This is a genomic window from Pseudoduganella sp. R-31, assembly GCF_049913235.1.
Lineage (GTDB): Bacteria > Pseudomonadota > Gammaproteobacteria > Burkholderiales > Burkholderiaceae_D > Rugamonas.
On the sequence record NZ_CP183986.1, the window covers coordinates 5,664,479 to 5,893,127 of the forward strand.

197 protein-coding genes and 1 tRNA gene (2 of these 198 cut by a window edge) are annotated in these 228,649 nt (G+C 63.9%); 92 read left to right on the top strand and 106 right to left on the bottom strand.

Features of this window, described 5'->3' with window-relative positions; genetic code table 11:
* The 3 genes in view from ACN9MY_RS25840 to ACN9MY_RS25850 are tightly spaced (at most 50 nt apart) and all read left to right on the top strand, a layout consistent with a single transcriptional unit that may run on beyond the window.
* Positions 1–437 carry the 3' portion of a DUF488 family protein gene (locus ACN9MY_RS25840; protein ID WP_426319064.1) on the top strand. Its footprint begins 106 nt before the window's first position, so the window shows 437 of its 543 coding nt (coding positions 107–543); the start codon falls outside the window, past its left edge; it ends in the stop codon at positions 435–437.
* Positions 438–487: 50 nt separating this feature from the next.
* A complete protein-coding gene (locus tag ACN9MY_RS25845) occupies positions 488–1,384 on the top strand; it encodes a tetratricopeptide repeat protein (protein WP_426336337.1) in 897 nt (298 codons plus the stop codon).
* 13 nt (positions 1,385–1,397) lie between these two features.
* On the top strand, positions 1,398–1,859 hold the full coding sequence (locus ACN9MY_RS25850; RefSeq protein ID WP_426319066.1) for a GNAT family N-acetyltransferase: 462 nt from the start codon (positions 1,398–1,400) through the stop codon (positions 1,857–1,859).
* Between the two features lie 491 nt (positions 1,860–2,350).
* On the opposite strand, the gene ACN9MY_RS25855 is transcribed toward ACN9MY_RS25850, so the two are convergent.
* The 5 genes from ACN9MY_RS25855 to ACN9MY_RS25875 form a co-directional block, all read right to left on the bottom strand.
* Positions 2,351–3,052: a hypothetical protein gene (locus ACN9MY_RS25855; RefSeq protein ID WP_426319067.1), complete on the bottom strand. Its 702-nt coding sequence runs from the start codon at positions 3,050–3,052 to the stop codon at positions 2,351–2,353.
* Positions 3,053–3,224: 172 nt separating this feature from the next.
* The gene (locus ACN9MY_RS25860; RefSeq protein WP_426164185.1) at positions 3,225–4,844 is read right to left on the bottom strand and encodes an alpha-amylase family glycosyl hydrolase; all 1,620 of its coding nucleotides are present in this window, start codon (positions 4,842–4,844) and stop codon (positions 3,225–3,227) included.
* A 10-nt stretch (positions 4,845–4,854) separates the two neighbouring features.
* Positions 4,855–6,489, bottom strand: coding sequence for an alpha-D-glucose phosphate-specific phosphoglucomutase (locus ACN9MY_RS25865; RefSeq protein WP_426336338.1), 1,635 nt, complete (start codon positions 6,487–6,489; stop codon positions 4,855–4,857).
* 70 nt (positions 6,490–6,559) lie between these two features.
* Entirely contained in the window at positions 6,560–7,891 is a 1,332-nt protein-coding gene (locus ACN9MY_RS25870) for an MFS transporter (RefSeq protein WP_426164189.1), read from the bottom strand.
* 104 nt (positions 7,892–7,995) lie between these two features.
* Positions 7,996–10,329: a TIM-barrel domain-containing protein gene (locus ACN9MY_RS25875; RefSeq protein WP_426336339.1), complete on the bottom strand. Its 2,334-nt coding sequence runs from the start codon at positions 10,327–10,329 to the stop codon at positions 7,996–7,998.
* A 92-nt stretch (positions 10,330–10,421) separates the two neighbouring features.
* On the opposite strand from ACN9MY_RS25875, the gene ACN9MY_RS25880 reads away from it, so the two are divergent.
* Positions 10,422–12,239: a M2 family metallopeptidase gene (locus ACN9MY_RS25880; RefSeq protein WP_426164193.1), complete on the top strand. Its 1,818-nt coding sequence runs from the start codon at positions 10,422–10,424 to the stop codon at positions 12,237–12,239.
* A gap of 46 nt (positions 12,240–12,285) precedes the next feature.
* On the opposite strand, the gene ACN9MY_RS25885 is transcribed toward ACN9MY_RS25880, so the two are convergent.
* The gene (locus ACN9MY_RS25885; protein ID WP_426336340.1) at positions 12,286–15,015 is read right to left on the bottom strand and encodes a TonB-dependent receptor; all 2,730 of its coding nucleotides are present in this window, start codon (positions 15,013–15,015) and stop codon (positions 12,286–12,288) included.
* Between the two features lie 315 nt (positions 15,016–15,330).
* Here ACN9MY_RS25885 and ACN9MY_RS25890 point away from each other — a divergent pair, with 315 nt between their 5' ends.
* Both ACN9MY_RS25890 and ACN9MY_RS25895 read left to right on the top strand, forming a co-directional pair.
* Positions 15,331–17,154, top strand: coding sequence for a glycoside hydrolase family 13 protein (locus ACN9MY_RS25890; RefSeq protein WP_426336341.1), 1,824 nt, complete (start codon positions 15,331–15,333; stop codon positions 17,152–17,154).
* On the top strand, positions 17,154–20,327 hold the full coding sequence (locus ACN9MY_RS25895) for an alpha/beta hydrolase-fold protein (protein ID WP_426336342.1): 3,174 nt from the start codon (positions 17,154–17,156) through the stop codon (positions 20,325–20,327). The genes ACN9MY_RS25890 and ACN9MY_RS25895 overlap by 1 nt, the downstream gene beginning before the upstream one ends.
* Here the strand turns inward: ACN9MY_RS25895 and ACN9MY_RS25900 are convergent.
* The 4 genes from ACN9MY_RS25900 to ACN9MY_RS25915 form a co-directional block, all read right to left on the bottom strand.
* Positions 20,324–21,955, bottom strand: coding sequence for a methyl-accepting chemotaxis protein (locus tag ACN9MY_RS25900; RefSeq protein ID WP_426319074.1), 1,632 nt, complete (start codon positions 21,953–21,955; stop codon positions 20,324–20,326). The two genes, ACN9MY_RS25895 and ACN9MY_RS25900, sit on opposite strands and share 4 nt — an antisense overlap.
* Positions 21,956–22,060: 105 nt before the next feature.
* Positions 22,061–22,567 carry a GNAT family N-acetyltransferase gene (locus tag ACN9MY_RS25905; protein ID WP_426164203.1) on the bottom strand — a complete coding sequence of 169 codons (507 nt, stop codon included), beginning with the start codon at positions 22,565–22,567 and terminating at the stop codon, positions 22,061–22,063.
* Positions 22,564–23,085, bottom strand: a complete 522-nt coding sequence (locus tag ACN9MY_RS25910; RefSeq protein WP_057259917.1) for a GNAT family N-acetyltransferase — start codon at positions 23,083–23,085, stop codon at positions 22,564–22,566. Before ACN9MY_RS25910 ends, ACN9MY_RS25905 begins: the two co-directional genes overlap by 4 nt.
* Before the next feature lie 34 nt (positions 23,086–23,119).
* Positions 23,120–24,421, bottom strand: coding sequence for an amidohydrolase family protein (locus ACN9MY_RS25915; RefSeq protein ID WP_426319075.1), 1,302 nt, complete (start codon positions 24,419–24,421; stop codon positions 23,120–23,122).
* Between the two features lie 174 nt (positions 24,422–24,595).
* Between ACN9MY_RS25915 and phaP the strand changes: the two genes are divergently transcribed.
* From phaP to ACN9MY_RS25935, 4 genes are all read left to right on the top strand, one after another.
* Positions 24,596–25,216 (top strand): TIGR01841 family phasin, encoded by a 621-nt coding sequence (phaP, locus tag ACN9MY_RS25920; RefSeq protein ID WP_426319076.1) that lies wholly within the window; start codon positions 24,596–24,598, stop codon positions 25,214–25,216.
* A 144-nt stretch (positions 25,217–25,360) separates the two neighbouring features.
* Positions 25,361–27,112: an ABC transporter ATP-binding protein gene (locus ACN9MY_RS25925; RefSeq protein WP_426336343.1), complete on the top strand. Its 1,752-nt coding sequence runs from the start codon at positions 25,361–25,363 to the stop codon at positions 27,110–27,112.
* Positions 27,099–28,886 (top strand): ABC transporter ATP-binding protein, encoded by a 1,788-nt coding sequence (locus tag ACN9MY_RS25930; RefSeq protein WP_426319078.1) that lies wholly within the window; start codon positions 27,099–27,101, stop codon positions 28,884–28,886. Before ACN9MY_RS25925 ends, ACN9MY_RS25930 begins: the two co-directional genes overlap by 14 nt.
* Positions 28,887–28,963: 77 nt before the next feature.
* Entirely contained in the window at positions 28,964–30,832 is a 1,869-nt protein-coding gene (locus ACN9MY_RS25935) for a methyl-accepting chemotaxis protein (protein WP_426319079.1), read from the top strand.
* Here ACN9MY_RS25935 and ACN9MY_RS25940 read toward each other — a convergent pair.
* Both ACN9MY_RS25940 and ACN9MY_RS25945 read right to left on the bottom strand, forming a co-directional pair.
* Positions 30,829–32,379: a hypothetical protein gene (locus ACN9MY_RS25940; protein WP_426319080.1), complete on the bottom strand. Its 1,551-nt coding sequence runs from the start codon at positions 32,377–32,379 to the stop codon at positions 30,829–30,831. The two genes, ACN9MY_RS25935 and ACN9MY_RS25940, sit on opposite strands and share 4 nt — an antisense overlap.
* Positions 32,376–33,251: an ABC transporter ATP-binding protein gene (locus tag ACN9MY_RS25945; protein WP_426319081.1), complete on the bottom strand. Its 876-nt coding sequence runs from the start codon at positions 33,249–33,251 to the stop codon at positions 32,376–32,378. The genes ACN9MY_RS25940 and ACN9MY_RS25945 overlap by 4 nt, the downstream gene beginning before the upstream one ends.
* A gap of 279 nt (positions 33,252–33,530) precedes the next feature.
* On the opposite strand from ACN9MY_RS25945, the gene ACN9MY_RS25950 reads away from it, so the two are divergent.
* Positions 33,531–35,603, top strand: coding sequence for a GGDEF domain-containing protein (locus tag ACN9MY_RS25950; protein ID WP_426164220.1), 2,073 nt, complete (start codon positions 33,531–33,533; stop codon positions 35,601–35,603).
* On the opposite strand, the gene ACN9MY_RS25955 is transcribed toward ACN9MY_RS25950, so the two are convergent.
* Entirely contained in the window at positions 35,600–35,923 is a 324-nt protein-coding gene (locus tag ACN9MY_RS25955) for a hypothetical protein (RefSeq protein WP_426164222.1), read from the bottom strand. The two genes, ACN9MY_RS25950 and ACN9MY_RS25955, sit on opposite strands and share 4 nt — an antisense overlap.
* A gap of 51 nt (positions 35,924–35,974) precedes the next feature.
* Here ACN9MY_RS25955 and ACN9MY_RS25960 point away from each other — a divergent pair, with 51 nt between their 5' ends.
* The gene (locus ACN9MY_RS25960) at positions 35,975–36,613 is read left to right on the top strand and encodes a hypothetical protein (protein ID WP_426319082.1); all 639 of its coding nucleotides are present in this window, start codon (positions 35,975–35,977) and stop codon (positions 36,611–36,613) included.
* Here the strand turns inward: ACN9MY_RS25960 and ACN9MY_RS25965 are convergent.
* Entirely contained in the window at positions 36,597–36,878 is a 282-nt protein-coding gene (locus ACN9MY_RS25965) for a hypothetical protein (protein WP_426164226.1), read from the bottom strand. The two genes, ACN9MY_RS25960 and ACN9MY_RS25965, sit on opposite strands and share 17 nt — an antisense overlap.
* Before the next feature lie 44 nt (positions 36,879–36,922).
* A complete protein-coding gene (locus ACN9MY_RS25970; protein WP_426164228.1) occupies positions 36,923–37,378 on the bottom strand; it encodes a hypothetical protein in 456 nt (151 codons plus the stop codon).
* A gap of 109 nt (positions 37,379–37,487) precedes the next feature.
* On the opposite strand from ACN9MY_RS25970, the gene ACN9MY_RS25975 reads away from it, so the two are divergent.
* On the top strand, positions 37,488–38,516 hold the full coding sequence (locus tag ACN9MY_RS25975) for a hypothetical protein (protein WP_426319083.1): 1,029 nt from the start codon (positions 37,488–37,490) through the stop codon (positions 38,514–38,516).
* Here ACN9MY_RS25975 and ACN9MY_RS25980 read toward each other — a convergent pair.
* From ACN9MY_RS25980 to ACN9MY_RS25990, 3 genes are read right to left on the bottom strand one after another with little or no spacing between them, the layout of a single operon-like run.
* A complete protein-coding gene (locus tag ACN9MY_RS25980) occupies positions 38,483–39,685 on the bottom strand; it encodes a DUF418 domain-containing protein (RefSeq protein ID WP_426319084.1) in 1,203 nt (400 codons plus the stop codon). The two genes, ACN9MY_RS25975 and ACN9MY_RS25980, sit on opposite strands and share 34 nt — an antisense overlap.
* Positions 39,682–40,032 (bottom strand): DUF6404 family protein, encoded by a 351-nt coding sequence (locus ACN9MY_RS25985; RefSeq protein ID WP_426319085.1) that lies wholly within the window; start codon positions 40,030–40,032, stop codon positions 39,682–39,684. Before ACN9MY_RS25985 ends, ACN9MY_RS25980 begins: the two co-directional genes overlap by 4 nt.
* 21 nt (positions 40,033–40,053) lie before the next feature.
* Positions 40,054–40,989, bottom strand: a complete 936-nt coding sequence (locus ACN9MY_RS25990) for a LysR substrate-binding domain-containing protein (protein WP_426336344.1) — start codon at positions 40,987–40,989, stop codon at positions 40,054–40,056.
* Between the two features lie 103 nt (positions 40,990–41,092).
* Here ACN9MY_RS25990 and ACN9MY_RS25995 point away from each other — a divergent pair, with 103 nt between their 5' ends.
* The 9 genes from ACN9MY_RS25995 to ACN9MY_RS26035 all read left to right on the top strand — a co-directional run bounded on the left by ACN9MY_RS25995 (position 41,093) and on the right by ACN9MY_RS26035 (position 47,529).
* On the top strand, positions 41,093–41,932 hold the full coding sequence (locus ACN9MY_RS25995) for a phytanoyl-CoA dioxygenase family protein (RefSeq protein ID WP_426336345.1): 840 nt from the start codon (positions 41,093–41,095) through the stop codon (positions 41,930–41,932).
* The gene (locus ACN9MY_RS26000) at positions 41,929–42,747 is read left to right on the top strand and encodes a sugar phosphate isomerase/epimerase family protein (RefSeq protein WP_426336346.1); all 819 of its coding nucleotides are present in this window, start codon (positions 41,929–41,931) and stop codon (positions 42,745–42,747) included. Before ACN9MY_RS25995 ends, ACN9MY_RS26000 begins: the two co-directional genes overlap by 4 nt.
* Positions 42,748–42,771: 24 nt before the next feature.
* Positions 42,772–43,728 (top strand): hypothetical protein, encoded by a 957-nt coding sequence (locus ACN9MY_RS26005; RefSeq protein ID WP_426336347.1) that lies wholly within the window; start codon positions 42,772–42,774, stop codon positions 43,726–43,728.
* Between the two features lie 112 nt (positions 43,729–43,840).
* Positions 43,841–44,308, top strand: a complete 468-nt coding sequence (locus ACN9MY_RS26010) for a hypothetical protein (RefSeq protein ID WP_426336348.1) — start codon at positions 43,841–43,843, stop codon at positions 44,306–44,308.
* Positions 44,301–44,807 carry a DUF4240 domain-containing protein gene (locus ACN9MY_RS26015; protein WP_426336349.1) on the top strand — a complete coding sequence of 169 codons (507 nt, stop codon included), beginning with the start codon at positions 44,301–44,303 and terminating at the stop codon, positions 44,805–44,807. The genes ACN9MY_RS26010 and ACN9MY_RS26015 overlap by 8 nt, the downstream gene beginning before the upstream one ends.
* 197 nt (positions 44,808–45,004) lie before the next feature.
* Positions 45,005–45,667 (top strand): hypothetical protein, encoded by a 663-nt coding sequence (locus ACN9MY_RS26020; RefSeq protein WP_426336350.1) that lies wholly within the window; start codon positions 45,005–45,007, stop codon positions 45,665–45,667.
* A gap of 183 nt (positions 45,668–45,850) precedes the next feature.
* Positions 45,851–46,213 (top strand): hypothetical protein, encoded by a 363-nt coding sequence (locus tag ACN9MY_RS26025; RefSeq protein ID WP_426319089.1) that lies wholly within the window; start codon positions 45,851–45,853, stop codon positions 46,211–46,213.
* Between the two features lie 115 nt (positions 46,214–46,328).
* Positions 46,329–46,634 (top strand): NIPSNAP family protein, encoded by a 306-nt coding sequence (locus tag ACN9MY_RS26030; RefSeq protein ID WP_426336351.1) that lies wholly within the window; start codon positions 46,329–46,331, stop codon positions 46,632–46,634.
* Between the two features lie 16 nt (positions 46,635–46,650).
* Positions 46,651–47,529: an alpha/beta hydrolase gene (locus tag ACN9MY_RS26035; protein WP_426336352.1), complete on the top strand. Its 879-nt coding sequence runs from the start codon at positions 46,651–46,653 to the stop codon at positions 47,527–47,529.
* A gap of 4 nt (positions 47,530–47,533) precedes the next feature.
* Here ACN9MY_RS26035 and ACN9MY_RS26040 read toward each other — a convergent pair whose 3' ends face one another.
* Genes ACN9MY_RS26040 through ACN9MY_RS26050 form a run of 3 tightly spaced genes read right to left on the bottom strand, consistent with a single transcriptional unit; the run spans position 47,534 to position 50,142 of the window.
* Entirely contained in the window at positions 47,534–48,277 is a 744-nt protein-coding gene (locus tag ACN9MY_RS26040; protein ID WP_426336353.1) for an anaerobic ribonucleoside-triphosphate reductase activating protein, read from the bottom strand.
* Positions 48,237–48,410, bottom strand: coding sequence for an anaerobic ribonucleoside-triphosphate reductase (nrdD, locus tag ACN9MY_RS26045; RefSeq protein WP_426336354.1), 174 nt, complete (start codon positions 48,408–48,410; stop codon positions 48,237–48,239). Before nrdD ends, ACN9MY_RS26040 begins: the two co-directional genes overlap by 41 nt.
* Before the next feature lie 10 nt (positions 48,411–48,420).
* Positions 48,421–50,142: a ribonucleoside triphosphate reductase gene (locus ACN9MY_RS26050; protein WP_426336355.1), complete on the bottom strand. Its 1,722-nt coding sequence runs from the start codon at positions 50,140–50,142 to the stop codon at positions 48,421–48,423.
* A gap of 137 nt (positions 50,143–50,279) precedes the next feature.
* Between ACN9MY_RS26050 and ACN9MY_RS26055 the strand changes: the two genes are divergently transcribed.
* Positions 50,280–50,603, top strand: a complete 324-nt coding sequence (locus ACN9MY_RS26055) for a low molecular weight protein tyrosine phosphatase family protein (protein WP_426164274.1) — start codon at positions 50,280–50,282, stop codon at positions 50,601–50,603.
* 13 nt (positions 50,604–50,616) lie between these two features.
* Positions 50,617–50,853: a hypothetical protein gene (locus ACN9MY_RS26060; RefSeq protein ID WP_426319094.1), complete on the top strand. Its 237-nt coding sequence runs from the start codon at positions 50,617–50,619 to the stop codon at positions 50,851–50,853.
* A 17-nt stretch (positions 50,854–50,870) separates the two neighbouring features.
* Here ACN9MY_RS26060 and ACN9MY_RS26065 read toward each other — a convergent pair whose 3' ends face one another.
* From ACN9MY_RS26065 to ACN9MY_RS26075, 3 genes are all read right to left on the bottom strand, one after another.
* Positions 50,871–53,186 carry a CHASE domain-containing protein gene (locus ACN9MY_RS26065; RefSeq protein WP_426336356.1) on the bottom strand — a complete coding sequence of 772 codons (2,316 nt, stop codon included), beginning with the start codon at positions 53,184–53,186 and terminating at the stop codon, positions 50,871–50,873.
* A gap of 77 nt (positions 53,187–53,263) precedes the next feature.
* Positions 53,264–54,331 (bottom strand): HD-GYP domain-containing protein, encoded by a 1,068-nt coding sequence (locus ACN9MY_RS26070; protein ID WP_426336357.1) that lies wholly within the window; start codon positions 54,329–54,331, stop codon positions 53,264–53,266.
* Between the two features lie 40 nt (positions 54,332–54,371).
* On the bottom strand, positions 54,372–54,683 hold the full coding sequence (locus tag ACN9MY_RS26075) for a hypothetical protein (protein ID WP_426164285.1): 312 nt from the start codon (positions 54,681–54,683) through the stop codon (positions 54,372–54,374).
* A 123-nt stretch (positions 54,684–54,806) separates the two neighbouring features.
* On the opposite strand from ACN9MY_RS26075, the gene ACN9MY_RS26080 reads away from it, so the two are divergent.
* From ACN9MY_RS26080 to ACN9MY_RS26135, 12 genes are all read left to right on the top strand, one after another.
* Positions 54,807–55,262 carry a MarR family winged helix-turn-helix transcriptional regulator gene (locus ACN9MY_RS26080; RefSeq protein ID WP_426164288.1) on the top strand — a complete coding sequence of 152 codons (456 nt, stop codon included), beginning with the start codon at positions 54,807–54,809 and terminating at the stop codon, positions 55,260–55,262.
* A 93-nt stretch (positions 55,263–55,355) separates the two neighbouring features.
* Positions 55,356–56,354 (top strand): alpha/beta hydrolase, encoded by a 999-nt coding sequence (locus tag ACN9MY_RS26085; RefSeq protein ID WP_426336358.1) that lies wholly within the window; start codon positions 55,356–55,358, stop codon positions 56,352–56,354.
* A gap of 168 nt (positions 56,355–56,522) precedes the next feature.
* The gene (locus ACN9MY_RS26090) at positions 56,523–58,898 is read left to right on the top strand and encodes a M1 family metallopeptidase (RefSeq protein WP_426319096.1); all 2,376 of its coding nucleotides are present in this window, start codon (positions 56,523–56,525) and stop codon (positions 58,896–58,898) included.
* The gene (locus ACN9MY_RS26095) at positions 58,895–59,383 is read left to right on the top strand and encodes a DUF6702 family protein (RefSeq protein ID WP_426336359.1); all 489 of its coding nucleotides are present in this window, start codon (positions 58,895–58,897) and stop codon (positions 59,381–59,383) included. Before ACN9MY_RS26090 ends, ACN9MY_RS26095 begins: the two co-directional genes overlap by 4 nt.
* Positions 59,364–61,382 (top strand): TonB-dependent receptor, encoded by a 2,019-nt coding sequence (locus ACN9MY_RS26100; RefSeq protein WP_426336360.1) that lies wholly within the window; start codon positions 59,364–59,366, stop codon positions 61,380–61,382. The genes ACN9MY_RS26095 and ACN9MY_RS26100 overlap by 20 nt, the downstream gene beginning before the upstream one ends.
* Positions 61,383–61,396: 14 nt before the next feature.
* Entirely contained in the window at positions 61,397–62,110 is a 714-nt protein-coding gene (locus ACN9MY_RS26105; RefSeq protein ID WP_426164300.1) for a 2OG-Fe dioxygenase family protein, read from the top strand.
* A 42-nt stretch (positions 62,111–62,152) separates the two neighbouring features.
* Positions 62,153–63,514, top strand: a complete 1,362-nt coding sequence (locus tag ACN9MY_RS26110; protein WP_426164303.1) for a hybrid sensor histidine kinase/response regulator — start codon at positions 62,153–62,155, stop codon at positions 63,512–63,514.
* On the top strand, positions 63,496–64,311 hold the full coding sequence (locus ACN9MY_RS26115; protein ID WP_426164306.1) for a response regulator: 816 nt from the start codon (positions 63,496–63,498) through the stop codon (positions 64,309–64,311). The genes ACN9MY_RS26110 and ACN9MY_RS26115 overlap by 19 nt, the downstream gene beginning before the upstream one ends.
* 74 nt (positions 64,312–64,385) lie before the next feature.
* Positions 64,386–65,270, top strand: coding sequence for a DUF6662 family protein (locus ACN9MY_RS26120; RefSeq protein ID WP_426164309.1), 885 nt, complete (start codon positions 64,386–64,388; stop codon positions 65,268–65,270).
* 11 nt (positions 65,271–65,281) lie between these two features.
* A complete protein-coding gene (locus ACN9MY_RS26125; protein ID WP_426164311.1) occupies positions 65,282–65,821 on the top strand; it encodes an FMN-binding protein in 540 nt (179 codons plus the stop codon).
* Complete coding sequence (locus ACN9MY_RS26130) at positions 65,821–66,612, top strand: FAD:protein FMN transferase (RefSeq protein WP_426336361.1); 792 nt, start codon at positions 65,821–65,823, stop codon at positions 66,610–66,612. Before ACN9MY_RS26125 ends, ACN9MY_RS26130 begins: the two co-directional genes overlap by 1 nt.
* A complete protein-coding gene (locus ACN9MY_RS26135; protein ID WP_426336362.1) occupies positions 66,609–67,058 on the top strand; it encodes a hypothetical protein in 450 nt (149 codons plus the stop codon). Before ACN9MY_RS26130 ends, ACN9MY_RS26135 begins: the two co-directional genes overlap by 4 nt.
* A gap of 72 nt (positions 67,059–67,130) precedes the next feature.
* Here ACN9MY_RS26135 and ACN9MY_RS26140 read toward each other — a convergent pair whose 3' ends face one another.
* Entirely contained in the window at positions 67,131–68,075 is a 945-nt protein-coding gene (locus ACN9MY_RS26140; protein WP_426164317.1) for a LysR family transcriptional regulator, read from the bottom strand.
* A 97-nt stretch (positions 68,076–68,172) separates the two neighbouring features.
* Here ACN9MY_RS26140 and ACN9MY_RS26145 point away from each other — a divergent pair, with 97 nt between their 5' ends.
* Entirely contained in the window at positions 68,173–68,706 is a 534-nt protein-coding gene (locus ACN9MY_RS26145; RefSeq protein WP_426164319.1) for an ester cyclase, read from the top strand.
* Here the strand turns inward: ACN9MY_RS26145 and ACN9MY_RS26150 are convergent.
* Entirely contained in the window at positions 68,703–69,950 is a 1,248-nt protein-coding gene (locus ACN9MY_RS26150) for a DUF1501 domain-containing protein (RefSeq protein ID WP_426319098.1), read from the bottom strand. The genes ACN9MY_RS26145 and ACN9MY_RS26150 overlap by 4 nt on opposite strands.
* An 11-nt stretch (positions 69,951–69,961) precedes the next feature.
* Positions 69,962–71,323 carry a DUF1800 domain-containing protein gene (locus ACN9MY_RS26155; RefSeq protein WP_426164323.1) on the bottom strand — a complete coding sequence of 454 codons (1,362 nt, stop codon included), beginning with the start codon at positions 71,321–71,323 and terminating at the stop codon, positions 69,962–69,964.
* A 140-nt stretch (positions 71,324–71,463) separates the two neighbouring features.
* Here ACN9MY_RS26155 and ACN9MY_RS26160 point away from each other — a divergent pair, with 140 nt between their 5' ends.
* The 8 genes from ACN9MY_RS26160 (at position 71,464) to ACN9MY_RS26195 (ending at position 81,840) form a co-directional block, all read left to right on the top strand.
* A complete protein-coding gene (locus tag ACN9MY_RS26160) occupies positions 71,464–72,867 on the top strand; it encodes an efflux transporter outer membrane subunit (protein ID WP_426164325.1) in 1,404 nt (467 codons plus the stop codon).
* A gap of 13 nt (positions 72,868–72,880) precedes the next feature.
* A complete protein-coding gene (locus ACN9MY_RS26165) occupies positions 72,881–74,026 on the top strand; it encodes an efflux RND transporter periplasmic adaptor subunit (protein WP_426164327.1) in 1,146 nt (381 codons plus the stop codon).
* A 9-nt stretch (positions 74,027–74,035) separates the two neighbouring features.
* Complete coding sequence (locus ACN9MY_RS26170; protein WP_426164329.1) at positions 74,036–77,134, top strand: efflux RND transporter permease subunit; 3,099 nt, start codon at positions 74,036–74,038, stop codon at positions 77,132–77,134.
* A gap of 10 nt (positions 77,135–77,144) precedes the next feature.
* Positions 77,145–77,609 carry an AraC family transcriptional regulator gene (locus ACN9MY_RS26175; RefSeq protein ID WP_426164331.1) on the top strand — a complete coding sequence of 155 codons (465 nt, stop codon included), beginning with the start codon at positions 77,145–77,147 and terminating at the stop codon, positions 77,607–77,609.
* A gap of 2 nt (positions 77,610–77,611) precedes the next feature.
* The gene (locus ACN9MY_RS26180; protein WP_426164334.1) at positions 77,612–78,115 is read left to right on the top strand and encodes a DUF1003 domain-containing protein; all 504 of its coding nucleotides are present in this window, start codon (positions 77,612–77,614) and stop codon (positions 78,113–78,115) included.
* 85 nt (positions 78,116–78,200) lie between these two features.
* Positions 78,201–80,534 (top strand): VIT domain-containing protein, encoded by a 2,334-nt coding sequence (locus ACN9MY_RS26185; protein ID WP_426164336.1) that lies wholly within the window; start codon positions 78,201–78,203, stop codon positions 80,532–80,534.
* The gene (locus ACN9MY_RS26190; RefSeq protein ID WP_426164338.1) at positions 80,531–81,316 is read left to right on the top strand and encodes an archaeosortase/exosortase family protein; all 786 of its coding nucleotides are present in this window, start codon (positions 80,531–80,533) and stop codon (positions 81,314–81,316) included. Before ACN9MY_RS26185 ends, ACN9MY_RS26190 begins: the two co-directional genes overlap by 4 nt.
* On the top strand, positions 81,313–81,840 hold the full coding sequence (locus tag ACN9MY_RS26195; protein ID WP_426164340.1) for a hypothetical protein: 528 nt from the start codon (positions 81,313–81,315) through the stop codon (positions 81,838–81,840). Before ACN9MY_RS26190 ends, ACN9MY_RS26195 begins: the two co-directional genes overlap by 4 nt.
* On the opposite strand, the gene ACN9MY_RS26200 is transcribed toward ACN9MY_RS26195, so the two are convergent.
* The 5 genes from ACN9MY_RS26200 to ACN9MY_RS26220 are packed head-to-tail and all read right to left on the bottom strand — an operon-like array spanning position 81,837 to position 88,580.
* Positions 81,837–83,225, bottom strand: coding sequence for an efflux transporter outer membrane subunit (locus tag ACN9MY_RS26200; protein WP_426164342.1), 1,389 nt, complete (start codon positions 83,223–83,225; stop codon positions 81,837–81,839). The two genes, ACN9MY_RS26195 and ACN9MY_RS26200, sit on opposite strands and share 4 nt — an antisense overlap.
* Positions 83,222–84,364, bottom strand: a complete 1,143-nt coding sequence (locus ACN9MY_RS26205; RefSeq protein ID WP_426164344.1) for an HlyD family secretion protein — start codon at positions 84,362–84,364, stop codon at positions 83,222–83,224. Before ACN9MY_RS26205 ends, ACN9MY_RS26200 begins: the two co-directional genes overlap by 4 nt.
* The gene (locus tag ACN9MY_RS26210; protein WP_426164346.1) at positions 84,361–85,986 is read right to left on the bottom strand and encodes an MFS transporter; all 1,626 of its coding nucleotides are present in this window, start codon (positions 85,984–85,986) and stop codon (positions 84,361–84,363) included. The genes ACN9MY_RS26205 and ACN9MY_RS26210 overlap by 4 nt, the downstream gene beginning before the upstream one ends.
* A 38-nt stretch (positions 85,987–86,024) precedes the next feature.
* Positions 86,025–88,304 (bottom strand): catalase, encoded by a 2,280-nt coding sequence (locus ACN9MY_RS26215; protein ID WP_426319103.1) that lies wholly within the window; start codon positions 88,302–88,304, stop codon positions 86,025–86,027.
* Positions 88,305–88,319: 15 nt separating this feature from the next.
* Positions 88,320–88,580 carry a hypothetical protein gene (locus tag ACN9MY_RS26220; protein ID WP_426164350.1) on the bottom strand — a complete coding sequence of 87 codons (261 nt, stop codon included), beginning with the start codon at positions 88,578–88,580 and terminating at the stop codon, positions 88,320–88,322.
* Between the two features lie 136 nt (positions 88,581–88,716).
* Between ACN9MY_RS26220 and ACN9MY_RS26225 the strand changes: the two genes are divergently transcribed.
* From ACN9MY_RS26225 to ACN9MY_RS26240, 4 genes are all read left to right on the top strand, one after another.
* The gene (locus ACN9MY_RS26225) at positions 88,717–90,813 is read left to right on the top strand and encodes a hypothetical protein (RefSeq protein WP_426319104.1); all 2,097 of its coding nucleotides are present in this window, start codon (positions 88,717–88,719) and stop codon (positions 90,811–90,813) included.
* A gap of 83 nt (positions 90,814–90,896) precedes the next feature.
* Positions 90,897–91,694 (top strand): substrate-binding periplasmic protein, encoded by a 798-nt coding sequence (locus tag ACN9MY_RS26230; protein WP_426319105.1) that lies wholly within the window; start codon positions 90,897–90,899, stop codon positions 91,692–91,694.
* Between the two features lie 71 nt (positions 91,695–91,765).
* A complete protein-coding gene (locus ACN9MY_RS26235) occupies positions 91,766–92,890 on the top strand; it encodes a branched-chain amino acid ABC transporter substrate-binding protein (protein WP_426319106.1) in 1,125 nt (374 codons plus the stop codon).
* Between the two features lie 254 nt (positions 92,891–93,144).
* A complete protein-coding gene (locus tag ACN9MY_RS26240) occupies positions 93,145–94,905 on the top strand; it encodes a methyl-accepting chemotaxis protein (protein ID WP_426319107.1) in 1,761 nt (586 codons plus the stop codon).
* 1 nt (position 94,906) lies between these two features.
* On the opposite strand, the gene ACN9MY_RS26245 is transcribed toward ACN9MY_RS26240, so the two are convergent.
* The 15 genes from ACN9MY_RS26245 to ACN9MY_RS26315 all read right to left on the bottom strand — a co-directional run bounded on the left by ACN9MY_RS26245 (position 94,907) and on the right by ACN9MY_RS26315 (position 118,308).
* Entirely contained in the window at positions 94,907–95,575 is a 669-nt protein-coding gene (locus ACN9MY_RS26245; protein WP_426164360.1) for a 4'-phosphopantetheinyl transferase superfamily protein, read from the bottom strand.
* Positions 95,565–96,788 (bottom strand): enterobactin transporter EntS, encoded by a 1,224-nt coding sequence (gene entS / locus ACN9MY_RS26250; RefSeq protein ID WP_426319108.1) that lies wholly within the window; start codon positions 96,786–96,788, stop codon positions 95,565–95,567. Before entS ends, ACN9MY_RS26245 begins: the two co-directional genes overlap by 11 nt.
* Positions 96,789–96,808: 20 nt before the next feature.
* Positions 96,809–104,002: an amino acid adenylation domain-containing protein gene (locus ACN9MY_RS26255; RefSeq protein ID WP_426336363.1), complete on the bottom strand. Its 7,194-nt coding sequence runs from the start codon at positions 104,000–104,002 to the stop codon at positions 96,809–96,811.
* A gap of 9 nt (positions 104,003–104,011) precedes the next feature.
* Positions 104,012–104,224, bottom strand: a complete 213-nt coding sequence (locus ACN9MY_RS26260) for an MbtH family protein (RefSeq protein ID WP_426319110.1) — start codon at positions 104,222–104,224, stop codon at positions 104,012–104,014.
* Entirely contained in the window at positions 104,221–105,423 is a 1,203-nt protein-coding gene (fes, locus tag ACN9MY_RS26265; protein ID WP_426336364.1) for an enterochelin esterase, read from the bottom strand. Before fes ends, ACN9MY_RS26260 begins: the two co-directional genes overlap by 4 nt.
* Positions 105,420–107,066 (bottom strand): PepSY-associated TM helix domain-containing protein, encoded by a 1,647-nt coding sequence (locus tag ACN9MY_RS26270; protein ID WP_426164371.1) that lies wholly within the window; start codon positions 107,064–107,066, stop codon positions 105,420–105,422. The genes fes and ACN9MY_RS26270 overlap by 4 nt, the downstream gene beginning before the upstream one ends.
* Before the next feature lie 3 nt (positions 107,067–107,069).
* Complete coding sequence (locus ACN9MY_RS26275; protein WP_426164374.1) at positions 107,070–107,366, bottom strand: hypothetical protein; 297 nt, start codon at positions 107,364–107,366, stop codon at positions 107,070–107,072.
* Entirely contained in the window at positions 107,363–107,611 is a 249-nt protein-coding gene (locus tag ACN9MY_RS26280; RefSeq protein ID WP_426319111.1) for a hypothetical protein, read from the bottom strand. The genes ACN9MY_RS26275 and ACN9MY_RS26280 overlap by 4 nt, the downstream gene beginning before the upstream one ends.
* Positions 107,589–110,699, bottom strand: coding sequence for a multidrug efflux RND transporter permease subunit (locus tag ACN9MY_RS26285; protein WP_426336365.1), 3,111 nt, complete (start codon positions 110,697–110,699; stop codon positions 107,589–107,591). The genes ACN9MY_RS26280 and ACN9MY_RS26285 overlap by 23 nt, the downstream gene beginning before the upstream one ends.
* Before the next feature lie 6 nt (positions 110,700–110,705).
* Entirely contained in the window at positions 110,706–111,863 is a 1,158-nt protein-coding gene (locus tag ACN9MY_RS26290) for an efflux RND transporter periplasmic adaptor subunit (protein ID WP_426319113.1), read from the bottom strand.
* Between the two features lie 16 nt (positions 111,864–111,879).
* Entirely contained in the window at positions 111,880–112,713 is an 834-nt protein-coding gene (dhbA, locus tag ACN9MY_RS26295) for a 2,3-dihydro-2,3-dihydroxybenzoate dehydrogenase (RefSeq protein ID WP_426164384.1), read from the bottom strand.
* Between the two features lie 8 nt (positions 112,714–112,721).
* Positions 112,722–113,582 carry an isochorismatase family protein gene (locus ACN9MY_RS26300; RefSeq protein ID WP_426164386.1) on the bottom strand — a complete coding sequence of 287 codons (861 nt, stop codon included), beginning with the start codon at positions 113,580–113,582 and terminating at the stop codon, positions 112,722–112,724.
* A 15-nt stretch (positions 113,583–113,597) separates the two neighbouring features.
* Positions 113,598–115,172: a (2,3-dihydroxybenzoyl)adenylate synthase gene (locus tag ACN9MY_RS26305; protein ID WP_426319114.1), complete on the bottom strand. Its 1,575-nt coding sequence runs from the start codon at positions 115,170–115,172 to the stop codon at positions 113,598–113,600.
* Entirely contained in the window at positions 115,169–116,281 is a 1,113-nt protein-coding gene (locus tag ACN9MY_RS26310; RefSeq protein ID WP_426319115.1) for an isochorismate synthase, read from the bottom strand. The genes ACN9MY_RS26305 and ACN9MY_RS26310 overlap by 4 nt, the downstream gene beginning before the upstream one ends.
* A gap of 77 nt (positions 116,282–116,358) precedes the next feature.
* On the bottom strand, positions 116,359–118,308 hold the full coding sequence (locus ACN9MY_RS26315; RefSeq protein ID WP_426319116.1) for a TonB-dependent receptor domain-containing protein: 1,950 nt from the start codon (positions 118,306–118,308) through the stop codon (positions 116,359–116,361).
* A gap of 128 nt (positions 118,309–118,436) precedes the next feature.
* Here ACN9MY_RS26315 and ACN9MY_RS26320 point away from each other — a divergent pair, with 128 nt between their 5' ends.
* Entirely contained in the window at positions 118,437–119,336 is a 900-nt protein-coding gene (locus tag ACN9MY_RS26320; RefSeq protein WP_426164398.1) for a LysR family transcriptional regulator, read from the top strand.
* Here the strand turns inward: ACN9MY_RS26320 and ACN9MY_RS26325 are convergent.
* Complete coding sequence (locus tag ACN9MY_RS26325) at positions 119,287–120,240, bottom strand: alpha/beta fold hydrolase (RefSeq protein ID WP_426164401.1); 954 nt, start codon at positions 120,238–120,240, stop codon at positions 119,287–119,289. The two genes, ACN9MY_RS26320 and ACN9MY_RS26325, sit on opposite strands and share 50 nt — an antisense overlap.
* Positions 120,241–120,400: 160 nt before the next feature.
* Here ACN9MY_RS26325 and ACN9MY_RS26330 point away from each other — a divergent pair, with 160 nt between their 5' ends.
* The 5 genes from ACN9MY_RS26330 to ACN9MY_RS26350 all read left to right on the top strand — a co-directional run bounded on the left by ACN9MY_RS26330 (position 120,401) and on the right by ACN9MY_RS26350 (position 123,502).
* Complete coding sequence (locus ACN9MY_RS26330; protein WP_426319117.1) at positions 120,401–121,333, top strand: alpha/beta fold hydrolase; 933 nt, start codon at positions 120,401–120,403, stop codon at positions 121,331–121,333.
* Between the two features lie 98 nt (positions 121,334–121,431).
* On the top strand, positions 121,432–122,046 hold the full coding sequence (locus ACN9MY_RS26335; protein WP_426336366.1) for a hypothetical protein: 615 nt from the start codon (positions 121,432–121,434) through the stop codon (positions 122,044–122,046).
* A gap of 132 nt (positions 122,047–122,178) precedes the next feature.
* The gene (locus ACN9MY_RS26340) at positions 122,179–122,685 is read left to right on the top strand and encodes an SMI1/KNR4 family protein (RefSeq protein WP_426319119.1); all 507 of its coding nucleotides are present in this window, start codon (positions 122,179–122,181) and stop codon (positions 122,683–122,685) included.
* Positions 122,686–122,699: 14 nt separating this feature from the next.
* Entirely contained in the window at positions 122,700–123,047 is a 348-nt protein-coding gene (locus ACN9MY_RS26345; RefSeq protein ID WP_426319120.1) for a hypothetical protein, read from the top strand.
* A gap of 143 nt (positions 123,048–123,190) precedes the next feature.
* Entirely contained in the window at positions 123,191–123,502 is a 312-nt protein-coding gene (locus tag ACN9MY_RS26350) for a hypothetical protein (protein ID WP_426319121.1), read from the top strand.
* Between the two features lie 49 nt (positions 123,503–123,551).
* On the opposite strand, the gene ACN9MY_RS26355 is transcribed toward ACN9MY_RS26350, so the two are convergent.
* The 3 genes from ACN9MY_RS26355 to pepN all read right to left on the bottom strand — a co-directional run bounded on the left by ACN9MY_RS26355 (position 123,552) and on the right by pepN (position 127,341).
* Positions 123,552–123,627, bottom strand: a tRNA-Thr gene (locus ACN9MY_RS26355).
* Between the two features lie 67 nt (positions 123,628–123,694).
* Positions 123,695–124,702, bottom strand: coding sequence for a class 1 fructose-bisphosphatase (locus tag ACN9MY_RS26360; RefSeq protein ID WP_426164418.1), 1,008 nt, complete (start codon positions 124,700–124,702; stop codon positions 123,695–123,697).
* 23 nt (positions 124,703–124,725) lie between these two features.
* Complete coding sequence (pepN, locus tag ACN9MY_RS26365; protein ID WP_426319122.1) at positions 124,726–127,341, bottom strand: aminopeptidase N; 2,616 nt, start codon at positions 127,339–127,341, stop codon at positions 124,726–124,728.
* Positions 127,342–127,503: 162 nt separating this feature from the next.
* Between pepN and ACN9MY_RS26370 the strand changes: the two genes are divergently transcribed.
* Positions 127,504–128,142, top strand: coding sequence for a DUF4136 domain-containing protein (locus ACN9MY_RS26370; RefSeq protein WP_426164424.1), 639 nt, complete (start codon positions 127,504–127,506; stop codon positions 128,140–128,142).
* Positions 128,129–129,520, top strand: coding sequence for a C13 family peptidase (locus ACN9MY_RS26375; RefSeq protein ID WP_426164427.1), 1,392 nt, complete (start codon positions 128,129–128,131; stop codon positions 129,518–129,520). The genes ACN9MY_RS26370 and ACN9MY_RS26375 overlap by 14 nt, the downstream gene beginning before the upstream one ends.
* Here ACN9MY_RS26375 and ACN9MY_RS26380 read toward each other — a convergent pair.
* The 14 genes from ACN9MY_RS26380 to ACN9MY_RS26445 form a co-directional block, all read right to left on the bottom strand.
* On the bottom strand, positions 129,507–130,259 hold the full coding sequence (locus ACN9MY_RS26380) for an alpha/beta hydrolase (RefSeq protein WP_426319123.1): 753 nt from the start codon (positions 130,257–130,259) through the stop codon (positions 129,507–129,509). The genes ACN9MY_RS26375 and ACN9MY_RS26380 overlap by 14 nt on opposite strands.
* On the bottom strand, positions 130,246–131,052 hold the full coding sequence (locus ACN9MY_RS26385) for a hypothetical protein (RefSeq protein WP_426319124.1): 807 nt from the start codon (positions 131,050–131,052) through the stop codon (positions 130,246–130,248). The genes ACN9MY_RS26380 and ACN9MY_RS26385 overlap by 14 nt, the downstream gene beginning before the upstream one ends.
* A 2-nt stretch (positions 131,053–131,054) precedes the next feature.
* Complete coding sequence (locus tag ACN9MY_RS26390; protein ID WP_426319125.1) at positions 131,055–131,843, bottom strand: YaiO family outer membrane beta-barrel protein; 789 nt, start codon at positions 131,841–131,843, stop codon at positions 131,055–131,057.
* Complete coding sequence (gene wecB / locus ACN9MY_RS26395) at positions 131,833–132,993, bottom strand: non-hydrolyzing UDP-N-acetylglucosamine 2-epimerase (RefSeq protein WP_426164439.1); 1,161 nt, start codon at positions 132,991–132,993, stop codon at positions 131,833–131,835. The genes ACN9MY_RS26390 and wecB overlap by 11 nt, the downstream gene beginning before the upstream one ends.
* Before the next feature lie 13 nt (positions 132,994–133,006).
* The gene (locus ACN9MY_RS26400) at positions 133,007–134,095 is read right to left on the bottom strand and encodes a polymer-forming cytoskeletal protein (RefSeq protein WP_426319126.1); all 1,089 of its coding nucleotides are present in this window, start codon (positions 134,093–134,095) and stop codon (positions 133,007–133,009) included.
* The gene (locus tag ACN9MY_RS26405) at positions 134,092–135,345 is read right to left on the bottom strand and encodes a glycosyltransferase (protein WP_426323858.1); all 1,254 of its coding nucleotides are present in this window, start codon (positions 135,343–135,345) and stop codon (positions 134,092–134,094) included. Before ACN9MY_RS26405 ends, ACN9MY_RS26400 begins: the two co-directional genes overlap by 4 nt.
* A 299-nt stretch (positions 135,346–135,644) precedes the next feature.
* Positions 135,645–136,466, bottom strand: coding sequence for a sterol desaturase family protein (locus tag ACN9MY_RS26410; protein WP_426164444.1), 822 nt, complete (start codon positions 136,464–136,466; stop codon positions 135,645–135,647).
* Positions 136,467–136,480: 14 nt separating this feature from the next.
* Positions 136,481–137,266, bottom strand: coding sequence for a PEP-CTERM sorting domain-containing protein (locus tag ACN9MY_RS26415; protein WP_426164447.1), 786 nt, complete (start codon positions 137,264–137,266; stop codon positions 136,481–136,483).
* A 172-nt stretch (positions 137,267–137,438) separates the two neighbouring features.
* A complete protein-coding gene (locus ACN9MY_RS26420) occupies positions 137,439–137,570 on the bottom strand; it encodes a hypothetical protein (protein ID WP_426164449.1) in 132 nt (43 codons plus the stop codon).
* A 7-nt stretch (positions 137,571–137,577) separates the two neighbouring features.
* A complete protein-coding gene (locus tag ACN9MY_RS26425) occupies positions 137,578–138,552 on the bottom strand; it encodes a quinone oxidoreductase family protein (RefSeq protein ID WP_426319127.1) in 975 nt (324 codons plus the stop codon).
* Positions 138,553–138,563: 11 nt separating this feature from the next.
* Positions 138,564–140,147, bottom strand: coding sequence for an alpha/beta hydrolase family protein (locus tag ACN9MY_RS26430; RefSeq protein ID WP_426319128.1), 1,584 nt, complete (start codon positions 140,145–140,147; stop codon positions 138,564–138,566).
* Positions 140,148–140,212: 65 nt separating this feature from the next.
* Entirely contained in the window at positions 140,213–140,611 is a 399-nt protein-coding gene (locus tag ACN9MY_RS26435; protein ID WP_426319129.1) for a methylglyoxal synthase, read from the bottom strand.
* The gene (locus tag ACN9MY_RS26440; RefSeq protein ID WP_426319130.1) at positions 140,608–141,531 is read right to left on the bottom strand and encodes a DMT family transporter; all 924 of its coding nucleotides are present in this window, start codon (positions 141,529–141,531) and stop codon (positions 140,608–140,610) included. The genes ACN9MY_RS26435 and ACN9MY_RS26440 overlap by 4 nt, the downstream gene beginning before the upstream one ends.
* Positions 141,532–141,688: 157 nt before the next feature.
* A complete protein-coding gene (locus ACN9MY_RS26445) occupies positions 141,689–144,184 on the bottom strand; it encodes an alkaline phosphatase D family protein (RefSeq protein ID WP_426336367.1) in 2,496 nt (831 codons plus the stop codon).
* Between the two features lie 197 nt (positions 144,185–144,381).
* Between ACN9MY_RS26445 and ACN9MY_RS26450 the strand changes: the two genes are divergently transcribed.
* From ACN9MY_RS26450 to rng, 8 genes are all read left to right on the top strand, one after another.
* Positions 144,382–145,107, top strand: a complete 726-nt coding sequence (locus ACN9MY_RS26450) for a YebC/PmpR family DNA-binding transcriptional regulator (protein ID WP_426319132.1) — start codon at positions 144,382–144,384, stop codon at positions 145,105–145,107.
* Between the two features lie 5 nt (positions 145,108–145,112).
* A complete protein-coding gene (gene purD, locus ACN9MY_RS26455; protein WP_426164464.1) occupies positions 145,113–146,384 on the top strand; it encodes a phosphoribosylamine--glycine ligase in 1,272 nt (423 codons plus the stop codon).
* Positions 146,385–146,507: 123 nt separating this feature from the next.
* A complete protein-coding gene (gene hemF, locus ACN9MY_RS26460; RefSeq protein ID WP_426319133.1) occupies positions 146,508–147,419 on the top strand; it encodes an oxygen-dependent coproporphyrinogen oxidase in 912 nt (303 codons plus the stop codon).
* Complete coding sequence (locus ACN9MY_RS26465; RefSeq protein WP_426164468.1) at positions 147,416–148,063, top strand: nicotinate-nucleotide adenylyltransferase; 648 nt, start codon at positions 147,416–147,418, stop codon at positions 148,061–148,063. The genes hemF and ACN9MY_RS26465 overlap by 4 nt, the downstream gene beginning before the upstream one ends.
* Positions 148,064–148,066: 3 nt before the next feature.
* Positions 148,067–148,774, top strand: coding sequence for a ribosome silencing factor (gene rsfS / locus ACN9MY_RS26470; RefSeq protein ID WP_426164470.1), 708 nt, complete (start codon positions 148,067–148,069; stop codon positions 148,772–148,774).
* The gene (rlmH, locus tag ACN9MY_RS26475) at positions 148,775–149,245 is read left to right on the top strand and encodes a 23S rRNA (pseudouridine(1915)-N(3))-methyltransferase RlmH (RefSeq protein ID WP_426164472.1); all 471 of its coding nucleotides are present in this window, start codon (positions 148,775–148,777) and stop codon (positions 149,243–149,245) included.
* A gap of 15 nt (positions 149,246–149,260) precedes the next feature.
* Positions 149,261–149,881, top strand: coding sequence for a Maf family protein (locus ACN9MY_RS26480; RefSeq protein ID WP_426164474.1), 621 nt, complete (start codon positions 149,261–149,263; stop codon positions 149,879–149,881).
* Positions 149,881–151,347, top strand: a complete 1,467-nt coding sequence (gene rng / locus ACN9MY_RS26485; RefSeq protein ID WP_426164476.1) for a ribonuclease G — start codon at positions 149,881–149,883, stop codon at positions 151,345–151,347. The genes ACN9MY_RS26480 and rng overlap by 1 nt, the downstream gene beginning before the upstream one ends.
* Positions 151,348–151,363: 16 nt before the next feature.
* On the opposite strand, the gene ACN9MY_RS26490 is transcribed toward rng, so the two are convergent.
* From ACN9MY_RS26490 to ACN9MY_RS26500, 3 genes are read right to left on the bottom strand one after another with little or no spacing between them, the layout of a single operon-like run.
* On the bottom strand, positions 151,364–152,122 hold the full coding sequence (locus ACN9MY_RS26490; RefSeq protein ID WP_426319136.1) for a hypothetical protein: 759 nt from the start codon (positions 152,120–152,122) through the stop codon (positions 151,364–151,366).
* Between the two features lie 54 nt (positions 152,123–152,176).
* The gene (locus ACN9MY_RS26495) at positions 152,177–152,860 is read right to left on the bottom strand and encodes an alpha/beta fold hydrolase (protein ID WP_426319137.1); all 684 of its coding nucleotides are present in this window, start codon (positions 152,858–152,860) and stop codon (positions 152,177–152,179) included.
* 51 nt (positions 152,861–152,911) lie between these two features.
* Entirely contained in the window at positions 152,912–154,123 is a 1,212-nt protein-coding gene (locus ACN9MY_RS26500; protein WP_426336368.1) for a YncE family protein, read from the bottom strand.
* Between the two features lie 28 nt (positions 154,124–154,151).
* On the opposite strand from ACN9MY_RS26500, the gene ACN9MY_RS26505 reads away from it, so the two are divergent.
* Both ACN9MY_RS26505 and ACN9MY_RS26510 read left to right on the top strand, forming a co-directional pair.
* Positions 154,152–154,502, top strand: coding sequence for a hypothetical protein (locus ACN9MY_RS26505; RefSeq protein ID WP_426164484.1), 351 nt, complete (start codon positions 154,152–154,154; stop codon positions 154,500–154,502).
* A complete protein-coding gene (locus tag ACN9MY_RS26510) occupies positions 154,499–155,836 on the top strand; it encodes a hypothetical protein (protein WP_426336369.1) in 1,338 nt (445 codons plus the stop codon). The genes ACN9MY_RS26505 and ACN9MY_RS26510 overlap by 4 nt, the downstream gene beginning before the upstream one ends.
* Here the strand turns inward: ACN9MY_RS26510 and waaF are convergent.
* Entirely contained in the window at positions 155,826–156,845 is a 1,020-nt protein-coding gene (waaF, locus tag ACN9MY_RS26515) for a lipopolysaccharide heptosyltransferase II (RefSeq protein WP_426336370.1), read from the bottom strand. The two genes, ACN9MY_RS26510 and waaF, sit on opposite strands and share 11 nt — an antisense overlap.
* A gap of 108 nt (positions 156,846–156,953) precedes the next feature.
* Here waaF and ACN9MY_RS26520 point away from each other — a divergent pair, with 108 nt between their 5' ends.
* Positions 156,954–157,787: a glycosyltransferase family 2 protein gene (locus ACN9MY_RS26520; RefSeq protein WP_426336371.1), complete on the top strand. Its 834-nt coding sequence runs from the start codon at positions 156,954–156,956 to the stop codon at positions 157,785–157,787.
* A gap of 9 nt (positions 157,788–157,796) precedes the next feature.
* Here the strand turns inward: ACN9MY_RS26520 and ACN9MY_RS26525 are convergent, their stop codons facing one another.
* Both ACN9MY_RS26525 and ACN9MY_RS26530 read right to left on the bottom strand, forming a co-directional pair.
* Positions 157,797–158,396 (bottom strand): response regulator transcription factor, encoded by a 600-nt coding sequence (locus tag ACN9MY_RS26525; RefSeq protein WP_426336372.1) that lies wholly within the window; start codon positions 158,394–158,396, stop codon positions 157,797–157,799.
* A 2-nt stretch (positions 158,397–158,398) separates the two neighbouring features.
* Positions 158,399–159,958, bottom strand: a complete 1,560-nt coding sequence (locus ACN9MY_RS26530; RefSeq protein WP_426164494.1) for an ATP-binding protein — start codon at positions 159,956–159,958, stop codon at positions 158,399–158,401.
* A 160-nt stretch (positions 159,959–160,118) separates the two neighbouring features.
* On the opposite strand from ACN9MY_RS26530, the gene ACN9MY_RS26535 reads away from it, so the two are divergent.
* Positions 160,119–160,349, top strand: coding sequence for a DUF6139 family protein (locus tag ACN9MY_RS26535; protein WP_426172307.1), 231 nt, complete (start codon positions 160,119–160,121; stop codon positions 160,347–160,349).
* 76 nt (positions 160,350–160,425) lie between these two features.
* Here ACN9MY_RS26535 and ACN9MY_RS26540 read toward each other — a convergent pair whose 3' ends face one another.
* The 6 genes from ACN9MY_RS26540 to ACN9MY_RS26565 all read right to left on the bottom strand — a co-directional run bounded on the left by ACN9MY_RS26540 (position 160,426) and on the right by ACN9MY_RS26565 (position 167,806).
* Positions 160,426–160,683, bottom strand: a complete 258-nt coding sequence (locus ACN9MY_RS26540; RefSeq protein WP_426319143.1) for a KTSC domain-containing protein — start codon at positions 160,681–160,683, stop codon at positions 160,426–160,428.
* A gap of 18 nt (positions 160,684–160,701) precedes the next feature.
* Positions 160,702–161,916 (bottom strand): hypothetical protein, encoded by a 1,215-nt coding sequence (locus ACN9MY_RS26545; protein WP_426319144.1) that lies wholly within the window; start codon positions 161,914–161,916, stop codon positions 160,702–160,704.
* A gap of 2 nt (positions 161,917–161,918) precedes the next feature.
* Entirely contained in the window at positions 161,919–163,439 is a 1,521-nt protein-coding gene (locus tag ACN9MY_RS26550) for an MBOAT family O-acyltransferase (RefSeq protein WP_426319145.1), read from the bottom strand.
* A 108-nt stretch (positions 163,440–163,547) separates the two neighbouring features.
* Positions 163,548–167,087, bottom strand: coding sequence for a DNA polymerase III subunit alpha (gene dnaE / locus ACN9MY_RS26555; protein ID WP_426319146.1), 3,540 nt, complete (start codon positions 167,085–167,087; stop codon positions 163,548–163,550).
* 60 nt (positions 167,088–167,147) lie between these two features.
* Entirely contained in the window at positions 167,148–167,567 is a 420-nt protein-coding gene (locus tag ACN9MY_RS26560; protein ID WP_426319147.1) for a type II toxin-antitoxin system VapC family toxin, read from the bottom strand.
* Positions 167,564–167,806, bottom strand: coding sequence for a type II toxin-antitoxin system Phd/YefM family antitoxin (locus tag ACN9MY_RS26565; protein WP_426164506.1), 243 nt, complete (start codon positions 167,804–167,806; stop codon positions 167,564–167,566). The genes ACN9MY_RS26560 and ACN9MY_RS26565 overlap by 4 nt, the downstream gene beginning before the upstream one ends.
* Positions 167,807–167,934: 128 nt before the next feature.
* Here ACN9MY_RS26565 and ACN9MY_RS26570 point away from each other — a divergent pair, with 128 nt between their 5' ends.
* Complete coding sequence (locus ACN9MY_RS26570) at positions 167,935–168,237, top strand: c-type cytochrome (protein WP_426164509.1); 303 nt, start codon at positions 167,935–167,937, stop codon at positions 168,235–168,237.
* A 209-nt stretch (positions 168,238–168,446) separates the two neighbouring features.
* On the top strand, positions 168,447–169,328 hold the full coding sequence (locus ACN9MY_RS26575) for a sulfurtransferase (protein ID WP_426164512.1): 882 nt from the start codon (positions 168,447–168,449) through the stop codon (positions 169,326–169,328).
* Between the two features lie 164 nt (positions 169,329–169,492).
* Here ACN9MY_RS26575 and ACN9MY_RS26580 read toward each other — a convergent pair whose 3' ends face one another.
* On the bottom strand, positions 169,493–170,911 hold the full coding sequence (locus ACN9MY_RS26580) for a DEAD/DEAH box helicase (RefSeq protein ID WP_426164515.1): 1,419 nt from the start codon (positions 170,909–170,911) through the stop codon (positions 169,493–169,495).
* A 119-nt stretch (positions 170,912–171,030) separates the two neighbouring features.
* Here ACN9MY_RS26580 and ACN9MY_RS26585 point away from each other — a divergent pair, with 119 nt between their 5' ends.
* The 5 genes from ACN9MY_RS26585 to ACN9MY_RS26605 all read left to right on the top strand — a co-directional run bounded on the left by ACN9MY_RS26585 (position 171,031) and on the right by ACN9MY_RS26605 (position 176,821).
* Entirely contained in the window at positions 171,031–174,108 is a 3,078-nt protein-coding gene (locus tag ACN9MY_RS26585; protein ID WP_426319148.1) for a diguanylate cyclase, read from the top strand.
* On the top strand, positions 174,105–174,308 hold the full coding sequence (locus ACN9MY_RS26590) for an oxidoreductase-like domain-containing protein (protein ID WP_426164521.1): 204 nt from the start codon (positions 174,105–174,107) through the stop codon (positions 174,306–174,308). The genes ACN9MY_RS26585 and ACN9MY_RS26590 overlap by 4 nt, the downstream gene beginning before the upstream one ends.
* Positions 174,309–174,411: 103 nt before the next feature.
* Positions 174,412–175,674 (top strand): NRAMP family divalent metal transporter, encoded by a 1,263-nt coding sequence (locus ACN9MY_RS26595; protein ID WP_426164524.1) that lies wholly within the window; start codon positions 174,412–174,414, stop codon positions 175,672–175,674.
* Positions 175,675–175,679: 5 nt separating this feature from the next.
* Positions 175,680–176,012 (top strand): hypothetical protein, encoded by a 333-nt coding sequence (locus tag ACN9MY_RS26600; RefSeq protein ID WP_426164526.1) that lies wholly within the window; start codon positions 175,680–175,682, stop codon positions 176,010–176,012.
* 29 nt (positions 176,013–176,041) lie between these two features.
* Complete coding sequence (locus ACN9MY_RS26605) at positions 176,042–176,821, top strand: substrate-binding periplasmic protein (protein ID WP_426319149.1); 780 nt, start codon at positions 176,042–176,044, stop codon at positions 176,819–176,821.
* Here ACN9MY_RS26605 and ACN9MY_RS26610 read toward each other — a convergent pair.
* The 3 genes from ACN9MY_RS26610 to lpxO all read right to left on the bottom strand — a co-directional run bounded on the left by ACN9MY_RS26610 (position 176,790) and on the right by lpxO (position 179,155).
* A complete protein-coding gene (locus ACN9MY_RS26610) occupies positions 176,790–177,221 on the bottom strand; it encodes a hypothetical protein (RefSeq protein WP_426319150.1) in 432 nt (143 codons plus the stop codon). The two genes, ACN9MY_RS26605 and ACN9MY_RS26610, sit on opposite strands and share 32 nt — an antisense overlap.
* A 115-nt stretch (positions 177,222–177,336) precedes the next feature.
* Positions 177,337–178,221: an alpha/beta hydrolase gene (locus ACN9MY_RS26615; protein ID WP_426336373.1), complete on the bottom strand. Its 885-nt coding sequence runs from the start codon at positions 178,219–178,221 to the stop codon at positions 177,337–177,339.
* Positions 178,222–178,255: 34 nt separating this feature from the next.
* Positions 178,256–179,155 (bottom strand): lipid A hydroxylase LpxO, encoded by a 900-nt coding sequence (lpxO, locus tag ACN9MY_RS26620; protein ID WP_426164536.1) that lies wholly within the window; start codon positions 179,153–179,155, stop codon positions 178,256–178,258.
* Positions 179,156–179,255: 100 nt separating this feature from the next.
* Here lpxO and ACN9MY_RS26625 point away from each other — a divergent pair, with 100 nt between their 5' ends.
* A complete protein-coding gene (locus tag ACN9MY_RS26625; protein ID WP_426319152.1) occupies positions 179,256–180,092 on the top strand; it encodes a methyltransferase domain-containing protein in 837 nt (278 codons plus the stop codon).
* A gap of 3 nt (positions 180,093–180,095) precedes the next feature.
* Here ACN9MY_RS26625 and ACN9MY_RS26630 read toward each other — a convergent pair whose 3' ends face one another.
* The gene (locus ACN9MY_RS26630; RefSeq protein WP_426319153.1) at positions 180,096–181,091 is read right to left on the bottom strand and encodes an alpha/beta fold hydrolase; all 996 of its coding nucleotides are present in this window, start codon (positions 181,089–181,091) and stop codon (positions 180,096–180,098) included.
* A 115-nt stretch (positions 181,092–181,206) separates the two neighbouring features.
* Between ACN9MY_RS26630 and ACN9MY_RS26635 the strand changes: the two genes are divergently transcribed.
* A complete protein-coding gene (locus tag ACN9MY_RS26635; RefSeq protein ID WP_426164543.1) occupies positions 181,207–182,025 on the top strand; it encodes a helix-turn-helix domain-containing protein in 819 nt (272 codons plus the stop codon).
* On the opposite strand, the gene ACN9MY_RS26640 is transcribed toward ACN9MY_RS26635, so the two are convergent.
* The 6 genes from ACN9MY_RS26640 to ACN9MY_RS26665 form a co-directional block, all read right to left on the bottom strand.
* On the bottom strand, positions 182,022–182,744 hold the full coding sequence (locus ACN9MY_RS26640) for a PEP-CTERM sorting domain-containing protein (protein WP_426319154.1): 723 nt from the start codon (positions 182,742–182,744) through the stop codon (positions 182,022–182,024). The genes ACN9MY_RS26635 and ACN9MY_RS26640 overlap by 4 nt on opposite strands.
* 81 nt (positions 182,745–182,825) lie before the next feature.
* A complete protein-coding gene (locus tag ACN9MY_RS26645) occupies positions 182,826–183,707 on the bottom strand; it encodes an SMP-30/gluconolactonase/LRE family protein (RefSeq protein ID WP_426319155.1) in 882 nt (293 codons plus the stop codon).
* Entirely contained in the window at positions 183,707–185,116 is a 1,410-nt protein-coding gene (locus ACN9MY_RS26650; protein WP_426164550.1) for an MFS transporter, read from the bottom strand. The genes ACN9MY_RS26645 and ACN9MY_RS26650 overlap by 1 nt, the downstream gene beginning before the upstream one ends.
* 51 nt (positions 185,117–185,167) lie before the next feature.
* Positions 185,168–186,748 (bottom strand): aldehyde dehydrogenase (NADP(+)), encoded by a 1,581-nt coding sequence (locus ACN9MY_RS26655; RefSeq protein WP_426164552.1) that lies wholly within the window; start codon positions 186,746–186,748, stop codon positions 185,168–185,170.
* Positions 186,748–187,659 carry a 5-dehydro-4-deoxyglucarate dehydratase gene (gene kdgD, locus ACN9MY_RS26660; protein ID WP_426164554.1) on the bottom strand — a complete coding sequence of 304 codons (912 nt, stop codon included), beginning with the start codon at positions 187,657–187,659 and terminating at the stop codon, positions 186,748–186,750. The genes ACN9MY_RS26655 and kdgD overlap by 1 nt, the downstream gene beginning before the upstream one ends.
* A 117-nt stretch (positions 187,660–187,776) precedes the next feature.
* On the bottom strand, positions 187,777–188,508 hold the full coding sequence (locus ACN9MY_RS26665; protein ID WP_426164556.1) for a FadR/GntR family transcriptional regulator: 732 nt from the start codon (positions 188,506–188,508) through the stop codon (positions 187,777–187,779).
* 131 nt (positions 188,509–188,639) lie between these two features.
* On the opposite strand from ACN9MY_RS26665, the gene ACN9MY_RS26670 reads away from it, so the two are divergent.
* Both ACN9MY_RS26670 and ACN9MY_RS26675 read left to right on the top strand, forming a co-directional pair.
* Positions 188,640–189,341 carry a FadR/GntR family transcriptional regulator gene (locus ACN9MY_RS26670; protein ID WP_426164558.1) on the top strand — a complete coding sequence of 234 codons (702 nt, stop codon included), beginning with the start codon at positions 188,640–188,642 and terminating at the stop codon, positions 189,339–189,341.
* A 72-nt stretch (positions 189,342–189,413) separates the two neighbouring features.
* Positions 189,414–191,183: a GDSL-type esterase/lipase family protein gene (locus ACN9MY_RS26675; protein ID WP_426319157.1), complete on the top strand. Its 1,770-nt coding sequence runs from the start codon at positions 189,414–189,416 to the stop codon at positions 191,181–191,183.
* On the opposite strand, the gene ACN9MY_RS26680 is transcribed toward ACN9MY_RS26675, so the two are convergent.
* From ACN9MY_RS26680 to garD, 4 genes are read right to left on the bottom strand one after another with little or no spacing between them, the layout of a single operon-like run.
* A complete protein-coding gene (locus ACN9MY_RS26680; RefSeq protein WP_426336374.1) occupies positions 191,180–193,714 on the bottom strand; it encodes a family 43 glycosylhydrolase in 2,535 nt (844 codons plus the stop codon). The two genes, ACN9MY_RS26675 and ACN9MY_RS26680, sit on opposite strands and share 4 nt — an antisense overlap.
* Positions 193,711–194,616, bottom strand: coding sequence for an aldose 1-epimerase (locus ACN9MY_RS26685; RefSeq protein ID WP_426319159.1), 906 nt, complete (start codon positions 194,614–194,616; stop codon positions 193,711–193,713). Before ACN9MY_RS26685 ends, ACN9MY_RS26680 begins: the two co-directional genes overlap by 4 nt.
* On the bottom strand, positions 194,613–195,428 hold the full coding sequence (locus tag ACN9MY_RS26690; protein WP_426319160.1) for an NAD-dependent epimerase/dehydratase family protein: 816 nt from the start codon (positions 195,426–195,428) through the stop codon (positions 194,613–194,615). The genes ACN9MY_RS26685 and ACN9MY_RS26690 overlap by 4 nt, the downstream gene beginning before the upstream one ends.
* 16 nt (positions 195,429–195,444) lie before the next feature.
* Positions 195,445–197,001: a galactarate dehydratase gene (gene garD, locus ACN9MY_RS26695; RefSeq protein ID WP_426319161.1), complete on the bottom strand. Its 1,557-nt coding sequence runs from the start codon at positions 196,999–197,001 to the stop codon at positions 195,445–195,447.
* A gap of 154 nt (positions 197,002–197,155) precedes the next feature.
* Here garD and ACN9MY_RS26700 point away from each other — a divergent pair, with 154 nt between their 5' ends.
* From ACN9MY_RS26700 to ACN9MY_RS26735, 8 genes are all read left to right on the top strand, one after another.
* Entirely contained in the window at positions 197,156–198,559 is a 1,404-nt protein-coding gene (locus ACN9MY_RS26700; protein ID WP_426319162.1) for a glycoside hydrolase family 88/105 protein, read from the top strand.
* 9 nt (positions 198,560–198,568) lie between these two features.
* Entirely contained in the window at positions 198,569–199,780 is a 1,212-nt protein-coding gene (locus ACN9MY_RS26705) for a DUF4861 family protein (protein WP_426319163.1), read from the top strand.
* Positions 199,777–201,681: a glycoside hydrolase family 28 protein gene (locus ACN9MY_RS26710; RefSeq protein ID WP_426336375.1), complete on the top strand. Its 1,905-nt coding sequence runs from the start codon at positions 199,777–199,779 to the stop codon at positions 201,679–201,681. The genes ACN9MY_RS26705 and ACN9MY_RS26710 overlap by 4 nt, the downstream gene beginning before the upstream one ends.
* Positions 201,682–201,807: 126 nt before the next feature.
* Positions 201,808–204,756, top strand: a complete 2,949-nt coding sequence (locus ACN9MY_RS26715) for a TonB-dependent receptor (protein WP_426319165.1) — start codon at positions 201,808–201,810, stop codon at positions 204,754–204,756.
* Between the two features lie 107 nt (positions 204,757–204,863).
* Positions 204,864–206,150 (top strand): HD-GYP domain-containing protein, encoded by a 1,287-nt coding sequence (locus tag ACN9MY_RS26720; RefSeq protein WP_426319166.1) that lies wholly within the window; start codon positions 204,864–204,866, stop codon positions 206,148–206,150.
* A gap of 115 nt (positions 206,151–206,265) precedes the next feature.
* Positions 206,266–206,580, top strand: coding sequence for a hypothetical protein (locus ACN9MY_RS26725; RefSeq protein WP_426319167.1), 315 nt, complete (start codon positions 206,266–206,268; stop codon positions 206,578–206,580).
* 168 nt (positions 206,581–206,748) lie between these two features.
* Complete coding sequence (locus ACN9MY_RS26730; protein ID WP_426319168.1) at positions 206,749–208,056, top strand: FAD-dependent oxidoreductase; 1,308 nt, start codon at positions 206,749–206,751, stop codon at positions 208,054–208,056.
* A 112-nt stretch (positions 208,057–208,168) separates the two neighbouring features.
* Positions 208,169–210,298, top strand: a complete 2,130-nt coding sequence (locus ACN9MY_RS26735; RefSeq protein WP_426319169.1) for an alpha-amylase family glycosyl hydrolase — start codon at positions 208,169–208,171, stop codon at positions 210,296–210,298.
* A gap of 1 nt (position 210,299) precedes the next feature.
* Here ACN9MY_RS26735 and ACN9MY_RS26740 read toward each other — a convergent pair whose 3' ends face one another.
* The 12 genes from ACN9MY_RS26740 to nosZ form a co-directional block, all read right to left on the bottom strand.
* Positions 210,300–212,324: a hypothetical protein gene (locus ACN9MY_RS26740; RefSeq protein ID WP_426336376.1), complete on the bottom strand. Its 2,025-nt coding sequence runs from the start codon at positions 212,322–212,324 to the stop codon at positions 210,300–210,302.
* Entirely contained in the window at positions 212,317–212,685 is a 369-nt protein-coding gene (locus ACN9MY_RS26745) for a YbaN family protein (RefSeq protein WP_426319171.1), read from the bottom strand. Before ACN9MY_RS26745 ends, ACN9MY_RS26740 begins: the two co-directional genes overlap by 8 nt.
* A 7-nt stretch (positions 212,686–212,692) precedes the next feature.
* Positions 212,693–213,271 (bottom strand): MEDS domain-containing protein, encoded by a 579-nt coding sequence (locus ACN9MY_RS26750; protein WP_426319172.1) that lies wholly within the window; start codon positions 213,269–213,271, stop codon positions 212,693–212,695.
* Positions 213,272–213,337: 66 nt separating this feature from the next.
* Positions 213,338–213,649, bottom strand: a complete 312-nt coding sequence (locus tag ACN9MY_RS26755) for a cupin domain-containing protein (protein WP_426319173.1) — start codon at positions 213,647–213,649, stop codon at positions 213,338–213,340.
* Positions 213,606–214,667 carry an FAD:protein FMN transferase gene (locus tag ACN9MY_RS26760; RefSeq protein ID WP_426319174.1) on the bottom strand — a complete coding sequence of 354 codons (1,062 nt, stop codon included), beginning with the start codon at positions 214,665–214,667 and terminating at the stop codon, positions 213,606–213,608. The genes ACN9MY_RS26755 and ACN9MY_RS26760 overlap by 44 nt, the downstream gene beginning before the upstream one ends.
* Positions 214,667–214,990: a c-type cytochrome gene (locus ACN9MY_RS26765; protein WP_426164596.1), complete on the bottom strand. Its 324-nt coding sequence runs from the start codon at positions 214,988–214,990 to the stop codon at positions 214,667–214,669. Before ACN9MY_RS26765 ends, ACN9MY_RS26760 begins: the two co-directional genes overlap by 1 nt.
* Positions 214,991–215,024: 34 nt before the next feature.
* On the bottom strand, positions 215,025–215,543 hold the full coding sequence (locus ACN9MY_RS26770; RefSeq protein WP_426164598.1) for a nitrous oxide reductase accessory protein NosL: 519 nt from the start codon (positions 215,541–215,543) through the stop codon (positions 215,025–215,027).
* Complete coding sequence (locus tag ACN9MY_RS26775) at positions 215,540–216,364, bottom strand: ABC transporter permease (RefSeq protein WP_426319175.1); 825 nt, start codon at positions 216,362–216,364, stop codon at positions 215,540–215,542. Before ACN9MY_RS26775 ends, ACN9MY_RS26770 begins: the two co-directional genes overlap by 4 nt.
* The gene (locus ACN9MY_RS26780; RefSeq protein WP_426336377.1) at positions 216,348–217,268 is read right to left on the bottom strand and encodes an ABC transporter ATP-binding protein; all 921 of its coding nucleotides are present in this window, start codon (positions 217,266–217,268) and stop codon (positions 216,348–216,350) included. Before ACN9MY_RS26780 ends, ACN9MY_RS26775 begins: the two co-directional genes overlap by 17 nt.
* On the bottom strand, positions 217,249–218,532 hold the full coding sequence (locus ACN9MY_RS26785) for a nitrous oxide reductase family maturation protein NosD (RefSeq protein ID WP_426319177.1): 1,284 nt from the start codon (positions 218,530–218,532) through the stop codon (positions 217,249–217,251). The genes ACN9MY_RS26780 and ACN9MY_RS26785 overlap by 20 nt, the downstream gene beginning before the upstream one ends.
* A 4-nt stretch (positions 218,533–218,536) precedes the next feature.
* Positions 218,537–220,702 (bottom strand): 4Fe-4S binding protein, encoded by a 2,166-nt coding sequence (locus ACN9MY_RS26790; RefSeq protein WP_426319178.1) that lies wholly within the window; start codon positions 220,700–220,702, stop codon positions 218,537–218,539.
* 21 nt (positions 220,703–220,723) lie between these two features.
* Entirely contained in the window at positions 220,724–222,652 is a 1,929-nt protein-coding gene (gene nosZ / locus ACN9MY_RS26795; RefSeq protein ID WP_426164608.1) for a TAT-dependent nitrous-oxide reductase, read from the bottom strand.
* Positions 222,653–222,758: 106 nt separating this feature from the next.
* On the opposite strand from nosZ, the gene ACN9MY_RS26800 reads away from it, so the two are divergent.
* Positions 222,759–224,909 (top strand): hypothetical protein, encoded by a 2,151-nt coding sequence (locus tag ACN9MY_RS26800; RefSeq protein WP_426319179.1) that lies wholly within the window; start codon positions 222,759–222,761, stop codon positions 224,907–224,909.
* Positions 224,910–224,917: 8 nt separating this feature from the next.
* On the opposite strand, the gene ACN9MY_RS26805 is transcribed toward ACN9MY_RS26800, so the two are convergent.
* Complete coding sequence (locus ACN9MY_RS26805) at positions 224,918–225,565, bottom strand: glutathione S-transferase family protein (RefSeq protein WP_426319180.1); 648 nt, start codon at positions 225,563–225,565, stop codon at positions 224,918–224,920.
* Between the two features lie 114 nt (positions 225,566–225,679).
* On the opposite strand from ACN9MY_RS26805, the gene ACN9MY_RS26810 reads away from it, so the two are divergent.
* Entirely contained in the window at positions 225,680–226,270 is a 591-nt protein-coding gene (locus tag ACN9MY_RS26810) for a TetR/AcrR family transcriptional regulator (RefSeq protein WP_426319181.1), read from the top strand.
* On the opposite strand, the gene ACN9MY_RS26815 is transcribed toward ACN9MY_RS26810, so the two are convergent.
* The gene (locus tag ACN9MY_RS26815) at positions 226,267–226,848 is read right to left on the bottom strand and encodes a DJ-1/PfpI family protein (protein WP_426319182.1); all 582 of its coding nucleotides are present in this window, start codon (positions 226,846–226,848) and stop codon (positions 226,267–226,269) included. The two genes, ACN9MY_RS26810 and ACN9MY_RS26815, sit on opposite strands and share 4 nt — an antisense overlap.
* A 142-nt stretch (positions 226,849–226,990) precedes the next feature.
* Between ACN9MY_RS26815 and ACN9MY_RS26820 the strand changes: the two genes are divergently transcribed.
* Together ACN9MY_RS26820 and ACN9MY_RS26825 are read left to right on the top strand one after the other, a co-directional pair.
* Positions 226,991–227,926: a GlxA family transcriptional regulator gene (locus ACN9MY_RS26820; RefSeq protein ID WP_426319183.1), complete on the top strand. Its 936-nt coding sequence runs from the start codon at positions 226,991–226,993 to the stop codon at positions 227,924–227,926.
* An 83-nt stretch (positions 227,927–228,009) separates the two neighbouring features.
* A protein-coding gene (locus ACN9MY_RS26825; protein WP_426319184.1) for an alpha/beta fold hydrolase crosses the window boundary here: on the top strand, positions 228,010–228,649 show its 5' portion. 287 nt of this gene lie beyond the right edge of the window; the window shows 640 of its 927 coding nt (coding positions 1–640); it begins with the start codon at positions 228,010–228,012; the stop codon falls past the right edge of the window.

Genomic DNA, 228,649 nt, shown 5'->3' on the forward strand with positions numbered 1-228,649 from the left:
CGGTGCCGAAGTCGCGGCATAATCCGCAGTTTGGGCAAGACCAGTTAGCTGCGTCGCTGGCCGCAGCAGGAATTGAATACCGTTATTTACGCGGGCTTGGCGGGTTGCGTCGTCCGCGGAAGGATTCCGAAAATACTGGCTGGCGTAACCTGTCCTTTCGCGGCTATGCCGACTATATGCAGACGGAGGAGTTTGCGGAAAACGTCGATGCTGTGGTTGAACTTGGGCGCAACAAGTGCTGTGTGCTGATGTGTGCCGAAGCAGTGCCGTGGCGCTGTCACCGCTCACTGGTAGCCGATGCTTTGCTGGTCCGCGGCGTGCACGTGGACGACATCATCGACGCGCGACAACGGCGACCACACAAGATGACGCCATTTGCCAGCGTTGAAGGGGTACGCATTACTTATCCCGGCGAAGAAGAGCGTGGAAATCGGTGAGCTTTTTGGATCAAGCGTGATGATATCCTGATTCAATTTCGATCTCCGCCATGAAGAGAACTTTGCACGCTCTGGTCGTCGCAGCCATATTAGTCGCCTCCTTGCAAGCCAATGCATGTATCAATTCGGTCGGCACCAACTACCGCGGCGAAATCATCAGACCAGGCACATACACGGGCAATGATCTCAAGCCCCAGTTGATCACACCGAACGACAAAGCCTTTTTGATTCCTTGGTCTAAGTACGCAGTCGCAGAAGTACGCAAGTCGCCAACATTCCGCAATTTAATCGAATTGTCCGCAGTTCTGATCCGCTTCGACAAGTTGCCTGAAGCGGTGAAACTGCTTCAATTTATAGAGAACAAGTACCCAGGGAAATATCAAACAGCGTCCAACTTGGGTACTGCACACGAATTACTGGGGCAGAACGAAGATGCATTGAAATGGATTCTTGAAGGGCTGAAGCGAAACCCAAACGACCACTTTGGAACTGAATGGCTGCATGTTCACATCCTGAATGCAAAGTTAGGGAAAGTTCCTCGGCAGACTCCTGGAAAATCAATCCTGAATCTCGACTTCGGCAATGATGCAATGCCGCGACTTCCGGCACAGCTTCCCAACGGGAACGATGGAAAGCCAACCTCTCTGTACGCGATGGGCCGTGCGCTAAGCTACCAACTGACGGAGCGGATCTGGTTCGTGCCCGCTCCAGACAAAGTGGTTGCAGGGCTGCTGCTCGATTGGGCGAACCTGGAGTTGCTCGCGGGTGCAGTGGAATCTGCTGACGTGCTTTATGACGCCGCAATTCGTTACGGCGTTAAAGAGGACAAGACAATCTCTCTCCGCCGGAAGGAAGTGGAAAAGATTCTGTCGCTAGCAAGGAAAAATCCAAGCGACAAAACAGGGGATTGTGAGTTATGCGAGCCGCCGGCTTCGGATCTCAAATAGGAACTGCTTAGCAATGACGGTACGCGACTTCAAAGCCTCGGACTTCCCTGCAGTCTGTCGCATCTATCTTGAAGCAAAGCGGGAAGAACTGAAGTTCGAGTCCCGCCCTTTTAACGTCACCCCACTTAATCAGGACGAAGCTCTCCTGGCGGCATTTGACGAATCCGATGTCATCGTGTTCGACGATGGCACAGTACGTGGGTTCGCGGCGACTTTTGCCGGCCAATTGAGGGCTCTGTTTGTTGATGGTGAGGTGCGAGGCAGAGGTATCGGGCAGTCACTGCTTGATGCCGTGCTGGCAAGAGGAACGGAAGGTATTTCCCTGAACGTCGCAAAATCGAATGTGGATGCCTTGCGATTTTATGCTCGGAATGGTTTTTCGAATGTTGGTGAAACTGTGAGGCATTACGCCGGCTATGAAATCATGTACCTCAAAATGCAGCTTGCTCCCAAGCTTGGGGAGGTCATCGCATAACCTGCAAAAACTTGTATCTTGTTGCCAGGCGCAAGGACGTTATTGGCAGGATGGCGTCAAGCTAAAACGAACGCGGCAACCATTGTCATAACCATTGCGCTACCGACCAGCGCTGTCTCCAATAGTCGCATTTTTGGCCGAGGCTTTTCCGTTCTGAAGTAGTCTATCAAGCCCAGTAAACTGCCGACCACAGAAAATGCTCCACCAGTCACAACGCAAAGGGCAAGCAAGGCGGCCATGCCAGTGCCGCAAACGAAGTTACCATTGTTTGCTTGCTCTCTGGCCCATTGCGAGAAAACCCAGTTATGATACGCGAAGTAAACCGCTGGCATTATGGACGCTGCACCGAGCATCAACGACCAAAATCGCAGGGATTTGATCGGTCTTAGCATTTGCATTGAAGTAAACCCGAATTCTTACTCTCGTTTTGAACTTGGTCGAGTGCTTCTGGCCGGTCACTGCAGAGTGAAATTATTTTCAAGAGGGTCAATTTAAGCAGCACCATCCGTCTTGCTGGAAGGCGTCTTCCCCTCCGCCTCCGCAGCTTCGACATGAAGGCGGAGCGCGCGCAGGCCGACCCGCTGGATGCAGGCAAGCGGCCGCTGGGGCCTCGGCCGCGCTTCCTTATCTCTTGTTGCGCCGTACATCATCAGCTGAATCTTCTCGATCTCGGTGAGCGAAAATGGTAAAGGCGCTTCCGACGCCTCGAAGAAGTTGATCCCAATGTGGATTGGAACCGAAGTACGTGGTGGCGAGTTGGCGGAGTAGACCAGCGTGATCGGCTCCACTTTCGGTGCTGAGTTCGAAGTGGATTCTATCCACAGCTTGGCGCGGCAAACCTTAGTGTAGTTTATTCCACCCTCAGTCCTGTCCGGGAGCTTCTCGTGGTCAGTCAGCCTCACCTTGATCTCGCTTCTAAGCTCCCTGAAGTTGCTCTTTCTTAGGTAAGCGCCAAGGCCAATTTTCTGCCACCCTTCCGGCATCCGCGCGTAAAGCCGGGGCAAGAGCCACATGACGTCGTGGTCAACCGCGAGGAACGGCTGGTAGGCGTCAATCATCGCCTGGTGCCGGGGCGGCACAGGAATAGCCGCAGGAAACGCCTTCTGCGACGCGCTTTGCACTGCCTTCTGCAATGCGCGTTGCGATACATCGTCGAAAGCCCTTGATACTATCGTGTAAACGTGTGCCTCCATCTCGTCCTCCGCGCGCCCACTGTCGCAGTCTGGAACGCCAGAACACCCACTCAGGAAAAGCAGGCATGACAAAACGGAGGCAATTACTCGTAACATCGCTGAATTGATTTTTTTACAATCCGGTAGTTTGCCGCAAACTGCGCGCTTCTGGCAAGCCGGACCCAAGCCGGCCTTACGGCGAGAGCAGGATTGTGGAGTTTTTGCCGTTGGTGCGAACGACGCCGTCCTTCACGGTATAGGCGACGCCGGCGTAGGCATCTTTTACTTTGGTGCCGTCTGCAAATACGCTGCCGACCGCGATATCCACTGGCTGGCCGGTCTTCACATCCAGCGCCACGACTACCTTGTCCTCGCCACGTACGCGGCTGAAGGTGTACGGCAGGTCCGCCAGCTTCTTATGCTCGCCGGCGCCGACCGCAGGATGCGCCTGGCGGAATTTCCCCAGCTTTGCCCAGTGCGTCCTCACTTTGGCATTTGTTTTCAAGTCGCCCCAATTCATGAAGGAGCGCAGCTTCGCATCGCCCTTCGCTTCGGCCACGTCAAGTCGCCGTGAGATTTCGTCGCCGTAGTAGATCTGTGCGGCGCCGGGGGCAAGCAGCAGCTTGTTGGCTGTCTCGAACGGCTTCTGGCGCGCCGGGTCGAAGGGATTGCCGTCGTCGTGCGAATCCATATAGTTCATGACCGAATGCCCTTTCAGCGGACCCGCGAGTTGCGTCGCGTATTTGCTGAACAGGGATTCGTAGTCGCCCTTCGCGTCATGCACCATGCCGAAGTTGATCAGGCCATCAAAGCCATTGGCGAAGTAATTGGCTTTCTCGCCGCCGCCCATATCGAAGTCCTGTCCATGGACGATGTTGTAGTTGTAGACCTCCGCCAGCATGTAGAAGCGGCCATCGCCCAGCACTTTCCTGGGGTTCAGGCTTTTCCATTCGTCGTGCGCGGCCAGGGCGACCTTGCGCAGCTCGGCCCATACCGCAGGTTCAACGTGCTTGGCCGTATCCGCGCGGAAGCCGTCAACGCCGTACTTGCGAACCCAGTCCGCGTGCCATTTCATCAGGTAGTAGCGCGGGGCGCGTGGATAGCCGGTGCGGGTAAAGAAGCCATCGAGCTCTTTCACTTCGCGTTCGTAGCGGCCTTCGGCTTTCCACTTGGCTGCCAGCGCTGGCGGAAGTTCCACCGGCGCATCGCTCTCGGTGCGGAAGTCTGGCAGGTTCTTTACCAACGTGCAGCTTACGGTGGACGGCACGTCCTTGTACTGGCATTGCGGCTCGGTGCGTACCCAGCCTTCGGGCCAGACAGGATCGGCCTCCGTCACTGGGCCCGTGTGGTTCATCACCACGTCCAGCAGCACGCGAATGCCGCGTGCATGGGCGGCTTCAACGAAATCGCGGAAGTCTTTTTCCGTGCCAAGGTTGGCGTCCATCGCAGTAAAGTCGCGCGCCCAATAGCCGTGGAAGCCGAAGGACTTGCCGGTTCCTTCGTCCGTGCCGGCGTGGATTTGCTCGACTGGCGGGGTGGTCCAGATCACGTCCACTCCCAGGTCGTCGAAATAGCCGGACTTGATCTTTGCCGTCAGCCCCTTGAAATCGCCGCCCATGAAGCCGCGCAGTGGTGCAGCGTCTGCCTTGCGGCCGTAGGCCAGGTCGTTTGCCTTGTCGCCATTGGCGAAACGGTCGGTCACCAGGAAGTAGACAGTCGCATTCTCCCAAAGGAAGGGCTTGGGCGGCGCCGCGGATGCGCTGTTGGCGCCAGCGGCAAGTAGCAAGGACAATGCGAGGGATGAAAGTTTCATTCAGCTTTTCCTATGTAATGACTGTTGGATTACTGCGGCCTGTGTGCATGGCGATGCTCGCCACGCTGTCTGCGATTGCAATCAGCCCTGCGAGGGCTTGCTGCGTTGGGATATGGTGCTGCTCCGGATCGGCCTCGTAGCGTTCCAGGTAGACGCGCAAGGTGGCGCCCTCGGTGCCAGTACCGGACAGGCGGTACACAATGCGCGAGCCGTCCGTCATCATGATGCGGACGCCCTGCTGGCTGGCGTGCGAGCCGTCCACCGGGTCGGTATATTCGAAATCGTCGGCGGCCTGCACTTCGTAATGGTTCAACTTCTGCCCCGGCAAGTTGGGCAGCTTGATGCGCAAGTCCTGCATCAGCAGCTGCGCCGCATCGCTTGCGATGGCTTCGTAATCGTGGCGCGAGTAGTAATGGCGGCCAAAGCGCTGCCAATGCGCCGTGACGATGTCCTGCACCGAGCCGCCGCGCACGGCCAGCAGGTTCAGCCAGAACAGCACGGCCCACAGGCCGTCCTTTTCGCGGATGTGGCGCGAACCGGTGCCGTAGCTCTCTTCGCCGCACAAGGTAGCCTTGCCGGCGTCGAGCAGCGTGCCGAAGTACTTCCACCCGGTTGGCGTCTCATAGCAAGGCACGCCAAGTTCCGCAGCCACCCTGTCGGCGGCACGCGAGGTGGGCATGGAACGGGCAATGCCGGCGATACCGTCTGCATAGCCTGGCGCAACGGTCGCATTCGCAGCCAATACGGCCAGGCTGTCCGAAGGTGTGACGACGAAATCGCGGCCGACGATCATGTTGCGGTCGGCGTCGCCGTCGGAGGCGGCACCAAAGTCCGGCGCGGCGTTGGCGCACATGATGTCGATCAGTTCTTCGGCGTTCACCGGATTGGGATCGGGATGCAAGCCGCCAAAGTCCGCCAGCGGCGTGCCATTGATCACCGTGCCCTCCGGTGCGCCCAGCATTCCCTCCAGGATGGCGTGGGCGTAAGGGCCGGAAACGGCATTCATGGCGTCGAACCGCATGGTAAAGCCGCCGGCAAACAGGCGGCGAATGGCGGCGAAGTCGAACAGCTTCGCCATCAGCTCCGCATAGTCGGCGACGGGGTCGATGACTTCGACCGCCATGGCTTCGACGGGCGCGCGCGCGCCGGGTGGATCGATGTCGATATCGGGTGCATCGCTGATGCGGTATTGCGCCAGCGCCAGCGTGCGTTCGTAGATTGCTTCGGTCAATGCTTCCGGCGCGGGGCCGCCGTTGGCGGCGTTGTACTTGATGCCGAAATCGCCGTCCGGGCCGCCAGGATTATGGCTGGCCGACAGGATGATGCCGCCCAGTGCACCGTACTTGCGGATCACGCAGCTTGCAGCGGGCGTGGACAGGATGCCGCCCTGCCCGAGCAACACGCGTGCAAAGCCGTGCGCGGCGGCCATCTTCAGGATGACCTGGATTGCTTCACGGTTGTGGAAACGGCCATCGCCGCCAAGCACCAGGGTCTTGCCGGCGGCTGAGCCGAGCGTGTCGAACACGCACTGCACGAAATTTTCAAGATAGTGAGGCTGCTGGAAAACTGCGACTTTCTTGCGCAGCCCCGAAGTCCCCGGGCGTTGCCCGGGGATAGGAGTAGTTGTCACCGTCTGGATTGCCATATTCGCTCCTCCTGGATGAGAGGATAGTTTTACCGCGAATGGCGCGATCGGTGCGCGCCGCTGGATGGCTTTAAGCTTCCTTCTTGGCCGAGTCGCTGACGATCAGGCAAACGATGCCGCCGATCGCCATCGAGACGCCGCCCAGCACCAGCACATTCACCGAGTGGCCGTTGAACAGGTGCTTGATGACAGGGCCCAGAACCAGGTTGGCGACAATCTGCGGCAGCACCACGAAATAGTTGAACACGCCCATGAAGTAACCCATGCGCTTGGCCGGCAGCGCGCCAGCCAGGATCGCGTACGGCATGGTCAGGATGCTGGCCCATGCAATACCCACGCCGATCATCGGCAGCATCAGCATATTCTTGTCATGGATGAAGGCGATGCTGATCAGGCTCAGGCCACCAATCACGAGGCAAAGCATGTGCACCACTTTGCGGCTGGTGACGTGTGCCAGCTTAGGCAGCAGGAAAGCCACCAGCGCGGACACGCCGCCGTAGATCGCGAACAGGTTGCCGACCCAGTTGCCCGCCTCCTGGAAGATGGCCGACTTGCCATCGGTGGTGCCGAACACGTTTTCAGCAACTGCCGGGGTAGTGAAGACCCACATGCCCATCAGCGCAAACCAGGTGAAGAACTGCACCAGAGCCAATTGCACCATGGTTTTCGGCATGTGCACGAAGCCGCCAAACACTTCCTTCAGTGAGAACAGGAAGCCGCGGCGCTGCGCCTTCTCCATGCGGAACTTCTCGACATCTTCCGGAGGCAGTTCGTCGGCGGTCAACACGGTCCATAGCACCGACAGGAAGTATGCAGTACCGCCAGCATAGAACGAGTAGCGCACGGAGTCGGGGATCGCGCCGTTGACCACTTCATTGCTGACGTGAAGGAAATTGGTGAAGATCATTGGCAGCAGTGAAGCAATCACGCCGCCCAGGCCAATGAAGAAAGTCTGCATCGCAAAACCGGCGGTCTGCTGCGATTCATCCAGCTTGTCGCCGACGAAGGCGCGGAATGGCTCCATCGAGATATTGATCGATGCATCCATCAGCCACAGCACGAGGATCGCCATCCACAGTGCGCTCGAATTCGGCATCAGGAACAGTGCAATGCTCGCCAACAGGGCGCCGACAAAGAAGAAAGGACGACGGCGTCCCCACTTCGCGTGCCAGGTGTTGTCGCTCAGGTAGCCGATGATCGGCTGCACCAGCAGGCCGGTGACCGGAGCAGCAAGCCAGAACAGCGGCAGTTCGTCCGGGGTCGCGCCCAGGGTCGAGAAAATGCGGCTGGTATTGGTGTTCTGCAGTGCGAAACCGAACTGGATGCCGAAGAAGCCGAAGCTCATGTTCCACAACTGCCAAAAGGTCAGCCGCGGCTTGCTGATGATGGAATGCATTTGCATCACTGTCCCCGAGTAATTTTGTAGCAAAATAACATGGCGAATTCAGGCTGTCAATCTACAGACAGCCCGCAAATTCGCCATTTTTCGACGCTTTTGTAGTCAGGCTACAAAACAACAGACAGTTTTGCCTTCATTGCACTACCTGCCGGCAGCGCCAGTCGCAGGGTGTGGCTGCGGGCATCCCAGCGGGCCTCGACAGCCTTGCCATCCAGCTTCACGCTGCGCGGACGGCTCGCTATATTGTGGACCTTGAGCGCGTAGACGCGGCTGACCGGCTGCCATGCTTTGCCCACTTCGGTCTCAATGCCGATTTCGAAACCGTTTGCCGATGCAGCGCCGGCAAAGTGAGCGATTTCGTACTGTCCCTGTTCGTAGGCATTGGCGGTCGCGCCGTCGTCGTCGTACAGCTTGCCGCTGGAGGCGCCGGCTGTGGCGTGGTAGTAGTAATTCAACTCGATCTGCTTCGTGTTGTAGTCGCGCGTGGTCTGCACCACCTTAGCCAGCGGCACGAATGCGCCGGCGCGCACGAATACCGGGATATGTTCGGCGGCCACCGGCACCACCTCGTTGATGCCACCCTTGTGCGCGGCATCGCTATGGAAGTCGAACCAGATCCCGGCCGATGCCGGGAAATTGACTTCCTTGCATTGCGCTCCGGGCTCGGTAACAGGCGCCACCAGGAAGTCCCGGCCCCACAGGTAGGTCGATGCCACGGCGTTGTCGCCGCCCTCGAACATGATCGGGCGCATCAGCGGCAGGCCGGTCTGGCTGTTGTCGAAGGCTGCACTGTAGTTATAAGGCAGCATGGCGTAACGCAGGCGGATCGCCTCTCGCGCCAGCGACTTGGTGCGATCGGTGCGGAATACCGGTTCGGCCGGAACTTCCTCCTGCGCGTGCGGGCGGAAGACCGGCTGGAATACGCCATACTGCAGCCAGCGCACATACAGTTCTTCGTCCAGCATCGGCGAGGCAAAGCCGCCCAGGTCGGAGTGCATATAGGCCAGGCCCTGCATGCCCATCTGCAGCGCGATTTCCATCTGCGACTGCAGGCCGCCCCAGCTACGCTGCACGTCGCCCGACCATGGGATCATGCCGAAACGCTGCGAGCCCGAGTAACCGGAGCGCATCAGGATGAAGGGGCGCTCCTTCGGGAAGTCTTTCTTGTAGCCTTCCGCGATCAGGCGCGCCCAGTCGTGGCCGTAGATGTTGTGGACCTGGTCCGCGCCGAGTTGGCCATGACTGCCGTGGCGCAGCGCGGATGGGTGCACTTCCGGCTCGCCGAGGTCGCCCCACCAGCCGGCAACGCCGCCCTCTTTCAGCCCCTTGTAGATATTCCAGAACCAGTCGCGCCCTTCCGGGCGGTACAGGTCGACCAGGCCGGTATTACCGAAGTAGAAGTCGTATTTATATGGCTCCCCCTGCGTATCCGTGGCCAGCACGCGGCGCTCGACCGCCTCTTGCCAACGGGTGGAAGTGGTCAGCACAAATGGTTCGGTAATAACGACGGTCTTCACGCCCTTTGCCGCCAGGTCGGCCATCATGCCTTTCGGATTGGGGAAGCTCTCCTTGTCCCAGGCCAGGTTGCCCATGGTGCCTTTGACGGTCTTGCCGAACCAGTACAGGTCCAGCACCACCGCATCGACCGGGATCTTGTCGGAGATGAACTTATCGACCACGGCGCGCGTCTCCGCCTCCGTATGGTAGCCGAAGCGGCTGGCGAAGTTGCCGAAGGCCCAGCGCGGCGGCAAGGGCTGGCGGCCGGTCAGGCTGGTGTAGTTGGCGACTACGTCTTCCCATTGCTCGCCGGCGATCACCTGGTAAGTCTTGCGGCCGCCAATGGTTTCGTAGGACAGCGTACCGTCTTTCCTGCTATCGAAATCCAGGTAACCAATCTGCGGGTTATCGAAGTGGATGGCGTACTTCTTCGAGGACAGCGCCATCGGAATAGTGAAATTCAGCAGCTGCGAGCGCGCTTCATAGCCGTAGTGGGCACGGTTGTACAACTGGAAGCGGTTGCCGCGGCGGTTCATGCCTGTAGCTCGTGCGCCGGCGCCATACAGGGCTTCATCGCCGTCCAGCGCAAATTCGATCGCTTCCAGGCCGCCTTCGCGGCGATACCCGCGCTTCTCGGCGACCAGCGGCTGGCCTTTATACAAGTAGCTGATGCGGAACGGCTGCTTTTCCACGCGCACCGTGATGCCCGGCGTGGCGAATTCCAGTGCGCCGCCTTCGTCGCGCAGCGTGCTGGCCACAACGGCAGGCGGCAGCACTACCGCGTGCGACACCGCGTCCGCCACTTCCCCCTTTGGAACAAAGGTGGTCTCCACAACAGCCGCGGAGTAAGGCTTGATGATGTATTTGCCATCGTTTGTGCCGATTTCCAGGACATTGCCGCTTTTCGCGGCAGATAAGAAATGGCGATCCGCGTTCTGCGCCATGGCAGCCTGGCTAATAAGGGCCAATATTGCAAATTTAATTAGTTTCATGGGGTGATATATTAGCGGGCAGTTTTATCTGAGAGGAGAATGAATTGAATAAAACGACTATGAAAAAACCGATGGTCCTGGCCCTCGGCCTGGCCCTGGCAGCGGGCTTCGCCCACGCCGCGCCAGCCGCAAAAAAAGCCAAAGGCACTCCTGCCGAAGCGAAGAAGTTCATCGCGCAGACTGAAGAGAAATTCGACAAGCTGGGCAACGATGCCAACAAGGCCGCCTGGGTTGCGCAGAACTTCATTACCGACGATACCGAAGCGCTGACCGCCTACTTCGGCGAACAGCAACTGGACGCGTCCGGCCAGGCTGCCCTGGAAGCGCGCCGCTTTAACGGCGTCAAGCTGGCGGACGACGAAGCGCGCAAGATCAAGTTGCTGCAACTGACCCTGATGCTGCCGGATCCGAAGGAGCGCCAGGCTTACGCCGACGCCAACGCCAAGCTGAATGGCGCGTACGGCAAGGCCAAGTACTGCCCGACCCCGGACAACTGCAAGGCCCTGGGCGAACTGGAAAAGACCTTGGCCACCAGCCGCGATCCTAAAGTCCTGCTGGACGCCTGGAACGGCTGGCACATGCAATCGCCTTCCTACAAGAAGCTGTACACCGACTACGTTGAACTGTCCAACAAGGGCGCGCGCGAAATGGGCTATGCCGACACCGGCGCCCTGTGGCGCTCGGGCTACGACATGAAGCCGGAGGAATTCTCGGCCGAGATGGAACGCATCTGGCAGCAAGTGAAGCCGCTGTACGATTCGCTGCACACCTACGCCCGCTACAAGCTGCGCGAAACCTACGGTCCGGACCAGGTTCCGCTGACCGGCCCAATCCCGGCCCACCTGTTCGGCAATATGTGGAGCCAGAGCTGGGAAAACATCTACCCGCTGCTGATGCCTGCCTCCGGCGCCTCCAAGTTCGACCTGACCAATGTGCTGGAAGAGAAAAAGACCAGCGCCAAGGAAATGGTCCAATACGGCGAGCGCTTCTACACCTCGCTGGGCATGCCCAAGCTGCCGGAATCGTTCTACCAGCGCTCCCTGCTGGAAAAACCGCGCGACCGCGACGTGGTGTGCCACGCTTCGGCATGGCAGCTTGACGGCAAGGACGACGTGCGCATCAAGATGTGCATCCGCCCGACCGAAGAAGAATTCGCCGTCATCCACCATGAGCTGGGACATATCTATTACGACCTGGCGTACAAGAACCAGTCGAACTTGTTCCGCACCGGCGCCAACGACGGCTTCCACGAAGCGATCGGCGACACCATTGCACTGTCCATCACCCCGAGCTACCTGAAGAAGGTCGGCCTGATGAACGAAAACCCGGACCCGAACGCCGACATCGGCGTGCTGCTGAAGCGCGCCCTGGCCAAGGTTGCCTTCCTGCCGTTCGGCTACTCGGTCGACAAATGGCGCTGGGACGTCTACAGCGGCAAGACCAAGCCTGCGGACTACGACAAGAGCTGGTGGCAGCTGCGCGAGCAGTACATGGGCGTGAAGCGCCCGCTGCCGATGCTGGCTGACGGCTTCGACGCCGGCGCCAAGTACCACGTTGCAGCCGACGTGCCTTACGCCCGCTACTTCCTGGCCCACCTGCTGCAATTCCAGTTCCATCGCGCCCTGTGCAAGGAAGCCGGCTACACCGGCCCGCTCCACCAGTGCTCGATCTACGGCAGCGAAAAAGCCGGCAAGAAGCTGTGGAGCATGCTGGAGATGGGTACCTCCAAGCCATGGCCTGAAGCGCTGAAAGCAGCTACCGGCGAAGACCGCATCGACGGCCAGGCCCTGCTCGACTACTTCGCCCCGCTGAAAGTCTGGCTGGACGAGCAGAACAAGCAATTGGCCGCCAAGGCCAAGTAATACAAAAACGGGGGCCTCGGCCCCCGTTTTTTCTACCCCTGGATGCTTAGAACTTGTAGTTCGCGCCCAGCAGGATGGTGCGGCCATACTTCTGGTATTCCAGTTGCTGGTTGCGGTTGCCGTTGTAGGTCTCGTAGGCCTCGTTACGCAGGTTGTTCACCTGCAGCACCAGTCCCATGCCCTTGAACATGCCTTCGTTGAAGCTGTAGCCGATCTGGAAGTCGAGAATGTTCTCGCCAACCACATAGCGCAGCGAACGCTCGCCGGCGAAGTTGCCGATCTCACCCACGAAGTCCGAACGCTTGCGCTGGCTCAGGCGAGTCTCGAAGCCGGCCTTCTCGTAATACACGGTCAGGTTGCTGGTGTGCTTCGACAGGCCTGGCAGCATGATGGTCTGGCCCAGGTTGGCGCTAGGCTCCTTGATGGTGATCGCACTGTCGTTGTACGAGTAGCTGCCGCTCACACCGAAGCCGTCCAGTACCGGGGTCACCATGTTCAGCGGCAGGGAAGCAGTCAGCTCCAGGCCTTTCATGTTGCCGCCCTTGCCATTGTACGGAGCGGTGTAGTTGCCGAACGGGGTAATCGCGTTGGTGCCAGGGATCTGCTGCGAGAAGTCGTGGGTACGGGTCTCGGTAAAGATGTAGGTATCCAGCTTCTTGTAGAAGAATGCCAGTGCTGCGTAGGCTTTCTTGCCGAAGTATTTTTCATACGACAGGTCGAAGGCCTTGGCGCGCCACGGATCCAGCTGGGCGTTGCCGCCGCTGCCGCCTGGTTTGAAGTCGTTGGTGCCGACGTTGAAGTCCAACGCGGAACGCAACTGGTCAACACGTGGGCGGGCGATCTGCTTGGCCAGGGCCATGCGCACGGTATGGTCGTTCGGCAGTTGGAACGCCAGGTTCAGGCTTGGCAGCACGTCGGTATAGGTCTTGCCGTCGTGGACCGGCTTGACTTCCTGGCCGGCAGGTGCTGTGCCGTCCCAGTACTTGGAGTCGGACGACTGGTCGGTGCGCTGCACTTGCACGCCGACGTTACCGCGCAGACTGACATTGCCCAGTTCGTGCTCGATGTTGGCCTTGGCAAAGGTCGTGGTGATCTTCTCATTCACGGTCCAAGCCTTGGCGATCAGGTAGCTCTTGTCTTCGGTCGGTGCAAAGGTCATGTACTTGGCCACGACGCCCGGTACGTTCCATGCAGGGATGGTGCCCGTTCCGGCAAAGCCCAGGTCGACCGAGTTGTACATCAGGTCCGACGAAATGGTCGAAGGCGCACCTGCCAGGTTAATGCTTGCTTCCGGCTGGTGCTTCTCCTTGCTGCGGTCAGAGTAGTGCACGCCGATATCGAAGCTCGAGAAGTACTTCTCGAGGGCGCCGGACGATTGGATGTTGGCTGCCAGCTTGAAGCCGTTCAGCTCGTCTTCCACGTGCGGGGTCTTGCCGTAGCCGGAACCGTAGATGGTGTTACGCACGTACAGGTTGGCCGGGTTGCTGTAGTCGAGGCCCGGTTTCAGAGTCGGGAAACCGCCGGTGCCCAGCGACAGGGCGACGGAATCCAGGAATGGATTGCCGGCCGCGTTACTGATCTGCAGGTTGTTTTCCAAGCTCAGTTCATCGCGCTTGGCGGTCGAGCGGCTCAGGTCAGCCACCAGGGACCAGCCATCCATCTTCCATTCGTTGTTCCAGCCGATGGCGCGGATATCGTCCTTGCGCTTGGTGTACATGCCGCGCACCAGCGGATACGCATTGTTTGCGGTGCCGGTGGCGAACGAACCATTGTTGGTGGTGACGCCCGTAAACGACATAGGCGTGGTGGTGCCATTGTAGCCGCTGATGTTTACTTCGAACTGATTGGCAGTGTCTTCGTGCTTGAAGCGCGAAGCATACACGTCGATCATCGAAGTGAAGTTCTTGTTTGGACGGTATTGCAACACGCCCATCAGGCCATCGCGCTTGTTGTAGCCGCTGCGTGCCAGGGACTTGAGGCCGTCGGTGACGTTGGTACCGGCAGGCACGCCTGGACGGGACTCTTTCTTCCACGGCTCGTACAGGCCGGTTTCCTGCGCCAGCACTGGGGAGTCCAGGTGCGCGAAGCCGATCGCCACGCCAATGGTGCGGTTGGCAAACTGGTCGATATAGCTTGCACTGAAGCGGCCGCCACGCGAGTTGGTGTCAGCGATGCTGCCCATCGAATTCTTTTCCATGCGGGCGTTCATGGACACGGTACGGCCGCCAAAGGCCAGCGGACGCACGGTCTGCAGGTCCAGGGTGCCGGACAGGCCCTGGCCAATCATGCCTGCATCAGGAGTCTTGTAAATGGTCACGCCGCTGATCAGCTCAGACGGGTACTGGTCGAATTCCACGCTGCGATTGTCGCCGGTGGACACTTGCTCGCGGCCGTTCAGCAGGGTGGTAGCAAAGTCCGGGGACAAGCCGCGAACCGCGATGTTTTGCGCACGGCCGGCAACGCGCTGGGCGGCCAGGCCTGGCAGGCGGGCGATGGATTCGGCGATGGAGGTATCAGGCAGCTTGCCGATGTCTTCGGCGGAGATGGCCTCGACGATGGACGTCGCGTTTTTCTTGACGGAGATCGCGTCCTCAATACCGCGGCGAATGCCGGACACGGTCACAGTTTGCATCGGCGCGTCAGCTGCCTGGCCGGCGGCGGTGGCGGTCTGTGCGTACGCAGAGCCCGCGAAGGCGGATACAAATACAGCACACCCAGCCGCAACCGGACTCAGTCGGAAAGCGGTATTGCCTCGCTTGTTGGCGAAGATAGTCATCAAAGTCCCCTCACTCATTAAACATTCTTTCCCGCAACCTACACAGACCGGTTTATTTCGACTACACGGGAATCCTTGGAAAGCGAACGCTCTTACGGACGCTCTGAGGCGGATTCTGTACTAAAACTAGATTTGGTGTCAATGAATGACCATCATCATTCCTGTGTATTTCTGCCTTTCCCAGCGGCTTCTCTCTGCCACTCGGAGCCAGCACGTTGTATTTCGGCTACAAATTTAGACATATTCATGTGTAGTAGAACTACAGTCAATTTCGGTGTATTGTCGGGCCCATAAGACGTCCAGACCGGAGATTTCATGAAGAAGACCGCTTTCGCCGCCCTGCTTGGCCTTGCCCTACTGCAAGCCGCCCATGCAGCCCCGCCAACTGTCCAGCATATGGAGCCCCCTTTCTGGTGGGCCGGCATGCAGAATCCCAAGCTGCAACTCATGGTGAATGCGCCAAAGGTGGCGGACCTGGAACCAACGATCGACTATCCGGGCGTGCGGATCGGGAGCGTGAGCCGGGTGGCCAACCGCAACTACCTCTTCATCGACCTGGTACTGGCGCCGGACGTGGCGCCTGGCCGCTTCGACATCCGCTTCGCCGCGCCGGGCAAGCAAAGCCTCACATATGGTTACCAACTGCTGGCGCGCACGCCCGGTTCGGCGCAGCGCCAGGGCTTCAACAGTTCCGACGCGATCTACCAGGTCATGCCGGACCGCTTCGCCAACGGCAATCCAGCCAACGACAACATGGCCGGCATGCCGGACAAGGCCAACCGCGCCGAGGGCAACGGCCGCCACGGCGGCGACCTGGCAGGCATGGCCGCGCACCTGGACTATATAAAGGACATGGGTTTCACGCAGGTGTGGCCAACGCCGCTGGTGGAAAACAACCAGGATATCCACTCCTACCACGGCTATGCGGCAACCGACCATTACAAGATCGACGCGCGCTACGGCAGCAATGAGGATTACCGCAATTTTGTGGCACAGGCGCGCACGCGCGGCATCGGCGTGATCCAGGATGTCGTGTTGAGCCACATCGGCAGCCGCCACTGGTGGATGAAAGACATGCCGATGCAGGATTGGCTCAGCTACGACGGCAAGTACACGCCGACCGCGCACCACCGCGTTGCCAGCGTCGATCCGTACGGCAGCAAGGAAGACGCGCGCAACTTCACCCAGGGCTGGTTCGGGCCGCATATGCCGGACATGAACCAGACCAATCCGTTTGTGGCGAACTATCTTATCCAGAACAATATCTGGTGGATCGAGTACGCCGGCCTGTCCGGCCTGCGCGTGGATACCTACGGCTACTCCGATACCGCCTTCCTGACTGAATGGTCGAAGCGCGTGCGGGCGGAATATCCGAAGCTGAATATGGTGGGCGAGGAATGGAGCACCCGGATTCCTATCGTGGCCCGCTGGCAGGCCCTGAACGCGCCCAGCATGATGGACTTCCCGCTCAACGACGTGCTGCGCAAGGCATTGGGCGACACGGACGGCACCTACCGCCTGTACGACGTCTACGAGACGCTGGCGCAGGATTACCTTTATCCCAACCCGTCCAATCTGGTACTGTTCGAAGGTAATCACGACCTGGCGCGCAGCTTCAGCATGGCGAACAGCGACCCTGCCCTGCTGCGCATGGCGCTGGCCTTTACGCTGACCGTGCCGCGCATCCCGCAGTTCTACTACGGGACTGAAATCCTGATGCCGAGCACCGTGAAAGGCCGCGACGATTCATCTTACCGCCACGATATGCCAGGCGGCTGGGCAGGCGACAAAGTGAATGCCTTTACAGGCGAAGGCCTGAGCGCGGAGCAGCGCGACATGCAGTCCTTCGTGAAGAAGCTGGCCAACTGGCGCAAGACTTCCAGCGCGGTCCAGCACGGGAAGATGATGCAATACGGGCCGGAACAGGATACGTATGTCTACTTCCGTCATGACGGCAAGCAGAAGGTCATGGTCGCGCTGAACAAGAACGCAAAGGATGTGACGCTGGATGCGGACCGTTTCCGTGAAATGCTGGACGGCGTACGCAGTGGCACGGACATCATCACTGGCCGCAGCATTCCGCTGGCGGGCAAGTTCACGCTTCCGGCCCGTTCCGTCCTCGTGATGGAGGTCCAGTGATGCTGCGCCGCCCGCTGCCTGCCGCTGCCATCGCGGTCGCCTTCGCAACTGCGGGCGCGCTGGCGGGCGGCCCGGCACTGGCACATACCAGCATCGAGCTACCATTCGGCAGCTACAAGGCCAGCTTTGCAACGCCGGATGCGCAAGCGGCGCTGCGCAGTTACACGCAGTCCACCAACATGCCCCTGCGCGACAATGCGCCCCAGTCAATCGCCTTCAGCGAGCAGGCCGGCTCGCCCAAAGTCCGCAGCGGCAACCTGGCCTTCGACGCACTGTTCGCGCTGGCGATGACGGAAATGAAGCAGGACTCGGTGCAGGCCATCCGCGATGGCAGCTACAACGGCGGCCAGCCGATAGCTTGCGAATGCTTCGAGACCGGCGAAAAATGGCACTACGTGTGGACGCGCGACTTGTCCTACGCTGCCAACCTGGGCCTGGCGATGCTCGATCCTCAACGCAGCCGCGACTCCCTGCTGTTCAAGCTTTCCGGCTACCGTAACGGCAAGCCGCCGCTGGCGGCCGGCAGCGAAGACGGCCTGCAGATCGTGCAAGACACGGGCAGCGGCGGAAGCTGGCCTGTCAGTACGGACCGCGTCAGCTGGGCCTTCGGCGCCGAGCAAACGCTCAAGTCGCTGCCGGAGGAAGAACGCGCGAAATTCGCCGCCACTGCCTTGCAGGCGCTGCGCAACACGATCGAGAACGACCGCATCGCCGCTTACGATCCCGCCAGCGGCTTGTACAATGGCGAGCAGTCCTTCCTTGACTGGCGCGAACAGTCGTATGCAGGCTGGATTCCCAACGACCTGTCCAGCATGGCCACGTCCAAGTCGCTGTCGACCAATGTCGCCCACTATAAGGCGCTCACACTGGCGGCAGAACTGGCGCAGCATGCCGGCGACAACGACGGGGCGCTGCGTTACGCGCGTTGGGCGTCAGGCTTGAAGATTGCGATCAACGACCGGCTTTGGCTCAAGGACGCCGGCATGTACAGCAGCCTGGCCGCCGGTCACTTCGACGGCGCCGCCATGCACAAGTTTGACTGGCTTGGCCAGTCGCTCGCCATCATCACAGGCGTGGCAGATGCCGGGCAGGCGCAGTCGATACTGGCCCGTTATCCGCACGGACCGCTGGGCGCGCCGGTCATCTGGCCGCAGCAGCCAGGCGTGCCGGTGTACCACAACCGTGCCTTGTGGCCTTTCGTTACAGCTTATGGCTTAAGGGCCGCTGCGCAGTATGCAAACGTGGCCGTTGCCGATGCCGCCTATGCCAGCTTGCTGCAGGGCGCGGCGCTCAATCTGTCGAATATGGAGAACATGGAGTGGCGAGGCGGAGATCCTTCCGCGCCGGCCATCAATTCACGCCGCCAGCTTTGGTCTGTGGGCGGCTTTCTTGGGATGGTGGTGCAGCAGGTGTTTGGCGTCGGCGCCGATGCCGAGCGGCTGCACATCAATCCCTTCATTACCGCCCGGCTGCGGCGCGAGTGGTTCACGGGCAGCGATGCGATCGAGCTGTCCGGCCTGGTCTTGCACGGCAAGCGGCTGCATATCAGGATCAAGCTTCCCCCGCCTGTTGCGCTCGAAGGCTATTACATGCCGGCAGGCGGCAAGCTGAATGGCAAGGATGCGCGCGGCCCGGTTGCATGGAACGAACTGGCCGACGACAACCTGATTGAAATAGAAATGGGCACGCTGGTGCCTGGGCGGCAGCAGATCACCTTCGCGGGCAGCGAGGCCGCTTCGACTGCACCGCCAGAACCGTTCGTCCGGCAAGCAGAATCCGGCATCCTTCGCATCGCGCCGGGAGCGGGATCGCAAGAAGGCACGCGCTTCAACGTGTACCGCGACGGGCAACTGGTCGCCGCGGAGCTCACCGGCGGCAGTTGGGCGCCTGGCCCTGCGGCCGCAACGTCGTCCTGCCATGCGGTGGAAGCAGTCTACCCGGCCACCGGCTTGCGAAGCCATCACTCGCAGCCGCTCTGCCCCACCCCAGCCAGCGGCACGGCCGGGCCAAGTGCCGTGACGGACAGCGTGACCGCAACAAAAGACGGGCGCTACTACGTCCAGCTTCGCTACAACAACCACGCCCACCAGATCAACCTCGGCATCACCAACGCCGTGCAGTTCCTGCGCCTGCGCGACAAACACGGTGCGGTCGCGGCGGAAGGCGTCCTCCAGATGCCGCACAACGCTCCTGCCAACGGCCCGGCATGGTCGACTCCTCTGCCCGCCACGCTGAAGCAAGGCAGCTACCGGCTCGAACTGCAGCCCTTCTACAATATGAGCAGCCTGCAAGCCAACGCCGGCTACGCCGACGCGGGCGGCAGAAGCGGCGCACGCAACGATGCCGACGTGCTGGCGGCACGCCTCCTGCCAGCACCGGCAGCAAGCAAACCGCCGCTGCACGGCACCTTGCAGCTGGTGGAAAAGTTCAAATCGTCCCGGTTGGGCAACGAACGCACGCTACGCATCTATCTGCCGCCAAGCTACGGCAGCGACACCAGGCGGCGCTATCCTGTACTGTACATGCACGACGGCCAGAACCTGTTCGACGCCACAACCGCCAGCTACGGCACCGAATGGAACATCGACGAGGTGGCGGACCGCCTGGTGCGCCAGGGCGACATGGAGGAAGTAATCGTGGTCGGCATCGACAACACCACCGATCGCATCGCCGAATACACACCATGTTGCGACCCCAAGCATGGCGGAGGAAAGCTGAACGCCTACGCCGACTTCCTGGCGAAAACAGTCAAGCCATGGGTGGACAAGCAATACCGCACCAAACCCGGCCGCATGCACACGGCGGTGATGGGTTCATCGCTGGGCGGGCTGGCATCGATCGGCATCGCGCAGCGCTATCCGCAAATATTCTCGATGGCAGGCGGTGTCTCCAGCTCTTTCTGGTGGAACAACCGGGAAGAAGTGAAGCATCCGCCGAAGAAGATGCCGGTCCGGTTCTACATCGACGTGGGAACGGTCTATGACGGCCAGGAAGACAGCGAAGCATTCCGCCAGGCCATGCTGAAGAACGGCTACCGCGAAGGCCGGGACCTGCAATTCCTCGTCGACGAAGGGGGACGCCATAACGAGCAATCGTGGGCCGGCCGCGTGCATGCCGCGCTGGCCTGGTTCTTCGGCAAACCGGGCCGCGCCGCGCCGCAGAAGGCGCCTTAAGCCGGCAAGGCGCGCAAGCTGCGGCTTGCCGACAGTTTCATGTGCGAGCCGCCTGACGTCTCGCGCACCTTGAACACCGACACCGCTTCCTCCAGGCTTGCGGCCTGCTGCTGCAAGGCCTCGGCAGCCGCGGCGGCTTCCTCGACCAGCGCCGCATTCTGCTGCGTCACGCTGTCCATCTGGGTGATGGCATCGCTGATCTGCTCGATCCCGTCGCGCTGCTCCCCGGTTGCCACGGCGATCTCGCCGATGATCGAGGTAACACGGCGCACGCTGTTGACCACTTCCTCCATCGTGACGCCGGCCTCGCCCACCAGGCGGCTGCCCTCTTCCACGCGTTCGACGGAATTGCCAATCAGTTCCTTGATCTCCTTCGCGGCCGCAGCGGAGCGGTGCGCCAGGTTGCGCACCTCGCCCGCCACCACGGCAAAGCCGCGGCCTTGCTCGCCGGCGCGCGCAGCTTCCACCGCCGCATTCAGCGCGAGGATATTGGTCTGGAAAGCAATGCCATCGATCACGCCGATGATGTCGACAATCTTGCGCGACGATTCGTTGATCGCACCCATGGTCTGCACCACTTCCGAAACGGTCGCGCCGCCGCGCACGGCGACATTGGAAGCCTCGTCGGCCAGCTTGCGCGCCTGGGTCGCATTCTCATTGTTCTGGCGCACGGTGCTGGTCAGTTCCGTCATCGACGACGCGGTTTCCTCGAGCGAACTGGCTTGCTGCTCGGTGCGCGTCGACAAGTCCATGCTGCCGGTCGCCACCTCGCTCGATGCGCTGGCGATCGTCTGGGTGCCGGTGCGCACACGGCTCACGATATCGGACAGGTTGCCGCTCATTTGCTTCAATGCCGACAGCAGTTCGCCCACTTCATCCTTGGTGCGCACGTCCACGTCGACGCTCAGGTCGCCCGCCGCGACCGTCTTGGCGATATCGATCGCCTGGTCCAGCGGACGCGTGATGCCCTTCACGATCCACCATACGATGACCGCACCGATCACCGTCGTGACCACCAGCACCACCAACAGGGTAACGGTAGCAGAGCGGTTGGCCGCTTCCGCCGTCGCCACCGCTTCTTCCGCATTCTTCTTGGACTGCGCATCGATGAACGCCACGATTTCGTCGATCTTCTTGGTTGGCGCGCGGTCCATGCCGGCAACGGCCTTGTCGAGAATCTTGTAGCTTTCCGGGTTGGCCGCATCGAACTGCTTGAGCGCGGCCATATAGCTCTTGCCAAGGTCCTCGTGCATCTTGATCGCTTCGTCATCCAGCGTGGTCTGCAGGTTCAGCTTTTTCAGCATGGCCGACAGCTTCTGCAGCTCCGCGTTGGTAGCCTGGCCGCTCTTGACGAAGGCTGCGGAATATTTTTCGAGCTGCGCAGGATCGTGGCCGCGCACCAGGATGTTCTTCCACTCCTGCACCTGGATCTTGAATTCAACCTGCGCGCCGCGCGCAGTATCGACGGCCTGGGTCAGGTCGACCGAGCGCTGCATGCTCTGGGCATTGCTGGATTTGATGAAGCTGATGGCGCTCCAGCCCTGGTAGCCGACCGTCAACAAGGCCAGCATGAAGAAAGCGCCCAGCAAGGCCAGGCGCACTCCGATCTTTAGATTGCCGAAGTTCATGATTAGTTTCCCCTTGGTAAAAAGGCGACATTATGCCTTCAGGACTGCAATCGTCATCATGCGCCCTAAAGTACCAAAAGCCAAGAAACCTGTTTTCGCAACAACCTAGCTGTGGCGCGGGGGAAACTCCATGCGGTAAAGATCCGTCTTTCCCGCATCAAGCCGCTCGACAAAGTGCATGCCAAGCTTCATCAGCAACGCTGACGACGCCGTATTGCCGGGCGACACGATGCCTAGCAGGCGCGGCAAGCCAACGACATCGCGGCCGTAGGCCATGGCCGCCGATGCCGCCTCCCACGCATAGCCCTGGCCCCAATAGGCTGGCAGGTAGGCATAGCCTATATCGGTATCGGGCAAGGTGTCGCGCTTGATCAAGCCGCACATGCCGATGGCGGCGCCATCTTCCTTGCGCACCACCATCCACAAGGAATAGCCCAACCGGGCCTGCATGGCGACGGGGCCGGCGAGCAAGGCGGCGCGCGCGCCTTCAAGGTCGCGCACGCCCTTGTCGCCAATGTTTTCGAGGAAGGAAGGCTCGTTCACCAGGCGCAGGTAGAACGCAGCATCATCAACAGTTGCGGGACGCAGGGTCAGTCGTCTGGTATCGATCATTGCTCCGGCCAATCGTTGGGGTCGGCCAGGAACTTGTACATCACATACACGTCGACAAAACCGAGCTGCTTGTGGCGATAGGCGCGCGGCAGCGTGCCTATGACTGAAAAGCCGAGCCGCTTCCACAGCAGCACGGCAGAAACATTGGTACTGACCACATAATTGAACTGCATGGCGAGGAAGCCATCGCGCCGCGCCTGTTCCAGGCAATGGCGGCCCAGCATCTTGCCGATGCCCACGCCTTGCGCAGCGGGGCTGACCATGAAGGAAGCGTTGGCCACATGCGAACCCCGGTCGAGCTGGTTGGGCAGCAGGCGGTACATGCCGAGCAGGCGGCCGGTATTCAGCACCGCCACCCAGGTCTTGATGCCGCGCCCGAACCAGTACGCGTGGCAGTCGTCGCGGCTGGTCTCCGCGGCGAAATAATAAGTATCACCGCTGGCGATCAACTCCTGGAAAATCGTCCACATGGAGTCGAAATCGGCCTCAGTAGCCGGGCGGATGACGATGTCTTTCAAAGCTGCTCCCAACGGCAGGAATGATGCTGAATTTTCATGCATTTTCCCTTGCAAGTCCAGCATGCCCGGACAGGCGGAAATCGACTTGCTGCGGCCGGCCCGGCAAGGCCAGGCGCGCCGCCGCCCGCGGCGATTCAGCCACCACCTGCCCGCGCCGCAGCACCAGCCGCCGCGCAGCGCGCAGGCGGATTGCCTCCACCGGATCCCGGGCATCGAGCAGCACCAGGTCGGCGTGGCAGCCGGGTTGCAGGCCGTAGCCATCCAGGCCGAGGATCTTTGCCGGTGTTTCCGTCACCGCCGCAAAGCAGGCGCGCATTGCATCCTGCCCGGTCATCTGCGCCACGTGCAAGCCCATGTGGGCCACTTCCAGCATGTCGCCCGAGCCCAGGCTGTACCACGGATCCATCACGCAATCGTGGCCGAAGGCGACGTCGATGCCGTGCGCCAGCAGCTCCGGCACACGCGTCATGCCGCGCCGCTTGGGATAGCTGTCGTGGCGCCCCTGCAAGGTGATGTTGATCAGCGGGTTGGCGATGGCGGCCACGCCGGCTTCACGGATCAGCGGCAGGAGCTTGCTGGCGTAGTAGTTGTCCATCGAATGCATGGACGTCAGGTGCGAGCCGGCCACGCGGCCCTGCAAGCCAAGACGCTGCGTGTGGAAGGCCAGGGTTTCGATATGGCGCGACAGCGGATCGTCCGATTCATCGCAGTGCATATCGACGCGCAAGCCCTTCCCGGCCGCGAATTCGCACAGCACGCGCACAGACTCGGCGCCATCGGCCATGGTGCGTTCGAAATGCGGAATGCCGCCGACCACGTCGACGCCCATGGCAATTGCGCGCTTCAGGTTATCCAGCGCACCTGGGCAGCGCAGCACGCCATCCTGCGGGAAAGCCACCAGTTGCAAGTCAAGGTAAGGAGCCACGCGGCGTTTCACATCCAGCAGCGCTTCCACGGCGAGCAAGCGCTCGTCGCACACATCAACGTGGCTGCGAATGGCGAGCAAACCGCGCGCCACGGCCCAATCGCAATACTGCAAGGCGCGCTCCACCAGCGCTTCCTGCGTCAGTTCTGGCTTCAGCTCGCCCCACAGCGCAATGCCTTCCAACAGCGTGCCCGACCGGTTCACACGCGGCAGGCCGTAGCTTAGCGTCGCGTCCAGATGAAAATGCGCATCGACGAAAGGCGGCGTGACCAGGTCGCCTTCCGCATCGATCTCGCGAGCCCCCTTGGCTTGCAAAGCAGGAGCGACATCGACGATGCGTCCCTGCGCGATGGCGATATCGACGCCCTGGCGGCCATCGGGCAAACTGGCATTGCGGATTACAAGATCCATCGCTTAGCTCCACAGGTGAGGATGGCCGATTGTAGGCAGGCTGGCCAGGGCACGCAATGTTGCACTGCATAACTTCTGCTTCAATAGTCGGCAAAAATGTCTTTCCATTACCATATTTCGTCGCTAGAATGGGTTTATTGCAGCGCACCATTTCCCATCGATCCAGGAGAAAATATGTTTTCGATTCCCGAGCAATTTTCCGCAGCCACCAAGTCGCAGCTGGAAGCGCAGCTGAAAATCCTCAACAACTTCGCCACCACTGCCTTCGAAGGCGCGCAAAAGGTGATTGCGCTCAACCTGAGCACCACCAAGGCCTCCGTCGAAAAAAGTTCCGCCGCTGCGCGCGAGCTGCTGGAAGCGAAAGACCCGCAAGAATTCTTCGCCAGGAGCACTGCCCGCGTGCCGAATCTCGACGGCCTGTTTGCCTACAACCGCGAGCTGTTCAGCATTGCCAGCAAGACCCAGGCGGAACTGTTCCAGGCAGCGCAGGAGCAATTGAAGGAGGCAGGCCAGCAGGCCGCGAAAGTGCCCAAGCTGGCCGCACCGATCGCTGCGCCAGCGCCAGTGGCGGCCCCTGCTCCGGCACCAGCCACTGCCCCCGCACCGAAGGCAGCCAAAACCGAAGCCAAGCCATCCCCCAAAGCTGACGCCAAGGTCGAAGCCAAGCCCGAGGCAGCAGAAAGCAAGCCAGAAGCCAAAGCCGAAGCAAAAGCCGACACCAAGCCAGCCAAGCCAGCCGCCAGCTTCCCCGACCCAAAGGCCGCCCACGCCAACGGCGCCAAAGCCCACAAGTAAATTAAAAGTCGGGGTCAGGTCTGGCAATCCGCCAAAATGGCGGATTGCCAGACCTGACCCCGACTTTCATCTTGGCGCGCTCGGCGAAAAATTCTGCCCTGAGGTATCCTTGCAGGCTCTTGGCAGCATTTTTCTAGTAAGCATATGAGTTTATCGCGCCTGATCGGTGGCTTCGTCCGCAGCCATTGGCGTCCTTACGCAGCCGCCGGCGCCATGCTGACCGGCGTTGCCGTCATCGGTATCTGTATTCCGCGCCAGATCGGCTATATGGTTGATGGCCTGGCGGCGGGCAAGCTTGGGCCTGAGGCTTTGTGGCAGGCGATCGGCCTGCTGCTCTTGCTGGGCGTGGCAAATTATGGCTTGCGCGTCGCCTGGCGCATGAAGCTGTTTTCGGCCGCTTATCAATTGGGCGTTGAGCTGCGCACGCGCTTCTACCGCCGCTTGTCGCTGCAAGGTCCGCAATTCTTCCAGAAGCAGCGCACCGGCGACCTGATGGCCCTGGCCACCAACGACATCGATGCGATCGAGATGGCGGCTGGCGAAGCAATGCTGGCCGGTTTTGACGGTTCGCTCACCCTGCTGCTGGTGCTGGGCATGATGCTGGTCGGCGTCGACTGGCGCCTGGCCTTGTTCGCGCTGATTCCGTTCCCGCTGATGGCCTGGGCTTTCTGGCGCATCTCGTCGCATATCCATACCGCTTCCGCCGATTCGTTGAAGCGCTTCAGTGCCTTGAATGATCATGTGCAGGAAACGCTGTCCGGCGTGCGTACCCTGCGTGCGCTTGGACTGGAACAGCGCAGCAGCAAGCGTTTTGAAGAACTGGCTGGCGCCGCTGCCGACGCCAGCCTGACTGCGCAGCGCTGGGAAGCGGCGTATGAGCCGGCTGTCGGCTTGACGCTTACTGCGGCCACCGGCCTGTCGCTGGGCCTGGGCGGCTTTCTCGTGTGGCGCGGCGAATTAAGCATTGGCGAGCTGACGTCTTTCAGCATGTACCTTGGCCAGTTGATCTGGCCGATGTTTGCGGCGGGCTGGGTGCTGTCGCTGATCGAGCGTGGCCGCGCCGCCTATGCGCGCTTGCAGCCGATGCTCGATGCCCCCTTGAGCATCGAAGACCATGGCACCTTGCCGCATGTTGCGCCCGGCAACCTCGAACTACGCGGCGTGGGCTTCGCCTATCCCGGCCAGCACGAGCCGGCGCTGTCCGATATCTCGCTGACCTTGAAGCCGGGCCAGACCCTCGGCCTGGTCGGCCCGACCGGCGCCGGCAAGTCGACCCTACTGCGCGTGCTGCTGCGCCAGGTCACGCCAACGCAGGGCAGCGCGCGATGGAGCGGCCACGCGCTGGACCAGTACACGCTGCAGGCGCTGCGCGCGGCCATCAGCTGGGTGCCGCAGGAGTCGTTCCTGTTCTCGGCTTCGATTGCCGACAATATCGCGCTGGCCAAGCCCGGCGCCACGCGTGCGGAAGTCGAGCGCGCAGCCGGCCTGGCTGCGATCCACGACGACATCCTGCTGTTCCCGCACAAGTACGAGACCGAAGTCGGCGAGAAGGGCATCACCTTGTCCGGCGGCCAGCGCCAGCGTGTTGCAATCGCGCGCGCCCTGCTCTCGGACAACGATTTGCTGCAGCTGGACGATGCCTTGTCCGCAGTGGACACCGGCACCGAAACCGCCATCCTCGAGCACCTCGAAGAACTGCGCCGCGCCCACGCCAGCCGTTGCGCCATCATCGCCAGCCACCGCCTGAGCGCCGTGGTCGATGCGGACCAGATCGTGGTGCTGCAGCATGGCCGCATCACCGAATCAGGCACGCATGAAGAATTGCTTGCGCTGAACGGCTGGTACGCCAGCCAGTGGCGCTACCAACAACTGGAGGCCAGCCTTGACGCAGCCTGACAAAACAAGCGCGCGCGAACAGACGCGCCAGGCCGTCGGCCTCCTGAAAGAAGCTTCCGGTCCGGATCTGCACCATCTCGGCTGGGCCGTGCTGTGGCTGGCCTTTGCAGCCGGCATGGAAGTGCTGGGTCCCCTGCTGGGCAAGCGCCTGATCGACGAACACCTGCTGCCAAGGCACCTGGACTGGACCCGCATGGCCCTGCTGCTGGGCGGCGTGCTGCTGACCGGCTGGATCGCCACCTGGGTGCGCTACCTGCAGCTGGCCCGCCTGTCCGGCGTCGCCATGCGTTCAGTGCAGCGGCTGCGCGAGCGCGTCTACAGCCACGTGCTGCGGCTGCCGATGGCCTTTTTCGATCGCGCCATCACCGGCCAACTGGTGTCGCGCGTGACCAACGATACCGAGGCCGTGAAAGGCCTCTACATCCAGGTCCTGTTCGTGATCCTGGACAGCACCATCGTCCTGGCCGGCACGGTAGCCGCCATGGCTTGGCTGGATTGGCGCCTGATGACCCTCGTGGTCGCGCTGCTGCCTTTCGTGCTGGTGATCGTGTGGGCTTACCAGCGCCTGAGCGCTCCGGCCGTGACCCGCGCCCGCCAGCTGCGCAGCGACATCAATGCGCAGATCGCCGAATCCATCGGCGGCATGACCGTACTGCAGGCGAATAATGCGGAGCAGCGCTTCGGCGAACGCTTCGCGCAAACCAACGCGGAACACTACACGCAGCGCCTGGCCGAGATCCGCGCCAACGCCTGGCTGCTGCGTCCCGCGCTCGACATGCTGAACATCCTGCTACTGGCGTCCGTGATCTTCATGTTCGGCCAGCGCGACATGAGCGCGGCGGAAGTGGGTGTGCTGTATGCCTTCATCAACTACATCGCGCGCGTCATCGAGCCGCTGATCCAGATCACCATGCAGTTCAGCCAGTTGCAGCAATCGGTGGTGGCGACATCGCGCGTAGCGATCCTGCTCGGCGAACAGAGCGCGCCGGAACATCGCAGCGCTGCCGGCTCCCATGTGCGCCACGCCGCCAACGATGACGGCGCCCCCGCCATCGATATCCGCGCGCTGGATTTCGAATACATCGAAGGCCAGCGGGTGCTGCACCAGTTGTCGCTGGAGATTCCGCAAGGCGCCTTCTTCGGCATCGTCGGCCACACCGGCAGCGGCAAGTCGACCCTGCTGTCGCTGCTGCTGCGCTACTACCCCGCCCCGCACGGCAGCATCCGCATGAATGGCATGCTGCTCGATGAAATCGACAACGAGCAGTTCCGCGCCGACGTGGGACTGGTGCCGCAAGATCCCTTCCTGCTGGCCGCTTCCGCTCGCGAAAATATCGACATGGGCCGCGGCCTGCCGCGGCAGGAAATCGAGGCCGCGGCGCGTGCGGCGCACTGCCACGACTTCATCATGGCGATGGAAGACGGCTACGAAACCGTGCTGGGCGAAGGCGGCTCGCGCCTGTCCTCCGGCCAGAAGCAGCTCATTGCCATTGCGCGCGCACTGGCGGGCAAGCCGCGCATCCTGCTGCTTGACGAAGCCACCTCGCGCATCGATTCGCACACCGAACAGATCGTGCAGGTGGCGCTCAAGGAACTGCGCGGCCAGGTCACCATCATCGCCATCGCGCACCGCCTGTCCACCATCCGCGAGGCGGACCGCATCATCGTGCTGAACCACGGACGCATCGTGGAACAGGGGCCGCACGAGGATCTCATGCAGATTGACAACGGCTTGTACCAGCGCCTTTACCTTTTGCAACAGCTCGCCGCCTGAATCTCGTTTCCGCACGATAAGAATTACTAGTTGCCTGGTAGTCGGGGTATGCTGTCCTCCAGAGGGGGGACAGCGCCATGCAAAAGAACCTATCCATCAAACGTATCTTCCTGGCGTTTTTTGCCATTACGGTCGCGCTGGCAACACTGACCATGCTGGCATTGCTCCGTGTCTCCAGCAAAGGCGCGGAAGCCAAGCAGGCCGCCGATTCGCGCTACCAGTCCTATCTGCTTGCCGACGAATTGCGGCAAAGTTCGGACGACCTGACCCGCCTGGCGCGCACCTATGTGGTGTCGGGCGAGGCGGCTTACGAGCAGCAGTACATGGACATACTGGCCATCCGCAACGGCCAGAAGCCGCGCCCGAAAAACTATGAACGCATCTATTGGGACTTCGTCGCCGCAGGTACGCCGGTGCCGCCCTCCTCCGGCCAGGCCATCGCCTTGTCGGAGCTGATGAAACGCGCCGGCTTCACCGGCCAGGAATTCGCCAAGCTGAAGGAAGCGGAAGCCAACTCCAACGAGCTGGTTCACACCGAGGTGATCGCGATGAACGCGGTCAAGGGCAAGTTCGATGACGGCAAGGGCGGCTTCACGCGCGAAGGCCCGCCCGATCCGGAGATGGCCCGCCGCATCATGCATGACAAGGCCTACCACCAGAACAAGGCCAGGATCATGCAGCCGGTGAATGAGTTCCTGGCCCTGCTTGACGAACGCACCAGCGCCGAAGTAGCGGCAGCCAGCACCGCCTTCGAACGCGCCCAACGCCTGGCGCAGGCGCTGCAAGCCATGTCGGTCATCGCAGCCGTGGCATGCCTGCTGTTCGCTTACCGCTACATCCGCTCGGGCCTGCAACAGGCGATCGATACCGCCGAATGCATTGCAGGCGGGGATTTGAGCCGGGACATCGACTCCAGCCGCAGCGACGAAATCGGCCAGCTGCTGCAAGCGATGGAGCACATCAACAAAGGCCTGGCGGAAATGATCGGCAATATCCGCAGCAGCACCGACCAGATGACAGTAGCCACCGGCGAGATCGCCAAAGGCAACGCCGACCTGTCGGCCCGCACCGAGACGCAGGCTTCCTCGCTGGAAGAAACGGCCAGCGCGATGGAGAACCTGACCGACACCGTGCAGCAGAACGCCAGCAACGCACAGCAGGCCAACCATCTGGCAGCCGATGCGGCGCAGGTGGCCGAGCAAGGCGGCGACGTCGTCTCGCAGGTGGTTGCCACCATGGGCGCGATCAAGGATAGTTCGGCGCGCATCAGCGACATCATCGGCGTGATCGATGGCATCGCGTTCCAGACCAATATCCTGGCGCTGAATGCGGCAGTGGAAGCTGCAAGGGCGGGCGAACAAGGGCGCGGCTTTGCAGTGGTGGCGTCGGAAGTGCGCAACCTGGCGCAGCGCAGTGCGGCCGCGGCCAGGGAAATCAAGGAATTGATCGGCACTTCGGTGTCGCGTGTGGAAGAAGGCGGACGGCTGGTCGATGCAGCCGGCGATACCATGCAGCGCATCGTCGCTTCGGTGCACAAGGTTGCCGGCATCATGGGGGAAATTACCAGCGCCAGCCAGCAGCAGGGCAGCGGCATCGGTGAAGTGAACCAGGCGATAGGACAGATGGATGCGATGACGCAGCAAAATGCGGCGCTGGTCGAGCAAGCTGCTGCCGCGGCGGAGAGCTTGCAGGAGCAAGCCCAGGCACTGGCGCAGGCGGTCAGCATCTTCCGGCTGAAGGGCGGCGCCGTAGCCGCCAAAGCGCGCACCGGGGTCGCGCTGGCGGCCAAGGTGCCGGCAAACGTGGCGGCACCCCGCGCCACAGCCAGGGCCTCCGGCCGCAACGCTGCCGGCGCGGCGCCGCCCCGCGCCGGCGATCCGGAGCGATCCCGGCGCACTACGGCGCGCAATACGGCGCCGGCAAGCGAAGGCTGGGAAGAGTTCTAAGCGCTGCGCAAGCGGCTGGCGTGCACGAATCCCGCGGCCCACGCGAGGCAGCCCGCGATCGCCCATGCAGCCACGGTCGCTGTGTTTGCGGAGCCATTGAAGCCGACCAGGTCCAGCGCGGCTTCTTTCGGCGTATTGAGCGCGATATACCAGGTGAACAGGAACAACGCCAGGAACAGCCGCGACCCGCGCGTCAAGCCACCCAGCAGGCTGGCGGCAGATGCCAGCGCCAGCACGCCGGAAACTGCAGCAACAGCGCGCAGCGGAGCTTCGAGCGACCAGCGCAGGGCCACGATGGCGAGCGGCAGGGCGAGCAGCAGGCTGGCCGCCCACTGCCGCAGGTAGCGCCGGCCCGAGCCACCGGGCAGCGCCGCGGTCATCGCATCCGCCCCACTCTGCCAATCGCGCGGCGCGATGCCGCACACAATCATGCCCCACCCCGCCACGCCGGCAATCATCACGCCCGGCAGAACCTCGGGCGCCGCCAGCGCTGCCGCCACGGCGCCCGCAGCAAGAACCAGCGCTGCGGAAGGCGACATGGACAGCACAAGCGCCACTTCCGCCAGTACTTCGCCAGCAAAGCCCGGCACTAGCATCGCCAGTCCCGGCAAGGGCCGCAGCACCACCGCCACCGGGCGCAGCGCACGGTCGGCCAGCGCCAGCAGGCGGTTGCCGCGCGCCGATCGTGGCCGCACCCGGTCCGGCGAATAACGGTGGAAGAACAGGGTTGCCGGCACCAGCAGCAACATGGACAGCGACAGCGTCGCCGCACGGATGCCCCACGCTTTGAGTGTCCACAAGGTCGCCGGAAAGACCAGCGTCGCTTCAGCCGGATCGAAAGCACTCCGGCCGAGGACAAAGGATGTCGTCGCGAAATGTTCGCGCAGTGTCGTCACGGCCACCGACAGCCCCGAGAAATCGAGAAACATCGGCCACAGCGCTCCCGGGCTCTCGGTCACGCCAACCAGCGCGCCGAACTGCATGCACCACAGGAAGAAGAACAATACGTCGCCACGCTTGCCCAGCAACGGCCCGATATTGTCGAACAGGACTGCGCAGGCGGCCGCGTAGCTGACGATCGGCAGCAGCATCAGCAGATAGGTTTGCAGGTAGACCAGCACTTCGATCGGCCCTTCGCCGCGCAAGGCATGCAGCGCCAGGGTGGAAGCAAGGTAGGCAAACACGAACAGCACCAGGTACGCCACGCCGCCCAGCCAGCGCCCGGCAACCAGCAAGGCATTGCTGGCGCCTGTTGCGCCGATCACTGCGCCCATGCCGCTTTGCAGGTCGTCTGCAACGCGACCGCGCACCAGGTAGAAGCCTGCCAGTCCGAGCAGCATACCGGCGATATGGGCACTGCCAAAGGCCAGCGCCTGGCTGGTGTACAGCACACGCTTTCGGTCGATCATCATCATCGTGATGCCATCGGCCGGATCGGAAATGCCGAGCCAGCACAGGGCCATCGCCGCCAGCAGCGCCACCAGCGTGGACCGCCGGCGCAGCCGCAAGCGCACCTCATTGAGCGCCATGACACCGATTGCATTCATGCTGCCTCCGCAACCGGTTCCGACAGCGCATAGCGTTGCGCCATCAGCGCTTCTTCCAGGCTCGGCTCGACCGCATGCGCGCCCGCAAACGGCTGTCCCGGATGCGCCACGCGCAGCTGCACCTGCGGGCCCTGGCGTTGCGCCTGCAGCACATGGAAGCGGCTGCGCAGCGCATCGTAATCGGCGGCATCGACGCTGGCCTGCCACACCTGGCCGCGCGCCCGCTGCAGGATGGCGTCCGGCGTTTCCAGCGCCAGCAAGCGGCCCTTGCGCATGATGGCCAGTTGGCCTGCGATGCTCTCCACATCCGGCACGATATGAGTCGACACGATCACAAGCTTGCCAAAACCCAGTTCGGACAACAGGCGGCGGAAGCGCAGGCGCTCTTCCGGGTCCAGGCCCGCTGTCGGTTCATCCACGATCAGGATATCGGGATCGTTCAGCAGCGCCTGGGCGATCCCCAGGCGGCGCCGCATGCCGCCCGAGAACGATGCCGCCGGCCGCCGCGCATGCTCGGACAGGTTCACCAGTTCCAGCAGGTGGCGAATGCGGGCGGGATCGCGCACGCCCTTCAGCGCAGCGAAATACTGCATGCACTCCAGCGCGCTCAGGTTCGGATAGACCCCGAACTCCTGCGGCAGGAAGCCAAGGCGGCGCCGCATCGCATCCGGATTGCGCACAATGTCCTGGCCATCGAACAGGATGCTGCCGGCAGTCGGCCGCGACAGCGTGGCGACCAATTGCATCAAAGTGGTCTTGCCGGCGCCATTGTGACCAACAAGCCCGACTACACCACTACCAAGTTTCAGGGAAACGTCCTCCACCGCTTTCAGTTCGCGGAAGGCCTTGCTGACATTGCGCAATTCGAGCATCTTGTTTTCGCCTCAAGTATGTTGTTGAAGCAAACTTTATCGAGCCCGCAGCGGGCCCGCGCAGGAAATGCGATGAACGGTAAAAATCGAGGGCCAGGCGGAAAGCGATGGCAAGTAGTTTCACAAGTGGAAATTCCACTTGCATTTTCCCCACAGTTGGGGCGTCTATCATGCAAATAGTGAGTGGCATTGCGGATTTCCCGCTTGCAACAGGCATATAATGAACCGCACACGCTGCTCATGCGACCCCAAGGACTCAAGTTGCCAGGCTTTCCGGTTTTGACGATTTCCAAGCGCCTCCGAACGCTGGCGGGCGCCTGCCTGCTTGCGCCCTGCCTTGCATTTGCCCAGTCGCCCCTCGACAGCGAAATCGCGCAGATCCGCGAACTGGTGCGTTTCGTTCCCGAAAAGGCCCTGGTCCAGTTGCAGCAGATGGAACCGGTGGCGCGCTCCGCCCCGCCCCTGACCCGCGCCGAATTCCTGGCCCAGCTCAGCCTGACCCACCGCAGCCTGGGCAAGCATGACGTGGCGCTCGCGCTGGCCGAAGAACTGCATGACTTCGGCCGTGCCCAGGACAACAAGATCATCATCGCCAAGGGCTTGCTGACCAAGGCCTACGTGCGCTCGGCGATGAACGAGCGCCAGGTGTCGCACGAACTGGCGTTCGAAGCGGAAAAGCTGGCCAGCGACACCAACGACATGTTGCTGCGCGTGCAGTCGACCATCACTGCCGGCCAAAGCTACGCTGAACAGGGCAATTATCCCGTGGCCCTGATTCGCCTGCAGTCGGCAGTGGAGCTGGCGCAAAAGGTCGAGAGCGACAAGGTACCGCTGGCCAGCGCGCTCAATGCGCTCACCCTGTTCTACACCCAGGTGCGCGAATACGACAAGGCGTGGGAAACGCTGGGCGAAACCTTCGAAGTGTCGGAGACCCTGAATTCGCCGGGTCGCATGGCGATCGCCAACAACACCGAATATGGCCTGGCGGTCGACACGCAGCAATACAAGCGCGGCATGCGCGCCCTGCTGGCCAACCTGGACCTGACCCGCAAGCTCGGCGCCAAGCGCATGATCGCCACCACGCTGGTGAACCTGTCCGATATCAACCTGAAGCTGCACGATTTCCCCGCCGCGCTGCGTTTTGCCAACGAAGCTTCGGCCGCCGCGCGCGATGCGAACGACGATGCCAACGAAGCCACGGCGCGCATCAATGCCGGCCAGGCCTACATGGGAACCAACAAGGTCGCGGAAGGAAAGAAGTCCTTCGCGCTCGGCATGGCTTATTACGAAAAGACCGGCGACAAGCCCGAGCTGCAAGCCCTCCTGACCGAATACGGCGAAGCGCTGGAACGCGTGGGCGACTACCAGGGTGCGGTGGAAGCCTACCATCGCGAACGCCAGATCTCGAACGAATTGTTCGAGTCGCAGCGCAAGAAGACCATGTGGGAGCTGCAGGAAAAGTACGACACCGAAAAGAAGAAGCGCCAGATTGAACAGCTATCGCACGAAAACCAGGCCAAGGGAGCGGAGCTGACCGCGCGCCGCCTGCAGCAGCGCATCTGGTGGCTGCTGGCGGTGGTGTTCGCGCTGGCTGCCGTGATTGTCGGCCTGCTGTATCGCAAGGTACGCCAGGCCAACGCCCAGCTCGAGGTGAAGAACCTGGAGTTGAAGGCGCAAAGCTCGCTCGATCCGCTCACGGCGCTGTACAACCGCCGCCACTTCCAGGAATACATGCGCACGCATAACCAGGTGGAGCGGCGCGGCGCCAACGGTGAAGACATCGTCGGCGCCCTTTTCCTGCTGGACGTCGACCACTTCAAGCACGTCAACGACACCTACGGCCACGCCGCCGGCGACGCGGTGCTGAAGATGATAGCCGAGAGCCTGCGCATCGCGCTGCGCGAGACCGACATGATCGTGCGCTGGGGTGGGGAGGAATTCCTGGCCTTCCTGCCGGCCATTCCGCGCAACGGCGTGGATGAAATCGCGCGCCGCATCCTGAGCTGCGTGTCGTCGCAGCCGGTGCCGTTCCAGGACCACATGATCCACGTGAATGTATCGGTCGGCTTTGCGCCATTCCCGCTGGCGCCGGGCGGCCTGCCGCTGCCTTGGGAACGTGCGGTCAACCTGGTGGACATGGCGCTGTACCTGGCCAAGGCCCATGGCCGCAACCGCGCCTACGGGGTGCGCGGCTTCAGCAACTTCGAACAGACCTCGATGGAGGCCATCGAGCAGAACCTGGAGCAGGCCTGGCGCGCCGGCTTTGTCGACCTGACGCTGGTGTTGGGCGGCATGCCCGACGAGCCGCCGCCTTCCAATGTGGTGCCGCTGAAGAGCAAATCAGGGAACTAGTTCTTTTCCTTGCGCGCCTCGCGGGCCGACTCCTGCATTTCCTTGCCAGCCTGCTCGACTTTTTCGCCGATTTTTTCGGTGGCCTTGTTCAGCTTTTCGCCAGCCTGCTGGGCCGCCTGGTCCAATTTCTCGCCGGCCTGGCCCAGTTTTTCTTCAGCCTTGCTGGCCGCCTGGTCCAGCTTTTCGCCTGCCACGCTGGCGGCCTTGTCGATCTCGCGGCCGGCCTGTTCCGCCGGACCGATGCGCTTGTCTTCCGGTTTCTGGCAACCGCCCAGGGCCAGCGCCAGCGTTGCAAACAGCACGGCAATCATGCTTTTCATGGTGTCTCCTTTCCTTCCAGCATAGTGAAAATGTTACGCTAGAATACTCCAATGGACGCGCACATTCCCATCCTTAAGCGGGCGGGCATGGTGCTGGTGGTGCTGGGCACCTGCGACCTGCTGGCCATCCGGTCCGGCCTTTTCCTGCTCGGTGCGGCAGCCGGTATCGGCTTGCTGTCCGGCAGCCTGCACATGGCGTCGCTGGTGCGCTGGGGGGCCGCCTTTGCCCTGTGCGCGCTGGGCGTGATGATGCTGGCCTGGCCCCTGATGCAGCCGGTCGACCTGACCCTGACCCAGCTCAGGCTGCAGCCGCGCATCCTCCCCTCCCTCGTCACCAGCGCAACCTGGCTGTTGCTGCTGCACTGGCTGTACCGCACCCTTGGCGCGCCCGCTGTTCTTGCCGCGCGCCGCGCCGCCGGCCACAAGGCGCGCCACATGGGACTGGCGGCCGCCAGCGGCGCCGCGCTGTCGCTGATGCTCTGCGTCGCACTGTCGCTACTGCTGCATGGCGATGCCGCGGAACGCGCAAGGCGCGCGGCCGAACGCCAGTTCGGGCCCGACTACCGCTATCACGTGGCAGCGCTGAAGGTCGACGGAAAACGCGTGGAAGGGCTGGTCACCGCGTGGAATGGCAACGAGATCCGCCACATCCCGGTGGCGTGGCAGGAAGATGCTAACGGCGACCGATGACGAAGGCGCCGACCAGCGCCGCCACGCCGAACACCAGCAAGGTGCTGCAAAACGCCAGGTTGAGGAACTTGGAAAGGTTCAGCACCCCGAGCACGGCGGCGGCCAGGAAAGCCAGCCCGAAGAACAGCAGCCAGCCGGCCGTGTCGGCAGCCGGCAGGTCGGCGCCGCGCGCTTGCACATGGCGCATGAAGGAACGCCGGATAGCGTTGGATGCCAGCAACACCAACAGGAAAACGCCACCTGCAGCTAAAAGATTTACCTGCATCTGCCCTCCAATGTTTGGCTTTGGGCTGATGGTAGCACCGAGTCTTAATCGGCGACGATCTTTTTGGGCGGCGGTGGCGGAGCGAAGGCGACGTTATCGCCTTCCGGTGCGGAATCCTGGGCGTCTGAAAACTCGAGCCAGCGATCCAGGCTGGCTCGGCGGCGGATGGTGATGCCCTTGTTGCTGATGTAACCGATCTGCTCGAAGTTATCCAGCTTGCACACCATCTTGGAGGTGGTGGGCAGGTTGTCGCGCAGGCGGTCGTAAGCCTTGCGCGCCTTCTGCTCCCACTTGGCCAGGGTTGGCTCGTTGAAGCGGTTGCTTTCGTAATAGATGGTCAAGGTATGGTCGTGATTGCCGAAGCCGACGACCGCCGCGCCCTTGCGGACAGCGGACAGGATATCTTCCTTGATATTGGCGGTCGGGACGAAAATGGCCGCACGGCTATCCGTTTCATCGGGCCGCTGGAGCGGCAAGTCCTGGCCAAACTGTACACCCATTGATGTTTCTCCCCGGCTATATTCGTCCGATTCTACCTCGCGCCCCTTCCCGGTTCAAGCGGCGGCACGCCGTATAATGCGCATGCCTCATCCTCTTTATAGCCTGATAATGACCGCTTTTCCACCTGCCGCCCGCGATACGGCAGCCCGCAATGTACGCGACCTGCTTGCCCACGCCATCGAATACGCCGTGCCGCAGCAGGCTTTGCTGGTGTTCGACCAGCGCAGCCCGCTTTCCATGGTGCTGGCGGACGCCTACCGCGCGGCCCTGCCGGAGGGCCGTTTCATCGACTTCGACACGGTGCAGCCGGCCGACGTGCTTGCGGCTTTCGAGCAACTACGGGCGGGCGACCTGGTGGTGCTGGTGCAAACCACCAGCTTCCGCCTGAACGAATACCGCATCCGCATGGAGCTGTTCAAGCGCGGCCTGAAGGTGATCGAGCATATGCATTTGTCACGCATGCCGGACGGGCAAGGCCTGGTCTATATCGATGCGCTGGCCTACGACCCGGCGTACTACCGCGGCGTCGGCCATGCTTTGAAGACCCGCATCGACCGCGCGCAATCAGGTGTGGTGGAAAGCGGCGGCGAACGGCTGGTGTTCGCCTCCCCGTTTGAAGAAGCCAAGCTGAATATCGGCGACTACAGCGCCATGAAGAATGTGGGCGGCCTGTTTCCGATCGGCGAAGTGTTCACCGAAGCGCAAGACCTGGAAGCAGTCAACGGCCGCGCCAAGGTCTTCGTGTTCGGCGACACCACTTTCCACGTCAACCGCCCGGCCACGCCGATCACCATGATCGTGGAAAAAGGCCGCGTGACCGGCGCCGAGAACAGCACGCCGGAGTTTGACAATATGCTGGCAATCATTCGCGCGCATGAAGGCGAAGTATGGGTGCGCGAACTCGGTTTCGGCATGAACCGCGCCTTCTCGCGCGAGCGCACAGTGGACGATATCGGCACCTATGAGCGCATGTGCGGCATCCATCTCTCGCTCGGCGCCAAGCATGGCCAGTACCAGAAGCCGCAGTTCAAGCGCAAGGACGCCCGCTACCACGTCGACGTCTTCGTCCAGACCGATGCGGTCTACCTCGACGACGACCAGGTCTACCGCGACGGCGGCTGGGCGCCTGCTTCCTGAGGCAACCACTGCCAGTTGGTGATGGCGCGCAGCAGCCACTCGGCGGGGCCGTAGGTGTAGTGCTTGAGCCACCAGGCGCTGAGGGCCATTTGCGCGAGATAGATCGCAGGCACCAGGGCAAGAACGGCGATCGGCGGGAGTTCATCGCACAGGCGCATGCCGTAACCGGTGAACAGCAAGGCCATGACCAGCGACTGCATCAGGTAATTGCTCAACGCCAGCTTGCCCATCGGCGCCAGCGCCGCGATCAGCCGCGCGCCGCGACGGCTCTCGAACAACAGCATCAGGACGACCACATAGGCCGCGGTCAGGATCGGCGCCGTCAGGTAGCTGAGCGCCGTCGAGAATATCATCAGCACGCCGCCCGGCGCGAACTCGGAAGCAGCCGCATACAGCAAGGCGCCAACCAGCCCGAACGTGGCGGCCAGGCGCAGGATCGGGCGCACCAGCTGCTCGATTGATCCGACACGCTCAAGCAGGTGCGCACGCCCCGCTCCCAGCCCCAGCAAGAACATCGCCAGCGCGCTCGGCCCCTGGCCAAACATCAGGAAGGCCACAGTCGACGGAAATTCGTCCATGATGAATGCCTGCGTGCTGCGGGCATCGCCATGGAAGGCGGCCAGCTTGGCAAAAACAGCCTTCAGCTCCGGGGGGCCCGCTTGCGGCGAGAGCATCACAACAACGCCCAGCACGACCAGCATGAAGGCCGCCAGCATCAGCAACAGCGCAGCACATTCGGCCGAGCGCCACCTGCGGCCATCCCACTCACGGCCATACCAGACCAGCAGCAAGAAACTCAGCAAACCATACAGGTGCAGGATATCGCCATAGAACAGGAAACAGCCATGCAATCCGCCCAACAACAGCAAGCCTGCCGCCCGGCGCAGCATGCGCGGCCGGAATGCGGCGCCTGCACGCTCGGCGGCCCAGGCCTGGAGCATGAAGCTGTAGCCAAACAGGAAAGAGAACAGCAGGTAGAACTTGGCTTCGAACAGCAGCGCGACGATGAAGCGCACCGCCATATCAAGCGCGCTCGCATAGCGCGGGTTGTTCACGCCGGAGGCAAAATAGGGATCGGCGAACGACCAGATATTGACGGCCAGGATGCCGAACAGCGCAAAGCCGCGCAAGGCGTCGACATTGAGCAGGCGCTCCTTGCTTTCCCTCATCGCAGCCCCAGCTCCTGCCACGTCGGCAATTTATTGACCCGTCTCGTGCGCAGGAAAAATGCAGCCATCAGCAAGGCCAGCGCCAGGCCAAACAAAGCACCGGACAGCAGGACCGAATTTTTCACAACCAGTCTTTGCGCTGTTCCAAACGCCATACCCAGGGTCGCGACAGCGCTGTAAGCCAGCCAAAACACCAGTAGATTGACGTGGAAAGGAGCAAACAGCGGTGGCGGAACCCGGATGCCAATGCGCCACATCATCCGATGTAACAAAGGCAGCAAATCCCGGCTGGGGAAGCCTGCGGCCTCCAGCAATTCAATTGCGCGCTCATGTCGTGAATTTTTCATCGTCGGATTGTCGCATCAGGGTTACAAAATAAGCAACCCCGCATCCGCCAAGGCTTTGTCCCAAGGGGGCGCGGGCTGGTACTCCGCCACCAGGAAATCGATCAGCGCCCTCACCTTCGGCGATAGCTGGCGCGTGGCCGGATACAGGGCGCTCAAATGGTTCAGGGGCAAGTCCCAGTCGGCCAGCACCGGCACCAGCCGCCCTTCGATAAGGTCGCGCCAGGCCAGGAAGGTTGTCGTATAGACGATGCCCAGCCCGCGCAAGGCCGCATGCTGCAGAACCAATCCGTTATTGGCGGTGAAAGCCGGCGTCACGCGTACTGTGGCCTGCTCCTCGCCGCGAGCGAAGTGCCAGGCGATACCGCCGGTGAGGTGGCTGAAGTGCAGGCATTGGTGGCGATGCAGGTCTTCTGGAATTTCAGGCCGGCCTGCCCGCGCCAGGTAGGCCGGCGAGGCGCACAGGATGCCGCGGCAAGGCGCCAAAGGCCGTATTGCCAGCGCGCGGCTGTCCGGAATCCCGCCCACGCGGATCGTCAGGTCGAAGCCGTGTTCGATCGGATCGAGCAGTGCATCGTCCACATGCAGCAGCGGCGACAACTGCGGATGGGGCAAGCTAAAGCGCGCCACCGCATCGGCCAGCCATTCACTGCCGAAGCTGGACGGCGCCTGTATGCGCAGCGGCCCTGCCAGCTCGACGCCGGCATGCGTCACCACCCGCGCCGCTTCCTGCGCCTGCAGCACCGCCAGCGCGCAAGGCTCCAGGTAGGCCTGCCCGGCATCGGTCAGGCTCACATCGCGCGTGGAGCGGTGCAGCAGGCGCGCATTGAGCCGTTCTTCGAGCGCAATCACATGCTTGCTCACCATGGCGCGCGTCATGCCCAGCCGGCGCGCGGCACCGCTGAAGCTGCGCTGCCGCGCCACCTCCACAAAGATTTCCATTGCCTTGAGCTGGTCCATGGCTCGATTGTCTCCATTTCAGAGACAATGTGTCAACCGTTTGCACATTGTTGGCATCCAATGACTTCCCTACAATGACCTAAGTTAAGAAAAGGAGCGCCACATGCTGACCGATGCCCAGAAAGCCCAATACGCCAAGGATGGCTTCATCGTCATCCCCGGCTTCAAGACCGCGGAAGAAATCGCCGCCCTGCGCGCCCGCGCCGCACAAGTCGTGAACGACTTCGACCCGGCCGTCGCGCAAGGCATCTTCACCACCAAGGAACAGGAGAAGAAGGCCGACGACTACTTCCTCGGCTCGGACAACACCGTGCGCTGCTTCTTTGAAGAAGAAGCCTTCGGCCCGGACGGCCAGCTGAAACAAGCCAAGGAACTGTCGATCAACAAGATCGGCCACGCCATGCACGACCTGGACCCGGCCTTCCGCGCGTTCACCGCCGATGCGCGCCTGGAGCAGATCGCCCGCGATATCGGCCTGGCCGAACCGCAGGTCTGGCAATCGATGTACATCTTCAAGCAGCCCGGCATCGGCGGCGAAGTGCGCTGGCACCAGGACGCCACCTACTTCGACACCAACCCGATCAGCGTCACCACCTTCTGGTTCGCGCTGGAAGACGCCACCCTGGAGAACGGCTGCATGTGGGCCGAACCGGGCGGCCATCGCTCGCCGCTGCGCGAACGCTTCATCCGCGAAGGCGACCAGGTGAGCGTTGAAAAGCTGGACAACACGCCATGGCCGACCGACGCCACCGCCGTGCCGCTCGAATGCAAGGCCGGCTCGCTGGTCTGCTTCCACGGCCTGCTGCCGCACTACAGCGCGCCGAACCGTTCGCCTGTTTCGCGCCACGCCTACACGCTGCACGTCACCGACGGCCGCGCCGAGTACTCCAAACGCAACTGGATCCAGCGCGATGCGTCCTTCCCCGTGCGAGGCTTCCTGTGAAAATCAGCATCTTCGCGCCGCACTGGGGCAGCAACGACTTGCCGCCCGACGTCTTCATCGCCAAGGTGAAAGAGGCCGGCTTCGACGGCATCGAAATGTCGCTGCCGCTGGACCGCGCGCAGCGCGACAACTGGGTCTACAAAATCGCCAACGCCGGACTGGACCTGATTGTCGCTCAATGGGAGACAATCTTCCACAGCGACTTCGACGCGCACAAGCAAGCGCTCGGCGAACTGCTGCGCAATGCCTGCGAAGTGCAGCCAGTGCTGGTCAACTCGCACACCGGCAAGGACTGGTACACGCCAAGGCAAAACGAAGAACTGATCGCGCTCGCCGCCGGCATTTCGAAGGAATATGGCGTGCCGGTGGTGCATGAGATCCACCGCAGCCGCTTCAGCGGCCACCCGATGCTGCTGCTGCCCTACCTCGATCGCCTGCCGCAGCTGCACCTGAACGCCGACCTTTCGCACTGGTGCGTGGCCTGCGAATCGCTGCTCGAAGACCAGGAGCTGACACTGGCCAAGGTACTGCCGCGCGTGCGCCACATCCACGCGCGCGTCGGCCACCAGCAAGGCCCGCAAGTGGCCGACTTCCGCGCACCGGAGAATGCCGATGCGCTGCAGGCCCACCTGTCCTGGTGGGACCGCATCATCGAACTGCGCCGCAACGATGGCGCCGAACGCATGACGCTCACACCGGAATTTGGACCGGCCCCTTACACCTTCACCTTGCCTTATACTGGCCAGCCAGTCAGCAATGCGTGGGACCAGAACGTGGCGATGCTGGACCTGCTGCGCAAGCGCTATTGCAAGTAATGCCGTTGGCGGAATGGGCCGGACATGAAACGCATTTTCTCCGCTTTGATCCTGATGGGATGCTGCCACGCCGCGGCCGCGCTTGCGGACGACTTCCCGGCCAGCTACATCCGCGCCCAGCTGCTGAAGGCAAACAATCGCGTCGACGTCGACCTGGCCGCCCTGGCCCCAGGCAAGCCGGTCAAGGTCGATTATGTTGACGCGCCCGTGTGGATCTACCGTCGCACGGCCGAAGACCTTGAATATCTGCGCGGCGGCCCGACGACGCAGCTCGCCGACCCGGAAGGAAAAAACTGGGCTGAGTCGATCGCCGCCTCCAACCAGACCTCCGCCTCGTCCGCGTGGACGCGACTCTTCATGTTCGGCCAGCCGCCGATAGAAAAGACACGCTATCGCTCATTCAAAGACGAATACCTGGTGATTGCAGCATGGAGTCCGCACTCGGGATGTTCGCTGCAATTCCAGGAGCCCGATCGCCGCCAGGAGAAGCAGGCGCTGTTTCTCGATCCTTGCCGAGGCGCCAGGTTCGATGCTGCAGGACGCGTGCTGAACGGTGAGCTCTACACCCCGCCCGGACAGCCAACGGAAAACACCCGGTACAACCTCTTCGTGCCCCCACACTATTTCGTTTCAAATTCACGCCTGACGATAGGCCTGCAGGCTGGAGCATCCCTGCCTGAATTCGACGCAGCAACGCTCCGGAACTATCAAGGTATGGATCACAATGAGCGCCTGGCCGCCGCTGCTGCCTACAACGATATTGCGGAGGTACGGAAAGCCTTGAAAGCCGGTGCCAACGCCAGCGCTTACGTCCCCGGAAAGAGAAACCCCTTCGACGCTGCGATCGTCGGCGGCAGCATGGAGATTATTCAACTGCTGGTCGCGAATGGCGCCCGCCCCACCCCGAACTCCCGCAATGCCGCCACCTTCGTGAAGCGGCAGGAGGTGCTTGAACTGATCGACCGGCTCGAAAAACGCTAGAAGCAGAGCCCCGCGCGGCACATCCACGGGATTGGCGATTTTGCAATTAACTGGCATACTTTAAATTGCAAATCCGCAATAATTAATCCCGCACAATGCGTGTCGTGCCTTTATGACTTACACCAACAGGACCATTCCCGTCTTTCTCGGAACCACCGCCGCTCTCGCCCTCCTCAACATCCTGGGCACCATCGCCGTCAATGCCTTGGTCTGGATCGGCATGAACCAGGGAACAGACCTGGGCCAGGCAATCACGGCCGCAGTCGGAAACCCCTGGTATCAGAAGGCTTCGATCGCTACGCAAATTTTCGCCAGCATCATCGGCGGCTACATGACCGCTTCATTGGCTGCCAATCAGCGCTACCTGAACGCCGCGATTGTTGGAGCGCTGCAGAGCGCATGGTTTGCCATCTTGCATACCTTCCCCATTCAGGGTGCGGAGTTCGACATAATTTCAATCATCATCTGGTTCGTGCTGCCGCTGCCGGCTTCCGTCCTTGGCGCACTCTTTTACACGCTGCTCCTGGTGCCAGGTCCGGCTTCCCAACACAACATCAGCACGGAGAACATCAATGGATAAAGCAGGGTTCTGGAACATCATCGACAAGTCGCGGCACGCCGCCGGCGGCGATCCGGAGCGGCAACTTGACACGCTTGGTGAACTGCTCGCAGAGATGTCGCCCGAAGAAATCGTGTCCTTCGACCGTCATTTGTCCGAGTACCATGCTCGGGCCTACCATTGGGACCTTTGGGGCGCGGCCTACATCATTGGTGGAGGATGCTCGGACGACGGCTTCCTTGATTTCAGGGGCTGGCTGATTTCCCGGGGCGAGAAAGTCTACGAAGCCGCAATGTCCAACGCCGATTCGCTTGCAGCGGTCGTGGAGGACCATGATGGCGAGTGCCAGGTCGAGGGCTACCAGTACATCGCCTGGCAGGCCTGGGAGGAAAAAACTGGCAAATCGTACGATGACTTCCCCGAGCACGACCTGCCAAAGGGAGGCGAAATTGAAGGCTCGCCATGGGAAGAAGAGGACCTGGATGCCCGGTTCCCCGAGCTTACCAGGAGGTTCGGCTGATAGTAATGTCAAGGTGAAATGATGCCCTGGCTGGTCCAAACCTTCGCTCTTCTCTGCGCTCTCGCCTCTGTCCACGTCGCCGCAACAGCGCTGGCGGCGCACTGCGCCAGCATCCCTGTTCGCAAGGTCTCCTTCGGAACAGGGGCAGCGATACGCGGAAAGCAGCTACTCGCGATCGCCACTTTCGTTGGGGGGAAATGATGGGAGTTGAATATCGCCACTTCTTCGTAGTGGATCAGGAGAACTGGCATCCTGAGCAGGACACGTTCGAGCGCGTGAACAAGGTGCTCGGATCTTGGGGCCTTAACGACGAGCTGTTGGAGATCGTCGACCTCACGTCCGGAAAGCAAAGCCGGACCACCGATGCAAGCATTCCGAAAGGCCTTGCGGGCAAAGTGTTCAAGTTCGCAAGCCCAAGTGGGGGGACAGTCGCTCGCCTTGCGGGTCCTTCTTTCCATGATTGCGAGGACGAGGAGCGCTATCTTTCGGAGATCCTCGTCATAGTTGGCGAGGACTACAGGATTCAGTGGAGCTGTGAAGGGCTTTTCTTCGAGCTGCTGGAGGCGCCCACCATCGCTTACCAGGACGAAGAACCATATGGGACGGCCTACGCCGAGTCATTCCCGTCCACGAATACGACAGCGCCGAAGGTAAAGCTGCACGTCGAGGATTACGCGAAGGAGCATCTCGCTTCAACGGAATGCAAAGGATATTGGCGCGCGGCGGTAATCTTCGACTTTGGCAAGGACCTGCCCACGTTTGCCGATGAAATTCGCTCCTTGCCAAACCGCGAATTTGTCGAGGCGCTGCGAAACGCCTTGCGCGCGCAATCGATTATCGAAATTGGAGAGTTCTACTAGATATCGGTGGTTTCATCGCTCATATGCAGCGTTCCTTTCAACCAGCCTTTCAAGTTCCATACAAAACATGCCCTACCCTACTGCCCTGGAATACCGCGTATGGTGCCATCCGGAGCGCAGCGCCCCGGACGCGCCGTCGAACCGGCTTGAAATCCTGCGAGGACGCGCTCCACGGAGCAGGAAATGCTGACCATCGCTGTATTGCTGCTTTTCTTCACAGGCATCGCACACTCTTACCTGGGCGAGCGCTATATCCTCATGCGCCTCTTCAAGCGCGACAACCTGCCCCAGCTCTTCGGCGGAACCCACTTCACAACCGGAACACTCAGATTTGTCTGGCATCTTCTCACCTTGGCCTGGTGGGGGATCGCGGCGATTGTTTTACTGGCATCGGGAAAGCCGGTCGAAACCAGGACGGTTCTTCAGGTCTTTAGCATCGTCGCAATGGTATCCGGCCTGTTCCCTCTCTACTTCACCCGCGGCCGCCACCTTTCCTGGATGGTCTTCTTCGCCGTCGGTGCCCTTCTCTGGCTAGGCGCCCCATGATGACAGCCCTCCTCCGCAATTTCCAGCGGTCCTGATGTTGCGAAAACCGCGCAATGCGAGCGGATAGATTCCGCCTCACTTATACTAGGGCGCACCGTCTGCCTGAAGAAGCCCTATGATCACCTGCTACCTTCGCTACATCATCGATCCGTACAAGCTCAAGGAATTTGAACACTACGGGAAAATCTGGATTCCGTTAGTCGAGAAGTTTGGCGGCGCGCACCATGGCTACTTCATGCCTTCCGAAGGCGCGAACAACGTCGCACTCGCGATGTTCTCGTTCCCGAGCCTTGCGAAGTATGAGGAGTACAGGATCAAGTCCCTTGAAGACCCGGAGTGCCAGGCTGCCTTCAAGTATGCTGAAGACACCCGTTGTATCGTCAGTTACGAACGAAGCTTCTTCCGCCCGGTTTTCGCTTGAAAGGCGCTCACGCACAATGGAAAACGAGCTCGATCGATTGGAGGCGATGTTTCGCGCACGGCCGGCTGATCTCACCATCGCTCAGCGCCGGGAGGCATGTGATGCCTTGGCCGGCCTCTATCCGACTGCCGCGGACGTCAGCGTCGCTCCCGTCATGGCGAACGGCGTTCCCGCCGAATGGACCTTCACTTCGGACGCGCGCGAAGACGGCGTCATCCTCTACCTGCACGGCGGCGGCTTCGTATGGGGTTCCCTGGAAAGCCACCGGCATTTTGTCAGCGAACTGGGTCGCGCGGCGGAAATGAAGACCTTCGCCCTGGACTACCGGCGCGCTCCCGAATTCCCCTTCCCTGATGCGCTGGATGATGCCGTTAACGGATACCAGTATTTGCTTGATCGGGGAATGCAGCTTACAGTGGCAGGCGATAGCGCTGGCGCCGGCCTTGCCATCGCCATGCTGGTGCGTTTGCGGGAATTGGGCCTGCCCCAGCCGGCGAGCACGGTCCTGTTCTCGCCCTGGGCCGACATGACCATTGCGGCAGGCAGCTACGCACGAAACGCCGAACGCGACCCGGTGCTGAACCGCGAACTCATGCTGTTCCTGGCCGAGCAATACCTCGGCGACCGGCCGCGGAACATGCCCCTGGCTTCCCCTGTTTTCGCCGATCTGCGCGGCATCGCCCCGCTCAACATCTTCGTCGGCGCCACTGAAGCGCTGCTCGATGATTCCATCGCCCTCGCCCGTGCGGCCACCATCGCGGACGTACGCGTGCGGCTCGAAATATGGCCGAAAATGTTCCACTTCTGGCCCAACTATTACCAGGAACTGATGGAAGGCAAACAAGCCCTGGACATGGCGGGGTCGATCCTGCGTGATGCCATGCTGGTGAAGTGATCAGCTAGCCATTCGCTTGCCGAAGCGTGAACTGGCGGAACCGCGACTTCACCTGGCCGGCCAATTCGCCGTGCAAAACACCCTCGCTGGCGGAATTGATCAAGTCCTGGCTGCGGCAGCCAACCGAACGGAAATCCTGCAGTGCATACGCCTCGCAGCCCATGCCGGAAATCTGCTCCATCAACGCGGCCAGGTGCCGGGGTGTAGTCAGCTTGGGATGGATCGTGGTCCTGAATTCGTACGGAACGCCGCTCTCGATGACAAGGCGGGCGGCGGTGCGCGCTGCTTGCGCGCTGCCGCTGACGCCAGTGATTTCATCGTAGGCCTCGAATGAGGTCTTGATGTCGAGGCCGACCCAGTCCGTCAGCGGGAGCACCTGCTTCAGGCGCTCAGGATAGATGCCTGCGGTGTGCAAGCCCACCTTGAAGCCGAGCGCTTTCACGCTGCGCATCGCGTCTTCCAGCGCCGGATCGAGGGTCGGCTCGCCGCCGGAAAACACCACGGCGTCCAGGAGCCCTGCCCTGCCGGCGAGAAAAGCGAGCATGTCGCGCCAAGCGATCGCCGGCGCAACGTCCCTGGGCTGCAAGTGCGGGTTGTGGCAGTACCCGCAGCGCCAGGGACAGCCCTGGACGAACACAACGGCTGCCAGCTCGCCGGGATAGTCGGTCGAGGTAAACCTGGCGTAGCCGCCGACCTTGAGCTCCCTGTCAGCCATTGCTCCGGCGCTCGACGAAATAAGTGCGCTCATTGAATTCCCCCTTCTTGCCAACGTTGAAGGACGAGTACGGGCGGTGATACCCCATTACACGCGTCCAGATTTCGCAAGGCTGGCGCTCTGCGTCGGTGAGGGCGATTTCCTGGTTTGGCTGCTTGGCGGTCATGCCTATCTCCTTAGTCAAGTGAAAGTTCGCGCGTCTTGCGCGCAAGGATGTCCTCATCGCATTTCGGACAGAATTCGTGCTTGCCGCTCAAGTAGCCGTGTTTCGGACAGATCGAGAACGTCGGCGTCACCGTGATGTACGGCAGGCGGAAGTGCGTCAGTGCGCGCTGCACCAGGCGGCGGCAGGCATCGGCGCTGGATACCTGCTCGGTCATGTACAGGTGCAGCACGGTGCCGCCTGTGTATTTCCGTTGCAGCTCGTCCTGCCGCTCCAGCGCTTCGAACGGGTCATCGGTGAAGCCCACCGGGAGCTGCGAAGAGTTGGTGTAGTAAGGCATTTCCGGCGTGCCTGCCTGCAGGATCGACGGCATGCGGGCACGGTCCTCCTTGGCAAAGCGGTAGGTTGTGCCTTCGGCCGGCGTAGCCTCGAGGTTGTACATATGCCCTGTCTCTTCCTGGAACTCCAGCATGCGGGCGCGGATGTGATCGAGCAGGCGTATCGCCAGCGCGGCCCCGGCTTCGGTGGTGATGTCTTCCGTGTCGCCGCTGAAGTTGCGCAGCATTTCGTTCATGCCATTCACGCCAAGCGTGGAGAAATGGTTGCGCAGCGTGCCGAGGTAACGCTTGGTATAGGGGAACAGGCCGCCATCCATCAGGCGCTGGATCACCTGGCGCTTGATCTCCAGACTGGTCTTGCCCAGTTCAAGCAGTTCGTCCACGCGTGCAAACAGCGCCGCCTCGTCGCCTGCATACAGGTAGCCAAGGCGGGCGCAGTTCAACGTGACCACGCCCAGCGAGCCGGTTTGTTCGGCCGAGCCAAACAGGCCGTTGCCCCGCTTGAGCAGTTCGCGCAGGTCGAGTTGCAGGCGGCAGCACATGGAGCGGATCATGTTCGGCTTGAGTTCCGAGTTCACGAAGTTCTGGAAGTAAGGCAAGCCATAGCGGGCAGTCATTTCGAATAGCAGGTCGGCATTCGGGCTGTGCCAGTCGAAGTCCGGCGTGATGTTGTAGGTCGGGATCGGGAAGGTGAAGGCGCGGCCTTTGGCGTCGCCGCGCATCATCACTTCGATGTAGGCGCGGTTGATCATGTCCATCTCGGCCTGCAGGTCGCCGTAGGTAAACGGCATCTCTTCGCCGGCGATCACCGGCACCTGCTCCTGCAAGTCTTCCGGACAGGTCCAGTCGAAAGTGAGGTTGGTGAAAGGCGTTTGCGTGCCCCAGCGCGAGGGGACGTTCAGGTTGTAGACCAGTTCCTGCATGGTCTGCAGTACCTGTTCATAGCCCAGCCTATCCTTGCGGACGTAGGGCGCCATATAGGTGTCGAAGGAGCTGAAAGCCTGTGCACCGGCCCATTCGTTCTGCAAGGTGCCAAGGAAGTTCACGATCTGGCCGGCGGCGCTGGAGAGGTGCTTCGGCGGCGCCGATTCCACCTTTCCCGGCACACCGTTCAGGCCTTCGTTCAGCAGCGTGCGCAATGACCAGCCGGCGCAATACCCGGCCAGCATGTCGAGGTCATGGATGTGGATATCGGCATTGCGATGCGCTTCGCCGACCGTGCGCGGGTAGACGTGGTCGAGCCAGTAGTTGGCGACCATCTTGCCGGAAATGTTGAGGATCATGCCGCCCAGCGAATAGCCCTGGTTGGCATTGGCGTTCACCCGCCAGTCGAGCTGCTGGAGGTATTCATTGATCGAGGACTCCACGTCCACGGTAGTCTTGCGGGCAGGGTTCATTATTCTCTTTAACTACATGTTGTGCTGAGATGGATATTACACACTAAATGTAGTGAACAACGACTTGACGGCACAGACTTTTGATTTCCTTGATCTGGTTTAAATTTGATAAGATTCGTGCAAATTTCGCCTATACCATGAAACGAGCACTCTTCATCTGCACGCAAAATCGCTTGCGCAGCCCGACAGCGGAGCATGTATTCGCGAGCTGGCCCGATGTGGAGACCGATTCCGCAGGCCTGGGCAATGACGCCGACGTCCCCCTGTCGAGCGAGCAGATCGCGTGGGCCAACATCATCTTCGTGATGGAGAAGACTCACCGCAACCGCCTCTCCCGCGATTTCAGGGCGCACCTGAACGGGAAGCGCGTGATTTGCCTCGACATTCCTGACGACTACGAATACATGCAGGCCGAACTGGTTCGGCTCCTCGAAGCCAAAGCCGGCAAGTTCCTGCGCTGATCCTGGAATGACGATGCCTACCAAAAGCGTTGATGACTACGAGATTGAGTACACCGGCGAACTGCTTGAAGGCACGGAGCAATGGGGCGCCTACGTCTCCATCTTCGCCCCTTCCGCGAACCCGATGCATATGACCCATATCTATCCGAAGCGACGCGTGTCGGCAGACCAGACCTTTCTGGACCAGCATGCCGCCGAAGGCGAAGCGGAGCGTGCTGCATTGAAAATCCTGGAAGGCTTGCGCACCTGACTTCTGGCTTTGCCCGACTACTGCGCGTGAAGCAGGTCGGTTTCCGCCAGTTCCTCCTTCGCGGGAACCTGGCGCGGCAAGGTCATGATCACGGTAGTGCCTTTTCCAGGCTCGGATTCAACGTGGATGGTCCCGCGCAAGACACCGGTAACGAGGTTGTAGACGATGTTCATGCCGAGCCCTGACCCGCCCTGCCCCATCTTGGTGGTGAAGAAGGGATCGTACACCTGGCGCAGCGTGCGCGCACTCATGCCATTGCCGTCATCGGCAAAGCGCAGTTCGACATTATCCTCGTCCATCTCGACGGCACTGATGGTGATATGCCCGGACTCCCGTCCCTCGAAGGCATGCATGATGGCGTTCTGGATCAGGTTGCTCAGCACCTGGCCCACGCTGCCGGGGTAGGACATGAAGTTGAGCGTCTCCGGCATCCACACCTTCACTTCGCAGTTGGCACGGCGCAGCTGGGCGGAATAAGTCGCCAGCGTGTCGTGCACCACGCCATGCAGGTTGAACGAACGCCGTTTGTCGGAGGTCTGGTCGACCGCCACCTGCTTGAAGGAGTGGATCAGGTCAGCCGCCCGCGTCAGGGAGTTGGTGATGATCGAGCACGCCATGCGCGCATCCTTCAGATGCGTATCGAGGGCCGAGCGCTTGATGCCGCCCTCGGAGAGCTGGCGCTCGAACTCCTTGCACATGTCACTCAATGCCGTCGCGGTCAGCAGGCTGTTGCCGATCGGCGTATTCAGTTCGTGCGCAATGCCTGCTACCAGCGCGCCCAGCGATGCCATCTTCTCGGACGTGATCAGGTTGGCCTGCGCCTGCTTCAAGGTCAGCAGCACGGCCGACAGATCCTTGTGCGCCATTTCCACGTTGGACTTTTGCAGTGCCAGCTCATTCAGGCTGCGCTCCAGGCCATGCTTGGTGTCGACCAGCGCTGCCTCGGTCTGCTTGCGCTCCGTGATATCGATAATAACCCAGACGCAGCCTTTGCGCGGCTCATTCTCGTCCAGCATGCGTCCGTTCACCATGCACCACAGGCGCCGGCCGCTGGAGCTGGCCAGCTCCAGCTCGAAATGCATCGGCGTGCCATCGGCCACGCAGGCAAAGGGATCGCTCAGCCCGCCCGTCAGCATATTGCAGGAGCGGCCCGCCAACTGGCCCGGCTGGTAACCCATCATCTCTTCCAGCCCGCGGTTGCAGCGCACGATCAGCCCGTTGGCGAACAAGCCGATGCCGACAATGGCGCTATCCTGCAACGCACGCAATTCGTCGGCAGTGACGCGCAGCTTTTGCGCCAGCGCGCGGCGCCGCTGCAATGTCATGATCTGCGCGCCGATCAGGGCACTGATGATAAAGCCGGCCAGGCCGATCACCGTGATCAGCCTCAAGTCGCGGCTATAACGCTCGCTCGCATGGCCTTCGAATTTCATGATCCAGCGCCGCTCGCCGACATCGAGAGGGATGTTGCTGGTCAGGCCTGGCAGCGCCGGCATGCGCTCGCCCGAACCTAGCTTGCCGAAGCTGTTGAACATCAGGTTGTCGACCGTGGCCGGCATCTTGCCGCCGTCGTTGATGTAGCCCGCATCGTTGATGCTGACATAAAGGTGCTGCAGCATCGGACTGTCGATCGTTTCCGACATCAGGTCGTTGACACGGAAAACAATGGCGACAAAGCCCACCAGCGCTGCGTCGCGCTCCTGCTCCGTCAACAGCGAGGCGCCACGGCGGTAGATCGGTGCGCGCGCAACGAAGCCGGGCTGGCCGCTGGCGTCCTGCACCAGGGTGATGCGTTCGGTGGCCACCACGCGGCCGGTGGCCTTGCCCAGCTGCAGGGCCTTGTAATGCGGAGGCAGTGCGGCCAGGTCCAGGCCGAAGGCGTTTTCATTGCCCCTCATCGGCTCGTTGTATTCGATCAGGAAGTGCTCCTGCCGCACCGAAGCCGGATGCACCTTGTAGTCGGGATAGCCGCCGCTTTGCAGGCTGTCATCAGCACGGATGCGTGCCGCATAGGCATCCAGTTGGCTGGATGGCACGCGCCGCACGAACTGGATGGCCTGGAAGCCGGGATAGCGGCGCTTGAGGTCCAGCTCGCGCACATAGCGGCTGAATTCCACGCGCGAGACATCGTCCTTCACCGCGAACACGCCCTTAATGCTAAGCAGCATGTCGAAGTAGGTTTGCAAGCGAAGCTGGGTGTCGCGCGCAATTTTTTGCGTGTCGCGCTGGAAGGCTTCATTGGTCTGGCGGTCCTGCACATTCATCACGAACATGCAGACCCACACGGTAACGCAAATACCGACAATAAAGGCCAGGTATCCGTGTATGCGCATGCTTGCTCCGACGGGACTATGGAGACGACTATAGCATAGTGAAATCCCTCATACGCCAGGGAAACGGTCAGCCGTTGTTACCCTGTCGCATCCTGGTATCGCAGCGCAATTTCCCTGACCTGTTCCTCGGCGGCCAGCAGCGCATCGACCACATCCGGGTCGAATTGCTCGCCGCTGCCCTGGCGGATCAGTTCGATGGCAGTTTCGTGGGTAAAGGCCGGACGGTATACGCGCTCGGATACCAGCGCATCATAGACATCGGCCACCGCGACCAGGCGCGCCGCTACCGGAATGGCATCGCCAGCCAGGCCTTGCGGATAGCCGGAGCCATCGTAGCGCTCCTGGTGGCTGTAGGTGATCTCGCGCGCGAAGCGCAGGAAGGCGTTGGAGAAGCCCAGCTCGCGCTCCACCCCGGCGATGGCATCGCGGCCGTGCACCGTGTGCAGCTTCATGATCTCGAATTCTTCCGGCGTCAGGCGGCCCGGCTTGAGCAGGATCGCATCGGGAATGCGCACCTTGCCGATATCGTGCAGCGGGGCTGCCTTGAACAGCAGCGGGATATGGGCCTCCACCAGTTCATTGGCAAAACGCGGGTTGCCCTGCAACTGGCGCGCCAGCGCCAGCACGATGTGCTGGATGCGGCGCAGGTGCGAAGGGTCTTCCTCGTCGCGCCATTCGGCCAGGCTGGCGATGGCCCAGGCAGCGGCATCGGCGATCTGGCCCAGTTCATTGAGCCGGTTGCGCTGGCGCTGCACCTTGGCGCGCGCCTCGCGCAACTGCAGGTGGGTGGCGATGCGCGCGCGCAGCAGCTCCGGCACCAGCGGGCGCGCCACCACGTCGGAAGCGCCTTCGGCCAGGGCGCTTTGCTCCAGGTCCGGCTGGCCGCGCTCGATCATGGCGATCAGCGGGATGCCGGCAGTGTCCGGATTGCCGCGCAGGCGTTGGCAAACCGCAAAGCCATCGCGCACCACGTCGACCAGGATCAGGTCCGGGCGCGGCAACAGCTCCGCCGAGGCAAGCGCGTTGTCGCCATCTTCGACCAGGCGCACGGCATACCTGTCTTCCAGCAGGTGGCTGAGCTGTTGCAGGTGGTCGGCCGATCCGTCAACGATCAGCAGCAGCGGCTTGGTCTTTGGGCTCTTCATTGCGGCATGATACCGCACGGGAACAATACGCAGGGAATGTTCAGTCGGCGAGGGCCGGCGAGCCATCGGGCAGGAAAGCGCCGAAACAACGGGTGCATTCGATGCAGAACAGGTGCGCCACCCGCACGTTCTTCTGGCGCAGGACAAGTTGCAGGTGGCCCTCTTCGCAAATCGGGCAGGTTTCGCGCATGGTGCCGCAGGCCAGCACGTCATCGGCCAGGTAGTTTTCGTCGTAGCGCACACCATCAACGACGCGCTGCGGGTCCAGTTCGACCAGGAAAAGCACGGGCTCCGGGCCTCGCTGGTCGGGCACTGGGTAGGCGCCTGAATGATAGTGATTCATTTGATTCATTGTCATCCCCTTTGCCCAGCGCAGGTTACGGGCACTTTAACGATAGTCAAAGATTCCTCATCAGGCAAGGTCAACGGAAAAATTTGCTTGCAATTAGATCGCGCACTATCTATACTGCCAGGCATGGATACGAAATCATTTGACCTCGAGCAGGTTCCCAAGCTGGACCAGCAATTGTGCTTCGCCTTGTACTCGACTTCGCTGGCGATGAACAAGCTGTACCGCAAGCTGCTGCGCAAGCTGGGCCTGACCTACTCGCAATACCTGGTGATGATGGTGTTGTGGGAACAGGACGAGCAAACGGTGTCGGCCCTGGGCGAGCGCCTCTTTCTCGACTCGGCCACGCTGACGCCGCTGCTCAAGCGGATGGAGCAGGCCGAACTGATCACCCGCACCCGCTGCCCGCAAGACGAGCGCCAGGTGATCATTGCCCTCACCCCGCACGGCAGCGAGCTGCGCAACGAGGGTGCCAAGCTGCCGGCTTGCGTGCTGGGCGCCAGCGGCTGCGACCTGGAGCAAGTGATTCGTTTGCAGCGCGAGCTGTCGGTCCTGCGCACCAGCCTGATGAACAACGCGTAACAGTCAGATGCCCGCCTTGGCGTCGCCAGCGTGGGCATTTTTAAAGTCAATTAAATAGCACACTATTTAATCGTTTACTAAAGGAGATTTGCCATGAAAACCGTTATCGCCGCTTCCGTCCTCACCCTCCTCACCGGCTCCGTCGTCGCCGCCAGCCTGCCAGGCGTTGAACCGCAAACCGCGCAATTCCTGAAAGCGCTGGAAGGTGGCAAGCCGCTGGAATCGCTGAGCCCTGCCGATGCACGCCAGGTACTGGCCGGCGCCCAGCAAGGCGCCAGACTGCCTGCCGCCGACGTGTCCGACAAGGTGATCGATGTCGATGGCGAAAAGATCAAGCTGCACATCGTGCGCCCGGCCGGCGCCAAGGGCACCCTGCCGGTCTTCATGTTTTTCCACGGCGGCGGCTGGGTGCTGGGCGACTTCCCCACCCACGAACGGCTGGTGCGCGACCTGGTAGTGAACTCTGGCGCCGCAGCCGTCTTCGTTGACTACACCCCTTCGCCGGAAGCCGGCTATGGCGTGGCAATCAAACAAGCCTATGGCGCCACCAAATGGGTCGCGAAAAATGGCAAGGAAATCAACGTCGACGGCACCCGCCTCGCAGTGGCCGGCAATAGCGTCGGCGGCAATATGGCTGCGGTAGTGGCGCTGATGGCGAAAGACCAGGGCCAGCCGAAACTGCGCGCCCAAGTCCTGTTGTGGCCTGTCACCGATGCCGATTTCGACAACGCCTCCTACAAGCAGTTCGCCGATGGCCACTTCCTGACCCGCAATGCGATGAAATGGTTCTGGGACAATTACACCACCGACCTCGCCAAACGCAAGGAAATCTACGCCTCGCCCTTGCAGGCCACGACCGAGCAATTGAAAGGCCTGCCGCCAACCCTGATCCAGACCGCCGAATTCGACGTGCTGCGCGACGAAGGCGAAGCGTATGGCAAGAAGCTCGATGCCGCCGGTGTCGAAACCGCCACAGTCCGCTACAACGGCATGATCCACGACTTCGGCCTGCTGAACGTGCTGAGCAACGCCCCCGGCACCAAAGCCGCGATGCGCCAAGCCGGCGAAGAGCTGAAATACCGCCTGAAGTGAAAGATGAAAGTCGGGGTCAGGTCTGGCAATCCGCCAAAATGGCGGATTGCCAGACCTGACCCCGACTTTCACCACAGATGTTTCAGGTTTTTTACAAATAAACGAAGTGTCGCAGGACAAAGCTCTCTAGAATAGCCCGGCATTTATTACAACAAGCTTGGGGATTCGATGAAACGCTTTCATTTCGGCCTTGCCGCACTTTGCCTGACGGCGACGGCTTTCGCTGCCGAACCATTCGATGACAAGTTCCGCCAGCTCGATGAGCTGCTGCCTTCCGCCAACCAGTACCGCACCGCTTCCGGCGCTCCCGGCCATGCCTACTGGCAGCAGCGCGCGGACTACACCATCCGCGCCACCCTGGATGAGGCCAACCGCGCCATTTCCGGCAGCGGCCAGGTCACTTACCACAACAATTCGCCGGATACCCTGCATTACCTGTGGCTGCAGCTTGACCAGAACATCTACAAGCCGGATTCCGATGCCCGCATGACCATGACCGCGCCTTCGCGCGAGGCCTGGGGCCGGGCAAAGAGCGATGAAGAAGGCATGAAGTATGAAGGCCTGCGCAATATCCTGGCCGGCCGCGATTTCGATGGCGGTTTCAAGATCGGTTCCGTCAAGGGTTCCGGCGGGGCTCCGCTGCAGTACACCGTCAACCGCACCATGATGCGCATCGATCTGCAGCAGCCGCTGAAACCGGGCGAGAAGTTCAGCTTCTCCATCGATTGGACCTACAAGATCAATGAGCAGAAAGTCCTTGGCGGCCGCTCCGGCTACGAGTACTTCGCAGAGGACAAGAACGCGCTGTTCGAAATCGCGCAGTGGTTCCCGCGCATGGCCGCCTACTATGACGTGTACGGCTGGCAGCACAAGCAGTTCCTGGGCTCCGGCGAATTCACGCTGGAGTTCGGCGACTACGACGTGCAGATCACCGTGCCGGCCGACCATATCGTGGCCTCCACCGGCGAATTGCAGAATCCCGGCGAGGTTCTGACTGCGGCCCAGCGCGACCGCCTGGCAAAAGCCCGCACCAGCAAGACCCCGGTCGTCATCGTGACCCAGGCCGAAGCCGAACAGGCCGAGAAGAACCAGGCCAAGGGAACCAAGACCTGGCACTTCAAGGCGAAGAACGTGCGCGACTTCGCCTGGGCTTCTTCGCGCAAGTTCATCTGGGATGCGCAGGGCTACAAGAAGGATGGCAGCAACCTGATGGCCATGTCCTATTATCCGAAGGAAGGCAACCCGCTGTGGGAGAAGTATTCGACCGCCGCCATCATCCACACCATCGAACAGTACAACAAGTACAGCCTGGATTACCCGTACCCGACCGCGATTTCCGTCAATGGCCCGGTGGGCGGCATGGAGTATCCGATGATCTCCTTCAACGGCCCGCGTCCGGTGAAGGACAAGAAGACCGGTGAAATCACCTATACCAAGCGCGCCAAGTACGGCCTGATCGGCGTGGTGATCCACGAAGTCGGCCACAACTACTTCCCGATGATCGTCAACAGCGACGAGCGTCAGTGGACCTGGATGGATGAAGGCCTGAACACCTTCGTCCAGTCGCTGGCCCAGGAAGCCTGGGAAGACAACTACCCGGCCGGCCGCGGCGATCCGCGCTTCATCGTCGACTACATGCGTTCGAAGAACCAGGTGCCGATCATGACCAACTCGGAGTCGCTGCTCCAGTTCGGCAACAACGCTTACGCCAAGCCTGCCGCTGCGCTGAACATCCTGCGCGAGACGGTGCTGGGCCGCGAGCTGTTCGACTACGCCTTCCGCGAATACGCTCGGCGCTGGAAGTTCAAGCGCCCTACCCCGGCCGACTTCTTCCGCACCATGGAAGACGCGTCGGGCACCGACCTTGACTGGTTCTGGCGCGGCTGGTTCTACACCACCGATGCGGTCGACGTGTCGATCGACGGCATCAGCGAGTACGGCGTGAGCACCAGGAATCCGGAAACCGAGAAGGCCTGGAAGAAGGCGCAGCATGATGCGGAGCCGGTCTCCATCATCGACCAGCGCAACAAAGGCATGGTGCGCAAGGTGGACGAGCAGCCGGCCCTGAAAGACTTCTACAACGAGCACGACGACTACACCGTCACCAACGCAGACCGCAACAAGTACGCCGAGCAGGCCAAAGAGCTGGAACAATGGGAAAAGGACCTCCTGGCACAGGGCAAGCACCTGTACCTGGTGGACTTCTCGAACCTGGGCGGCCTGGTGACGCCGCTGATCCTGCAGATCGAACTGAAGTCGGGCAAGAAGTATATCGAGCGCATTCCCGCCGAAGTATGGCGCTATTCGCCGAAGAAGATCACCAAGGTGATCGTGACCGACGAGCCGCTGCTGTCGCTGGTGCATGACCCGTACTGGGAAACCGCCGACATCGACCAGTCGAACAATGCCTGGCCGCGCAAGGTGACGCCTTCCCGCCTGGAGCTGTTCAAGTCGCGCCAGCCGGAAAACATGATGAAGGACTTCAACACGCCGCTGAAGAAGCAGGATGCTGAAGGCGACAAGGAAGGCGCAAAAAAGGAATGATGCGTTTCAAGGCCGTCCTCGCGGCGGCGCTGCTCTGGTGCAGCGCCGCCGCCCAAGCCCATAATTTTCACGTGGGTTTGACCGAGATCAGCTTCAACCCGCGTACAGGCAGCACGGAAGTGGTTCATACTTACACGGCGCATGATGTGGAGGCGCTGCTGATGAACCTGTACCAGCGCCAGTTCGACCTTGGGTTGGAGGAGGATCAGGCCGTGTTCCGTCGCTACCTCGAAAAGCAGTTCCGCATCAGCGTCAACGGCAAGCCGGTGGCGCTGCAGTGGGTCGGCATGCAAGCCAATGCCGACAGCATCAACGTGTTCCAGGAAATCGAAAAGACCGCCTTGCCGCCTGGCGCCGTCCTGCGCGATGGCGTGCTGACGGATTTCCTGCCGCAGCAAGTCAACAACGTCAACGTCAGCGGCCCCGGCCGCCCGGCCGCTTCCATCGTCTTCAACCGCGATCGTCGTGAACAGCCGCTTCCCTGAGAGGCGGCGGCTGCCAGCCCTCGCGCTGGCCGGGCTGCTCGCGCCGGCGGCCGCCCATGCCGACGATCCCTTCATGCAGCGCGTGCTGGTCGAAGGCGCGCGCGCCAGCCAGCTTGGCGTGGCCGATTCGGCCGGCATGGGCAGCGTGTCGCAGCGCCAGCTCGAGGCGCGCACCATTTACCGTCCGGGCGAATTGCTCGAGGCAACCCCTGGGCTGGTGGCCAGCCAGCATAGCGGCGAAGGCAAGGCCAACCAGTTCTACCTGCGCGGCTTCAATCTCGATCACGGCACCGACCTGCGCACCACGGTGGACGGCATGCCGGTCAACCAGCGCAGCCATGCGCATGGCCAGGGCTGGACCGACCTCAATTTCATCATCCCCGAACTGGTGGCGCGGCTCGATTACAGCAAGGGGCCGTACAACGCGAGCAACGGCGACTTTTCCTCCGCCGGCGCCACGGCGATCAATTATTCCAGCCGCCTGCCGCAGGTCCAGGCCAGCGCCACCGCAGGCCAGAACGGCTACGGCCGCGCCCTCCTGGCGGGCTCGCGCGAATCCGGCGACAAGGGATCGCTGCTGTACGCAGTGGAAGCCGTGCACAACGACGGCCCATGGACGCGCGGCGACAACTACCGCAAGCTGAACGCCGTGCTGCGCTACAGCGAAGGCTTTGCCAACAACGGCTACACCATCACCGCCATGGCCTACCGCGGCGCATGGAACGCCACCGACCAGATTCCACAGCGCGCCGTGGACAATGGCTTGCTGGGCCGCTTCGACGGGATCGACCTGACGGACGGCGGCCAGGCACGCCGCTTCAGCCTCTCTGCCGCCTGGGCGCGCAGCGACGACAAGCAGACCACGCGCGCCAACGCCTACGTCATCAACAACCGGCTCGAGCTGTTCTCCAACTTCACGTATTTCCTGGACGATCCGCTGCATGGCGACCAGTTCGCCCAGCCGGACCGTCGCGTGACCAGCGGTTTCGATGTGAGCCATAGCTGGCATGACCATATGGACGATATGGCGTGGAGCACCACGCTGGGCCTGCAGGCGCAGAACGACAATATCTTCAATGCCTTGCAACATACGCAGGCGCGCCAGGTGCTGGCGACCGTCCGCGCCGACCATATCGTCGAAACCAGCGCCGCCCTCTACCTGCAGCAGCGCCTGCGGGTCACGCCATGGCTGCGCGGCGAAGCCGGCGTGCGGCTGGACCGCTACCGCTTCGGCGTCGGCCAGGCACGCGCCGGCGATACGCTGGCGAGCCCGGGCATCAGCCTGGCTTTCGGGCCATGGGAACGCACCGAGTTTTACCTGAACGCCGGCCGCGGCTTCCACAGCAACGACGCGCGCGGGGTGACGCAGGCGCAGGAGCCGGCAACGCCCCTGGCCCGTTCGCGCGGCCTCGAATTCGGCCTGCGCAGCGAAGCAGTCAAGGGCCTGCAAACGGTGGTGGCCCTGTACCGCCTGGACTTCGACTCGGAACTGATCTACCTCGGCGACGCCGGCAGCACCGAAGCGGGCCGCCCGAGCCGCCGCTACGGCATCGAGTTCTCCAACTACTACAAGCCGTTCAAATGCCTGTCGCTTGATGCCGACCTGGCGTTTGCGCGCGGCCGCTTCCGCCAGGCGGCGCCGGAGGGCGAGCGCATCCCCGGCGCGGTAGAGGGCGTGGCGCAGCTGGCCGCCACTCTCACCCCGGCAGGCCCCTGGTCCGGCTCCCTGCGCCTGCGCTGGTTCGGCCCGCGCCCGCTGGTGGAAGACAACTCTGTCCGCTCGAAAGCCAGCGCCACCGTCAACGGCCGCCTGGCCTACAAGCTGGCCGCACGCGCCACGCTGGAGCTGGAAGGCTTCAACCTCGCCAACCGCCAGGTATCGGCCATTGACTACTTCTACGAATCGCGGCTGGGCGGCGAAGCCGAGGCCCGGGCGGACATCCACTTCCACCCGATCGAGGCGAGATCTTTCCGCCTCAGCCTGAATTACGCATTCTAAGTACAATAAGGGGCATGATGACGCCACTGCCCCAATTGATCCACACCCTGCGCAGCGCCGGCTACGCCCTGCTCAAGCCGGCCGACGTGGCCAGCCTGGCCGGCTGCTCCCTGGATGAACTGAATTCCCTGGTCCCGAGCTGGGACGACCTGGCACCGGACAACTACCTGAAAGACGGCGGCCGCTATCGCCGCCGCCGTCACTCCTGCTTCGTGCAGGATGGCCTGGCCCTGGACCAGACTGCCCACCGCGCCCACTGGCAGCCGGTCGAATACAACGCCCTGCACGGCGGCATGCGCCGCCTGTTCGAACCCATCGCCCCGCAAACGGTCGCCAACCAGGCGTGGACCAAGCTGCTGGCCGCCATCGGCCAGGCCTGCGCCCAGGTACGCGGCCAGCATCCCTGGTACGTGGAAGCCCACCAGTTCCGCATCGACACTACCGACGGCATCGGCCGCCCGACCCCGGAAGGCGCCCACCGCGACGGCGTCGACTTCGTGGCCGTGCTGCTGGTCGGCCGCCATGGCATCAAGGGCGGCGAAACCCGCGTGTTCGAGGCCGACGGCCCGAACGGCAAGCGCTTCACCATGACCGAGCCCTGGACCATGCTGCTGCTGGACGACGCGGCTGTCATCCATGAATCGACCCCGATCCAGCCGCTGGCCGAACATGGCCACCGCGACACCCTGGTCATCACCTATCGTGACGGCGGTTTCCAAGGCGGGTGAAAAAACGGTATAGTCTGAACACCCAACCATTTCGGAGGTGACTTGGACTCCAGCTACGAAATCGCGCCCGATGAGCTGGAAATACTCATCGTGGAGGACAGTCCAACCCAGGCCGAGCGCCTGCGGCGGCTGATCCGGTCCTCGGGCTATCATGCCAGGGTGGCGGCCAACGGCAAGCTGGCACTGGCCGATATTCGCGAACACAAGCCGCACCTGGTGCTGTCCGACATCGTCATGCCCGAGATGAACGGCTATGAGCTGTGCCGTGCCGTCAAGGCCGATCCGGCCCTGCGCGATATCCCGGTCATCCTCGTGACCTCGCTGACCGATCCCAAGGACATCATCCGCGGCATCGAATGCGGCGCCGACAACTTCATCCGCAAGCCCTACGCCGAGGACTACCTGCTGAACCGCATCGGCCAGATGCTGGTCAACCAGAAGCTGCGCAAGAATTCCAGCATGGAGGTCGGCATCGCCCTCTACCTGGGCGACCAGAAACACTTCATCAATGCAGAACGCCAGCAGATCCTCGACCTGCTGATTTCGACCTACGAGCAGGCGGTGCAGGTCAACAGCGAGCTGCAGGCGCGCGAGCGGCAGGTGATCGAACTGAACATGCGCCTGGCGCACCATGCCGGCGAGCTGGAAACCATCAACCGCGAGATCGCGCTGAAGAACCTGGAACTGGCCGAGGCCAGCCGCATGAAGTCGGCCTTCATCGCCAATATGTCGCACGAGCTGCGCACGCCGCTGAACGCCATCATCGGCTTCACCGGGGCGCTGCTGATGAAGCTTCCCGGCCCGCTGACCGACGAACAGGACCGCCAGCTCAACACCATCCGTTCCAGCGCGCGCCACCTGCTCTCGCTGATCAACGACATCCTGGACGTGGCCAAGATCGAAGCCGGCAAGGTCACCCTGACGGTGGAATCCGTGCACTGCCAGCAGTTGATAGGCGAAGTGGCCGATACCTTGCGCCCGCTGGCCGCGCAAAAGGGCCTGGAAGTCTTCATCGACATGCCGGAGCAGCCGATCGTTCTGCAGACCGACCGCCGCGCGCTGGCGCAAATCATCATCAACCTGGCCAACAACGCGATCAAGTTCACTGAAAAGGGCATGATCAAGCTGGCGCTGAAACAGCGCACTGACGAAGAGCAGGCTGTGATCACGGAGTTCAGCGTGACCGACAGCGGCAGCGGCATCAAGGAAGAGGACCAGGCCAAGCTGTTCCAGGCCTTCTCGCAGCTGGATAACACGTCGACGCGGCATGCGGAAGGCGCCGGGCTTGGCCTGTACCTGAGCCAGAACCTGGCCAACCTCCTCGGCGGCTCGCTGTTCTTCAGCAGCGACTTTGGCAAAGGCAGCACCTTCACGCTTGCGCTCAAATGTCGGCACGCATCCTGATCATTGAAGACAACCAGGCCAATATGGACCTGATGACGTACTTGCTGCAGGCCTTCGGCCATCGCCCGCTGTGCGCCAGCGACGGTGAAATGGGGGTAGCGCTGGCCACCAGCGAAAAACCGGACCTGATCCTGTGCGACCTGCATCTGCCTAAGCTTGACGGGCCGGGCGTGCTGGCGCGGCTGCGCGCCGATCCAGCCACGCAGGCGATTCCGATCCTGGCAGCCAGCGCGCTCCCCGTCACCGACGGCTGCGCAGCCCTGCGCCGCGCCGGATTCTCCGGCTGCCTGCCCAAGTCGATGGAGCCGGATGTGCTGATTCCGGCCCTGGAATCCTTCCTTCCGGCGCACCTGCGCCGCGCCAGCGCGCAACCGGCGCCCGCCACTGCGGCGCCGGCCGCGCCATCCGCAGCGGCCGCGGCGCCCTTGGCCTCGCCGGCACGGTCCCGCGTGCTGCTGCTCGACGCCGCGCCCGAGAATTCCGGGCTGGTGGCGGCCATCCTGGCACACAGCGGCTACTCCGTCAGCACGGCTGCCAATCCAATGGATGCCGGCGTACTGCTGGACGGCCATCAGTTCGACCTGGTGCTGTGCGAGCTGGGCTTGCTGGAGGCCGGCCGCCTGGCCTTCCTGGGCGATGCGCTGGAAATGGCGCCGGGGCTGCCGGTGCTGCTGATCCGCCCCGATGACGAAGACGAGCTGGGAACGCTGGGCGCCGGACGCAAACGCAGCGTGCTGTCCCACCCGCTCGACCCGCAACAACTGGTCGGCGCCATCGAAGCCCTGCTGCGCAGTTAAGGGTTCCCCTCACTTGCAATGCGAATGATTCGCATTTATTATTGCGCATTTTTCAACTTCGTTAAACCAGTTCAATGCGCAAACATGTCGTACTGGCCGCCGGCTTGCTGGCCGCCTTGCCCGCCCTCGCGGATGAAAACCTGTTCGGCTACGTCCGCGGCTCCGAAGTCCTGCCAAAAGGCAGCGGCGAGTTTTACCAATGGGTCACCCAGCGCAACAACAAGGGCAGCGGCCACTACCGCGCGGTGGACACCAAGACCGAGATCGAATACGGCGTGACCGACCGCTTCCAGGTATCGGCCGAAGTGAACGGCCTGGCCGTCAAGAGCCAAGGCCTGCTGATCAACGGCTACCTGCCGAAGGACATTGATTCCAACCTGCGCCTGCAAGGCTTTGAAGTCGCAGCCAAGTACAACTTCCTCAGCCCGGCCAAGGACGATTTCGGCCTGTCCGCCTATACCTCCTTCGAATACGGCCGCCTGGACGTGCACTCGGGCCAGCGCAAGCGCGAACTGGAATTCGAAGCGCAACTGCAGGCGCAGAAGTACTTCCTGGAAGGCCAGCTGACCTGGGTGGGCAATATCGGCCTGCGCGCAGCGCACGAAAAACGCAAGGCCATTGCCGACCTGCCGGAAGACTTCGAATGGCCGACCGATCCGGAGATGGAAATCTCGACCAAGATCGGCACCGGCCTGTCCTACCGTTTCGCACCGGGCTGGTATGCCGGCGTTGAAGCGCTGTTCGAAAACGAGTATGAGACCGAGGTTGGGCAGGAGCGCTGGTCGGTCTTCGGCGGCCCTTCGCTGCACTATGGCGGCAAGCAATGGTGGGCGACGCTGACCGTGTTCCGCCAGCTACGCGGTGGCGGCGAGCGTTACGACGGCCAGCCTGCGAAGCAATTGCACCTGATCGAGCGCACCAAGAACGAGCTGCGTTTGAAGGTCGGCTACAACTTCTAAAGGGAATCGCCATGAGTGCACTTCGCTGGAATGCCTTCTTCCTTCCTGTGGCCGTGCTGGCCGGTCCCACGGCCTACGCCACCGACTACCTGACGGTGGCGCAGGCGCAGGAGCAGTTGTTTCCCGGCGCCCAGTTCAGCGAGCAGACCCTGAAGTTCAGCGGTGAACAGCGCGACCGCATCAAGGCCGCTGCCGGCGTGCGCCAGCGCAACGACGAAATGAAGCTCTGGCGCGCCGAGAAGAACGGCAAGCTGCAGGGCTGGCTGATGGTCGATGAAGTGATCGGCAAGCACGAGTTCATTACCTACGCCACCGCCATTGGCGCCGATGGCAAGGTAGTCGGCATCGAAATCATGAGCTACCGCGAAACGCACGGCGGCCAGGTACGCGAGCCGGCTTGGCGCAAGCAATTCGCCGGCAAGTCGGTCAGCGATCCGTTCAAGCTGGACCAGGACATCCAGAACATCAGCGGCGCCACCCTGTCGTGCCGCAATGTGATGGATGGCGTCAAGCGGCTGCTGGTAATCCAGCAGATGTTCCTCAAGGCCTGATGGACGTAGTGCGCCGCATGCGCCCTGCATTGGGCACTTTCATCGAGGCAGGCTGCTCCGGCAGCGCCGGCCTGCCCGCCCTCGACGCGGCCTTTGCCAGCCTGGCACTGGCGCAGGAACGCTGGAGCTTCCAGGACCCGGGCAGCGAACTGTCGCGCATCAACGGCAGCGACGGCGGCTGGGTCGCCGTGCATGGCGACACGGTCCGCCTGCTGCGCCTTGCACGCGGCCTGATGCTGGCCAGTGGCGGCTACTTCGACTTTACCGTCGGCGGCGCGCAGGTGCGCCGGGGCAGCCTGCCCGACCATGGCGGCTTGCCCGCGCTGGAACGCGGCTCGGCGCTTGACGTGGAACTGGGCAGAGGAGCTGTCCGCTTGCGGCGGCCGGTGCGCCTGGTGCTGGACGGAATCGCCAAAGGCTTTGCCGTCGATGTGGCCTGCCGCGCCATGCGCCGGGCCGGCGCGGTGGCGGGCTGGATCAACGCCGGCGGCGATCTCCGCGTCTTCGGCGACATCGAACTGCCGATTGCCCTGCGCGGCGAAGACGGCGGCGTGCGCCCTTGCGGCACGCTGCGCAACGCAGCTTTCGCCAGTTCGATGGTGGCCTCCCGGCGCGACGAATCCTTCGGCGCCGACATCATTGGCCCGGCCGGTCTGGCGCCGCAACAAGGCGTCTGGTCGGTGACCGCGCGCAGCGCGTGGCGCGCCGACGCATTGACGAAGGTGGCCGCCATTGCGCCAGCGCAGGTACGCGCAGAACTGCTGGCAAGCCTGGGAGGGCAAGTGGCATGAAAGGCTATCCCCGCTGGTTCTTGCGCGCGCTGCTCGGCGCGCTGCTGATGATGCTGGTCACCGGCCTGTTGCTGGCGCCCGGCACGCTGGTGATGCGCGCCGAAATGGACCTGCCCTGGCGCCTGCCGGGCGAGGCCCGCGTTTACACGGCGATGCTGCACGCAGCCGGCGGCTTCAGCCTGGCGGCGTTTACCGGGTCCTTATGGAGCCTGCACATGCGCGCGGGCTGGCGACGCCGGAAGCACCGTGGCAGCGGCGTGTTCGTCGGCTCTTTGCTGGTGCTGCTGTGCATGAGCGCCGTGGCAGTCTATTACCTGGGCGAGGAACAAGCGGGCACCATGGCGGCGCTGCTGCACCTGGCCCTGGGCATCGTCCTGCTCGGCCCTTTCGGCTGGCACTGGCTGCGCGGCTACCGTAGCCGGCATCATCATGGCCCAGCGGTTTAAGCCAGCACCAGCCAGCCCAGTGCGATCAGGCTGAACACCGCGGCAATCATGCCGAGCGTGTTCTCCGACCGCTCATCGGGGCTGGTCAACTTCCATAGAAACTTCAGCATGATTCTCGTCCCCAACCGCGTCCCAACGCCAGGCAGACGTCAGGCGTACCTGCAGGTAATCAAGGAAGAGGCGAACCCGGAGCGGCAGGTTGCGGCCGTGCGGCAGGATCGCCTGCAGCGGCGCGGCCGGCATGCCATAGCGTGGCAACAGGCGCTGCAAGCGCCCGGCCAGCAGGTCATCGCCCACATCCCAGATCGATTTTACTACCAAGCCACTACCTTGCAGCGCCAGCATGTGCGCAGCCTGGCCATCATTGGTGAGGAAGGTTGCGGCCACGCGCACGCTGGCTTCACCAGCAAAGCGCCAGTCGACGCGCCGGGCGTCACCGATCACGATGCAACGATGCCCGGTTAGCTCAGCAGGACTTGCCGGCGTGCCGTGCTGCGCCAGGTAAGAGGGCGCGGCGCACAGCACGCGGAAATTCGGCGCCAGCCGGCGCACCACCAGGTTGGGATCTTCCACGCTGCCGAAACGGATCGCCATGTCCTGTCCGGTTTCCAGCAGGTTCACTACCGTATCGGTCAGTTCAAGCTGTACCTGCAGGCCGGGATGCTGGCGCTGGAAGTCGGCGACGATGGGAACGATGTGCTGGCGTCCAAGTTCGGCTGGAGCGCTCAGGCGCAGCAGGCCATCCACTTCTTGCCGGCTGTGCGCGAGCAGGGACTCGGCCTGGCCAACCTCCTCCAGGATGCGCAGGACGCGCGCATGGAACAAGGCACCGTCGGCCGTCAGCGCCTGGCGCCGGGTGGTCCGCTGCAGCAGACGCAGGCCGATATTCTTCTCGAGCTGCGCCAGGCGTTTGCTCACCACCGATAGCGGCAGTTCAAGTTCACGCGCCGCGGCCGACATGCTGCCTGCCGCAACGATGTGCGCAAAAGCCCGCAGGGCCGGCAAATCATCAAGCATGGGCCGATTCTCCCTGAATTGGAAAGTATGTATTCGTCATTGCCGTCTATTTTAGCCACACCAGGGCGAATACCATGCAATTCTTTCCAAAGGAGATATGATGAAACAGCTGACCACCCTGTTGCTAGCTGCCCTGCCCCTGGCTGGCGCCCACGCGGCCCCCGAAGCGCAACTGGTCCATCCCCGCCAGCAGCTTGTCGACCCTTCGCTGCCGGCGGCACAGGCCGAAGCCAGCGTGCTTGCCGCCCGCCGCTACGCATCGTTCTGGAACAACGGTGACGAAGCGCTGGCCCGCGCCGCGCTGGCGCCAGGATTCACCGACCGCACCCTGCCGCCTGGCCGCGCACAAGGATTGCCAGGCCCGTTGGCGGCATCAGCCTTCGTGCGCGCTGCCGTACCCGATATGAGCGCCGAGATCGAGCAACTGATTGTCAGCGGCGACCGCGCCGTCGTGCACTTGCGCTTCCGGGGCCATTTCACCGGCAGTTTCAAGGGCGTGCACGGAAAAGGACAGGCGATCGACTTCATCGCCACCGACATCTACCGCGTCGTTGACGGCCGCATCACCGACAACTGGCACATCGAAGACAACCTCGCCTTCCTGCGCCAGCTCGGCGTGATCGGAGACTAAGCCAGCAACTGCAGGCGCGCAGCGGAAGGCAGGCCGGGGAAGGTGCGCGCCAGCGCCGTGTCGGGCAGGCGCAGGTGGCGCTCGGCCACGTGCGCCAGCACATGGCGGAAGTCGGTGGTCACAGGCAGGTCGCGGCCCTCGTTCAACTGGGCCTCGGCCAGGCCTTTCCATTCGCCTGCGACCTTGCCGCCCTGGAGCTTGCCGCCCAGCAGCCACATGGCGTTGCCGTGGCCATGGTCGGTGCCCCGGTTGCCGTTCTCGCGCGCGGTGCGGCCGAACTCGGACATCACGACAATCACGGTATCGTCGAACAAGGGGCCAAGGCGCTGCGCCAGCGTCGCCAATCCCTGCCCCAGCGGCTGCAGGCGGTTGGCCAGTTGCCCGGTGCCGGCACCCTGGTTGGCATGCGTGTCCCAGCCGCCCAGCGCAACGAAGGCGAGCTGGATGTTGGGGTTGTTGCGCATCAGCGTGGCAAGCCGGCCGGCATCGTCAGGAAAGCCGTTCGGCAGCGGCGCGCCGTTATCGGCCGCCTGCATCTCGGACATCATGCCGCCGTTGGCAGCGGCCATCACTTCCTCATGGGCCTTGCGCCCGGCCTGGTACACTTTGCCGTAGCGTTCATTGCCGGCGTACAGCGCGTCGAAAGCCTTGGCGATCTGCGGCCGGTCGAGCGGCGTGGAGCGGGTTCCGGCCGCGCCATTGGCAAGGTTGGTGGCCGGCTGCGCGCCGGACAGCACGCGCGGCATGACCGGGCCGATGCTGAGCGCCCGCGTCGGCGTGGTGTCGCCCGGCAGGCTGCCAAGCAGGCGGTTCATCCAGCCATCCTGCGTGCTCTTCACGCCCGGCGTGGCGGACTCCATATAGTCTTGCGCATCGAAGTGGGACCGGCTCGCATCCGGCGAGCCGCTGGCGTGCACGAAGGCCAGCTTTTTCTGCTCCCACAGCGGCATCAAGGGCGCCAGCGCCGGATGCAGGCCAAAGTAGCCGTCCAGGTTCAGCGCGCCGTCCTCGGCGCCCGGCCTGGCCAGCGCAATATTCGGGCGCAGGCGGGCATATTCGGGGTCGGCCACCGGCGCCACCACGTTCAGGCCGTCCACCGCGCCGCGCAGCATGACGACGATCAGTTTTTTCGCGGTGGGCGAGCTGCTGCCGGGGGCCATGGTCGCTGCCCAGGCATGGGGGCTGAGCGGCAGCATCAGGCCGGCGCTGGCGGCAAAGGCGTTCAGGAATTGGCGTCGTTGCATGGCGCGCTCCGTTAGCGTTGCATGAAGTCGGGGCTGCCGAGCAGCATGGCGGCGCGCAGGCGTTCATTGCTGTCGGCGACGATGGCGGCAGTCTGTTTCGACACCGAGGCGCCTAATGCTTCCTGCACCTTGTCGGCATCGGCGCCGTTGGAAAATGACAGCGCGTAGCTGATGCGGCGGCTCAGGCCATCCGGGTTCAGCCAGGCGCCTTCGGTGTTCTTGTAGCCATCCGGCGTCTGGCAGCCGTACAGGGGCATGCCGAGCCGGTTCAGGATGCCGACCAGCGGCTTCACTTCGGGCATCGGCATGGCAGCGGCGCGCGAGGCGGATACCACGTACTGGTAGGGCGTCTTGAACTTGGCGCCGGCATATTGCTGGTCCATGAACTCCGGGCTGGAGAACAGGGTGCGCAGCACGGTGCGGATATCGCCCTTGCTGGCGATCCAGCTTTGCGCCAAGCGCTCCACCAGCGCGGGCGGCGGCTGGTCGGCCACGAAGTACTGCGCCAGCTTGCTGCTGACATGGCGCGCGGTCGCGGGGTGCGTCGCCAGCACGTCCAGCGCATACTCGCCTTCCGCTTCCCCGCGCGCGGTGACCGGCTTGCCCAGCCAGGTCTTGGCGCCGTTATCGTGGCGGCGCGGATCGAAGGCGAACTGGGCGTCGCGCTTGGGGCGGTAGGTCCAGCCGGTCAGCATGCGCGCGAGCTCGGTCACGTCTTTCTGGGTATAGCCGCCGTCCACGCCCAGGGTGTGCAGCTCCATCAGCTCGCGGGCGTAGTTTTCATTCAGGCCGCCAGCCTTCGAGACCCAGTTATCCAGGTAGAACAGCATGGCTGGATGATGGGCCGTGGCGCCGAGCATCTGGCGGAAGGAGCCAAACACGTAGGGACGGATCGCATCGCGCTCGTAGCTGGCCACCAGGGCGCGGTCCTGGCCTTTGCCTGAAAATACGTTGAAGTGGTTATACCAGAAGTCAACCATCACCTCTTCCAGCTGGCGCGGGCTTTCGATGGCGCGCAGCAGGCGGGCTTCGGCTGCCTCGGACGCCATCTGCTGCACCACTTCCCGGCGCTCGCCCTGGTCGCCGCTGCGTGCTTCCTGGAATCGTTCCAGCGCATCGCCCGCGCTCATTTTCAGCGTTTCCAGCCTGTCCAGCCGCTGGGCTAACGCACCAGGCAAGGCCGGCGGGGTGAGTTGCTCATCAATATAAGCTTGCACGCCGGACTGGCGCACCCGCTCGATATCGCCGGGCCGCGGTCCATATGCCAGCCGGTTCAGCACATGGACAGCTGCCTGCTCGCCGGCCAGTGGCGCAGCCCACAGGGCGGCCTGGGGGAGCGCCGCAAGCACGGCGCCGAGTATCCAGCTTCGCATGATGTCGTCTCAATACAATGATCTACAGGACTTTCTTTATACGCTAGCCGCCGGATTGAGGGCAAAGACTCCTTTGTATCAGGATGTTAATTGTTTGATTTGTATGCTCTAATTCACGTTGCGCAAATTGAAAGGACGGCATGAAGAGATATCAGGTCCCGCTATCGGTGGCGGCCATGCTGGCGCTCAGCGCCTGCGGCATCACCGGACCGGCGAACAAGGTCGCGGCGGATGCGCCGCAACAATGGCAGGCCCCCCTGCCCCATAACGGCAGTACCGGTGAACTGGCCAATTGGTGGCAGCGCCAGTCCGATCCGCTGCTGGTGCAGTTGATCGAGGCCGCACAGGCGGCCAGTCCCACCATCGCCAGCGCCCAGGCGCGCTTCGCAGCAGCCAGCGCCGAGCGCACCGCCGCCGGCGCCGCCCTCGCACCTTCGCTGACCGGTGTACTGACCTCCACCCGCATGAGCCAGCAGTCCGCCAGCGCTCCTACCAATACCACCACCCAGCTGCTGGCCCAGGCCCAGTGGGAGATCGACCTGTTCGGCGGCGGCCGCGCGCGCCGCAACGCTGCCATCGCGCGCCACGAGGGCGCGCAGGCGGGCTGGCACGAAGCCCGCGTCAGCGTGGCGGCCGAAACGGCCAACCAGTATTACAGCCTGCGCGCCTGCGAAAAGCTGCTGGACGTTGCCCGCATGGATGCCGCCTCGCGCGCCCATACCGCGCGCCTGACCGACATCACCACCAAGGCCGGCTTCCAGTCGCCCTCCGCCAATGCCCTGGCCCGCGCCAGCGCCGCCGACGGCAATAACCGCGCGGTGGCCCAGCGCGCCGCCTGCGACAGCGAACTGAAAGTGCTGGTGGCGCTGACCGCCATCGCGGAACCGGAGCTGCGCGCGCGCCTGGGCGACAGCGCAGCCGATGCCGTGCTGTCGCCGGAAGCCGGCGTCGCTATCGATACGGTGCCGGCCCAGGTGCTGGCGCAGCGTCCGGACGTGTTCAACGCCGAGCGCGAAGTGGCTGCTGCCAGCTACGACGTCGCCAGCGCGCGCGCCGAGCGCCTGCCGCGCCTGGGCCTTTCCGGCTCCATCGGGCGCGGCCGCCTGCATGCCGGCGGCCAGGACATCACCGCCAACGTGTGGACCATCGGCCCCCTGCAAATGACCCTGCCGATCATCGACTGGGGCGTGCGCCGCGCCAATGTGGAAGCTTCCCGCGCCCGCTATGACGCAGCCGTATCGAGCTACAAGGCCAGCGTGCGCCAGGCAGTGTCGGAGGTTGAACAGGCGCTGGTGGCGCTGCAAAGCACGCAGGAGCGTGCCGAGGATGCGCAAACCGCGCTGGACGGCTATCGCAGCTTCTTCACCGCGACCGAAGAACGCTACAAGAACGGGCTGGCCAGCCTGCTTGAACTGGAAGACGCCCGCCGTACGCGGCTGGCCGCAGAAAACACAGTGGTGAACCTGCAGCGCGAACGCAGCGCCGCCTGGATCGCCCTGTACCGTGCAGCAGGCGGCGGCTGGGCCGCACCTGCCGCGCAATAAGATTGGACAAACTATGAAACCACTGCACCGCACTCCCTCCGCTGTCGCCGCCCTGGCAGTTGCTACTGCCCTTGCCGCCCTGGCCCAGGCGCCCTGCGCCATGGCCGAAGACAAGAAGCCTGCCGCCGCCAAGCCATCGCTGACCGTCACGACCGTCCGCCCTCAGAAAACCAGCCTGCCGATCCGCCTGACCGCCAACGGCAACGTCGCCGCCTGGCAAGAGGCAATCATCAGCAGCGAATCGAACGGCCTGCGCCTGTCGGACGTCAAAGTCAACGTGGGCGACGTCGTCACCAAGGGCGAAGTACTGGCCGTGTTCGCGCCGGAAACCCCGCAGGCCGAAGTGGCGCAAGCCAAGGCCGCCTTGATGGAAGCCGAAGCTGCCGCCGCGGAAGCGAAGGCCAATGCCGAGCGCGCACGCTCGATCCAGGACACCGGCGCCCTGAGCGCCCAGCAGATCAGCCAGTACACCACCGCCGAAGCCACGGCCCAGGCGCGCGCCGCCTCCGCCAAGGCCATGCTGGCGTCGGCCGAACTGCGCCTGCGCTACACCAGGGTGGTCGCGCCCGACGCGGGCGTGATCTCGGCCCGCAGCGCCACCGTCGGCGCCGTCGCCGGCCCGGGAACAGAGCTGTTTCGCATGATCCGCCAGGGACGCCTGGAATGGCGCGCCGAAGTCACGGCCGCCGACCTGCGCAACATCAGGATTGGCGGCAATGCCGTCGTCAAGGCCGCCAATGGCAGTGAACTGACCGGCAAGGTGCGCATGGTGGCGCCGACCATCGACCCGCAGACCCGTTCCGCCCTGGTCTATGTCGACCTGCCGCCGAATAACGGCAAGCAGGCGCCGTTCAAGGCCGGCATGTTCGCCACCGGCCAGTTCGAGCTTGGCGCATCCGATGCGCTGACCGTGCCGCAGCAGGCGATTACCGTGCGCGATGGCTTCAGCTACGTCTTCCGCCTGAACCAGGACCAGCGCGTGAGCCAGGTCAAGGTGCAGCCGGGCCGCCGCATCGGCGACCGCATTGAAGTGCTGTCCGGGCTGGCGCCCGATGCGCAGATCGTGGCTGCCGGCGCAGGTTTCCTGAACGACGGCGACCTGGTACGCAATACCGGCGCGCCGGCGCAAGCCGCTGCGGCGGTCAAGCCGGCACGCTAAGGAGGCGCCGTGAACTTTTCCGCCCTCTCAATCAAGCACCCGGTTCCGGCGATCATGCTGTTCATCCTGCTGTCGCTGGCAGGCTGGATGGCCTACCGCGCCAACCCGGTGCAGGACTTCCCGGACATCGAACTGCCGATCGTCACCGTTTCCGCCTCGCTGCCCGGCGCCGCGCCGGCCCAGCTGGAAACCGAAGTGGCGCGCAAGATCGAGGATTCGGTCGCCACGCTGCAAGGCGTGAAGAACATCTACGCCAAGGTGCTGGACGGCACCGCCACCATCACCGTTGAGTTCATTCTCGAGAAGAACCTGTCCGACGCAGTCAACGAAGTGCGCGACGCCGTCACCCAGGTGCGCGCCGACATGCCCGGCGAAATGCGCGACCCGGTGGTCAGCAAGGTGTCCACCGCAGGCCGCGTGATCCTGGCCTTCACCGTCACGCCGAAGCAAGGAACGAAGATCGACGATGCGGACCTGAGCTGGTATGTGGACAATACCGTGGCCAAGAAGCTGCTGTCGGTGCCCGGCGTCGGCGCCGTCAAGCGCGTCGGCGGCGTGAGCCGGGAAATCCGCGTCGAGCTGGATGACGAACGCATGGCGGCCCTGCGCGTGTCCGCGCTGGACGTGTCGCGCATGCTGCGCCAGGTGCAGAAGGAAGCGCCGGGCGGGCGCGGCGACGTCAGCGGCGCCGAGCAATCTGTGCGCACCATCGCGACCGTGAAAAGCGCGCAGGAACTTTCGCAGATGGATATCCCGCTGGGCGATGGGCGCCACATCCGCCTCGATCAGGTGGCCGACGTGACCGACACCATTGCCGAACCGCGCTCGGAGGCGACGCAGGACGGCAAGAAGGTCGTCGCCTTCGAAATCTTCCGTACCAAGGGTGCCAGCGAAACCCAGGTCGCCGCCGATGCGCGCGCGGCAGTGGAGCAATTGCGCAAGGCGCATCCGACCATCGACATCACGCAATCGATCGACAATGCCGAGCCGGTTGCCGAGAACTTCGACGGCTCGATGGAACTGCTGTACGAAGGCGCCATCCTGGCCGTGCTGGTGGTGTGGTGGTTCCTGCGCGACTGGCGCGCCACGCTGGTAGCCGCTTCGGCGCTGCCGCTGTCGGTGCTGCCGGCCTTCCTCGGCATGTACTGGATGGGCTTCACGCTGAACACCGTGACCCTGCTGTCGCTGGCCCTGGTGGTCGGCGTGCTGGTGGACGACGCGATCGTGGAAATCGAAAACATCGAGCGCCACCTGCACATGGGTAAAACGCCGATGCAGGCCGCCCTTGAAGCGGCCGACGAAATCGGCATGGCGGTGATCGCCACCACCTTTGCCCTGGTTGCCGTATTCCTGCCGACCGCCTTCATGGGCGGCATTCCCGGCAAGTTCTTCAAGCAGTTCGGCTGGGCCGCCGTGCTGGCGGTGCTGGCGTCGCTGGTCGTGGCGCGCTTGCTGACGCCGATGATGGCGGCCCACCTGCTGAAGCAGACCGACAAGCCGCAGCAGGAAGACGGCTGGATCATGCAGCGCTATATGAAGACCATGCGCTGGTGCCTGGATAATCGCGGCAAGACCGCGCTGGCCGCAGGCGCCTTCTTTGTCGGATCGATCATGCTGGTGGGCCTGCTGCCGACCGGCTTCGTGCCGCCGGCCGACCGCGGCCAGACCATGGTCAACCTGGAACTGCCGCCCGGCTCCACGCTGGCTGAAACGCGCGCCATCGCCGAGCGCGCCCGCCTGGCCATCATGGAAGTCAAGCCGGTCACCAACGTATTCAGCTCCATCGGCGGAGGCTCTTCCGGCGACGCCTTTGCACCCGGCGCCGCGGCCGAAGCGCGCCGCGCCGTCCTGACCATCACGACCAGGCACCGCAACGACCGCAAGGAGTCGATGCCCCAGATCGACGACATGATCCGCGAAAAGCTGTCCGCCCTGCCGGGCGCGCGCTTCACCGTCGGCCCGCCGGATACCGGCGTGAAGATGCAGCTCGTGCTGCGTTCGGAAGACCCGGTGGCGCTGATCGACTCGGCGCGCAAGGTGGAGCGCGACCTGCGCACCCTGCACGGCATAGGCAATGTCACCTCGAGCGCTTCGCTGGTGCGTCCGGAAATCATCGTGCGCCCCGACTTTGCCAGGGCGGCCGACCTGGGCGTGACCGCCAATGCCATCGGCGAAACGGTGCGCGTGGCCACCGCGGGCGACTACGACTTCGAACTGACCAAGATGAACCTGGCCGAACGCCAGGTGCCGATCCGCGTCAAGCTGCCGGACAGCGTACGCGCCGACCTGGATGCCATCGGCCGCCTGACAGTCCCCGGCCGCAATGGCCCTGTGATGCTGGCCAATGTGGCGACCATCACCATGGACTCCGGCCCGGCCCAGATCGACCGCCTGAACCGCAGCCGCAACGTGACGCTGGATGTGGAGCTGGGCAGCCGCTCGCTGGGCGAACTGGATGAAGAGGCACGCCAGCTGCCGTCGATGAAGAACCTGCCGCCAACCGTGACCCGCGCCGAGCTGGGCGACACGCAGGAAATGCAGAACCTGTTCGCCAGTTTCGGCATCGCCATGCTGATCGGCGTGCTGTGCATCTACGGCGTACTGGTGCTCCTGTTCCACGATTTCCTGCAGCCGCTGACCATTCTTGCCGCGCTGCCGCTGTCGATCGGCGGCGCCTTCGTGGCGCTGCTGGTGACGCAGAAAGCGCTGTCGATGCCATCCATGATCGGCCTGATCATGCTGATGGGGATCGTGACCAAGAACTCGATCCTGCTGGTCGACTATGCCATCCTGGCGCGCGCCGAAGGCATGAGCCGCTTCGATGCGCTGGTCGACGCCTGCCACAAGCGCAGCCGCCCGATCCTGATGACCACCATCGCCATGGGCGCCGGCATGATGCCGCTGGCCATGGGCTGGGGCGCCGACCCGAGCTTCCGCTCGCCGATGGCGATTGCCGTGATCGGCGGCCTGATTACTTCCACCCTGCTGTCGCTGCTGGTGGTGCCGGCCGTGTTCACCTATGTGGACGATGCCGAACACCTGATCAAGCGCATCGTGCATAAGGTCCGCAAGCCGCACAAGCATGCACCGGCGCCCGTCGCCGAATGAGGAGCCTGCCATGAAAGTCCGCACCGTAGAAATAGAACCGGCCCGCGTTGCCTGCCTGCGCCACACCGGGCCCTTTGGCCCGGCCCTGGGCGATTTCTGGCGCGACGTGGTGGCGCCGTGGATGCAGTCCAACGGCCTGATGGGACGCGTCACCTACGGCGTGGCGCTGGATGATCCCGGCAATACTCCGCCAGAGAAGTGCCGCTACGACGCCTGCGTCGAAGTCGGGCATGACGACCCGGCGCCGCCGCCAGCGGCGCTGGCAACCATTCCCGGCGGGCGCTATGCCGTGGCGGACTATTATGGCCCGGCAGGCGGTATTGGCGACGCGTGGCATGAATTCTATTCACGGGGCTTGCCCGAGGCGGGCTTGAAAGGCCGCCCCGGCCCCTGCTTCGAACGTTATGCCGCAGATTTTCGAGCCGACCCGCAAACGGGCGAATTCGCCTGCGAACTCTTTATCCCGATCGACTGATCATGAGCAGCCAGCCAGGCCACGACAGCGACCACCTGCGCTTTCATCGCGAACATGAACACCTGAGCAAGACCTTTGGCGCGGACACCTTCGGCCTCAAGGCCGAAGCGTTCGCCCGCTTCTTCGGCACGCCGCTGTTCCTCGGGGCGCAGACTGTCATCGTGGCGGTGTGGATCGGTGCGAACATCTGGGGCCTCACGCGTTTCGACCGCTACCCCTTCATCCTGCTGAACCTTGCGTTCAGCCTGCAGGCAGCTTACGCGGCGCCGCTGATCCTTCTCGCGCAAACGCGCCAGGCCGAACGGGACAAGGCCCACAACGATGCCGACGCGCGCCACCGCGAGGCGCTGGCACAGCAGGCGGCCCGCCACACAGCGCAGATGATGGAGCTGCTTCGCCAGAATACTGAACTGACCCAGACCACCAAGGAGCTGGTCGAGCGCATCGACAAGCTGACCGCTGAAGTTCACGGTCACCTGCTGCATGAGCGGAAGGACGGTTCCTGAGCATCACGCAGCTTCACAGGAAACACATAATCAACGCATAATCGGCATTCACAATTGCGCTTCCACCATCCACCATGGAAGCGCAATGCCAACAAATTCCGCCGTAGCAGGCCGGCCGGCAAACGGGACTATCGCGTTTGTCGCACTGTTCGGGGTCGCCCTGCCCATCGCCGCGCTGCTGTTTGAGTCAATCACCGGCATGTGCCGCCAGATCTTCTTCGATCCCCTTCCGACGCCGATTCACTTCGCCTTGTACGCCACCATTCCATTGGCAAACGTACGGCTATTGCTCGCATTGAGGCGCGGCGCGGCATTACCACCGCGCTGGGCCCTTTTGCATGCATTCTCCGCCGGCGTTGCCGTGTTTTACAGCCTGGTATTCCTACCGATATCCCCCATTGCGGCATTCGCGGTCATCGCGCTCGGCATCGGCCTGCTTGGCCTCTCGCCGATGTTTGCCGTGGCATGCGTCGTATTCTCCCGAAAGGCATTGAGGGCTGGAAGCGGACAATCGCCTGGCAAGCTGTGGCAAGGCATTGCGCTCGCATTCCTGGTACTGCTGGTGATTGATGCCCCGTCCACCATGACAAGGATCGGCATGCAGATGGCTGCGTCGGATTCCGCCGAAATTCGCTTGCGCGGCATCCGGCTCTTACGCAAAGTGGGCGATGAGGACTTGATGCTGCGCCTTTGCTACCGCCAGGGCGCACAGGCGACCGACCTGCTCGGCACCCTGTTCACAAGCCAGGCGGAAGCCGACCCGCAGCGTGCCCGGACCGTCTTCTACCAGGTGACGGGAACGGTATTCAACTCCCGCCCCGCCCCTGTTCACCGCTCGATGCGCGAGTGGGAGCGCACATTCGACGATGGCCTGGGAAATGCCGATGTCGGCCAGCGCGTCAACGACGTCGCGCTGGCAGCCTCGCGCATGGATGGATCGATTGACGCCAATGCCGCGCTGGGCTACATGGAATGGACCATGGAGTTTCACAACAAGTCGCCCAGCCCGCAGGAAGGCCGGGCCGAAGTAGTCCTGCCGCCGGGCGGCGTCGTGTCGCGCGCAACGCTGTGGATTGACGGAGAGGAGCGCGAGGCCGCTTTCGGAGCCCGCGCGCAGGTACGCGAAGCCTACGCGAAAGTGGTCAGAAAAAACCGTGATCCGCTGCTGGTCACCACGGCGGGGGATGACCGGATTCTGGTGCAGCTGTTTCCAATCCCCCCATCCGGCGACATGAAAATCCGCCTCGGCATCACCATTCCCCTGGTGACTCAAGGCCAGCAAGCAATGCATCTCCGGTTGCCGGCCTTCAGTGAACGCAACTTCGACCTGGCGCCGGACTTGCGCCACGCCGTATGGTTCGAGTCAGCCGCACCGTTGAAAGGCAGCCCCGGGTTAAGAGCCCAGGCAGGCCCACGCGGCATCTTTGCCGTACGCGGCGAACTGGCCGAACCCTTGCCGGCGCATCCAATGCATACGGTCTGGGTGCCAGGCGCGCGGCCGGCAGCGCTGGCATGGAGCACCGATGAGAAAGGCGGAGACGGCAAGAACGTCGTCCAGGAAGTCAGCGAAGCCACCGCCATTCCGCCGCAGCGGGTGGCCATCGTCATCGACGGCTCGGCCTCAATGCTGCAACGGAAGCATCAACTGCTTGAGGCCCTGGCTTCCTTCCCGCGAAACATCGAGATGGCCGTGGTGTTTGCCGGGGACGAGACACCGTCGCTGTTCCTCCATGACGGCACCAACTCGCTACTTACGCGCCAGTACATCGGCAAGCTGGACTTCGCCGGCGGACGCGATAACAGCGAAGCACTGGGTATGGCGTGGGACTGGGCCGCCATGTCGTCGCGCGGAGCGATTGTATGGATCCATGGCGCCCAGCCGCTGGCATCCCAGTCAACGGGCGCCTTGCAGCAGCGGCTGGAACGCAGGGCAAGCCAGGTCGCCCTGTATGACCTGGCCGTGGAACGGGGACCAAACGTGATAGCGCAGCAGCTCGAGGGAGCAAGCGCGGTAGCAAGCTTCGGCAACCTGGCCGAAGATCTCGGCAAGCTGTTTGCACAATGGGCGCCCGGAGCCAGGCGCACGGTCCTGTTGCGCGAGCGACGCAGCGGCGGTGGCATGCCACAATCGAGCCAAACCTCGCAGCACCTGGTGCGGCTGTGGGCGGCAAACGAAGTCGCCGCAATGAGCGCAGCCTCGTCCCGGAAAGCGGATGCCGTCAGCCTGGCCGTACGCTACCAGTTGGTTACCCCCGTCACCGGCGCCGTGGTGCTGGAAACGCGCGAGCAATACAAGGATGCCGGCCTGGAGCCCGTACCGCCGGGCAGCGTGCCGACTATCCCTGAGCCGGAAACCTGGGCGATGATCCTGGTGGCGACCCTCATGCTGGCGTGGCACCGCCGCCTCAGGCCGCAATGAAGCCGGCGCCATTTCCCCTGCTGCTGGCCGCATTGTGCCTGGCGTGCTGGCCGGTCCTGCTCTGGTTCGCCACGGGCACGCTGGACGGTTCGAACGACAGTGCAGGCTTGCTGGCCGCGGCGGCCGCCGCAGCCGTCGTAGCCTTTGCGCCGGCGCAGCAAACCCTGGCACGTCCGCTGCTGCTGCCGTGCGCATGCCTTGCCGTCTATCTCGCCGCCACCATTTGCAAGGTACCTGTGCCGGCGCGTTCGTTGATCCTTGCGGCGGCAATCACTGCGCTGGCCAGCAGCGCCAGGCTGGGCAAGCGATTTGACGTAGCCCTGTTCTCGCTTTGCATCCTTGCATTGCCGTTCGCCGCAACCTTGCAGTTCTACCTGGGATATCCGCTGCGGGTTCTCGCCGGCGACGTCTCGGTTTTCCTGCTGCGCATGAACGGCGTCCTCGTAACGCGCGAGGGCGCCATGCTGGCATGGCATGGACAGCTGGTGTCGATCGACGCACCATGCAGCGGAGTGAAAATGCTGTGGACAGGCCTGCTCCTGGCAAGCGCCGCGGCAGGAGCCAAGCGCCTTGCATCGCTACCCACGGCTGCGGCGCTGACGCTGGCAGTCGTCGTGGTCGTTGCGGCCAATGCACTCCGCGCTTCGGCGCTGTTCTACGTGGAAACCGGCATCGTGCACCTGCAGCAGGCGGCGCATGGCGCCATCGGCATCGTCAGCTTTGCCGGCGCGGGCGCGGCAATCCTGTTCATGACCCATCGCATGGGCAGGAGTGCTCCATGAGACCGTTAGCCGCCATGGCGTTCGCAGGCTTGTGCGTTTTGGCCGCGCTCGCGCCCGCGTGCGTCGAAAGCGGTGCAAGCTCCCGCGTCATGGCCGGCTTTCCAGGATGGCCCGCCAGCTTTGAAGGCAAGCCGCTTTCGCCGCTTCCCCTCACGCCGATCGAAGCGCGTTTCCAGCAGAACTTCCCTGGACGCGTAGGCCGATTCAGCGATGGCGAGCGCGAAATCGTCATCCGTTGGGTGGACCGGGGCACGCGCAAGCTGCATGCAAGCAGCGACTGCTTCAAGGCGAATGGCTACGAGCTCGCCATGCGGCCCGTCAAGATCGTCGGAAACGAGCGCTGGTCGGGCTTCATCGCGTCCCGCGGAGCGCAGAAGCTTGAAGTGCACGAACGGATTACCGATGGCCACGGCGGGCAGTGGAGCGACGTCTCGGCCTGGTATTGGGCAGCGCAACTGGGGCAGACAAACGGACCGTGGTGGGCCATCACCGTTGCGAAAAGCGCCAGCGGGCATGCGCCTTAGTCGGCCGCCCAGCCGCCGCCCAGTGCGCGGTACAGGTCCACGCTGGCGCCTAGCACGCGGCTGCGCAACTGAAGGCGCGTCACGTCGGCGTTGAACAGCGTGCGTTGCGCATCCAGTTCTTCCAGGTAGGAGGCGTAGCCATTGCGGTAGCGGTTGCGCGCAATGCGCAGCGTTTCGGCCGCCGTGGCGCGGCGCGCGTCATTCTGTACCGACTGCTCCTGCAAACGCTGCAAGGCCGTCAGGCTGTTCTCCACTTCCACCAGCGCCGCGCGCACCGTCTGCTCGTAGGCCACCAGCGATTGGTCGCGCTGGGCGGCGGCGGCATCGGTCTGCGCCTGCACGCGGCCGCCATCCCAGATTGGCGCGGTCATGCCTGCGCCTACGCGCCACAGGAAGGTCGGATCGTGCAGGAACTTGCTGAAATCCGGCGATTGCATGCCGCCGGTAGCGGTAAGGCGGAAGGCCGGCAGCAATTGCTCGCTGGTCGCCCGCACCCCGGCCTTCGCTGCCGCCAGATTGTGCGCGGCGCGCGCGATGTCGGGACGCCGCTGGAGCAAGCTTGATGGGAGGCCGACCGGTATTTCCGGCGGGGACAGTTCGTCCAGGGTCTTGCCGCGCGCGACCGGACCTGGGCTGCTGCCGGCCAGCAGGGACAGTGCGTTTTCCTGGTCGCTGATTTGCCGCTGCAACTGCGGGATCTGTTCGGCGGCGGCCTCGTACTCGGCTTGCGCCTGCAGCCATTCCAGGCGCGAGGTATAGCCGGTCTCGAACTGCCGCTGCGCCAGCCGGCGCGAATGCTCGCGCAAGTCCAGGGTGGCGCGCGCCAAGTCGAGTTGGGCATCGAGCCCGCGCAGTTGCAGGTAGCCGTTGGCAGCCAGCGCCGCCACCGACAGTTGCGCGGCGTCAGCGTTGGCCTGTTCGGCTGCCAGCGATTGCCCTGCCGCCTCGCTGGCACGCGCCAGGCGCCCCCACAAGTCGACTTCATACGCCGCCTGGAACTCGCCGGAAAAAAGGTTGGTGATGTAGGGCACGCCGTTGTAGGCCAGTGTGCGCGTGCGCACTGGCGTCAAGGTGGCGCCCAGCGTCGGCGCCCGGTTGGCCTCCGCCGCCGCCAGCCGCGCGCGGAACTCCACTACGCGCAAACGCGCCAGGCGTGCGTCCGTATTGTGCTCCAGCACTCGATCCACCAAGGCGGACAGCGCCGGGTCGCCGTACGCCTGCCACCACTCGCGCTCCAGCTGGGCCCGTGATGCGGGCCCAGTTGTGGCGGGAGGCTGGCTGCGCCATTGCCCGGGGACCGACAGCTGCGGTTCGAGCGCTGCGGGGATGCGCGCGGCGCAGCCGGCCAGCGCCAGGGCAACGCATGCGGCAGCGCTACGCTTCATGGCCGCGCTCCCGCTGCTTTCTCGTTCAGGACAGCGGAGGTATCGACGCTGACGATGACCGACATCCCTGGCCGCAGGCGTTGCGCCAGCTTCTGGCCCTGGTCGATCCTGATCCGCACGGGAATCCGTTGCGAGATCTTGACGAAGTTGCCCGTTGCGTTATCTGCCGGCAGGACGGCGAACTCGGAACCGGTGGCAGGCGATATCCGCTCAACCTGCCCGGTCAGGGTGGCGCCATCCAGCGCGTCGACCTTGAAGGTTGCGCCCTGCCCCACCTGCACGGCGTTCATCTGCGTCTCCTTGAAGTTGGCGATTACCCACATCTCACGCGGCACCAGGCCCATAAGCTGCGCACCGGAGGCCACATACGCGCCACGCCGCACGTTCACCTGTCCGAGTTGCCCGTCGGCCGGTGCGACGATGCGTGTATTGTCCAGGTCCACGCTTGCTGCTTTCAGCGCCGCCTCCGCATTTGCCACTGCCGCCTCCAGGGCGCCGCGATTCACGGTGACGGATTGCGCCTGCTGGCGCGCGATATCCACGTTCGCCCTGGCCTGGGCTACCGCCGCCAGCGCCTGCGCACGCGCCGCTCGCTGCGCATCCTGCTCGCGTACCGACAGCGAACCGTCGCCGACCAGTTGCTCCGCCCGCCCGTAATCTGCCGAAGCACGCGCCGCCTGCGCCTGCGCATTCGACAGCACGGCTTCCTGCAGGGCGATGCCGGCCCTGGCGCTGGCGCGCGACTGTTCCCAGTTCGCCAGTGCTGCCTTTTGCGCGGCCAACTGGGCCTGTGCCTGCTCGAAGCGCTGGCGGTAAATGCGCGAATCCAGTTCCACCAGCAGGTCGCCCTTGTGCACGAACTGGAAGTCCTGCACCTTCACGTCCGCTACATAAGCAGGCAGTTGCGATCCTATGACTGTCACCTGACCGCGCACCGTGGCGTTCTCGGTCGACACCACTGGACTGGTGAAGGGCGGCAGGCGCCACGCGTACAGCACGATCAGTACGCCAATCAAGGCGATCAGGGCGAAACCAATGCCCGACAGCCACTGTGCGCGCCGGTCTGGCGCAGGAGGCGCAGGCGCGGTGGCGGGTGCCGCAGTTGCGGGAGTCTCGTTTGCTGGTGGTGATGCGCTCATTGAGCCCCCGAATTGGAAAGTGAAACCTGCGCCATGCCAGTCTGCGCATTCTGCGCCGGCGCCGCCGGACGGGTGGCCGTGCACACCTGCCACGCATAATGCAGCGCCATCCACGCCAGCGTGCCGCAAGCAACAAAGAAGATCATCAGGAAGACGTCGTTATAGGCCAGGATATTGGCCTCCCGGGTCGCCGCCCCGCTCAGAGACGGCAGGCCGAACGCCTGCACCCGCGACGCTACCTGCGGGTCCTGCAGCGTCAGGTGCTCCACCAGCTGGCTGGAATGGAATTTTTCACGCAGCACCTGGAACGTCCCCACCAGCGCCGAGCCAAGCAGGCTGCCCAGGTTCTGCGTCATCGAAAACATCAGCGAGAAGCTGATCAGGTTGCACGGCTGCGCGATCACCGCACCGAATCCCGACACGAAGATCGGCCCAAGGAAGAACGTGCCGCTGAACGCCAGCAGGAACTGGCTGAAATACATCTGCTCCGGGCGCGTCAGGCTGGTGGCCTGCGAATCGATCCACGCTCCCACTGCCATTAGCGCCAGCGCGAACATCAGCATCGGCTGCAGGCGCTGCGGCGCGATGAGCAGGGCACTGGCGAGAATGCCCAGCGTGGCCCCGGCCAGGGCCACCAGCCACAGGGTTTGCATCTGGTCGTTGTTCAAGCCGATCGCCTGCAGGAAGCCGACCGCGCCGCCCGCCTCCGACTGCACCACGCGGATCAGCAGCACCGAGATCGCCAGGCGCGTCATGCTGGCAGTGGTCAGCCAGCGCGTATTGAGCAGGGGCTTGCGCCGGTTATGTTCGATTGCCACCGCCGCCGTGAACAAGATGATGAAGGCGACCAGGGCCCAGCCGATCCAGCGCGCCTCGAACCACCATACCGTGCGCCCCAGCGCCAGCACGGCGCACAGGAAGGCCACGCCGGGCGCGAACAGCGCAAAGGTCACGAAGTCCATTTTCTCGAACGCTTTCACGCGGTCGCCGGGAGGAAGCTTGAGCAGCAGCACGCAGCCGAAGGACAGCAGCGCCATGCCCAGCTCGAAAGAATACAGGCCGCGCCATTCGGCGATGGACAGCAGTTCGGAAGAGAAGATGCGCGCCAGCGGCAGCGACAATTGGGCAAAGCCGATGCCCAGCACCACACCCTTCAAGCGGTGCTGGGCCGGGAAGGCCTGCAGCACATAGTACAGCCCCAGCACCGTCAGCGCGGCGCCGCTGATGCCGTGCGCCGCACGCACCGCGATGGCCGACGCCAGGCCGTGCACGAACAGGTGGGCCACCGTGACCACGGCATACAGCAACAGGAACAGTTCGGTGAACAGGCGCAGGCCAAACTGCTGGCGGAACTTCACCAGCAACAGGTTCATGGAGACATTGCCCATGACGTAGGCCGCCGGCAGCCATTGGATCTCCGCGCTGGTCACGCCCAGCGAGCCCTGGGCATAGACTAGGTTGACCGTGACCAGCGCGTTCCCGAGTCCGCCGGTCAGCGCGACGATCAGCCCAACCAGGAGGAAGGCCAGCCGCTTTGGTGCCGAGTGCAGCGGCGTAGAGGGAGAGCCCGGCAGCAGCGGGCGCTCGTGAGGCAGCCATTTTTGTGGGGCATACTCATCCATTGGATTAGTCTACACCCAGGCAGAACGGCTGCCTACAACTACACTGCCGGCGGGTCGGTCTCCCTGTCGAACACGCGCGGCCCCGCCAGGGCTGCGATGAATGCCGCCAGGGCCGGCTGCAGGTCGGCCGGCGCCGTGCCTATCAGGCCCGGGTCGGGCACGCCGCCCGGCAAGGTCGCCGGCACTCCTGCTGCCGCCAGCAGCGTCGCCCCCGCGCCCACCACCATCAGCGGCTTGCAGTGGCGGTATTGCAGCGTCACGAACTCCACTGCCAGCGCGTTGGCCGCCAGGGTTTCGGCCGCGGCATCGCCATCGGGCACCACCACGGCATCGAACAGCACTGCCGGCCCGGTCTCCAGCGACATGTCGGCCTCCAGTCCGCCGACCATGCCGACGTGGGGCGCCACCAGGCGCGTGACCGCGCATTGCGCTTCCAGCCCGGCCTGCAGCGCATCGACCATGGCCTCGTCGCAGCCGGCCGCGATCAGGATCGCGACCTTGCGGCCGTGGATGCCCACCTGCCCCGGCCGCGACAGAAGCGACAGCCCGGGCGACGGTTGGTAGGTGGGCAGCTCGCGCGTCGTGGCCATCGGCTGCGCATCCGGCACCCTGGTCCCCAGGCGCAGCGCCACCATGTCCGCCAGCGCCGCATCGACGTTGACCAGCATGGACAAGGTGCGTTCGCGTATGGCTGGCACCTGCACCTTACTTAATTCGAAGCTGAAGGCATGCGCGATGTGCATCTGCTCGGCCGGCGTCTGGCTTTGCCAGAACAGGCGCGCCTGCGAGTAATGGTCGGCGAACAGTTCCGGCTTGCCGCGCACCTTGTCTTCCTGCACCGGTTCCGGGAAAGACGTGAAGCCCATGCGGCCGGCCTGGAAGGGGCAGCCTCCGCCCAGCGAGTTCGGTTCATACGCTACGCGGCCGCGATGAATGGCCTGGCGGTGCATGCCGTCGCGCTGGTTGTTGTGCACCTGCGCGACCGGGGCATTGATCGGGATCTCATGGAAATTCGGCCCGCCCAGGCGGCTGATCTGGGTGTCCACGTAGGAGTGGATGCGTCCGGCCAGCAGCGGGTCGTTGCTGAAGTCGATGCCCGGAACGACATGGGCGGCGCAGAACGCCACCTGTTCCGTCTCGGCGAAGAAGTTGTCGGGGTTACGGTCCAGCACCATGCGGCCGACCGGCTGCAGCGGCACCAGTTCTTCCGGCACGATCTTGGTCGGGTCGAGCACGTCGAACGGGAATTCCGCCGCTACTTCTTCTGTGAAGACTTGCAGCGCCAGCTCCCATTCCGGATATTCGCCCATTTCGATCGACTCCCACAGGTCGCGGCGGTGGAAATCGGGGTCGGCGCCGGAAATGCGCACGGCCTCGTCCCACACGAGCGAATAGGTACCCTGCCTGGGCAGCCAGTGGAACTTGACGAAGCGCGACTGCCCCGCCGCATTGACCATGCGGAAGGTATGCACGCCGAAGCCCTGCATGGTGCGGAAGCTGCGCGGGATGGCGCGATCCGACATCAGCCACATCAGCATGTGCATCGATTCCGGCATCAGCGACACGAAATCCCAGAATGTGTCATGCGCGCTGGCCGCCTGCGGCATGGCGTTGTGCGGCTCCGGCTTGACCGCATGCACCAGGTCCGGGAATTTCATCGCGTCCTGGATGAAGAAGACAGGCATGTTGTTACCGACCAGGTCCCAGTTGCCTTCGTCGGTATAGAACTTGACGGCGAAGCCGCGCACGTCGCGTGCGGTATCGGTCGAGCCGCGCTCACCGGCCACGGTGGAGAAGCGCACGAAAACCGGTGTGCGCTTGCCCGCAGCGGCAAACGGCGCGGCGCGCGTCAGCTCCGTCAGCTCGCGGTAGCACTCGAAGTAGCCGTGCGCTGCGGAGCCGCGTGCATGCACCACACGTTCGGGAATGCGCTCGTGGTCGAAGTGCGTGATCTTCTCACGCAGGATGAAGTCTTCCAGCAGCGCGGGGCCGCGCAGGCCGGCCTTCAGGGAATTCTGGTTGTCGGCAACCGGCACGCCCTGGTTGGTCGTGAGCGGCTGGCCGCCGGCATCGGTACGGACCCGGTCGAGCGGTCCGTTATTGGGATTGTCGCCCTGCGGCGGCGTGCCGGCCCCGGCCTTGGGCGATGCGGCGCCCTCGCTGGCGGTGCCGGCTGTCTCCAGCGGATCCGCTGGACTGGCAGTGGCGCCGGCAGGCGGAACGCCCGCGCCATGCTCCGCAGCCTTGTTGACGTTGTAGGGAAATTGCGCGGCCAGTCCGGCGCCGCGTTTAGCCGGGTCAGGTTTGGTCGTGGGCACGGCGCGCTCCCCGGTTCAATGCTTGCGCGAACCGAGCAGCTTGGAGACAGCGTAGCCTGCGGCCAGCGCAACCAGCAGCGATTTGCCCGGGCTCTGGCGCACGTAGTTGCGTCCGGATTCGGCGAAGCGCTTGTAGGCAGCATTCAACTGGTCGCCTTTGGCGCCCACCTGGTCGGTGATGCTGGTGATGTTGTCGGCCACCTTGTCAATCGTGCTGTGCATGCCGGCGCGCAAGTCCTTGGCCGGGTTGTCGCTGCGGGTGATGTTGTTGTCCATGATCGGGTTCCTTATCGTTCAGGTTGCAGTGGAAGGGTCAAGATAAGGCTGCACGCTTGCATCCACCGTGCGCCACCTAACGATGTGCGGCGGCGATTTCAGGCAAGCTGAGATTGTCCCTGTTGAAAGGTGCCGTGTGATTCCTATCGACCCTGTCACGAGCGCAAGCACCGTCACGCCGGCAACGCTGGGCGACCGTGTGGCGCCGGCTTCGGCGACGCCTGCGCCCGCCAATACCACGCCCTCGGTGTCCTCGCTTGGCCTGTTCCTGTCCAACCTGGTCCTGGCGCAGCGGCGCTTGCGCGAGCTGGCCGCATCAGGCGGCGATGCCGCGGCATTCGCAGCTGCGGCCCAGCAGGTGGTCGAGAACATGAATGCCAACGCCCCCGCCACCCTGGCGGCCGTGCTGACATCGCAACAGGCAGCGCTGGGGCAGGCCGGGATCAACGTCGCCAGCGGCGGCACGCTGTCGGCGGACGACGGCACCCTGGCGGCGGCGTTCAACGCGGCGCCGCAACGTGCCATCGCCGGGCTCGGCGAAGCGGTCGGCGCGGTGGCCGACGCTGCCGCTGCCGCTGCCCAGCCTGGCGCCGGCGCACTGGCGCTGGCAGCCGCTGACGATGCAGCAGCGACACCGTCGCCCAACCTGGCAGACCTGGCAACTCAGCAGCGTATTGCGGCGGAACAGGCGGCCGAAACCCGCCGCGTTGCCAGCGAGGCCCTGGCCGCCAACCAGCTGGAAAATACCCAGCAGCAGCGTATCGCCGAGGCACAGGCTGCGGAAACGCGGCAATTGGAAAGTACCCGGGAAGAAGACCTCGCCGCACAGGCATTGGCCGACCGCCTCGACGCCGCGCGCCGCGCCGCCGTGCAAGAGGCCGAAACCAACCAGCTCGGCCGCACCCGTGCCGAACGCGCGGCGGCCGACCGTCTCGATACCGCACGCCGGCTGGTCGCAGAGCAAGCAGAGTCCGCCGAGACGGAAGAACTGATCGCCGCCCGACTGGCACTTGCCCGCCAGCAGGCAGCAAGCACTGCGAATGCCGCGCCCGCCAGCACTGCCGCCGGCAATGCACCAGCCGGTTCGGCTGGCGCGACGGCAGGCGAAACGCCATCACCGGCCCAGGCTGGTGCTGCCGCGAACGCAACAGCAACGATCGCTGGCCCGCCGACGCCCGAGCAGGCCGCGACAGTGGCCGCACAAGAATTCCGTGCCGAGCAAGCCGCGACAAACGCCGCACGTACGCGACAGGACCAGGCAGATGCCTCTGCAGCACAGGCCAGGCGCATTGCCGAAGAAAGCGAACGTACCCGCGCAGCCGCGACAAGCGACGCCCTGTCCCTGCAAGACCGGTTGACCGCCCAGCGCCTGGAACAGGCAAGGAGCGCCGCCCGCGATGTGGCGACCGAACAAGCAGAAGACCGTCTCGAAGCTCGCCGCCAGGCATTGCGTGAAGCCCAGGCCGCTGCGCAAGCTGCCGCCACGCTGACCAGCAACGCTGCCATCGCGCCACCGGCCGCCCCGCCCAACCCGGCCGTCGCTGGTGCACCGGCTGCACCGCCTGGCGCCGTCCCACCCGGCAATACCGCGATCCGCCCACCGGAGGCAGCAATCAGCGCGGCAGGACCACAGGTCAGCGGCGCAAGCGCAAGCGGCATTGCCGCCGGCCCAGGACCAGGCCCGGCGGCGGGCGCCGGCCAGGCCGGCGCCACCGCGGCAGGCACCTCCGCCACGGCCGCTGCTGCTGCCGCTGCCGCGCAGGAAGCGAGCGCAGCCGCCGAGCGCGCCGCCCTTGCTGCCGAGGCAGCGCGCCGCGCTGCCGCTCCCACGTCGCAGCAAGCCCAACGCCTGCAAGCCGCCGACCCCGCCATTGCCGCCGCTGTGGCGGCCTACCGTACCGGCGATATCGCCGCCGCAGCGGGACGTCCTCCCGCCGCGGCGCCGGCCATCGAACCGGTTCCCGCCCCGGTGGCCGTGCCCGCCACCACGCCCGTCGCGCCGGTCCAGTCACGCCCGGTCCAGCGCGCAGCAGAGCCCGCTACCGGCCGCCATGCCGGCGCGGGCGGGCAGCCGGGCAACAGTCCCGGCAGCGGCGCAGCGGGCGCCGGCACGCCCGGCGAAGGAGCGCTGGCAGGGCGCGCACGCGGCGGGCGGGCTGCGCCCGGTGCGCCGCAGGCTCCAGGCACGCCGGCAGCGCCGCCTCCCGGCAGCCGCATCGACAATAATGCCTGAAAGCAAACGGAACGTTGTCGGCACGCACTAGCTGATCTGTATCGTGCTCCCCCTCCCTTCCAGCCGGCGGCATAATCAAATGCATGATTTCCACGCCTCGCCGCCGCTTGCTGCGCACCGGTCCCCTGCTGTTGGCCAGCGCCCTCGGCTTGCCCATCCGGGCCAAGCCGCAGCCGGTCACGCTGATTGTCGGCGAAGCACTGGACCAGAATGGGAAGGTGCAAGCGCTGCGCCCCTGGCAGCAACAATTGTTCGCTTTCCTTGAGGCCGAACTCGGCGTCAAGTTCCAGCTCCGCATGTACCCCTGGGCGCGCGCCGAACGCAATGCCCGCAATGGCGCCGGCCTGGTTTTCGGCCTGCCCAAGAATTCCGATCGGTTGCGCGACCTGCACTACAGCGAACCGGTCGCCAGCAATACCTTGTGGATCGTCACCCGCAGCGACGCCACATTTCCTTTCGAATCACTGGCCGACCTGAAAGGCAAGACCGTCGGCGCCGTCCACGGCTACGGATACGGCGAAGAATTCGAACAATCGCGTAACAAACTGTTTCGCGTGGAAGACGATATTCCATCGCGCACCATACGCCTGCGGCGCCTCCTGTTGAAGCGAGTGGACGCTGTGCTGCTTTTCCAGCCTGACTGGCAGAATGCGGCAGAAGTGGAAGCCGAGTTGCGCGCCTTTGCTGCCCCTCTGGCCAGGGAACTCCAGTTGCCGCCGGGGCTGACGCTCAGCGTACTGCCTCGCCCAGTCCAGGCCGAGAACCAGCAGTACTTCGCTATTTCCAAGGGCAAGGACGCCGGCCTGATCGACCGCATCAACGCCGCCCTCGCCAAGCAGCAAAAGCGCGCCTCCCTCTCCAGTCCTCCCCGTGCTTCATGATGCGCTGCGGCTTGCCGCGCCGCCCGGATTGTGGATAATCACGCCATCGACAAACAAAGGGAGACCCTTCGATGAAGCTGAAGCACTCGGCAAGCGCAGCGGCGCTGCTGGCAATGGCCGCTGGCGCCTGCGCGCAGGACATGGTGGTAAAGATCGGCCATAGCGGCCCGCTGTCCGGCGCACAAGCGTTTTCCGGCAAGGACAATGAAAACGGCGCTCGCCTGGCCATCGAAGAACTGAACGCCAAGCCGATCACCGTCGGCGGCAAGAAACTCAAATTCGAACTGATGTCGGAAGACGACCAGGGCGACCCGAAAGCCGGCGTTTCCGCCGCCCAGAAGCTGGCCGATGCCGGCGTCAAATACGTGGTCGGCCCGTACAACTCCGGCGTCGCCATTCCCGCTTCCCGCATCTATAACGAAGCCGGCGCCCTGATCGCACCGGTAGCAACCAACCCGAAGTTAACACAACAAGGTTACAAGGGAATCTTTCGCATCAATGCCAGCGACACCCAGCTCGGCTCCAAGATGGCGCTGTACGCCGCCAATGAGCTGAAGGTGAAGAATGTCGCGGTAATCGACGACCGCACTGCCTTCGGGCAGGGCCTGGCGGAAGAATTCAAGAAGCAGGCACGCGCTTCCGGCCTGCAGGTCGCCGGGCACGAATACACTACCGACAAGGCGGTCGACTTCACCGCCATCCTGACCAAGCTGAAATCGAAGAACGTCCAGGCCGTATTCTTCGGCGGCTACGCGCCGCAAGGCGCACCGATGGCGCGCCAGATGAAGCAGCTGGGCATCCAGGCCAGGCTGCTGGGCGGCGACACCATCTGCACCGCGGAAATGGGCAAGCTGGGCGGCGATGCCGTCGGCGACAATGTCCTGTGCGCACAGGGCGGAGCGCTGCTGGAGAAAGCGGCTTCCGGCCCGGCCTTCAAGGCCAAATTCAAGAAGCGCTTCAATGCCGAACCGGACGTCTATGCGTCGGCCTACTACGACGCCGTGCTGATGTACGCAGCCTCGATGCAGAAGGTGAATTCGATCGACCCGGCCAAGGTCGGCGCCGATATTTCCGCCGGCAGCTACAAGGGCGTCTCCGGCACATACGCCTTCGATGCCAAAGGCGACATGAAGTCCTCGCCAGTGACCATCTTCAGCTTCAGGAACGGCCAGCCGGCCGCCATAGCAAGCTATTAAGAAGCCCCGCTTCCCCTGCGGCCGGCCACAGCAGCCGGCCGCAGTTCCCAACTGTCGCGAATCTTCCACAGTGACAATTGGAGAATTTATCGCGCGTTTTTGCCGCTAGACTCCTTCCTGTAGTTGCTGCACGGCCCCCCGGCCGCGCCACATGGCAACTCGCCAATCGGCCCTGTCCACGCTGCTTGCACCTGTCATTACTTCCGCCCAGCTTCCGCTGGCTGCCTGAACGCGAATCCGTGGAGAGACAAACAATGAACCTCAACCGAATGAAAGTCGGCACCCGCTTGCTCAGCGGCTTTGCCATCATTGCCCTGGTCGGCGCCCTGGTGGCCGGCATCGGCATTGTCAACATGAGCAAGTTGAACGATATGGGCGAGCGCGTCTACGAGCGCGAGTTGCTTGGCTTGTCGTACATAAAGGAAGCCAATATCAACCTGGTGTTCATCGGACGTTCGCTGCGCGGCTTGCTGTTGGCATCCAGCGAGCAGGAACGCGACAAATACCTGGCACGCATCGAAACCGGCCGCAGCGAGATGCGGGCCAACCTGGCCGAAGCGGACAAGCGCTTCTTTTCTCCCAAGGGGCGCGAATTGCTGGCCAAGCTGAACAGCGAACTGGAAGCCTACGACAAAGGCGTGCAGGAAGCCATGCGCCGCGCCAGGGCCGAGCCACTGCAGGAAAACCGTGACCTGGTCAACTATGTGCTGGGCTCGATGGCCAGCGTTTCCAACTCGGCTGACGACCGCATGTCCGAACTGGCGCGCATGAAGGAAAAGAACGCTGCCGAAGCGGCACGCGCCTCCGTCGACCTGTACCAGTCCAGCCGCAACTTCATGATCATGCTGGTGCTGGGCAGTGCATTGATGGGCCTTGGCCTGGGCGCGTGGATCACCCGCGGCCTGCTGCGCCAGCTGGGCGGCGAACCGGCTGATGCCGCGGCGATTGCCGAACGCATTGCCGGCGGCGACCTGTCGGTCGACATCCGCACCAGGCCGAACGACAAGTCCAGCATGCTGTTCGCCCTGGGCCGCATGCGCGACAGCCTGGCACAGATCGTGGGCCAGGTGCGCAGCGGCACGGAAACCATTGCCACTGCCACCCAGCAGATCGCGGTGGGCAACCAGGACCTGTCCTCGCGCACCGAGCAGCAGGCCGGCTCGCTGGAAGAAACTGCTTCGTCGATGGAGGAACTGACTTCCGCCGTACGCCAGAACGCCGACAATGCGCGCCAGGCCAACCAGCTGGCCGCGTCGGCATCGGAAGTGGCGACGCGCGGCGGCGCCGTGGTGGCGCAGGTCGTCGATACCATGGGCTCCATCAACGAGGCCTCGAAGCGCGTGGTGGACATCATCTCGGTGATCGACGGCATCGCCTTCCAGACCAATATCCTGGCCCTGAATGCCGCGGTGGAAGCGGCGCGTGCCGGCGACCAGGGCCGCGGCTTTGCCGTGGTGGCCAACGAAGTGCGCACGCTGGCGCACCGCTCCGCAGGCGCGGCCAAGGAAATCAAGGCGCTGATCGAGAACTCGGTGGCCTGCGCGGAAAGCGGCAGCAAGCTGGTGGACCAGGCCGGCCGCACCATGGACGAAGTGGTGGCGAGCATCGCCAGCGTGAGCGACATCATGGCGGACATATCGGCGGCCAGCGCCGAGCAATCGACCGGCATCGACCAGGTCAACCAGGCGATCTCGGAGATGGACCACGTGACCCAGCAGAACGCCGCGCTGGTGGAGGAGGCTGCCGCCGCAGCCGAATCGCTGCAGTCGCAGGCCAGCCAGCTGTCGGAACTGGTGGCGGTATTCACCTTGCACAAGGCGGCAACCAGTGCCGCCATCGCCGTGGCCGCCGCACCGCGCGCACCGGCCCATGCCGGCAAGCCGGCCAGCCAGCGTACGGCAACACCCCGCCCTGCACTGCCGCAACAGGCGCCCAGCCAGCACACCATTCCGCAGCGCGCCCGCAGCAAGGCCGCAGTGGTGAAGGACGACGCCGGCGCGTGGGCGGAGTTCTGAATCAGCCTGGGCCGCTCGAGCTGCCGGCGGCCGGCTTTTCCGCGCTGATCCAGGCGATTGCGGCCGCATAGCCTGGCGGCGCGGGCAAGCTGGCGGCGGCGAATCCTGGCCATGGCCAGCGGCCATAGGCCAGCCGGTAGCGGCCTTGTTCCAGCGCCAGCACCGACAGTTCATTCAGGTATTTCCCGATTCCTACGCCGATCGCCTTCAACACCGCTTCCTTGCCAACCCAGCGCGTGAAGAAATTCATCGGCGCCGCGCGCTCGCGTGCTGTCAGCGCTTCCTCTTCCACGCACGACAGGCGCTCGTCCTGCCTTTCGATGTCGACCCCGACCGGTCCCTGGCTGGACAAGGCGATCAAGGCATAGTCGCCGGAATGCGATACATTGAACCACAACCCCTGCACGCCGGCCAGCGCGGGCTTGCCGTGGCGGCCGGTGCGCAGCATCACTTCCGCGGGTGCGCATGCCAGCGACTCGCCCAACAGGCGGCGCAAGGCGGCACGTGCCAGCACGTAGCGGCGCAGCGCCGCAGGTGCGCGAAATTCTTCCGCCCGCCCGCGTTCGGCCCCGTTCAGCAATGCCCATGCCGGCTCCAGCGCGCCATCGAGCCGCACGCGCCACACGCTCAGGCCGGCCGGCAGCGGCGCATCCAGTTTCTCAGGCAGCATGCAGGGCAGGATCGTTGAGCGGTACGTTGCGCAGCCGCTTGCACAGGCCGAACATGGCCAGGCCCAGCACGCCCGCCGCGGCGCCCAGGACGAAAATGCCGGCGGTGGCCGACAACAGCTTGCCCAGCAAGCCGATGCCGATCGTGGCCAGCGAATCGCCAGCCGCATCCTGCGCCGCCCACAGGCCGTTGACGCGACCCAGGTAGTGGTCCGGCGTATGGCCCTGCACCAGTCCGTACTGCAGCAGCGACGCAATCGACACGCAGTAGCCGAAACAGGCCAGCAGCGCCAGCACGAAGGGGAACGCAGGCTGCACGCCCAGCAGCATCAGGCAGGCGAATGCCGCCAGGCTAGCACCGATCATGGCGCGGCCGGGGCGCTGCAGGCGCTCGGTCCAGCCGCTGACCACCGCACCCAGCGTGGCGCCCAGCGACACCGCCGAATACATCAGGCCCAGTTCCAGCGCCCCCGGCGCCATGGCCGGGAACAGCACGCGCACTGCCGTGGTCAGCGTCACCAGCGTGCCGACCAGCACCGTGGCGGCCAGCACCGGGCTGGTGGACAGGAAGCGCACCCCGTCGGCCAGCGCGCGCAGCGGGTGCTCATCGCTCGCATATTGCGGCAGCATGGCGGGCAGGCGCAGCAAAGGCAACAGCGTCAGGCCGGTGCCGACGGCGGCGACGGCATAGGCCCAGCCCACGCCGGCAGCGGCAATCAGGACGCCGCCGATGGCCGGCGAAATCACCGTCGCCAGCCGCATCGAGACCATGCTGATGGCGCGCGCCTGCATCAGGTTTTCGCGGCCGACGATGGCGGGCATGCAGGCCAGCAGCGCCGTCACGCCCAGGGCGCCGAAGAAGCCGTCCCAGGCCGACAGCAGGCACACCGCCCACAGCGACGGCGCCGGCAGCCAGGCATTGGCAGCCAAGCCGACGAAGCCCAGGCCGCAGATGGCGCGCGCCAGCAGGATCAGCTTGCGGCGGTCGTAGCGGTCGGCCAGCACGCCGCCCAGCAACAGCCCGGCAAACATGCCGCCGCCTTCCAGCGCCAGCGCCAGTCCCACCTGCAGGCTGTCGCCGGTCAGCGCGTACACCTGCATCGGCACCGCCACCGACAGCATGCCAAGCCCCAGCAGCGAGATGGTGCGGGCAATAAAGACGCTGCGGAAGTCGCGGTTGCGCCGCAGCAGGCCAAGGTCGACCAACATTTTCATGCTCATTTCCATTCCTTCGTTCATGCGCTGCGCCGCTGGCGCAGCTGGAGCCGCTGCTCTGCGCTGCCGATGGCGCGGTCCAGCAGCGGGCCAAGGGTTTCCAGCGATTGCGGCGACAGGATGTTTTCGTGCGAGCAGTGCGCCAGGTGGTGCACTTCCAGGTCCGTCACATGCCGGTGCCATGCCTCGACCGGGCTGATATACTCCGGCAAGGACTGGCCGGCGATGAACAGCGTGACCGGCCCGTCATAGTCCGGCGTGCGCGTTTGCGCCAGCAAGCGCACTGCGTCGCGGTAGTTGGCAAAGACCTGCTCCAGCATGGCCGCCTTCTCCTGCCGCAGCACTTCGTCGGTCTCGCCGTCGTAGGCATCGCCCAGCAGGCGTTCCTGTTCGCGTTCCGCGCCCAGCGCCGCTTCGGCGCCTTGCGGATCGGTCCAGTCGTGCACCTCGGCCGGATAGGTATCGAGCAGTCCGAGGAAGCTGACTTCCTCCCCTTGCGCCCGCAAGCGCTCGGCCACGCCGTAGGCGACGGTGCCGCCCAGCGAGTAGCCCAGCAGGTAGTACGGCCCCTGCTGCTGCACGCCGCGCACGATCTCCACCTGCCGGTCCAGCAGCGCTTCCATGTCGCGGCTGGCAGCCACCAGGCCATGGGGACGGGGAGACTGCAGGCCGACGATGGCGCGGCCGCCGCCAAGATAGCGCGATAGCACGCTGTACTGCCATGCGAAACCGGAACCCGGATAGAAGCAGATCAGCGGCGGCCCGTCGCCCTGGCGCAGCTGGATCACCTCGTCAAAGCCGTCGTTGCCGAAATCGTTGACCATGCCCTGGCTGTTCAACAAGGCTGCCAGGCGCGCCACCGTCGGCGCCGTCATGACCTGGCCCACCGTGATGCGCCGCTGCAGCGTGCGCCGCACTTCCGCCGCCAGCTTCATGGCCAGCAGCGAATGCCCGCCAATGGCGAAAAAGTCGTCGTCGGCGCCCACCGCCCCGGTCCCCAGCACACGCGCGAACACTTCGGCCAGCCGTTCTTCCAGCCCGCGCGCCGGGGCCCGGCCGGCCGGCGTGCCGCTGCGTGCCGGCAGCGGCAGCGCCTTGCGATCGAGCTTGCCGTTGGCGCTGAGCGGCAGGGCTGGCAGCGCCATCACCGCCACCGGCACCATATGGGACGGCAGGCGCGCCGCCAGTGCGCTGCGCAGCTGCTCCCCATCCGGTTCTGCGGCCGGCGCCGCGACCACATAGGCCAGCAATTGACGCGCATCCGCAGCGCCGCTGTCGCCGCCCAGCACTGCGGCTTGCACCGCTGCTTCGGCCACGCCCGGCTGCTCGCGCAACGCGGCCTCGATCTCGCCCAGCTCGATGCGTTGGCCGCGGATCTTCAGCTGGTCGTCGGCGCGGCCCAGGTACTCCACGATGCAGCCTTCCAGCCAGCGCACGATGTCGCCGGTGCGGTACAGGCGGGCGCCGGCCACGAACGGGTCGGCCACGAAGCGCGCCGCGGTCAGCCCCGGCTTGCCGATATAGCCGTCGGCCAGCTGGACGCCGCCCAGGTACAGCTCGCCGACCGCGCCCGGCGGGACCTGGCGCAGCCAGCGGTCCAGCACACGCAGCTGGGTGTTCCAGACCGGGCGCCCGATCGGCACGCCAGCACCGCCCTGCCCCATGTCGCCAAAGGCGGGCATGTAGCTGACGTCCACCGCAGCTTCGGTCGGGCCGTACAGGTTGTGCAGTGCCGCCGAACTGTATTGCGCGAATTCGCGCGCCAGCGACTTGCCAAGCGCTTCGCCGCTGCAGAAGACCAGGCGCAGGCTGGTGCAACGGCGCTCACCGAGCTCCGACAGGTGGCCGGCAAACACCGACAGCATCGACGGTACGAAATGCAGGCAGGTGACGCCATGCCGCTCGATAGCCTGCACCAGCGCGGAAGGGTCGCGATGCGCATCCGGCTCTGCCAGCACCAGGCAGGCGCCCTGCATCAATGGCCAGAAGAATTCCCACACCGAGACGTCGAAGCCGCAAGGGGTTTTCTGCAGCACGACATCTTCCTCGCGCAGCTGGTATGCATACTGCATCCACGCGATACGGTTGTAGATCGCCCGGTGCGGCACCATGGTGCCCTTGGGCCGGCCGGTGGTGCCGGAGGTGTAGATCACGTACGCCGGATGCGCCGGCGTGATCCTGACGTCCAGCTGCGGCGCAGGCGCGCCGGCCTGCGCCAGTTCGTCAAAGCGCAGCACCGGCGCGGCGGCCGATGCGAAGCGTCCGGCGTGGGTCTCGTCGGTGACCAGCAGGCGCGGCCCGGCGTCGGACAGCATGTAGGCCAGGCGGTCGGCGGGATAGCCCAGTTCCAGCGGCAGGTAGGCGGCGCCGGCTTCGATCACGGCCATGATGGCGATGCTGAGGCGCACCGAGCGCGGCAACGCCACCGCCACGATGTCGCCCGGCACAACGCCCTGCTGCACCAGTTGCGCTGCCAGGATGCACACCTGGCGCCGCATTTCGGCGTAATCCAGTGCGCAGCGCGCGTCGGCCAGCGCCGGGCGGTTGGGCGTGCGCCGCACCTGCGCGGCCAGCACGTCGCGCAGCGTCAGCGCGGACAGGTCGACGCTGGTGTCGTTGGCGGCAAGCAGCGCCTGCGCCTCGCCGGGCGTCAGCAGCGGGTAACGCGCCAACGGCAGCTGCGGGCTTTCCAGCGCCGTGCGCAGCACTTGCGCCACGCGCTGTGCCAGCGCAGCGGCATCGACGGCGGCGCCGCGCTGCTCGACCAGCAGCGTCAGGCGCTCGCCCGGCAGCACCAGCAAGGCCAGCGGGTAATGGCTGTAGCCGCGGTTGACCACTTCGCCGATGCGCAGCGGGTAGCCGTCGCATCCCGGCAGCTCCTGCGCCAGATAGCCGTTGTCCGGGTAGTTTTCCACCACCAGCAGCGTGTCGAACAAGGCCGCCGCGCCGGCCGCGCGCTGGATCGCAGCCAGTCCCAGGCCGTCGTGCTCCATCAAGGCGATATGGCGCCGCTGCAGCGCAGGCAGCTGGTCCCACAATGGCTGCGCCGCATCGAGGCGGGTGCGGACCGGGATCGTGTTGAGGAAGAGGCCGACCTGCTCCTCGATGCCGTCGATCCCGCCGTGGCGCCCCGACACCGGGCTGCCGAACAGCACGTCGCTGCGGCCCGCCATCATGCCCAGCACCTGTCCCCAGACCGCCTGCATCAGCACATTGAGCGTGATGCCGCGGCTGCGCAATGCGTCCTGCAGCTTCGCCGTCAGCGATGCCGGCAGTTGCAGCATGTATTCCTGCACCGGCGCAGCCTTCGCGGCGGCGTCGAACAGCAGCAGCGGCTCCGCGCCCTGCAGGTCCTCGCGCCAGGCGGCTTCCGACGCTGCGGTATCGCGTTGCGCCAGGCATTCCACCACACGCTCGTAGCTTGCGCGCAGGGGGGCAAGCGCGGCGCCGGGCTGGCGGTAGGCCGCCATCAGGTCGCGCAGCAGCAGCGGCGTGGACCAGCCATCGATGACCAGGTGGTGCACAACCAGCAGCAGCACGTGGCGGCGCGGCGCCAGTGTCGCCAGGGCCGCCTGCAGCATGCCGCCGAAGCGCGTGGTCGAACCGTCCCGCGCCAGCAAGGCGGACTGCAAGGCAAGCAGTTGCGCCTGGGCCTCCGCTTCCGGCAGGTGGCCGAAATCGTGCTGTTGCCACGGCCATACGGGCATCGCCCCGGGCGCGGGCATCAGGAACAGGGGCCGTTCGGCCGCATCAAGGTCGAACATGCCGCCCAGCTGAGGATAGCGGTGCAGGACGGCTCCGAGCGCGCCATGCAGCCGTGCCGCGTCGACTTCGCCTTCCAGGTGCAGCAATGTGAATGCGTTATAGCTGCCCTGCCCCTGCGCCGCTTGCGCCGTTTGCGCATGGAACAGCATGCCCGCCTGCAGCGGCAGCACGGGCAGGATCGCGCCGTGCGCACCGTGGCGTTGCTGCAGCAACGCGCGCTGCTGCGCGGTCACGGCGTCGGACAACAGTTCCGCCGGCGAAGCGGCGCCCGTCACGGCAAAAGGCGCCAGTTGGCCGGCCATGGCACGTGGCGTGCGCTGCGCGAACACCGCGGCCGGGCGCAGCAGGTAGCCGCAATGGCGCAGGGCGGTGCACAGCATGATGGCGGAAATGCTGTCGCCGCCAAGGGCGAAGAAGTCGTCGCCGGCCGACACGTGGGCGAGCTTCAGCACTTCGGCCATGGCGCGCGCCACCAGCAGGGGCAGCGGACCGGCAACATCGTCCTGCGCGGCCGATGCGCTCGCGGCTGCGGCCTGCGGCGCCGGCAGCTGCTTGCGGTCGACCTTGCCGCTGACATTGCGCGGAAACTTGTCGAGCACGACCAGCGCAGCCGGCACCATATAGTCAGGCAGGGACTGGCGCAGCGCCGCCAGCAGTTCGGCGCCACGGGCCGCGCGCCCGCCCTCGTCCAGGGCCGGCACCACGCAATAGCCGACCAGGCGGTGCGTATTGTTGACTGCCTGCGCCAGCACCACCACGCTTTCCACCCCGGGCAGCAGCGACAGCGCATTCTCCACTTCGCCCAGCTCGACGCGGTAGCCGCGCACCTTGACCTGGTCGTCGCCGCGGCCGAGGAATTCCAGCAGGCCCGCATGGTTCCAGCGCACCAGGTCGCCGGTGCGGTACATGCGGCTGCCAGGTTCGCCGAACGGGCACGCCACGAAGCGCGCAGCGCTCAGGCCGCCGCGCGCCAGGTAGCCCCGGGCCAGGCCGGCGCCGCTGATATACAGCTCGCCCGCCACGCCGACGGGCACCGGCATCAGCCGCGCGTCCAGCACATGCGCCACCGTATTGCCGATCGGGCGGCCGACTACCGGCTGCTCGCTGTCGGCCAGCGCGGCGCGCAGCGTATCCACCGTGTACTCCGTCGGGCCGTACAGGTTGTGCGCCTGCAGGCCGGGGAAGGAGCGCAGCTGCTGCCACAGGGCTGCCGGCGCCGCTTCGCCGCCGATGAGCAGGAGCGCCGGCTGGTGCCGCCCCGGCGCCATCAGGCCGTTGCCCAGCATCTGCGCCAGGAAGGAAGGCGGCAGGTCCATGGCGTCGATGCCGATGCGCTCGACTTCCTGCACCAGGCCGTACGCATCGCGCCGCATCTCCTCGTCGAACACATACAGTTCCTGGCCGCGCAGCATCCAGAACAGCTGCAGCCAGGACGAATCGAACGAGAACGAGTGCGTATGGGCGGCGCGCAGGGCGCGGCCGGGATAGCGTCCGGCCACAGCTGCCAATGCCGGGCCGTATACCGACTCTTCGTGCGCCTGGAACAGGTTGAGCAGGGCGCCATGCGTGTTCATGACGCCTTTCGGCCGCCCGGTGCTGCCGGACGTGAAGATGATGTAGGCCACGCCATCGGCCGGCAGCAGCCCGCCCCGCTCCTCCTCGCCCAGCGGCGCACAGGACAGCTGGTCCAGCGCAGTGCGCGCGGCGGCACTGTCGACGTCGATGCGGGCAATGCCTGCCGGCGGCGCGATAGCAGCCGCGCCGGTGGACAGCAGCAGGACAGGCGCCGCGTCCTCGCACATCATGGCGATGCGGTCCGCCGGGTAATCCAGGTCCAGCGGCAGGAACACCGCTCCGCATTCCATCACGGCCAGCATCGCGACCACCGATTCGGCCGAGCGGGGAATCGCCACCGCCACTACCCGGCCGGGGCCGGCGCCCTGGGTGCGCAGCAGGCGCGCCAGCTGGGCGACACGGTCCGCCAGGGCGGCAAAGCTCAGGCTGACGGCGCCGCACACCAGCGCCAGCGCGTCCGGCCGCGCCGCCGCTTGCCTCGCCAGCATGGCCGACAGGCGGTCCACGCCGGGCGGCGCGATGTCCGGTCCGCGCGACCAGGCGCCGATGCGGGCCAGTTCGTCCTCCGTGGCGGGCGCCAGCGCCTGCAGCTCGCGCTGCGGCTCCGCCAGCCATTGCTGCAACATGCCGGCCAAGCGCGCCGCATGCTGCTCCAGTTCCGCCACTTCGTAGCGTGCCGCGTCGGCGCGCAGTTCAAGCGAGATATGCTCGGCCACCTGCAGGTTGAATTCCAGGTCGTCCACCGGTCCGGTCGCCAGGTGATGCGTCAGGCCCTGCAGGCCAGCCAGGTCCAGCCGGTAATCGAACATCTTGAAGTTGACCAGCGCGCCGTACAGTTTGCGGCCGGTCCCGACCAGGCCCGCGTCGCGCTGGATCTGCTCCGCTTCATAGCGCTGGTGCGGGCGCACCACCTGGACGGCGGCGCGGAAGGCGCGCGCCACACCAAACCAGTCCATGCCGCCGGCCATCTCGACCGACAGCGGCAGCACATTGACCGTCGGCGCCAGCGCGTTGATGGCGCGCGCGCCCATGCGCCGCATGAACGGCATGCCGATGGCCTGCCGCTTCTGCCCGGTCATGCGGTACAGGTAAGCGGCCAGCAGGCCATGCAGCAGGTCCGGCACAGCCAGGCTTGCGGAAGCGGCGTGGCGCTGCAGGCCGGCGGCCGTATCGGCCGGGAATTCCCATGCCACGCTGTGTACACGGCCGGATGGCGGCGCATTGCGCAACGACAGGGTGGCCGCCGGCGGCAGGGCTTCGCAGAAGCCGGCCCAGAAGGCACGGTCGCGCTCCCGCGCATCGCTGCGCTGGTAGGCCTCGTATTCCGCGACTGCCACGGCCGCCGAAACGAAAGGCGACGGCGCGGCGGCAGCGCCGGCTGCCAGTGCGCCATAGTGGGCGGCGATGCGCCGCGTCAGGGCGAGGAAGCTGAAGCCGTCCAGCATGATGTGGTGGAAGCGCTGGTACCACAGCCAGTGGTCCCGGCCGACCTGGAACAGGGCCTGGCGGTAGCACGCATGGCCGCCGGACAGGTCGAACGGCGCCGCCATGTCGTCCCGCATCCAGGCGTCGGCCCGCTGCCGTGCGTCGGCATGGCAGCGCAGGTCGAGCTGCACCGGCGGGTCGATGCCGTCTGCAGCGGAAGCTGTGCGCAGCTGCTGGCGCGCGCCGGCTTCGGTCTCGACGTAGCGGGCAGTCACCGTATCGGCTTCGGCCAGCCCGCGCTGGATCGCGCGCGACAGCAGCTCCGGCTGCAAGGCGCCGCGCAGTTCGATGCAGTGGGCAATGAGGTAGCCCTGCTTGTTCTCGGCCACCTGGTCTGCCAGCCAGATGCCAAGCTGGCTGCCGTTCAGCGGCAGGTATTGCTGGTCCATGGATTTTCCTCAGGCGCGGGCCGCGAACGGGTTGATGGTGTGCCAGTAGCTCTCGATGTAGTCGATGCACTCGCGGCGCGGCGCCGGACCGTGCTGCACTTGCCAGCCGGCCGGTTGCTCGGCGAACTCGGGCCACAGGCTGAATTGGCCGGCGCCGTTGCGCAGCACCGTGAACCGGTAGCTTTCGTCGTCAAAAGGATTGGTCGTGTTTTCGTTGCTCATGGTTCCTGGGTCTCGTCAAAGTCATTCATCAATTCACACAGCCCTTCCAGCAGGCCGTCGCGCCAGCACAGCCAGTCGTGGCCGCCGCGCACTTCGCGCAGCATCGAGCGGTGGCCGGCGGCGCGGAGCGCCTGGTGGAAGGAGCGATTCGGGCCAAGCATCTGGTCTTCGTAGCAGCCGATCTCCAGCAGGAAGCGCAAAGGCCGGCCGGCAGCCGGTCCTTGCGCCACCGAGCCGGCAAGCCAGCCGCCGCTGGCGGTATCGGATGGATCGGGCCACCAGAACGAACCGGATTGGCTCAGCACATTGCCAAAGCGCGCGGGCCAATGCAGGGCCGCATAGGCTGCAGCAAGGCCGCCGAAGCTCTGTCCTGCGACAATCGTACGCCCCGGCAGGGCGCTGAACGGTTCCAGCGCGTACGCTGCCGGCAGCAGTTCCTGTTGCAGGGCTTCCCAGAACGGGGCGTGGCAGGGCAACTCCAGGGCGCGCCGTTCCGGCGTCACGGCATCGACCAGCAGGTAGATCGCCGGGGGCAGCGCCCCTTGCGCAGTCAATATGTCCAGCGCCCCGAACAGCGGCATCTGCCGCGCCCAGTACTGGCCATCGAGCAGGACGACCAGCGGCGCATCGTTCGCTTCCTGCGGCGCCGTGCGGTAGATCCACGTGTCCCGGCCGAGGTCCAGCGCGGCACTCTGCCAGCGATGCTGGTGCAGGCGGCCTTGCGGCGGGCCCGCCTGCGCCCAGGCGGGATGGCTGGCGGCATCCGGCAGCAGCAGCGGCGACAGGGGCAGGCCCCAGCTGCCGCCATGGGCCGGGCCCGGATTCAGCGGGTCGGCCTGGGCGTTTGTCTCCAGCAGGCCGACCCACCAGCGGCGCAACGCTGCGCCGCCGCCCTCTTGCGGCGCTTCCTGTCCCGCGCCAAGCGGCATCAGGAAGTAGCTGCCGCGCCAGTCAGGCGGCAACCGGGTGCTCCAGCTCCACACGTCTGTCCCGGGATGGTGGCGCATGGCGGCCGGTCCCACGCCGGGGTGCGGCGTGTGCGAATACACGTCGATGTAGACAGCCCGCGCCTGCGCGGCGGCCGGCGCACGCCACAGGAAAGTGACGTTGCAATCTGCGGCGTACTCCAATAGCGGGGTGCCGCGCGCGGCGACCTCGTCCCACCATGCCGGACTGCCAAGATCGGCACGGTCCATCATGCCTGGCGCTCCTGCGGAAATGCCGGTTCCGGCGCAGCCGCGGCAGGCGCCGCCCACACGCTGTCCAGCGGACCGCTGCGGGCACGGCGTGCAGCCAGGCGCGCCCCCCATGCCAGCGGCAACGCCAGCACCAGCGCAGTCAGGTCGACAGCCACCGCGCCCAGGCTGCCATGCGCCCACATGCCGAGCGAAGGCGCCAGGCGCGCCAGCAGCGAGGTGGCGGGAATCGCGCAGCCGGCCAGGGCGCACAGCGCCAGCAATTCTGGCGCGGCACGCGCGGCGCCGCGCCAGAAGGCCCACGCCACACAGGCCAGGAAGACGATGTAGTAGGTCGTCATCAGCACCGCATTGAGGTTGCCCGACGCAGCGTGCAGCCACTTCGCAGCCAGCAAAGCAGCCGCCACGCCGGCCACGCTGCCAAGGCAGACGCCGACAGTGGCGGCGGCCAGGACGGCCGTGCGGCGCGGCTGGGCCGGTGGCGCCTGGTCGCGCAACTGGTTCTTGCGGCGCTTCTCGAGCCACAGCAGGTTGCCCGAATAGAACAGGAACGCTCCGGACAGCCCGAAAGCGAAATAGATCCAGCGCATCCAGTCACCGCCGTAGCTGCCGAAATGCAGGGCGAAGAACGGCGCCACGAGGCTGCTCCACGTATCGCTCTTAGTGGGCAGCATGCTGCTGTTCAGCACCTGGCCGTTGTACGGGTCCATCAGGAGATAAGCGGATACCGCGCCGCGCACCACGTAATCCTCATTGGCCACGCCGACGCGGACCAGGGGACGCGGGCTCTCCAGGTCCATGAACAGCATTTCCGTCACCTCGAATCCCGGTGCTTCCTGCTGCGCCAGGCGAACCAGTTCGCTTGCCGGCGCCAGCTTCGTCACGTCGCCCGGTCCCGCGGTTCCGCTCGGGCGTGCCCACATCTTCTGCTCGCCGTACACCACATGCTGCAGGCTGTCGTAGAACTGGTCGTGGAAGGCGAACACGATCACCGTCAGGCTGATCACGATGTGGAACGGCAGGCTGGCGATGCCGATCACATTGTGCGCATCGAGCCAGAAGCGCTTGCGGTTCTTGCCCTTGCGCAGGGCGAAGAAGTCCTTGACCAGCGTCGGCAGCAGCAGGACCACGCCCGACACCAAGGCCAGGAAATACAGCACGCCCGCCACGCCCATCAGGTACACGCCCAGGTACTCGTCGCCCAGCGTGCCGGGAATGCCGCCGGTGCGGTGCAGCATGTCGACCAGTTCGCCGAGCAGGGACGGCCGCACCTCCTGCGCCACCAGCTTGCCTTGCTCGTCCAGGCTTGCCTGCCAGCGCATGGCGTTCAGGTCGATGTCGCGCCCCGCATGGCCCGCGCTCCAGGTCACCGGCGCCGGATTGTTTTCATGCCGCACCACGTGCAGCGTGAATTCCTCGCGCGCAGCGGGATGGGCAGCCAGCACTTCGCGCACCACGCTGTCGACCTGCTGAGGCGCCAGCGCGCTGGCCAGGGCGGAGGGTGCGCTGACCCAGCGCTCCAGCGGGTGCTTGAACATGGTCAGCGCGCCGCCAAAGAAGCCGATGAACAGCAGGATGCCGGCGCAGATGCCGGTCCAGGTATGAAGGGATTGGTAAATGCGAAGGATATCGCTGCGGACTTTCATGGCTTACCCCAGGGTGGAACGGATGTAGAACAGCAGGCTGTAGGCGGCCACATTGGCGCCGCCCAGCCACAGCACGGCGCGCAGGCCGCTGCGGAACAGGTAGACCGTGGAGAAAACGGCCATCCACAGCGGCGCCATGATCCACATGACGAACTGCGCCTTCTCGCGGGCATTGATGCCGCCCGGCCCGGCCCAGGCGAACAGCCCGGCGAGGGCCAGCGCCAGCGTGGCGCCCAGCACTGCGCCGGCAAAGGTCTTGCTCCACCAGTCCGGCCGGATCGCATCGGGTTTGGCGCTCATGGTTTTCCTTTCAACAGGGAGCCGAACGGCAGCAGGCTGAATGCCAGCATGCTGGCGACAGTCCACGCGAACACCGCCGCCAGCGGCGACAGCGCAATGCAGGCGGCGGCCAAGGCCAGCAGCAGGGCCAGCGCGCCGGCCGCCACGCGAAGCGGGCCAATCGGCTGCGCCAGCCAGCCCTGGTGGCGGTGGCCGAGGTAGAGCAGGCAGCAGCCCGCAATGTCAAGCAACAGGAACAGGATCATTTGCAAATGCCCGGCGTTGGCCGAGTTCAAGGATGGAGAGATAGAACAGCGGCACCAGGAACACGCCCAGGGCCGTGGAAAGGAGCACGCCACCCAGCACGCTGGCCCCGATGGCCTGCTGCGCTGCCGCGCCGGGCCCGTTGGCCAGCACCAGCGGCACGATGCCGGCGCCGAACGCCAGTGAGGTCATCAGGATGGGCCGCAGGCGCTGGCTGGCGGCGGCCGTGACGGCAGCCCAGGGCCCCTGCCCTGCGCGCACCGCCGCCACGGCGAATTCGACGATCAGGATCGCGTTCTTGGCCGACAAGCCCACCGTGGCCAGCACGCCGACCTGGAAGAAGATGTCACGCTCGAGACCCAGCACGCCGGCGCCCGCCACCGCTCCCAGCACGCCCGGCGGAATTGCCAGCAGCACGCAGAACGGGATCGACCAGCTGCCATACAGGCCGGCCAGGCAGAGGAACACGAACAGCACCGATACCGCGTACAGCATGGGGGCCTGGCCGCGCGACAGCTGGTCCTGGTAGGACAGGCCGCTCCATGCCAGGCGGCTGGAAGGCTGCTGCGCCACCAGCGCCTCGATGCGCGCCATCGTGTCGCCGGAACTGGCGCCGGGCGTTCCGGCGCCGCTGATGTGCACTGCCGGCAGGCCGTTGAAACGGCGCAGCTGCGTCGGGCCGCTGTCCCAGCGCGTACCGGCGAAGGCGGACAGCGGCGTCATGGCATTGCCGCTGCCGCGCACCGACCAGTGCTGCAGGTCGTCCGGCGCGGCGCGCCACTGCGCATCGGACTGCACCAGCACCTTGCGCACGCGGCCTTCGTGCAGGTAGTCGTTGACGTACACGCCGCCCCAGGCCGCGCTCAGGGTGCTGTTGACATCGTCCAGGTTCAGGCCGAGGGTCAGCGCCTTGGCCTGGTCGATGTCGATGCGCAGCTGGGCCTTGCTTTCGCTGCCGTCGGCTTCCGCATACATCACGCCGGGCAATTCACCCGCCCCGGCGGCCAGTTGGGCGGCCCGTGCGGCCAATGATTCCGGCGTCGCGCCGGAAGTATCCTGCAGCCAGAATTCGAAGCCGCTGGTCTCCCCCAGGCCGTCGATCGGCGGCGGCACCATGGCAAACACCCGTGCATCGCGCAGCTTGCCCAGCGCGCCGGTGGCGCGCGCGGCAATCGCCTGCGCCGAGTTCTCCGCTCCCTTGCGTTGCGACCAGTCCTTCAGGTTGACGAAGGCCATGCCGGCATTCTGGCCGGCGCCGCCCATGCCCATGCCGGCAATGGTGTACACCATCGCGACGTTGTCCTTCTCGTTCTCGCGGAAATGGCGCTCGATCTGACGCGCCAGTTCGGCCGTGCGCGGATAGGTGGCGCCGGCCGGCAGCGCAAAACGCACCATCACCGTGCCCTGGTCGTCGACTGGGATGAAGGATGCCGGGAGGCGCTGGTAGCCCCAGGCGGCCGCCCCCAGCAACACGGCGTACACCGCGCCCAGGCGCCAGCGGCGGCCGGGCAATTTTTGCAGCAGCCCGTCGTAGCGCCGCTGCAGCGCCGCCATGGCACGCGCAAATCGCCCGTCCGCACCGTGCGCCGCGGCGGGACGCAGCAGCGCTGCGCACAGCACCGGCGTCAGGCTGATCGCCACCAGCACCGACAGCGCCATGGCTGTGACCAGCGTGACAGAAAACTGGCGGTAGATCACTCCGACCGAACCGGAGAAGAAGGCCATCGGCAAGAATACCGCACCCAGCACGATGGCAATGCCGGCCAGCGCACCCGTGATGCCGCGCATCGACTGCAGGGTCGCTTCGCGCGCGCCGATGCCTTGTTCCGCCATGATGCGCTCGACGTTCTCCACCACGACGATGGAATCGTCCACTAGCAGGCCAATCGCCAGCACCATCGCAAACAGCGTCAATGTATTGATCGAGAAGCCGGTCAGGGCCAGCACGCCGCAGGTGCCAAGCAGGACCACCGGCACGGTGATCACCGGCACCAGCGTGGCGCGCCATCCCTGCAGGAAGACGAACATCACCAGCACCACCAGCAGCACGGCTTCGGCCAGCGTCACCGCCACCTGGCGGATTGACAGCTTGACGAAGCGCGTGGCGTCCTCCGGATAGGCCGCCTCCACGCCGGCCGGGAAAGACGGCTGCAGCGCCGCGATGCGCTCGCGCACGCCGGCCGCCGTGGCCAGGCCGTTGGCGCCCGGCGCCAGCATGACCGCAAAGCCCGAAGCCGGCTGGCCGTCCAGGCGCGACGCGGCCCCATACGATTCGCTGCCGAGCTCCACCCGCGCGACATCGGACAGGCGCACCACGGCACCGTCCGGGCGGGTCTTCAGGATCAGGTCGCGGAACTGCTGCGGCGTTTTCAAACGCGACAGCGCAGTCACTGACACGTTCAGCGCCTGCCCCGGCGGCGCCGGACGCGCGCCAAGCTCGCCCACCGGCACCTCGGTATTCTGGCTTTCGATGGCGCGCACCACGTCAGCCGGCATCAGGCCGAAACTGTGCAGCTTATGCGGATGCAGCCACACGCGCATGGCATACGGCGAGCCGAAATTCCGCACCTCGCCGACACCCGGGACGCGGCTGACCGCATCGATCACCTGGCTGCTCATCCAGTCCGCCAGCGCCGCCTCGCCCAGCGCGCCCTGGCGGTCGCTGAACACCACCACCATCAGGAAGCTGTTCTGCATGGCCGTCACGCTCAGGCCATTCTGCTGCACCGCACGCGGCAGGCGATAGGCCAGCTGGTTCACCTTGTTCTGCACCTCCAGCTGGGCCAGCGCCGGGTCGGCGCCCTGCTCGAAGGTGAGCATGATCTCCGCCTCGCCCGCCGAGCTGCTGCTGGCATCGAAATAGGTCAGGTGCTTGAGGTTCTTGAGCTCCTGCTCCAGCACCTGCACCACGCTGTGCTCGACCACCTGGGCCGAGGCGCCCGGATAGCTGGCCGACACCCGTACCGTCGGCGGTGCGATGTTGGGATACTGTGCCACCGGCAGCAGGGCCAGCGCCAGCAGTCCGCCCAGCATGACCGCCGCCGCCAGGACCCAGGCCAGCACCGGCCGGGCGATAAAGAAACGCGCCACCACCGCTCAGCCCTCGTGCCCCGGCTGCACCGGAACGGATGCCGCGCCCAGGGCCGCACCGCGCCACTCGACCGCATTGACGCGCCCTCCCGGCGCCGCCTTCATGGCCCCCTCGACGATCACTCGCTCGCCCGCCCGGACACCCGACAGCGCAGCCCAGCGTCCCTGGTGGCTTCCGGCCAGCACCAGCTCGCGCAATTCGACCTCGCCCTTTGCGTTGACCACCAGCGCCGACGCCTTCTCCCCTTCGCCCAGGCGCACCGCCTGCTGCGGGAGCATCACCACTTCCGGCTGCACGCCGTGCTCGACGCGCGCCCGGACGTACATGCCGGGAACCAGCAGGCGCTCCGGATTCGGAAAGCGCGCCCGCAGCGTCACCATGCCGGTCTGCTGGTCCACCTGCATTTCCGCGAACTGCAACTCGCCGGCATGGGCGTACTCGCTGCCGTCTTCCAGCGCCAGCGTCACGGCGCGCGCTCCCGGCTTCAGGCTGCCGCTGCGCAGCGCACGCTGCAAGGCCAGCATCTGCTGGCTGGACTGCACCACGTCCACATACACGGGGTCAAGCTGCTGCACGCGCGCCAGAGGTTCCTGCTGCGCGCGCGATACCAGCGCGCCTTCGGTGGCTTCCGCGCGCCCGATGCGGCCGGCGATGGCGGCACGCACCTCGGTGCGCTGCAGGTCGATTTCCGCCGCCCGCAGCGATGCCTGGCGTGCGCGCACGCGGGCCAGGCCCTGCTGATAGTTGGCTTGCGCCAGGTCGTGGTCCTGCTGCGTCACCGTGCGCGAATCCAGCAGGCGTGCGTAGCGCTCGGCGATCACGCGCAGGTTGACCAGGCTGGCCTTTTCCAGCGCCAGCTCGGCGCTGGCCTGCTCCTGCCGCGCCGCATAGCTGGCACTGTCGATGCGGTACAGCAGTTGCCCGGCCCGCACGTCGGCGCCTTCCTCGAAATAGCGCCCCACGATCACGCCGTCGACCTGCGGCCGCACTTCCGACACGCGCACGGCCGCCACGCGGCCCGCCAGCTCACTGTTCAGCGGCAGCTTCTCCAGCGCCAGCGTGGCCACGGCCACTTCCGGCACCGCCGGCGCGGGCGGCTTCTCGTCTTTCGCGCCACAGGCGGCCAGCAGCAACAGGGCCGGCAGGTACTTCATGAATCGCATATTTGCTCCAATCCGGTCATGCTGCCAGCGTGGCTCCGCCGTCGACGACCAGGTCCTGCATGGTGATATGGCTGGCCAGGTCGGAGGCCAGGAAAACAATGGTGTTGGCGATCTCGCGCGCGGTGGCAATCTTGCGCAACGGGATGCCCAACTTGAACTGCTCGGGCAGGCCGGCGATGGTGCGCTGCATGCCTTCGTCGTCCGGCAGCATGGAGCGCAGCATCGGCGTATCGGTGGAGCCGGGCGACACCAGGTTGCAGCGCACGCCGTACTGCGCCAGCTCCAGTCCCGCGCAATGGCTCAGGCTCACCAGCGCCGACTTGGAAGCGCAATAGGCCACCATGTTCAGGCGCGGGACGTGCGCCGCGTTCGACGCCACGTTGACGATACTGCCGAAACGCTGCGCCTTGAACTGCGGCAGCAGCCGGCTGAGGATGTGGAACACGCCGCTGACATTAATGTCGAAGCAGGCCTGCCAGTCCTCGGCGCTGGTGTTCTCCAGCCGCCCCAGGCGCAGCACGCCGGCCGCGTTGACCAGCACATCCACCCGCGGCGTTTCCAGCAGCAGCTGGTCGAAAGCCGCGGCGATCGCCGCGCGGTCGGTGATATCGAGCTGCACGGTCTTGAACGGGTACTTCTTGCCGTGCCGCGAGCCCAGCTCCGAATCGAAGCATCGGTCGATGCCGATCACGCGTGCACCCAGCTGGCGAAACGCCATCGCCGCCTGGTAGCCGATGCCGCGCCCGGCGCCGGTCACCCATACCTGGCGCCCTTCGAAGTGGAAGCCGGGAGGACGCGGCGGCGCCTGCGGACGCGCCGAAGCGAGGTTGTTCTGGTCGGCCAGGAACATGGCTCACCTCATGCGGCGATCTTGCGCTGCAGGACGTCCCACCACGCGTTGAGCGTCGGCGTGCCGGCCAATTCTTCGAAGCTGACGCGCAAGCCCAGCTTCTCCCATTCGGCCACCAGCGCCATCACTTCCAGCGAATCGAGGCCGTAATCGACCAGGTTGTCGTCCGGCCCGAAGCTGCCCTCCTCCAGGCGCGGCAGCAGGCTGGCGCGCAGCCAGTCGATGGTCAGCGGCGGACGCGCGGCGAGCACCTGCGCCGTATGGGTCACGCTGCCGCAGCGACCAGCCACGTAGCGCAGCGCCATGCGATGCTCCTCTTCGCTGAAGTCGGCCAGCGCGTCGGCAACCATGAACGGCTGCACGTCGCGCATGAAGGCGTCCAGCGCAGTCGTCATGCAGCCGATATGGGCGTACACGCCGGCGATCAGCAGCTGGTCGCGGCCCCAATCGCGCATCAGGGACTGCAGCTCGGAGCGCTGGAAGGCGCTGTAGCGCCATTTGACCAGTACCGTATCGCCCGGCAGCGGCGCCAGCGCGGCGGTCACCTGCTGCAGCGCCGGATCGGCTGTGGTCAGGCCCGGGCCCCACATATCGTTCAGCAGCGCGCGCTCTTCCGGGCTCTGCTTGACCGGCTGCGCGGTGTACACCACCGGCACGCCGGCCGCCCGCGCCCATGCGCACAGCGCGGCGATATTGGCCACCAGCGCGGTGCGCAGTTCGCTGTCCTGGCCATAGAAGCGCAGGAAGTAATCCTGCATGTCGTGCACCAGCAGCACGGCGCGGCCGGCCTCGGGCTGCCACGCCACCTTGTTGGCGGGCAGGCTGTCCGGCTGCGGCATCGGGTAGGAAGAAATAACGGGAATACTCATGGTCCAGGCTCCATCTCAGTTCGGGATGCTGGCGCGCAGCGCCAGCTTGTCGGTCTTGCCGACCGCCGTCAACGGCAGGCGGTCCAGCATTTCAAAGCGGTCGGGCAGCTTGTAGTCGGCCACGCCCAGGCCGCGCAGGTATTTGCGCAGTTCGACCGGGCGCAGGCTGTCGCCGCGCGGCACGATGCAGGCGCAGCTCATTTCGCCCAGCAGCGCATGGGGCACCGAGATCAGCGCCGCATGCAGCACGCCCGGATGGCGCAGCAGCAGGTTTTCCACTTCCTCCGCCGCGATCTTTTCGCCGCCGCGATTGATCTGGTCCTTCACCCGGCCGACGACGCGCAGGTTGCCGCCGGCGCTGCGCTGCACCAGGTCGCCCGTGTGGTAGAAGCCGTCCGCATCGAATACGCGCGCATTGTGTTCGGCAGCGCGGTAGTAGCCGCGGAAGGTGTAAGGGCCGCGCGTGGCCAGCATGCCGGTCTCGCCGTCGGCAACCTGCTGGCCGTCCGCGTCCAGCACGCGCACCTCGTCGGCGTCACTCATGGGGCGGCCCTGGGTGGCGTAGACCACGTCGTCCGGATCGTCCAGGCGCGTGTAGTTCACCAGGCCCTCGGCCATGCCGAATACCTGCTGCAGCGCGCAGCCCAGCTCCTGCGGTACACGGCGCGCCAGCGCTTCGGCGAAGCTGGCGCCGCCCACCTGCAGCAGGCGCAGCGAGGACAGCTGCGCGCGGCGTTCCGGCTGCTGCGCCGCCTGCAGCCACAACGCCACTGCCGACGGCACCAGCGCCGCCATGTTCACGCCATGCCGTTCGATCAAGGCGAAACAGGCCAGCGGTTCCGGCGCCGGCGCCAGCACCACGGTGCCCCCGGCGTGGAATACGCCCAGCGCGCCGGGGGAGCTGAGCAGGAAGTTGTGGCCTGCCGGCAGTGCGCACAGGAAGCGCGTGCCGCGGTCCAGACGGCAGATTTCCGCACTGCGCCGCACACTGTAGTAGTAATCGTCATGGGTGCGCGGGATCAGCTTGGGCGTGCCGGTGCTGCCGCCGGACAGCTGGAAGAACGCCACTTCGGAAGCGGGTGCATGCTGCGGCCGCGGCCCGATGCCCTGCGGCTGTTCGCGGAAGCCGTCCGCGCCCAGCACCATGGTGTGCGGCACGGCCAGCTCGCGCGCGAACGCGTCGTTGGCGAACAAGGGGTGGCTGGCCGAAGCAACCAGCAGCTTCGGCTGCAGCTGCTGCGCATACGCCGTGAGCTCCAGCCGTTGATGGCTGAACAGCGCATTCACCGGCGCCACGCCGGCCTTCAGCAAGCCAAAGAAAGCGATATACAGCTCGGCCACATTGGGCAGCTGCACCAGGGCGGTATCGCCCACGCCCAGCCCGCGCCGGGCCAGCGCTTGCGCCAGTTGTTCCGCCTGCTCGTCCAGTTCGCGATAGCTGAGCATGCGCTCGCCGCAGATCACGGCGATGCCCTGGGGATGTTCGCGCGCCTGCCGCTCCAGGATCTCGGTCAACGGCAAGCCGGCCCACAGTCCCTGCTCGCGGTAGCGTTGCGCCGCGTCCTGCGGCCAATGAGTGAATTCGATCACGCGGCCTCCCTTGCGCTCAGGGCGCCAAGCATGGTCTGCAATTTGGCCTGGGTTTCGGCCCATTCGGCATCCGGACAGGAATCGGCCACGATGCCGGCTCCGGCAAACAGCTGCACGCGGTTGCCAGCCACCCGGCCGCAGCGGATGGTCACGGCCCATTCGCCGTTGCCTTCATCGTCGCACCAGCCCACCATACCCGCGAACAGGCCGCGGTCGAATGGTTCGACCAGGTCGATCAACTTGCGCGCCAGGCGTGTCGGGAAGCCGCAGACGGCGGGCGTCGGATGCAGGCGGCAGGCCAGCTCCAGCGCCCCCATCGCCGGATCGTGCAGCTCGCCTTCGATCGGCGTCGACAGGTGCCACATGGCGGCAGTCGAAAGCAGCGACGGCCGCTCCGGAATCACCAGGTCGCGGCAGACCGGCGCCAGCACGCGGCGGATCTCGTCCGTCACCAGGCGGTGTTCGTAGGCGTCCTTGGAAGAGCGCAGCAGCGCCTCGCTCACCTCGCGATCGCGCACCGGATCGGCATCGCGTCGCGCAGAACCGGCCAACGGATTCGATTCCATGCGCGCGCCCTGCTTACGCAACAGCAGCTCGGGGCTGACGCCCACCAGTTCCGAACCGTCGGCCAGCGGCAGGCGGAACTGGAAACCGGAAGGATTGCGCGATACCAGGCGACGGAAGATATCGCCAGCATCGGCATGGCCGGCCAGCTCGACGTCCAGCAAGCGCGACAGCACGGCCTTGCGGATGTCGCTCAGGCCGAAGTTGGCCACAGCCTGGCGCACGCCCTGCTTGAAGCGCTCCTCGCCGGGAATGCTCTGCGTATGAAGGATGGGCGGCAAGTCCGACGCTTCGCCACGCGCCACATCACCGCGCTCGACGAATTCGGACACCACCGGCACCACCAGCGCGGACGGCTGGCGCGTATCGAAGGGAATGGCGCCCAGCGCCACCGGATGCGGATTGCCGCGCGCGCGCGCGCGGCGCAAGGCTGCCGCGACATCGGCCTGCAGGCGGCCGGCATCGTGTGCCGGCGTTTCGATGCGTTCCGCAACGCCGCTGCCACGCAGCGAACGGTGGCGCGACAGGAATAAGCTTGTAGCCATGTTCTACCTCGCAAACTGTTTGAATGGTTCGCTGGCTTTACGCTGGCTAGGGAATTCAGGGGCATGCCCCTGCGGGGTCAGAAGCCGTAAGTGGCGCTGACGTAGTAATTGCGGCCCAATTCGAAGAAGCTGAAGTTCTTGCTCTTCTCGGACAGGTCGACATCGGTCAGGTTCTTGACGCCGGTGCGCAGCGTCCAGTGCTTGCCGACCTTGGCCGAGAGGCCCAGGTCGACGCGGGTATAGGCCGGCAGTTCCTTCTCGGAGTAGAACTGCTTGCCGGTATAGTGCGCCGACAGCGACGCCTGCACCCCGGGTACTGCGGTCCAGGCCAGGCCGATGCGGCCCACGTTCTCAGGACGGTTGTCCAGGACCGTAGTCTTGCCGTTCTCGTTGACGTAGTCGGCCTTCAGGTGGGTGAAGTTGCCCGACAGGGTCAGCGAAGGATGCAGCTGCACGCTGGCCTCCAGTTCCAGGCCCTTGGTCTTGGCCTGAGCAACGTTGACCCAGCGGCGCGAATTGGTCGGCGCATCGTAGGTCGCCACGATCATGTCGTCCACATCGTTCTTGAAGGCGACGGCGGTCAGGTCCCAGCCTTTCTGGTGCACTTCGAAGCCCAGCTCGTAGTTGGTGCTGGTCTCGGGAGACAGTTCCGGATTCCCGGCCAGGAAGCAGCTGCCGCCGCAGCTCACGATACGATACTCCTTCGTCAGCTGATAGGCGTCCGGCGCCTTGAAGGCCTTGCTGATGCCGCCTTTCACGGTCAGCGAATCATTGCTTTGCCATACCAGGTAGCTCTTGGGCGAGAAGTGGCTGCCAAACACGCTATGGTCGTCCAGGCGGCCGGCCAGCGTCAGGTGCAGATCCATGGCCAGGGCCAGTTCATCCTCGATGAAAACAGCTTTGCTGTCGGTGCTGACCTTGCCGGTATCCTTGTAGCTGACCGCATCGCGGATCACCTGGCGGCGCAGGTCCACGCCGGCAGTCAGCGCGTTGATGCCAAGGGTGGTATTGCCGTAGAACTTGGCATAGGTGTTCTCTTCCTTCAGGGTGCGCTGCTGCGGTGCGTCGTAGCGCGTGTTGAAGTCATGGATTTCAGCGCTCTCGCGGGTGATGTAGGCCGTGGTGTTGCCCCAGTCCCAGTTGGCGCGGTGGGTCAGGCCATAGGTGTTGCGCTCGATTTCCTGGTCGCGGATGTCCTTCGATTCGAAATTCCATTCAGGGTAGAAGGCATAGTAGTACATCACGCGCGGGCGCTTGTCCTTGTTGTAGCCCAGGTCGAAGTCCAGCGACTGGTTTTCCGCCAGTTGCCAGGTCAGGGTACCGGTCAGGTTGCTGGCTTTTTTCTCTTCCAGGCGCGGGGTGCGCGTCGCGTCGCTGGCCGGGGCGCCCCACCAAGCGTCGCGGTCATAGCGCTCGCCGGCAAGGGACAGGCTGAACGTGTCGCTCAACGCGCCCGACAGGCTGGCGCCGACGCGGTACTGGTCGCCGCCATAGCCGCTGTCCACCGTGCGGTATTCGCCGGTCACGCTGCCCTTCCACTCCCTGGTGGCCGGCCAGGTGATGATGTTGATCACGCCGCCCATCGCGTCGGAGCCGTACAGCGCCGCCATTGGGCCGCGCACAATTTCCACCCGCTTGATGCTGGACAGGGGGATCGAGCTGAAATCGAAATCGCCGCCGCGCCACAAGGCTCCGCCGGACGAGACACGCTTGCCGTTCACCAGCATCAGCGTGTACTTGCCGCCCAGGCCGCGAATGCGGATTTCGTCGCGGCCATTATCGTCGGTCTGGTTATTGACGCCGACGCTGTCGCGCAGCAGGTCGGCCAGGCCATTGACCGGCGACTTGGCGATATCTTCGGCTGTAATGACGGTGGTGAAGGCAGGTGCTGCGGCCACGGTGTGGGCGCGCATGGAGGCGGTTACCACAACGACGCTGCCATCGCCGACACCGCCTGCATCATCGGCAAACGCAGGAAGGCCGATGGCGGCCAGGCTTGCCGCGATGAGGGATTTCGAAAGGGACATAACAAGGTTCAAGAATTAAAATGAACGCAAATGATAATCATTCGCATTAAATCATGCAAGAAGTATAAGGCAAAAAAGTTAATCTGTCTTAATTATTAACGGCTACCATCCTCGCCAGGAGGAAAAACATGGATCACATGCACCTGATGACGGTATTCGTGGCGGTTGGCGAGCAGGAAAGCTTTGCCGCCGCCTCGCGCAGCCTTGACATGTCGCCGGCGGCGATCACGCGCGCCATTTCGGCGCTGGAGGAAAAGCTGGGTGTCCAGCTGCTGCAGCGGACCACGCGCAATGTGCGCCTGACCGAAGCCGGCCAGCGCTATCTGGACGACTGCCGCAACATCCTGGCCAGCATCGAAGAGGCCAATGGCGCCGCCGCCGGCATCAACGCCGAGCCCAAAGGCAACTTGGCCGTCACCGCCTCGGTCCTGTTCGGGAAGCAATTCGTCACACCCTGCATCGTGCAATTCCTGAAGCAGTACCCGGAGGTCGACGTCTCGGCCTACTTCCTCGACCGCGTCGTCAACCTGATTGAAGAAGGCATGGACGTAGCCGTGCGACTGGGTCCCCTGCCCGATTCCAGCATGAAGGCCTTGCGCGTTGGCCAGATGCGGCGCGTGCTGTGCGCTTCCCCCGAGTATCTTGCCCGGCATGGCGTGCCGCGGCATCCGGAAGAGCTGCAGCAGCATACGATTATTTCGGCCAGCAATATCACGCCGCGCGTCGAATGGAAATTCGGGCGCGACGGCAATCCGCTCACCGTCCGCATCAAGCCCCGGTTTACCGTAACCAGCAACGATGCTGCGATTCGTGCGGCCGTCGAAGGATTGGGCATCTGCCGCCTGCTGTCCTACCAGATGGCTGAAGAACTGGCGACAGGCCAGCTGAAAATCATCCTGCCGGAATTTGAAGAGGAGCCATGGCCGGTGCATATCCTGCACCGCGAAAGCAAATACGGCTCCTCCAAGGTGCGCAAATTCATTGACCTGCTGGCGCAGCACCTGCGGACGCACCCGCACCTGAACTGAGCTTGCCGAGGAAATCGCCGGTGATCGCGGCGACGTCGTCCAGCCGGGTATCCATCACAAAGTGACCACCGTCCAGGATATGCACTTCGGCTGAAGGATTGTCGCGCTTGAAGGCTTGCGCGCCGGGCACCGTGAACGCCAGGTCGTGCTTGCCCCATACCACCAGCGTGGGCAACTGGCGCTGTTTCAGCCAGGCCTGCCATTCAGGATAAGCCGCCAGGTTGTGCTGGTAGTCGTAAATCAGATCGGCCTGGATGCGCGCCTGGCCAGGGCGATTGAGATAGGCATGTTCATCCATCCACAAATCCGGATCGTAGGCTTCGATTGCAGGATCGCTGCCGATATGCCGTGCGCGCGTCGCCGCCACTGACTGGTGCACGGCGATGACGTCCTTCTCGTGCGCGGCGCGGTCCGCCCAGAACGGCTTGCGCTTGGCCCACATCGCGCCCAGCCCGTCTTCGTACACATTCCCGTTCTGGAACACCAGCGCCTGCACCGCTTGCGGCCTTGCCTGTGCCATGCGCATACCGACCGGCGCACCGTAATCCTGCATTAGCAGCACATAGCGTTGCGTACCGACGGCATCTGTGAATTTCTGCATCACCGCCGCCAGGTTGTCGAAGGTGTAGGCGAACTTCGCCGGATCGGGCGCGTCGCTGTTGCCGAAGCCGGGATAGTCCGGCGCCAACAGGTGATAGCGGTCGCCCAGCCTGCGCAGCAGCCCGTCGTACATGCGGGACGAACTTGGCACGCCGTGCAGCAGCAGGACGGTCGGCTTGCTCGCATCGCCGGCTTCGCGGTAAGCGATATTGATGCCATCGACGGCGACGGTGCGGTAAGCAACGGGTGCCGCGTGCGCGGCTCCGGCAAGTGCAATGGCGGCAGCTGCTACGAATGCTTTCATGTTGTTCTCCAGAGGATTGTCAATGGCCCCACTCTATCGACACCCTGCGCCAGGCGGAACGCCGCCCGGCGAAATAGATTGTTTCGCTGCGCGTAGTTCCGGCACCCAGGGACGCTTCCTACAATCCATCCCATCAAAACCACTCTTGAAGGAAACGAACATGAAAACCTCCCGCATCGCCGCGTCCCTGGCCCTGGCCTTCGCCGCCATCACCGCATCAGCAGCCGCCACGGACGTAAGCTACCGCACCGTAAAGGTCGATGGCGTCAACATCTTCTACCGCGAAGCCGGCCCGAAAGACGCGCCCACCGTGCTCCTGCTGCACGGCTTCCCCACCTCGTCCCAGATGTTCCGCAACCTGATTCCGCAGCTGGCCGACCGCTACCACGTGATCGCACCCGACTATCCGGGTTTTGGCCAGAGCGATGCCCCCGCAGTCGACAAATTCGCCTACAGCTTCGACAACCTGGCGAACGTGGTCGACAAGTTCACCGTCGCCGTCGGCGCATCGAAGTACGCCTTGTACGTACAAGACTATGGCGCTCCGATCGGCTTTCGCCTGGCTGCCGCGCATCCCGAGCGCGTATCCGCCATCGTGGTCCAGAACGGCAATGCCTACACCGAAGGCATCGACAATGAATTCTGGGCGCCGTTCAAGGTCTACTGGGCTGACAAGACCAAAGCGAATGCCGCCAAACTGAAACCGTTCTTCGAGATCGGCGCAACCAAATGGCAGTACACGCATGGCGCGCGCGACGTCAGCAAGATCAGCCCCGACGCATGGACCGTCGACCAGACCTATATGGACCGCCCCGGCAACAAGGATATCCAACTCGAACTGTTCTACAGCTACGGCAGCAATCCGGCGCGCTATCCGGAGTGGCAAGCCTACTTCCGCAAGCACCAGCCGCCGATGCTGATCACCTGGGGCAAGAACGACCAGATCTTCCCTGCTGCCGGCGCCGCGCCTTACTTGCGCGACCTGCCCAAAGCCGAGCTGCACCTGCTCGACACCGGCCACTTTGCCCTCGAAGAGGAAGGCGAGCAAATCGGCAAGCTGATGCGCGGTTTCCTCGCACGCAAGGCTAGATAGCCTAAAGCAAGTTCATGCGCACGATTGAGCAGGAGTTGCAAATGGTTAAATGTTTTTTTAGTATCTGATTCGCCTCGAAAATAGCGCCCACTGTAATCTTGAAACCACTAACGAGCAAAGCCAAGCCGGGAGATTTGTTTTACGTCCCGGCCATGAACAAAGAGGGTAAATCTGGCTTTGTGATCGGGCGCTATATTGAGCTTGTCCCCACGAATGTTGGTCATTTGATCGAAGTATTCGCAAGGTTTTATACGGAGCTGCCCCAGTCGATCGACGCGGTCGACAAAAGCCAGCGGCTATTCCGCCCGATCATGTGCTCGCTCCGGCTACGATTTGCCGAGATTCCCAGATGGAAGGTGCTGTTCAGCGATCCCGATTACGACAAAAGCCAATCGGACTACGGCAGAATTGCCATCGCATTTGATACAAAACTTTGGATGGGCGGAAAGAGCCGGAGCGCAATAAAGGATGAACTAAGGGAGTTTGAGGACGCGACCTGCTGGCGGATGCATCACATCGTTTTCAGGGTCCATGCACATCTGGCCGGAATCTTCGACCCTAATGATTGGTATGACTATCACCGCGTACCAAATGAACAGCGCGTAGACGACCCCGCAGCAAAGGAAAAAGTAATTGCCTTGGCTGAAGCAATGGATGCGTGTTTTGAAATTTGGTCAGGGGAGATCAAGACCCGCAAAGGAGTCTGCCAATGAGCTCAGCATGCATTCCACTGCGCGCGATGCCAGTCCTGTATGAATACCAGGGAATTCCTCTTGGGGTAAGCCCGCCGCTTTTGGTGCTGGAAAGTTTCGTGAAGGAGGCTTGTTTAAAGCCGAGGCAATAGAATGAAGAACAACGAGTTTTACGGCTGCTCACAACCGCTTGAAGATGTCGACCTGGATGCTTGCGAAGCAGTGCTGAAGCATAAGCTGCCAAGCGAGTTTCGTCAGCACTATCTGAAATATAACGGTGGGGTACCAGAAAATAGCCTAATTCCAGGCAACGACGAATGGGAGCCTTTTGAAATAGCAGGCTTTTATCCGATTAGGCACAGGAGGAGCGCTGCTGGTTCTCAAAGTTCGCTACTAATAGAGCACTATCAGTTGATGTGCGCAAAAGACGTCATTCCCGATCACCTGCTTCCTTTCGCCTACGACCCTGGAGGGAATTTCTTTTGCCTTCATTTGTGTGACGGTTCGGCGCATTTCTATGCGACAGACGGATTTGATCCAGCTCGGAGTGTTGCAGAAAATTTCGTCAAAGCGCAGAGACGTTTGGCTGGCTCGTTCAAAATTTTCATGGATAGTTTGATGCACAACTCAGAGTATGATTCCGACGAATGGCCCGAATAAAATAAGGAATTTCAATGATTGAGCACTTTGAATCCATTTCGGAGCTGATAGCCGGCCTAAAAGGACTAAAGCAGGAAGCATGGATTCATACAGATGTGGAGGCTTGGTTGTCGAAGCCGCAAAAGGCAGAATTTTATTATGTGCCTTGGGACTACATGCAAAGCCTGGAAGACGATGAGGTCTTTTTAAACGATGACGGCTTGGAACTTCCACTTGTTTTGAGAGATAAGAATTTGAAGGAGTGGATGCTTGTGAATGTCCTTGCACATATCTCGAATTCCATTAATTGGGAGAAGGCGGGGCCGCAAGAATTCATTGACCAAGTCAACTATTACCTTGAATTTGATACCTTTAAGCGGTGAAAAAAGAAGGCCCGTGCACATCGCAAGCCGATCGCGGTCTCGTCGCAGTAACGGAAAGTAACGCAGCGCCATGCACATTTGAGTTGAATCAAACGGGCGCTTGGTGGTATGGCGAAAATGATAGGATCACTTGAGGAGCCGCCATGGATGTTACGCCACTACCAGAGCTCGCTGACCACGAAGAGCGCTTGAACCAGCTGGAGAATGCAATGGTCAATCTTTCATGCGAATTGAAGGCGCTGCGGGCGCATATCGATTGCCGGTTCAAGGAAATCGAGACGCAAATCGAGACCGGATTGAATTCCCTCCGCCTTGAGTTGCGAGCAGAATTCGAAGCAAAGCTGCACGAGGCCGTGGAAAAACTCCACGCCCGCATGGACGCCCAGCATCATCAAATGATCGCACTTCAAGTCGCGATATTTCTCGCGCTGATTGCACTATTCGCCCAGCGTTAAACGAAAAAACCCTGCCAGATCAATGACCTGACAGGGTTTTTATACGTCCTGGTGCCGGAGAAGAGAATCGAACTCCCGACCTTCTCATTACGAATGAGCTGCTCTACCAACTGAGCTACACCGGCAAAGAGCCCGGATTATAGCAAACAAACTTGCGCGTTTGCTAGTATCGGGACGCCATCATTGTAAAAATTACACGCCTTCCTGGTGATAGCTGGTAACCAGTGCCACTTCGTCGCGGGAACCGAGGAAGACCGGCACGCGCTGGTGCAGCTTCTCAGGCTGGATGTCGAGGATGCGGCGCTTGCCGTCGGTGGCCATGCCGCCGGCCTGTTCGACGATGAAGGACATGGGGTTCGCTTCGTACATCAGGCGCAGGCGGCCTGGCTTGCTTGGATCTTTCAGGTCGGCCGGGTACATGAAGATGCCGCCGCGGTTCAAGATACGGTGCACGTCGGCCACCATGGAGGCGATCCAGCGCATATTGAAATCGGTGCCGCGCGGACCGGTGGTGCCTGCCAGCAGTTCGCCGATGTAGCGCTGTACCGGCGCATGCCAGTGGCGCTGGTTGGACGAGTTGATCGCGAATTCCTTGGTCTTGGCAGGAATCTGCATATTGCGCTGGGTCAGCACCCACGAACCCATCTCGCGGTCCAGGGTGAAGCAGTTCACGCCGTTACCGGTGGTGAGCACCAGCAGGGTTTGCGGGCCGTACAGGGCGTAGCCGGCGGCCACTTGCTTGGCGCCTGGCTGCAGGAAGTCCTGTTCGGTCGGCTCGGTCATGCCTTCCGGTGCTTTCAGCACGGAGAAGATGGTGCCGATCGATACGTTGACGTCGATGTTGGAGGAGCCATCCAGTGGGTCGAACACCAGCAGGTATTCGCCTTTCGGATAACGGTTAGGAATCGGGTGGATGTCTTCCATTTCTTCCGAAGCCATTGCCGCCAGGTGGCCGCCCCATTCGTTCGCTTCCAGCAGGATCTCGTTGGAGATCACATCCAGCTTCTTCTGGACTTCGCCCTGCACGTTTTCCGATTCCAGCGCGCCGAGCACTTCGCCAAGTGCGCCCTTGCCGACGCTGTGGGAAATGGTTTTGCAGGCGCGGCCCACCACCTCGATCAGGAGGCGCAGTTCGGCCGGAATGGAGTGGTGCTGGCGTTGTTCTTCAACGAGGTATTGGGTCAGGCTGATACGTTTCATTGTTTCCCTAGGTTTGTGCTTAATTAGTTTGCGAGTGCTTTGCTGACCACTTCCATCACGTCATTCGACAACGGCGTGGTGGCGGCGACTTTTTCCAGCGCGTGCCGCATGTGGACTTGCAGCGCCGGCGCATAACGGCGCCAGCGGTCCATGCTGCGTGCCAGGCGTGCGGCGACTTGCGGGTTCAGGGCGTCGAGCTTGATCACGTGTTCGGCCCAGAATTCGTAGGCGCTGCCATCGGCAGCATGGAATTGCGATGGATTCTGGTTGCAGAAGCTGAACAGCAGACTGCGCGCGCGGTTCGGGTTCTTCAGCGTGAAGGCCGGATGTTTCATCAGTTCGCACACTTTGGCCACATTGGTGTGCGGGGCGGAGCCTTGCATGGCGAACCACTTGTCCACCACCAGCGCTTCGGCTTTGAAGTCCTTGTAGAAGGCGTCCAGCTGCTTGCCGGCGTCGGCGCCGCTGTGGATCAGGGCGGACAGGGCGGCGGCGCGATCGGTCATATTGGTAGCGGCAGCGAACTGCTCGCCGGCCAGCTTGGCCGCTTCTGCGTTCGGCTGCACCAGCAGGTAGGCCAGCGCCACGTTTTTCAGGCCGCGCTTCCCGGCCGAGATGGCGTCCGGGCTGTAGGCGCCTGGCGTTGTATTGTCTGCATACACCTGCAGCAGCTCCGCATGCAAAGCAGTACCGATGGCGTGTCGCACGAACTGGCGCGCGCTGTGGATTGCTTGCGGGTGCACCACTTCCATCTGCTCGGCGATGATCGTCTCCGACGGCAGGATCAGGCATTGCTCACGGAAGGCGGCATCCAGCTCCTTGTCGGTCAGGACCGCGCGCAAGGCGCCGATGTAGGTGTCGTCCAGCTCGAGCGGCTTGTCGTCCAGCACCGCCTGGGTCAACGACAGCAGGCGTTCCATGGCCAGGCGCTGGCCGGCTTCCCAGCGGTTCACCGGGTCGCTGTCGTAGCGGAACAGGTGCAGCAATTCATCGTCGGTGTACGGGTACTCCAGCACGACCGGTGCAGAAAAATCACGCAGGATGGACGGCACCGGCGCCTCGGCAATGCCTTCGAAGCGGAACGTCTGTTCGGCCTCGGTCAACTCTAGTACGCGGGTCGAAATCAGGTCCTTGCCATCGCGGCCGAGCAGGCCCACGGCGACCGGGATGTGGAACGGCAGCTTGTTGTCCTGGCCCGGCGTGGCCGGGCAGGACTGGCGCAGCGTCAGTTCATACACTTGTTTGGCGCCATCGTGATGGCCGCTGGCGCTCACCACCGGCGTGCCGGCCTGGCTGTACCAGCGTTCGAATTGCTTCAGGTCGCGCTTGTTGGCGTCGGCCATCGCGGCGCGGAAATCGTCGCATTGCACGGCTTGGCCGTCATGGCGTTCGAAATACAGGTCCATGCCCTTGCGGAAGCCTTCGCGGCCCAGCAAGGTCTGGTACATGCGCACCACTTCGGCGCCTTTTTCGTACACGGTCACCGTGTAGAAGTTGTTGATTTCGACGAAGGAATCGGGACGCACCGGGTGTGCCATCGGGCCGGCGTCCTCCGGGAACTGGGCCTGGCGCAGCGTACGCACCTGGTCGATGCGGGTCACGGCGCGGCCGCTGTCGGTGCCGATCATGTCGGCACTGAATTCCTGGTCGCGGAACACCGTCAGGCCTTCCTTCAGCGACAGCTGGAACCAGTCGCGGCATGTCACGCGGTTGCCGGTCCAGTTGTGGAAGTATTCGTGGCCCACCACTGCCTCGATGCCGGAGTAGTCGATGTCGGTTGCGGTGCGCGGGTTGGCCAGCACGAACTTCGTGTTGAAGATATTCAGCCCCTTGTTTTCCATCGCGCCCATGTTGAAGTCGCTCACGGCGACAATCATGAAGCGGTCCAGGTCCAGCTCCAGGCCCCAGCGTTCCTCGTCCCAGCGGATGGAATTCTTCAGCGACTGCATGGCGTAGTCGGTCTTGTCGAGGTTGCCCTCTTCCACCCACACCTGCAGCAGCACTTCGCGGCCCGACTTCAGCTTGAATTTCTCTTCCTGGCACACCAGGCGCGCTGCCACCAGGGCGAACAGGTAGGACGGCTTCTTGAACGGGTCTTCCCACTTGGCATAGTGGCGGCCGTCACCGAGCTCGCCCTCTTCCAGCAGGTTGCCGTTGGAGAGAAGGACCGGGTATTGCTCCTTGTCGGCGCGCAGCATCACGGTGTAGCGCGCCATCACGTCCGGACGGTCCGGGAAGTAGGTGATGCGGCGGAAGCCTTCGGCCTCGCACTGAGTGTAGAAACCGCTGCCCGAGGTGTACAGGCCCGAAAGCGTGGTGTTTTCAACCGGGGCGCAGGTGGTTTCGATCTCCAGCAGCACATTGACCGGCGCGTTACGGATGGTCAGGGTGTTGTTGCCAATAATGTACTGGTTTGGGTTCAGCACCATCCCGTTCATGCGCAGGGCGATCAGCTCAATGGCTTCGCCGTGCAGCACCAGGTCGTGGCTCTTGCTGTCCGGGTTATGGCGCAGCTGCACGCGGTTGGCGACGATGGTACAGGCGGGATCGAGGTCGAAGCCCAGTTCCACGGTCTCCACCAGGTAGCTGGGCGGGGTGTAGTCTTTACGATAGATCGTTTGCGGGCTGTCGGTACGCATGGTTTGGGCGAGCGAGGACAAAGAAGACTATTTTACCAATACCGGAAGCCGGGCACGCCCGATTCTTTTCCGCTCTCCCCGCGGGGGTAACATTCTGTAATAATTAGGTGAAACGCATGTTGCCGGATTAAACTGGCCTATGAGTATAAAAGGAGTGTTGCCATGAAAGCGCTAGCCATTTTGGTGGCGGCCACCAGTTTGTTGCTGAGCGGCTGTGCCACTACCCTGCACAGCAACGTCACGGTGTTCCACGAGTGGCCGAGCGACATGCAGGACAAATCGTATACCTTCGAAACACCGGCGCCGGGCGAGGATACGCTGGAATACCGCAGCTACCAGAACCTGGTCAGCGGTGAACTGGCCAAGCTGGGCTTCAGCCAGGCCGCCAGCACCAAGGACGCCAAGCTGCGCGTCGGCATGCAGTTCAGCACCATCGACCGCCCGGTCAAGGTCCTGACGGCGACCGACCCGTGGATGTATGGTCCCGGCCCATGGGGTTATTACCCGCGCTGGGGCTACTACCCTTACCGTTATCGCTACTACGGTTTCTACCGCCCATACTACGATCCGTGGATGTGGGGCCCGATGGAATTCCGCGAAACCATCCAGCATAACTATGACCGCAACTTGCGCGTCACCATCAACAACCTGCAGGGCAAGAAGCTGTATGACGTAACGGTGCAGAACACCAGCCGCAAGCAATCGACGCCGCTGGTCATGCCCGCCCTGGTGCAAAGCGCCTTCACCGGCTTCCCGGGCGAAAGCGGAAAGGCCAAGCGCGTAGATCTTGAGCTCCAATAACGCCGTCAAATCGATCGGGCGGTGGTTGCGCGAAGGCGCTTCCACCGCTTTTTTCCGTTCGCCGCGCTGGGAAGGCCTGTCCACCGGACCGGGCGTCGTCGCGGCCCTGGTATTGCTGGTGCTGGCGATCTCCTTATCGTTCCAGCGCCTGTATATCCAGGGACCGGCGATCTTCTACTGGAAGGCCATCGCCTACGGCTGGCTGCCTTTCGCCCTGCTGCCCTTCTATGCGCTGATGACACGTGGAACAGGGCCGAGCGGGCGTCCCGGCGCGGCGCCGGACCTGGCGCTGCTGACTACCCTGCTGCTGGCGCAGACCGTCTGGCTGGAGCTGTTTGTTGACCTGTGCTTTGCTGCCATGCTTGATGGCGGGTCTGAAGCCTGGTCGGTGCGCTACCTGGGGCAATGGGGCGCGTGGATTGCCTGGGGGATTCCGGTCACCCTGATGATCCTGTCGCAACTTGTGCTGCTGGCGCGCGGCGGACGCGGTCGGCGCTGGCCGCTGGCGTTCGCAGCGGGCATGATGGCGGGCGTCGTGGCGCTGGGTGTAGCCACCCAGCAGCCTGATTTCTGGTATCCGAAAAAGCAGGAAGCCAACAACGAGGAATCGTCGCGCTACCTGAAGCTGACCGCGGAACTGATGGAGTCGCAGCCGGTGCTGTTGTCGCGCCAACTGGCAGGGCTGGCGCCGCAGCGCCCGGGCAAGGTCGACATGTATGCGCTGACCTTCGCGCCTTACGGCGATGAGGTGTTCCGGCGCGAGAGCCAGATGGTGGCGGACGTGATGTCGCAGCGCTTCGGCACGGAAGGCCGCACACTGCAGCTGGTGAACCATTTCCAGACTGCCGAAAAACTGCCCTGGGCCACCACCGTGAACCTGCAGAAGGCGATCCGCAGCGTGGCGCGTACCATGGACAAGGACGAAGATGTGCTGTTCATCTACCTGACTTCGCACGGCGCGCGCGAAGGCCAGTTGGCGGCGGACTTCTGGCCGTTCGAATTGACCGAGCTGACCCCGTCCATGCTGCGCAAGTGGCTGGATGAAGCGGGCATCCGGAATCGCGTAATTGCAGTGTCGGCCTGCTTCTCGGGCAGCTGGATTCCGTCGCTGAAGGACGATGCAACCATGGTGCTGACTGCAGCCGATGCCGACCACACTTCCTACGGCTGCGGCTACAAGTCGGAGCTGACCTTCTTCGGCCGCGCCATGTTCGACGAACAGCTGCGCACCCACACGCGCTCCTTTGAGCAAGCCCATGCCGCTGCCCGGGAAGTCATCCGCAAGCGCGAAGTGGAGGCGGGCAAGGACGACGGCTATTCGAACCCGCAGATCTCGGTCGGGACCGCTATCCGCGCCAAGCTCGCTACTTTCCAATAACGTCGCGCAGTGAGATGTCGTTGTGACCCACACCAGGAACGACGTGGAGAGTGGCCAGGCCAGGGCGGAAGCTGCGGTACAGGGCTTCACTGCTGGCGCGCGGAATAACCTCGTCGCGCTCGGCGGCGAGGATGGTGGTCGGGGCGTTGACCTTGGGCGCGTAGCTGGCCGAGTCGTAGCGGTCGCGCAGCAGCAGGCGTACCGGCAGCCAGGGAAAGTGGTGCGAAGCCGCGCCAGCCATGCTGTCGTAGGGCGTGACCAGCACCAGCCGGTCGACCGCCTTGACGCTGGCCAGCCGGGTGGCAATGCCGCTGCCAAGGCTGCGTCCCACGACCGTCACCTGGGGATGCTGGGCGCGAACATGCTCGTACAGTGCCAGCGCATCGGCAAACAAGCCGGTCTCGGTCGGCTCGCCCGGCGTTGCGCCGTAGCCGCGGTAGTGCATTAAATATAGCGCCTGGCCGGGAAAGACAGCCTGCAGCTCCGGCAAGCCATACCCCACCGCCTCGGCATTGCCGCCAAAGTAGATCACTGCAAAAGGCCCCGGCTGCTCGTGCAACGTGACGCCAACGCGCACGCCGCCGCCCAATGTCAGCACAGTGCCGCCTTCAAATGCCTGGGGGTAGTAGATCATGCTGCGCTGGCGGAAAAACACCACGGTGCACACGGCCAGGTAGGCTACCAGTGCGGTCAGCAGCAGCGTCGTAGCCATGCGCATGAGCGGCTTACGTGCGCGCATCCGCGCGCGCCCAGCTCATGCCCCAGGAGTACAGGGCGACAAACATCATCACATCCATGAAGATGCCGAATACCAGGTACAACAACGGCAAGAACAGCAACGTTAAATGGTGCAGCACATATGCATGCAGCAAGTACTGCATGGGGAAAGCCACAACGAAGTAGGCCAACGTACACACGGTCAAGCCGACTTTGCGCCATAGCGAAAATCCGAACATGTAGTAAGTCGCGCCTAGTCCCCACGGCATCATGAACAGGAAGATCAACGCCATCGTCAGCGTATCGCCCAGGTAGCGCGCCGAGTCATACGGAAACTCGCCAGGCAGGTAGTGGAAAAAAATCAGCGCCGTAGCCTGCACCAGCAGGCAGGCTCGCACGATGTACTGCAATGGCAGGAAGCGGTCGCGCGATACCAGGAACGTCGCCAGCAAGGCAAGCACGCAACCCGCCAGCGTGATCCACCACAGCTGGTCGCCTGGATCTCCGGCAGGGAGCAGCGGAAACGGCAGGTCCAAGTAGTAGGCACCCAGGTCGACCTGGCGAAGCGCGACACTCCCCTGCGGGGCGATACGTGGCAGCCAGAATTCGAACAGGCCACGCCACAGTGCAAGGATCGGCGACAACAGGCAAAGCAGCACGACGGTAAACACGGCGGGCAGCGCCAGGGATCCCAGCAGGTTGGTGCGGCTTAGCTTGATCTGGTACATCGAGCGGTGCAGCTGGATCGCGCTGCCGCCGAAGCCGCGAAAGCGCATATCGTCGATCTTGCGCTGCAATGCATGCAATTGCTTCACGCTCAGAATTCCTTGAACAGGGTCGCTTCCAGGCCGCGGCGGTCATAGAAAGGGTTATGGTAAGCCTCCGCGCGCAACTGGAAGCCATAGGTCGGGGCCAGCCACTTGCGCCAGGTGCCGCTGACGACGCTGCTGCGGAAGTTCACCAGCAAGTCTGCCGAACCGGCGCCGATGTACTGGTAAGCCTCCTCGCCCATATCGTAGCGCAACGCGATGTATTGCTGTTTGTTGTAGCCCCAGGTCGCGGCAATATACTTGGCGTTGGCCATCACGCCGCCCGGGTTGCTGCGGTTGATTCGGGTGCCGCCCTGCAGCACCCAGGCATTCGGCAGGTACCACGACAGGCCAAGCAACAGGCTGCGGTCGCGATGGCCGTCGCGCGCATTCACTGCGGTCACGCCGACGGTGGCAATCACATTGCGGGCGTCGCCCAGCTTGCGGTTGATCACCGCGTCGCCGCGCGACTGCGGGAAGAAAAAGCTGCTGCCATGGCTGGCGGCCAGGCTGCCATACCAGTCCTCATTGAAGACGTGGGTGACGCCGCCCACTACCAGGGCGCCATGCGCGCCGAACTGGCGTGCATTCACCAGGTCCGCATTCCACACCGTCGCGTCGGAGGTCCGCAGCGAGCCCCGCACGAATTGCTGGTTCCAGGTGCCAAAGCCGTCGCTCAGGCTATGGTGCAGCACCCCTGCTTCAACCGTGCCGGTGTTATCGGCCTGGGCCGTAGGCTGCCCGGCCGCCAGCAAGGCTGCCAGGCCAATGAAAGGCAGGCGTAACTTACGAGTCATTCATACTCCGTATCATGATGTCTTTGATGCGTGCGGCGGCAAAGCCGTCGCCGAAGGGATTGGGGGCGGCACGCATTGCCGAATAAGCATGGGCGTCCGCGCGCAGCGCATCGACGGCCTCGATAATGGCTGCGCCATCGGTACCGATCAGGCGTCCCCCGCCGCTGGCCACCAGTTCCGGCCGCTCGGTGGTTTCGCGCAGGATCAGCACCGGCACGTGCAGGCAAGCCGCTTCTTCCTGGATGCCGCCGGAATCGGTCAACACCAGCCAGGACTGGCGCAGCAGTTGCAGCGTGGTCGAATAGTTCAGTGGCCGGGTCAGGAAGATGCGTTCCGATACTTCTTCCGGCAGGTCGGTGAACACTTCATCGACCGTCGCCCGGATCTTTGGATTGCTGTGCACCGGCCAGACGATCACCAGGTCTTCGTCAGACAGCAACAGCTTGCGCACCGTGGTCGAAATCGACAGCAGGGGCTGCCCCAGGTTTTCGCGGCGGTGCGCCGTGATGAACACCAGGCGCCGCCCTGCCGCCACCTCCTGCAGGCCGCGCAGCTCGTCGCTGGACAATTCATCCGGGTTGCCTGCCAGCTCCGGGTCGGTGGTTGCCAGGCGCACTGCGTCGACAATGGTATTGCCGACCATATGGATACGGTCGCCTCCGACGTTTTCACGCAACAGGTTCAGGCGCGCGTTTTCAGTCGGTGCGAAATGCCAGTCCGCCAGCCTGCCGATCAGCTCACGATTCTGCTCTTCCGGGAACGGATTGAAGCGGTTGTGCGAGCGCAAGCCCGCCTCCACATGGCCCACCGGGATATGCTGGTAGAACGCCGCCAGTGCCGCCATGGCCGCGCTGGCGGTATCGCCATGCACCAGCACTGCTGCGGGCTTGACTGCCTCGAAGGCTGCGCCCAGCTTTTCCAGCAACATGGCCGACAGGTGATGCAGCGCATCGGACGTGCGCTGCAGCGGCAAGCTGAAGTCGGGCAGGATCTTGAAGAAGCGGTACATCGGGTCGGCCATGTCTTCGTGCTGGCCGGTATGCAGCAGCAAGGGCTCCAGTCCCTCGTGCTTCAGCGCGTAGTAGACCGGCGCCATCTTGATGATCTCGGGCCGCGTGCCCATGCAAAGGAGGATGCTGTTTGCGCTCAAAATGGCTCCTGTGTCAGTTAATGCTTGTGGAGGGAACGACGTAGCCGAGCTCCCTCGCCCACACGGTGCCATGCGCTACCGCACCTTCGCACACGCGGATTTCAATGGCGGTCACGGTGGTTTCCGCGCCGTCCGCCCCGAGCACCGTGCCGGCATCGATCCGGATGGTCTTTTCGCAGACCAGCGGGCCGCGGATCGTACAGCCGGGGCCAATGAACATATCGCCGCTGCAGACCACTGCACCTTCGATGCGCGCTCCGGCTCCAATGTGCAGGTCGCCGTGGCACTTGACGCTGCCTTCGAGCATGGCGTACGCGCCGACCGTCATGCTGCCGCGCGCGACCAGGTCGCCATGGTGGAAACAGGCTTCCGGCAGGTGCAGGTCGCCGCCTGCCAACCAGCGCCCGGCGGCATCGTCCAGCAGCACGGCCGGACGCTCCAGCGTGGCGCGGCTGGTCGGTTGCGGCAGCGGCGCCGGCGCCGCATCGCCGAAGCGGATCAGCGGCGCATGCATGCGGCCAAAGCGGGTGTCGCCATGCAGCACCAGTTCCTGGCTGGCAGACACCCGGCCGAACAGGCGCGCGCGGCGGCTGGCGGTAAAGCGGGTATCGCTGTGCGCCCAGCGCAGCACGTCGCACTGCTCGCCGAGCACGATCTCGCCGCGCGCCAGCAGGGCGCGGAACGAGTTTTCGCTGCCGGTGCGAATCGCGCCGGCGGCAAACACTTCCTTTTCGTACAGCAGCCCCTGGCCCAGTTCCAGCGCGCCCGTACCCAGCACCATCTGGTCTACCGCCTGCGCAACACGCTCCTGCTCGGTGATCGAAGGTTTGCCATCGGCGCCCACCAACTGGTAGCGGTCGCCCGTTGCCAGCCGGCCGTTGCGCGGCACGGTGGCGGAGCCGCTGGTCTGTGCCAACTCGGCAAACTGCTCAGTGAGGAACTGGCGGAAACGGTTGGCGAAGTGTTTGATATTGCCATCGTAGTCGCGCACTACTTTCAGCGGCTGCGCGTCGCGCCGGACGCGCCATTCAAGCAGCGCCGGCAGCAAGGGCAGCAGGAACAGCAGCGCCTGGCAAGCAAGAAACAATACGATCCAGCTCATGGCCTTGGCTCCGGCTGGCGGTAACGCGCGGTCTTGTCCCATTCCAGGCTGCGCCGGAACAGGCCATCGAACAGCACCTGCCTGAAGGTGGCGATGGTGATGGAAAGCAGGCTGACCAGGAAGCCGAAGTAATTCAGCGGCATCAGGCGGATACGTTCGCGGCTGCCGTCCAGGTAGACGGCGGCGCCGATCTCGAAGAAGACGGCGAAGTTGCCCAACGCGCTGTAGGACATCAGGCAGAACAGTGCCAGCACGCCCGTCAGCCAGTGGTTGGCGTCGAAATAGAACAGGATGATGGCCAGTATCCAACCGGCCAGCAGGATCGGCGACATGGCAAACACGCCCAGCAGCAGCATGCCGTCGAGCTTTTCGCGTAGCGCTACCTTGTCGCTGGCCAGCAGTGCGCCCGCATAGCGGAAAGCAGCCTGGTTGTGGCCTTTCGACCAGCGCATGATCTGGCGCACCCGTACCGGCCAGGTTTCCGGCACTTCCTCGTAGCACTCGGAGCGGTTCTGGTAGGCGGTTTTCCAGCCGCTTAGCAGCAAGCGATATGTCAGGTCGGTGTCTTCGGCCAGCGCGTCTTCGCGCCAGCCGCCGATTGCTTCTAGCGCGATGCGCCGCACGCCGCCGACCGTGCCGCCGTATTGCGGCACCAGCGACAGGTTCATGCGCGCCTGCTGGTCGACCTGATAGCCACCGGAGCGCTCCATGTCCAGCAGGCGGGTCAGCAGGTTGCTGCCGGTGTTCAGCGGCACTACCCTGCCCATTACGGCGCCAACCTCCGGGTCGAAGAATGGCGCCACCAGCTGGCGCAACAGGCCGCGTCCCGGCACATAGTCGGCATCGAACACGATCAGGATGTCGCTGTTAACCTGTGCAGTCGCATCCTTCAGCGCGGCCGCCTTGCCCGGCTTGCCTCCGCCGCGGTGGAACGGCGTGATGCGGCCCGGATGTGCGGCGCAGATCTCGTCGATGATGCGGCGCGTGTCGTCGGTCGAGCGATCGTTGACCGGCATGATGCGCAGGCGATCGCGCGGGTAGTCTACTTCCAGCAGGGCGCGCAGCGAATCGGCAATCACGGCCTGTTCGTTATGCGCAGCCACCAGCACCGTCACGCTCGGCCAGTTGCCGCTGTCGACATCCAGGTAGGGATGGCGCTGGGCGCCGTACAGCCGGTTGAAAGTGAAGTAATAGTGCCGCACGGTGTACACCAGCACCAGCGCAATCACAGCCCACAGCAGGTAAAGCATGATGGTCAGCGTGCGCGAGGTCAGCAGTTGCTGGTGGCGCGACTGGACCTGGTCATGGATGCCGAGCCAGTTATTGTTCTCGGCTTTTTTATGCAAGGCTGAAGAGGGATCAAGGCTGAAGCCTGGCGCGGCCGCCGCTGACGCAGGCAACGCAGGCGCGGGAGCAGCCAGGACCAGCGCCAACGACAGCCACCAGCCGGCAAACAGCCCAAGGACTTGCAGGGTTAAGCGACGGCGCCCGGTCATCGATTCAGCCTGCGCCAGTTCGGTGGAATTTCTTGGTAAGGCATTTTGACAAATCAACTTTCAGTTCGGTCTGACGTGACGGCCGGCATGGCCGGCGAAAACGGTGCGGCGAGTTGCCCGCCTAGCTGGCTGGAAACGGCGGTATCGCTACCATATTCCGCCGGCCAGTGGCCCGGAAGGTAGTGGGTGCCGAATACCCGGTCCAGCAGCGGCAGCATGGCGGCAAAATTGCGGTCGACATGGTTATGGCGCGTATGGTGCCAATGGTGGAAGGCCGGACTCGACAGCAGCCACTCCAGCGGCCCTAGGCGCACCCGGATATTCGAATGGATGAAAAAGCCCCACACGCTGCCAACCAGGATTACCGCGACCGGCGTCGCGCTGGCTGCCGCGTCTGGGCCTGCCAGGCCGAGCACGTAGAGGGGCAGCAGGCTGCACAGCCGCGTGAACAGCAAATCGACCGGATGCGCGCGCGTATTGGTCAGGAAGTAGACGTGGGCAGCGCTATGGTGCACCGCGTGAAAGCGCCACAGCAGCGGCCAGCGGTGGGCCAGGCGGTGCGACCAGTAGGCCCCGACGTCACCGACCAGCAGTGCCAGCGGCAGGCGCAGCGCGAGCGGCAAAGCCGCCAGCGTCTCCGGCACCGCGACTGGTACCAGTGCGCGCGACAATTGCGCAACGAGCGCCAGCGGCACCGCCAGCACCAGCATCGGCAGCAGGCTGTTGGCAAAATAATAGAACAGGTCCGGCCAGCGCTGGCGCTCGCCGGGCTGCGCCTGGCGCACGGCGAGATAGCGTTCCAGCGGCAGAAAGATGGCGCACAGCACGCACAGCCACACTGCCAGCCGCAGGACCTGTTCAGCCAAGGCTGTCACGGCAGGGCTTCAGCTCAAGGCTGGCGACGACGGCGCAGCGCCAGTGCCAGCAGTCCGAGTCCGGTCAGCATGACCAGCAGGCTGGCAGGCTCCGGCACTTCGGCAGGCGGGGTACCGTTGTCCGGCGTGTCGATGGCAAACAGGGAAACGCCGTCAAGCAGGGAAAACGGCGGGTGGCCTTCCGGCGTTCCGGCGGCCAGGAAGGACAGCAAGCTGCCGCTGGACTTGGCGGTAAACGTGAACGCCTCCTGCATCCAGCCGCTCGATGCCTGGCTCTGGTTGTTGTAGGTGGCGGTTTCGAAGGTGTTGCCGTCGATGCTCACGCTCCATTTTTCGCTGGTCTCGCCAAAGAAGCCCCACTGCTGGGCAGCCGCCCATTCGAACCGCAGCATATACGTGGTGCCGATTTCCAGGTCGCTGATCGCCTGCTGGATGGCGACCACGCCGTAGGCGCCGTCGGCGGCGATGAAGTTGCCGCCGTTGGCGCTGCTTGCCAGCGCGTTGGCGCCGCCGTTATTGGCGCCCCACAATTTCAGGGGAACGTCGTTCTGGCCACCGAACCAGGACACGGCACCGGTGGTGTCTGCGGTTCCGGAAGCAAAGACAAAATTGTATCCGCCGGGCGCAGACCAGCCAGACACGGAGGTATTGAAGTCCACCTGGCCATTGCCATTGGAAGTCAGTTCAAAGCCGCCGTTTTGTACCAGGTTGACCGGGCCGGCGTGGGCGGCCGCCACCAGCAGCAAGGCCGCCACGGCCGTGAAACTTTGCAATACTTTGCCCAACATTGCGTTCTTCATAATTCTTCCTTGAAATTCAAATGTCCCGGCGGAACGCAAGCAAGAATTATGCCAAACTCAATAACTCATCAGTAAACTATTGACCGCAATGGCAATTACTCCATGGTAATGCCAATTATGTGAATGGCAAAGTTCCTTAGTGTAAAGAAATTCGACATCAAGTATTTGAAGTTCAGCGGTAATAGGCTTCGCTGGCAAACGTGATGAGACCGATCAAGGCTACGGCACTCAGCAGGACGATCAGCAGGCGTCCAAATTTCGGGGTACCGTCGTCATCGTCGGCTGGGCGGTTCTGGTCTGTCATAGTGAAATCAAGGCAGGAGGATGGTGGAGCCCGTGGTGCGGCGCGCCTCAAGATCGCGATGCGCCTGCCCCACATCCGCCAGATTATACCGCTGCTTGATTTCGATCTTCACGTCGCCGCGCGCCACCACGTCGAACAACGACTGCGCGCAAGCCTCGAGGTCGGCGCGCGTCGCCGTGTAGTTGCCCAGCGCAGGACGGGTCAGGAACAGCGAGCCGCGCGAAGCCAGTTCGCCCAGCGAAAAGTTCGCCACCGGACCGGAGGCATTGCCGAAACTGACCATCATGCCGCGCGGGCGCAGGCAATCGAGCGAACCGATAAAGGTGTCCTTGCCGATCGAATCGAACACCGTGGAGACGCCTTTGCCGCCGGTGATCTCGCGCACCCGCTCAGTGAAATTTTCCGTGTTGTAGTTGATTGCGTGGGCGGCGCCATGTTGCAGCGCCAGCGCCACCTTTTCGTCCGAACCGGCGGTGCCGATCAGGTTCACCCCCAAGGCACGCGCCCACTGGCAAGCGATCAGGCCCACGCCTCCGGCCGCCGCATGGAACAGAATCGTGTCGCCCGCCTTGAGCGGCGCCGCGCTGTGGAACAGGTATTGCACCGTCATCCCTTGCAGCATCATGGCCGCCGCGGTATCGCTGCCGATAGAATCGGGCAGCTTCACCAGCAGGCTGGCGGGCATATTGCGCGCCTGCGCGTAGGCGCCATTCGGACGGCCGGCATAGGCCACCCGGTCGCCCACACGCACATGGCTTACGCCCTCGCCCACCGCCTCCACCACGCCGGCGCCTTCCTGTCCGAGCCCGCCCGGCAGCGGCTGCGGATACAGGCCGGTGCGGAAGTACACATCGATAAAGTTAAGGCCGATCGCCTCGTGCCGCACCGTCGCTTCGCCGGGGCCGGGCGCCCCTGTTTCGACATCGACGTATTCCATCACTTCCGGCCCGCCGGTGCGGAACATGCGTATCGCCTTGACCATTCAATACTCCTCTAGTGTGTGATAAAGCCGCGCTCGCGCAGCCATTGCGTCATGCGCGGATAGTGTTCGCGCGCCCAGTGCGTGGAATTGATATATGCGCTGCCCCCATCGAGATCCGTTTCCCACAAGCCGTGCGCGGCGCGCGGCAGCATCCAGACCTGGTGGTCCTTGTGGCCGCTCGCATCCAGCGTCTGCCGGAACAATTCCGCACTCTTATGCACGGGAACGAAGGCGTCCTTCTCGCCGAGGATGTACACCACGGGCGCCTCCAGTTTCTTCAGGTCCGGCAGCGGATCGTAGCTGTAAAAGGCCGTGCTGGTCTCGCTCGGTTTCTCCTTCAAGGTATCCGGCACAATTTCGACCTGGTTGGCCCAGCGCGCATTCTCGCCGACGCGCGCCGCGGCCAGCAATTCGGCCCTATTCGCGCCGCGGCTGGTCACCCAGCGCATCAGCTTTTCCTGGTAGGCGGCGCCGGCCCTCACTTCGTCTTCGCTGAAGCCTTGCGCACGCAGCGAGTTCTCGATGCGGTACACCTCCTGCTCGGCAGGCGGCACGGCCGACGCGGCTTGGGCAATCACGAAGGCGACCTTTTGCGAACGTACCGCCGCCAGCGGCGCCAGCCAGCCGCCCTGGCTGTGGCCCCAGGTGCCGATCGCGCCGGCCTTGATGTCGCTGCGCTTGCCGAGCAGCTCGATACCTGCGATGGCATCGTCGGCCAACTGCTCCATGGTGGCCTTGTTGAACTCACCGGTGGATTTTCCGACGCCGCGCTTGTCGTACATCAGCGCGGCCATGCCGTGGGCCGCGAAGTAATAGGCTTGCAGCGCATAGGCGCCGCGCGGGGCGGGGCTCGACATCTGCGTCAGCACGATGGCCGGGAACGGCCCCTTCCCTTCCGGCAGCACCAGCGTGCCGGACAGGGTGACGTCGCCATTCCTGAACGTGACTTCTTCCGAACGGAATTGCAGGCGCCGGCCGGCCTCTTTCTTGCCGGCCTGCTGCCAGGTCATCTTGCCGCCATCGAAGCGCATCGTGGTTTCGCGCACCGCGGGATTCAGGTTGCCGGCGCCGGCGTAATACACGTTCTCGCTTTCGGCGAACATGGAAGCGTAGCGGCCCGTGCTCATATCGGTGTAGAACATTTGCGGGAAGTCGCCCCATTCCGACAGCACGACGATGCGCTTGCCAGGGAATTCGTAGGCGCCCAGCAGCGGCTGGTGACGGGCTGGATCATCGGCCAGGGTGCGGCGGAAAGCAAATTGGCCCTCCTTCCCGTTCAGGCTCACTTTGCCGGCCAGCAGGTCGCCTTGCAGCTTCCCGTCAAACTGCAGCACGCCGTCCGGGCCGGGTAGGTTGAAGCGCACCTGCCTATCCTGCTGCGCGACGGCGTCCAGCGGCAGGCCTTTTTTCTCAAAGGCGGGCATGTCGACAGTGGCTTTGCCATCCGCGCCAAAGTGCGGCCGCAGGAAATTGAAATCATTGCCGACGCCGTAGGTGCCGACCCAATGGCCGGCCAGCGCAGGCGTTGCGGCATGCGCAGCGAACGTGGCCGATGCGGCAGCAATGGCGGCGATCGCGCCAAGGATGGATTTCATGCAGGCTCTCCTCTATCTTGTAATGAGGGCGCTACATTGCCAGCGCGCGCGGCGCCGGCCAAGAATCATGCGACAGGCTGCGATTTTGCGGCATCAGCCTGCAGTTGCGACAGCACCAGGTGGGCGCTTGCCAAATTGGTAGCGCAAGCAACGTTGTGCACGTCGCAGGCGCGCACCAGTGCATTGATATCCGGCTCGTGCGGCTGTGGCGTCATCGGGTCGCGCAGGAAGATGATGGCGTCGATATGGCCATCTACCAGCAGGGAGCCGATCTGCAGGTCGCCGCCCAGCGGGCCGGAGTGCTTGCGCTCCACGGTCAGGCCCACTTCTGCAATCAGGCGGCCGCCCGTGGTACCGGTCGCGCACAGCTTGCAGGTGCGCAGGAAGGCAGCGTACTCGCGGGCCAGCGCGATCATGTCGTCTTTTTTCTTGTCGTGGGCAATCAGGGCAATGCGGGGCATCATTTCTCTTTACCTTTCACTTTCGACAGCAGATAGATACCGGCCAGCACCAGGACCGTTCCCGCCAGTTGCCAGCTGGTGACGGGTTCGGACAGGATGACGGCGCCAAAGAACAGGGTGGAGACAGGACCGATCATGCCCGCCAGCGAAGCCGGGCCGGCGCCAATGCGCTGCACGGCGACCATGGTCATAAATACCGGCATCACCGTGCACAGGATGCCGTTCACCAGCGACAGGCCGTACACCTCCATCGGCTGCACCAGCAGTCCAGCAGGCCGCAGGATAAAAAACTGGCCGATGCAGGCGGCGCTCGACACGCACATGGCATACGACACCAGGCGCAGCGAGCCAAGGCGCTTGACCATTTCGCCGGACCCCAGCAGGTACAGCGCGTAGGCCAGCGCGGAACCCAGCACCAGCAGCGAACCCAGGGCTACGTTGCTGCCGCCATCGCGCAGGTCGTGGAAGAACACCAGCACAATGCCGGCGTAGGCAGTCAGCAGCGAGAGCCACTGGCTGCGGCCGATGTGCTTCTTCAGCCATAAGGCGGAGCCCAGCAGCACGAAGGTCGGCGTCAGGAACAGGATCAGCCGCTCCAGCCCGACGGTAATGAACTGCAGTCCGAGGAAATCGAGATAGGATGACAGGTAGTAGCCGACCAGGCCCAGGCCGATCAGGCGCCAGGCATCGGCGCGGCTCAAAGGCGGATCGGTGCGCATCTTCCACAGCGCGATGGCGGCGAAGACAGGCAGCGAGAACAGCATGCGGAAGGCGATCACCGTGACCGCGTCGAGGTGGTAGCGGTACAGCAGCTTGGCCACGATGGCCTTGGTGGAAAACAGGACGGCGCCGCCGATAGCAATCGCCAGCCCTCCCAGGTAGGCGGCGCGTTTGCCCTGCGGTTCCGATGTGGCTATTTCCATGCCACCATTGTAGCGGCAAGCCGCCAGGCTTGCTGGCGGCCCGTTAAAACCGGCAAGTCAGTGCCTGACCCGCAGGGTCAGGCACTGGTCTGCGGCCGCCGCATGCCGGGTGCCCGACCCTGCGGGCCGGGCACCGTTGTGCCGGTTTTGACGGCGTTTAAGACACGACTACGGCCGCCTGGCCAGCGGTGACGGTGGCGGTCGTGACCTTGGCGATCACGGTCGCGGGCGCATTGCCGCCAACCAGTTTGTTCACCTGCTTGAACTGGGCCACCAGCGAGCCCGGGGTCAGGGTCACCACAGTAAAGCCCTGCGCATCGGTGTTCACGTGACGCAGCCATGGGTTGCTGTTCAGACTGGACAGCTGCTGCGCCAGGCCGACCAGGGTGGCGAAGTTGGAGTCGGCCTTGATAGCCGACAGCACGGCATCCATGGTGGCGTCCAGGACGGTCTCCGGCACGCCTTTCGCGCCAAGCGCGCCGCGCAACTGGATCATCAGCGAAGTCGCCAGGGAATCGGCGGTCGGCGACACCTTGCCCATCGTGTAGTCCAGCAGGTTGACGTTCAGCGCGATGGTGCCGACGTTCGGCACCGGCACGGACAGCGGCAGGGACACCAGCGTGCCCAGGCTGCCAAGGCTCGCCGAAGCTTCGCGCAGGTAGGTGAAGAAGGAATCGGAGCTGACGCCGGCCGATACCAGGTCCACCATCACCGGCGTGCCGCCGCCCGCCGCGTCGTAATCGTCATTCACTGTGCCGGCGAAGAAGGAATGGATGTCGCCGGTCAGCGCCACCACGTTGCCGATGCCGTTGGTCTTCAGGTGCGCCATCAGGTTCTTGCGTTCGGCGTTATAGCCGTCCCACTGGTCGCAGTTGATCAGGAACTTGCGGAAATAAGGCGCCAGCGCGGCGGCCTGGCCCGATGCAAGCACAAACACCGATGCTGCGCCCTTGGCCTGCACATCCGGCTTGATGTAGCCGATCGCGATGCCTTGCGCGGCTGCGGTAGCCTGGGCAACAGCGTTGCCGCCCGACTTGGCTGAGTTTTCCGCCTGGCCGAATGCCAGCACCGCCACGCTGGCCTGGGTCGAGTTCAGCCCGGCGCCGACGGCAGCCGTCAGGCGCGCGCTGGTGTCGCCGCCTCCGGCGGCGGAAGTGGCGATCGCAGTCGCGGCCGCAGCAGCCACGGAAACCGAAGCGCCGGCGGTCATGGCGCCGACAATCGCGCTGGCAACCGGCACATTGCCGCCGGTTGAGGTTGCAGCCGTGGTGCCGATGTCGGTGGCCAGCTTGGCAACCGCCTGCAGCGCCACCAGGGTGGCGATGGCGTCAGTGCCGCTCAGGCCCATGCGCAGCAGCGACACTTCGTTGCCCCACAGTTTCCAGGTCGAGGTGGAAGCCTTCATGGTGTTCTTCCACCAGTCGCGCTGGGCGGCGCCCAGCATGCTGATGGCGGCCAATGGATCGGAGCCGCCCACGGCAGCCACTTTCTGCGCTTCGGCGGCGCTGTACAGGTCCTGCGCCACCAGGTAGCGCGCGCCGATGCTGCCCAGCGGCTGGCCTGTGGCCGGATTGGCCATCTGCTCCGGCACCACGTGGTCGGCGCGATACAGGCGCTCGTCGGTCATCACCAGTTGCATCAATTTACCGAACTGGAAATCACGGTAGATCCTGATGTTCTGGAAGCCGGTGGCCGCACTGTCCAGCGTGACGTCGGCCGGCATGAACTCGAACCAGGCCTGGTTTGCGCTGCGGCGGCGGTTGGTGTCGTGCTTTTCGCCTTCCGAATAGGTCTGGGTATCGCCCCAGGAATCGTCGCTGAACTCGTGGTCATCCCAGATCGCGATGAAGGCGAAGCGCTCGTGCACGGCCTGCAGGCGGGTGTCGGTACGGTATTTCTTGTACAGGTAGCGGTAGTCGGCCAGGGTGGTCGCGTATTTCGCGCCCGAGCTGCCATTCTTGAAAGTACCGTCCGGCAGGGTCAGTGCGCCATGGCGGGATTCGACCGAGCCAACCTGGAAGGCCTCGCCCACGGTCTCGTAAATGTAGTCGCCAAGGTGGACGATGAAGTCCAGTTTTTCATTTTTGGCAATATGATCCAGGGCGCCCCAGTGGTTGATGCTCCAGTCCTGGCAGGTCAGGTAGGCAAACTGCAGCTGCGACACGCTGGCGTCGGCCGCCGGCGCGGTCTTGAAGCGGGCCACGTTGGAACGCACGTCGCCTGCGCTGAACTGGTAAAAGTAAACGGTATTCGGCTGCAGGCCGGTGACCTTGTGGCGGATCGTATTATCGAAATCGGCATTCAGTTCAATCTGGGCATCGACCACCATCGTGCCTTCGAGCGCCTTGTTGCCGCCCAGGGATGCCGTATTGTCAGCCGCGGAGACCTGCACGCGCACCGTTACGCCGCTCCTGACGGTGACGGTGGCCACGTCGTCGAGGGAGGTAGGCACCACGCGGGTCCACAGCATGATGCTGTCAGCGCGCGGGTCGCCGGAGGCTACGCTTTGCGGAAACTTCCAGCTGGCGCCGGTCGCGGGCGGCAAGCCGGGTGCCGGCGGGGTGTAATCGCTGCCGCCGCAGCCCACCAGGCCGCTGGTGGCAGCCGATACAGTAATGAAGCCGCCCAATTTGATAAATTGCCGACGATCCATAAGTCTCCTTCAATATAAAAGTTGTTGTTTTACGATGGTAACTTTACAAGCCGATGAAATGCCCTCGAGGAAAGCTACTAAACATGCCTGCAAGGGGTGCCTTGGCACTTTTGGTCGCGCCGGCGCGACAAATTCATAGAGGTACCGGTATGCTAGAATGTCGCCCTCGATTGCATACCGTCTAAGGAAGATTGAACATGGCTGGACACAGCAAATGGGCCAATATTAAGCATAAAAAGGCTGCAACGGACGCGAAACGCGGCAAAATCTGGACGCGTCTGATCAAGGAAATCACGGTGGCTGCACGCATGGGCGGCGGCGACCTGAACTCCAATCCGCGCCTGCGCCTGGCAGTCGACAAGGCCGCTGACGCCAATATGCCGAAGGACAACGTGAACCGCGCCATTACGCGCGGCACCGGCGGCGGCGACGGCGCCAACTATGAAGAAGTGCGCTATGAAGGCTACGGCATCGGCGGCGCGGCCATCATTGTGGACTGCATGACCGACAACCGCGTGCGTACCGTGGCTGAAGTGCGCCATGCCTTCAACAAATACGGCGGCAATATGGGTACCGAAGGTTCCGTGGCGTTCATGTTCCAGCACACCGGCCAGTTCCTGTTCGCCCCGGGCACCGATGAAGCCAAGCTGATGGACGCCGCGCTGGAAGCCGGCGCCGAAGACGTGGTGACCGACGAAGAAGGCGGCATCGAAGTGCTGTGCGGCCCGCACGATTTCGCCGGCGTGAAGGATGCGCTGGAAGCGGCTGGCTTCAAGGCCGAAGTGGCGGAAGTGATCATGAAGCCTGCCACCGAGACCGTATTCACCGGTGAAGACGCAGCCAGGATGCAAAAGCTGCTGGATGCACTGGAAAACCTGGACGACGTCCAGGAAATCTATACCAACGCTGTCATCGAAGAATAATCCTTATGAAGATCCTGGTAGTCGGCTCGGGTGGCCGTGAACACGCTTTGGCTTGGAAACTGGCGCAGTCGGAACGCGTACAGATGGTCTATGTTGCGCCTGGCAACGGCGGCACCGCGCGCGATGTGCGCCTGGAAAACGTGCCGATCACCGACCTGAACGCGCTGGCCGATTTCGTCGAGCAAGAGCACATCGGCCTGACCGTGGTCGGCCCGGAAGTGCCGCTGGCTGCCGGCATCGTCAACCTGTTCCGCGCGCGCGGCCTGAAAATCTTTGGCCCGACCAAAGAGGCTGCGCAGCTCGAGTCGTCCAAGGATTTCGCCAAGGCCTTCATGAAGCGCCACGGCATCCCGACCGCCGAATACGAAACCTTCGCCGACGCCAAGGCAGCCCACGCGTACGTGGATGCCAAGGGCGCGCCGATCGTCATCAAGGCCGACGGCCTGGCCGCCGGCAAGGGCGTGGTGGTTGCCATGACGCTGGAAGAAGCGCATGGCGCGGTCGACCACATGCTGTCCGATAACGCCTTCGGCGACGCTGGCGCGCGCATCGTGATCGAGGAATTCCTGGCCGGCGAAGAAGCATCCTTCATCGTCATGTGCGACGGCAAGAACGTACTGCCGCTGGCCACCTCGCAAGACCACAAACGCCTGATGGACAACGACCAGGGCCCGAACACCGGCGGCATGGGCGCCTACTCCCCTGCCCCGATCGTGACCCCGGCCATGCATGCGCGCGTGATGCGCGAGATCATCATGCCTACCATCCAGGGCATGGCGAAAGACGGCATCCAGTTCACCGGCTTCCTGTACGCGGGCCTGATGATCGACGCCGCCGGCAACCCGAAAACGCTGGAATTCAACTGCCGCATGGGCGACCCGGAAACCCAGCCTATCATGACGCGCCTGAAGACCGACCTGCTGGGCGTGATGGAATACGCCGTCAACGGTAGCCTGGACCAGGTGGAACTGGAATGGGACCGCCGCACCGCCGTAGGCGTGGTGCTGGCAGCCGCCGGCTACCCTGACGCGCCGCGCAAGGGCGACCACATCCACGGCATTCCGGCTGAAACCCCGGATTCGGTCACTTTCCACGCTGGCACCACCGATGACACGGAGGGCAAGCTGATCACCTCCGGTGGCCGCGTGCTGTGCGTGGTGGGCCTGGGCGACAACGTGAAAATGGCGCAGAAGCAGGCTTACGAAGCGGTCGACAAGATCGGCTTCGAAGGCGTGCAGTTCCGCCGCGATATCGGCTGGCGGGGCTTGAAGCACTAAAACCAGTAAACCGGTGTCAGACCCACAGGGTCCGACACCAGCCGGCGACCGCCGCGTAACGGGGTGTCTGACCCTGCGGGTCAGACACTGGTTTACCGGTTTAAGGAAGAAAGCAAGAAGAAAATGACCGCCCCCAACCCACAAGAAGTCAAAGCCTGGCTCTTAGGCCTGCAAGACCGCATCATCTCCGCCCTGGAGGATGTGGACGGCAAGCCATTCCTGCGCGATGCGTGGGAACGCCCGGAAGGCGGCGGCGGTATCTCGCGCCTGGTCGAAGAAGGCAACGTCTTCGAGCGCGGCGGCTGCAACTTCAGCCACGTGACCGGCGCCAAGCTGCCGCCATCGGCCTCGGCGCACCGTCCGGAGCTGGGCGGCCAGCCATGGGAAGCCATGGGCGTCAGCCTGGTGCTGCACCCGCGCAATCCGTACGCGCCGACAGTGCACATGAACGTGCGCTTCTTCAGCACCAGCACCGCCGACGGCAAGCCGGTCTGGTGGTTCGGCGGCGGCATGGACCTGACGCCCTATTACGGCAACAGGGAAGACGCGAAGCACTTCCACGCCACCTGCCGCGATGCGCTGGCGCCATATGGCGAGAACCTGCACCCGAAATTCAAGAAATGGTGCGACGAGTATTTCTACCTGAAGCACCGCAAGGAAGCGCGCGGCGTGGGCGGCATCTTCTTCGATGACTTCAACGCCCTTGGCTTCGAGAAGAGTTTTGAAATGACCCGCAGCGTGGGCGACGCATTCCTGGCCGCCTACCTGCCGATCGTGAAAGCCCGCAAGGACACGCCCTACGGTGAACGCGAACGCGACTTTCAGGCCTACCGCCGCGGACGTTACGTCGAGTTCAACCTGGTGTTCGACCGCGGCACCCTGTTCGGCCTGCAGTCCGGCGGCCGCACGGAGGCGATCCTGATGTCGATGCCGCCGGTCGTCAAATGGCGCTACGACTGGCACCCGGAAGACGGCAGCCCCGAAGCGGCGCTGACCACCGACTTCCTGCCGCACCGCGACTGGCTGGCCGAGTGAAACGCTGCATCGCACTGCTGGGAGGCAGTTTCGATCCGGTGCACAACGGCCACGTCGCGCTTGGCAAGCAATTTGTCCAGCTGCTGAACGCCGATGCACTGCTCGTCATTCCGGCCCTGCCCTGGCAAAAGGGCGCGCTGGTGGCGACGCCGCAGCAGCGGGTGGACATGCTGACTTTGGCCTTCCAAGGCCTGCCCTGCCCCGTCACGATCGACTGGCAGGAACTGGCGCGCGGCAGCGCCACTTATACGATCGAAACGTTGCGGGCAATCCGCGCCGACGTAGGGCCCGATGTATCGCTGGCCTTCCTGATGGGCGCGGACCAGCTGCAGCGACTGAATACCTGGCACGAATGGCGCAACCTGTTCGACCTGGCCCACTTCTGCGTGGCGGCCAGGCCCGGCTTCGAGCTGGACGACGCCCACGTGCCGGCCGAGGTGGCAGCTGAATTCCAGCGCCGCCTGGCCACGCCGGATCAGGTCAGGAACACCCCGGCGGGCATGACCATGCTGGCGGCTGATTTAGCCGTCGACATCTCGGCCACTGCCATTCGTGCTGCATTACAACGTGGGGATGGGGCGAACTCGCTTCTGCCAGCGGTAGTGCTAGACTATATTGAACAACATAATTTGTATAAGAACTAAATAATGGATATCAAAAAACTGCAATCCATCGTCGTGGACGCCCTGGAAGACGTCAAGGGCCAGGAAATCGTCCTGTTCGACACCACCGGGCTGACCAGCCTCTTCGATCGCATCGCCATCGCTTCCGGTACTTCCAACCGCCAGACCAAGGCACTGGCTGCCTCGGTGCGCGACAAGGTGAAGGAAGCCGGCGGCGACGTGATCGGCATCGAGGGTGAAGACACCGGCGAATGGGTGCTGGTGGACCTGGGCGACATGATCGTCCACATCATGCAGGCGCCGATCCGCGCTTACTACCGCCTGGAAGAAATCTGGGGCGAAAAGCCGGTGAAACTGGGCGCCGCCAAGCGCAAGTCCACCGCCGAAGGCAAGGCTGCAGCGGAAAAAGAGGCTGCGCCGAAGAAATCCGGCCACCTGGCTGCCACCAAGGCTGCCAAAGCCGCCGAAGCCGTGGTCGAGAAGAAAGCAGCGGCCAAGAAGCCTGGCACCGTGAAGGCAACCGCCGCTGCCGGCGCCGTGGCCAAGAAAGCCGCCGCCAAAAAGGCCGCGCCGAAGGTCGTCGCGCCGGAAGGCAAGAAAGTGAAGGTTGCTTCCACCAAGACCGCCGAGGCATCCGCCAAGGCCGCCAAGGAAAAGAAAGCCGCCGCTGCAGCCGCAACGCCGGTCAAGACCGTCATCAAGCGCCTGAAGAAGGCTGCTGCGGCTGAGTAAGTGCAGCTGATCATCGCTGCGGTCGGCCACAAGATGCCGGCCTGGATCGAGAATGGCTTCACCGAATACGTGAAGCGCATGCCGCCGGAACTGCGCATCGTGCTGAAGGAAATCAAGCCCGTTGAGCGTTCCGGCAGCAAGACGGCAGCCACCGCCATGGCCCTGGAAAGGGAGCGTATCGAGGCGGCCCTGCCGAAATCGGTGCGCATCATCGCCCTCGATGAGCGTGGCAAGGACCTGACCAGCGTGGGCCTGTCCCAGCAGCTGGAAGCCTGGCAGCAGGATGGCCGCGATACGGCCTTCCTGATCGGCGGCGCCGACGGCCTCGATCCGGGGCTGAAGGCCAGGGCGGAAGGCATGATTCGCCTGTCCAGCCTGACCCTTCCGCATGGCATGGTACGCGTCATGCTGGCCGAACAGTTGTACAGGGCGTGGACAATAACGCAAAACCACCCTTATCATCGTGTCTAAACCCTAAGGCATACGATGAAACTGGCCGAAAAAAAGATCTACCTGGCTTCCAAGAGTCCACGCCGGCGCGAATTGCTGCGCCAGATCGGCGTGGACTTTGAGTTGCTCCTGCTGCGTAATGACGGCCCGCGCGGGCCGGATGTCAGCGAAGACGTCCATGCCGGCGAAGAGCCGCTGGCCTATGTCGGCCGCGTGGCCCAGGAAAAAGCCGACTTCGCCTGGGACATGATCCAGCGCCGCCGCCTGATCCTGCGCCCCATCCTGGCCGCCGACACCACCGTCACCATCGACGGCGAAATCCTCGGCAAGCCGGCCAATGTGCGCGAAGCCACCGACATGCTGCACAAGCTGTCCGGCCGCACCCACCAGGTCTTGACCTCGGTGGCCGTGCATTCGCAGGATTTTTCCGGCCATATCACCCAGGTCTCCGACGTCCGCTTCGGCAAGCTGACGGAGGCCGAGATCAAGACTTACTGCGCCACCACCGAGCCTTACGACAAGGCCGGCGGCTATGGCATCCAGGGCCTGGCCGCCCTGTTCGTTGAACACATCGAAGGCAGCCACTCCGGCATCATGGGCCTGCCGCTGTACGAAACGGCGCAACTGTTGCGCCAGGCAGGATTGAAACTCCCCTGATGAACGAAGATATCCTCATTAATATCACCCCCCAGGAAACCCGCGTCGCCCTCATCGTCCAGGGCGCCGTGCAGGAACTGCATATCGAGCGCACGCTGACGCGCGGCCTGGCGGGCAACGTCTATTCCGGCAAAGTGGTGCGGGTGCTGCCCGGCATGCAGTCGGCCTTCATCGACATCGGCCTGGAACGCGCAGCCTTCCTGCACGTGGCCGATATCTGGGAAGCCCGCCCGCATGACGGCGCCCAGAACGCGACCCCGACCCCGATCGAAAAACTGCTGTTCGACGGCCAGGTGCTGACCGTGCAGGTGATCAAGGATCCGATCGGCACCAAGGGCGCGCGCCTGTCGACGCAGATCTCGATTGCCGGCCGCATGCTGGTCTACCTGCCCCAGGACGGCCATATCGGCATCTCGCAGAAGATCGAAAAAGAGTCCGACCGCGAAGCGCTGCGCGCGCGCATGCAAGGCCTGCTGCCGGAAGACGAAAAAGGCGGCTACATCGTGCGCACCCAGGCGGAAGACGCCTCGGACAGCGACCTGCAGGCCGACGTCGAATACCTGCGCAAGACCTGGGGCGCGATCTGCCACGGTGCGCGCACCCGCCCGCCCACTTCCCTGCTGCACCAGGACTTGAGCCTGGCGCAGCGCGTGCTGCGCGACTTCGTGCATGACGAGACGGCCACCATCCAGGTCGATTCGCGCGAAAACTTCCTGTCGCTGACGGAGTTCGGCCGCGTCTACACGCCGTCGGTCCTGTCGCGTTTGCAGCACTACACCGGCGAGCGCCCGCTGTTCGACCTGTATGGCGTGGAAGAAGAAATCCACCGCGCCCTGGGCCGCCGCGTCGACCTGAAGTCCGGCGGCTACCTGATCGTCGACCAGACCGAGGCCATGACGACCATTGACGTCAACACCGGCGGCTTCGTCGGCGGCCGCAATTTTGCCGACACCATCTTCAAGACCAACCTGGAAGCCGCGCACGCCATCGCGCGCCAACTGCGCCTGCGCAACCTGGGCGGCATCATCATCCTCGACTTCATCGACATGGAGAACAACGAGCACCGCAACGCCGTGCTCGCGGAGCTGAAGAAGGCCCTGGCCCGCGACCGCACCAAGGTGTCGGTGTCCGGCTTCTCCGCGCTGGGACTGGTGGAGATGACGCGCAAGCGCACGCGCGAATCGCTGGCCCACATCCTGTGCGAGCCCTGCCCCGCCTGCGAAGGCAAAGGCCAGGTCAAGACCTCGCGCACCATCTGCTACGAAATCCTGCGCGAACTGCTGCGCGAAGCCAAGCAGTTCAACCCGCGCGAATTCCGCATCCTCGCCTCGCAGGAAGTAGTCGACCTGTTCCTGGAAGAAGAATCGCAGCATCTGGCGATGCTGGGCGACTTCATTGGCAAGAAGATTTCGCTGCAGGTCGAGACCAGCTACCATCAGGAGCAGTACGACGTTATCCTGATGTGACGAAGACTTACGCCAATTACTTCTCGACTGCCGGCGGCGATGCGGTGACTCTGCCAACACTGAAGTAGCCGTTGAAGCGGCGGTCTTTATCCTCGAAGCCGATGCGTTTGGCCGGCGTGGCGCCGTCCGGTTCATTGCCGTCGAGCGGATTGGCATCGCAATACGGCGCGCAAGCCCATGCCTCGCCCCCAGTGTAGCGCGCGTTCAAGCTGAGAACGTTGTTTGACCTGGCCTGAACATATTGGCCGAATGGGACCGAAGTAAAGCTGTCGCCCTTCCCAGCCGCCAGCTGTGCATGGGTTCCTCCTACCAAGACCAGGTTGTATCCGTTTTCCAGCCGATGCCGCAGGAAATTTTCGCCCATTGCGGCGTTGCTGTCTGCAACTCCCCTTCCCGGTACAAAACCGACCACCGGTACACCTTTCAGCGCGCGGTGCAGTTCCAGCATGGCCAGGCTGGTTCGCCCATCATGCACCCGCCAGCGCGGTGATGACAACAAAGCCGCTTCGTCGATTTCGCCACGCAGGTACTTTGCCGTATGTTCGGTGTCTGCGGCATCAAGCTCCAGGAACACCTTGACCGTCTCTCCGCGGTCGAGGAACTCACGGACGCAGGCGGAGAAGAATGCTGGAATCTCGTTCGTGCCATGGATCTCGCCAAAAATGACAGTCCCCGCCTGCGGCAGGCGCTGTTTCAACGCTGCATGGCAGCTTGCCTGCGCCACCGACGCAAACATCATCCCCACCGCCAGCGCTCCGCTCATCAAGGTACGCATACCTAGCCTCCTGTGAAAGTTGGCGGAGTATAGCGTTAATACTAAGGAAATTTTCTATTGAAAAATCACGGTGATGGCGGTTGCCAGCGACTGCGGCTGCTCGAGCGGAATCAGGTGGCCTGCGTGGGGGATTGTCGCCAGCTTTGCGCCAGGGATGCCCTCGGCCAGTTCGCGCGCTTCTTCGGGCCTGCGCAACTGGTCTCCGGCTGCCGCGACAACCAGGGTCGGACATTGGATGTCGGACAGGCAGGCTGTATCGGCGTCGCGCACAATCAGCGACTGGCGCACGAAGACCTCGCGGCCCAGGCGTTCGCCCATCGCGCGCACCCGCGCCACCAGCGCTTCGTTGGCAACATTGTCGCGATGCAGCGATTGCGCGATGGCGGCGCGGCCCAGTCCACGGAAAGGGCCGAGCGGCGTGGCGCGCGCGGCCCTGGTACGCTGTTCGACCTGCAGCGGCAGATCAGCCCGGCTGGAAGTGGCGACCAGCGCCAGCGCCTGCACGCGGCCGGGCGCGAGACGGACGATTTCGCGCGCGACATATCCGCCCATCGAGAAACCGAGCAAGGTGAATCGCGACGGGCACTTCGCCAGCACGGCCTGCGCCATGGAAGCAATGGAATCGCCTTCGGCCAGGCTGGCGAAATGCAGCGGGAGTTCAGGAGGCAGGAACGGCAGCATGCCATCCCATAAGGCGTCGTCCAGCATATAGCCGGGAATCAGGACCAGCGGTGTCATGCCGCGAGTATACCCCCGGTGCCGGCAGCTGGCACGGCCCCGAGGGCAAGTTCAATGTCCCATCATCTCATTCCACTGCGGCAGCAGCACAATGCTGTTCGGGTTCAAGCCGGCGTTCTTCAGCGTGTCCATGCTGGTGACGACGGTGCCGGACTGCAGGTCAACCACGGTGACCGAACCATCGCTCATGCCCGGCAGGTTGAGCAAGGCATTCTGCACGAAGGCGTATTTGCCGTCCTTGGTAAAGGCCACGTGGTGCGCGCCTTCCGCTGCGGGGATGGACTTGAGCAGCTTTGGCTCGCCGGCCTTGGCTGAAATGTCGAAGACGTGCAGTTGGCCCGGCTTCGCGCTGGTTACGTACATGCGCGTGGCGGCCTTGTTGAAGTAGATCTCAAGCGGTACGCCTGCCTTGGCCTCGGCAAAGTCGTACACCTGCGCCACTTCGAAGTCCTTCTTGTCCTTGTTCCAGCTTGCGGTCCACAGCGTGCCGCCATACATATTGGTGATGTAGGCCACGGCGGGTTTTGCATTCGGCACGAACAGGACTTCGACCGGCGCTTCGCCTGCGGGTGAAGCTTTCCTCGATACCTTGTAGGTGCCCAGCACCTTGCCGGTGCTGGCTTCCACCGCGCTGATCACTTCCCCCGGGTCGCCCAGGTCGGAGGCGCGCACGGTCGACGTGAGCAGGATGCGGTCTGCCGCACCGGAAACGGCCAGCCCATGCGGATATGGCGCCGCCACCTTGATGGTGGAAAGCACCTTGTCGCTATGGGCGTCGCCCACCACCATGGCCTGGCTGCCCATGCAGCTCACATACCAGCGCTTGTGGTCGGGTGAGAAGGCGATATCCTCGCCCACGCTGCAGTCGGGAATGTTGACGGTGGTCATGGCATAGTCCTTCGACTTCATGTCCATCACGCGCAGCTCGGTCTTGCCCAGCGCCGTGATGTAGGCCTTGCTCATGTCGTGGTTGTAGAAGATGTGGTGCGCCACCAGGTCGGCCGGCAGCGGGATGTCCTTGACGATCTTGCCGAAGGCCTTGGAGTTGGGATCGACATCGACAATCGCGATGCCCTCCTTGCGTGACGCCGGCGCCACGGGATTCTTGAGCGCCTTGAGCGACTCGGCGGACTTGCTTTCATAATTCATCATCGCCAGGATTTCGGCGCTGGCCAGGGCGGGGATGCCCAGGGCGACCGCGAGGGGAAGCAGGAAACGGATACGCATGGTCCACTCCTTCTTGTGCAGGGTCAGTCGTTGCATATTACGCCTGCTGGACTAGAATCTCCATATGCGCCTGCCCCGCCAATACTGGCTGTTTGCAACGCTAACGCTGTTGGCAGGGACGCCTGTGTGGTCCGCGCAACAAAGTGCCAGCTTCGAAGTCAGGCAGCAGCGCATTGCCAATCCGGCACCCACCGTGCGCGTGCCGCAGGGCGATACGCTGGTGCTCGAATTACGCAGCGATACAGCGCTCGACCTGCACCTGCATGGCTATGACCGGATGTTGTCGCTCAAGCCCGGCATCCCGGGGCGCCTGCAGCTGCAGGCACAAGCCGCGGGCCGCTTTCCCCTTGCGGCGCATGGCAAGGGGCACCACCACGCGCCGGCGCTGCTTTACGTGGAAGTCATTCCCAGATGAAGCGCTGGCTGCTGGCAGCCATTCCCCTGCCTGCGCTGGCGCACGGATTCGGCCAGCGCTTCGACCTGCCGCTGCCCTTGTGGATGTTCATGGCAGGCGCCGCGGCCACTGTCGCTGTCACCTTCCTCTTGCTGGCGCGCCAGCGCAATATGCAGCCACGCCCCGTTGGGCAAGCTTTCATTTTGCTTCGAAAAGTGCCCCTGGCTGGCGCGCTCGCGACCAGCCTGCGGCTGGCGGTGCTGGCACTGTACCTTCTCGTGCTGTGCGCCGGGTTTGTCGGCACGCAGAACCCCTTTAAGAATATCGCGCCCGCCATGGTCTGGGCCATTTGGTGGGTCGGCATGGCCTTCGTATCGGCCTTGCTGGGCGACCTGTGGGCGCTGGTCAATCCGCTCAATACCCTTTGCCGCTGGACGCTGGGCGACCGCCCCGGCAAGCTGGCCTGGCCCCAATGGGCAGGCGTGTGGCCGGCCGCCCTGCTATTCCTCGCCTTCGTGAACATGGAATTGAACTGGGAGGGCAGCGAGCAGCCGGCCAGCCTGGCGGCCGCCATGCTGGCTTATTCCTGCCTTTCCTGGCTGGGCATGTTCGTGTTCGGGCGGCGCACATGGCTGGCGCATGGCGAGGTGTTTGCCGTGGTCTTCGGCTTGCTGGCGCGCTTTGCGCCCAACCAGGTGCAGGACGGCCGCTGGCAATTGCGTCCTTTCGGCGCCGGACTGCTGGTCGGCGCGCCGCTGGGCTGGTCGCACGTCGTGCTGGTGATGCTGATGCTGGCCTCCGTCAGTTTTGATGGCCTGCTGGAGACCCAACTGTGGCTGGATTTGCAAGCCGCCCTGCCATGGCCGCCCGCCCTGCTGCGCGCCGCCGCGCTATGCCTCTTGCCGGCCTTGTTCCTGCTGGGCTATCTTGCCGTATGCCGTGCCATTGCCTGGTGCGGCGGTGGCGCTTCGCTGGCCGCGACCGCCGGCTGGTACGTGCTGACGCTGGTGCCGATCGCAATTGCCTACCATTTCGCCCACTACCTGTCCTTCCTGGCGATGGCGGGGCAATACCTGATCCCCCTCGCTTCCGATCCGCTCAACCTGGGGTGGGACCTGTTCGGCACGCGCTTCTACTTCATCCGGCTAGGCATCGTGGATGCGCGCATGGTCTGGTACGTGTCGCTGTCCGCCATCGTGGCGGGGCACGTGGCGGCGGTCTGGCTAGGGCACCAGACTGCCTTGCGCCAGTTCGGCACACGCGCCAGCCGCAGCCAGTTGCCGATGCTAGCGCTGATGGTGTCTTACACCTTGCTGAGCCTCTGGATCATTGCCCAGCCGGTGGTCAACGGCTGAGCATTGGCTCCAGCGTTTGCCACACTTGACCGGAACTGATGCCGTGCATGCAGTTCTGATGGCCGAGCGGGCATTCGCGCTGGCGGCATGGCGAGCATTCCAGTCGCAGGGAGATCGAGGCGGCCAGGTCGGAGAATGGCGGCGCGTGATCAGGATCGGTCGGGCCGTAGATGGCGATCACCGGCCGGTTCAGCGCGGAGGCCACATGCAGCAGCCCGGAGTCGTTGCTGACCACAGCCGCAGACCGCGCAATCAAAGCCACGGCATCGGACAGGCTGGTCTTGCCGGCCAGGCTGACCAGGCCGGCAGGGGCGCCGGCTGCAGCAATGACGTCGTCGCAAGTCGGGCCATCCTTGGGCGAACCGAGGAGCGCAACCTGGGCTTGCGGGTCGCGCGCCAGGATATGCTGAGCCAGCTGGCCGAAATGCGCGGGCGGCCAGCGCTTGGCGCCCCCGAACTCGGCGCCGGGTGCAAACACCACCAGCGGGCGCGCCGGGTCCAGGCCGACCTTGGCGCAGGCAGCGGCCATTTGCTCGCTGCTGGCGGCCATGCGCGGCTTGGGCAGGCCGCTGCGCAGCGGCGCTCCCGGCGCGTCGGCCAGGGCGGCGTAGAACGGCACCATCGGCCTCGGCGGCGTGTCGTCATGGTGCATCACGTTGATCAAGCCATAACGGCTTTCTCCCTTGTAGCCGACGCGGCGCGGAATGCCAGCCAGCCAGGGGATCAGGGCGTACTTCAGCGTATTGGGCAGGATATAGGCGTCAGCGTAGCCGCGCTGGCGCAGCAGGCGCGCATAGCGCCAGCGCTCCTTCAACTGCAGTGCGCCATGGCGGAACGGCGTTTCCAGCACTTCGGCCACTTCCGGCATCTGGCGCCAGACCGGCGACACGGCCGGCGGCGCCAGCACGTCGATCGGGCGCTCCGGGTGCAGCGCTTTCAGGCGCTGCAGCAGCGGCTGCGCCATCACGGCATCGCCGATCCAGTTGGGAGAAATCACCAGGGTCCTCACCGGCAGGCCTCCTGTCCGGCGCAATTCGAATCGTGCATCCGGCACTGGTATACTGGCGGATTGGCGTCCGCCAGCAGGACGGCATTTCTTCTTAATCTTTTGGCATCCATGCAACTAGCTTCAACCATCTCGTTAATTATCACCACATACAATCGTCCGGACGCCCTGACGGCCGTGGTGGAGGCCTGTTTTGCGCAGGACGATCAAGATTTCGAGATCATTATCGCCGATGACGGATCGACCAACAACACGCGGGATACCGTGGCCGCCTTGCAGGCGCGCTCCCCGGTGCCGCTGAAGCACGTGTGGCAGGAAGATATCGGTTTTCGCGCGGCGCGCGCGCGCAACCTGGGCATTCTTGCAGCGCAAGGCGAATACATCGTCTTCATCGACGGCGACTGCGTGCCGCAGAAGAACTTCATCTCCAGCCACCGCCGCCTGGCCAGGCGCGGCCATGTGGTGACGGGCAGCCGCGTGCTGCTTAGCGAAGCCTATACGCGTCGACTGCTGGAGCAGCACCTCGACATCCAGCGCCTTGGCCCCTTGGAGAAACTCAAGCTGTACCTGACCGGCGGCGCCAATAAATTCCTGCAGACGATACTGACCTTGCCGGACGTGGGGCGTGAAAGCAAACACTTTACCTGGCGCCGTATCAAGAGCTGCAATATGGCGGCATGGCGCAGCGACCTTGACCTGGTGAACGGCTTCGACGAGAGCTTCACCGGCTGGGGCCACGAAGATTCCGACCTGGTGCTGCGCCTGTTCAACGCGGGCGTGATGCGCAAGAGCGGGGCCTTTGCCACCGAGGTCTATCACCTGTGGCACCGCGAAGCGAAACGCGACCAGGAATCAAGCAACCGCTCGGCGGTGCTGCAGCGGGCAATCGACAAGACCACGCAAGCCGTGGCCGGCCTGCGCGAGCTGCGCGCCAGCGCAACTTAAGCACGCAATTTAGTCGCGTAGCGCGACGCGCACCAGGTCGGCCACGTTATCCACGCCCAGCTTGGCCATCAGGCGCGCCTTGTGGACTTCCACGGTGCGCACGCTGATGTTCAGCTGGGGGGCGATCTCCCGGTTATGGCGTCCCATCACCACCAACTCGAACACTTCGCGCTCACGCGGAGTCAGCTCGGCCAGCAACTGGTCGCGCTGCTGGCGGCGGTCGTGGTCCTGGCGCTGGCGCAACTGCATCGAGAACGCTTCCTCGATGGCCGCAATCAGCTTGTCGTCGTCGAACGGCTTTTCCAGGAAATCGACGGCGCGCGCCTTGAAGGCTTCGCGCGCCGAGCTGACGTCGCCATGGCCGGTCACGATAATCACCGGCAGCAGGCAGTTCATCTCGTTGAGCTTGCGCTGCAAGGCCAGGCCGTCCATGCCGCCCATGCGGATGTCGGCCACCAGGCAGCCGGCCCATTCGGGCAGCCAGGCCTGCAGGAAGGCTTCGGCACTGGCAAAAACGGCGGTGCGATAACCGCGCACGCCCAGCAGCAGGCCAAGGGCATCGCGCAGCGACGGATCATCGTCGACAATGAAAACGGTAAGGTTTGACAAGGCTATTCTCCAGAGTCCAGCGCCGGCAGTATAAAACGAAAGATGCCGTGACCGGCAACTTCTGCCCATAAAGTCCCGCCGTGCGCCTCCACGATGGAGCGGCTCAGCACCAGCCCCAGTCCCATGCCGCTGGCCTTGGTCGATACAAAAGGCTCGAACAGGCGCCCGGCCGCCTGCTGCGTCAGGCCGTCGCCGCTGTCTTCCACCGTGAAGCGCAGCTTGCCGCCGACGTTTTCCGCCATGAGCCGGATGCTGCGCTGTCCTGCGGGACGCATGCGCACCGCATCCAGGGCATTGGCCAGCAGGTTGCGCAAGACCAGCTCCACCTGCAGGCGGTCGACCTGCACCGCCAGCGCCGGCGCCTCGGCGACCGTGACTTGCACCCCATGTTCGGCGAATTGCGGGCCAAACTGCTGCACGATGCCCGCCTGCAGGGCCGCCGCACTGACGGTCTCGAGCTGCATGGCGCCGGTGCGGAAGAAGTCGCGCAGGCGGCGCACCACTTCCGCCGCGCGCGCCGATTCATTGATCATCTGGCCGATGGCGTTCTTCAGCAGGTCGCCCGCCTCGCCGCGCGCCAGCAGGTGCTCGCAGGCCTTGCCGTACACCGCCAGCGCCGTCATCGGTTGGTTCAGCTCATGTGCCAGCGCGGCCGCCATTTCGCCGGCCGCAGCCAGGCGCAGGGTTTGCTTGAGTTCTTCCGCCACCTGGCGCCGTTCGTCGACCACGATGCCGATGAAGAAGCCCACCAGCGCCAGCACGGCATCGAGCACCTGCAGCTCGGTCACGGTGATGTTGTTGGCATGGTTGCCCCTGACCAGGGCCACGATAGCCAGCTGCAGCACGAACACCACCAGGGCCGCGCCATGCACGCCCTGGCGCGAAGCGGCCCAGATCAGCGGCAGGAACAGGAAATAGAAATGCTTGAATTCGGCCGTCATGATGTAGCCGAACACCGCCCACAGCACGAAGATCGCCAGCGCCAGGTAGCCCAGGGTTTCCGGCTTCCAGGTGGCTTCGCCCAAGCGCGCCCGGTCCTGCGGGTTGGCCAGTTTCCACAGCAGCGGCATGCTGACCACGACGCCCACCATGTCGCCGAAGCCGAAGCGCCATACCGCGCGCAGCCAGTCGTCCCACGGCACCAGCCCAAGCCAAGCCAGCAGGCTGATATGGCCGACTGCATTCAGCATGGTGCCGGCTGCAACCATCAGCAGCCAGCGATAGAAGCTGGAGCGCGAACTGAAGATGGCGCCGCCGCCCAGCGCCCGGCGCAGGGCTTCTCCCAGCAGGCCGTAGCCGCACAGCAACCACGCAGCCGTGAGCAGGGTGCCTGCCGGGCCGCCGGGCAGGCCGCGCACCAGGACATCGCCCGCCACCAGGGCCATGAACCACGGCAGCGCGGCGCGCCGCCCATACACCAGCCAGAACACCAGGCCCAGTGCCGTGTCAGGGTTCCACGGCGTGATGTTCAGCCCCAGCAGCGGCTCGACATAGGTAATCCAGTCGAACAGCAGGTAGGTCAGGACAAAACCGGCGGCCGGCAGCAAGAACGGAAAACGCATAAGGCAATTCGCGGGCTTCAGGGAAGTATGTTGATCCAGGTTAATTTTACTGCTTTGCGCTGGCCATGCCGGCAATCTTGCATGGCCACAGCCAGGCAAGCGGAGTAGAATCAAAGCGTTACGCCAGCCTGTGCGTAGGACTAGTTGAAGGGAGATGAAGATGCGCCTGGATATCTATCGTCGTGCCGAACATGACGGCATTTTTTCCTATCTCGCCGTGCCCGAGGGCAAACCCATCCCACAGGAAGCCATCAACACCGACTGGCTGCCAGCCGAGCAATCGCTGGAGGTCGATGATGATGTGCAAGTCCTGCCTGACTACCACATCGACCGGCTGACCCAGCAGATGGGCAGCAAAGGCTACGCCATTACTGCGCTGAAAGACATGTAATTGAAAGTCGGGGTCAGGTCTGGCAATCGGACATTTCGCAAGCGAAATGTCCGATTGCCAGACCTGACCCCGACTTTCAATCGAACAGCTCGTCAAGGCCGGCGGGACGCGTTCCCGGCTGCGGCTTGGCGCGCCCTTTGCGGCCGGTGAATTCTTCTTCGATGTTGTCACGGTAGAAGCTCCACGCGCTAGCCGAGGTGGACAGGCGTTGCCAGACGTCGCGGCCCACGCCTTCGTAATCGATGGCGCTGCCGTCGTCGAATTCGACGCGCAGCATGCGCGCGCGCTCGTCATAGCCAATGGCGCGCAGCTTGCCTGCGTTAATGCGTTTCATGTCCATCTCATCGCTCCTTCACAACTGCTTCTCCTGCCTGCGTACTGCGCGCGCGACCAGCTCCCTCGCCTCGGCAAACAGGCCCGGCTGCGCCGCCACGCAATGGGCACGCTCGGCGGCAATGCGCTGCCGGTCCTGCTCCAGGTTCCGCAAGGTCAGCGCCATGCCGAAACCATTGTCCGGTGCATCGGCCAGCATGCGCCGCATCATCTCTTCACCCAGCGCCGGCTTCTGGTGCCCGGCCTCCCAGTACCATTGCGTCGTGCCCTTTTCGCTCGGCCCCGGAATCGCCTCGCAATTGAATTCGCCGAACCCGCTGAAGTCATGCACCACGATGTGCGCCTGCGGATAGCGGGCGCGCGCAGCCTCTGCCTCTTCCAGCACGATACGCTTCCATTCCTCGAAACGCGGCCACATGCCGCTTGCTTCGAATAGCGCCAGCATCTGCGCATGGTAAGCGTACACCATCAGGCGCAGGTCGACGCCCGGATTATCGCTGGCCGCGGCATCGACCAGGGCGCGCAATTCCGCCCGCAGCCCTTCGCGATCCAGGCCTCCCGGCGCTTTCCTCACCAGCGAAGCCGCACTCTCTTCCGCGCGCTGGCGGAAGATCTTGTAATAGCCGTCGTAGCGCGCAAACTTGACGTACTGGTTCAGCGGATTCAAGCCGCGCTCGGTCATGGTCTCGGCTTCGCGGTCGCCCTGCATCGTAAAGGTAGTCGCAGCGTCGCGCAAGGCGGCAAGCGAGAACAGGCTCTCCACGCGCCAGCCCAGTTTTCCCGCCCCTGCCACAGGCACCCGGCGCGCTCCGCCACGCTGGCCCGGCGCCAGCAAGGCATCATGGAAATCGACGCCTGCAATCACGCGCGAAGGCCTGATGCCGAAACTGCGCAAATACTGCAACTGCCCGGCCGCCACCATGGTGCCGGTTCCCGCCAGCCCGAGGTTGTAGGCGCTTCCTCCCAGCAGCGGGCTGTCCGGGTCAAAGCCGACTTCCACCCGCGAATTGCCGAGCAGGAACTGGGTGGCCCCCAGGCGCTGGGCAATGGACAATTTGATCTCGTTGCGGAAGTGCTGCGGCACCGGCTTTTCGGCATTCAGGCCCGGCTCGCGCACCAGGCCATACAGGCCGTAGGGGTCGGCCAGCACGACCACGCCGGCCACCAGCACGAGGCCCGCCAGCATGGCCAGGCCAAGCTTGCTCAGGTAACGATGGTGCGAGGCATTGGACATGGTCAGAACTGGAAATAAAGGAACTCGCTCGGCCGCGAAAGGGCCAGCAAGCAAAACACCGCCAGCATGCCGGTCACCAGCGCCGGACGCGGCGCCGGCAGCCAGGCCAGGCGCGCTGGCGCCGTGGTGCCGTCGTGGTCCAGGGCCGGCTCGAAGCGATGCATGATTTGCTGCGTATTCGGCGCCAGGAAGGCCACCAGCGCGGCAACCGTCACCCAGCACCAGGTTTCGATGAACTGGGTAGCACCGCCCAGCGTCCACTTGATTCCCAGGGCGGCCAGCGCCTCGTGCAGGTTCCCCAGGCGGGCGCCGATTGCATCGGGCAACGCCACGCCGTACTGGCCGGACATGCCAGCCACGATGCGCATGGCGGAAGGCAGGTCTGCCGCGCGGAAGAACACCCAGGCATAGGCCACGGCGATGAAGGTCAGGGCCCAGGCCGCGACAGCGCCTGCCCTGCCGCCGCCCTGCCAGCCAAGGCGTGCCTTGAGCGAATGCCAGGCGTGTGCCAATACCAGGTAGGCCCCATGCAGCCCGCCCCACAGCACGAAATTCCAGCTTGCCCCATGCCACAGGCCGCCCAGCACCATGGTCAACATCAGGTTTGCCTTGGCACGCACGGCGCCGTGGCGATTGCCGCCGAGCGGGATGTACAGGTAGTCGCGCAGGAAGCGCGACAAGGTGATATGCCAGCGCCGCCAGAAATCCACGATGTTGAGCGCCTTGTAGGGCGAGTTGAAATTCAGCGGCAAATGCACGCCGAACATGCGCGACAGGCCGATCGCCATGTCCGAATAGCCGGAGAAATCGAAATAGAGCTGGAAGGTATATGCCAGCACGCCGCCCCATGCCAACAGCAGCGTGGGCTCGCCGGGCGCCGCAAACAGGGCGTTGGCATAGGGCGCCAGCGTATCGGCCAACAGCGTTTTCTTGGCCAGGCCAAGGATGAAAATGGTGGCGCCGACCGAGAAGTTCTCTGCCCGCGGCAAGGCATTCCGCGGATCGGCAAACTGCGGCATCATTTCCTTATGGTGCAGCACCGGCCCGGCCACCAGGTGCGGGAAGTAGGTAACGAACAGCAGATAGTGGATGAAGCGCCCTTCCTGCACAAAACCGCGCGCCGTGTCGACCAGGAAGGCGATCTGGGTGAAGGTGAAGAACGATATGCCGATCGGCAGCACCACTTGCAGCAGGTCTGCATGCTGGCCGGTCAGGCTGGTGTAGAAAAAGTTGGCGTACTTGTAGTAGCCGAGCAGCAGCAGGTTGGCCGCGACGGCGCCGCCAAGCCACCAGCGGCGTGCCCGGCCCTGCGCCCGGCGAATCAGCTGCGCGCAGCCGTAGTTGGCGACGATGGAGCCAAGCAGCAGCGGTACATAGCGCACGTCCCACCAGCCGTAGAAAAACAGCGAGGCCAGCGCCAGCCACGCCACGCCCCACTCCGGATGGCGGCGCGCGAGCAGGAAGTAGCCGGCCAGGGCGAGCGGCAGGAAACCCAGCAGGAAGCTGAAAGAGTTGAACAACATGATCGGCAGGCCACCATGCGAATGGTTGGGTACTACCGGATTATGTTGAGATATTAATAACGCCGTCGCACGATACCGCTGAGCTGCGCCGGCGTTCCGCGCACCGGGTTAATACTCGATTGCAACTTCCTGTGCCCCCAGGCCCTGCTCCAGCGCAATTTTCAGCGCATCCGACGGCGCCACGCGCCAGTCGTCGCCAAGCTGCAACACGCAGTCGATGCCTTGCGGCCGGACGCGCATCGACACCGGCAAACCGTATTCGTCGCGGTGCGGGCCGAGGATCTCGGCCAGCTTGGCGGTCGGCACGGCCTTCGGCAACGCCAGGCCGATCTGGCGGCCAAACTGGATGCGGGCGGCGGTGATGTTGTACACCTTTTCCGCCGAAATGCGCAAGCCGCCGGAGAAGCGGTCTTCCGACACCTTGCCCGTGACGCACAGGAATTCGTCTTCCTTGAACATATGCTTGTTCGGCTCGAAGACTTCGTTATAGACGGTGACTTCGACCACGGCGGTCTTGTCGTCCAGCGTGACGATCAGCAGCTTGCCGCGCTGGGTCATCTGGGTGCGGATGCCGGAAATCACGCCGCACATCATGCGCGGTTCGCGCGACGGCTCGAGTTCGGACAGCTTGGTGCGCGCAAAGCGGCGCGCTTCCTGCTGGTAGGAGTCGAACATGTGGCCGGACAGGTAGTAGCCCAGCGCGATCTTTTCTTCCGCCAGCTTTTCGCGGTCGGTCCACGGCGTGGCCGCCACGTAATCGGGCGGCGCCACCAGGTCGGAATCGTCGCCGCCGAACAGGCTGACCTGGTTAGCCGACTTGGCTTCCTGGTCGGCATATTCCATGGCGAAGCCCACGGAGGCAAACAGCACCGCGCGGTCGACGCCGAAGCAATCGAAGGCGCCGGAGCGGATCAGCGCTTCCACCGTGCGGCGGTTGATCTGCTTCTTGTCCACGCGCTTGCAGAAGTCGAACAGGCTGGTGAACGGGCCGCCTGCTTCGCGCGCGGCGATGATCGCTTCGATCGCGTTCTGGCCGGCGCCCTTCACGCCGCCCATGCCGTAGCGGATCTTGGTTGCCTTCTTGCCCGGCTCGCCGTCCGGACGGAAGCGGTAGGAGGACTGGTTCACGTCCGGCGGCAGGATGGTCAGGCCGCACACGTCGATCGAGTCCTCGACCAGGATCTTGACCTTCTCCGTGTCGTCCATGGCCAGCGACATGTTGGCTGCCATGAACGCTGCGGTGTGGTGATGCTTGAGGTAGGCCGTGTGGTAGGACAGCAGCGCATAGGCAGCCGCGTGCGACTTGTTGAAGCCGTAGCCCGCGAACTTTTCCATCAAGTCGAAGATCTCGTCGGCTTTTTCGACGGTCAGCCCGCCCTCTTGCGCGCCCTTGCGGAAGATCTCGCGGTGCTCCGCCATCTCCTCGGCCTTTTTCTTACCCATGGCACGGCGCAGCATGTCCGCGCCGCCCAGCGAGTAGCCGCCGATGATCTGCGCCATCTGCATCACCTGTTCCTGGTAAACCATGATGCCGTAGGTTTCGGACAGGATGCCCTCGGTGCGAGGGTCGGGGTAATCGAATTTTTCGCCGTGCTTGCGCTTGCAGAAGTCCGGGATCAGGTCCATCGGCCCCGGACGGTACAGCGCCACCAGCGCGATAATGTCTTCGAAGCGGTCGGGACGCGCGTCTTTCAGCATGCCCTGCATGCCGCGCGATTCAAGCTGGAACACGGCGACGGTTTTCGCCTTGGTCAGGAGCTCATAAGTCGGGCGGTCGTTCAGAGGCAGCTTGGCCAGGTCGAAGTCCTTGGTGCCTTCCGGATCGAGGTCCTTGATGTAGTTGACCGCGCGGTCGAGGATGGTCAGCGTGGTCAGGCCCAAAAAGTCGAACTTCACCAGGCCGACGGCTTCCACGTCGTCCTTGTCGTACTGCGACACCACGCCGGCATCGCCGCCCTGGGTGTACAGCGGACAGAAGTCCGTCAACTTGCCCGGCGCGATCAGCACGCCACCGGCGTGCATGCCGATGTTACGGGTAATGCCTTCCACCTGCTGCGCCAGGTCGAGCAGCTGGCGCACTTCCTCTTCGTTCTCCTGTCGCTCTTTCAGCAGCGGTTCTTCCTCGATCGCCTCGGCAATCGACACCGGCTTGCCTGGCTTGAACGGAATCAGCTTCGACACGCCGTCGCAGAACATATAGCCGAAGTCCATCACGCGGCCCACGTCGCGGATTGCGCCTTTCGCCGCCATGGTACCGAAGGTAGCGATCTGCGACACCGCCTCGCGGCCGTACAGGTCCTTCACGTGCTGGATCACCAGTTCGCGCTTTTCCTGGCAGAAGTCAATATCGAAGTCGGGCATCGATACCCGTTCCGGATTCAGGAAGCGCTCGAACAGCAGGTTGTACTTCAGCGGATCCAGGTCGGTAATCTTCAATGCATACGCCACCAGCGAGCCTGCGCCGGAGCCGCGGCCCGGGCCGATCGGCACGCCGTTGTTCTTGCCCCACTGGATAAACTCCGCAACGATCAGGAAGTAGCCCGGGAACTTCATCTTGATGATGGTGTCGTTCTCGAACTTCAGGCGCGCCTCGTAGCGCGGGCGCTCCTTCTCGCGCTTTTCGGGATCGGGGAACAGCTGGATCAGGCGCTCCTCCAGGCCCTTCTGCGTTTCCGCCACCAGGAATTCGTCGATCGACATGCCCGGCGTCGGGAAGTTCGGCAGCTGCGGCTTGCCCAGGGTCAGCGTCACATTGCAGCGCTTGGCGATTTCCACCGAGTTTTGCAGCGCGGCCGGCAGGTCGTGGAACAGTTCCGCCATTTCGGCCTGCGTGAGGAAGCGCATCTGCTCGTTGAAACGCTTGACGCGCTTGGCATTGGCCAGCATCTCGCCTTCCGCGATACAGACGCGCGCTTCGTGGGCGATGAATTCATCCTTCGACAGGAACTGCACCGGGTGCGTCGCCACGACAGGCAGGCCAAGCTTGGCCGCCAACGCGACGGACTGGCGCACCTGCACCTCCTGGTTGGCCTGGCCGGCCCGCTGGATCTCGACGTAGAAATGGCCGTTCGGGAAGATTTCCGCCCATTTGCGGGCATTGGCCTCGGCCAGGTCAAGGTTGCCGTTTTCGATGGCCTGGCCGATGTCGCCAAAGTGCGCGCCGGACAGGGCGATCAGCGCATTGGCGCCGCTCTCGCCGGGCAGCAGCGGGTATTCCTTGTTGGCGCGGTCGCGCAGCCACTCGGTACGGATCTCGGCGCGGCCCTTGTACTGGTTGTTCAACCACGCTTCCGACAACAGTTCGCACAGCTGCAGGTAGCCCATGCGGTTCTTCGCGAACAGCATGATGCGATGCGGCTTGTCGCGGTTCTCGTCGTTGGTGATCCAGGCGTCGACGCCTACAATGGGCTTGATGCCCTTGCCGCGCGCCGACTTGTAGAAGCGCACCATGGCGAACATGTTCGCCAGGTCGGTGATGGCCAGCGCGCCCTGCTTGTCCTTGACCGCCGCCTTGATCATGTCATCGATGCGCACCAGGCCATCGACAATCGAGTACTCGGTATGCACGCGCAGGTGGACGAATTGCGGTCCCACCGGGGCTGCGGCTGGCGTGGCGTCTACTGGCTGGTCGATTGTTTCAATGCTCATGGGGCGGGCGGATTTCAAGTCGAATATCCCCCTATTTTAACGCCTGAGCTGCCTCTACCGCTATTCGTAGACGGTGCCGCCGGCCGCACGCATGGCCGCAGCCAACTGGCGGTCAAAAGTTGCCAACGCAGCGCCTGAGCGCATGGCTAGTGCCAGATAAGCGGCATCGTAAACGGAAAGGCCTGAGATTCTTGCACGCGCCAGTGCCTGGTGTTTAGTTGATGACAAAGACACATCTTCAGTCTTGATTGGCAAGGCATCGAGCAAATTCAAATATTCGTCGACATGGGCCATCGTGAGACAGCCGCGCCTTTCTGCCACAAGCAAACCGTTCGCAATTTCGAGATGCCAAATCGCTGGAACCAGGATGTCTGCCGTCCCCAACGCCATTCGAAGCTTTCGCGCGCAATCGCGCTCAGCAGGGTCAAAGCGTTCAAAGCGCCACGCCATTGCCATTGACGCATCCAGGACCAGCTTCATTCTCGACCTTGCCGGATCCAGTTTCGAATTTCATCATCGCTGACGCCTTTGACCAACTCCAGTCTCCCAAGAGCGTCGACTGTCTCCTTGACATCGCGTTGCTCGCCCATACGCGACGGAACGAGGTCGGCAACCGGTTTTCCACGCACAGAAATGGTAAAACTTTCCCCCTCACCCACACTTCTTAGCAGCTCGGAAAACCTTGCCTTGGCATCAAATGCCCCTATCCTCTTGAACATAAGACCCCCAACGAACTAGCCTGTTGACTAGTTCAGTATAGGACGCGCGATAATTGCTTACAAATGAGGCCGCTGCTTCCGCGTGGCACGGCTAGAATCACCCTTACCAATCCCCCTTGGAGAGAAAGATGAAAATTGTTGCTGCTGCCCTGCTGATGACTGCCTCGCTGGCGGCCTATGCGGAAGAACCTGAGCAGTTGGCCAAATCGAAGAGCTGCTTCGCCTGCCACGCCATGGCCAAGAAGCTGGTGGGACCGTCGTTCAAGGATGTCGCGGCCAAGTACAAGAACGACAAGGGTGCTGAAGACAAGCTGATCCTGAAGGTGCTGCAGGGCGGTTCCGGCACCTGGGGCGCGGTGCCGATGCCGCCCAACCAGGTGACCGATGCCGAAGCTCACCAGCTGGTGCGCTGGGTCCTGGCGCAGAAGTAAGCGCTAACCGGAGCGCCCGCCTCACGCAGGCTTGCGAAGGCGGAAGGTGTTCTTGCTGATCAGGTGATCGCCGTTCGCGCGGCGACGCCTTGCTCGGATGCCATGTCGTAGAACGCCATAATGTCGCGCGCCGGCTGCCTATTATTTGGGCATTCCGCCGAGTGCGGCTATAATGTCGGCTGTTCCGGATTCAATCGATTACCAATCCCATGCAAGCAACCATTGAAAACGCGCCTGCAACGCCCGGCGCGGCACCAGCCGTTTACGTCAACATCGCGGCCTACAAATTCATCACGCTCGACAAGCTGGACGAGCTGCGCCCGCAATACCAGGACATCTGCGCCCGCCTGGGCCTGAAGGGCACCATCCTGCTGACCCCGGAAGGCATCAATATGTTCCTGTCCGGCACCCGCGCCAATATCGACGAGTACCTGGCCTGGGTGCGCAGCGACGCCCGCCTGGCGGACCTGGAAGTGAAAGAGAGCCTGTCGGCCGAGCAGTCGCACCGCCGCATGCTGGTGCGCATCAAGAAAGAAATCATCACCATGCGCCATCCGCTGATCCGTCCGGAAGACGGCCGCGCACCGCATGTGAAAGCCAAAGACCTGAAGCGCTGGCTCGACCAGGGCCACGACGACAACGGCAAACCGGTCGTGATGGTCGAAACCCGCAACGACTACGAAGTGGACGTCGGCACCTTCAACAACACGGTCGACTACCGCCTGACCAAGTTCACCGAATTCCCGGAGATCATCGAGAAGCACAAGGCCGACTTCGAAGGCAAGACCGTGGTGACCTTCTGCACCGGCGGCATCCGCTGCGAGAAAGCCGCGATCCACATGCAGAACATCGGCTACGACAATGTCTACCAGCTCGAAGGCGGCATCCTGAAGTATTTCGAGGAAGTGGGCGGCGCCCACTACACCGGCGATTGCTTCGTGTTCGACTACCGCACTGCGCTGAACCCGCAGCTCGAGCCAACCGAAACCAAGCAGTGCTTCGCCTGCCGCGCGGTGGTTACCCCGCGCCAGCAACTGGCGCCGGAATACGTGCCGGGGGTGTCGTGCCCTGCCTGCTTCGGCAAGCATTAAACGAGTGTCAGACCCTGCGGGTCTGACACTGCCTTGCCGGTTTTAGCGCGCGATTGGACAGGATTTGGAAAACCGGTAAACCGGTGTCTGACCCTCAGGGTCAGACACCATCGTCAACGATCAAAAAAAGGGCCCGTTCATCGACGGGCCCTTTTTACATCTCATCAGCCTTTCGGCAGGCCGCCCAGCAAGGCGGCGATCTTCTGCTTCGGCTTGGCCGGTGCGGCCGGCGCGGCGGCGGCAGGCGCGCCGTTGCTGCGGGTCGGCTCATACGGTTTCAGGAACCATGGGTCGACCTTCTCGCGGCGAGGTGGTGGTGCGCCTTCACGGCGTTCCCCACTGCGCGGCGCGCGGTCGCTCTGGGTGCGGTCGCGGCGGCGGTCGCCATGGCGCTCATCGCTGCGGAAGCCGCCCGGTACGAAGCCTTCCAGCGTGCCGCGCGGGACGGTCTGCTTGATCAGCTTTTCGATGTCGGCCAGCAGGCGTTCATCCTTGTCCGAGTAGATCGAGATCGCGTCGCCCGAGGCGCCGGCGCGGCCGGTACGGCCGATGCGGTGCACATAATCTTCCGCGTTATACGGCAGGTCGAAGTTGATGACGCAAGGCAGGTCGGAAATGTCCAGGCCGCGTGCCGCCACGTCGGTAGCCACCAGCACGTCGATCTCGCCTTTCTTGAAGGCTTCCAGCGCCTGCATGCGTTCCTGCTGCGTCTTGTCGCCGTGGATGGCGGCCGCCTTCATGCCCTCGGTCACCAGGCCGCGCGCCAGGCGCGAGGCGCCGATCTTGGTATTGGAGAACACGATGACCTGCTTCAGCTCGCGCTGGCGCAGGATGTGGGCGACCGCGTCGCGCTTGTGGTCTTCGTTGACCTTATAGACTACCTGGGTCACCTTGTCGGCGGTAGCGTTGGAGCGCGCCACCTCGATGGTGATCGGATCGGTCAGGAAGCTCGATGCCAGCTTCTTGATCTCCGGCGAGAAGGTGGCCGAGAACATCAGGTTCTGGCGCTTCTTCGGCAGCAGGTTGATGATGCGCTGCAGGTCGGGCAGGAATCCCATGTCCAGCATGCGGTCGGCTTCGTCCATGACCAGCATCTGCACCTGGCCCAGCGAAATATTCTTTTGCTCCACGTGGTCCAGCAGGCGGCCCGGCGTGGCGATCACGATTTCCACGCCGCTGCGCAGCTTTTCAGTCTGCGGCTTCATGTCCATGCCGCCGAAGACCACGGTGGAACGCAGCGGGGTGTGCTTGCAATATGCAGCCACGTTTTCCGCCACCTGCACCGCCAGCTCGCGGGTCGGCGCCAGCACCAGGGCGCGCACCGGATGGCGCGCCGGGCTCATCGACGTATTCGCATGGGCCAGCAGCAGCTGGATGATCGGCAGGGAAAAACTGGCCGTCTTGCCGGTACCGGTCTGGGCGGCACCCATCACGTCGCGGCCCTGCAGCAGGATCGGGATCGCTTTCGCCTGGATCGGCGTCGGGTGCACATAACCCTGGTCGGTCAGCGCGCGCAGGATTTCCGGCGCCAGGCCGAAATCGGCGAACTTTACTTGCTCAGGGGTGTTCTCAATGTCAGACATACAATTCTTAAGGTTAACAGCGGCCAACCCCGCATGATACCCGAGAACTGTGGTAAAGCGCATGGATTGGGGCAGCGGAGCGGAAATTATTGCTGGGATGGAAGCTATAATGTCACTAAATGAATGCTACTGACGCCCGCGGCTGGCACCTGAGCCGCTTTATTTTGCTGCTTATCCTGGCAAGCTGCCTGCTCACTGCCATCGCCCAGGCTGCCGCGCCTACCCTGCGCTTTCGCAAGCTCGGGCCGTTAGGCAATGACGAACCTTCAATGTTATCGCTGCTGCAAGACCAGCGCGGCTTCATGTGGATCGGCACCCAATCGAACGGCCTGTACCGCTACGATGGCTACCGTGTCACCAAGTACCGCAGCAAGGCCGGCAACCCGCGCGCCCTGCCGCATGACCGCGTTGCGGCGCTGTTTGAAGATGGCCAGGGCCGTTTGTGGGCCGGCACCCAAGACGGCCTGGCGCGCTTCAACCCGGCCAGCAACGATTTCACGACTTTCTTGCCGGTCAACGCGCCCAATAACGGCCGCATCATCCGCGCCATCGTGTCCGATGGAAAAGGCGGCATGTGGCTGGCCACCTGGGGCGGCCTGCAGCACTTTGACCCCGGCAGCGGCACCTTCACCGTTCATGTGCACGATCCGGCGCGCCCGGGCAGCCTGGGCGGCAACGACCTGAATGCACTGGCGGTCGATGGCAAGGGCGGCGTCTGGGCCGCCACCTGGCCAGGCGGCCTGGACTACCTGCCTGCCGGGGCCAGCGAGTTTGAACACCGCCGCGTCGACAAGGGCCAGGATCCGAACGCGCGCGCCAACATCGTGCGCGCCCTGCAGTTCGACCGCAACGGCGTGCTGTGGATCGGCACTGAAGGCGGCGTCTGGCGCTGGGACAGCAGCAAGCCGTGGGAAACACGCGACAGCGTGCCAGTGCCCGACAGCCGCGTCACCAGCTTCTATTTCGACCGCGACAATACCTTGTGGGCCACGACCCTGTCGGCCGGCCTGCTGCGCTGGGATGCAACGGCGCAGCGCTTCGACCAGTACAGCCACAACAGCGACGACCCGTATTCTCTGCCGGGCGACAATCTGCGTGCCATGCTGCAGGACCGCGGCGGCATGCTGTGGATCGCCTCGTTTACCGACGGCATTGCCCTGGTTAACCTGAGCAGCAGCGGCTTCACGCGCTACCTGCCGTACCGCCTGGACGGCCGCCATGGCCGCGCCAACAACGCCTTGCTGAGCCTGGAGAATGGCCCGCACGGCACGGTCTGGATCGGCGGCAACCTCGGCATTGGCTTGTTCGACCCCGCCAAGGGCGAAGTGCTGCGGCGCTACCATGCCGACGACCGGCCCGGCTCGATGAACAGCAATATCGTCTACAGCCTGTACCAGCAGCCCGGCGGCCCGCTGTGGGTGGGCACGGCCAACGGCTTGAACCGGCTGGATGCGCTGGACGGCAAGTTCCAGCTGGTCCGCTTCGGCAATACCGCCAGCGACTTCATCAATTCCATCGCACCCGGCAAGGATGGCGTGCTGTGGCTGGGCACGGGCAACAGCCTGGTACGCTACGACACGCTGCGCGACCGCTCCCTGCTGTTCTACCACGACCCGCAAAACCCGGACAGCCGCAGCGTCGGCGGCACCAGCGTGGTGCTGGAAGACAGCAAGGGCCGCGTGTGGATGGGTTCGGAATTCAACGGCGGCGGGCTCGACCTGCTGGACCCGGCCACCGGCAAGTTTCGCCACCTGCGCGCCGGCGGACCGGAAGGCATGATCGACGATAACGTCACCGCGCTGCACCAGGACGCCGCCGGCCGGCTCTGGATCGGCACCTCGCGCGGCCTGCTGCAGCTGGAAGAGAGCGCTCGCGGCGACTTGCGGCTGCGCTCGCATGCCGCCGCCGTGCAGCACCTGAAGACACTGGCCATCCAGTCCGACGCCAAGGGCAGGATCTGGATCAGCACGCTGGCTGGCCTGTTCCGCCTCAACCCCGGCAATGGCTCGGCCCAGCTCTACACCGTGGCCGACGGCATGACCGACGGTTTCACCACCAATGCCTCGGCGCCGGGCGCGGACGGCAAGCTGTACTTCGGCGGCGTGCACGGCATGACCGGCGTCGAGCCGGAGCAAGTGCGCAGCAACTCGGTGCCGCCGCAGGTGGCCATTACCGATATCAAGCTGTTCAGCCACTCGCTCAGCGAAGGCCGCTTCCGCGACCAGGCCTGGCTGGAAGGCCCGCTGACGGCACCCACCGGCCTGGTGCTGTCGTCGCAGGCGACCGCCTTCACCATCGAATTCGCGGCCCTGCACTTCACCGAGCCTTCGCAAAACCGCTACGCCTACCAGCTGGAAGGCTTTGACCCCGACTGGCAGGAAACCGATGCCGAACGCCGCGTGGCCACCTATACCAACCTCGACCCGGGCCGCTACGTCTTCCGCGTGCGCGCCGCCAACCACCACGGCAGCTGGAGCAAACAGGCCGCCACCCTGGAGGTGACGATCACGCCGCCGTTCTGGCAGACCACCTGGTTCCGCCTGGCCGCAGCCGCCGTGATCCTGGGCGGGCTTTGGAGCCTGTACCACTGGCGCATCCGGCGCCTGACACGCCTGCAGGCCGTGCTCGAGCAGCAGGTGGCCGCCCGTACCGCCGAGCTGGAAGACTCCAACCGCAAGCTCGAAGCGCTGAGCCAGACCGACGGCCTGACCGGCGTCAGCAACCGGCGCGGCTTCGACCTGGCGCTGGAAGCGGAATGGCGGCGCGCCCAGCGCACCGGCCAGCCGCTGGCGCTATCGATGCTGGATGTGGACTACTTCAAGAAATACAATGACCGCTATGGGCACCTGGCCGGCGATGCCACGCTGCGCGCAGTGGCGCGCGTGATCACCGAGCATGGGCGGCGCAGCTCGGACCTGGTGGCGCGCTACGGCGGTGAAGAATTCGCGCTGCTGTCGGTAGCCACCCCGGGCGCCGATGCGATCGGCGTGGCGCAGACCATCTGCGCCGAACTGGCGCGGCTGCAGCTTCCGCACGACGCCTCGCCGTTCGGCCTGGTGACCATCAGTATCGGCGTGGCGGTGCTTGTGCCGACCGAAAACAGCCGCCCCGAGCAACTGGTACGCCTGGCCGACGAAGCGCTCTACCGCGCCAAGCAGCGCGGCCGCAACCAGGCCTTGCTGGCAATGGAAGAATGATGGACGACACTGAAGCACCTGCCGACGACCCCAAGCCGCAACCGCCGGCCGAACCCGGCCCCGACGACTGCTGCCACAGCGGCTGCACCTGGTGCGTGCTCGACCTCTACTACGACGACCTGGAGCGCTACCGCATCGCCCTTGCCGCCTGGGAAGCTCGCCAAAAGCAAGTCGGGGTCAGGTCTGGCAATCCGCCATAAAGCGCACATTCGTGCGCTTTATGGCGGATTGCCAGACCTGACCCCGACTTTCATGTTCGTGACTTAACGGAAGGCTGCTCCTGCTCCCGCTAGCATCGGGGGCATGGAACAGCAGAGCCAATCATGGCTGGACAAGCTCGGCCCGGGCCTGGTATCGGGGGCTGCCGACGATGATCCCAGCGGCATCGCCACCTATTCCCAGGCCGGAGCGCAATTCGGCCTGGGCATGCTGTGGCTTGGGCTGTTCACCTATCCGCTGATGGTCGGCATCCAGGAAACCAGCGCGCGCATCGGCCGCACCAGCGGGCGCGGGCTGGCTGCCAATATGCGCCGCTGCTTCCCGGCCTGGCTGCTGTACTGCATGGTCAGCCTGCTGCTGCTTGCCAACACCATCAATATTGCTGCCGACCTGGCCGCCATGGGTGACGCGCTGCACCTGGTGGCGGGCGGCAAAGCGCAGTGGCATGCCCTGGCTTTCGGCTTGCTGTCGGTAGCGCTGCAGGTCTTCATCCCCTACCAGCGCTACGCGCGCCTGCTAAAATGGCTGACGCTGGCCCTGCTGGCCTATGCCGCCACGGTGCTGGTGATCGACGTGCCCTGGCGCGAGGTGGCCAAGCGCACCTTCTCGCCGCACATCCAGTGGAACAAGGAATACCTGACCACCATGGTGGCGGTGTTCGGCACCACCATCAGCCCCTACCTGTTCTTCTGGCAGGCCGCGCAGGAAGTGGAAGAACTGCAGGCAGACCCGGAGGCCGAACCGCTCAAGCGCGCGCCGCGCCAGGTGCGCCCGCAACTGCGCCGCATCAAGCTCGATACCGCTATCGGCATGGGCTTTTCCAACCTCGTGGCATGGTCGATCATGCTGACCACCGCGGTCACGCTGCATGCGCACGGCATCTTCCACGTCGGCTCGTCAGCCCAGGCCGCGGCGGCGCTGCGGCCGATTGCGGGCGAGCTGGCGTTTGCGCTGTTCGGGCTGGGCATCATCGGCACCGGCCTGCTGGCGATTCCTGTGCTGGCCGGGTCGGCGGCCTACGCCATGGCCGGTGCGTTCAACTGGCGCAGCAGCCTGGAACTGGAACCGCTGGCCGCGCGCAAGTTCTACGCCATCATTACCGCCGCCACGCTGGCCGGCGTCTGCATTGGCTTCTTGCCGATGGACCCGATGCGCGCGCTGTTCTGGAGCGCGGTGGTCAACGGCGTGGTGGCGGTGCCGGTCATGGTGGTGACCATGCTGCTGTCGACCCGGCGCGGGGTGATGGGCGAGGTGGTCCTGTCGCGCCGCCTGCGCGTCCTGGGGTGGTCCTGTACAACAGTGATGGCCCTGGCCGTTTTGGCCATGTTCGCCAGCATGGTAAGCTAGCGGACATGGACAAACGACACTTCCTGCTGGCCCTTGCGGCCGCAATGACCCTCCCTGCCCTGCCAGCGCTGGCCGCCGAGCCTCGCCCATTCCCGCCCAACGCCAAGCGCGGCAAGATTACCTTCGGCTATGCGCCGGACATCGTTGTCGACGGCAAGCCGCGCCAGCTTTCGCCAGCTGCACGCATCTTCAGCGATGAAAACCTGACCGTGGTGCCGAGCGCGCTGGCCGATGCGACCTTCATCGTCAACTACACGGAAGACATGAACGGCAATCTCAACCTGGTCTGGATCCTGACTTCGGAAGAAGCGCGCCTGCCGGCAGCCAGCGCGCGCTGAGACCGGGTCGCGACGCCCGGAGGCGCGCCATGGCACGACCGCACCTGTTGCTAGTGTTTTGCAGCGCCCTCGCTGCGGCGCCGGCTGGCGCCGATACCATCGTCAAGGCCTACAACAGTTATCGCGGGCCGCCCTACATCGACGGCAAAAGCGGCCTGGCGCCCGACCTGGTGCGCTATGTGAACCGCAAGCTCGAAGGCCGCTATACGCTGCAACTGGTGTCGTTGCAACGCCGCCAGCTCAACCAGCTGATGGAGGCATCCGGCGGCTTCGACGGGGTGGCGCTGTTCCTCTCGCCGGCCTTCATCGGCGACGTGCCGCGCAAGCGCTTTCACTGGAGTCCGCCCTTCCTGGACGACAGCAATGTCATCGTGTCGCGCATCGACAATCCGGTGCTCTACCACGGCCCGGCTTCGCTGGTCGGCCTGCGCTTTGCCGGCATTTACGGCAACCGTTATCCCGGCATCGACGAATACGCCGGCAAGAGCCTGACGCGCAGCAATGCGCCCGATGCCATGAGCAACCTGCGCAAGCTGGCGGCGGGACAGGCCGATTTCACGGTGATGCCGCTGAGTGCTTTCCGTTACCTGCGGCGCCAGATGGACAGGGAAAAGCTGCCCCTGGGGCAGTTGCATGTGGGCGACAAGCCCTTCAGCCAGTTCGGCCGCCATTTCGTGCTGGCGCGCGATGCCGGGGCGCTGGCGGCGGAGCTGGACAAGATCGCTGCCGCCATGCCCTGCGATCGCGCGTGGCGCCGCATCGCGCTGCGCTACCACTTTACCGTCGCCGACGCCGACGCTTGCCGCTGAAGCGGGCAGCGGCGCGGAAGGCAAGCAGCAACACCAGGCTCATGCCGCACAGGGCTTGCAGCGTCGGCTTGTGCGCGGAATCATCGACCGTTTCGTACTTGCTGCCCGACAGGACGTTATTGACCAGGGCCGGATCGACGTCCAGCATCATGCTGCCAAGGTTGGCCCGGGCCCGGCCCGCGCTGCCCGCCGGACTGAAGGGGAATTCCTGCTGGTCCACCAGCCGTTCCTCGAATGCGGGAGCGCCATCATCGCCGGTGCTGATGTCGAACAGTTCGGGGCCGGCGGCAGGGCCGGCGCTGCCGGCACCTAGTGCCTGGGAGCTGGACAGCAGCGCAGCGCACGCCCCATGGCTCACGGATAGCAGCAAGGCGCAAACGCCCAGCCCCAGCTTCCTCATTTATTTCCTCTAGTTAATTTTACTTAACCAGACATTAAGCAATAATCTCACCAAGCAATATAAGTTGCTGATTTTAAATGCAGCGTTTTTTCATCTGTAAAGAATTCCGACAGGCTCAGGACTTGAGCAGGCTGTCGATGAAGGCTTGCACCGCACTCGTATAGCCGCTGTCGGCGCCAAGCTGCAGGTTGATGTCGCGATGGCTCTTCGCCTGCTCCAGCACTTCGGCGCGGCTGCCGCTGGCGTGCAGCCGTTGCGCAAAATCGTGGGCCTGGCGGCAGGAGCTGTCGCGCTGGCTGGAGCACACCAGCAGCATCGGCTGCGCGCCCGTTTGCAGCGCGTGGGCCGGCGATACCTTGCGCCAGAAGGCCGGATCGCTGCCGAATGCTTCGTCGTACAAGCGCGGGTGGCGCTGTTCCATGATCTGCGGCACATCCAGCGCACCGCTGTCGAGGGCAATGGTGCCGAGCCAGCTGCTGCCGGCCGCCAGCGAAGGCTGGGCCGACAACAGCGCCACCAGGTGCGCCCCGGCTGAATGGCCCATCAGGATGAAGCGGCGCGCATCGCCGCCCCAGGTGGCGGCCTTGTCCTGGGCCGTGGCCAGCGCCAGCGCCACGTCCTGCGCCTGCAGCAGCGGATCGGCATCGGGCAGCATGCGGTAGTTGATCGAAATGACCAGGTAGCCGCGCCCCGTGAAATACGGCACCTTGTTCTCCACCACGGCCGTTTCGGCCTTACCGCCGATGCGCCAGCCGCCGCCGTGCACCATGAAAATGACGGGGGCCCTGGACGCTGCCTGCGCAGGGAGGTAGACGTCGAAACGCTGGCGGGGATCGCTGCCGTAGGGGATGTCGCGCAAGGCTTTGCCGGGGGCGGCGTCATGCGCAGTGCGGGACGCCTGGCGTTCCAGCAGCCGGTCGCGCAAGGGGCCGGCGCCGGCTGCAAGGGTGGTGGCGCCCAGCACGATGGCCAGGACGCCGGCGGGGACTCGGTGCCGCATGCTGCCTCCTTTTGACGAGGCAGCGCGGGCCGCCTCACATGTAATAGATTGCTGCTGCGAGGCCGATGATAAGGCCAAACTTGGTGAACTTGTAGACGGTCTTGTTCCAGGCCTTGAAGGCGCGGCGGTATTTGCCGGCGTAGAAGGAGACGCGGAACAGCTTCGACACCAGGCCGACCTGGTCGCCCTGCTCGTTGGGCGAGGCGGCGGCAGTCATCATGGTGCGGCCGAGGAAGCGGTTGATCGCCTGCGCCCAGCGATAGCGCATCGGACGCTCCACGTCGCAGAACAGGATGATGCGGTCGCTCTCGGAACCGTTGATGGCCCAGTGAATATAGGTTTCATCGAAGATCACGCCCTGGCCGTCGCGCCAGCTATGGCGCTCGCCGTCGACGTCGATGAAGCAGCGGTCGTCGTTCGGCGTGGCCAGGCCCAGGTGGTAGCGCAGCGAGCCGGCGAACGGGTCGCGGTGCGGATTGAGCTTGCCGCCCGGCGGCAGTTCGGCAAACATGGCCGCCTTCACCGACGGGATCGCGGCCAGCAGCGCATAGGTTTGCGGGCACAGTTCCTGGGCCGAAGGGTGGCTGGCGTTGTACCACTTCAGGTAAAAGCGCTTCCAGCCATTCTTGAAAAAGGAATTGAAGCCGGCGTCGTCGTTCTTTTCCGACGCCTTGATCTTCTGCAGGCGCAGCAGGTTTTCCGCTTCGGCGCGGATCACTTGCCAGTTGTCTTCCAGCGGCTTGAGTTCCTTGAAGGTGTCAACCGGCAGGTAGGGCGTGGATGGCACGCGCGAGAACCAGTGCATGAAGATATTGATGGGGGCCATGAACGACGAGTGGTCGAACAGTTGGCGGCCGATCGGGAGACGTACCTTGCCACGGAAGTGGATATGCAGGACGGACAGGATGTAAAAGCCGACAACAGCCCATTTCATTGCGAAACCTCGGAAAGATCCAAACCTGCGATTCTACCGCAGTCTGCAAAGTGAGTATTTGTGAATATCGCAACAATGTAAGCATGCTATCGTGGCGCGCATGACTTGTATTATTTGCTACGCCCCATTGAAGACCGGCCTGTCAGGCTGGCACCGGACCTGCCCCGGCTGCGCCTACGAAGGCGCAGCCCATTCCGCCACACCCGCGACAAGCGACGAAGACCTGCGCGAAGCGTCCCTGAATGCGCTGCGCCAGGAGAACTGCCGCACCATCGTCGCCCTCACCCGCCAGTTCGCGGCGCCGCGCGCCAACACCTTGCTTGACGTGGGCAGCGCCCATGGGTGGCTCCTGGAGTCGGCAGCCTGCGCGTTCGACGTGCTGGGGGTCGAGCCGGACGAAGTGCTGGCCCGGCAGGCGAGCGAGCGCGGGCTGCCGGTGCGCCTCGGCTACTTCCCCCAGGCGCTGGCGGACGGGGAGCAGTTCGACATCATCGTGCTGAATGAAGTGATCGAACATATCCCCGATATCCGCGCCGCCCTGCGCGACTGCCACCAGCACCTGGCCCCGGACGGCACGCTGGTGCTCAACCTGCCCAGCAGCCGCGGCCTGTGCTACCGCCTGTCCAAGCTGTTCGCGCGCGTCGGGCTGCATGGCCCGTTCGACCGGCTGTGGCAGAAAGGCATGCCTTCGCCGCATGTCCATTACTTCAACCCGGCCAACCTTACCAGGCTGGTGGAGCGAGAAGGCTTCACGCTGCGCCACAGCAGCGAACTGGCCGTAGTGAAAAAGCAGGGCATGTGGCGCTGGATGACCGTGTTTGGCCAACTCCATCCATTCAAGGCGCCGCTGCGCTACCTGGGCATGCGCTGGCTGCTGCTGCCGCTGATGCGGCTATTCCCCAGCGATATCATGGTGTGCATCTACCGCAAGCGCTAGGCATCAGGCGCTGCGCCACAGCGCCAGCGCTTCCCGCGCCACCAGGCCTGGCTGCTCCTCGGGCCAGAACAGCTTGCCGCCTTCGATGCGGCGCACGCCCTTGCTGTTGCCGAATGCCTGCTCGAGATAGTCGGCGCCGCGCGGCGGGAAGATTTCATCGGCCATGCCCCACAGCACGCGCACCGGCGCCGTGCTGGCCTTCAGGGCGGGCTTGATGCCGTGCAGGGCATTGCGTTCCAGCGCAGCGATGTAGCCGTGCAGGCGCTGCGGGTTGTCGACCAGGGGGCGCAGGTAGGTTTCGAACACCTCGTCCGCCAGCGCGGCCGGCCGGGCGTAGCAGATGCCGCCCAGGCCTTCGGGCGAGCGCGCCTTGTCCTTGTCGGCCAGCCAGGGCGCCAGCCACTCCTGCGCGAACTTGCCCTGCTTTGCCAGTTCGATCACCGGCTGCATGGCCGGCGGCGGGCAATCGAGTTCGGTGTCGCAGTTGGCAAGCAGCAGGCTGCGCACGCGCTCGGGATGCAGCACCAGGAACAGTTGCGCCACGGCGCCGCCGCTGTCGCTCGCAACCACGTCAACCTTCTCGACGCCCAGCTTGTCGAGCAGTTCGGCCAGCATGGCGACCTGGCCTTCCGGATCGAGTTTGGCTTGCGGCGCCGGTTCGCTATGGCCAAGGCCAAGAAAGTCCGGCGCGATGCAGCGGCGATGCGGCGCCAGGCGCGCTATTGCGCCGCGCCACTGGAAGCTGTTTAGCGGCAGGCCGTGCAGGAACAGCGCTGCCTGCGGGCCGCGTCCGCGCTCGACCACCGCAACGCGTCCAGCGCTGGTGGCCACAAAGCGCCGCGAGGCGCGCCACGCACGCGCATCGCGCGCCGCCTCGGCCCGCAGCGCCGCATCGGCGGGCGCCAATTCCTTCGCCGCGCCCGCGGCGCTGGCAGGGCGCGCCACGCCGGCCGCAGCGGCGAATGCAATGGCGGCTTTCAAAAGGCTTCTGCGATTCATGCTCATCTCCTGCAAGACGGGTTTCGATGGGATGCATGATCGGGCCGGGTCTGATGCGAAGCAATGACCTCCCAGGTCATGGAAGCGCAGCGCAAAACCTTGTTACCATGGCCACATGAATGCAAACCCGCTTCCGATCGCCCACGTCGGCGCCCTGCTGCGCGAGTGGCGCTCCGCCCGCCGCCTGAGCCAGATGGACCTGGCGCTGGACGCCGGCCTCTCCACACGCCACTTGAGCTGCATTGAAACCGGCAAGGCCCAGCCCAGCCGCGAGATCCTGGCGCGCCTCGCCGACACGCTGGAAATGACGCTGCGCGACCGCAACTCGCTGCTGGTCGCCGCCGGCTATGCGCCGCGCTACACGGAATCGGCGCTGGCCAATCCCGAGCTGGCGCCGATGCGGCGCGCGATCGAAGCAATGCTGAAGCAGCAGGAACCCTACCCCGCCTTCCTGATGAATCGCCACTGGGATATCGTGATGGCGAATGGCGCCGCCGTCCGCATGAACCGCTGGCTGCTGGGCGGCCGCGACAGCCCGCACCGCAATATGCTGCGCCATGCCTTCGACCCGCAGGACTTGCGTGCCGTACTCGTAAATTGGGAGGAAATCGCGGGCACCCTGCTGGCCCACCTGCACAAGCTGGTCGCCACGGCGCCCAGCGACGCGAAGGCGCGCGAGCTGCTGGAAGAAGTCCTGGCCTATCCGGGTGTGCCTGAAAAATGGCGCCAGCGCGACCTGCGCGCCGTGCCCGCGCCGCTGCTTGAAACCGTATTCGAGCGCGACGGCCGGCGCGTGGCATTCTTCTCCACCATCACCACCTTCGGCACCCCGCGCGACGTCACGCTGGAAGAACTCCACATCGAATCGTGCTTCCCGGCCGACGAAGCCAGCGCGGCATTCTGCAGCGCCCTCCAAGAGGATCCGGCAAATTAGCCGCGCTTCCGCCTGCGCAGCCCTGCGATGGCAACCAGGCCGATGCCAAACAGTGCAGGCGCCGCCGGTTCAGGCACGGCAGCCATTTCCAGCTTGCCATCCCATCCTTCCGCCTCGATCAGCGACTCGTCGCCAGTCACCGGATCGACGCTGCTGCGATCCCACTCTGTCATGAAAGTCTTCCTGGTAAAAGCCTGGCGCTGCCACAAGGAGCCTGCAAGTGCCGCATCCATGGCCGTATCGAGAGCCAGCCCTGCGCCCTGATAGCGAAATATGTAACCGGTGAAAAAGCCCTTGCGAGTGATACCGGTCGCGTCGTCAGAATCCACGTAACTGATGGTAGTGAAATTGAAGTAGCCTGTATAGCTACCATCGCCATTGACCTGGAGCCGGGAAATCAGGCCTGCACGGGGAGGTTCCGTGCTTCCCGTCCGCCGCTGGTATGCATCGTCGTACGGCGAGCGGAAGTCTGCGGTGTCCAGATCGAACCAGCAATGCGAGTTATGCTCGGTCCCGGAATAGCTGCCGAAGCAGCTCGACGGCGTCAGACTGGAGCGCATTGTCCCGCCAAATGGGGTGAAGACTTCCGAGTCTTCCAGAGTGCCCGCTCCCGTGGACGTCCAATGAACTGCGGAAGTGACGTTAAAGCTGCTTGTAATGCCAGCCTGCGCCGGCACGGCAAGCGCCAGCAGCATGGCCGGCAAAACGAAAAGTTTCATACTTTATTTGCAATTGGTAAAAAATAAAGTATGAACGGAAATTAACAAAAAGAAAACTCACTTTTGCAGAATTGCAACAGATTAATGCGCGTTCCATCGAACTTCGGCGAGACCCTGCACGCCGGGACGCAGCAGCAAGACCGAGCCGGGCCAGTCGTCGCCGGCATTGCCCGGGTCGATCGAGGTCACCAGCAGCGTGGACAGGTCGGGACCGCCGAAACTGCACATCGATGGCTTGGCAAACGGCAGTGCGATTGCCCGATCGAGCGCGCCGCCCGGCGTGTAGCGCTGCAGCAGGCCGCCGTCATTGGCGCAGGTCCAGTAGCAGCCGTCGGCATCGACGGCGGCACCGTCGGGACGGCCTTTCTGCGTGCCCAGGTCGAGGAAGATGCGCTTGTTGTGCGGCGTGCCGCTGCCGATGTCGTAATCAAAGGCCCACACCATGCGCCGCTTCGGGTGCGAGTCGGACAGGTACATCACGTCGCCGCGTGGCGAGAACGCCGTGCCGTTCTGGGTCAGCATGCCGGACACGAAAGGCGCAGACAGCCCTTCCGCGGCGGTATAACGATAGAGCTGACCGACCGCGCGTTCCGCCGCCATGTCCATGAACATGGTGCCGGCCCAGAAGCGTCCTTGCCGGTCGCAGCGGCCGTCGTTGAAGCGCATGCCCTGGCCCAGCTCGGAAGATGGCGGCGCAGCCAGGCGCTCCGCCGATACGCTGCCGTCATCCTGCAGCACGAGGTGGAAGATGCCCGTCTCCATGCCTGCGATGAAGCCGCCGCGCGCGGCGGGCGACAGGCAGGCCACCATCTCCGGGGCATCCCAGAAGCGGGTCGCGCCGCTGGCGTAATCGAGGCGCCAGATGCGGCGCGCCGGAATGTCGACCCAATACCAGGCGCCCTCGCCCGCGTGCCAGGTGGGGCTTTCACCCACCATGCAATGTACACCGCTTACTTTTTCCATCAGAGGTCAGTGATTTCCTTATGCGCCGGCACCAGCGCCTTCATGATGCACCAGGCGAGCAGGTAAGCCAGTGCGCAGAAGGTGAACATGATCATGTAGCCGGTCTGGATCTGGCCCAGCGCGTTGTAATAGTCGAACAGCTTGCCGGCCACCTTGGTGATCAGCACGCCGCCCAGGCCGCCTGCCATGCCGCCGATGCCCACCACGGAGCCGACGCTGTGCTTCGGGAACATGTCCGACACGGTGGTGAACAGGTTGGCGGACCATGCCTGGTGCGCCGAGGCGCCGATGCCGATCAGGATCACCGGCACCCAGATGCCGAGGTAGCCAAGCGGCTGCGCCAGCAGCACCGCCAGCGGGAAGAAGGCGATGGCCAGCATGGCGCGCATGCGGCCGTGATAAACGCTGGCGCCGCGATTGATGAAGAAGGTCGGGAACCAGCCGCCGCCGATGGAGCCGAACATGGTCATCGAATACAGCACCGCAAGCGGCACCACCATTTCGGTGGCCGACACGCCGTATTGGGCCGACATGAACTTCGGCAGCCAGAAAAGGAAGAACCACCAGACGCCGTCGGTCAGGAATTTGCCGACCGTGAAAGCCCAGGTCTGGCGGTAGGCCAGCAGCTTGAACCAGGAAGCCTTGCGCGCAGCGGCGCCGGCCGGCGCTGCCGCCGGAGCATCGGCCGCATCGCTGTTGATGTAATCGAGTTCCGCGCGCGACAGGCGCTTCTGCCTTGACGGCGCATCGTAGAAAACCAGCCAGAAGCCCATCCAGAGGAAGCCGATTGCGCCGATGATGATGAAGGCGGACTGCCAGCCCCAGGCCTCGGCGATCAGAGGCACCGTGATCGGCGCCAGGATCGCGCCGATATTCGCGCCGGAGTTGAAGATGCCGGTGGCGAAGGAGCGCTCCTTCTTCGGGAAGTATTCTGCGGTGGCCTTGATGGCGGCAGGGAAGTTGCCTGCCTCGCCCAGCGCGAGCACGGCGCGGCCCACCATGAAGCCGGCCACCGATACGGGTACGGCGGCAATGCCCACCGCAGCGAGGACGTTGGAGAACGTGGCGCCGATCGGCACCGAGTAGGCGTGCAGGATCGCGCCAAGCGACCATACGACAATGGCCAGCACGAAGGCGCGGCGCGTGCCCATCCTGTCGATCACGCGGCCGGCGAACAGCATCGAGATCGCGTACACGAACTGGAACACGGCGGCGATGTTGGCGTAGTCGGTATTCGACCAGCCGAATTCCTTCGACAGCGCGGGCGCCAGCAGCGACAGCACCTGGCGGTCGAGGTAGTTGATGGTGGTGGCGAAGAACAGCAGGCCACAGATGGTCCAGCGGTATTTGCCGATGGCGGCGGCCGGTTCGGCCGCCAGGCCGACGGCTTGCGGGTTGGGCTGATTCATAGTTTCTTGTATTCGAAAGCGGCCGGCGTCTCCTCCGGCCGTACTACTCAATCAAACTGCCGTGCGCAGCTCCCCATCCACGATGCGTGCCAGGCGCAGTGGATTATCGTCCTGCAGGGCGGCCGGCAGCAAGGCCGCCGGCACATTCTGGTAGCTTACCGGACGCAGGAAGCGCTCGATGGCCGTGGCGCCGACGGACGTGGTGCGGGTGTCCGAAGTGGCCGGGAACGGGCCGCCGTGCACCATCGCGTGGCAGACCTCGACGCCGGTCGGAAAGCCGTTGAACAGCACGCGGCCCGCCTTGCGTTCCAGCGTCGGCAGCAGCCGGCCCGCCAGCGGATGGTCGTCGGCCGTGCAGTGCACGGTGGCGGTCAGCTGCCCTTCCAGGCTGGCGGCAAGGCGCAGCATTTCGGCTTCGTCGCGGCAGGCGATCAGTACCGAGGCCGGGCCGAAGACTTCTTCCTGCAGCGCGTGGCTGGCAACGAAAGTCTCCGCGTCGACGCGGAACAGCGCAGCCTGGGCGGCGCAGCCGGCGCCCTCTTGCTGCCCCAGGGCCAGCAGCTTGACGCCTGCGGCATCGGACAAGCGGCCGACGCCGGATTCATACGCCTTGTGGATGCCGGCGGTCAGCATGGTGCCGGCGCCTTTCGGCTGCAGCGCAGCGGCTGCGGCTGCGGCAAAGCGGTCGAAATCCGGACCGGCCACGCCGATCACCAGGCCTGGATTGGTGCAGAACTGGCCGACGCCCATGGTCAGCGACTCGACGAAAGCGGCGCCCAGTGCTTCGGCGTTTGCAGCCAGGACCGCGGGCAGCATGAAGACCGGATTGATGCTGCTCATTTCCGCATAAACCGGGATCGGCTCATGGCGCGCGGCGGCGGTGCGCATCAGGGCCGTACCGCCCTGGCGCGAGCCGGTAAAGCCGACAGCCTTGATCGACGGGTTGGCAACCAGCGCCTGGCCAACCACGCGGCCATCGCCGTGAATCATGGAGAACACGCCTTCCGGCATGCCGCAATCGGCGACCGCCTTCTGCACGGCGCGCGCCACCAGCTCGGACGTGCCAGGATGGGCGGCATGCGCCTTCACCACGACCGGGCAGCCGGCGGCCAGCGCAGATGCGGTGTCGCCGCCCGCGACAGAAAACGCCAGCGGGAAGTTGGACGCGCCGAACACCGCGACCGGGCCGACGGCGATCTTGCGCAGGCGCAGGTCTGGGCGCGGCGGCGTGCGCTGCGGCAGCGCGGAGTCCAGCGTGGCGTGCTGCCAGTGGCCATCGCGCACGACTTTTGCGAACAGGCGCAGCTGGTTGACGGTGCGGCCACGCTCGCCTTCCAGGCGCGCTTGCGGCAGGCCGGTTTCGGCCATGGCGCGCTCGGTCAGGGTGGCGCCCAGCGCATCGATGTTGCTGGCGACCGCCTCCAGGAAGGCGGCGCGCGCTTCCGGCGTGGTGGCGCGGTAGGCGTCGAAGGCCTGTTCGGCCAGCGCGCAGGCTCGCTCCACATCCGTCAGGTCGGCCTGGCCGAACGGCGGCTGCAGGTTTTCCCTGGTCGCCGGGTTGAAGGCCAACAGCGTGCCGGCAGCGCCGCGCACCAGTTGCCGGCCGATGATCATTTCACCGGTGATCTGCATTATTGGGCACCTTGCTTCTTGATCAGGGCCAGCAGCATGGCGTCTTCTTCCGCGGTCAGGTCCGTCAGCGGAGCGCGTACCGGGCCGCCGGAATGGCCAACCAGGCGGGCGCCAGCCTTGACGATCGACACGGCATAGCCGGCCTTGCGGTTGCGAATGTCCAGGTATGGCAGGAAGAATTCATCCAGCATGCGGTCGGTTTCGGCGGTATTGCCGGCTGCGGTGGCGTGGTAGAAGTCCATCGCCAGCTTCGGCACGAAGTTGAACACGGCCGAGGAGTAGACCGGAGTGCCCAGCGCCTTGTAGGCGCCGGCATACACTTCCGCAGTCGGCAGGCCGCCCAGGTAGGAGAAACGGTCGCCCAGCTTGCGGTAGATCTGCACCATCAGTTCGATTTCGCCCACGCCGTCCTTGAAGCCGATCAGGTTCGGGCAGCGCTCGGCCAGGATCGCCAGCGAATTGGCGTTCAGGCGGCAGTTGGCGCGGTTGTACACGATCACGCCGATCTTCACGGAGGCGCACACCTGGGCCACGTGTTCGATCAGGCCGTCCTGGCTTGCCTCGGTCAGGTAGTGCGGCAGCAGCAGCAGGCCGTCGGCGCCCAGGCGCTCTGCTTCCTGCGCCAGCGCGATGGCCTGGCGGGTCGGGCCGCCGGTGCCAGCCAGCAGCGGCACCTTGCCGCGGCAGCTTTCCACGGCAACCTTGATCACCTGCGAATATTCAGGAGCGGTCAGCGAGAAGAACTCACCGGTGCCGCCGGCGGCGAACAGTGCGCTCGCGCCGTAAGGAGCCAGCCAGTCCAGGCGTTCGGCATAGGTTTTGGCGTTGAAATTGCCTTCAGCGTCAAAGTCGGTGATCGGGAAGGACAGCAGGCCGGACGACATGACTTTCTTGAGTTCTTGCGGGGACATGGACATCGTTGACTCCTAAGTGTGGTTTTTGCACGAATCGAGCGCGAGCTCAGTTGTAAGTCATCGTACAACCTAGTTTAAGCGAACGCAAGCGAAAAAAGGGGACGTACCCCTTTTTTATGCGGCGTTTTCGAAACGTTGCTGGGCCTGCAACAGGCGTTCGCGCGAGTTGGAAAGGTGGGTGCGCATGGCGGCGCGGGCAGCTTCCGGATCCTGGCGCTGGATGGCGCGGAAGATGTCTTCGTGTTCGCGGTGCACGCGTTCGAGGTAGTCGGCCGGGCGGTCCTGCGCCAGGTTGGCGGTGTTGACGCGCGCGCGCGGAATGATCGCCTGTCCGAGCTGGCCGAGGATGTCGACGAAGTAGCGATTGCCGGTAGCCTTGGCGATCACCAGGTGGAAGCGCCGATCGGCTTCCACCGAGGCGCGGCCCTGCTCCATCGCTTGCCGCATATCTGCCAGCGCCTGCGCCAGTTCAGCCACCTGCTCGTCGCTGCGGCGGGTAGCAGCCAGGCCAGCGGTCTCGGTTTCCATGCTGATGCGCAGTTCGAGAATGGCCAGTACATCGCGCACGGTGACGATGCTCTCGGCATCGATGCCCAGGCCGCCGCTGTTGCGCGGCTTCTCCAGCACGAAGGTGCCGATGCCGTGGCGGGTCTGCACCAGCCCGGCCGCCTGCAGGTGCGAGATGGCTTCGCGCACCACGGTGCGGCTGACGCCGTGCTGCTCCATGATGGCCGATTCGGTCGGCAGCTTGTCGCCGGGTTTCAGCACGCCGCTGTTGATGCTGCCGCTGATCTGTTCGACCACGCCCTGGGCCAGGGTGTGTCGCTTGCGAGGGAGAATAGTCATGGCCTCCATTATACATGCAAAAAAGATGTCAGACATCCTATCAGAGACATCTCCGGCGTTTGGCAGCTGTTGCTTTCTTGCGAAATTGGCCGGACCAAATTAAAATCGGTCGACTTCTCAAGGGACCTCGCATGAACAAAAAAACCGTTGCTACGGAGCCGAATCCAGCAGCCGAACAACGGCTGTACCGCGTGGTCGCAGCCAAGATCCAGGACCTGATCCGCGAAGAGAACATCAAGCCCGGCACCCGCCTGCCGGCAGAGCGCGACCTGGCAGCGAAACTGAGCGTCAGCCGCGCTTCGCTGCGCGAGGCGCTGATTGCCCTGGAGCTGTCCGGCATCGTCGAAGTGCGTGGCGGTTCGGGCGTGTACGTCAGCGAAAAGGCTTCCGCTCCTTCCGACGTGGCCGAAGGCGGACCGGGTCCGTTCGAAGTGCTGGCGGCGCGCCGCCTGATCGAATCCGAAGTCGCAGCCATTGCAGCCAAGATGGCGACCGATTCCGCGATCGATGCGATCCTGCGTGCGGCGGCCGAGATGGAGCAGCACCACTCTGACCGCGCCACCAATGAACAGGCCGACCGCAACTTCCACCTGGCGATCGCACGCGCTACCGGCAACACCGCGCTGGTGGGGGTGGTCGAAACACTGTGGAACCAGCGCGGCACCATGTGGCACAAGCTGAAAGAGCACTTCCAGACGGAAGAGCTGCGCCAGAACACGCTGGACGACCATCGCAATATCGTGGCGGCCATTGCTGCGCACGATGCGGCCGGCGCCCGCCAGGCCATGCGCGCCCACCTGGAACGCGTTACCAAGACCTTCTCACGCGGCTAAAATAATTTGGCCTGACCACTTGCATGCATGGTCAGGCCAAAATAGAATGAGGTGAACTTCAGGGGGAGCCTCATGCTACGTCACATCCTTTTGTCCCTGGCCTGCGTGGCCAGCCTGCCGGCTTTTGCCGCCGACCGCATCATCCTGGTCGGCGATTCGACCGTCGCCAGCGGCGGCGGATATGGCGATTACCTGTGCCGGCGGCAGCGCCCCGACACCACCTGCCTGAATCTCGCCAAGAACGGCCGCAGCTCAAGTTCCTTCCGTGCCGAAGGCCGTTGGGACGAGGCGCAGGCCTTGCTGCGCAACGGCGCAGGCTTCCGCAACACTTACGTGCTGATGCAGTTCGGCCACAACGACCAGCCGGGCAAACCGGGCCGCTCGACGGACCTGGTCACGGAGTATCCCGCCAACCTGGCACGCTATGTGGCGGACGTGAAGGCTGGCGGCGGCGTGCCGGTGCTGGTGACTTCCCTCACCCGCCGCAGCTTCCGGAATGGCTATGTCTGGAACGACCTGGCGCCGTGGGCGACAGCGGCGCGCGAAGTGGCCCAGCGCGAAGGCGTGGCCGTACTGGACCTGAATGCCCTGTCGCTGGCAGCCGTCCAGGCAATGGGACCGGCGGAAGCGGACACGCTGGCCCAGCCCAAGGGTGCGGGCTTCGACTACACCCACCTTGGCCCGAAAGGCGGCCGCTTCTTCGGCGACATGGCTGCGCGCGAACTGCTGCGGCTATTCCCTGCCCTCCGCCCGCTCGCTGATCCGGACGACACATCGCGGCAGGCAGCGCGCGAACATGCGCCGGCCGACGGCTGGGCCGGCGAGCAAGGCGGCACGCGCGGCGGCGCTGCGGCTTCCGCTGGCCACGTGCATACCGTCTCCACGCCCGCCGAGCTGAAGACTGCGGTGGCCGGCACTGCCGACGCGCGCATCATTCAGGTGCGCGGCACCCTCGACATGGCCGATGGCGCCAAGGTCGGCGTGGTGCGGCTGCCGTCCAACACCACGTTAATCGGCCTTGGGGAAGATGCCGGTTTCGTCAACGCCAGCCTGATAGTCGGCAATGTGAGCCAGGTCATCATCCGCAACCTTTCGATCAGCAATCCCTGCGATCCCGATCCGAAATGGGACCCGCAGGACGGCGCCAAAGGCAATTGGAATTCGCTGTACGACGGTATCACGGTCACCGGATCGCACCACGTCTGGATCGACCATAACAGCTTCACCGATGCGCCGCGCACCGACGGCCAGTCTCCTAAAGAGAACGGCATGCTGAAACAATGCCACGACGGCGGGCTAGATATCACTTCGGCTTCGGACTTCGTCACGGTGTCGTACAACCACTTCGCTTTGCACGAAAAGAACACGCTGGTAGGCGCCAGCGACCGCGCCACGAGCGATGAAGGCCACTTGCGCGTCACCTTCTCGAACAACTTCTTCGAGCAAGTGACGGCGCGCACGCCACGCGTGCGATTCGGTCAAGTCCACCTGTTCAACAACTATCACAAGGGCTCGCGCAAGCACGCCGAATATCCGCATGAATACAGCGTCGGCATCGCCAGGCAGGCGCGCGTGATCATTGATGCCAACGCCTACGATATCGAAGGCGCGCGCGGCTGCGGCGACGTGCTGCACAATCCCGGCAAATCCGAAGCAGGCGCCGTGCTGGACCACGGCTCGCTCTTGAACGGCAAGGCGCTGGCAGATTGCGGCTTTGCGACCGACGTCGGCTGGAGCGTGCCGTACGCCTTCCGCGCCCTGCCCGCCGCCGACGTGCAGCCCAACGTCATGACCAATGCCGGTGCCGGCCACCTCGGCAAACTGCAGCCAGCATCCCGCTAAGGCGTAATGCGCAGATAATCGATATCGGCGTAGGCGCCCTTCGCGCCAGTGGCGAACAGCCCGACCTGGGCGCCAACCCAGCGTCCCATGGCGGCCGTGAACGGCGTGCCGGCGGGTGTGAAGTTCACCCCGTCCTGGCTGTAGGAGAAGGCGGTTTGTCCGCCTGCGCCAACGTCCATGCGAAGGTGGGTGAAAGTCTTCAGCGGCAAGGCGTTCGACGCTTCCTGCCGCTCCTTGCATTTGTCATTGGCCGCCTCGCAGCGCACGTAGACAATGCGCAGTTCACCATGCTGGCGGCGCAAGCCGAGCCAGGCGTAGCTTCGCCCGTACATGGCCAGGCCGACCGTGTCGCCGTCCGCAACGGCTTGCAGCTCAAGCTTTGCCACTGCAGAAAAGACTGGTGCGGGCGGTTTCTGCGTCAGCACGGCTGGCAGGGAACGCAGCGGTGCGATCGGCGCTTCGCCATTGGCCGGCACCGGAGCAGGCTGCGCGTACAGCCGCAGGAAGCCGGCACGCTCTGTCAGCGAGTACCAGCCGGGGGCCGGATTGGCCACCCATTGCCATTGCGGCGCGAGGCGCTTCGCCCGGAATTCGTCGCCGATGTCCGGCCAGGCCGGCGCCGGGACCGACGCCGCGGCAGCCATGGTCGCCGGCTTGGCGAATTCAGCAACCGGTTGACCAACGCCAGGCTTGGCCGAAGCTTCGCCAATGATCGGCCAGCCATCGTCCTGCCAGCGCATTGGCTGTAAATGCACCACGCGGCCGAAAGCGCGCTTGTCCTGGAAGTGAAAGAACCAGTCGGTCCCGTCCTCCGCACGCACCCAGGCCCCCTGGTGCGGCCCGTTGACGGCCGAACTGCCTTGCTCCATCACGATGCGCGCCTCGTACGGTCCGTCGACATGCCGCGAGCGGAACACCGACTGCCACCCGGTCTCCACACCGCCAGCCGGCGCGAACACGTAATACCAGCCGTTGTGCTTATAGAGCTTGGGGCCTTCCAGCGTCTTGTAGCCCGGCAGCGTGTTGCCTTCGATGACCACGCGGCTCACGTCATCCAGCATGCGGCTGCCATCCGGCGCCATCGGGCGCAGGCTCAGGACGTTGTTGAAGCCAGCGCGCGACTTTGCCCATCCGTGCAGCAGCCATGCCTTGCCATCGTCGTCCCACAGCGGCGCAGGGTCGATCAGGCCCTTGCCGGCCATGAGCAGCCGGGGCTTGCTCCAGGGTCCTCCGAATCGCGTGGCGGTGACGACGTAAATGCCGAAATCCGGGTCTGGGTAGAAGATCCAGAATTTGCCATCGTGGTAACGCAGGCATGGCGCCCACACGCCTTTGCCGTGCTGCGGTGCACGGAACGCTTCCTCCGGCACCAGCCGCGGCAAGGCGTGGCCGACCAGCCGCCAGTTCACCATATCGTCGGACTCCAGCAATGGCAGGCCGGGGACGTTGGTAAAGCTCGAGGAAGTCATGTAGTAGCGCTTGCCGACGCGGATCACGTCCGGGTCCGAATAGTCGGCGTGCAGGACCGGGTTGCGGTAGCGGCCATCGCCCAGGTCCGGCGACCACGGCGCACGCGCCATTTGCGGCGCGCCAAGCGTGCGCTCCAGGAAGGCTTGCATGGCGTCGACGGCCGGCGCCAGCCAGGGATCGAACAGCCAGAACGAATGCGGCGTGCCGGGCAGATTCACGTGCTCGGTCGGGATTTTGTATTGGGCAAGGCGTTGCGCCAAGGCTTCCCGCCCGACGCTGAAGCGCGGTAGTCCGCTGGTGATGAACAGTATCGGGGCACTGCCGGGGCCTGCATGCGTCAGGGGCGAGGCATCTCGCCAGCGCGCCTCCTGTTCCGCATAACGCCCACCCAACCATGCTCCGGCTGCGGTCGGATTCCTGGACGGGTCGTCTTCATGCTTGCGCGCTTCTTCGGAAGTGAAGTCGGACAGGCCATCGATATTGACGGCCGCCTGCACGGCACTGGCCGCATCACGGCCGTTCGTCGTGCCAACCAGCGCGGCGATCTGGCCGCCCGCCGATCCGCCAGCGACAGCAATGCGCTTGTCATCCAGGCCGTATTGCAATGCCGCGGCGCGCAGCCAGCGAATCGCTTCCCTGACGTCGTCGATCGCAGCGGGAAACTGCGCTTCGCCCGACAAACGGTAGTCGACCGTGGCCGCAGCGAAACCCCTGGCCGCAAGGCGCGCCGCCAGCGGCGCCATATTCTGCCGCGTGCCGCTGCGCCATCCGCCACCGTGGACCAGCACCACCAGCGGCCAGGCACGACCGCGGCCGTCGCCATTTGGCCCGGGCAGGTAAAGGTCTAGCTGCAACGCACGCTCACCGCGCTGGACGTAGCCAAGGTCGCGCAGCACGCGCACTGGCGCCGGCGCTTCCGCACTGGCAATCGCTATGTGCGGGTACTGGCCAGCCAGCTTGGCGTATGTCGTTTCGGCGTTATATGGCGCATCGGAAGCCGCCAGGGCGCTCGGCCCGGCGCCGAGCCAGGCGGCAGCAAGCACGGCTTGCAGCGTCCTCACGCAATCTCCTCAACGGTGAAACGCACGGTACGCCGCAGGTCCTGCCCCGGCGCCAGCACGGTCAGCCCATGCGCAGTCGCACCGCCTGGCAGGTTGTGCGCATTGACCGGATGGTCCACGGGCTCGAAGCAGAAGAAGTCTTTGCCCGGCGGTACATACAGGATGTAATAGCCCATGTCCGTGCTGATGTGCAGGCGCAAGCGGCGCGATGGCCAGTCGATCTGCGCTTTGCCGTCCCAGCCGGTGAAGGCATTGTCGACGCCGTCGCTCGGCAAGGGGCGCGGCGCTTCGCCGCAGAAGTTCCACCCTGGCGGCAGCGCGCTTCGCCCGGCTGGCAACTTGTCGGCGCCGGACAGCCACACGCCGTCGGCCACGGCGCGCAGTCGCGCGTCGTCGGGGCAAGGCATCCATGGATGCAGTCCAAGGCCAAACGGCAGCGGATGCCGGCCGTTGTTCGTGACCTTGAGCGTCACACGCAAGACGTTGTCCGACAGCGTGTAAGCCATGTGGGCGGTGAATGCGAATGGCGAACCATCGCGGCGGTAGAGCGAAAGCACGACGCTGCATTCGTCCCGCGCCTCCACATGCCATGGCATGCGCCAGCCTTCGCCGTGGATCGGACAGGGCTCGCCTTCCCGCGTCGGCGCCGGCGTAATGCGGCGGTCCTGGAACTCAAAGCCGCCAGGGGCGATCCGGTTGGACCAGGGGACCAGGGGAAAACAGGCCAGCTGGCCAGGCTGCGGCTGCGCGACGCCATCGGCAAGGGGACGCAGCACGGGTACCGGCTCGGCAGCGAGGGCGCCGGCGCAACCAGGATTGCCGGCCCAGTCAAGCCGTGCCAGCCCGCCGCCGACAGCAGGCAGCACCACGGCCCGCAAGCCGCCGCTGCGCAGCTCAATCATTTGAACATCGGGCCGTCGAGCAGGAATTTGCCGCCCTGGTAGATCGTGGTGACGTCGTCCTTTTCCGGGAACTCGGACGTATCCGGGAACAGATGCGCGAACTTGGCCGATGAATCCTTCGGGCGATAACCAAGGTGCGCGGCGTAGCGGTTATCCCACCATACCGAATCGTTGTCCGACATGCCGAACACGATGGTGTGGCCCACGCGCGGCGCGAACAGCGAGCAGCGCAGCAGCTCCGTCAGGTCGTCGTAGGACAGGTAGGTCGACATCATGCGCTTGTTGGCCGGCTGCGGGAAGCTGGAACCGATACGGATGCAAACGGTTTCGATGCCGAAGCGGTCGTAGTAATAGCGCGACATCTGCTCGCCGAATACCTTGGAGATACCGTACATGCTGTCCGGACGGGTCGGCATGTTCGCATCCAGCATATCGGTCGTCTTGTAGTAGCCGATCGCATGGTTCGAGCTGGCGAACATCAGGCGCTTCACGCCGTGCTTGTAGGCCGCCTCGTACAGGTTCGCCACGCCCAGGATATTGGCCTGCATGATCGCCTCGAACGGCGCCTCGGTCGAGATGCCGCCGAAGTGCAGCACCGCATCCACGCCCTCCATCAGCTTCATCACGGCCGCCTTGTCGGACAGGTCGCACGGCACCAGTTCCTCGCCGGGACGCGCCTCGCCCATGTCCGCGATATCGCTCAGGCGCACCACTTCAGCCCAAGGCTTGATGCGGTCGCGCAGCACCTTGCCCAGGCCGCCGGCGGCACCGGTCATCAGGATGCGCTTGAATGGTTTTCCAGTTTGGCTCATGTCTCTTACTCCGTCATCAGGTTACCGGCGCCGGATTGAATAGCGCCAGTGAATTATGGATCTTCCAGTGTTCGGCCCAGGTTTCCTTGCCGCTCGCCACATCCAGCATCAGGCGGAACAGCTCCCAGCCCACATCCTCGATAGTGGCCTCGCCGCTGGCAATGCGGCCCGCGTTCACGTCCATCAGGTCGTGCCAGCGCTGCGCCAGGTCATTGCGGGTGGCGACCTTGATCACGGGTACCGCCGCCAGGCCGTAAGGCGTGCCGCGGCCGGTGGTGAAGACGTGGATGTTCATGCCAGCCGCCATCTGCAGCGTACCGCAAATGAAATCGCTGGCCGGCGTCGCCGCGTAGATCAGGCCTTTCTGCGTCAGCTTGTCGCCCGGCGACAGCACGCCGTGGATGGCGCCCGAGCCGGACTTCACGATCGAACCCATGGCTTTCTCCACGATGTTCGACAGGCCGCCCTTCTTGTTGCCCGGCGTGGTGTTGGCGCTGCGGTCAACGCCGCCGCGCTTCAGGTAGTCGTCGTACCATTGCATTTCGCGGATCATTGCCGCCGCCACCTCAGGCGTCTCCGCGCGGGACGTGAGCTGGTCGATACCGTCGCGTACTTCGGTCACTTCCGAGAACATCACGGCAGCGCCGGCACGCACCAGCAGGTCGGTGGCAAAGCCCACTGCCGGATTGGCAGTCACGCCCGAGAAGGCATCGCTGCCGCCGCACTGCACGCCCACCACCAGTTCCGAAGCAGGCACCGTTTCGCGCTGGCGCGCATTCAGCACTTTCAGGTGATGCTCCGCCGTGCGCATGATCGAATCGATCATCGAGTTGAAGCCGACGTGCGCGCCATCCTGCAGGCACACCACGTCCGGCTCACCGGCCGCCGAGTTGAGATTGGCCGACGCGATCGGGATGCTCCCGGCAGGGAACAGGCGGGTCGGCGGCAGCTTTTCGCAGCCAAGGCTGACCACCATCACCTGGTTGCCGAAATTCGGGTTCTTGCTGATATTGCGCAGCGTGCGGATCGGCACGTCGGCGCCAGGCGCATCGATCGCCACGCCGCAACCGTAGATGTGCTCCAGCCCCACCACGTCGTCCACGTTCGGATAGCGCGGCAGCAGTTCTTCCTTGATGCGCTTGACCGCGTGGTCGACCACGCCCGACACGCACTGCACGGTGGTGGTCACGGCCAGGATATTGCGCGTGCCGACCGAGCCATCGGCATTGCGGTAGCCCTGGAAGGTGTAGCCCTCCAGCGGCGGCAGCGGCGCCGGCTTGCGGGTGCCGATCGGCAGGCCATCGAGCGAACGGGCGCCCGGCATGCGCAGCACCTTTTCCGAGACCCAGGAGCCGCGTGGAATCGCCTGGTCCGCGTAGCCGATGGTCACGTTGTAGCGCGTCACGGGATCGCCTTCGGCCAGGTCGACCAGGGCGACTTTATGCCCTTGTGGCACGCCTTCCACCAGCGTCAGGCCGTCGGGGAATACCGAGCCGGCCGGCAAGCCGCCGTCATTGACCACGATGGCAACATTGTCTGCCTCGTGCATCTTGATGTAGCGTGCGAGTTTCATTAGATGTCCTTTTGATGATCCTGAACTTCATTTTCAGTATGCCACACAAAAACGACGATTGGCTAGTCCACCTTGCATATTTGGTCTGACCAAATTAGAATGGCCTGACCAGATGACGCAGTTACACCACACCTAAAACGTCGCACGGAGACCCATGAAGCCGACATCGTCCCTGCTGGCAGCCGCCCTGGCCTGCCTCTTCGCCCTCAGCCCTGCCCACGCGGAAGGTCCTTACCGCAATACCGACAACAAAAATCCGAACGACGCCGGTGAAGGCAGCTACCCGGTCCCGTACAAGATGCCGACCGTCGCCGAGATCACCGGCACGCTGCAGAAAGTACGCGGCTACATGGACAGCGTGACGCCGACCCGCATCGTCAGCAAAAAGACCGGCGAAACAATCACCGACCTGAAAACCCCTGTGGCCGACGCGATCTTCGAGCCGAGCAAGGGCGACTTCGGCATCCAGGTGTACGAAATGGGCGTGGTGCATTCCGGCCTGCTGCGCGCGGCCGAAGCGACCGGCGACCGCAGCTTTCTCGCCATGACCGAGCGCCACCTCAACTTCTTCAAACAGACCAGGCCCTACTTCGCCGCCCAGGAAAAGCAGTTCAAGCTGGAGCGCGGCAACAGCTTCTCGCGCTTCCTCGACCCGCGCTCGCTCGATGATTCCGGCTCGATGTGCGCAGCCTTGATGCGCGCCCGCGCCGCCAAGGTCGGCCCCGACCTGGCCGACATGATCGCCACGTGCAGCGACTGGGTCGCCAACAAGCAGTACCGCCTGAAGGACGGCACCCTGGCCCGCAAGCGCCCGCAAGCCGAATCGCTGTGGGGCGACGACCTGTACATGGGCGTGCCGGCGCTGGCCGAAATGGGCCGCATGACCGGCAAGCGCGCCTACTATGACGACGCGGTGAACAATGTGCTCAACATGGCGGGCTACCTGTTCAACCCGCAAACCAAGCTGTACACGCACGGCTGGCACGCCGGCATGAACGACGCGCCGAACTTCTACTGGTCGCGCGCCAACGGCTGGGCGGTGCTGGCCATGTCCGACCTGCTCGACGTGCTGCCGAAAGACCACCCGGGCTATCCGAAAGTGCTGGCGCAACTGCGCCTGTCACTGCAAGGCATTGCGGAACGCCAGTCCGGCAGCGGCCTGTGGCACCAGATGATAGACCGTAACGACTCCTACCTCGAGACCTCGGCGTCGGCCATCTTCACCTACGTGATCGCCCACGCCGTCAACCAGGGCTGGATCTCGCCTGCACCATACGGCTCCATCGCACAAGCCGGCTGGGCCGGGCTGCAGACGAAAATCACCAGCCAGGGCGAAGTAGAAGGCACCTGCGTCGGCACCACCCTGGCCGGCGACATGGTGTACTACTACAACCGGCCAACCAGCAAGCACGCCCTGCACGGCTACGGCCCCGTGCTGCTGGCCGGAGCCGAAATGATCAAGCTGGTCACCAATCCCAAGCTCGACATCCAGTACCGCGTCCGCACCTATCACTACCTGCCGAAAGGCGGCCAGACCGACTACCGCGAACACCACTGAGGAGCAGTCATGAAGACCACCCGCATCCTTGCCGCACTGGCCGCCGCCCTGCCCGCGATTGCCGCCAGCGCAGCGGAACGCCTGACCATCACGCTGCAGCACGACCTCGATATCGCACGCCCCTCGGAAACGGTGACCGTCCCCTGGTCGGAAGTGAACAAGGCCCTGCCGCACGCCCTGGTCCAGAAAATCGCCGTGCGCGATGCCTCCGGCCGCGTGGTGCCGCACCAGGTCACCAATGTCGCGCCGCAGGCGAAAGACCCGCAGAACGTCGGCACCGCTTACGGCGAGCTGATTTTCCAGCACAGCTTCAAGGCCGGCGAAAAGTCCGCCACTTACACGGTTGAAAAAATCGACAGCGTAGCGCCCGTATTCGCGGCGCAAACCTTTGCCCGCTACGTCCCCGAACGCCTCGACGATTTCGGCTGGGAGAACGACAAGATCGGCCACCGCACCTACGGTCCCGCGCTGGCTGCTCCCGCTCCGGCGGGCGTCGTGAAGGAGGTGCTGGTGACCTCCGGCCTGGACCTGTGGTTCAAGCGCGTGCCTTATCCGATTGTCGATCGCTGGTACAACAAGGGCCACGACCACTACCACCATGACGAAGGCGAAGGCATGGACATGTACAACGTCGGCCGCTCGCGCGGCGCCGGCGGTACCGGTGTGTGGGACGGCGGCAAACTGTACGTATCCACCAACTACGCAAGCTGGAAAGTTCTGGCCAACGGCCCGGTACGTTCCATCTTCGAGCTGTCCTACGCCGCATGGGACGCCGCCGGTCTGCCGGTGACGGAAACCAAGCGCTTCACCGTCGACGCCGGCCAGCAGCTGGACATGATCGAGTCCACCTTCAGCTATGCAGGCGACAAGCCGCTGACCGTTGCCGTAGGCCTGAACAAGACCCCAAGCGACAAGGGCCAGACCCCTCAAATCGCCACTAGGCGCGAAGGCAAGGTGCTGCTGCAATGGGTCGAGCAAGCCAGCAACGGCGCCTTCGGCACCGCCGTCGTCGTGCCGGCGGCACAAGGCTTCGCTGAAGACGCCCTGAATGAACTGATCCTCGCCCCGGCAAGCGCCGGCAAGCCACTGCGCTACTACGCCGGCGGCGCCTGGAGCCGCGCCGGCGAAATCACCACCCGCGAGCAATGGGAAGCCTACGTCGCCAACGCCGCCGCCCGCGCCGCCAACCCCGTGCGCACCGCCCTGGCGGCAAGCAAATGAGCGGCCCGCACCGCACCACCCAGCCGAGCCCGTGTCACACCCTGGGGTCAGGCCCCAAGAGTGACACGAGCCCAGCTGTATCCGCTCGCCGCGCCTTGCTCCGTGCAGCGGTCGCCGGCGGGGCATTGATCGCTTCGCAGCCAGCGCTGGCACGTTTCGCGGCGGCCGTGGCGAATGCCGCCGCCAGTGACCCGGCGGGCGGCGACCCATGGCTGCGCGCAAGGGAAATCGCCGCGCGGTTTGCCACGCCAATCGCCTTTCGCAAGCAGGATTTCCTGGTGACGGAATTCGGCGCCAAGCCATGCAAGCTGGTCTCCGTGCAAGGCCAGGTCGCATCGCTCGAACCGGGCACGCTGCAAACGCCGGCAAAAGGCAGCCATGACTGCTACCCTGCCATCACCGCTGCAATCGCCGCCGCGCACCAGGCCGGCGGCGGGCGCGTTGTCATTCCAGAAGGCGCGTGGTACATCAAAGGCCCGCTGGTGCTGCGCTCCAACGTCCACGTGCACTTGGCAAAAGGCGCGCGCCTGGTGTTCAGCGCCAATCCGGACGATTACGCGAAATACGGCGACATCGACTGCGGCAAGAACGGCAAGCTGGTTCGCAGCCGCTGGCAAGGCAACGATTGCCTGAACTTCTCCCCGCTGGTGTATGCCCACGGCCAGAAGAACATCGCTCTCACCGGCGAAGACTGGACCTCCGTAATGGACGGCCAGGGCGGCACCCCTTTCGAGAACAATCCGAGCGAATGCTGGTGGGACTGGAAAGGCCGCGGCAAGCCTGCACGCGAACGCACCGAAACAGCCATCAATCCGAACAACGCCGCGCAGGTGCAACGCGCGCCCGGAGAGCGCATCCTGATTCAAGGTTCAGGCAATCGCTGGCAGAGCGACTCGCGCTACCTGCCCGTGCTCTCCGAGTCCAGTGTCCCCGCCGATCAGCGCGTGTTCGGCCAGGGCCACTTCCTGCGCCCCTGCATGGTCGAACTGATCGAATGCGAGAACGTCCTGCTCCAGGGCTACCAGATCGTCGGCGCCCCGTTCTGGGTGCACCACCCGGTCGCCAGCCGCAACGTCCACTTCAAGGACGTGAACATGGAAAGCCTGGGCCCGAACAGCGATGGCTTCGATCCGGAAGCCTGCGACGGCGTGCTGGTGGAAGGCTGCACCTTCAACAACGGCGACGACTGCATTGCCATCAAGGCCGGCAAGAACAGGGACACCCACTACGGCCCCACCCGCAACATCCTGATCCGCCACTGCGTGATGAACAGCGGCCATGGCGGCGTCACGCTGGGCAGCGAAATGGCCGGCGGCATTGAGCACGTCTACGCCGAGCAGATCGAATTCAGGAACCTGCACTGGGCCAGCGACGCGCTCAACACCGCCATCCGCCTGAAGACCAATATGAACCGTGGCGGCTTCCTGCGCCACCTCTACGTCCGCGACTGCACGCTGCCGAACGGCGTGCAGACCAGCCCGGGCTTCTACAAGCCGCTGTCCGGCACCACCAGGCCGTCCGGTCCGGTCGCATCAAGCGCCGGCGCCGTGATCACCTTCGACTGCGATTACGCCCCTGCCGACGACGTGGTGCGCACGCGCCCTCCCGAAGTGTCGGACATCGAGATCTCCGGCCTCAAGGTGGGCAACGTGGACACGCCCAATGGCAAGGTCTCCTGCTACCAGGCCATCGTGATGCTGGGTCCTGTCGCCAGCAGCTACAACGGCCCCGCCGGCGCGGCATTTCCGCCGATCGCGCGCGTGAGAATCCGCGACTGCGACTTCGGCACCCCACGCAATGCCGGGCAACCGTGGCTTCTGCACAACGTCCGCGCACTGGTTCTCGACAACGTCACCATAGGCGGAAAGCGCTATAGCGGGGAGTTTTCCGCCGACGCCTGATCTGGACAGGCCAATTTTGCAAATAAATAAATTTGGACTGACCACATTGCAAAATTCTTAGCATAAAATAGCGCAACCGGCCTGACCACTTACAAGAGCCGGCAGCAATAATAACCAGGAGATGGCATGAAGTTCACGGATCAAACCGAGGCTTTGCGCAAGTTCGCGCTGCGCCTCGTCGGCACTTACTCAGTCACCGCGCTGGCCATGGGCCTCGCCCACGCACAGGCCACCGCACCGGCCGCGCCGGCCGCGGAACCGGAAATGAAAGTCGTGGTCACCGGCCTGCGCGCCGCGCTGGAATCGGCGCTGAACAAGAAGCGCGAGGACAACGGCATCGTCGACGTCATCAAGGCCGAAGACATGGGCAAATTCCCCGATACCAACCTGGCCGAATCGCTGCAGCGCGTGCCAGGCGTGGTGATCGACCGCGACGCGGGCGAGGGCCGCAGCATCACCGTGCGCGGCCTGGGCCAGGACTTCACCCGCGTGCGCATCAACGGCCTGGAAGCGCTGGCCACTACCGGCGGCACCGACAGCTCCGGCGGCACCAACCGCTCGCGCGGCTTCGACTTCAACGTATTCGCCTCCGAACTGTTCTCGTCGCTGACCGTGCGCAAGAGCTCTTCCGCCGACGTGGATGAAGGCTCGCTGGGCGCCACCGTCGACCTGCAAACCATGCGCCCCTTCGACCTGAAAGGCTTCAACGCCACCATCACGGCCAAGGGCAAGTACAACGACCTGTCGAAGAAGACCGACCCGCGTGTGGCCTTCCTGCTGTCCGACACCTTCGCTGACCGCAAGGTAGGCGTTCTGCTGTCCGGCGCCTTCTCCAAGCGGCAGTTGCTGGAGGAAGGCTTCTCCACTGTGCGCTGGGATAACGGACCATCGAGCGGCGGCTGGTGCGCGCCGCGAGGCGTGGCGGCCAATCCAGCCAACTCCACCGCAGCCACCTGCGGCCCTGCTGCCCAAGGAGTACCGCGCCTGCCCGCTTCGCAAGCGGCGACCGACGCCTACAACCTGGCCAGCAGCGCCGACAACTTCCATCCGCGCCTGCCGCGCTACGGCCGCCTGACCCACGACCAGGACCGCGTCGGCCTCACTGGTTCCGTGCAGTGGCGCCCGATGCAAGGCTCGCTGGTCACCTTCGACATGCTGTATGCAAAGCTCGATGCAACGCGCCAGGAAGACTTCCTGGAAGCGATTTCGTTCAGCCGCTCCGCCAGCCAGGGCGGCAAGCCGCAAACCTCGGTCGTGGAAGCGCAGTACGCACCAAACGGCAACCTGTTGTACGGTAAGTTCAACGGCGTGGACATGCGTGCCGAGTCGCGCTACGACGAGCTGTCCACCACCTTTACCCAACCGACGCTGACCCTCGACCAGCGCCTGACCGATACACTGCAACTGCAGGCGCGCGTCGGCCGCGCCACCTCGAAGTTCCGCAATCCGGTGCAAACCACCACCACGCTTGATGCGCTGAACGTGAACGGCTACACGATCGACTTCCGCCAGGACGACCGCCATCCGATCATCTCGCTGCCGTTCGACCCGGCAGCCGGCGGCAGCATGGGAATCGTCGGCGTGCCGCAAGTGGCCAGCGGCACCCAGCCGACCACCATTCCAAATACCACGAGCAGCGAAATCCGCATCCGCCCGCAAGGCGCCAACAACCGTAACGACACGGCGACCGTGGACCTGGCCTGGGAGGCGTCGGACGCGCTGACCATCAAGGGAGGCCTGAATCGCAAGAAATACGACTTCGATTCCTACGAGTCGCGCCGCGTGAACCAGAACGACACGATCTTCGCGCCGCCGGCAGGCTCCGGCAACCTGACGACCACCGTGAGCGGCTTCGGCAAGGGGCAGAACCTTCCGGCCGGGACCTATACCACCTGGCTGATTCCCGACCTGAACGCCATCGCCAAGGCCTACGACATCTACTGCAATTGCATCAAGAGCGGCCCTGCCGGCGGTCCCGGCGACTTCACCCTGTCCTCCATCACCAACGGCAATGCGCGCGGCAACAACCGCTCTGTCAACGAGGAAGACAAAGGCTTCTACCTCATGGGCGAGTTCAAGACGGAGCTGGGCAGCGTTCCGCTGCGCGGCAATTTTGGCGCGCGCTACGTAAAGACCGAGCTTTCTGCAACCGGCTACCAGGCTGCAGGTGGCGGCACTGCGGTTACCGTCAACAATGAATACTCTGACACCCTGCCGTCCCTGAACATCGCTGCCACGCTGACGCCGGATTTGATCGCCCGCTTTGCCGCGGCCAAGGTCATGACCCGTCCGCAGCTGAACAACCTGTCGCCGGGCGGCACCATCGCCACCACCGGCACGCCAAGCATCACCACTGGCAATCCGCTGCTCAAGCCCTTCCGTGCCAAGACCTTCGACACCAGCCTCGAATACTACTTCGGCAAGAACGCCTTTGTCGGCCTGGGTCTGTTCCAGAAGAACATCAGCACCTACATCCAGTCCCTGCGCACCAATATGGCGTACAATGACACCGGACTGCCCATGTCGCTGCTGCCAGCCAACTTCACCGGCGAAGAAGTTTTCCAGGTAACGGCTCCGATCAACACCGATGGCGGCAAGCTGAAAGGCTTCGAGCTGAATTACCAGCAGCCGTTCACCTTCCTGCCGGCATGGGGCAAGGACTTCGGCGCGCTGCTGAACTACACCCACGTGAAGTCGAAGATCGAGTATGTGGTTTCGCCAACCAGCGACACCCGCATCACCGACGACCTGCTCAACCTGTCGCCGCGTTCCTGGAACGCCACCCTGTACTACGACAACGGCAAGCTCAGTGCCCGCATTTCGGCTTCCTCCCGTTCCTCGTTCGTGACCCGCGTGCCGGGCCAGAACAACAACGACGTGGAAGGCAAGAACAAGTCGCTGAACGTGGACATGTCCGTGTCGTACAAAGTCAACGACAAGCTGGAACTCACGCTGGAAGGCGTGAACCTGACCAACGAAGAAAACGACCAGTTCGTGAGCCGCGCGCGCAACAGCGTGGTGGTGAACAACGTGACCGGCCGCGAATTCCTGGCCGGCCTGCGCTACAAGTTCTAAGGTGTTTCAAAGGCGTCTCTCCGCCTCTGCTTCCGGCCCCGCCTAGTGCGGGGCTTTTTTTTTCTGCGAGAATGTCCACAGTTGTTCCTTACCCCAAGGTGGACAATATGGCTAGCGATATGCAATTGACGGATATTCCCGGCGAGAGCCCGCATTTTGTACGCTCGGTCACCGAGATGGGGGATACGCGCGACGTCATTGCCAGCGAAGACATCTACGCCAGCAACGGCACCAAGATTTTGGCCAAGGGCGCCCGCATCGACAGCAAGCAGTTCGAAAAACTCACCCGCTACAAGCTCTTCGCCCCGCTCGACCAGGTGCTCTCTTCCGACAAGGCCGTCGACGCCGCCACGCTGGCGATCGAGTTCGACCGCATCCTCGAACACGACACGATTTACCGCCAACTCCTGGCGCGAGCCGGCGACCCGCGCCAGCTTAAGCACTGCACCGCCAACCTGCGCCTGCACTCGACCATCGAATTGCGCCTGACCGTCATGGCGGACAAGCACAAGGACGTGTTCGAGCACACGCTGCGTACCGCCATCATCGCCTTCGCCTGCGCCCAGCGCATGGGTGTTCCAGTGGGCGACTTGCCTGCCGTGCTGCTAGCAGCCCTGTGCCACGACTTCGGCGAGATGCACACCGACCCGCGCATTCTCGACCAGGCGCACCATGTCACGGCGGAGGAACGCCGCTTCGTGCACGTGCATCCCGTGACCGGCTACGTTCTGCTCAAGGATTTGCCCGGCTTCCCCGCCGCCGCGAGCAAGGCCGTGCTGCAGCACCATGAACGGCTGGACGGTAGCGGCTACCCCAACGCCCTGCGTGGCGCCCAGGTCGACCGGCTGGCGCGCATCGTTGCCGCCGCCGATGTCACCGAAACCGTACTGCGCCGCCTTGACATGCAGCGCCTGGAAATGCTGTACCGGATTAACAAGCCGCGCTTCGATGGCGATGTGCTGGCAATCCTGCGCGACCTGCTTCAACCGCAGTCCAATCACCCGGCTGAAACCGCCCCCTCCGGCGATCCATCGGAGCGACTGAATCATCTGTCGGAATTACTTCATGCCTGGTTCGACTTGCGGGCAATGCTGCAGGAGCGCCCCGCCGCAGACGCTCCCGGCTCGCCAATGGAATTCCTGTTCGAGCGCATGGCATCGGTCCGTTCGCTGGTACTGCAGGCCGGCTTCAACCCGGACGACATGACCAGCATGCTGGCCATGATGCAGGGCGACCCCGAAGTACTGGCGGAATTGCGCGCCATGCTGGACGAAATGGATTGGCTGCTGACCGACCTGGCCAATGAAATCGACCGCCGCTCTCCGGAGCTGGACAGCTTGTCGCAGGGTGCGCTGAAAGACCTGATGCAGCACCTGCGCCCCGATGTTCATTAACAAAACGGTTGCAAATGCTTACACCGATTACATGGCGTGATGTTTTTTGCGGGCCGCACCCACCCTATACTGCAGCCACGCGCTTCGCGATAACCAACCAAAGAAAGGGAACGCCATGAAAACCACCAAGTTGTTCGCCGCCGTCCTGGTATCGGCATTTGTCCTGCCTGCCTTCGCCCAGTCCACCCCGAACCTGGACAAGCGCGAAGAGCACCAGCAAGCCCGCATCGCCCAAGGCATCGAGTCCGGCCAGTTGACCGCCAAGGAAGCACAGCACCTGGAGGCGCGCGAAGCCAAGCTGGCAAACGACGAAGCGATGGCCAAGGCCGACGGCAAAGTCACCCGCAAAGAGCGCCACAAACTGCAGCGCGAGGCTGACCGCAATAGCGCCGCAATCCATCACCAGAAGCACGACAAGCAAACCCGCTGATCGTCCAAGTCCCTTCCCTTCGTGCCGCACCTGTTCGCGTGCGGCACGGCTCCCCTCCTCCGTCCTGCCCATCCCTCCGCTAATCCATAACGTTGTCGATATAATTTGACAACACCATTGTCTCCACGACATTGGCCTGCACGTTCGATATGGAACAGGAGATCCATCATGGCAAAGGGACCAACCCTTCAACGCTATGACGCCATCGTTGTCGGCAGTGGCCCGGGCGGCGCCAGCGTCGCGCATACGCTTGCGCGGCATGGCCAGCGCGTATTGGTATTGGAACAGGGCAGCGGTGCGCCGCTAAAGGGCACGCTGGCGCAAATGGCGGGGATCGGCGCCATTCCAGGCAAGGGAGCGTTCTTCCACCGCGATGCATCGCTACTGGTGCGCGGACTGGCTACCGGCGGCAGCTCCACGCTGAATTTCGCCACGGCGGCGGCCCCGCCGCTGGAACGCTTTGCAGCGCTGGGCATTGACCTGGCTCCTTCGCTGGCGGAATGCCGCGCCGAACTGCCGATAGGCCAGTTGCCCGATGAATTGCTGGGCCCCATGGCGCAACGCATCATGCAGGCCGCGCTGGCCTCCGGTCTCCCTTGGCAGAAACTCGACAAAATGATCCGCCCCGCCATCTGCCGCAGCGGCTGCTGGCGATGCGTCTACGGCTGCCCCTATGGCGCCAAGTGGACTGCGCGTGACCTGCTGGACGAGGCGCGCCTGCGCGGCGCGCATATCCTGGACCATGCGCCGGTCCGGCGCGTGCTGCTCGATCGAGGCCGCGCCGTCGGCATCGAATACACGCGCGACGGGGCAGTCCTCACGGCCCATGCCAGCGTAGTCATCCTGGCTGGCGGCGGCATCGGCAGTCCGCGCCTGTTGCATGCCTCAGGACTGGCGCCGCGCAGCCTGCCCTTTATCAGCGATCCCGTCGTGGCGGTGATGGGCTTCGTCGACGACATCGACGGCGGCGCCGAAGTGCCGATGACCGCCGGCATGGCGTTGCCGGAAGAAGGCTTGTCACTTGCCGACCTGACCCTGCCCAAGCCGATGTACCAGGCCTTCGCGCTGCAGGTCGGCCGCATAGACCGATTGTTCGCGCACCGCCGCACGCTCAGCATCATGGTCAAGATCCGCGACCTTGCCGGTGGCGGCATCGGCCCGCACTGGGTCGACAAAACGCTGCAGGCCGCCGACCGCGAACGCTTCAAGCGCGGTACCGCGCTGGCACGGCGCATCCTGGCCCAGGCCGGTGCGCGCCATGTATTCCAGAGCTGGCATTTCGCCGCCCATCCCGGCAGTGCGCTGGCAGTTGGGAGCGGCAGCCCGGCCGCTGTCGACAACGATTTGCGTACCTCCACTGCGGGCCTTTACGTCTGCGACGCCTCCGTCCTGCCCGCCCCCTGGGGCTTGCCGCCCACCCTCACTCTGCTTGCACTCGGCAAGCGGCTGGGGCGCCGACTACAGGATTCTTTGTAGTCAAAATACTTCAATTTAATCGCGGATTTTGCTGCGTTTACGCCACATAGCAAGCGTGTGCGTAGTCAAACTACTCCATACTTTGTCAACCAAAACAAAGAAAGGAAGGACTATGGAGACTCAACGCAACAAAGTGTTCGCGGCAATCCTGGCCGCTTTCGCCCTCAACGGGCAGGCCGCCCCGGATACCGCAGTCGGCAACAAGCAAGGCTTCAACACGGACGTGATCTATCAGATCGTGACCGACCGCCTGGCGGACGGCAACAGCGCGAACAACCCCACCGGCACCGCCTTCAGCTCCGGCTGCACGCAGAAAAAGCTGTTCTGCGGCGGCGACTGGAAAGGCATCCAGAACAAGATCGAGGACGGCTACCTGACCGGCATGGGCATCACCGCCATCTGGATTTCGCAGCCGGTGGAAAACATCACGGCAGTGCTGAACTACTCCGGCACCAACAGCACCGCCTACCACGGCTACTGGGCGCGCGACTTCAAGCGCGCCAACCCGGCCTTCGGCACCATGACCGATTTCAGCAACATGATCAACGCGGCCCATGCCCGCAACATCAAGGTGATCATCGATTTCGCGCCCAACCATACATCGCCTGCCTCGGCCACCGATACAAGCTTCGGCGAGAACGGCAAGCTGTATGACAACGGCGCCCTGCTGGCCGGTTACGGTTCCGACCCGAACGGCTACTTCCACCACAATGGCGGCACCGATTTCTCCACGCTGGAGAGCGGCATCTACCGCAACCTCTTCGACCTGGCCGACCTGAACCATAACAGCGCCACCGTGGACGCCTACATGAAGGCTGCCATCAAGGTGTGGCTGGACCTGGGCATCGACGGCATTCGCATGGACGCGGTCAAGCACATGCCCTTCGGCTGGCAAAAGAGCCTGATGTCCTATATCCAAGGCTACAAGCCGGTGTTCACCTTCGGCGAGTGGTACCTGAGCGAAAACGAGGTCGATCCGGCCAACCACTACTTCGCCAACCGCAGCGGCATGAGCCTGCTGGACTTCCAGTTCGCTCAGAAGGTGCGCCAGGTCTTCAAGGACGGTTCGGCGAACATGACGTCGCTGAACCAGATGGTGAGCGATACCGCCGGCCAGTACTCGCACGTGGGCGACCAGGTCACCTTCATCGACAACCACGACATGCCGCGCTTCCAGGTGGCGGGCGCCAGCGGCCGCAAGCTGGAACAGGCGCTGGCCTTTACCTTGACCTCGCGCGGCGTGCCTGCCATCTACTACGGCACAGAGCAGTACATGCAAGGTACCGGCGATCCGGACAACCGTGCAATGATGACGTCTTTCGCCACCACCACGCCTGCGTACGGCCTGGTGGCCCGCCTGGCCCCTCTGCGCAAATCCAATCCCGCCATCGCCTACGGCACGACGCAGCAGCGCTGGGTCAACAACGACGTGCTGATCTATGAGCGCAATTTCGGCAATAACGTCGCCGTGGTTGCGATCAACCGCAACCTCTCCACAGCGACGTCGATCAGCGGCTTCATCGCCGGACTGCCGGCGGGCAGCTATACCGACGTGCTGAATGGCCTTGGCTTCAATGGCAACAACATCACCGTCGGGGCCAACGGTGCGGTCAGCAATTTCACGCTGGCAGCCGGCGCCATCGCTGTCTGGCAGTACACTGCCACGGTGGCTTCGCCAAAACTGGGCCACGTCGGTCCGAACATGTCGATGCCCGGCAAGACCATCACCGTCGACGGCCGCGGCTTCGGCGCCACCAAAGGCACGGTGAAGTTCGGCAGCACGGTGGTCAGCGGCGCCAACATCCTGTCGTGGGAAGACACGCAGATCAAGGTGCTGGTGCCGAGCGTGGCCGCGGGCATGAGCGGCGTGAGCGTGGTCACGGCTGGCGCGGTCACCAGCGATAGCTGGGATAACTTCGAAATCCTCAGCGGCCCGCAAGTGACGGTGCGCTTCGTGGTGGGCAACGCTACCACTTCGCCGGGGGAAAACGTCTACCTGACCGGGGATAAGTTCGAACTCGCCAACTGGAGCGCCACCGCGCCGCTTGGCCCGCTGTTCAACCAGGTGGTCTACAGCTATCCGAACTGGTACACCGATGTCAGCGTGCCGGCCGGCACAACGGTGAGCTACAAGTTCCTGAAGAAGAGCGCCAACCCCACCGTGTGGGAGGGCGGCAGCAACCATACCTTCACCACGCCGGCCAGCGGCACGGCGACGGTGAACGTCAACTGGCAGCCATGAATCAGGGCTTCAGCTTCATGATCGTGTGCTGAGTCGCCACGTATAGCGCGCCCTTCCTGTCTATGGCAAGGGCGCGCAGTTTGCCTGCGTCTTCCGGCAAGCCTTTCCCTTCGGTGCCAACTTCGCCGTCCGCCGATATCTTGCGCAGCATCCCATCATCGATCAGGTAGATGTTGTTGGCAGCATCAGCCGCCGCGTGCGTAATGTTGCGGAAGCGCGCCAGCAATCCTGTTCCATTTCCGCTGCCTTTCCGTTCGCGGCTGCCCGCCGCCAGCCATTGGTAGCCGTCGGCGCCGACGCGGGTGATGTAATGGCCGTGCAGCATGAAGACGTCGTCGCTGGGGGCCACCAGCACATCGCCGCAACCATCTCCTGCCCGCAGCTCGATCTTGCGCGCGACGCCGCGGGGGCGAATGCGCCACAGCACGTTATCGGCGCAATACCAGGCCTGGCCGCTGGCATCCGCCGCGATGCGGTGCTGGCCCAGGCCGGGCAACATGAAGGGTTCCGCATCCTGGGCGACATAAGCCCAGATGCGTTTCAGCGCAGGCATGAAACCGGTCTGCTCGGGCGTCATGCCAGGCGGCCCGCTAACCAGGGAGATCAGGCCTTCCGCACTCACTCCGGCCAGCCCGCCATTGGCGGTCACAAACACGCCGGTGCTGGGCCGTGCAACCATAGAGCCGTGCAAGTCCACCTGGGCTGCCGCATGGGATTCGCGCAACTTGCGGAAACTGCCCGCCTCCAGCAAGGTACGCACAATGCCCTCCTTGTCGATGCGGCGCAACTGGTCGCCGTCCAGCACATAAAGCCCGCCGTCGCGCCCTACTGCAAGCTGGGTAATATCGCCGAAACGCGCCTGCATTGCCGGGCCATCGCGGTTCAGCGAGGCAGCGTATTGCAGCGCAAATGGCTGCTGCTGGCCGCTGGCGTCCCAGCGCATGGCCGCCAGCCGCTCGGCCAGCAGCACGTTCAGGGCGCCCTCGCGATCGCGCACAACGCCTGACAATTCGCCGGTTACGTCGCCGGTGCCCAGCAAGGGCACAATCAGGCCGTTATGTTCGATGCGGTAGATGGTGCCGGTGGCAGGCGACGTCGCCAGCAGCCGGCCCTGGGAATCCGCAGCCAACTGCCCGGCCGGCACCGCGCGCGCCTTGTCGGCAGTCGGCATGCTCGGGGCTGAATAGCGACGCAGGCATTTGCCGCGCTGGCATTCGTCCAGCGCCCCCGCCACGACACCTGCATCGTGCTCGGCATCGGCCGGCCGCGCCTCTTTTGCTTCGCGTACCGCTTTCTCGGCAGCACCGCGCACCGCCGCGATCACGCTGGCGGAGACGCGCTCAGTGGCGTTCCCCTGCTGCGTCTGCGCCTGTCCCTGGTCGGTCGACGCCCCCGATTGCGTGCCGAGCGGCTGCCATTTTCCTTGCCCATCGATGCGCAAGGCGCCGGCTGCGTCGGACAACACGATCCCCCCGCTTGCGTCAAGCGCAATGCCTTGCGGCTGAAACGGCAACCCCTGGGCCATCGTGCTGACCACGCCGTCGGCGCCGATGCGCCGCAACGCGCTATTGCCGGCATCGGCCACCAGAAGGCCGCCCGCTGCATCGAGCGCCAGCCCGGCCGGATGGTCGAAGCGTGCTGCGATACCCTTGCCGTCATTGCGTCCGGCAGTACCGGCCTGGCCCGCGACCGTGCGCACCTCGCCGGCCGGCGAGATCGCCTTTACCGCATGGTTGCCGGCATCGGCCACATACAGCGTGCCATCGCTCGCCGCCGCCAGTCCTGCCGGGGCAATGAAGCGCCCCGGCAGGGTCGCCAGCCTGCCATCCGGCTTCAATGCCCGAACCGATGCGCCATCGGTGAAATAGATGGTGTCGTCGCTCCCCACCGCGATGCCACGCGGCGTCTCCAGCTTCTCGCTGCGCAAGGCACTGGGCGCTCCCGCAATCACTTCCCAGCGTGCGGCGAAGGCGGCATGGGACAGCAGCAACGCGGCTGCAGCGGCAATCAAACTTTTCTTATTCATCCAGCGGGCGGGAGGTGGGAAGGCGCAACAGGTAAATCGTCACGCCGCAGGCAACCAGGAACAGCATGACTTTCAACGAAAGGAAAGGCACCCTGTACATCGAGTAAAACATCGACGGCCACATCATCGCCATGGCCAGGACCTTGCCGCGCAACGGTATGCCGCGCCCGTCCTCGTAATCCCGCAGGTAGCGGCCAAAGCGGCCGTGGTTGCGCAGCCAGTTGTGCAATTTGTCCGAACTGCGCGCGAAACAGGCCGACGCCAGCAACAGGAAGGGCGTGGTGGGCAGCAGCGGCAGGAACACGCCCAGGACCGCGAGGACCATGAACAGGCAGCCGAAAGTGACCAGGACGATTTTCATCGCCCCATTATAGCGGCGGGCAGGCCCTCGTATGCGCGTTGTGCACTTCGCGGCAGATCGCCGGGTCGCCGGCATCGAAGCTGGCCTTTGGGTAGGCGCAGAACAGCGGGAACGATTCGCGCTGGCACAATTGCGTCCACATATGTTCCAGCCGCATAGTGGCCCGATACAGCCTTTCTTCCCACAGCAAGGCCACCATTTCGCCGAAGGCGCGCACCGTCGGGTGCTTTTCACGTGCCTTGGCGAGCAATTCCTCGACCATTTCAATGAAACGCGATTCGGCAGGCCAGCCGTCAAACATGAATCGCGCCAGGCAGGCGCGGGCATCGCGAACGATGTACTGGCCGCTCGAGGCAGCAGCGCTGACGCTGATGCCGTTGCGTTCCAGGCGCTGGGCCAGCGCTGCCCGGTGCTCCGGGGTGGCAATAATGACGATGGCGTCGTTGCTGCGGAATCCCTCCACGACAAAAGCCTCCAGCGTATCGAGGAACGATTCTTCGGTTTCGTACATTTGCACCACGTGGTCGCAATGCGAAATATGCTGCCAGAACTCCTCTATCGCTTCCTGCTGCTGCGTCGGTTGCATTCTCTTGGCTCCGAAAGTAAAGTGACCAAGAGTAGCAAATAAAAACGGTAAAAGATGCGCGCTTTGTCACGCGCCGCGGTCGTGCAGGTGCACCGCCAGCCATAAGGCGCCATCGGACACCTTCTTCACCGTGTGTGCGGTGCGCGCCGGCAGGAACAGGTAGTCGCCAGCCTTCAACGGCACCTTGCGCCCCGCCACTTCAAGCATGGCCTCTCCGGTCAGCAAGATCACCCATTCGTCCTGCTCCTGTACGCATTCCTGGGATTCGATTTTCGACGTGCTGACGATGCGCTCGATCACCAGCCCCTTGTGCGACAGCAGCGTATCAAAGCGCTCACCCGTTGCGGGCGGCAGTGCATCCTCGTACAGATTTCCCATTTCCGTTTCCCTGGTCAGTGCGTGCCATCATGGCAGGCGTAGCATACACCTCGCCCTGCGCGTCGATCAGCATGGCTTCCTTGAGATCGAGCCGTTGCGCCATGCCGCACCAGCCCTGCGGGCCGACAACGAACAGCGGCTTGGAGTTACCATCCGAACGCAAGCCGGCATCGGCCCCACCGGAGGTGATGATGGTCACCGATGCCACCAGGTCCACCGTCTGTCCGGTGCGTGCGTCGATGATGTGGGCATGGCGCTTGCCATCCTTCATGAAGTAGCGCTCATAGTCGCCGCTGGTACCGATCGCCTCATTGTCATGCAGGGCCACGCGCGCCACCATCTCCGGCCCGCGCGGATTGCGGATGCCGACCATCCATGGCCGCGAGCCAGGCTGGCCGAGTGCAATCGCGTTGCCGCCAACATTGACCAGCGCCGCTTTGACGTTGGCCCGGCGCAGGATTTGCGCCGCACGGTCCAACGCAAAGCCCTTGGCGTAGCCGCCCAGGTCCAGCATGACGGCGCGGTTGCTGCTGGTAATGCGGTTGCCGTCGAAATGCAGGTCCGCCATGCGCGGATTGGCCTTCACCAGCCTGTCGACTTCTTCTGCCGGCGGGCCGCCAGCCGTAATATCGTTCTTCTGGAAACCCCACAACCGGATCAGCCGCCCGATTGCGGGGTTGAACGTATCGCCGGAGCGCGCCGACAGTTCGGCCGCGGAGCGCAACAGCCCCACCATTTCCTCGTCTGCGTCGAAAGGCTCGCCGCGGGCGATAGCATCGTTCAGCGCCGTGAGCTGGCTCGGTTGCCAGGCGTGGTACTTGTGGTGCAGGCGGTCGAACTCGCGCAACACGGCCGCGCCCTGCTCGCGCGCCTCCGCTTCGGAAGGCCCGTAAATGCTGACCTCCACCTGCGTGCCGAACACATGCCCCTGCACATGGTGCACCTCATCCCTGGCCGTGCAGGCCGCCAGCAAGGGCAGCAGCACGGCGCAAGCCAACAGCCGCCGGCGCTGGATCATCAGCTCTTGGCCATGAAGTCGATGGCGGCCTTCACCTCGTCGTCTTTCAGGCCAGGATTGCCGCCTTTTGGAGGCATCATCTTGAAGCCGTTCAGGCCGTGGGTGTACAGCACTTCCTTGCCCTGCTTGACACGCGGGCCCCAGGCGGCCTTGTCGCCGACCTTAGGCGCGCCCAGCACACCGGCGGCGTGGCAGGAGGCGCAGTTGGCCGAATAAATCTTCTCGCCGTTGACGCCGGCGCCCTTGGCAGGTGCGGCGGCCATGACCGCAGGCGCCAGTACGGCGGCAGCGATAGCGACGGTCAGCTTGGTAAATGTTTTCATGCTTGTCTTCCTCTTGGTTGGTGGGTAAAAAACTTCAGCGCATTGAGTCATCACGCGCGTCGTGGGCCGGCTTGGTGCCCAGCTTGAGCACGTCCGGCTTGACCTGGCTGTAATCGAGCACGCGGCCGCCTTCGCGTGCTGCGAACGCTTGCGCATCCTCCTTGCTGGCAAAGGTGCCGATAGTCGGTCCCATGGCGCCCCGCGCGCGGCTGTCGATTACAAAGAATGCGTTGCGGGCTTCGATCCAGTGGCCGCGCGGCTTGTTCCAGTCGGCCTTGCCCATGTCCTGCACGTAGCTGGCGCCTAAGCCGCGCTGGCCATCTTCGCCGAACAGCACCTCAAACAGCTCGGACAGGCTGCAGAAATAGTCGATATGGCCGTCCTTGAACACGATTTGCGCCTTGGGGCCCGGATAGTCCTTGAGGCTCATGCCGTCCAGCGCGCAAGCTGCGTCGTCCGCCGGCTCGCCGGCCGCCAGCGAGCGGGCGGCATCGCCGCAGGCGGCCAGCATCAGGACCACCACCATGGCGGCGGCATTTCGCTTGAACTTCATTTGAACCTCCACGTTGCAATGGCGAAGGGAACTGCGATCCAGGCCAGCATCACGCCAGCCAGCAGGCCCGGACTGGTCATATGCTCCGGCATCACGGTGGCCAGGCCATACAGGCCCTGCACCTGCTCGGAGCTGAAGATGTTCAGCAGGCGGAACACGTCTGCGGGATTGAGCATCAGCAAGGCGCCGAACACGCTGCTGTCCAGGGCTCCCTGCGACAGCACCAGCACCCCCATCAGCACCATGTCGAACACCAGCACGAACAGGAACCACAGGCCGATGGCCACGCCGCTGGCGCGGATGCGGTTGTGCGCCAGCACCGACAGGCACAGCGACATGCTGAGGAATGCCAGTCCCAAAAGAATGGCGCTGCCGGCGAAGCCGAGGAAATGCATGGCGTCGCGCGCATCGAGCTGGTTGGAGAGCGCCAGCAACGCCACGCCGAAGCCCAGGGCTGTCGATGCAGCCAGCGCTGCCGCCAGGCCGGCAAATTTTCCGAGCAGGAGTTCAAAGCGCGTAATCGGCAGCGACAGCAGCAACTCCAGCGAACCGCGTTCACGCTCGCCGACGATCGCGTCGTAGCCAAGGAGCAGCGCAATCAGCGGCACCAGATAGGTGACAAGGCTGGACAGGCTGACAATGGTGACGTCGATGCCGCGGTATCCCACGCTGCCCTGCTGCGCCATGCCAAACCAGACAATGGCCAGCGCAAACACCGCAAACACCAGCGCCACCGCCAGCACCCAGCGGTTACGCAGGCGGTCACGGAACTCACGGGAGGCGATGGTGGCCGCCGCCGACCAGTCAAGCCGCGCGTGCATGACGGCCTCCCATCCCGAAGAACAGGTCTTCCAGCGACGGTTCGTGGATCGCCACGTCATCGATGGAGTCGCTGAGCGTAGAAATCAGCTGCAGCATCTGGATTTTCTGCCGTGGCGCGCAGGGAACGCGAATGCAATCGCGCTCCACGCGCACCTGGTGTCCACGCAGCGCGGCAATCACGCGGCTGGTGCCGCCGGCGCGCGCCACCAGCCGTATTTCTGCCGGCATGGCCGCTCCGGCGCGCAACTGCGCCAGCGTGCCTTGCGCCGCGATGCGGCCCCCGCTCAGGATCACCAGCTCGTCGACCCGCTCCTGGATTTCAGCCAGGATGTGCGAGGTAATGATGATGGTCGCGCCCTCCTCGCGCAGCTGGTGCAGGATACGGTAGAATTCGTGGATGCCGTCCGGATCGAGGCCATTGGTCGGTTCGTCGAGGAATACCAGTTCCGGCGCCCCGAGCAGCAGCTGGGCGAAGCCAAGACGCTGGCGCATGCCCTTGGAATATCCGCCGACGCGGCGGTCCGCCGCAGCAGACAGTCCGACCCTCTCCAGGACGTTGCCGCAGGCACTGCGCGCGACTTTTTTCAGGTCGGCGAACAGGTGCAGCAGTTCCATGCCGGTCAGGTTGTCGTAGGCAACGAAGCTCTCCGGCAGGTAGCCGATACGCCGCCGCACGTCGCGAAACGCGCCGTCACTTGTCCGCACGCCGCAGATGCGCACTTCGCCGCAACTCGGTTCCAGCAAGCCAAGCATCATCTTGAACAGGGTGCTTTTTCCGGCGCCGTTATGCCCGATCAGGCCCAGCATGCGGCCGCGTCCCACGGACAGGTCGACGCCGTCGACCGCCTGCAGCGCTCCATAGCGCTTGCCCACGGCGCGCAAGTCAATCAGCTTGTCGTCCATGCCATTTTCTCCAATCGGTGTTCCAGGGCTGCATGCGGGCGTGCTTGTCGATCACGCTCGGTGCGCGCAGCAAGGGGAATTGCCGCGACACGAAGCGCAGCGTTTGTACGGCGGGGCTGCTCAGCAGGAGCTTGAGCAGCGGGTATTGCCAGTGCAGGCGGTCGACCACGTCGTTGGCCTGGTACAGCACATCGCCGTTGCCGTCGTTATCCTGGTCCCAGCCGCTGTAATTGCTCCAGTAATTGCCCTTGTTGCGGCCCCATTCGACATCCTTGGAAGCGACGAACTTGACCTGCTCCGCATTGTTGATAAAGTCGTTTCCATCCACAGTGTTATTGCTCGAACCGGCCGTCAGGTGCACCCCGGTGCGGTTGCCGATCACCAGGTTGCCGCGCAGGATATTGAATTCGGCATCGTAGATAAAGAAGCCGCGCCCATTGCCGGCGACAACGTTGTTCTCGATGACGGAATCCTGGATCGTGCGCAGCATGATGCCGTGGTCTTCGTTGCCCCGGGCGACGTTGTTGCGCACTGTGAGGTTGCGCACTTCCATCAACGCCAGCCCGGCGCGGCTCTGGTACACGGTGTTGCCTTCCCAGGAGCTGTTGTGGGTGTTCATATAGTGCGTTCCGTAGCGCACGTGGTGCACGGTATTGCCACGAAATGTGGCGCGGCGCGAGTAGTCGACGTAAATGCCGTCGCGCACATAGCTGATCGTGTTGTTGATGACCTGCGTGTCGTCGGTGTTGTAGACCTGGATGCCGTTGCCGCGCATCTGCGACATCAGGTCGCGGCGGCCGGTCACCAGGTTGCCTTGCAGGACGGCGCCGCGAGACTGTTCGAGCCAGATGCCGAAAAGGTTGGTGACCAGGTCGCAGTTGGCGATCACGATGCGGTCCGAGCCTGGCATCACGTAAATGCCGGCATTCTGCGAACCTAGGTCGGTGCCGCTGTCGCGCACGATCAGGCCACGGATTGACACGTCAGCCGATTTGACGCGAATCACGTCGCCCTCGTAGCCAGCGGCGATAGTCGGCTTGCCCACGCCCTCCAGGCGCAACGGCTTGTCGATCAGGATGCGTTCCCTGTAAGTACCGGCCATGACCTGGATCGTGTCGCCGGGGTGTGCCTGGCCGACGGCAGCGGCGACCGATTCGCCGGCGCGGACCTGGAGCACGGCCGCGTGCGCGCCTGCCGAGGCGCAGGCCAGCATCGCGGTGATGGTCGCGGCCAGAGCGGCCGCGCAAACCCTGAGGACACTCATGGTTTTACCCTGCCTTCCTTTTCAGCTCACTGCGAACCGAATCCAGCGAAATAAAGTAGCCGCGTTCATCGATAGGCGTCAGCGGCTGGCCATTCTTCTCGCGTGTCTTGCGCTCCTTGGCCAACGGCGGGCAGGCATGGTCGTCGTAGTACATCACCATGCAGTCCAGGCAAAGCAGGCATTCCTTCTGGTCGATGCGGCCCTGCGCATCGATAGCGTGCGAACCGCAGCCCTTGGCGCAGGCGGTACAGGTCACGCACTCCTGCTTGCGCTTCAAGCCGAACAGGCGGAAGAAGCTTGGCACGGCCAGGCCGGCGCCCAGCGGGCAGATGTACTTGCAGTAAGGCCGTTCGCTCAGGATCGAAATGCCGAGGATGACCGCCACGAAGGCAGCAAACGGCCAGCCGCGATTCAGCACGCCCACCAGGAAGGTGGTTTTGAACGGCTCGATCTCGGCCAGGTGTTCGGCCAGCTCCATCGAGTAGAAGGACACGCCAACCAGCACCGCGAACACGCCGTACTTCACCCATTTCAGCTTGTCGTGCACGCGCTTCGGCAGCAGTCCCTGGAAACGGCCCAGCCCGATCAGCGTGCCAAGCTTGTACGCCAGATGCTGAAGCGAACCGAAAGGGCACAGCCAGCCGCAGAACAGCCCGCGCCCCCACAGCACCACGGTGGCCACCATGAACCACCAGAAGATAAAGATGAACGGGTCGGACAGGAACAGTTCCCACTTCCACTGATAGACCAGGGAATGGAACCAGGTCATCACCTGCGTGATCGACGGCTGCGCCTTCAGGTACAGGCCAAAGAATCCGACCGCGATTACCCACAGGATGGTGCGCGGAATGCTGATCAGCGGCTTGCTCTTGCGGCTGGAGGCGCGCACCAGCCGGTCGCGTTGCGAGTACAGGCCTGCAGTGGCAAGCAGCGCCAGCACGAACAGCGTAAGTTCGCCCTTGCGCGCCAGCCAGGCGGCCTTCCAGGCCGGCACCGGACGCTCGACTTTCGGGCGGCCACCTTCCAGGTAGCGTGCCGGCGTCCAGTATTCTTCGTCAAAGTGCACGAACACCTTGGTGTGCGTCTGCATGTCCAGCTTGTTTGCCAGCAGGCTCAGTTGCCATGGCCACGCTGGGTTGAAGTTTGCCGAGCGGACGATGAAGATGGCCGACTCCTTGTACTCTGGCGCATCGGCCGGCTCCAGATGGTACAGGTTCAGGTAATCGGTATCGCGGAAGGTGAAGCGGTCCGCATCCTGGCGCACCTGGATGCGGTCATAGATGCCGCCGCGCACAAAGCCGGAACCCTTGAACGATTCCAGGCCCGTGCCGATGACGAAAATCGCATGCTCGTCTTCCTTCAGGTCCTGCATCAGGCGCGCATAATTGCGCTCGCCGAGCAGGCTGATGCCGACGGTCGGCACGTTCAGGTAGCCGAAATGCAGGTCCATGTAGGGCTTGCCGCCGGAGGGCAAGCCGACATCCGCGCTTTCCACCCGCAGGTGCTGGACCGCGCCCTCCTTGACGAGCGCGGCCCAGTCCAGACGTTCGCGCAGCGGCGTGAAATGGGCGCGCGGTTTGACCATCCCCTTGAAGATGCCCACCTGCTTGCCAATTTCGTACGCGCTTTGCGCAATGGTCTGGTTCTCGGCTATGGCAGTAACGGTGGCCCCGCTGATCGCATCAAGATCACCACCATCACGTCCAAGGCCGAGTTCCAGCTTGGCGTCGCCGGGCTTGCCGAAGTACTGCTTGACGAACTTGGTCAGCACAGTTTCGGGAATGCCCGCCAACAAAATCGGTTCGGAGTGCTTCAGGATACGCACCCCGGTAATCAAACCTTTGGTATCCATGCCGATCAGGGTGACGACCGGCTTGCCAGAGTAAGCCGGAATGTCCACCACATCGGTGGACAGGAACACATAGCCCACCATCTTCTGCTTGCCCTGCTCCAGCGCGTAGCCTTCGACGTAGGCCGGGGCGCCTTTGCGCTTGGAAAACACCGTTGCGGCAGGCAGCACGTCGCTGCATGGCGCTTCGGCACACAAATCGGGACCACCCATCAACCCCGCGGACAGCACGGTGTCGTACATCGAAGTGGCCAAGGCGGGCGCTGCGCACAACGTCGCAAGCAGCGCTGCCCAAAGCAGGGAAATCAGTCGATACAGCATGGATAAACCGCCCTCGCGGGCTTAAGCCTCCACCAGGAAGCGGCTGCGCATTTCAAGATGCAGCGCGTGGCAGAAGTGCGTGCAATACATCCAGAACGCACCGGCATGGTCAGCCTTGAAGGTGACCGACTTGGTCTCCTGCGGGTTGACGATGAAGTTGATGTTGTAGGTCGGCAGCGCGCAACCGTGGGTCAGGTCTTCCACCTTGTCATGGTTGGTCAGCGTGATCGTCACCTCGTCGCCCTTCTTCACCTTGATGACCGGCATGCTGAAGGCTGGCGCCTGGGACATCAGGCGCACATGCACCTTGTTGCCATTGCGCGTAATGCCCGCGTTATCCGCCGTCACCTTGTTCGGGAAGTCGTCCATGTTGTAGATCTGGCGCGTCTTCACGATATCGCGGCGCACGATGATCGCGTCATGCGGTTCCGGATAAGCGGTATGGTCGGAAATGATCACCATCTTGTCGCCGGTGATGTCGATCAACTGCTCCGTTTCGCTGTGCAGCGGGCCGACCGGCAGGAAGCGGTCTTTCGAGAACTTGTTACCGGAGTTGAAGTACTTGCCGTCCGCTTCCTTGGTTTCACCCATCGAAGCGTAGCCGTGGCCCGGCTGGTAGTGCACGTCCACGCGGTCCACCACCGGCTTGACGCTCTTGTCGCCCTTGAACTGCGCGATGGCGGCAGCCACGTTCCACTTGACGATCTGGCTGTCCAGGAACAGGGTGGTGAAGGCGTTGCCCTTGCCGTCGAAGGCGGTATGCAACGGGCCCAGGCCGATTTCCGGCTCCGCCACGACTGCATCGCGTTCGGTTTTCAGTTCACCATCGAACCACTTGGCGACCAGCGCCACCTCGATCACGGTCGCAGTCGGCGACAGCTTGCCGGAGCAGACCATGTACTTGCCGTCCGGCGAAGCGTTGACGCCGTGCGGGTTTTTGCCGACCGGGACATAGCAGGTCACCGCAGTCTTCGGATCGGCATTGGCAGCCTTGCGGCCGTCAACCACAGGCACTTTCGACGAGCCGATGGTGGTGAACTTGCCGGCCTTGACCAGCGCCTCCACACGCGCCACGTCGAAGAACACGCAGGCGTCGCGTTCGGCGGCCATCATGCCCGCCTGGTCAGGTGCGTTCTCGGTGTTGTACTGGTTGGAGCAGGCGAAGCGGCCGTCGTAGGACGTCGCGGTCAGGTCCATATTGCCGTCCACGCGCACCTGCCAGCGCACCTCCATGGATTCCGCATCCACGCAGGTGAACAGCGAACCCCACTTCGATGGATCATCCAGGTCGCGGCCATCGTTCGGGAACGGAATCGCGAATTCCGCGCCGCAGAACACGCGGGTGGTGTGGTTGATCGACTTGTCGACCGGGTCGCACTTGTCCGGGAAGATACCGTGGAAGCCTTGTACGTTAGGCAGTTCGGTGATCTTGTCGCATTCCATGGTGTCCATGCGGATGCGGGCCAGGCGCGAGTGGATCTTGTCGTTCACCCACAGGAAACGGCCATCGTAGGTGCCGTCCTTGTAGCTGCCGTGCACGTGGTGGGTATCACCGGTGGTGTATTTCAGGCTGCCGTCAGGCTTGGTGCCGATAATGGCCTTGGACTCGTTGGTGATACCCCAGCCAACCATAGGATCGATATTGAAAACAGGGATGCGGCGCAGCGTGCGCCCGGACGGAACGCCCATGATGCGCGCCTCGCCGGAATGCCCGCCGCTGGAGAACAGGTAATAGTCATCCAGCTGGCCAGGTTCCACATGCGCCTTGCTGGCGCCATGCGACTTGCCCGCTGCTGCTGCAGATGCTGTAGCAGAACCGGGCGCCCCCGCACCGTTCTCCTTGCAACCTGCCAGCACGCCAGCGCCGGCCAGGCCTAACGCAGCACTCTTACCCAGGAATCGACGACGGCTGTTCGTTTGCACGTCGTTTACCTCATTGTCGCTACCCATGTTTCAATACTCCTACTCTGTGTTATTCCAGTGCAGGACTGTACGGAGTTTGCGAATTAATTAAATTGATTCAGGTCAAGCGCTTTCAATTTGAGAGGATCTGCCCATGAAATCATTCCTGTCTTTTCTCGCAGCTTCGCTGCTTGCAGGCGCCGCAGCCGCGGCACCGCTACCCTCACTGCAAGTCAGCGACACGTCCGCGCAGGCGCAAGCCGGCGTGCCTGTCACCGTCGGCCACGTCTTCGCAAAGGGAGATGTGAAAGTGGGCGACTATTTCGCTGCAGCGTACAAGGGGGTCTCAATACCCGTGCAGGCCGACGTCAAGGCCAGGCACGCAGATGGCTCGGTACGCCACGCATTGATCAGCACCGTGCTGCCGCAACTCGCTGGCGGAGAAACCGCCAGCGTGCAGCTCTCGACGGTGCCATGGACGGGCCCTGGCGGTGGTGCGCGCCCCGATGCCCTGCTGGCCAGCGGATTCAGCGCCTTGGTCCGGTTGAATATCGGCGGCGTGACCTACAGTGCGGATGCTGCACAGCTATTGGCCAGCAAGCCCTATACAAGCTGGTTGTCCGGCCCCCTGGTCAATGAATGGCAGGTAGCCGGACCGGTGACGGCAAACGGCGTCGCCCACCCGCATCTGGCGGTGCGCTTTGCGATCCGACACTATCCCCTGGCGGGCGCCGGCCAGTTCGGCGCAACGCGCGTCGACGTTACCGTCGAAAACAACTGGGCCTACGAACCCGATCCGAAGAATGTCACGTACGATGCAGAAATCCTGGTCAACAACCAGGCGGTGTACCAGAAGGCCGCGCTGACGCATTACCACCACGCCCGCTGGCGCAAGCTGTTCTGGGCCGGCGCCGAGCCGAAAGTGCATGTGAAGCACGACATCGCCTACCTGCTAGGCACGCGCGCCCTGCCCAATTACGACCGCACGGTGATGCCGTCGCAAACGGCGCTGGCGAAAATGAAGACCGACTGGGAGGCGGCCGACAGCGGCCCGATGGCAATGCCCTTGGTGAACAAATACATGCCATCGACCGGCGGCCGCCCTGATATCGGCTTGCAGCACGCCTGGGCCGCACTGTATATCCTCAGCATGGATGCGCGGGCCAGGCAGGTGACAAACGGGCTGGGCGACCTGGCCGGCAGTTGGCCGGTGCATTACCGCGACAGGAACACGGACCAGGTGGTGTCCATCGTCGACTATCCCTACGTACGCGACCAGCGGATCGGCTCCGACAGCTACAACCCGGTTACAAAGAAACATGAGGACATGCCGCGCTGCACCTCGACCGAGGCCGGCGCCTGCGCCACGCCCTACACGCCGGACACGGCGCACCAGCCCTCGTTTGCCTACTTGCCCTACCTGCTGACCGGCGACACTTACTATCTCGACGAGCTGCATTTCTGGGCAAACTGGAACCTGGTCACCATGAATCCGTATTACCGCTCACTGTCCAAGGGCCTGGTGAAGGGCAACCAGGTGCGCGGCCAGGCCTGGTCGCTGCGCACCCTCGGCCATGCGGCCTACATCACGCCCGACGCGCACCCGATGAAGCCCTACTTCAACCAGGTACTGCAACACAACCTGGACTTCTACAATACGACCTTCGCCGGCGGTGCGACCAACCAGCTTGGCTTCATCGACAATACCGCCACCAGTTATGCCGTGGCCTACGGCGGTCCCACAGGCCCGAACACCGGCGTGGCACCGTGGATGGACGACTTCTTCACATCGGCGGTCGGGCACCTGCACGAAATGGGATTTGCCGGTGCCGAGCCGATCCTGACGTGGAAGGCGCGCTTCCCGATCGGCCGCATGATGGCCGGCGGCTATTGCTGGGTCGACGGCGCCGTCTATGCGCTCATGGTTCGGCCAAGCGCCACCTCGGCATATTTCAGCAGTTTCGCCGAAGCCTACCAGGCCACCATGCGCAACAACGACGGTTCACCAATGGTCAACAGCACGGGTGCACGCTACCTGGACCAGCCCTGCGGCAGCCAGGCGCAGGCCGACTGGCGCATCCAGGCAGACAAGGACGCCAAGGTGTGGCGTACGCCATGGCTGGCCGGCGAGATGACCGGCTACTCGGCTTCGTCCGAAGGCTACCCGTCGAATTTGCAGCCGGCGCTGGCGATGGCCGCCGCCACCGGCATTCCCAATGCACGGGAGGCGTGGAACCGCTTCGCCAGCCGCAGCGTCAAACCGAATTACAGCGAGCGGCCGCAGTTCGCCATCGTGCCGCGTTGAGCGGAAGCTCAAGCCGCTTCCTGGGCCCGGGTGTACAGCGCCACCTGGGCCGCCATCGCCTTCTCGTAGGCGGGGCGCGCCATGCAACGCGCCTGGTAGGCGGCAACCGCCGGGAATTCGTCCAGCAGGCCACTCGAATCCAGCAGACGCAATACGGTCGACATCATGATGTCGGCAACGCTGAACGTACCGGCCAGGTATTCGCAACCGGACAGCCATGCCTCCAGGTCGCCGAGGCGGCGCTTCGCCATCGCTTCCAACCCGGGCCGGCGCGCCTCGACCCACGATTCTCCCGCATGGAAGACGTCCAGTTCTGCGTACGCGCCAAAATACGGCTCGACCGAATTGAGCGCGGCATACAGCCACATTTCGGCCAGTTGCCGCTCGCGGGCGCCGGAAGGCATCAATCCCAGCTTGTCGCCCAGGTGGCGCAGGATCGCCCCGGACTCGAAGATAGACTGTTCACCATCCAGCAGCACCGGCACCTGGCCGAAAGGTTGCTGCTGGCGGTAGGTTGAAGACTTTTGCTCGTCGGGCCCGATGGTCTGCACGGAATACGGCTGGCCTGCCTCTTCCATAACCCAGCGCACGCGCAAGTCGCGCACGTTACCCACAGCGAAATCGGGAACGGAACGCAAAGTAACCAGGGTGTACATGTTGATCTCCTTTGGGGTGGGGTTTGAACATGTGGCCAGATTACGGAGATACATAATATGTTCAAGAACATAATTTGATTCGGACGCATAATGCGAACCGAGGAGGAGAAACACATGCCTTACACCGCTGAGCACAAGGAACGCACCCGCAGCAAGATTGTCGAATCGGCCCGCAAGCTGTTCAACCGGCACGGCTTCGAGCAGGTATCGATCGAGACCATCATGTCCGGAGCGGGCCTGACACGCGGAGGTTTCTACAACCACTTTGACAGCAAGGATGAACTGTACGCGGCAGCTGTGGCCAGCTTCGCCACCTGCAATCCCTTCCGCAAGGACGTCGCCAGGTCGCCCGCTGCCGGCCAGCTCGACATGGCGCGGCGCCTGATCAACCTCTACCTGAGCGACGAGGTACTGGAAGATATTGAAAACCACTGTCCCCTGTACGCCCTGCCGGGCGACGTGGCGCGCGCCGGGCTGTTGCCGCAGCGTGCCTACACAGACCTGATCCGCAACCTGACACGCATTTACGAACACGCGCTGAAGGATGCCAGCGACGGAGCACAGCGCGCGCAGGCGATTGTTGCGCTTTGCGTCGGCGGCATGGTGCTGGCCCGTACCACCGACGATGCCTCGCTGCGCGCAACCCTGCGCGCGTCGGCACGCCAGCAAGCCCTGGCACTGCTGTATCCAGCTCGCGTAGATTAAGGCTTGATTTCCGTCCCAAGCAATTTCAGGAACTGCGCCATCCACTGCGGATGCGCAGGCCACGCCGGCGCCGTGACGAAATTGCCGTCGGTGACCGCCTGGTCCATCTCGACCGAAACATATTCACCGCCGGCCGAACGCACTTCCGGCGCACACGCTGGATAAGCCGAGATGCGCTTGCCCTTGATGACGTCTGCCGCAGTCAGGATCTGCGCACCGTGGCAGATCGCGGCAATTGGCTTGCCCGCCCTGGCGAATTCCTGCACTGTTTCCAGCACCCGTGGATTGAGGCGCAAGTATTCCGGCGCGCGCCCGCCTGCAATCACCAGCGCATCGTATGCCGACACACGGGCCTCATCAAAGCTCGCATTCAGCGCGAACTGGTGGCCAGGTTTTTCTGTATAAGTCTGGTCGCCTTCGAAATCGTGGATCGCGGTCTTGATCTTCTCTCCCGACTTCTTGCCGGGGCAGACCGCATGCACGGTATGCCCAACCATCTGCAGCGCCTGGAACGGCACCATGGTTTCATAGTCTTCCGCAAAATCGCCCGTCAAAAACAGGATCTTCTTGATTGCCATTCCGATCTCCCAGTTAAAAACTTGCATGACGAAATACGCTCACGAAGTGCAGCGCGACTGACGAGGATAACATTGCTGGCCAACATCCGCCGCTCGTGGCGCGTATGATGGGAATACCTCCTTTCATGCCACAGGCGCTATTGTGTTGAAAATCGGCTTCCTGCTGCCGCCTGGTTTCCAGATCATGGGCCTGGCGGCGTCCTCCGCCTTCGAACTTGCCAACACCACAGCGCGCGAGCGCCTGTACGACATTGGTTTCTTCTCGGCGCTCGGCGGCCCTGTCGTCAACTCCTTTGGCGTGACCGTGGAAACGCTGCCGCTTGCCAGGCGCCGGCTGGACACCCTGATCGTTTGCGGCCTCGTCGCCCCCGCCCCAACCGACACGCAAACGCTTGAGCGCCTGCGCTCCGCCTCCCGGATAGCCCGCCGTACCGCATCCGTCTGCACCGGCACCTTCCTGCTTGGCGAAGCGGGACTGATCGACGGCCGGCACGTGACAACGCATTGGCTGTTCGCCCGTGCACTGCAGCAGCAATTTCCCGCCGCGAAAGTCGACGCGGACCGCATCTTCATCAACGATGGCCCGATCTGGACTTCCGCCGGCATGAGCACCGGCATCGACCTTGCGCTCGGCCTGATCGAAGCTGATTACGGCGCCGAACTCTCGGCATCCGTGGCGAAAAAACTCGTGGTCCACCATCGCCGCGCCGGTGGTCAATCCCAGCATTCGGTACTGTTGGACCTGGGCGCCAAGTCCGACCGCATCCAGCACGTGCTCGAATATGCGCGCAACAACCTCGAATCCGGGCTATCGGTACCTGAGTTGGCCGGCGTCGCCCACCTTAGCCCACGCCAATTCAGCCGCGCCTTCACGACTGAAACCGGCCAGTCCCCAGCCAAGGCGGTCGAGCAGCTACGGCTGGAAGCTGCGCGCCTGATGATCGAGCAAAGCCGCCACACCATCGAGGAAATCGCCGCAAAAACCGGCTTCATTGATACGGAACGCATGCGGCGGGCCTTCCTGCGCGTCTTCGGCCAGCCGCCGCAAACATTGCGCCGCATCGCACGCATGTCCTAAAAGGAGGGAAATACGACATTTACGTCATAAGCAGCGGAACCTATATTGGAGACATCTCGAACTCTCCACCAAGGATCACCAATATGTCCGCGCTCAAGAAATCAATCGCCGCAGCCGCAGCCGCGAGTACCCTGGCATTGACCGGTGCCGCCGCACAGGAAATCGGCTACGTAAAGATCAGCTCCGATATCACCTTGCGCCGCATGGTCGTCAAGAATCCCGCCGCCAAGGGCACTGTCCTGTTCCTGCACGGCTTCCCGGAAACGATGTTGACCTGGCGCGAGCTCGCGCAGGATCTCGGCCGCGACTATGAGGTCCACGCCTTCGACTGGCCGGGCTACGGTCATTCTTCCCGCCCCTCCGCCGACAAGTTCGGCTATGCGCCGCGCGACTATGCCCAGGTCGTAAAGTCCTATATCGACAAGGCAGGTATCGACAAATCGAAGCTCGTCATCTACGCCACCGACGTCGGCGCCCTGCCTCCGTTGCTGCTCGCGCTGGAGCAACCGGAAATCGCGAAGAAAATCATCGTCGGCGACTTTGCACCGTTCGACCGGCCGGAATACATGTCCGACCGCTTGCGCAGCCTGAAAGCGCCGCAAACCGCCGAAGCAACCCGCAACGCGATCAACCAGAACCGCGACGACATCGTCGAAAACGCCTTCCGTCGCGGCCTGGAAGCCAATGAGCAATTCAACCTGGCCGAGGACTTCAAGCAAGACA

Coding starts and splice junctions, on each gene's coding strand:
- ACN9MY_RS26405 (WP_426323858.1), bottom strand. CDS start 135,345: ATGCTTTACCTGCTGTGGGCTGTGATTGCGCTGGTGCTGGTGTACACC.
- ACN9MY_RS26070 (WP_426336357.1), bottom strand. CDS start 54,331: ATGAAGAGCCCAAAGACCAAGCCGCTGCTGCTGATCGTTGACGGATCG.
- ACN9MY_RS26710 (WP_426336375.1), top strand. CDS start 199,777: ATGAGCGGCCCGCACCGCACCACCCAGCCGAGCCCGTGTCACACCCTG.
- ACN9MY_RS26655 (WP_426164552.1), bottom strand. CDS start 186,748: ATGCAGATCACCGGTGAAATGATCATCGGCCGGCAACTGGTGCGCGGC.
- nosZ (WP_426164608.1), bottom strand. CDS start 222,652: ATGGGTAGCGACAATGAGGTAAACGACGTGCAAACGAACAGCCGTCGT.
- ACN9MY_RS25995 (WP_426336345.1), top strand. CDS start 41,093: ATGCTGACCGATGCCCAGAAAGCCCAATACGCCAAGGATGGCTTCATC.
- ACN9MY_RS26350 (WP_426319121.1), top strand. CDS start 123,191: ATGGATGTTACGCCACTACCAGAGCTCGCTGACCACGAAGAGCGCTTG.
- ACN9MY_RS26685 (WP_426319159.1), bottom strand. CDS start 194,616: ATGATTGAGCTGCGCAGCGGCGGCTTGCGGGCCGTGGTGCTGCCTGCT.
- ACN9MY_RS26480 (WP_426164474.1), top strand. CDS start 149,261: ATGAAACTGGCCGAAAAAAAGATCTACCTGGCTTCCAAGAGTCCACGC.
- ACN9MY_RS25945 (WP_426319081.1), bottom strand. CDS start 33,251: ATGCTCGAATTGCGCAATGTCAGCAAGGCCTTCCGCGAACTGAAAGCG.
- ACN9MY_RS26610 (WP_426319150.1), bottom strand. CDS start 177,221: ATGAGGAAGCTGGGGCTGGGCGTTTGCGCCTTGCTGCTATCCGTGAGC.
- ACN9MY_RS26015 (WP_426336349.1), top strand. CDS start 44,301: ATGGATAAAGCAGGGTTCTGGAACATCATCGACAAGTCGCGGCACGCC.
- garD (WP_426319161.1), bottom strand. CDS start 197,001: ATGAAACTCGCACGCTACATCAAGATGCACGAGGCAGACAATGTTGCC.
- ACN9MY_RS26290 (WP_426319113.1), bottom strand. CDS start 111,863: ATGCGATTCATGAAGTACCTGCCGGCCCTGTTGCTGCTGGCCGCCTGT.
- kdgD (WP_426164554.1), bottom strand. CDS start 187,659: ATGTCCCCGCAAGAACTCAAGAAAGTCATGTCGTCCGGCCTGCTGTCC.
- ACN9MY_RS26500 (WP_426336368.1), bottom strand. CDS start 154,123: ATGCAACGACTGACCCTGCACAAGAAGGAGTGGACCATGCGTATCCGT.
- ACN9MY_RS26150 (WP_426319098.1), bottom strand. CDS start 69,950: ATGCAACGACGCCAATTCCTGAACGCCTTTGCCGCCAGCGCCGGCCTG.
- ACN9MY_RS26220 (WP_426164350.1), bottom strand. CDS start 88,580: ATGGACAACAACATCACCCGCAGCGACAACCCGGCCAAGGACTTGCGC.
- ACN9MY_RS26705 (WP_426319163.1), top strand. CDS start 198,569: ATGAAGACCACCCGCATCCTTGCCGCACTGGCCGCCGCCCTGCCCGCG.
- purD (WP_426164464.1), top strand. CDS start 145,113: ATGAAGATCCTGGTAGTCGGCTCGGGTGGCCGTGAACACGCTTTGGCT.
- ACN9MY_RS26730 (WP_426319168.1), top strand. CDS start 206,749: ATGGCAAAGGGACCAACCCTTCAACGCTATGACGCCATCGTTGTCGGC.
- ACN9MY_RS26260 (WP_426319110.1), bottom strand. CDS start 104,224: ATGAGCAACGAAAACACGACCAATCCTTTTGACGACGAAAGCTACCGG.
- lpxO (WP_426164536.1), bottom strand. CDS start 179,155: ATGAAATGGGCTGTTGTCGGCTTTTACATCCTGTCCGTCCTGCATATC.
- ACN9MY_RS25905 (WP_426164203.1), bottom strand. CDS start 22,567: ATGATCGATACCAGACGACTGACCCTGCGTCCCGCAACTGTTGATGAT.
- ACN9MY_RS26420 (WP_426164449.1), bottom strand. CDS start 137,570: ATGACAGACCAGAACCGCCCAGCCGACGATGACGACGGTACCCCGAAA.
- rsfS (WP_426164470.1), top strand. CDS start 148,067: ATGGATATCAAAAAACTGCAATCCATCGTCGTGGACGCCCTGGAAGAC.
- ACN9MY_RS26120 (WP_426164309.1), top strand. CDS start 64,386: ATGCGCAAACATGTCGTACTGGCCGCCGGCTTGCTGGCCGCCTTGCCC.
- ACN9MY_RS26090 (WP_426319096.1), top strand. CDS start 56,523: ATGAAACGCTTTCATTTCGGCCTTGCCGCACTTTGCCTGACGGCGACG.
- ACN9MY_RS25885 (WP_426336340.1), bottom strand. CDS start 15,015: ATGACTATCTTCGCCAACAAGCGAGGCAATACCGCTTTCCGACTGAGT.
- ACN9MY_RS26785 (WP_426319177.1), bottom strand. CDS start 218,532: ATGAGTGTCCTCAGGGTTTGCGCGGCCGCTCTGGCCGCGACCATCACC.
- ACN9MY_RS26055 (WP_426164274.1), top strand. CDS start 50,280: ATGAAACGAGCACTCTTCATCTGCACGCAAAATCGCTTGCGCAGCCCG.
- ACN9MY_RS26345 (WP_426319120.1), top strand. CDS start 122,700: ATGATTGAGCACTTTGAATCCATTTCGGAGCTGATAGCCGGCCTAAAA.
- ACN9MY_RS26065 (WP_426336356.1), bottom strand. CDS start 53,186: ATGCGCATACACGGATACCTGGCCTTTATTGTCGGTATTTGCGTTACC.
- ACN9MY_RS26435 (WP_426319129.1), bottom strand. CDS start 140,611: ATGATGCCCCGCATTGCCCTGATTGCCCACGACAAGAAAAAAGACGAC.
- ACN9MY_RS26545 (WP_426319144.1), bottom strand. CDS start 161,916: ATGTCCAATGCCTCGCACCATCGTTACCTGAGCAAGCTTGGCCTGGCC.
- ACN9MY_RS25900 (WP_426319074.1), bottom strand. CDS start 21,955: ATGAACTTCGGCAATCTAAAGATCGGAGTGCGCCTGGCCTTGCTGGGC.
- ACN9MY_RS26145 (WP_426164319.1), top strand. CDS start 68,173: ATGATGAAACAGCTGACCACCCTGTTGCTAGCTGCCCTGCCCCTGGCT.
- ACN9MY_RS26755 (WP_426319173.1), bottom strand. CDS start 213,649: ATGGGAAATCTGTACGAGGATGCACTGCCGCCCGCAACGGGTGAGCGC.
- ACN9MY_RS26530 (WP_426164494.1), bottom strand. CDS start 159,958: ATGCGTTTTCCGTTCTTGCTGCCGGCCGCCGGTTTTGTCCTGACCTAC.
- ACN9MY_RS26790 (WP_426319178.1), bottom strand. CDS start 220,702: ATGCTGTATCGACTGATTTCCCTGCTTTGGGCAGCGCTGCTTGCGACG.
- ACN9MY_RS25940 (WP_426319080.1), bottom strand. CDS start 32,379: ATGAATGCAATCGGTGTCATGGCGCTCAATGAGGTGCGCTTGCGGCTG.
- ACN9MY_RS26585 (WP_426319148.1), top strand. CDS start 171,031: ATGAATGCTACTGACGCCCGCGGCTGGCACCTGAGCCGCTTTATTTTG.
- ACN9MY_RS26775 (WP_426319175.1), bottom strand. CDS start 216,364: ATGCACGCGCGGCTTGACTGGTCGGCGGCGGCCACCATCGCCTCCCGT.
- ACN9MY_RS25935 (WP_426319079.1), top strand. CDS start 28,964: ATGCAAAAGAACCTATCCATCAAACGTATCTTCCTGGCGTTTTTTGCC.
- ACN9MY_RS26210 (WP_426164346.1), bottom strand. CDS start 85,986: ATGGATGAGTATGCCCCACAAAAATGGCTGCCTCACGAGCGCCCGCTG.
- ACN9MY_RS26600 (WP_426164526.1), top strand. CDS start 175,680: ATGGACAAACGACACTTCCTGCTGGCCCTTGCGGCCGCAATGACCCTC.
- ACN9MY_RS26340 (WP_426319119.1), top strand. CDS start 122,179: ATGAAGAACAACGAGTTTTACGGCTGCTCACAACCGCTTGAAGATGTC.
- ACN9MY_RS26010 (WP_426336348.1), top strand. CDS start 43,841: ATGACTTACACCAACAGGACCATTCCCGTCTTTCTCGGAACCACCGCC.
- ACN9MY_RS26425 (WP_426319127.1), bottom strand. CDS start 138,552: ATGGTCAAGGCGATACGCATGTTCCGCACCGGCGGGCCGGAAGTGATG.
- ACN9MY_RS25895 (WP_426336342.1), top strand. CDS start 17,154: ATGCTGCGCCGCCCGCTGCCTGCCGCTGCCATCGCGGTCGCCTTCGCA.
- ACN9MY_RS25960 (WP_426319082.1), top strand. CDS start 35,975: ATGGACGCGCACATTCCCATCCTTAAGCGGGCGGGCATGGTGCTGGTG.
- ACN9MY_RS25915 (WP_426319075.1), bottom strand. CDS start 24,421: ATGGATCTTGTAATCCGCAATGCCAGTTTGCCCGATGGCCGCCAGGGC.
- ACN9MY_RS26740 (WP_426336376.1), bottom strand. CDS start 212,324: ATGAATAAGAAAAGTTTGATTGCCGCTGCAGCCGCGTTGCTGCTGTCC.
- ACN9MY_RS26440 (WP_426319130.1), bottom strand. CDS start 141,531: ATGGAAATAGCCACATCGGAACCGCAGGGCAAACGCGCCGCCTACCTG.
- ACN9MY_RS25860 (WP_426164185.1), bottom strand. CDS start 4,844: ATGAAACTTTCATCCCTCGCATTGTCCTTGCTACTTGCCGCTGGCGCC.
- ACN9MY_RS26080 (WP_426164288.1), top strand. CDS start 54,807: ATGGATACGAAATCATTTGACCTCGAGCAGGTTCCCAAGCTGGACCAG.
- ACN9MY_RS26800 (WP_426319179.1), top strand. CDS start 222,759: ATGAAATCATTCCTGTCTTTTCTCGCAGCTTCGCTGCTTGCAGGCGCC.
- ACN9MY_RS26255 (WP_426336363.1), bottom strand. CDS start 104,002: ATGGACCAGCAATACCTGCCGCTGAACGGCAGCCAGCTTGGCATCTGG.
- ACN9MY_RS26280 (WP_426319111.1), bottom strand. CDS start 107,611: ATGATCCTGTTCCTGTTGCTTGACATTGCGGGCTGCTGCCTGCTCTAC.
- ACN9MY_RS26185 (WP_426164336.1), top strand. CDS start 78,201: ATGCCAACAAATTCCGCCGTAGCAGGCCGGCCGGCAAACGGGACTATC.
- ACN9MY_RS26060 (WP_426319094.1), top strand. CDS start 50,617: ATGCCTACCAAAAGCGTTGATGACTACGAGATTGAGTACACCGGCGAA.
- ACN9MY_RS26020 (WP_426336350.1), top strand. CDS start 45,005: ATGATGGGAGTTGAATATCGCCACTTCTTCGTAGTGGATCAGGAGAAC.
- ACN9MY_RS26765 (WP_426164596.1), bottom strand. CDS start 214,990: ATGAAAACATTTACCAAGCTGACCGTCGCTATCGCTGCCGCCGTACTG.
- ACN9MY_RS26520 (WP_426336371.1), top strand. CDS start 156,954: ATGCAACTAGCTTCAACCATCTCGTTAATTATCACCACATACAATCGT.
- ACN9MY_RS26300 (WP_426164386.1), bottom strand. CDS start 113,582: ATGAGTATTCCCGTTATTTCTTCCTACCCGATGCCGCAGCCGGACAGC.
- pepN (WP_426319122.1), bottom strand. CDS start 127,341: ATGCGTACCGACAGCCCGCAAACGATCTATCGTAAAGACTACACCCCG.
- ACN9MY_RS26310 (WP_426319115.1), bottom strand. CDS start 116,281: ATGGCTACAAGCTTATTCCTGTCGCGCCACCGTTCGCTGCGTGGCAGC.
- ACN9MY_RS26155 (WP_426164323.1), bottom strand. CDS start 71,323: ATGCGAAGCTGGATACTCGGCGCCGTGCTTGCGGCGCTCCCCCAGGCC.
- ACN9MY_RS26650 (WP_426164550.1), bottom strand. CDS start 185,116: ATGAATCAGCCCAACCCGCAAGCCGTCGGCCTGGCGGCCGAACCGGCC.
- ACN9MY_RS26180 (WP_426164334.1), top strand. CDS start 77,612: ATGAGCAGCCAGCCAGGCCACGACAGCGACCACCTGCGCTTTCATCGC.
- nrdD (WP_426336354.1), bottom strand. CDS start 48,410: ATGACCGCCAAGCAGCCAAACCAGGAAATCGCCCTCACCGACGCAGAG.
- ACN9MY_RS26760 (WP_426319174.1), bottom strand. CDS start 214,667: ATGATCCAGCGCCGGCGGCTGTTGGCTTGCGCCGTGCTGCTGCCCTTG.
- ACN9MY_RS25870 (WP_426164189.1), bottom strand. CDS start 7,891: ATGCAAATGCATTCCATCATCAGCAAGCCGCGGCTGACCTTTTGGCAG.
- ACN9MY_RS26105 (WP_426164300.1), top strand. CDS start 61,397: ATGATGACGCCACTGCCCCAATTGATCCACACCCTGCGCAGCGCCGGC.
- ACN9MY_RS26320 (WP_426164398.1), top strand. CDS start 118,437: ATGGATCACATGCACCTGATGACGGTATTCGTGGCGGTTGGCGAGCAG.
- ACN9MY_RS26360 (WP_426164418.1), bottom strand. CDS start 124,702: ATGAAACGTATCAGCCTGACCCAATACCTCGTTGAAGAACAACGCCAG.
- ACN9MY_RS25965 (WP_426164226.1), bottom strand. CDS start 36,878: ATGCAGGTAAATCTTTTAGCTGCAGGTGGCGTTTTCCTGTTGGTGTTG.
- ACN9MY_RS26645 (WP_426319155.1), bottom strand. CDS start 183,707: ATGGAAAAAGTAAGCGGTGTACATTGCATGGTGGGTGAAAGCCCCACC.
- ACN9MY_RS26590 (WP_426164521.1), top strand. CDS start 174,105: ATGATGGACGACACTGAAGCACCTGCCGACGACCCCAAGCCGCAACCG.
- ACN9MY_RS26625 (WP_426319152.1), top strand. CDS start 179,256: ATGACTTGTATTATTTGCTACGCCCCATTGAAGACCGGCCTGTCAGGC.
- ACN9MY_RS26750 (WP_426319172.1), bottom strand. CDS start 213,271: ATGCAACCGACGCAGCAGCAGGAAGCGATAGAGGAGTTCTGGCAGCAT.
- ACN9MY_RS26810 (WP_426319181.1), top strand. CDS start 225,680: ATGCCTTACACCGCTGAGCACAAGGAACGCACCCGCAGCAAGATTGTC.
- ACN9MY_RS26550 (WP_426319145.1), bottom strand. CDS start 163,439: ATGTTGTTCAACTCTTTCAGCTTCCTGCTGGGTTTCCTGCCGCTCGCC.
- ACN9MY_RS26315 (WP_426319116.1), bottom strand. CDS start 118,308: ATGTCCCTTTCGAAATCCCTCATCGCGGCAAGCCTGGCCGCCATCGGC.
- ACN9MY_RS26330 (WP_426319117.1), top strand. CDS start 120,401: ATGAAAACCTCCCGCATCGCCGCGTCCCTGGCCCTGGCCTTCGCCGCC.
- ACN9MY_RS26390 (WP_426319125.1), bottom strand. CDS start 131,843: ATGACTCGTAAGTTACGCCTGCCTTTCATTGGCCTGGCAGCCTTGCTG.
- ACN9MY_RS26370 (WP_426164424.1), top strand. CDS start 127,504: ATGAAAGCGCTAGCCATTTTGGTGGCGGCCACCAGTTTGTTGCTGAGC.
- ACN9MY_RS26035 (WP_426336352.1), top strand. CDS start 46,651: ATGGAAAACGAGCTCGATCGATTGGAGGCGATGTTTCGCGCACGGCCG.
- ACN9MY_RS26735 (WP_426319169.1), top strand. CDS start 208,169: ATGGAGACTCAACGCAACAAAGTGTTCGCGGCAATCCTGGCCGCTTTC.
- ACN9MY_RS26615 (WP_426336373.1), bottom strand. CDS start 178,221: ATGCGGCACCGAGTCCCCGCCGGCGTCCTGGCCATCGTGCTGGGCGCC.
- ACN9MY_RS26005 (WP_426336347.1), top strand. CDS start 42,772: ATGAAACGCATTTTCTCCGCTTTGATCCTGATGGGATGCTGCCACGCC.
- ACN9MY_RS26175 (WP_426164331.1), top strand. CDS start 77,145: ATGAAAGTCCGCACCGTAGAAATAGAACCGGCCCGCGTTGCCTGCCTG.
- ACN9MY_RS26380 (WP_426319123.1), bottom strand. CDS start 130,259: ATGCGCGCACGTAAGCCGCTCATGCGCATGGCTACGACGCTGCTGCTG.
- ACN9MY_RS25990 (WP_426336344.1), bottom strand. CDS start 40,989: ATGGACCAGCTCAAGGCAATGGAAATCTTTGTGGAGGTGGCGCGGCAG.
- ACN9MY_RS26140 (WP_426164317.1), bottom strand. CDS start 68,075: ATGCTTGATGATTTGCCGGCCCTGCGGGCTTTTGCGCACATCGTTGCG.
- ACN9MY_RS26575 (WP_426164512.1), top strand. CDS start 168,447: ATGCAAGCAACCATTGAAAACGCGCCTGCAACGCCCGGCGCGGCACCA.
- ACN9MY_RS26805 (WP_426319180.1), bottom strand. CDS start 225,565: ATGTACACCCTGGTTACTTTGCGTTCCGTTCCCGATTTCGCTGTGGGT.
- ACN9MY_RS26715 (WP_426319165.1), top strand. CDS start 201,808: ATGAAGTTCACGGATCAAACCGAGGCTTTGCGCAAGTTCGCGCTGCGC.
- ACN9MY_RS26605 (WP_426319149.1), top strand. CDS start 176,042: ATGGCACGACCGCACCTGTTGCTAGTGTTTTGCAGCGCCCTCGCTGCG.
- ACN9MY_RS26495 (WP_426319137.1), bottom strand. CDS start 152,860: ATGACACCGCTGGTCCTGATTCCCGGCTATATGCTGGACGACGCCTTA.
- ACN9MY_RS25850 (WP_426319066.1), top strand. CDS start 1,398: ATGACGGTACGCGACTTCAAAGCCTCGGACTTCCCTGCAGTCTGTCGC.
- ACN9MY_RS26095 (WP_426336359.1), top strand. CDS start 58,895: ATGATGCGTTTCAAGGCCGTCCTCGCGGCGGCGCTGCTCTGGTGCAGC.
- ACN9MY_RS26665 (WP_426164556.1), bottom strand. CDS start 188,508: ATGACTATTCTCCCTCGCAAGCGACACACCCTGGCCCAGGGCGTGGTC.
- ACN9MY_RS26635 (WP_426164543.1), top strand. CDS start 181,207: ATGAATGCAAACCCGCTTCCGATCGCCCACGTCGGCGCCCTGCTGCGC.
- dnaE (WP_426319146.1), bottom strand. CDS start 167,087: ATGAGCATTGAAACAATCGACCAGCCAGTAGACGCCACGCCAGCCGCA.
- ACN9MY_RS26125 (WP_426164311.1), top strand. CDS start 65,282: ATGAGTGCACTTCGCTGGAATGCCTTCTTCCTTCCTGTGGCCGTGCTG.
- ACN9MY_RS26085 (WP_426336358.1), top strand. CDS start 55,356: ATGAAAACCGTTATCGCCGCTTCCGTCCTCACCCTCCTCACCGGCTCC.
- ACN9MY_RS26025 (WP_426319089.1), top strand. CDS start 45,851: ATGCTGACCATCGCTGTATTGCTGCTTTTCTTCACAGGCATCGCACAC.
- ACN9MY_RS26240 (WP_426319107.1), top strand. CDS start 93,145: ATGAACCTCAACCGAATGAAAGTCGGCACCCGCTTGCTCAGCGGCTTT.
- ACN9MY_RS26200 (WP_426164342.1), bottom strand. CDS start 83,225: ATGAAGCGTAGCGCTGCCGCATGCGTTGCCCTGGCGCTGGCCGGCTGC.
- ACN9MY_RS26040 (WP_426336353.1), bottom strand. CDS start 48,277: ATGAGCGCACTTATTTCGTCGAGCGCCGGAGCAATGGCTGACAGGGAG.
- ACN9MY_RS26505 (WP_426164484.1), top strand. CDS start 154,152: ATGCGCCTGCCCCGCCAATACTGGCTGTTTGCAACGCTAACGCTGTTG.
- ACN9MY_RS26130 (WP_426336361.1), top strand. CDS start 65,821: ATGGACGTAGTGCGCCGCATGCGCCCTGCATTGGGCACTTTCATCGAG.
- ACN9MY_RS26535 (WP_426172307.1), top strand. CDS start 160,119: ATGCGCCTGGATATCTATCGTCGTGCCGAACATGACGGCATTTTTTCC.
- ACN9MY_RS26445 (WP_426336367.1), bottom strand. CDS start 144,184: ATGGATCGTCGGCAATTTATCAAATTGGGCGGCTTCATTACTGTATCG.
- rng (WP_426164476.1), top strand. CDS start 149,881: ATGAACGAAGATATCCTCATTAATATCACCCCCCAGGAAACCCGCGTC.
- ACN9MY_RS26050 (WP_426336355.1), bottom strand. CDS start 50,142: ATGAACCCTGCCCGCAAGACTACCGTGGACGTGGAGTCCTCGATCAAT.
- fes (WP_426336364.1), bottom strand. CDS start 105,423: ATGATGGACCGTGCCGATCTTGGCAGTCCGGCATGGTGGGACGAGGTC.
- ACN9MY_RS26770 (WP_426164598.1), bottom strand. CDS start 215,543: ATGAAGTTCAAGCGAAATGCCGCCGCCATGGTGGTGGTCCTGATGCTG.
- ACN9MY_RS26560 (WP_426319147.1), bottom strand. CDS start 167,567: ATGAAGCTGGTCCTGGATGCGTCAATGGCAATGGCGTGGCGCTTTGAA.
- ACN9MY_RS26580 (WP_426164515.1), bottom strand. CDS start 170,911: ATGTCTGACATTGAGAACACCCCTGAGCAAGTAAAGTTCGCCGATTTC.
- ACN9MY_RS25845 (WP_426336337.1), top strand. CDS start 488: ATGAAGAGAACTTTGCACGCTCTGGTCGTCGCAGCCATATTAGTCGCC.
- ACN9MY_RS26190 (WP_426164338.1), top strand. CDS start 80,531: ATGAAGCCGGCGCCATTTCCCCTGCTGCTGGCCGCATTGTGCCTGGCG.
- ACN9MY_RS26725 (WP_426319167.1), top strand. CDS start 206,266: ATGAAAACCACCAAGTTGTTCGCCGCCGTCCTGGTATCGGCATTTGTC.
- ACN9MY_RS26720 (WP_426319166.1), top strand. CDS start 204,864: ATGGCTAGCGATATGCAATTGACGGATATTCCCGGCGAGAGCCCGCAT.
- ACN9MY_RS26510 (WP_426336369.1), top strand. CDS start 154,499: ATGAAGCGCTGGCTGCTGGCAGCCATTCCCCTGCCTGCGCTGGCGCAC.
- ACN9MY_RS26430 (WP_426319128.1), bottom strand. CDS start 140,147: ATGAAATCCATCCTTGGCGCGATCGCCGCCATTGCTGCCGCATCGGCC.
- ACN9MY_RS26135 (WP_426336362.1), top strand. CDS start 66,609: ATGAAAGGCTATCCCCGCTGGTTCTTGCGCGCGCTGCTCGGCGCGCTG.
- ACN9MY_RS26745 (WP_426319171.1), bottom strand. CDS start 212,685: ATGAAAATCGTCCTGGTCACTTTCGGCTGCCTGTTCATGGTCCTCGCG.
- ACN9MY_RS26675 (WP_426319157.1), top strand. CDS start 189,414: ATGCTACGTCACATCCTTTTGTCCCTGGCCTGCGTGGCCAGCCTGCCG.
- ACN9MY_RS26275 (WP_426164374.1), bottom strand. CDS start 107,366: ATGAGCGCCAAACCCGATGCGATCCGGCCGGACTGGTGGAGCAAGACC.
- ACN9MY_RS26165 (WP_426164327.1), top strand. CDS start 72,881: ATGAAACCACTGCACCGCACTCCCTCCGCTGTCGCCGCCCTGGCAGTT.
- ACN9MY_RS26690 (WP_426319160.1), bottom strand. CDS start 195,428: ATGAGCCAAACTGGAAAACCATTCAAGCGCATCCTGATGACCGGTGCC.
- ACN9MY_RS25980 (WP_426319084.1), bottom strand. CDS start 39,685: ATGAGGGAAAGCAAGGAGCGCCTGCTCAATGTCGACGCCTTGCGCGGC.
- ACN9MY_RS26075 (WP_426164285.1), bottom strand. CDS start 54,683: ATGAATCAAATGAATCACTATCATTCAGGCGCCTACCCAGTGCCCGAC.
- ACN9MY_RS25985 (WP_426319085.1), bottom strand. CDS start 40,032: ATGAAAAATTCACGACATGAGCGCGCAATTGAATTGCTGGAGGCCGCA.
- ACN9MY_RS26400 (WP_426319126.1), bottom strand. CDS start 134,095: ATGAGCTGGATCGTATTGTTTCTTGCTTGCCAGGCGCTGCTGTTCCTG.
- ACN9MY_RS26205 (WP_426164344.1), bottom strand. CDS start 84,364: ATGAGCGCATCACCACCAGCAAACGAGACTCCCGCAACTGCGGCACCC.
- ACN9MY_RS26490 (WP_426319136.1), bottom strand. CDS start 152,122: ATGCGTACCTTGATGAGCGGAGCGCTGGCGGTGGGGATGATGTTTGCG.
- ACN9MY_RS25970 (WP_426164228.1), bottom strand. CDS start 37,378: ATGGGTGTACAGTTTGGCCAGGACTTGCCGCTCCAGCGGCCCGATGAA.
- ACN9MY_RS26270 (WP_426164371.1), bottom strand. CDS start 107,066: ATGAAAGTCCGCAGCGATATCCTTCGCATTTACCAATCCCTTCATACC.
- ACN9MY_RS26630 (WP_426319153.1), bottom strand. CDS start 181,091: ATGAATCGCAGAAGCCTTTTGAAAGCCGCCATTGCATTCGCCGCTGCG.
- ACN9MY_RS26565 (WP_426164506.1), bottom strand. CDS start 167,806: ATGTTCAAGAGGATAGGGGCATTTGATGCCAAGGCAAGGTTTTCCGAG.
- ACN9MY_RS26780 (WP_426336377.1), bottom strand. CDS start 217,268: ATGGACGACAAGCTGATTGACTTGCGCGCCGTGGGCAAGCGCTATGGA.
- ACN9MY_RS26640 (WP_426319154.1), bottom strand. CDS start 182,744: ATGAAACTTTTCGTTTTGCCGGCCATGCTGCTGGCGCTTGCCGTGCCG.
- ACN9MY_RS26325 (WP_426164401.1), bottom strand. CDS start 120,240: ATGAAAGCATTCGTAGCAGCTGCCGCCATTGCACTTGCCGGAGCCGCG.
- ACN9MY_RS25875 (WP_426336339.1), bottom strand. CDS start 10,329: ATGGCGCAGAACGCGGATCGCCATTTCTTATCTGCCGCGAAAAGCGGC.
- ACN9MY_RS25855 (WP_426319067.1), bottom strand. CDS start 3,052: ATGGAGGCACACGTTTACACGATAGTATCAAGGGCTTTCGACGATGTA.
- dhbA (WP_426164384.1), bottom strand. CDS start 112,713: ATGTTCCTGGCCGACCAGAACAACCTCGCTTCGGCGCGTCCGCAGGCG.
- ACN9MY_RS25975 (WP_426319083.1), top strand. CDS start 37,488: ATGACCGCTTTTCCACCTGCCGCCCGCGATACGGCAGCCCGCAATGTA.
- ACN9MY_RS26235 (WP_426319106.1), top strand. CDS start 91,766: ATGAAGCTGAAGCACTCGGCAAGCGCAGCGGCGCTGCTGGCAATGGCC.
- ACN9MY_RS26030 (WP_426336351.1), top strand. CDS start 46,329: ATGATCACCTGCTACCTTCGCTACATCATCGATCCGTACAAGCTCAAG.
- ACN9MY_RS26450 (WP_426319132.1), top strand. CDS start 144,382: ATGGCTGGACACAGCAAATGGGCCAATATTAAGCATAAAAAGGCTGCA.
- ACN9MY_RS25890 (WP_426336341.1), top strand. CDS start 15,331: ATGAAGAAGACCGCTTTCGCCGCCCTGCTTGGCCTTGCCCTACTGCAA.
- ACN9MY_RS26415 (WP_426164447.1), bottom strand. CDS start 137,266: ATGAAGAACGCAATGTTGGGCAAAGTATTGCAAAGTTTCACGGCCGTG.
- ACN9MY_RS26595 (WP_426164524.1), top strand. CDS start 174,412: ATGGAACAGCAGAGCCAATCATGGCTGGACAAGCTCGGCCCGGGCCTG.
- ACN9MY_RS25925 (WP_426336343.1), top strand. CDS start 25,361: ATGAGTTTATCGCGCCTGATCGGTGGCTTCGTCCGCAGCCATTGGCGT.
- ACN9MY_RS26670 (WP_426164558.1), top strand. CDS start 188,640: ATGAACAAAAAAACCGTTGCTACGGAGCCGAATCCAGCAGCCGAACAA.
- ACN9MY_RS26245 (WP_426164360.1), bottom strand. CDS start 95,575: ATGCTGCCTGAGAAACTGGATGCGCCGCTGCCGGCCGGCCTGAGCGTG.
- ACN9MY_RS26540 (WP_426319143.1), bottom strand. CDS start 160,683: ATGAAACGCATTAACGCAGGCAAGCTGCGCGCCATTGGCTATGACGAG.
- phaP (WP_426319076.1), top strand. CDS start 24,596: ATGTTTTCGATTCCCGAGCAATTTTCCGCAGCCACCAAGTCGCAGCTG.
- ACN9MY_RS26160 (WP_426164325.1), top strand. CDS start 71,464: ATGAAGAGATATCAGGTCCCGCTATCGGTGGCGGCCATGCTGGCGCTC.
- hemF (WP_426319133.1), top strand. CDS start 146,508: ATGACCGCCCCCAACCCACAAGAAGTCAAAGCCTGGCTCTTAGGCCTG.
- ACN9MY_RS25865 (WP_426336338.1), bottom strand. CDS start 6,489: ATGGCAATCCAGACGGTGACAACTACTCCTATCCCCGGGCAACGCCCG.
- ACN9MY_RS26115 (WP_426164306.1), top strand. CDS start 63,496: ATGTCGGCACGCATCCTGATCATTGAAGACAACCAGGCCAATATGGAC.
- ACN9MY_RS26195 (WP_426164340.1), top strand. CDS start 81,313: ATGAGACCGTTAGCCGCCATGGCGTTCGCAGGCTTGTGCGTTTTGGCC.
- ACN9MY_RS26230 (WP_426319105.1), top strand. CDS start 90,897: ATGATTTCCACGCCTCGCCGCCGCTTGCTGCGCACCGGTCCCCTGCTG.
- ACN9MY_RS26700 (WP_426319162.1), top strand. CDS start 197,156: ATGAAGCCGACATCGTCCCTGCTGGCAGCCGCCCTGGCCTGCCTCTTC.
- ACN9MY_RS26815 (WP_426319182.1), bottom strand. CDS start 226,848: ATGGCAATCAAGAAGATCCTGTTTTTGACGGGCGATTTTGCGGAAGAC.
- ACN9MY_RS26570 (WP_426164509.1), top strand. CDS start 167,935: ATGAAAATTGTTGCTGCTGCCCTGCTGATGACTGCCTCGCTGGCGGCC.
- entS (WP_426319108.1), bottom strand. CDS start 96,788: ATGAAAATGTTGGTCGACCTTGGCCTGCTGCGGCGCAACCGCGACTTC.
- ACN9MY_RS25955 (WP_426164222.1), bottom strand. CDS start 35,923: ATGAAAAGCATGATTGCCGTGCTGTTTGCAACGCTGGCGCTGGCCCTG.